Annotated in this window: 149 protein-coding genes and 1 riboswitch; of the genes, 90 read left to right on the top strand and 59 right to left on the bottom strand. The window is 69.1% G+C overall.

Features of this window, described 5'->3' with window-relative positions; all coding sequences use genetic code 11:
- Positions 1-263 (top strand): hypothetical protein (locus QNJ30_25845; GenBank protein MDJ0946887.1); only part of this gene is annotated, 263 nt, incomplete at its 5' end.
- A 1,301-nt stretch (positions 264-1,564) separates the two neighbouring features.
- On the opposite strand, the gene QNJ30_25840 is transcribed toward QNJ30_25845, so the two are convergent.
- The 5 genes from QNJ30_25840 to QNJ30_25820 form a co-directional block, all read right to left on the bottom strand.
- On the bottom strand, positions 1,565-3,649 hold the full coding sequence (locus tag QNJ30_25840) for an EAL domain-containing protein (protein MDJ0946886.1): 2,085 nt from the start codon (positions 3,647-3,649) through the stop codon (positions 1,565-1,567).
- 271 nt (positions 3,650-3,920) lie between these two features.
- Positions 3,921-4,349, bottom strand: a complete 429-nt coding sequence (locus tag QNJ30_25835) for a hypothetical protein (protein ID MDJ0946885.1) — start codon at positions 4,347-4,349, stop codon at positions 3,921-3,923.
- A gap of 95 nt (positions 4,350-4,444) precedes the next feature.
- Positions 4,445-5,551 carry a GTP-binding protein gene (locus tag QNJ30_25830; GenBank protein MDJ0946884.1) on the bottom strand — a complete coding sequence of 369 codons (1,107 nt, stop codon included), beginning with the start codon at positions 5,549-5,551 and terminating at the stop codon, positions 4,445-4,447.
- 19 nt (positions 5,552-5,570) lie between these two features.
- Entirely contained in the window at positions 5,571-6,641 is a 1,071-nt protein-coding gene (locus QNJ30_25825; protein ID MDJ0946883.1) for a COX15/CtaA family protein, read from the bottom strand.
- Between the two features lie 122 nt (positions 6,642-6,763).
- Positions 6,764-7,045 (bottom strand): usg protein, encoded by a 282-nt coding sequence (locus QNJ30_25820; GenBank protein ID MDJ0946882.1) that lies wholly within the window; start codon positions 7,043-7,045, stop codon positions 6,764-6,766.
- A 280-nt stretch (positions 7,046-7,325) separates the two neighbouring features.
- Here QNJ30_25820 and groES point away from each other — a divergent pair, with 280 nt between their 5' ends.
- The 4 genes from groES to QNJ30_25800 all read left to right on the top strand — a co-directional run bounded on the left by groES (position 7,326) and on the right by QNJ30_25800 (position 11,249).
- Complete coding sequence (groES, locus tag QNJ30_25815; protein ID MDJ0946881.1) at positions 7,326-7,646, top strand: co-chaperone GroES; 321 nt, start codon at positions 7,326-7,328, stop codon at positions 7,644-7,646.
- A gap of 37 nt (positions 7,647-7,683) precedes the next feature.
- On the top strand, positions 7,684-9,330 hold the full coding sequence (groL, locus tag QNJ30_25810) for a chaperonin GroEL (protein ID MDJ0946880.1): 1,647 nt from the start codon (positions 7,684-7,686) through the stop codon (positions 9,328-9,330).
- 194 nt (positions 9,331-9,524) lie between these two features.
- On the top strand, positions 9,525-10,556 hold the full coding sequence (locus QNJ30_25805; GenBank protein MDJ0946879.1) for an SPASM domain-containing protein: 1,032 nt from the start codon (positions 9,525-9,527) through the stop codon (positions 10,554-10,556).
- A 9-nt stretch (positions 10,557-10,565) separates the two neighbouring features.
- On the top strand, positions 10,566-11,249 hold the full coding sequence (locus tag QNJ30_25800) for an urea carboxylase-associated family protein (GenBank protein ID MDJ0946878.1): 684 nt from the start codon (positions 10,566-10,568) through the stop codon (positions 11,247-11,249).
- A 49-nt stretch (positions 11,250-11,298) separates the two neighbouring features.
- On the opposite strand, the gene QNJ30_25795 is transcribed toward QNJ30_25800, so the two are convergent.
- The 3 genes from QNJ30_25795 to QNJ30_25785 all read right to left on the bottom strand — a co-directional run bounded on the left by QNJ30_25795 (position 11,299) and on the right by QNJ30_25785 (position 13,808).
- Positions 11,299-12,162 carry an isocitrate lyase/PEP mutase family protein gene (locus tag QNJ30_25795; protein MDJ0946877.1) on the bottom strand — a complete coding sequence of 288 codons (864 nt, stop codon included), beginning with the start codon at positions 12,160-12,162 and terminating at the stop codon, positions 11,299-11,301.
- 264 nt (positions 12,163-12,426) lie between these two features.
- Positions 12,427-12,642 carry a hypothetical protein gene (locus QNJ30_25790; protein MDJ0946876.1) on the bottom strand — a complete coding sequence of 72 codons (216 nt, stop codon included), beginning with the start codon at positions 12,640-12,642 and terminating at the stop codon, positions 12,427-12,429.
- A gap of 284 nt (positions 12,643-12,926) precedes the next feature.
- A complete protein-coding gene (locus tag QNJ30_25785) occupies positions 12,927-13,808 on the bottom strand; it encodes a dienelactone hydrolase family protein (GenBank protein ID MDJ0946875.1) in 882 nt (293 codons plus the stop codon).
- A 177-nt stretch (positions 13,809-13,985) separates the two neighbouring features.
- Between QNJ30_25785 and QNJ30_25780 the strand changes: the two genes are divergently transcribed.
- The 4 genes from QNJ30_25780 to QNJ30_25765 all read left to right on the top strand — a co-directional run bounded on the left by QNJ30_25780 (position 13,986) and on the right by QNJ30_25765 (position 17,867).
- Positions 13,986-14,963, top strand: coding sequence for a zinc transporter ZntB (locus tag QNJ30_25780; GenBank protein ID MDJ0946874.1), 978 nt, complete (start codon positions 13,986-13,988; stop codon positions 14,961-14,963).
- A 269-nt stretch (positions 14,964-15,232) separates the two neighbouring features.
- Complete coding sequence (locus tag QNJ30_25775) at positions 15,233-16,492, top strand: DUF2252 family protein (GenBank protein MDJ0946873.1); 1,260 nt, start codon at positions 15,233-15,235, stop codon at positions 16,490-16,492.
- 22 nt (positions 16,493-16,514) lie between these two features.
- Positions 16,515-16,874, top strand: coding sequence for a DUF1622 domain-containing protein (locus QNJ30_25770; protein MDJ0946872.1), 360 nt, complete (start codon positions 16,515-16,517; stop codon positions 16,872-16,874).
- A gap of 141 nt (positions 16,875-17,015) precedes the next feature.
- Entirely contained in the window at positions 17,016-17,867 is an 852-nt protein-coding gene (locus tag QNJ30_25765; protein ID MDJ0946871.1) for a hypothetical protein, read from the top strand.
- 86 nt (positions 17,868-17,953) lie between these two features.
- Here QNJ30_25765 and QNJ30_25760 read toward each other — a convergent pair whose 3' ends face one another.
- Together QNJ30_25760 and QNJ30_25755 are read right to left on the bottom strand one after the other, a co-directional pair.
- On the bottom strand, positions 17,954-20,137 hold the full coding sequence (locus QNJ30_25760; GenBank protein MDJ0946870.1) for a xanthine dehydrogenase family protein molybdopterin-binding subunit: 2,184 nt from the start codon (positions 20,135-20,137) through the stop codon (positions 17,954-17,956).
- Between the two features lie 4 nt (positions 20,138-20,141).
- A complete protein-coding gene (locus QNJ30_25755; GenBank protein MDJ0946869.1) occupies positions 20,142-20,600 on the bottom strand; it encodes a (2Fe-2S)-binding protein in 459 nt (152 codons plus the stop codon).
- A gap of 317 nt (positions 20,601-20,917) precedes the next feature.
- Between QNJ30_25755 and QNJ30_25750 the strand changes: the two genes are divergently transcribed.
- The gene (locus QNJ30_25750; GenBank protein ID MDJ0946868.1) at positions 20,918-21,814 is read left to right on the top strand and encodes a LysR family transcriptional regulator; all 897 of its coding nucleotides are present in this window, start codon (positions 20,918-20,920) and stop codon (positions 21,812-21,814) included.
- A gap of 42 nt (positions 21,815-21,856) precedes the next feature.
- Here QNJ30_25750 and QNJ30_25745 read toward each other — a convergent pair whose 3' ends face one another.
- From QNJ30_25745 to QNJ30_25735, 3 genes are all read right to left on the bottom strand, one after another.
- Positions 21,857-22,378 (bottom strand): hypothetical protein, encoded by a 522-nt coding sequence (locus tag QNJ30_25745; protein MDJ0946867.1) that lies wholly within the window; start codon positions 22,376-22,378, stop codon positions 21,857-21,859.
- A 129-nt stretch (positions 22,379-22,507) separates the two neighbouring features.
- The gene (locus QNJ30_25740; GenBank protein MDJ0946866.1) at positions 22,508-22,912 is read right to left on the bottom strand and encodes a tellurite resistance TerB family protein; all 405 of its coding nucleotides are present in this window, start codon (positions 22,910-22,912) and stop codon (positions 22,508-22,510) included.
- 97 nt (positions 22,913-23,009) lie between these two features.
- The gene (locus tag QNJ30_25735) at positions 23,010-25,775 is read right to left on the bottom strand and encodes an ATP-dependent DNA helicase (GenBank protein MDJ0946865.1); all 2,766 of its coding nucleotides are present in this window, start codon (positions 25,773-25,775) and stop codon (positions 23,010-23,012) included.
- A gap of 130 nt (positions 25,776-25,905) precedes the next feature.
- On the opposite strand from QNJ30_25735, the gene QNJ30_25730 reads away from it, so the two are divergent.
- The 4 genes from QNJ30_25730 (at position 25,906) to QNJ30_25715 (ending at position 28,246) form a co-directional block, all read left to right on the top strand.
- The gene (locus QNJ30_25730; protein MDJ0946864.1) at positions 25,906-26,448 is read left to right on the top strand and encodes a sigma-70 family RNA polymerase sigma factor; all 543 of its coding nucleotides are present in this window, start codon (positions 25,906-25,908) and stop codon (positions 26,446-26,448) included.
- Positions 26,449-26,489: 41 nt separating this feature from the next.
- A complete protein-coding gene (locus QNJ30_25725) occupies positions 26,490-27,023 on the top strand; it encodes a hypothetical protein (protein MDJ0946863.1) in 534 nt (177 codons plus the stop codon).
- An 11-nt stretch (positions 27,024-27,034) separates the two neighbouring features.
- Positions 27,035-27,517 (top strand): Spy/CpxP family protein refolding chaperone, encoded by a 483-nt coding sequence (locus QNJ30_25720; protein ID MDJ0946862.1) that lies wholly within the window; start codon positions 27,035-27,037, stop codon positions 27,515-27,517.
- A 156-nt stretch (positions 27,518-27,673) separates the two neighbouring features.
- Positions 27,674-28,246, top strand: coding sequence for a hypothetical protein (locus QNJ30_25715; GenBank protein MDJ0946861.1), 573 nt, complete (start codon positions 27,674-27,676; stop codon positions 28,244-28,246).
- 17 nt (positions 28,247-28,263) lie between these two features.
- Here QNJ30_25715 and QNJ30_25710 read toward each other — a convergent pair whose 3' ends face one another.
- Positions 28,264-28,560: a YciI family protein gene (locus QNJ30_25710; protein MDJ0946860.1), complete on the bottom strand. Its 297-nt coding sequence runs from the start codon at positions 28,558-28,560 to the stop codon at positions 28,264-28,266.
- A 93-nt stretch (positions 28,561-28,653) separates the two neighbouring features.
- Here QNJ30_25710 and QNJ30_25705 point away from each other — a divergent pair, with 93 nt between their 5' ends.
- On the top strand, positions 28,654-29,544 hold the full coding sequence (locus tag QNJ30_25705) for a LysR family transcriptional regulator (GenBank protein MDJ0946859.1): 891 nt from the start codon (positions 28,654-28,656) through the stop codon (positions 29,542-29,544).
- Positions 29,545-29,679: 135 nt separating this feature from the next.
- On the opposite strand, the gene QNJ30_25700 is transcribed toward QNJ30_25705, so the two are convergent.
- Entirely contained in the window at positions 29,680-31,761 is a 2,082-nt protein-coding gene (locus tag QNJ30_25700; protein MDJ0946858.1) for a S9 family peptidase, read from the bottom strand.
- A gap of 156 nt (positions 31,762-31,917) precedes the next feature.
- Here QNJ30_25700 and QNJ30_25695 point away from each other — a divergent pair, with 156 nt between their 5' ends.
- The 6 genes from QNJ30_25695 (at position 31,918) to QNJ30_25670 (ending at position 38,127) form a co-directional block, all read left to right on the top strand.
- Positions 31,918-33,507: a lysine--tRNA ligase gene (locus QNJ30_25695; GenBank protein MDJ0946857.1), complete on the top strand. Its 1,590-nt coding sequence runs from the start codon at positions 31,918-31,920 to the stop codon at positions 33,505-33,507.
- 149 nt (positions 33,508-33,656) lie between these two features.
- On the top strand, positions 33,657-34,301 hold the full coding sequence (locus QNJ30_25690) for a class I SAM-dependent methyltransferase (protein MDJ0946856.1): 645 nt from the start codon (positions 33,657-33,659) through the stop codon (positions 34,299-34,301).
- Positions 34,298-35,092 (top strand): RNA ligase family protein, encoded by a 795-nt coding sequence (locus tag QNJ30_25685; GenBank protein ID MDJ0946855.1) that lies wholly within the window; start codon positions 34,298-34,300, stop codon positions 35,090-35,092. Before QNJ30_25690 ends, QNJ30_25685 begins: the two co-directional genes overlap by 4 nt.
- Positions 35,089-36,210, top strand: coding sequence for an AAA family ATPase (locus QNJ30_25680; GenBank protein MDJ0946854.1), 1,122 nt, complete (start codon positions 35,089-35,091; stop codon positions 36,208-36,210). The genes QNJ30_25685 and QNJ30_25680 overlap by 4 nt, the downstream gene beginning before the upstream one ends.
- Before the next feature lie 78 nt (positions 36,211-36,288).
- On the top strand, positions 36,289-36,915 hold the full coding sequence (locus QNJ30_25675) for a GNAT family N-acetyltransferase (GenBank protein ID MDJ0946853.1): 627 nt from the start codon (positions 36,289-36,291) through the stop codon (positions 36,913-36,915).
- A gap of 144 nt (positions 36,916-37,059) precedes the next feature.
- A complete protein-coding gene (locus QNJ30_25670) occupies positions 37,060-38,127 on the top strand; it encodes a hypothetical protein (protein MDJ0946852.1) in 1,068 nt (355 codons plus the stop codon).
- Positions 38,128-38,151: 24 nt separating this feature from the next.
- Here QNJ30_25670 and QNJ30_25665 read toward each other — a convergent pair whose 3' ends face one another.
- Entirely contained in the window at positions 38,152-38,988 is an 837-nt protein-coding gene (locus tag QNJ30_25665) for a branched-chain amino acid aminotransferase (protein ID MDJ0946851.1), read from the bottom strand.
- Positions 38,989-39,118: 130 nt separating this feature from the next.
- Entirely contained in the window at positions 39,119-39,661 is a 543-nt protein-coding gene (locus tag QNJ30_25660) for a S24 family peptidase (protein ID MDJ0946850.1), read from the bottom strand.
- Positions 39,662-39,989: 328 nt separating this feature from the next.
- On the opposite strand from QNJ30_25660, the gene QNJ30_25655 reads away from it, so the two are divergent.
- The 7 genes from QNJ30_25655 to QNJ30_25625 all read left to right on the top strand — a co-directional run bounded on the left by QNJ30_25655 (position 39,990) and on the right by QNJ30_25625 (position 54,033).
- Positions 39,990-41,120 (top strand): quinone-dependent dihydroorotate dehydrogenase, encoded by a 1,131-nt coding sequence (locus QNJ30_25655; GenBank protein MDJ0946849.1) that lies wholly within the window; start codon positions 39,990-39,992, stop codon positions 41,118-41,120.
- 58 nt (positions 41,121-41,178) lie between these two features.
- Complete coding sequence (locus QNJ30_25650) at positions 41,179-42,423, top strand: EAL domain-containing protein (GenBank protein MDJ0946848.1); 1,245 nt, start codon at positions 41,179-41,181, stop codon at positions 42,421-42,423.
- Positions 42,424-42,524: 101 nt separating this feature from the next.
- Positions 42,525-43,421 (top strand): TIGR01459 family HAD-type hydrolase, encoded by an 897-nt coding sequence (locus QNJ30_25645; GenBank protein ID MDJ0946847.1) that lies wholly within the window; start codon positions 42,525-42,527, stop codon positions 43,419-43,421.
- Positions 43,422-43,548: 127 nt separating this feature from the next.
- On the top strand, positions 43,549-45,342 hold the full coding sequence (locus tag QNJ30_25640; protein MDJ0946846.1) for an adenylate/guanylate cyclase domain-containing protein: 1,794 nt from the start codon (positions 43,549-43,551) through the stop codon (positions 45,340-45,342).
- 88 nt (positions 45,343-45,430) lie between these two features.
- Complete coding sequence (gene scpA, locus QNJ30_25635; protein ID MDJ0946845.1) at positions 45,431-47,587, top strand: methylmalonyl-CoA mutase; 2,157 nt, start codon at positions 45,431-45,433, stop codon at positions 47,585-47,587.
- A 511-nt stretch (positions 47,588-48,098) separates the two neighbouring features.
- Positions 48,099-51,968 (top strand): hypothetical protein, encoded by a 3,870-nt coding sequence (locus QNJ30_25630; protein MDJ0946844.1) that lies wholly within the window; start codon positions 48,099-48,101, stop codon positions 51,966-51,968.
- A 226-nt stretch (positions 51,969-52,194) separates the two neighbouring features.
- On the top strand, positions 52,195-54,033 hold the full coding sequence (locus tag QNJ30_25625; protein MDJ0946843.1) for an ABC transporter ATP-binding protein/permease: 1,839 nt from the start codon (positions 52,195-52,197) through the stop codon (positions 54,031-54,033).
- 137 nt (positions 54,034-54,170) lie between these two features.
- Here the strand turns inward: QNJ30_25625 and QNJ30_25620 are convergent, their stop codons facing one another.
- A complete protein-coding gene (locus QNJ30_25620; protein MDJ0946842.1) occupies positions 54,171-54,788 on the bottom strand; it encodes a hypothetical protein in 618 nt (205 codons plus the stop codon).
- A 138-nt stretch (positions 54,789-54,926) separates the two neighbouring features.
- On the opposite strand from QNJ30_25620, the gene QNJ30_25615 reads away from it, so the two are divergent.
- The 5 genes from QNJ30_25615 (at position 54,927) to rpmB (ending at position 58,805) form a co-directional block, all read left to right on the top strand.
- Positions 54,927-55,361: a VOC family protein gene (locus tag QNJ30_25615; protein ID MDJ0946841.1), complete on the top strand. Its 435-nt coding sequence runs from the start codon at positions 54,927-54,929 to the stop codon at positions 55,359-55,361.
- Positions 55,358-56,368 carry a methylmalonyl Co-A mutase-associated GTPase MeaB gene (meaB, locus tag QNJ30_25610; GenBank protein MDJ0946840.1) on the top strand — a complete coding sequence of 337 codons (1,011 nt, stop codon included), beginning with the start codon at positions 55,358-55,360 and terminating at the stop codon, positions 56,366-56,368. Before QNJ30_25615 ends, meaB begins: the two co-directional genes overlap by 4 nt.
- Before the next feature lie 33 nt (positions 56,369-56,401).
- The gene (locus tag QNJ30_25605; protein MDJ0946839.1) at positions 56,402-57,337 is read left to right on the top strand and encodes a hypothetical protein; all 936 of its coding nucleotides are present in this window, start codon (positions 56,402-56,404) and stop codon (positions 57,335-57,337) included.
- Between the two features lie 60 nt (positions 57,338-57,397).
- Entirely contained in the window at positions 57,398-58,360 is a 963-nt protein-coding gene (locus QNJ30_25600) for a hypothetical protein (GenBank protein ID MDJ0946838.1), read from the top strand.
- Positions 58,361-58,493: 133 nt separating this feature from the next.
- Positions 58,494-58,805 (top strand): 50S ribosomal protein L28, encoded by a 312-nt coding sequence (rpmB, locus tag QNJ30_25595; protein ID MDJ0946837.1) that lies wholly within the window; start codon positions 58,494-58,496, stop codon positions 58,803-58,805.
- 29 nt (positions 58,806-58,834) lie between these two features.
- On the opposite strand, the gene QNJ30_25590 is transcribed toward rpmB, so the two are convergent.
- Positions 58,835-59,806, bottom strand: a complete 972-nt coding sequence (locus QNJ30_25590; protein MDJ0946836.1) for an esterase-like activity of phytase family protein — start codon at positions 59,804-59,806, stop codon at positions 58,835-58,837.
- Between the two features lie 126 nt (positions 59,807-59,932).
- Between QNJ30_25590 and QNJ30_25585 the strand changes: the two genes are divergently transcribed.
- A complete protein-coding gene (locus tag QNJ30_25585) occupies positions 59,933-60,709 on the top strand; it encodes a dienelactone hydrolase family protein (GenBank protein ID MDJ0946835.1) in 777 nt (258 codons plus the stop codon).
- 371 nt (positions 60,710-61,080) lie between these two features.
- Here QNJ30_25585 and QNJ30_25580 read toward each other — a convergent pair whose 3' ends face one another.
- Positions 61,081-62,262 carry an MFS transporter gene (locus tag QNJ30_25580; GenBank protein ID MDJ0946834.1) on the bottom strand — a complete coding sequence of 394 codons (1,182 nt, stop codon included), beginning with the start codon at positions 62,260-62,262 and terminating at the stop codon, positions 61,081-61,083.
- 360 nt (positions 62,263-62,622) lie between these two features.
- Here QNJ30_25580 and QNJ30_25575 point away from each other — a divergent pair, with 360 nt between their 5' ends.
- Positions 62,623-63,255, top strand: coding sequence for a redoxin domain-containing protein (locus QNJ30_25575; GenBank protein ID MDJ0946833.1), 633 nt, complete (start codon positions 62,623-62,625; stop codon positions 63,253-63,255).
- Between the two features lie 156 nt (positions 63,256-63,411).
- Positions 63,412-63,945: a hypothetical protein gene (locus QNJ30_25570; GenBank protein ID MDJ0946832.1), complete on the top strand. Its 534-nt coding sequence runs from the start codon at positions 63,412-63,414 to the stop codon at positions 63,943-63,945.
- A gap of 188 nt (positions 63,946-64,133) precedes the next feature.
- On the opposite strand, the gene cobT is transcribed toward QNJ30_25570, so the two are convergent.
- The 3 genes from cobT to QNJ30_25555 form a co-directional block, all read right to left on the bottom strand.
- Positions 64,134-66,017 (bottom strand): cobaltochelatase subunit CobT, encoded by a 1,884-nt coding sequence (gene cobT, locus QNJ30_25565; GenBank protein ID MDJ0946831.1) that lies wholly within the window; start codon positions 66,015-66,017, stop codon positions 64,134-64,136.
- Positions 66,018-66,030: 13 nt separating this feature from the next.
- Positions 66,031-67,032 carry a cobaltochelatase subunit CobS gene (gene cobS, locus QNJ30_25560; GenBank protein ID MDJ0946830.1) on the bottom strand — a complete coding sequence of 334 codons (1,002 nt, stop codon included), beginning with the start codon at positions 67,030-67,032 and terminating at the stop codon, positions 66,031-66,033.
- An 84-nt stretch (positions 67,033-67,116) separates the two neighbouring features.
- Complete coding sequence (locus QNJ30_25555) at positions 67,117-67,668, bottom strand: DnaJ domain-containing protein (GenBank protein MDJ0946829.1); 552 nt, start codon at positions 67,666-67,668, stop codon at positions 67,117-67,119.
- Positions 67,669-67,810: 142 nt separating this feature from the next.
- Between QNJ30_25555 and QNJ30_25550 the strand changes: the two genes are divergently transcribed.
- A complete protein-coding gene (locus QNJ30_25550; protein MDJ0946828.1) occupies positions 67,811-68,089 on the top strand; it encodes a BolA family protein in 279 nt (92 codons plus the stop codon).
- 105 nt (positions 68,090-68,194) lie between these two features.
- On the opposite strand, the gene QNJ30_25545 is transcribed toward QNJ30_25550, so the two are convergent.
- The 4 genes from QNJ30_25545 to QNJ30_25530 all read right to left on the bottom strand — a co-directional run bounded on the left by QNJ30_25545 (position 68,195) and on the right by QNJ30_25530 (position 71,940).
- Positions 68,195-68,743: a DUF2889 domain-containing protein gene (locus QNJ30_25545; GenBank protein MDJ0946827.1), complete on the bottom strand. Its 549-nt coding sequence runs from the start codon at positions 68,741-68,743 to the stop codon at positions 68,195-68,197.
- 63 nt (positions 68,744-68,806) lie between these two features.
- The gene (locus QNJ30_25540; GenBank protein MDJ0946826.1) at positions 68,807-70,123 is read right to left on the bottom strand and encodes an HlyC/CorC family transporter; all 1,317 of its coding nucleotides are present in this window, start codon (positions 70,121-70,123) and stop codon (positions 68,807-68,809) included.
- Positions 70,124-70,237: 114 nt separating this feature from the next.
- On the bottom strand, positions 70,238-71,353 hold the full coding sequence (gene aroB / locus QNJ30_25535) for a 3-dehydroquinate synthase (GenBank protein ID MDJ0946825.1): 1,116 nt from the start codon (positions 71,351-71,353) through the stop codon (positions 70,238-70,240).
- On the bottom strand, positions 71,350-71,940 hold the full coding sequence (locus QNJ30_25530) for a shikimate kinase (protein MDJ0946824.1): 591 nt from the start codon (positions 71,938-71,940) through the stop codon (positions 71,350-71,352). The genes aroB and QNJ30_25530 overlap by 4 nt, the downstream gene beginning before the upstream one ends.
- Before the next feature lie 224 nt (positions 71,941-72,164).
- On the opposite strand from QNJ30_25530, the gene QNJ30_25525 reads away from it, so the two are divergent.
- The 4 genes from QNJ30_25525 to QNJ30_25510 all read left to right on the top strand — a co-directional run bounded on the left by QNJ30_25525 (position 72,165) and on the right by QNJ30_25510 (position 76,317).
- Positions 72,165-72,302, top strand: a complete 138-nt coding sequence (locus tag QNJ30_25525; GenBank protein MDJ0946823.1) for a hypothetical protein — start codon at positions 72,165-72,167, stop codon at positions 72,300-72,302.
- Positions 72,283-74,151, top strand: coding sequence for a hypothetical protein (locus tag QNJ30_25520; protein ID MDJ0946822.1), 1,869 nt, complete (start codon positions 72,283-72,285; stop codon positions 74,149-74,151). Before QNJ30_25525 ends, QNJ30_25520 begins: the two co-directional genes overlap by 20 nt.
- A gap of 5 nt (positions 74,152-74,156) precedes the next feature.
- Positions 74,157-75,101: a site-specific tyrosine recombinase XerD gene (gene xerD / locus QNJ30_25515; GenBank protein ID MDJ0946821.1), complete on the top strand. Its 945-nt coding sequence runs from the start codon at positions 74,157-74,159 to the stop codon at positions 75,099-75,101.
- A gap of 232 nt (positions 75,102-75,333) precedes the next feature.
- Positions 75,334-76,317, top strand: a complete 984-nt coding sequence (locus QNJ30_25510) for a CoA ester lyase (protein MDJ0946820.1) — start codon at positions 75,334-75,336, stop codon at positions 76,315-76,317.
- Positions 76,318-76,518: 201 nt separating this feature from the next.
- Here the strand turns inward: QNJ30_25510 and QNJ30_25505 are convergent, their stop codons facing one another.
- The 3 genes from QNJ30_25505 to QNJ30_25495 form a co-directional block, all read right to left on the bottom strand.
- Positions 76,519-77,484: an amino acid ABC transporter permease gene (locus QNJ30_25505; protein MDJ0946819.1), complete on the bottom strand. Its 966-nt coding sequence runs from the start codon at positions 77,482-77,484 to the stop codon at positions 76,519-76,521.
- Positions 77,485-77,551: 67 nt separating this feature from the next.
- A complete protein-coding gene (locus tag QNJ30_25500) occupies positions 77,552-78,373 on the bottom strand; it encodes a transporter substrate-binding domain-containing protein (protein ID MDJ0946818.1) in 822 nt (273 codons plus the stop codon).
- A 115-nt stretch (positions 78,374-78,488) separates the two neighbouring features.
- Positions 78,489-79,139 (bottom strand): TetR family transcriptional regulator C-terminal domain-containing protein, encoded by a 651-nt coding sequence (locus QNJ30_25495; protein ID MDJ0946817.1) that lies wholly within the window; start codon positions 79,137-79,139, stop codon positions 78,489-78,491.
- A 106-nt stretch (positions 79,140-79,245) separates the two neighbouring features.
- On the opposite strand from QNJ30_25495, the gene QNJ30_25490 reads away from it, so the two are divergent.
- From QNJ30_25490 to QNJ30_25480, 3 genes are all read left to right on the top strand, one after another.
- Complete coding sequence (locus QNJ30_25490; protein MDJ0946816.1) at positions 79,246-80,346, top strand: trimethyllysine dioxygenase; 1,101 nt, start codon at positions 79,246-79,248, stop codon at positions 80,344-80,346.
- 53 nt (positions 80,347-80,399) lie between these two features.
- Positions 80,400-81,656, top strand: coding sequence for a hypothetical protein (locus tag QNJ30_25485; GenBank protein ID MDJ0946815.1), 1,257 nt, complete (start codon positions 80,400-80,402; stop codon positions 81,654-81,656).
- Positions 81,657-81,874: 218 nt separating this feature from the next.
- Positions 81,875-83,170: a M24 family metallopeptidase gene (locus QNJ30_25480; protein MDJ0946814.1), complete on the top strand. Its 1,296-nt coding sequence runs from the start codon at positions 81,875-81,877 to the stop codon at positions 83,168-83,170.
- Positions 83,171-83,180: 10 nt separating this feature from the next.
- Here QNJ30_25480 and QNJ30_25475 read toward each other — a convergent pair whose 3' ends face one another.
- The 3 genes from QNJ30_25475 to QNJ30_25465 all read right to left on the bottom strand — a co-directional run bounded on the left by QNJ30_25475 (position 83,181) and on the right by QNJ30_25465 (position 85,853).
- Positions 83,181-83,963: an aldolase/citrate lyase family protein gene (locus tag QNJ30_25475; protein ID MDJ0946813.1), complete on the bottom strand. Its 783-nt coding sequence runs from the start codon at positions 83,961-83,963 to the stop codon at positions 83,181-83,183.
- 229 nt (positions 83,964-84,192) lie between these two features.
- Positions 84,193-84,897 carry a TenA family protein gene (locus QNJ30_25470; GenBank protein ID MDJ0946812.1) on the bottom strand — a complete coding sequence of 235 codons (705 nt, stop codon included), beginning with the start codon at positions 84,895-84,897 and terminating at the stop codon, positions 84,193-84,195.
- On the bottom strand, positions 84,894-85,853 hold the full coding sequence (locus QNJ30_25465) for an ABC transporter substrate-binding protein (protein ID MDJ0946811.1): 960 nt from the start codon (positions 85,851-85,853) through the stop codon (positions 84,894-84,896). Before QNJ30_25465 ends, QNJ30_25470 begins: the two co-directional genes overlap by 4 nt.
- A 69-nt stretch (positions 85,854-85,922) precedes the next feature.
- Positions 85,923-86,060, bottom strand: a riboswitch (TPP riboswitch).
- A 112-nt stretch (positions 86,061-86,172) separates the two neighbouring features.
- On the opposite strand from QNJ30_25465, the gene QNJ30_25460 reads away from it, so the two are divergent.
- Positions 86,173-87,129: an acetyl-CoA carboxylase carboxyltransferase subunit alpha gene (locus QNJ30_25460; protein ID MDJ0946810.1), complete on the top strand. Its 957-nt coding sequence runs from the start codon at positions 86,173-86,175 to the stop codon at positions 87,127-87,129.
- 203 nt (positions 87,130-87,332) lie between these two features.
- Here QNJ30_25460 and QNJ30_25455 read toward each other — a convergent pair whose 3' ends face one another.
- On the bottom strand, positions 87,333-88,217 hold the full coding sequence (locus tag QNJ30_25455; protein MDJ0946809.1) for a LysR family transcriptional regulator: 885 nt from the start codon (positions 88,215-88,217) through the stop codon (positions 87,333-87,335).
- 171 nt (positions 88,218-88,388) lie between these two features.
- Here QNJ30_25455 and QNJ30_25450 point away from each other — a divergent pair, with 171 nt between their 5' ends.
- The 6 genes from QNJ30_25450 (at position 88,389) to QNJ30_25425 (ending at position 95,915) form a co-directional block, all read left to right on the top strand.
- Positions 88,389-89,582, top strand: coding sequence for an acyl-CoA dehydrogenase family protein (locus QNJ30_25450; GenBank protein MDJ0946808.1), 1,194 nt, complete (start codon positions 88,389-88,391; stop codon positions 89,580-89,582).
- A 199-nt stretch (positions 89,583-89,781) separates the two neighbouring features.
- On the top strand, positions 89,782-91,389 hold the full coding sequence (locus QNJ30_25445; GenBank protein MDJ0946807.1) for a thiamine pyrophosphate-binding protein: 1,608 nt from the start codon (positions 89,782-89,784) through the stop codon (positions 91,387-91,389).
- Between the two features lie 396 nt (positions 91,390-91,785).
- The gene (locus QNJ30_25440; protein MDJ0946806.1) at positions 91,786-93,171 is read left to right on the top strand and encodes a tetratricopeptide repeat protein; all 1,386 of its coding nucleotides are present in this window, start codon (positions 91,786-91,788) and stop codon (positions 93,169-93,171) included.
- A 177-nt stretch (positions 93,172-93,348) separates the two neighbouring features.
- Positions 93,349-94,731, top strand: a complete 1,383-nt coding sequence (locus tag QNJ30_25435) for an adenylate/guanylate cyclase domain-containing protein (GenBank protein ID MDJ0946805.1) — start codon at positions 93,349-93,351, stop codon at positions 94,729-94,731.
- A 224-nt stretch (positions 94,732-94,955) separates the two neighbouring features.
- A complete protein-coding gene (locus tag QNJ30_25430) occupies positions 94,956-95,504 on the top strand; it encodes a VOC family protein (GenBank protein ID MDJ0946804.1) in 549 nt (182 codons plus the stop codon).
- Positions 95,505-95,576: 72 nt separating this feature from the next.
- Entirely contained in the window at positions 95,577-95,915 is a 339-nt protein-coding gene (locus tag QNJ30_25425) for a hypothetical protein (GenBank protein MDJ0946803.1), read from the top strand.
- Between the two features lie 363 nt (positions 95,916-96,278).
- Here QNJ30_25425 and secA read toward each other — a convergent pair whose 3' ends face one another.
- Complete coding sequence (secA, locus tag QNJ30_25420) at positions 96,279-99,086, bottom strand: preprotein translocase subunit SecA (GenBank protein ID MDJ0946802.1); 2,808 nt, start codon at positions 99,084-99,086, stop codon at positions 96,279-96,281.
- A gap of 323 nt (positions 99,087-99,409) precedes the next feature.
- Here secA and QNJ30_25415 point away from each other — a divergent pair, with 323 nt between their 5' ends.
- Genes QNJ30_25415 through QNJ30_25405 form a run of 3 tightly spaced genes read left to right on the top strand, consistent with a single transcriptional unit; the run spans position 99,410 to position 102,017 of the window.
- Positions 99,410-100,282 (top strand): peptidylprolyl isomerase, encoded by an 873-nt coding sequence (locus QNJ30_25415; protein ID MDJ0946801.1) that lies wholly within the window; start codon positions 99,410-99,412, stop codon positions 100,280-100,282.
- A gap of 28 nt (positions 100,283-100,310) precedes the next feature.
- Complete coding sequence (gene argJ, locus QNJ30_25410) at positions 100,311-101,543, top strand: bifunctional glutamate N-acetyltransferase/amino-acid acetyltransferase ArgJ (GenBank protein ID MDJ0946800.1); 1,233 nt, start codon at positions 100,311-100,313, stop codon at positions 101,541-101,543.
- Between the two features lie 18 nt (positions 101,544-101,561).
- Entirely contained in the window at positions 101,562-102,017 is a 456-nt protein-coding gene (locus tag QNJ30_25405) for a (deoxy)nucleoside triphosphate pyrophosphohydrolase (GenBank protein MDJ0946799.1), read from the top strand.
- 8 nt (positions 102,018-102,025) lie between these two features.
- Here the strand turns inward: QNJ30_25405 and QNJ30_25400 are convergent, their stop codons facing one another.
- Complete coding sequence (locus tag QNJ30_25400; GenBank protein MDJ0946798.1) at positions 102,026-102,907, bottom strand: hypothetical protein; 882 nt, start codon at positions 102,905-102,907, stop codon at positions 102,026-102,028.
- 106 nt (positions 102,908-103,013) lie between these two features.
- Positions 103,014-103,958, bottom strand: a complete 945-nt coding sequence (locus QNJ30_25395) for a methyltransferase domain-containing protein (protein MDJ0946797.1) — start codon at positions 103,956-103,958, stop codon at positions 103,014-103,016.
- Positions 103,959-104,042: 84 nt separating this feature from the next.
- On the opposite strand from QNJ30_25395, the gene QNJ30_25390 reads away from it, so the two are divergent.
- The 3 genes from QNJ30_25390 (at position 104,043) to QNJ30_25380 (ending at position 106,024) form a co-directional block, all read left to right on the top strand.
- On the top strand, positions 104,043-104,822 hold the full coding sequence (locus QNJ30_25390) for a ComF family protein (protein MDJ0946796.1): 780 nt from the start codon (positions 104,043-104,045) through the stop codon (positions 104,820-104,822).
- Positions 104,823-104,909: 87 nt separating this feature from the next.
- On the top strand, positions 104,910-105,173 hold the full coding sequence (gene grxC, locus QNJ30_25385; GenBank protein MDJ0946795.1) for a glutaredoxin 3: 264 nt from the start codon (positions 104,910-104,912) through the stop codon (positions 105,171-105,173).
- Positions 105,170-106,024: a carbon-nitrogen hydrolase family protein gene (locus QNJ30_25380; GenBank protein ID MDJ0946794.1), complete on the top strand. Its 855-nt coding sequence runs from the start codon at positions 105,170-105,172 to the stop codon at positions 106,022-106,024. Before grxC ends, QNJ30_25380 begins: the two co-directional genes overlap by 4 nt.
- Positions 106,025-106,045: 21 nt before the next feature.
- Here QNJ30_25380 and QNJ30_25375 read toward each other — a convergent pair whose 3' ends face one another.
- Positions 106,046-106,933, bottom strand: a complete 888-nt coding sequence (locus tag QNJ30_25375; GenBank protein MDJ0946793.1) for a LysR family transcriptional regulator — start codon at positions 106,931-106,933, stop codon at positions 106,046-106,048.
- A 112-nt stretch (positions 106,934-107,045) separates the two neighbouring features.
- On the opposite strand from QNJ30_25375, the gene QNJ30_25370 reads away from it, so the two are divergent.
- A complete protein-coding gene (locus QNJ30_25370) occupies positions 107,046-107,738 on the top strand; it encodes an aspartate/glutamate racemase family protein (protein MDJ0946792.1) in 693 nt (230 codons plus the stop codon).
- Positions 107,739-107,777: 39 nt separating this feature from the next.
- Positions 107,778-108,083, top strand: coding sequence for a cupin domain-containing protein (locus tag QNJ30_25365; GenBank protein ID MDJ0946791.1), 306 nt, complete (start codon positions 107,778-107,780; stop codon positions 108,081-108,083).
- Positions 108,084-108,096: 13 nt separating this feature from the next.
- On the opposite strand, the gene QNJ30_25360 is transcribed toward QNJ30_25365, so the two are convergent.
- Complete coding sequence (locus QNJ30_25360; protein MDJ0946790.1) at positions 108,097-108,645, bottom strand: class I SAM-dependent methyltransferase; 549 nt, start codon at positions 108,643-108,645, stop codon at positions 108,097-108,099.
- A 145-nt stretch (positions 108,646-108,790) separates the two neighbouring features.
- Between QNJ30_25360 and QNJ30_25355 the strand changes: the two genes are divergently transcribed.
- The gene (locus QNJ30_25355) at positions 108,791-109,324 is read left to right on the top strand and encodes a CHAP domain-containing protein (protein ID MDJ0946789.1); all 534 of its coding nucleotides are present in this window, start codon (positions 108,791-108,793) and stop codon (positions 109,322-109,324) included.
- Between the two features lie 446 nt (positions 109,325-109,770).
- Complete coding sequence (locus tag QNJ30_25350) at positions 109,771-110,232, top strand: DUF1178 family protein (GenBank protein ID MDJ0946788.1); 462 nt, start codon at positions 109,771-109,773, stop codon at positions 110,230-110,232.
- A gap of 9 nt (positions 110,233-110,241) precedes the next feature.
- On the opposite strand, the gene ubiG is transcribed toward QNJ30_25350, so the two are convergent.
- On the bottom strand, positions 110,242-111,012 hold the full coding sequence (ubiG, locus tag QNJ30_25345; GenBank protein MDJ0946787.1) for a bifunctional 2-polyprenyl-6-hydroxyphenol methylase/3-demethylubiquinol 3-O-methyltransferase UbiG: 771 nt from the start codon (positions 111,010-111,012) through the stop codon (positions 110,242-110,244).
- Between the two features lie 123 nt (positions 111,013-111,135).
- Between ubiG and QNJ30_25340 the strand changes: the two genes are divergently transcribed.
- The 8 genes from QNJ30_25340 (at position 111,136) to QNJ30_25305 (ending at position 121,037) form a co-directional block, all read left to right on the top strand.
- Positions 111,136-112,356, top strand: a complete 1,221-nt coding sequence (locus QNJ30_25340; GenBank protein MDJ0946786.1) for an aspartate kinase — start codon at positions 111,136-111,138, stop codon at positions 112,354-112,356.
- A 288-nt stretch (positions 112,357-112,644) separates the two neighbouring features.
- Positions 112,645-114,288: a DUF4115 domain-containing protein gene (locus QNJ30_25335; GenBank protein MDJ0946785.1), complete on the top strand. Its 1,644-nt coding sequence runs from the start codon at positions 112,645-112,647 to the stop codon at positions 114,286-114,288.
- Between the two features lie 240 nt (positions 114,289-114,528).
- Positions 114,529-115,674 carry a flavodoxin-dependent (E)-4-hydroxy-3-methylbut-2-enyl-diphosphate synthase gene (gene ispG, locus QNJ30_25330; protein MDJ0946784.1) on the top strand — a complete coding sequence of 382 codons (1,146 nt, stop codon included), beginning with the start codon at positions 114,529-114,531 and terminating at the stop codon, positions 115,672-115,674.
- 18 nt (positions 115,675-115,692) lie between these two features.
- On the top strand, positions 115,693-116,937 hold the full coding sequence (gene hisS, locus QNJ30_25325) for a histidine--tRNA ligase (GenBank protein MDJ0946783.1): 1,245 nt from the start codon (positions 115,693-115,695) through the stop codon (positions 116,935-116,937).
- A gap of 26 nt (positions 116,938-116,963) precedes the next feature.
- Entirely contained in the window at positions 116,964-118,253 is a 1,290-nt protein-coding gene (gene hemA, locus QNJ30_25320; GenBank protein ID MDJ0946782.1) for a glutamyl-tRNA reductase, read from the top strand.
- Complete coding sequence (gene prfA, locus QNJ30_25315) at positions 118,250-119,350, top strand: peptide chain release factor 1 (GenBank protein ID MDJ0946781.1); 1,101 nt, start codon at positions 118,250-118,252, stop codon at positions 119,348-119,350. The genes hemA and prfA overlap by 4 nt, the downstream gene beginning before the upstream one ends.
- Positions 119,351-119,358: 8 nt before the next feature.
- Complete coding sequence (gene prmC / locus QNJ30_25310; protein MDJ0946780.1) at positions 119,359-120,225, top strand: peptide chain release factor N(5)-glutamine methyltransferase; 867 nt, start codon at positions 119,359-119,361, stop codon at positions 120,223-120,225.
- Between the two features lie 206 nt (positions 120,226-120,431).
- The gene (locus QNJ30_25305) at positions 120,432-121,037 is read left to right on the top strand and encodes a DUF4167 domain-containing protein (protein MDJ0946779.1); all 606 of its coding nucleotides are present in this window, start codon (positions 120,432-120,434) and stop codon (positions 121,035-121,037) included.
- 93 nt (positions 121,038-121,130) lie between these two features.
- On the opposite strand, the gene QNJ30_25300 is transcribed toward QNJ30_25305, so the two are convergent.
- Positions 121,131-121,895, bottom strand: a complete 765-nt coding sequence (locus tag QNJ30_25300; GenBank protein MDJ0946778.1) for an MOSC domain-containing protein — start codon at positions 121,893-121,895, stop codon at positions 121,131-121,133.
- Between the two features lie 483 nt (positions 121,896-122,378).
- Between QNJ30_25300 and clpB the strand changes: the two genes are divergently transcribed.
- Both clpB and QNJ30_25290 read left to right on the top strand, forming a co-directional pair.
- Complete coding sequence (clpB, locus tag QNJ30_25295; protein ID MDJ0946777.1) at positions 122,379-124,976, top strand: ATP-dependent chaperone ClpB; 2,598 nt, start codon at positions 122,379-122,381, stop codon at positions 124,974-124,976.
- Positions 124,977-125,101: 125 nt separating this feature from the next.
- Positions 125,102-125,716 carry a flavin reductase family protein gene (locus tag QNJ30_25290; protein ID MDJ0946776.1) on the top strand — a complete coding sequence of 205 codons (615 nt, stop codon included), beginning with the start codon at positions 125,102-125,104 and terminating at the stop codon, positions 125,714-125,716.
- Positions 125,717-125,934: 218 nt separating this feature from the next.
- On the opposite strand, the gene QNJ30_25285 is transcribed toward QNJ30_25290, so the two are convergent.
- Both QNJ30_25285 and QNJ30_25280 read right to left on the bottom strand, forming a co-directional pair.
- Positions 125,935-127,242: a M23 family metallopeptidase gene (locus tag QNJ30_25285; protein ID MDJ0946775.1), complete on the bottom strand. Its 1,308-nt coding sequence runs from the start codon at positions 127,240-127,242 to the stop codon at positions 125,935-125,937.
- Positions 127,243-127,625: 383 nt separating this feature from the next.
- A complete protein-coding gene (locus QNJ30_25280; protein MDJ0946774.1) occupies positions 127,626-129,686 on the bottom strand; it encodes an FAD-dependent oxidoreductase in 2,061 nt (686 codons plus the stop codon).
- A gap of 140 nt (positions 129,687-129,826) precedes the next feature.
- Here QNJ30_25280 and QNJ30_25275 point away from each other — a divergent pair, with 140 nt between their 5' ends.
- The gene (locus QNJ30_25275; protein MDJ0946773.1) at positions 129,827-130,630 is read left to right on the top strand and encodes a class I SAM-dependent methyltransferase; all 804 of its coding nucleotides are present in this window, start codon (positions 129,827-129,829) and stop codon (positions 130,628-130,630) included.
- Here QNJ30_25275 and QNJ30_25270 read toward each other — a convergent pair.
- The 7 genes from QNJ30_25270 to QNJ30_25240 all read right to left on the bottom strand — a co-directional run bounded on the left by QNJ30_25270 (position 130,602) and on the right by QNJ30_25240 (position 139,105).
- Positions 130,602-132,068, bottom strand: coding sequence for an ATP-binding protein (locus QNJ30_25270; protein MDJ0946772.1), 1,467 nt, complete (start codon positions 132,066-132,068; stop codon positions 130,602-130,604). The genes QNJ30_25275 and QNJ30_25270 overlap by 29 nt on opposite strands.
- Positions 132,055-132,732: a response regulator transcription factor gene (locus QNJ30_25265; GenBank protein MDJ0946771.1), complete on the bottom strand. Its 678-nt coding sequence runs from the start codon at positions 132,730-132,732 to the stop codon at positions 132,055-132,057. The genes QNJ30_25270 and QNJ30_25265 overlap by 14 nt, the downstream gene beginning before the upstream one ends.
- 216 nt (positions 132,733-132,948) lie before the next feature.
- A complete protein-coding gene (locus QNJ30_25260) occupies positions 132,949-134,451 on the bottom strand; it encodes a DegQ family serine endoprotease (protein MDJ0946770.1) in 1,503 nt (500 codons plus the stop codon).
- Between the two features lie 362 nt (positions 134,452-134,813).
- On the bottom strand, positions 134,814-135,731 hold the full coding sequence (gene ppk2 / locus QNJ30_25255; protein ID MDJ0946769.1) for a polyphosphate kinase 2: 918 nt from the start codon (positions 135,729-135,731) through the stop codon (positions 134,814-134,816).
- Positions 135,732-135,754: 23 nt separating this feature from the next.
- Positions 135,755-136,138, bottom strand: coding sequence for a cupin domain-containing protein (locus tag QNJ30_25250; protein MDJ0946768.1), 384 nt, complete (start codon positions 136,136-136,138; stop codon positions 135,755-135,757).
- Between the two features lie 31 nt (positions 136,139-136,169).
- Complete coding sequence (locus QNJ30_25245) at positions 136,170-137,543, bottom strand: glutamine synthetase family protein (GenBank protein ID MDJ0946767.1); 1,374 nt, start codon at positions 137,541-137,543, stop codon at positions 136,170-136,172.
- Positions 137,544-137,746: 203 nt separating this feature from the next.
- Positions 137,747-139,105, bottom strand: coding sequence for an FAD-dependent oxidoreductase (locus tag QNJ30_25240; GenBank protein ID MDJ0946766.1), 1,359 nt, complete (start codon positions 139,103-139,105; stop codon positions 137,747-137,749).
- Between the two features lie 136 nt (positions 139,106-139,241).
- On the opposite strand from QNJ30_25240, the gene QNJ30_25235 reads away from it, so the two are divergent.
- The 12 genes from QNJ30_25235 (at position 139,242) to QNJ30_25180 (ending at position 150,775) form a co-directional block, all read left to right on the top strand.
- Complete coding sequence (locus QNJ30_25235) at positions 139,242-140,012, top strand: DUF2161 family putative PD-(D/E)XK-type phosphodiesterase (GenBank protein ID MDJ0946765.1); 771 nt, start codon at positions 139,242-139,244, stop codon at positions 140,010-140,012.
- Positions 139,984-140,433, top strand: a complete 450-nt coding sequence (locus tag QNJ30_25230) for a GNAT family N-acetyltransferase (protein ID MDJ0946764.1) — start codon at positions 139,984-139,986, stop codon at positions 140,431-140,433. Before QNJ30_25235 ends, QNJ30_25230 begins: the two co-directional genes overlap by 29 nt.
- Before the next feature lie 99 nt (positions 140,434-140,532).
- Positions 140,533-141,318 (top strand): SDR family oxidoreductase, encoded by a 786-nt coding sequence (locus QNJ30_25225; GenBank protein MDJ0946763.1) that lies wholly within the window; start codon positions 140,533-140,535, stop codon positions 141,316-141,318.
- Between the two features lie 101 nt (positions 141,319-141,419).
- Positions 141,420-142,694, top strand: a complete 1,275-nt coding sequence (locus QNJ30_25220; GenBank protein ID MDJ0946762.1) for an acetylornithine deacetylase/succinyl-diaminopimelate desuccinylase family protein — start codon at positions 141,420-141,422, stop codon at positions 142,692-142,694.
- Complete coding sequence (locus QNJ30_25215) at positions 142,691-143,713, top strand: P1 family peptidase (protein ID MDJ0946761.1); 1,023 nt, start codon at positions 142,691-142,693, stop codon at positions 143,711-143,713. Before QNJ30_25220 ends, QNJ30_25215 begins: the two co-directional genes overlap by 4 nt.
- An 11-nt stretch (positions 143,714-143,724) precedes the next feature.
- Entirely contained in the window at positions 143,725-145,203 is a 1,479-nt protein-coding gene (locus tag QNJ30_25210) for an ABC transporter substrate-binding protein (GenBank protein ID MDJ0946760.1), read from the top strand.
- A 306-nt stretch (positions 145,204-145,509) separates the two neighbouring features.
- The gene (locus QNJ30_25205; protein MDJ0946759.1) at positions 145,510-146,466 is read left to right on the top strand and encodes an ABC transporter permease; all 957 of its coding nucleotides are present in this window, start codon (positions 145,510-145,512) and stop codon (positions 146,464-146,466) included.
- Entirely contained in the window at positions 146,459-147,307 is an 849-nt protein-coding gene (locus QNJ30_25200; protein ID MDJ0946758.1) for an ABC transporter permease, read from the top strand. Before QNJ30_25205 ends, QNJ30_25200 begins: the two co-directional genes overlap by 8 nt.
- Before the next feature lie 129 nt (positions 147,308-147,436).
- On the top strand, positions 147,437-148,432 hold the full coding sequence (locus QNJ30_25195; GenBank protein MDJ0946757.1) for an ABC transporter ATP-binding protein: 996 nt from the start codon (positions 147,437-147,439) through the stop codon (positions 148,430-148,432).
- Positions 148,429-149,397, top strand: a complete 969-nt coding sequence (locus QNJ30_25190; protein MDJ0946756.1) for an ATP-binding cassette domain-containing protein — start codon at positions 148,429-148,431, stop codon at positions 149,395-149,397. The genes QNJ30_25195 and QNJ30_25190 overlap by 4 nt, the downstream gene beginning before the upstream one ends.
- A gap of 74 nt (positions 149,398-149,471) precedes the next feature.
- Entirely contained in the window at positions 149,472-150,263 is a 792-nt protein-coding gene (locus tag QNJ30_25185) for a hydroxyacylglutathione hydrolase (GenBank protein ID MDJ0946755.1), read from the top strand.
- Between the two features lie 11 nt (positions 150,264-150,274).
- A complete protein-coding gene (locus QNJ30_25180; protein ID MDJ0946754.1) occupies positions 150,275-150,775 on the top strand; it encodes a GNAT family N-acetyltransferase in 501 nt (166 codons plus the stop codon).
- Between the two features lie 6 nt (positions 150,776-150,781).
- On the opposite strand, the gene QNJ30_25175 is transcribed toward QNJ30_25180, so the two are convergent.
- The 5 genes from QNJ30_25175 to QNJ30_25155 form a co-directional block, all read right to left on the bottom strand.
- Positions 150,782-151,036 (bottom strand): glutaredoxin domain-containing protein, encoded by a 255-nt coding sequence (locus QNJ30_25175; GenBank protein MDJ0946753.1) that lies wholly within the window; start codon positions 151,034-151,036, stop codon positions 150,782-150,784.
- A 9-nt stretch (positions 151,037-151,045) separates the two neighbouring features.
- Positions 151,046-151,615, bottom strand: a complete 570-nt coding sequence (locus QNJ30_25170; GenBank protein ID MDJ0946752.1) for a carboxymuconolactone decarboxylase family protein — start codon at positions 151,613-151,615, stop codon at positions 151,046-151,048.
- A gap of 54 nt (positions 151,616-151,669) precedes the next feature.
- A complete protein-coding gene (locus QNJ30_25165; GenBank protein ID MDJ0946751.1) occupies positions 151,670-152,251 on the bottom strand; it encodes a helix-turn-helix domain-containing protein in 582 nt (193 codons plus the stop codon).
- A gap of 347 nt (positions 152,252-152,598) precedes the next feature.
- Complete coding sequence (locus QNJ30_25160) at positions 152,599-154,212, bottom strand: Rieske (2Fe-2S) protein (protein MDJ0946750.1); 1,614 nt, start codon at positions 154,210-154,212, stop codon at positions 152,599-152,601.
- Positions 154,213-154,285: 73 nt separating this feature from the next.
- Positions 154,286-155,230, bottom strand: a complete 945-nt coding sequence (locus QNJ30_25155) for a transcriptional regulator GcvA (protein MDJ0946749.1) — start codon at positions 155,228-155,230, stop codon at positions 154,286-154,288.
- 147 nt (positions 155,231-155,377) lie between these two features.
- Between QNJ30_25155 and QNJ30_25150 the strand changes: the two genes are divergently transcribed.
- The 3 genes from QNJ30_25150 to hppD all read left to right on the top strand — a co-directional run bounded on the left by QNJ30_25150 (position 155,378) and on the right by hppD (position 157,372).
- Complete coding sequence (locus QNJ30_25150) at positions 155,378-155,776, top strand: DUF1127 domain-containing protein (GenBank protein MDJ0946748.1); 399 nt, start codon at positions 155,378-155,380, stop codon at positions 155,774-155,776.
- An 11-nt stretch (positions 155,777-155,787) separates the two neighbouring features.
- On the top strand, positions 155,788-155,949 hold the full coding sequence (locus tag QNJ30_25145; protein MDJ0946747.1) for a hypothetical protein: 162 nt from the start codon (positions 155,788-155,790) through the stop codon (positions 155,947-155,949).
- Positions 155,950-156,250: 301 nt separating this feature from the next.
- A complete protein-coding gene (gene hppD / locus QNJ30_25140; GenBank protein ID MDJ0946746.1) occupies positions 156,251-157,372 on the top strand; it encodes a 4-hydroxyphenylpyruvate dioxygenase in 1,122 nt (373 codons plus the stop codon).
- 37 nt (positions 157,373-157,409) lie between these two features.
- On the opposite strand, the gene QNJ30_25135 is transcribed toward hppD, so the two are convergent.
- The 3 genes from QNJ30_25135 to QNJ30_25125 all read right to left on the bottom strand — a co-directional run bounded on the left by QNJ30_25135 (position 157,410) and on the right by QNJ30_25125 (position 161,466).
- A complete protein-coding gene (locus QNJ30_25135) occupies positions 157,410-159,473 on the bottom strand; it encodes an AsmA family protein (GenBank protein ID MDJ0946745.1) in 2,064 nt (687 codons plus the stop codon).
- A gap of 138 nt (positions 159,474-159,611) precedes the next feature.
- Positions 159,612-160,451 (bottom strand): OmpA family protein, encoded by an 840-nt coding sequence (locus tag QNJ30_25130; protein MDJ0946744.1) that lies wholly within the window; start codon positions 160,449-160,451, stop codon positions 159,612-159,614.
- A gap of 160 nt (positions 160,452-160,611) precedes the next feature.
- The gene (locus QNJ30_25125; protein MDJ0946743.1) at positions 160,612-161,466 is read right to left on the bottom strand and encodes a mechanosensitive ion channel; all 855 of its coding nucleotides are present in this window, start codon (positions 161,464-161,466) and stop codon (positions 160,612-160,614) included.
- An 807-nt stretch (positions 161,467-162,273) separates the two neighbouring features.
- Between QNJ30_25125 and QNJ30_25120 the strand changes: the two genes are divergently transcribed.
- Positions 162,274-162,822, top strand: a complete 549-nt coding sequence (locus QNJ30_25120; protein ID MDJ0946742.1) for a GNAT family N-acetyltransferase — start codon at positions 162,274-162,276, stop codon at positions 162,820-162,822.
- A 124-nt stretch (positions 162,823-162,946) separates the two neighbouring features.
- Complete coding sequence (locus QNJ30_25115; GenBank protein ID MDJ0946741.1) at positions 162,947-163,870, top strand: DMT family transporter; 924 nt, start codon at positions 162,947-162,949, stop codon at positions 163,868-163,870.
- Here the strand turns inward: QNJ30_25115 and QNJ30_25110 are convergent.
- Positions 163,827-165,098, bottom strand: coding sequence for an allantoate amidohydrolase (locus QNJ30_25110; GenBank protein MDJ0946740.1), 1,272 nt, complete (start codon positions 165,096-165,098; stop codon positions 163,827-163,829). The genes QNJ30_25115 and QNJ30_25110 overlap by 44 nt on opposite strands.
- 114 nt (positions 165,099-165,212) lie before the next feature.
- Here QNJ30_25110 and QNJ30_25105 point away from each other — a divergent pair.
- The coding region (locus QNJ30_25105; protein MDJ0946739.1) for a helix-turn-helix domain-containing protein at positions 165,213-165,424 on the top strand (212 nt) is incomplete at its 3' end.

Raw genomic sequence — 165,424 nt, 5'->3', positions numbered from 1 at the left:
CCTTGCCCGATGCGATGGCATCGCGCCGCGGGCCGCGCCTGCCCGGCGGGCCGCCGCGCGCCATCAAATGGGTCATTATCAACGCTCCTTGGTATAAGCGGTGGCAACGCTCGCGCATGTCGTTCGACATGTCCCCTTTCAGCTTCACACCTCTCGGCAACACAGCGGTCATCCAACAAATTCGGGAGCTGCTTCCGCTCGACCGAAATCAAACGTTCGCTGGCTACGAGACGCTAGCTCCTGGCTATACCTTGCCATCCTGAACCTGCCCGCCGAAGGTCCGGTTCACCTCCGGCTTCGGACATCAGAGCGCTAGGGCATTATCCGATCAGATGGAATCGCTTCGCGATCCATCTGGCCGGATATAATGCCCTAACTTCAGAGCGATAGCGCACTACTCCCGGCCAGACGCGAACGCGTCTGATCGGGAAGTGCGCTAGATGGCCGCTTTGCCCCTGATTCCTGACGTGTGTGACGGCAGCGGGTGACGGAGAATTTCGCCCAACGCGGATATCTCGCGAGTGCTCACGCCGGGTAGAATTCGCTGATCTCCGGCAGTCTTGACGAGCGCCCTCAGTTCTTGCCCCAATCGCTCGGTGTCATGGAGCTTTCGGGAGACTCTCGGGTGTACACGGGTAGATGTATGTGTGGAGCTGTTCAATATGAAATCCATGGGCCAATTCGCGATGTCATTGCCTGCCACTGCGAACAGTGTCGGCGCGCAAGTGGTCACTACGTTGCGGCCACGGCTGCCCATCCCAAGCATCTCTCGATCACGAGAGACGACGGATTGACGTGGTACGAGGGCACCAAACAGATCCGCCGAGGGTTTTGCCGAATATGTGGATCGACACTGTTTTTTGACCATGGCGATGACTACCCGACCGGTGTCGCGGCAGGCTCCCTCGATAGCGGCGAGGCGGTGAAGATCGCGGTACACATATGGACCGAGGAGGCAGGCAATTACTACGACATCCCAGCCGACGCTCCGAAATTCACGAGCACCGAGTGGAAGGACCGCACCGGGTGGGATCCACTCCGCTGGACCGACGGTAAGGACCACCTACGAGGAGCGAAGAAGTTCAGCGAGTATTAGCCCACCAAGAGTTTAGTCAGCGCATCGTAGGTCGTCTCCCGGCTATTCGCGGTCTTGGCAGAGCCGCTGCCGTGACGGCGCATTAGAGCCCGAAAGCGGACTCGGTCTCGCCCAGGGCCGAAAGGCGGCGGAAGCGAACTTCAAGCTGCCGATAGGCGATTGCGACAAGTCCGACTTTGCCTTTCGCTCGGAGGCCGTGCCTGGCTTGCCATTGATCGGCAACCACACAGCAACGCGGTGCGCTCAGCCAGGGCATTATCCGATCAGATGGAATCGCTTTGCGATCCATCTGGCCGGATGTAATGCCCTCGTTTCAACGTGTTAGCGCACTACTCCCGGCCAGACGCGAATGCGTCTGATCGGGAAGTGCGCTAGAGCGGCCCAAGCTTCGTGTCGGGCGTTCGGTTCTCCTCACCCGCTCCGGCCTTTGCGCAGCCGCGACGGAGCCGGAACCGGGGCGCCCGGCGTTCAGCCGGTGTTCGAGAAGGTCTGCTTGTCGGAGAGGCCGGTGATCTGCGCCGGGTCGTGGCCGTCGACGAAGGCCAGGAAGTCCTCGGCGTCGAGCGGCGGGCTAAAGAGATAGCCCTGGGCCTCGTTGCAGCCCTGGTCGACCAGGAACTCGAACTGCTCCTTGGTCTCCACGCCCTCCGCGATGACCTTGATGTTCAGGCTGTGGCCGATCTGGATCACCGCCGAGTTGATCGCCGCGTCGTCCCAGTCCGTGGTGATGTCGCGGACGAAGGACTGGTCGATCTTGAGGCGGTCGACGGGGAACTGCTTCAGCCGGTTGAGCGAGGAATAGCCGGTCCCGAAGTCGTCGATCGCCAGCTTGATGCCCAGCGCCTTGAGCTCGTTTAGGGTGCGCTTCGCCTCGCTGCCCTCGCTCATGGCGACGCCCTCGGTGATCTCCAGCTCCAGCCACCGCGGCTCGAGCCCGGCCTTGATCAGGACCGCCTGGATGCGCTCGGCCAGGTTGTTCTGCTTGAAGTGCAGGGGCGAGATGTTGACCGAGATGCAGGTCCGCACCCTGCCGCTTTGCTGCCAGGCCTTGTTCTGCCGGCAGACCTTGGCCAGGACCCACTCGCTGATCGGGATGATCAGGCGGGTCGACTCGGCGATCGGGATGAACTCGGCGGGCGAGATCTCGCCGCGCTCCGGGTGGCGCCAGCGGAGCAGGGCCTCGGCACCGACCAGCTCGCCGGTCGTGCAGTCGAACTGGGGCTGGTAGACGATCCGCAGCTCCTCGCGCTCCAGGGCGCGGCGCAGGTCCGATTCCAGCAGGCGCCGCGCCTGGACCTCCTCCTGCATCTGGTTGTCGTAGAGCTGGTAGGTGCCGCGGCCTTCCTCCTTGGCACGATAGAGCGCCATGTCGGCGTTGCGCAGGAGCTGGTCCGACTGGCCCCGGTCGTGCGGGTAGATCGTGATCCCGACGCTGGTGCCGGTGTGGACCTCCTGGCCGTCGAGGTCGAAGCTGCGGGCCAGGGACTCGACGATCCGCTCGGCGATCGAGGTGATTGCGACCGGCTCCTGAGTATTGGTGACGATCACCGCGAACTCGTCGCCGCCGAGGCGGGCCACGGTGTCGGTGCTCCGCAGGCAGTCCCGGATCCGCTCCGAGACCTGGCGCAGCAGCTCGTCGCCGGCCGGATGGCCCAGGGTATCGTTGACCTTCTTGAAATGATCGAGGTCCAGGAGCATGACGCCGACCAGGCGGCCGTTGCGCTCCGATTGCTCGATGGCGTCGCTCAGCCGGTTGTGGAACTGGGTCCGGTTCGGCAGGCCGGTGAGCGCGTCCTCCATGGCCAGCCGCTCGATGGTGGCCTCGCTCTCCTTGCGCTCGGAGATGTCGGTCAGGATGCTGACGATGCGCCCGCTCTTGGTCCGGCGCTTGCTGACCCGGACCCAGCGGCCGTCGCAGAGCTGCTGCTCGAATGCGCTGACCGAGCTGCGGTGCCGCTCCAGGCGATCCTGGACGCTCTCTTCGAGATCGACGTCCTGCTTGAGGGGCCAGATGCCGCGCTCCAGGCCCGCCCGGGCGAAGGCTTCGAAGGTCACCCCCGGCTGCAGGACGTCGCAGAGGCCGGGATAGATGTTCCGGTAGCGGGCGTTGTACATGACCAGGCGGTCGTCGCGGTCCCAGAGCGCGAAGCCCTCGGAGATGCTCTCCACGGCGTCGGCCAGCTGGGTCCTGGCCTCGTGCAGCTCCTCGGCCATATCGATCGCATTGCCGGCCTCTTCCTCCAGGCGCCGCTGCAGGTCGTCGAGCTCGAGCACGCGGACCTCGAGCTCGGCCTTGGACTCCGCCAGCTCCCGGAGCAGCGCCGCGGTCGATTCGAGGCGGCGGCAGGCGAACCAGAGGGCCGAGCCGAGCAGTCCGAGGGTGAAGATCAGGATCTCGTCAATGACGATCTCGGTCAGGTCGTGCTCCGGACCGTGCCAGAGGCCGAAGACGTCGAGGACCAGCAGGGCGCCGGCAATGGCCGCGCCGATCAGGACGGACAGGCCGAGCTCCCTTCGCTTGCTGCGGTCCAAAGAGTGCTTGCTGCCTGGCATCGGCGTCGATCGGTCAATCCGTGGGAGACCGGAAGCCCTTCGACGCAACCCCGGCAGGGGTTTCGGCGCCAGCCGTCGTTTTCCGGTCGCTTTGCGCCATATTACTGAAAAATGTGAAGGAACTCGTAAGTACGGCGCGCCGAAACGCGATCTGCCGCCGCCCGGCCCGCGGGTTCAAGGCGTGCACCCCTCGGCCGAAGTCGCGCTTGGCGATCCGGCCGAGGGGCGAAGAGCCTGCTTGGCGCGGCGGCCGCTTGCCGGCCGCGCCGGGTCACTTGCCGGTGTTGATCTTGTCGCCTAGGCCTTCGGCCGCGTCGATGGCGGCGTCCTTGCCGTCGTCGGCCAGCTCTTCGGCCTTGACGATGGCGCGGGTCGCCGTCTCCTTGACCTTCTCGACCACGACCTCGGCCTTCTCGGCGGCCTTTTCGCCGAGCTCCTTGGCCTTCTCGGTGATCTCCTCGACGTCGCCCGTGTTCAGGCCGGCTTTCTCGATCAGGTCGTCGGCGACCCGGCCGGCCTTCTCCAGAGGACCAGTCTCGCCGTCTTCCGGTTCCACGACGGTCGCCTTCTGGGCGTTGATCGCGGCCGGCTTCGCGGCCTGGGTCGCGAGCTCGCCCTCGCCCGACATATTGAGGACTGTGACTCCGGCTGCCACCGTGCCGACGAGCACCAGGCAGCCGACAAAAAGGTTCCGGGACATGGTTTCCTACCTCTCCACTCACGCTGTGATCGTTTGGACTCTCCCGTGCGCGTCAGGATAGGACTTGCGAGTTAACGCCTTGTTAAAAAACAAAGTTAACGGGACGAGGGAGTGTCTGGGACGGGCGTGTCCGGGGCGTTGAAAGCGGCCAGGGTGTCTTCGAAGAGCTTCGGGGAGAGGTCCTTGACGATGAAGACCAGCTGGGAGCGGCGATCCCGGTCGGGCCAGGCCTCCAGCTCGACCGGCGGGTGGAAGACGTGCTGGACCCCGTGGATCACCACCGGACGGTCCTGGCCGGCGACGTTCAGCAGGCCCTTGATGCGCAGGATGTCGCGGCCGTAGAGGCTGACCATCATGTCGATCCAGGAGCAGAAGCGGTCCCAGTCGAGGGGTCGGTCGTGGGTCAGGCAGAAAGCCCGGATGCTCGCGTCGTGGCGGTTCACGTCGTGGTGCGGCCCGGCGTGGTCGTGATGCTCGTGCTCGTGACCGCCGCCGTAGGCCTCGGCCTTGAGCCAGCGCCGGACGTCGGCGCTCTTGCTCCGCGGGTCGTAGAGCCCGGCGTTGAAGAGCGCGTCCGGCTCGACCGCGCCCTGGACGATGCGCTGCCGGCTGGCGGCCGGGTTCAGGGCTACCAGGCTGGCCTCCAGGTCGTCCAGGGCCTCGGCCTCGGCGAGATCGGTCTTGGTGATCAGCAGGCGGTCGGCGACCGCCGCCTGGCGCCGGGATTCCTCGTGGCGCTCGAGGCTCGCCGCGCCGGCCAGGCCGTCGACCGTGGTGATCACGGAGTCCAGGCGGAAGCGCTCCACGACCAGGGGGTCCGACATCAGGGTGTGCAGGATCGGCGCCGGGTCGGCCAGGCCGGTGGTCTCGATCACCAGCCGCTCGAAGGCCGGCACCTCGCGCTGCACGCGGCGCTTGTAGAGGTCGCGGATGGTGTTCACGAGATCGCCGCGGATGGTGCAGCAGAGGCAGCCGCTGTCCATCAGCACCAGGTCTTCCTTGGCGCTCTCCATCAGGACGTGGTCGAGTCCGATCTCGCCGAACTCGTTGACGATGACAGCGGTCTCACCCATCGCCGGGTGCCGCAGCAGGTGGCGCAGCAAGGTGGTCTTGCCGCTGCCCAGGAAGCCGGTGATCACCGCGACCGACAGCGGCGCCTCCGGGATTGCGAGATCGTCGGAAGGGCGGTCGTCCTGGGTCATGCGGGGCGCCTCGCCGTGTCTAGAGACCCCGCGCCGGGCGCAGGTGGAAGAGGGTCAGCAGGGCGAGGGTGAGGAAGACCAGGGCGCCGGCCTGGTGCAGGGCGCCGAGCGAGACCGGGACCACCGCGAGCAGGGCCCAGATGCCCAGGCCGACCTGGACCAGGGCGAAGGCGGCGAGGATCATCAGCAGGCCGCGGACCTTGGGCGCCAGGTGCAGGTGCCGGCCCCAGAACCACAGGGCCAGGGCCAGCAACGCCGTGGTGACCGCAAGGACCCGGTGGTTGAACTGCACGGCGGCCAGGTTTTCGGTCAGGTTCAGGATCCAGGGCGAGAGCTCGCCATAGCTGTCCGGGACCAGGCGGCCGTCCATCAACGGGAAGGTGTTGTAGATCATGCCGGCGTTGAGCCCGGCGACGAAGCCGCCGGACAGCATGGTCAGCAGGACCAGGGCGATCAGGGTCAGGACCCCGCGCCTGAGGATGATCGCCCGGCGGTCGGGGCTGGGCTCGCGGCGCGGGTGGCGCAGGCCGAGGGCGACGCGGACCAGGTAGATGTAGATGATCACCGCCATGCCCAGGTGCATCACCAGGCGGTACTGGCTGACGTCGGTGCGCTCGGAGAAGCCGCTGGCGACCATGAACCAGCCCAGCCCGCCCTGAAGGCCGCCGAGGGCGAGCAGCGCCAGCAGGTGCGGCAGGAGGCCCTTGGCCAGCTTGCCGCGCAGCAGGAACCAGAGGAAGGGCAGGGCGAAGACCACCCCGATCAGCCGGCCCCAGAGCCGATGGACGTACTCCCACCAGAAGATCTCCTTGAACTCGGCGAGGGTCATTCCCGGGTTGACCTGCTGGAACTCGGGGATCTGCTGATAGAGGGCAAAGAGCCGCTGCCATTCCGCCGCGTCCAAGGGCGGCAGCGCCCCGGTGAAGGGCGCCCACTCCATGATCGAGAGCCCGGATTCGGTCAGCCGCGTGATCGCGCCGATCACCGCCATGGCGAAGACCATGGCGGCGCAGAGGAACAGCCAGCGCGCGACCCAGCGGTCGCTGTGCATCTGTTCCACGTCGATGGCGGGGATGGAATGAGCCGTCATGGCACCGGGACGCTTGCTGGCAGGGATCGGCGCGGCCCAACAGCCACGCGCCTTCGCTCAATACCTAGGCTCCGGCGCCCCCGAGTCCAAGACCTTCTTGGCCGCAGCGGCCGGTCGGGCCTCTAGTGGAGGCTGAAGCTGTGATCCTTGTGGGACAGCTCGCCCGGCGTCACCAGGGCGGTGCTGGCGACCTGGACCGAATGCAGCTTGCCGTCCAGGTTCTCCTCCCAGAAGTCGAGGAAACGGCGCAGCACCGGGAACTTCGGCGCCAGATCGTAGTCCTGCCAGATGAAGCTCTGCAGCAGGGCGGGATGGTCCGGCAGCCGATAGAGGATCTCCGCCGTCGTCAGCCGGTAGCCCGTGAGCTGCTTCCTGAGGTCGCAGCGGCCATCTTGCTGGTTCATCTCGCTCCTCCGGGCTTCGGCCGATGCCCCCCGCATCGGCACCCTACAAGGCTAGTTGCAAAGCCCAGGAGTCTTCAAGATAAATGTTAATTATCAATGACTTAGCAGCCAATGGCCGAGACTGCTGCCAGGGCCGCGAGATTAACCGTCGGGCGTGCCTTGACTCTCGAAGGGGGAGTGATTAAGTCTCTGGCACTCAAGGGCGGGGAGTGCTAGCAGAGCTTGAGCTATCGCCTCGCATCTTAAAGAAATCAAAAGCTTAGGTTTCGGAGGAACGAACATGGGTTTCCGACCGTTGCACGACCGCGTCATGGTCAGGCGCGTTGATCAGGAGGAGAAGACCTCCGGCGGCATCATCATCCCGGAGACGGCACAGGAGAAGCCGATGGAAGGCGAGATCGTCGCCGTCGGCTCCGGCACCCGGACCGAAGACGGCAAGATCCTGGCCCTGGACGTCAAGGCCGGCGACCGGGTGCTCTTCGGCAAGTGGTCCGGCACCGAGGTCAAGATCGATGGTCAGGATTACCTGATCATGAAGGAGTCCGACATCATGGGCATCATCGAGCCCAGCGGCTCCAAGTCGAAGAAGAAAGCTGCCTGAGGGCAGAACAGCGTAGGCATAAGGAGTCACAGACGAAATGGCTGCGAAAGAAGTCAAGTTCGCGCAAGACGCGCGCTCGCGGATGCTGCAGGGCGTCGATATCCTGGCGGACGCGGTCAAGGTCACGCTCGGCCCCAAGGGCCGCAACGTGGTGCTCGACAAGTCCTTCGGCGCGCCGCGCACCACAAAGGACGGCGTGACCGTCGCCAAGGAGATCGAGCTCTCCGACAAGTTCGAGAACATGGGCGCTCAGATGCTGCGCGAGGTCGCGTCCAAGACCAACGACATCGCCGGTGACGGCACCACCACCGCCACGGTCCTGGCCCAGGCCATCGTGCGCGAGGGCTCCAAGGCGGTGGCCGCGGGCATGAACCCGATGGACCTGCGCCGCGGCGTCGAGCTGGCGGTTACCAGCGTCGTGAGCGAGCTGGCGAGCCTGTCCAAGAAGGTCAAGACCAACGAGGAGATCTCCCAGGTCGGCACCATTTCCGCCAACGGCGAGGTCGAGATCGGCACCATGATCTCCGAGGCGATGCAGAAGGTCGGCAACGAGGGCGTGATCACGGTCGAGGAGGCCAAGAGCCTGGAGACCGAGCTCGACGTCGTCGAGGGCATGCAGTTCGACCGCGGCTACCTCTCGCCCTACTTCATCACCAACCCGGACAAGATGATCTGCGAGCTGGAAGATCCCTTCATCCTCCTGCACGAGAAGAAGCTCTCCGGCCTGCAGGCCATGCTGCCGGTCCTCGAGACCGTCGTGCAGTCCGGCAAGCCGCTGCTGATCATCGCCGAGGACGTCGAGGGCGAGGCCCTGGCGACTCTGGTGGTCAACAAGCTGCGCGGCGGCCTCAAGGTCGCGGCCGTCAAGGCGCCGGGCTTCGGCGACCGCCGCAAGGCGATGCTCGAGGACATGGCGATCCTGACCGGCGGCCAGGTGATCTCCGAGGACCTCGGCATCAAGCTCGAGAACGTCACCCTCGACATGCTGGGCACCGCCAAGCGGATCGTCATCACCAAGGAAGAGACCACGGTGATCGACGGCGCCGGCAAGAAGAAGGAGATCGAGGGCCGCTGCGCGCAGATCCGCCAGCAGGTCGAGGAGACCTCCTCCGACTACGACAAGGAGAAGCTGCAGGAGCGCCTCGCCAAGCTGGCCGGCGGTGTTGCGGTGATCCGTGTCGGCGGCGCCACCGAGGTCGAGGTGAAGGAGCGGAAGGACCGGGTCGAGGACGCCATGAACGCGACCCGCGCAGCCGTCGAAGAGGGCATCGTCCCGGGCGGCGGCGTGGCCCTGCTGCGCGCGCTCAAGGGCCTCGACAAGGTCAAGCCGGCCAATGACGACCAGCGGGTCGGCGTCGACATCGTGCGCCGCGCCCTGCAGGTCCCGGCCCGGCAGATCGCCGTCAACGCCGGCGCCGACGGCTCGATCGTCGTGGGCAAGATCATGGAGAAGAAGGAGGCTTCCTTCGGCTTCAACGCCCAGACCGGCGAGTACGTCGACCTGGTCAAGTCGGGCATCATCGACCCGACCAAGGTGGTGCGCACCGCGCTCCAGGATGCGGCCTCCGTCGCCGGCGTCCTGATCACCACCGAGGCCATGGTCGCCGAGAAGCCCGAGAAGAAAGAGCCCGCCATGCCCGCCGGTGCCGGCGGCATGGGCGGCATGGGCGACATGGGCTTCTAAGCCGAGTCGCTCACGACCACAGCCTTCGAGGGCCGCGCGACACCGCGCGGCCCTTTTTCTTGCCCGCGCCGGGCCCACATCAAGGGAGCCAGAGATCGACAGGCGGGCGTCGGGGTGCTAACCCCTTGGCGCTCAGCTATCTTCAGGAGCGGCGTCAGGCTTGGCGGCGCGCAGCAGGAAGGCCGAGACCAGCGATGTTCACCCAAGACCGGCCCTACAGCTTCCACATCGAGCTCACCGACAAGTGCAACGCCGCCTGTCCCATGTGCTCGCGGACCCGGGAGCTCGACCGCTGCAAGCCGAACCTCATGAAGGTGCAGAACATCGAGCTGACCCTGGCCGACTTCCAGACCCATTTCACCGACGACTTTTGCCGGCGGGTCGAGGAGGTCGACCTCTGCGGCGGCCTGGGCGATCCCCTGGCGGCGCCGGAATGCCTGGAGATCTGCGATCACCTGACCGCGCGGGGCGTGCGGGTCTCGATCTCGACCAACGCCAGCCTGCGCACGACGAAGTGGTGGACTTTGCTGGGCGAGTACTTCGGCCGGAGCGGCTCCCACGTCGAGTTCCACGTCGACGGCCTCGCCGACACCAACCCGCTCTATCGGATCAACACCAGCTTCGACAAGATCATGGCCAACGCGGCCGCCTACATCGCGACCGGCGCGCGGGCCGAATGGCACTACATCCTGTTCCGGCACAACGAGCACCAGGTGCCCGAGGCCCAGGCCCTGGCCCGGGAGATGGGCTTCAGGAAGTTCGTGCTGATCGACACCATCCGCTTCGGCGACCGCGCGCGCTTCGACTACCAGATGCCGAGCGGCGAGTACCGGAGCCTCGAGCCCGCGACCCGGGACGGCGCCCATTTCAAGGCCCGGTCCGCCGAACCCGCCGCAGCATCCGAGGCGCCGGCCCCAATGCCGGTAGACTCCGCCGCCCGCGAGGGCATCGTCTGCAAGTCGGCGGTGCAGAACCGGGCCTACATCAACTGCGAGGGCTACGTCTCGGCCTGCTGCTGGACCGCGGGCTCCAACGAGGAGCTGCAGACCCTCGACCTGGCCGGGATGCGGCGCAGCGCCTTCAACATCCGCCACCGGCCGCTGGCCGAGATCCTCGCCGACGAGCCCTTCGTCAGCCATCTCGCCCAGGTCTGGCTGGACGGCAGCAACCCAATCTGCCAGCGCAAGTGCGGCCAGATGATCCGCAACAAGCGCCACGCGATCTAGGCGGCCCTGATGAGCGAACGAGCCCCCGACAACGGCGACGAGGACGGCGTCAACGCCACCCTGACCTCGCCGATCTCGGCCGACGGCCGGGCCAAGCACGGCCTGCGCTACGAGGTCCCGGCGCGCTGCGGCCGGGCGGTGCGGCTGGATGCCGGCCAGGAGATCAAGATCGTCAACACCCACGGCACCCAGGTCTGCGACACCTGGGCCTTCAACGCCGCGGCGCTGAACGAGTTCCTCTCGATGGAGCACGCCCGGGCCTGGCTCGACCGCATGACCCCGCGGCCGGGCGATGCCCTGGTGACCAACCGGCGCCGGCCGATCCTGACCTTCCTCGAGGACACCTCGCCTGGGGTCCACGACACCTTCATCGCCGCCTGCGACCTCTACCGCTTCCGGACCCTGGGGGTCGAGGGCTACCACGACAACTGCGCCGACAACCTGCGCATGGCGATGAAGGCGGTCGGCGCCCGGGTCGGCGAGGTGCCCTCGCCACTGAACCTCTGGATGAACATCCCGATCGCCGCCGACCTCTCTATCGGCTGGCTGCCGCCGGTCGCCAGGCCCGGCGACCACGTGCTCCTGCGCGCCGAGATGGACTGCTACCTCGTCATGTCGGCCTGTCCCCAGGACATCGTCCCGATCAACGGCGAGGCCTGCCGCCCCGTCGAGCTCCATTTCGAGGTGAGCTGAAGAAGGGCCTCCGCTTCGCGCGCGCCGACCCAGGGTCGCCGTCGTGTCTTCAAGCGAGATAGCGCTTGATCCAGTCCCGATAGTCGCCGTCTCGGGAGGCCGCTGCCATCAGGTCCGAGGACGCGAGGTTGGGAAGCTCCTTCGGCGGCGTACCGTCCTTGAGCGCCTTCATGGTCGCGTAGACTGCCTGGACAGCAGCGGCGAAGGGCTGGTGGCCCTGAAGGCAGACCCGGACGTTCCGTCCGGCCAGGTAAGCGGCATCATCGAGATCCGGACCGGCACCGCCGAGGATCAGCGGCAGCTTGATCTGCGCGGCGGCGGCTTCGAGATCCCCGCGCGTCCTGACGCCGACGAGAAAGATGGCGTCTGCGCCGGCGGCCTCGTAGGCCTTTGCGCGGAGAATCGCCTCGTCGATACCCGCGAAAGCGGCCGCGCTGGTCCGCCCGGCGATGACCAGCCCGGGATCGCTGCGCGCGCCGAGCGCGGCGCTGACCTTGGCGGCGCCCTCCTCGACGGAGACGAGGGCGGGCTTGCCGCCGCTGCCATAAGTTTGCGGCAGTTCCGTATCCTCGATCGACAGCCCGGCCACGCCGGCGGTCTCGAGCTCCTCGACCGTGCGCATGACGTTGAGCGCATTGCCGTAGCCGTGATCGGCATCTGCGAGGACCGGCAGCTCGGACGCGCGCGATATCCGGTAGGCCTGGTCGGCAAACTCCGACAGTGTAAGCAGGATCAAATCCGGCGCCCCGAGGACCGTCAGCGAGGCGACCGAGCCGGCAAACATGCCAAGATCGAAGCCGAGGTCTTCGGCAATGCGCGCCGAGATCGGATCATGAACCGAGGCGGGGCGAACACAGTCGCTTCCCTCCAGTATCGCCCTGAACTTCTCCCGGCGCTTCATGAAGCATGGCATGATCGTTTCCTCTTCGTATGTCGCTCTACTCTGCAATCGGACAGGACGGCTCAACCCGTCCCTTGGACCGCTGAAAGCGAATCCCTAGAGCACGATGATATGAGGTTGAACCAACCTCATATCTGAATCGTGCTCTAAACTGTTGAAATAGAGCGGGATTCAGATTTGAAGTCCAGTTAACTTCAAATCATCCCGCTCTAGGGGACGGATGCGGCTTGTCCTGCGAGGGGCCCGCCTCGGGTCTTCGCGCCGGAGGAAGGAAGCTCAACAGCCGGCGACGCAGTTCCCTTCCGCATCGAAATCCATCGTTCGTCCGCTGAGCGGCAGATGGACCGGCACCTCGGTGGCCTCCATGAAGGTCTCGGTTTTGGTTCCGGCGATCGCCCCGCCGTCCTGCGTCGCCAGCTCGTTGGCATGCGAGGCAATGACCGAGCCTGGACGGATCAGCTCGTAGAAGCCCAGCAGCGCTGAAGGGGCCATTTTCATCGGTCTTCCCTCCCTTCGATCTATCGAAGCCTCGCCCCTATCCGCCGGCAGTTCACCGGGAGCGGCGGAGATCACGAGGACCCCGGCCGCGACCTCTCGATCGGCTGGCTGCCCCCCGGTCGTCAAGCCCGGCGACCACGTCCTGCCGCGCGCCGAGACGGACTGCCACTTCGTCATCTCGGCCCGCCCCCGGGGAATCATCGCGATCAACGGCGTGGCCTGCAGCCCCGTCGAGATCCACTTCGAGGTGCGCTGAGGCGGATCGAGGCGCCGCGGCGCTAGCCGAGGTGTTCCTTGAAGAATGCCATGGTCCGTTCCCAGGCCAGGTTCGCGGCCGCTTCGTCATAGCGCGCCGTCGAGTTGTTGTGGAACCCGTGGTTCGTGCCGGGGTAGCTGTACATTTGATAGTTGGCGTTTCCAGCCTTGAGCGCGGCTTCGAAGTCGGGCCGCGTCGCATTGACGCGCGGGTCGTTCTCTGCGTAGTGGATCAACAGGGGCGCGCGGATTTTCGGCACGTCCTCCGGCGCCGGCGCCCTGCCATAGAACGGCACGGCCGCGTCAAGCTCGTCGCCCAGGGTGACCGCCAAGAAATTGGTCGTCGCGCCGCCCCAGCAGAATCCGGTCACACCCAGCTTTCCGTTCGACAGCGGGTGGACCTTCACGTAGCCGGCGCTGTTGACCATGTCCTGGCGTAGCTTGGCCTGATCCAGGGTCTTCTGCATGGCCCGGCCGTCATCGTCGTTGCCGGGATAGCCGCCGATCGGCGAAAGGCCGTCCGGGGCCAGGGCCAGGAAGCCTTCGACGGCGGCGCGGCGTGCCACGTCCTCGATGTAGGGGTTCAAGCCGCGGTTCTCGTGGATTACCAGCACGGCGGGGAAAGGTCCGTCGCCGCTCGGTCGCACCAGGTAGCCGCGCATTTGCCCAGAGGTGCCGCCCGGCGAGGGATATTCCACGTAGCGGGCCTTGATGCGGGAGTCGGTGAAGGAGATGGTCTGCGCCTCGGCGTAGCGCGGCAGCAGACTCTCGGCCATGGCCAGCGCGGATACGCCCCCGATGGTCAAGGCCCCCGCACGGGCGAAGAACTCGCGCCGTTCGATCCGTCCGTGACAGTAGTCGTCGTAGAGATCCAGAACTCTCCGGTCGATCGGAACCTTGCTCATCACTGTGCACTCCCCGGCCGATGGCACTCTAATATTCGGCCGCTTGAGCGAAGATGGGAAGAGCCTTTGTTCCCGAGGCAAGGCGGGGCACCCTTCGCGACAGGGGACCGCAGAGGGGCCAATCCCGGCTAGACTTCCCCTTGAAGGCGTTGAACCACCTAGCGGGGCGGAAGAGACATGGCAGAGCAAGACGGACTCGTCTTCGCCTATCGAATCGACGGCGAAGGCAAGGCGCAATCGATCGGCTGGGAGGAGCTGAGCCTCGCCGACGAGGACGAAGGCTGGCTCTGGATTCACCTGGACCGTTCGGCGCCGCGGGCGCGCGACTGGCTCGCCGAGGAGAGCGGCATCGATCCGCTGATCGTCTCCGACGCGCTGCTCGACGAGGAGACGAGGCCGCGCTTCACGGCGACCGAGGAGGGCTTTCTGCTGATCCTCCGCGGCGTGAACCAGGATCCCAGCGCCAATCCCGAGGACATGGTCTCCATAAGGATCTGGGCTCAGGCACGGCGCTTGGTCAGCGTCAGGTTGCGTAACCTGCTCGCGGTCGAGGACCTGCAACGCGCGGTCGAGGCGGGAGCCGGCCCGAAGACGCCCGGCGAGCTCGTCTCCGCCCTGGCGCGGGGCATGGTCGAGCGCCTGGGCGGGGTCATCTCGGACCTGGAAGACCGTCTCGACGACCTCGAGGACGAAGTGCTGTCCAGCCATCGCGGGGAGCTGCGCGGCCAGCTGAACGCCCTGCGCCGCGAAGGCATCATCCTGAGGCGCTACATCGCCCCGCAGCGCGACGCGCTCGCGCAGCTGACCGGGGCCAAGCCAGGCCTCTTCAAGAACCGCCACCTGACCCGGCTGCGGGAGGTGGCCGACGACATAACCCGCCACGTCGAAAGCCTGGATTCCGGGCGGGAACGCGCGGCCGTCGTTCAGGACGAGCTCATGAACCGGCTTTCAGAGGAGCTGAACCGGAACATGTTTGCGCTCTCGGTCATCGCGGGGCTCTTTTTGCCGCTGGGCTTCGTCACCGGCCTGCTCGGCGTCAACCTGGGCGGCATCCCGGGCGCCGAGACGCCCTGGGCCTTCGCCGCGCTTTGCGCCTCGGTGCTGGGGCTCGGCCTGCTGGAGCTCTGGCTGTTCCGCCGTTTCAAGTGGATCTGACCGAAGCCCGAACTGAGGACGCCTGCGCAGGGATGCCTCGTCTGCTTTGCTCTGGACTTCGGCGAGCTTGATCGCGTTAACTATTTCTGCATCCGGCGATTGTGCTCCGACTGATCGGAGTGAAGGACCTGCGGCGGACCGGAGGCACGCGAGGGAGACTCGAACTGGCGAACCAGCGCCATTCACCCCTTTTTCCTGGGCCGTTGGCCTTACGTCCGTCGGCTTGGCGCTCGTTTGTCCTCCTTTTCCTGCTGGTCCTGGCAGGTGCCTTGAGCCTGCGGCACGGCACGGCCCTGGCCGAAGAGGGTGCGTCTTCGCAAGAGATCGGTGATACCGCCGCTGCTGAGGCCCTCTCCAAGTCGCTGGTCATTTCGCTGAGCGACTATGATTTTTCCCAGAACCCCGAGTTGCTGGAGCGCATTCTCTCCAGCGCCCACGGCTACTTCCGCTTCATCGGCCAGCGCTTCGCGCAGGCGGTCTGCCGCCGCTTCGCGGCCGACCTCTACGTCCTGGCCCAAGTCAACCTGCACGGCGACGCGCATCTCGAGAACTACAGCGTCACCGACCGGCAGCGCGGACTGGCGGACTTCGACGACGCGACGGCGGGGCCCTTCGTGCTCGACCTGGTGCGCTTCGGCGTCTCGCTCCGTCTTGCCAGCCGGGCCATGGGCGCGGGCGACCGAGCTGACGGCCTCGTCGCCGCCTTTCTGGAAGGCTACCGTAGCGGCCTGCGAAGCGGTGATGCTGTTCCCCCCGAGCCGGCGCTGGCGGCCCGGATCCGGGCCGAATTCCCGAACGGGCGTCGGGCGATGCTGGCGAAGGCCCAGGCGATGCTGCGTCCGATCGAGACCTCGAGGCGGGATTTCGAACAGGCAATGCAGCAGTACGTCACGGAGATGAGAGCGGAACATCCCGACCTGCCGCCGGGCTTCTTCGAGATCAAGGACCTCGGCACCTTCAAGCTTGGCATCGGCAGCGCGCTCAGCGAGAAGTACCTGATGCGGGCCGAGGGCGCGACGAAGGATCCGGACGACGACCTGCTCATCGAGGCCAAGGCGGTCCGCGACCTCAAGGACATAGACTGCGTCCAAAGACCAAGGGTGGAGGTCGGCAGGATCGCGATCGCCCAGGCGCGCCTGGCCTTCGAAGCACCCCGCTACGTCGGCTCCGTCACCATGCATCCGAAGCTGGGCTTTAAGCGACGGCAGAAGTTCTTGGTCTTCGCCTGGGACGACAACTATACCGAGCTTTCGGTCCCCGGGTCCTTCGAGACCCTGCAGGATCTCTTCGACGTCGCCCGCGACGTCGGGATCCAATTGGGCCGTGGCCATCCCAAGAGCATCGCCGATCCCTACGAGGCGGCGTTGCGGCGCGCGCTGCTCGAGGAGGTTTCGAATCTCGAGGCCGACATCCGGGCCTCCATCGCCGCTATGACGCGCTGGACCATCGCAGCCTGGAAAAGGGTCCGCGACCGGGCCGCCGCACCGGGCCGGGCCAAGGCGACGGCTCCTGCCGCGACGGCGGACTAGCCCAACGGGGGAGCGACCGGCCATGGAAGACTTCAAGAACCTGATCACGATCGTGACCTATGGGGTCGAGGGCTTCGGCGTGGTCATCATCGTCGTCGGGTCTCTGATCGCCACCTTCAACTTCCTGCGGCGGTGGCGGAGCGAGTCGACCGAGGCCAACTATCAGGATTACCGCCATGTCGTGGGCCGTTCGATCATCCTGGGCCTGGAATTCCTGATCGCCGGCGATGTCATTCGCACGGTGGTCGTGTCGCACACGCTCTCGAGTGTCGCCGTCCTCGCCCTCATCGTCGTGATCCGCGCCTTCCTGAGCTTCACCCTCGTCGTGGAGATCGAGGGGCGCCTTCCATGGCAAAAGGCGGCGACGGAGGAAAGCGGGTAGAGGCCCGAAACCCGCCGGACGGGCAGCCTTGCTTCTCGCCGGCTGCCGAGCCTTGGGGCGTCGGCGGCGTCGGTGATTGGATAGACGCGGTCGGGCTGCGGGGCCAGGGTGCAGGTTCGAAACCACGGCGGGAGGGGGCGCATGGCTCCCGTGGACGCTGCGAGCTACATCGATCTCGACCGCTATCCGATCGGCGACCCTGACACGGGCGGATATCGCCGCCTGGTCTCCGGGGTTCGTGCGGAGCTGGCGGAGGACGGCTGCGCGGTCCTGCGCGGCTTCATACCCGGGGATCGGGTCGGGGATCTCGCGCGTGAGGCCGAAGCCGTCGCCTGCAAGGGCCACCGGTCCTTCTGCCGCACCAATGCCTATTTCACGAAAGACCGGCCCGACCTTCCCGAGAGCCATCCCCTGCGCCGCTTCTACGACCGCTCCAACGCCTTCGTCCCGGCCGACAACTTCGGCGCCGACAGCATCCTGCGCGCCATCTACGAGTGGCCGCCCTTTCCGGCCTTTGTTCAGGCAGCGCTCGGCGAGACCCGGTTCCACCGCTATGCCGACCCGCTGGCGGACGTGATCATCAACGTGGTCGAGGCGGGCGAGGGTTTCCCCTGGCACTTCGACACCAACAACTACACCGTGACCCTGGCGATCCAGAACGGCGTCGAGGGCGGCGAGTTCGAGTACTGCGCGAACCTGCGCACGCCGAGCGACGAGAACTACCCCGGCGTCCGGGAAGTCCTGGACGGCGTGAGCCGGCGCCCGAAGACCCTGCGCCTCGGCGCGGGCGACCTGCAGATTTTCAAGGGCCGCTATTCCCTGCACCGGGTCAAGGCGGTCGTGGGACCGCGCAAGCGCTTCGTCGCGATCTTCTCCTTCGTGGAGGAGCCGGGGATGGTCGGCAGCCCGGAGCGGACCCGCCAGCTCTACGGACGGGTCCTGCCGATTCACAAAGCGCGCGCGGGACGGCGCGTCGACCGGCTGACCGACTGAGGCAGCGCGATCTGCCGTGTGGAAAAGGAAAAGGGGGCGCGGCCGCCGCGGGCCGCGCCCCCTGGATTTTGAGCCCCCGACCGGCCTCAGGTGCTGGTCAGGTCGTGGCGGGCGAAGGGCAGGCTGCGCAGGCGCCGGCCCGTGGCGTTGTAAACCGCGTTGGCCACCGCCGGCCCGATCGGCGGCGTGCCCGGCTCGCCGACCCCGGTCGGGGCTTCCGCCGAGTCGACGATGTGGACCTCGACCTCGGGCATCTCCTCGATCCGGAGCGGCAGGTAGTCGTGGAAGTTCGACTGCTCGACCCGGCCGCCGTCCAGGGTGATGGCGTCGTGCAGGATCGCCCCCAGGCCGTAGCCGATGCCGCCCTCCATCTGCGCCACGATCACGTCCGGATTGACCGGCCGGCCGCAGTCGACCGCGCAGACCACCTTGTCGACTGTGATCGCACCGTCGCCGTCGACCGAGACCTCCGCGGCCTGGGCGACGAAGGAGTGGAAGGACTCGTGCACCGAGATGCCGATGCCCTTGCCCTTGGGCATGGACTTGCCCCAGCCGGCCTTCTCTGCGGCGAGCTTGAGCACCGCGGCGTGGCGCGGATGGTCCTTCAGCATCTCCAGCCGGAATTCGACCGGGTCCTTGCCGGCGGCCTCGGCCAGCTCGTCGAGGAAGGTCTCGACCGTGTAGGCGGTGTGGGTCGAGCCGACCGCGCGCCACCACAAGACCGGCACCTTGACGTCGGTGGTGTGCAGGTCGACCAGGACGTTGGGGATGGCATAGGGCAGGTTGCTGGCGCCCTCGACCGAGGTCTGGTCGATGCCGTTCTTGACCAAGGCACCTTCGAAGGGCGTGCCCTGGACGATCGACTGCCCGACGATGCGGTGCTGCCAGCCGACCAGCCTGCCCTCGGCGTTCAGGCCGGCGCGGATGGTGTGGTAGTACATCGGCCGGTAGCGGCCGCCCTGGATGTCGTCCTCGCGGGTCCAGATCACCTTGACCGGCGCCCGGCCGCCGATCGCCTTGGCGACCATGACCGCCTCGCTGACCATGTCGGAGTCCGGCGTCGCCCGGCGGCCGAAGCTGCCGCCGGCCAGCAGGGTGTGGACCTGGACCTTCTCGGGCGGCAGGCCGGTGATGGCCGCGGCCGCCATGTGGTCGCCGGTCTGCAGCTGGGAGCCGGTCCAGATCTCGCAGGAGTCGGACTTGAGGTCGACCACGCAATCGAGCGGTTCCATCGGCGCATGGGCGAGGAAGGGGTACTCGAAGGCCGCCTCCAGTACCTTGTCCGCGGCGGCCAGGGCGGCCTCGCTGTCGCCGGCGGTCAGGGCCGGGTTGCCCGGCTGCTTGGCCAGCTCCTTGTACTGGGCCATGATCTCGGCGCTGCCGCGGGTCTCGGCCTGGCTGTCGTCCCAGTCGATCTCCAGGGCGTCGCGGCCCTTCTTGGCGGCCCAGAAGCCCTCGGCCACCACGGCCACGCCGCGCGGCGTCTCGACCACGTCGGTCACGCCCTTGACCGCCTTGGCCGCCTCCGACTTCACGGTCTTGGCCTTGCCGCCGAAGCGCGGCGGCCGGGCGATCAGCGCGGTGAGCATGCCGGGCAGCTTCAGGTCCATCGTGAAGACGGCCTCGCCGCGGGTCTTGGCGCGGGAGTCGAGCCGCGGCACCCGGGTGCCGATCAGGCTGAAGTCTTTGGGGTCCTTCAGCACGACCTCGGCCGGGGTCGGCAGACTCGCCGCCTTTTCGGCCAAGGCGCCGAAGCTGCTGCTCTTGCCGCTGCCGGCGTGGTGGACCCGGCCCTTCTCGACCGTGATCTCGGTGTCCGGCACGCCCCAGGTCTGCGCCGCCGCCTCGACCAGCAGGGCGCGGGCCATGGCGCCGGCCCGGCGCAGCTGCTCGTAGGAGTTGGCGATACTAGAGCTGCCGCCGGTGCCCTGGAAGGGGCCCCAGTGCAGGTTGTTGTAGACCTCGGCGTTGGCCGGGGCCGCCTCGACGCGGACCTGCTCCCAGGCGGCGTCGAGCTCCTCGGCCAGGATGGTCGCGAGCCCGGTGTGGCTGCCCTGGCCGAACTCGATGTGCTTGGCCAGGATCGTGACGCTGTCGTCCTTTGCGATGCGGACGAAGGCGTTGGGGGCGAAGTCGCCGCCGGCCGCCGCCGACTTGGCGGCGCGCAGCGGCAGGTGCAGCCCGATGACCAGGCCGGCGCCGGCCAGGGCGCCGGTCTGGAGGAACCGGCGGCGCGAGGGCCGGGCCGCCTGGGTGATCTTGTGCAGCATGGTCTCAGCCCTCCATCGTCTCGGCCGCCCGGTGGATGGCGGCGCGGATCCGGACATAGGTGGCGCAGCGGCAGACATTGCCGCTCATCGCCGCGTCGATGTCCTCGTCGCTGGGCTTGGGGTTCTCCTCGAGCAGGGCGACGGCCGACATGATCTGGCCGGACTGGCAGTAGCCGCACTGGACCACGTCCAGGGCCTCCCAGGCGGCCTGGACCGCTTGCGCCGCCTTGCTCCCGACGCCTTCGATGGTCGTGATTTCGCTGCCTTCGACGTCACCGACCGCGGTCGAGCAGGACCGGATCGGACTGCCGTCGAGATGCACCGTGCAGGCGCCGCAGAGCGCCATGCCGCAACCGAACTTCGTGCCGGTCAGCCCCAGCTCCTCGCGGATCACCCACAGCAAGGGCGTATCCGGCTCGGCCTGGACCTCCCGGGTTTCCCCGTTGAGGACGAATCGAACCATAGACCTCTCCTCAGCATGTCCTGCTGGCTAGCAGTCGCGTTGAAATTTCAGTACGTTTCCCGATCCTTTCGACCGCACCCGGCGATCCGCAGGCTCCCTGACCTTAAGAAGTAAGCCCGGACGCACCGGATACAAGGCGAAGCGTCGCGTGTCGTTGACGAGTCACACGCCGGGGCTGCGGGCTGTGCCCGTCGAGCCGGGGTCGCGGGCTGCGCCCCTCGAAAGGGCGGGATCGTCTCCCGACCATCATCTTGGCGCGGCCAATCAATACATCCAGTATATCTTTCGAATAAATCAATAGATAGAATGTATGGATCATGGAGCTCAGGCATTTTCGCTACTTCCTCGCCGCGGCCGAGGAGGAGCACGTCGGCCTCGCCGCGCGGCGGCTCAACGTCTCGCAGCCCTCGCTGTCCCGGGCGGTCGCCGACCTGGAGCGTGAGCTCGGGGTCCGGCTTTTCGAGCGCGCCGGCCGCGGCATCCGCCTGAACCCGGCCGGCCGGCGGTTCCTGGAGGGCACGCGGCAGGTGCTCGCCGAGGTCGAGCGCGCCAGTACCTCGGCGCGGCGGGTCGGTGCCGGCGAGGTCGGCCAGCTGGACATCGGCGCGGTGGACACGGTCTCCTGGGCCGGTGTGGTGCCGGAGGCGCTGCGGGCGCTGCGCGGCACCCGGCCGGGTGTCCTGCTGCGGCTCTTTCCCTTGAGCTCGCTGGACCAGCTGGCGGCGATCCAAGGCGGCCGGCTGGACGTCGGCTTCCTCTATAACCGGCCGCAGGACGACCCGGCGACCCGGGCCCTCGCCGTGGCCGAGGATGAGGTCGTCCTGGCCGTGCCGGCCGACCACGGCCTCGCGGGGGCCGGCAAGGTGGCCTTGCGGGACCTGGCGGGCGAGGCCTTCGTGTCCTTCCCGCGCGCGGCCAGCCCGGTCTATCACGACCGGCTGGCCCGGGCCTGCGCCCGGCGCGGCTTCCAGCCGAGGGTGGTCCAGGAGGCGGCGACGGGGGCCGGGATCCTCGCCATCGTCGCCAGCGGCCTGGGCATCGCCTTCGTCAACTCGGCAGTGCGCTGGCGGCGGCCGCACAACATCGACCTGCTGGAGATCGAAGACCTGGAGCTGAAGCTGGTGCTGGACTGCGTCTGGCGCAACGACAACGAAGCACCCGCCCTGGCGCCCTTCCTGGAGGCCGTCCGGGGTCTCGCGGCGGCGGCGCGGTGACGCGGGGGCTGGCCGGACGGGCCTAGTCCGCCAGGCCTGCGCTCAGCCCTCCTGTTGAAGGCGCCCTTCCCAGCGGAAGATCCGGCCGATCTTCTCCCAGAACTCGGGGCCGGCGGCCAGGAAGGCGGTGACGAAGGCCAGGTCGCCGACGACCAGGGCGGACTGGCCGGTGAGCTCTTGGGGAAGGAAGTCCCCGAAGTAGCCGTAGACGTACCAGCCCAGGTAGACCGCCATCATCACCGTGATGCAGGTGTAGTAGCGGAGCTGTGAGGTCGGCTTGGTCGGCAAGAGCTTCCGAAGGAAGGCAAAAAACCTGCTCGTGAAGACCGCGAGCGTGTCCTTGCCGAGAAAGGCGGCGGCGATCACCAGGGCCACCTCCGGGCCGCCAATGGACAGGGCGCCCAGGATGAAGGCCTTGAGCTCGATCGACAGGTCGAGCGGAAGGACCAGGATCCCGAAGAGCGGCATGACCATCGCAAGGCCGAGGAAAGTCAGGCCGGTGTAGTAGCGCCAGTCTCGCCGGATGACGGCTCGAGCCGCTTCGACGTCTGCGGGTTTGCCCATGGCCTCGCTCCCCTCCTCAGGCGTGCTGCCGTAACCGGCAGCCCAGGAGGGACGATACAGCGTCCCGCTGAAAACGTCCGCCGGACAAACGCTTTGAACGCGCGGCGACCTTTTGCGGCTAGGCGAAGATCAGAGGGTCTGGTGCCGGGCCCGCGAACCGCGCTCAATGGCGGCGGCGGCCAGGCGGCCGACCTGCAGGCGGTGGCGCAGCATCTCGAGCAGGCGCAGCTCCTCCTGGGTCGCCTTGCCGTCGGCGGCGGCGACGTCGCAGGCGATCGCATAGGCGGTCTCGCGCAGCCGCTCCGGCACGCTGTCGACGATGATATCGAGGGCCTTGTCCAGGCCCTTGTCGTCGCCCAGGAGCTCGGCGCAGGCCTTTGCGGTCTTGGGCAGGCTGTCCGGATCGTAGCCGCGGAACACCGGCAGGTAGCTGACGATCTCGCCCATCGACTTGAGCTCGGAGTCGGTCATGTTGCGGTCCGCGGCGGAGACCAGGACCATGGTGTAGATCAGGGCGGAATGGGTGTCGGCCATGGGTGCTCACTCGTTCCCTGGAACAGTGCCGCGGTCGCGGCTGGCGGCGGAACCTAAGCGCCGCTGACCGGCCGCGTCAACCGTCTGGTGCGGCGCCTCAATAGCCCTCAAGAAAGTCCCGGGTCGTGGCCACCGCCTCGGCCAGGCCCAGGCGCTGGACCTCGACCGCCTCGGGGAAGGCGCCCAGCAGGCGCGAAGGCAGGGCCGGGTCGAGCAGGACGAAGACGCCCCGGTCGTCGGCGCGCCGGATCAGGCGGCCGAAGGCCTGCTTGAGGCGCAGCCGGGCCAAGCTGTCGTCGTAGGCGCGACCGCCGAAGACCCGGCGCCGGGCCTTGTGGCGGATGTCCGGGCGCGGCCAGGGCACCCGGTCGAAGACGATCAGGCGCAGCGAGCGCCCGGGCACGTCGATGCCGTCGCGCACGGCGTCGGTGCCCAGCAGGCAGGCGTCCTCCTCGCTGCGGAAGATGTCGATCAGGGTGGCGGTGTCCATGCCCTCGATGTGCTGGGCGTAGAGCGGCAGGCCGGCGGCGTCGATGGCCGGCCCGACGAGCTGGTGGACTGCGCGCAGGCGGGCGATGGCGGTGAAGAGGCCGAGCGCGCCGCCGCGGGCGGCAAGAAAAAGCTCCCGGTAGGCGGCGGCGACCTGGGCCCGGTCGTCCTTGCGGACGTCGCCGACCACCAGGACCCGGGTCGTCGCGCCGTAGTCGAAAGGCGAGGCGACCTGGGCCCGAATCGCCGGCGTCGGCAGGTGCGCCGCCCCGCTGCGCGCCTCGGCGGCGGCCCAGTCGGCCTCGCCGTCGCCGCTGCCGTCGGTCAGGGTCGCCGAGGTCACGACCAGGCCCTGGGCGTGGCGCATCAGGATCTCGGCCAGGGGCCGGGTCGGGTCGATCCAGTGGCGGTGCATGCCGACGTCGAGGTCGCGGCCCTCGCGCCGCTCGACCCCGAACCAGTCGACGAAGTCCTCGGGCGTCTCGGCGCCCAGGCTGTGCAGCATGCCGCGCCAGGCCGCGAGCGTGCCTCGGCGCCGGGCCAGGCCGCGGCAGACGCCGTCGATGCGCCGCCGGGTCTCGCTGTCCAGCTCGGCCGAGTCGTCGTCCAGCCGCGCGGCCAGCTCCGCCTCGAGCTGGGTCAGGGGCCGCTCCAGCTCGGCCAGGGCGGCGTCCAGGCGGTGGCCGGCGTCCAGGACTCCCTCGCCCAGGGGCCGGACCTCGGCCTCCAGGCTGTAGGGATCCTGCGGCCGCTGGACCCGGGCGTAGACCTGCTGGCGGACCCTTGCAAGAAAGGCCTCGGCCGGGCCCTGGGGCGCCGCGCCGGCAACCCGCTGGCCCCAGCCCTCGGCCGGCAGGCAGCGGGCGGCGCGCAGCACCTGCTCCAGCAGCTCCGTGGTCGTCGCGTCGCCGGCGGCGAGGTCCTCGATGCGCCGCCGCAGGCCGCGCAGGCGGCTCGGCTGGCGGCTGGTCTCGACCCCGCGCAGCCAGCGGCGCAGCTCGTGGCCGTCCTGGCCGGAGAGGTGGGCGGCGAAGGCGGCGTCGGCGGCGCCGAAGAGGTGATGCCCCTCGTCGAAGACGTAGCGCGCCGGCAGGCTGCCCTCCTCGCTGCCGAGCACCGCCTGGATCATGACCAGGGCGTGGTTGGCGATCACCAGGCGGGCGCGGCGGGCTCGGCGCACGCTCTTCTCGATGTAGCACTTGCCGTAGTGGGCGCAGGCGGAGTAGACGCATTCGCCCCGGCGGTCGGTCAGCCCGAGGGTCCGGCCGCGGCCCAGCAGCTCGGGCAGCCAGCCCGGGAAGTCGCCGCCGACCATGTCGCCGTCGCGGCTCCTGAGGGCCCAGCGCGCCATCAGGCCGAGGGCGACCGCGTCGCGCGGCCGCGCCGGCAGGCCGCCCAGGGCCTCCTCCAGGTTCAGCAGGCAGAGGTAGTTCTCCCGGCCCTTGCGGACCACGACCCGGCGCGCCTTGGTCGCCGGCTCGGGATAGAGCCGGTCGAGCTCGCCGTCGATCTGGTGCTGCAGGTTGCGGGTAAAGGTGGAAAGCCAGACCGTGCCGCCGTTGCTCTCGGCCCAGAGGCTGGCGGGGGCGATGTAGCCCAGGGTCTTGCCGACCCCGGTGCCGGCCTCGGCCAGGACCGCGATCGGCTCGCCGGCCTTTTGGCGCGGCTGGAAGGCCTGGGACACGGCCGAGGCGTAGTCGGCCTGCTCGGGCCGCGCCTCGGCTTTCCGGCCCAGCAGCTCGGCGAGGCGGGCCCGGGCCTCGGCGGCGCTGACCGGCGTGTGGCCGGGCGGCGGCTCGGGCGCGTGGTCCGACCATTCGCCCAGGCGTTCCCAGACCCTGAGGCCGGCACCGGTCCGCGGCGCGGCGCCCTCGCCGGCGCCGAAGCCCAGGGCGCCGACCACCGCCGGGCCCCAGGTCCAGCCGCCGCTGGCCATGGTCCAGGCGATCGCCAGGGCGTCGCGGCCCTCGCCGCGGGCGCGCAGCTCGGCCAGCAGCCGCTCGGCCGCGCGCGGGAGGAACGCGGCGGCCTGGGCCGGGCCCTCGGGCGGCTCCAGGCCGAGCGCGCCGGCTAGGCCGCCGGGCGTCGGCGTGCAGAAGGCGGCCGGGCGGACGAAGGCGAAGAGCTCCAGCAGGTCGAAGGCGGCGAAGGGGTTGCAGCCCAGGCGCCGGAGCGTCGCCGGCAGGTGGCAGACCAGGGGCCGCGCCTCCCGGGCCCGTTCGGCGGCCTCGGCGTGGCTCAGCTCGCCGCCGCCGCCCGCGGCCAGGCCGCCGGCCTCCAGCCAATAGGCGCCGCGCAGCCCGGCGATCAGGGCCGGCCGCGTGCGGGGGTCGGATCTTCCGCCGGAATCGGCCGGTGCCGGGTCTGCGGTCATGACGACTCGCAGTATAGCGGCCGCCGCCGAGGGGCGTCACGCCGGGCGGGGCCCCCGTTCTGACACTGGCGCCCGGGGCCCGGCTTGTGTAAGGACTTGGCCACAGGGAGTATCAGGAGCCCTGAGTCGGTTGATTCTCGAAGATCATGAGCTCGAGCGGCTGCTCGCCGGCGAGAAGGCCGCCTGGGACCGTTTCGTCGCCCGGGCCGCCCCGGTCATCTTCGGCGCCGTGCGCCGCCGGCTGGAGCCGGCCGGCCGCCTGGCCGATGCCGAGGACGTGGCCCAGGACGTCTTCATCAAGCTCTGCAAGTCCGACTACCGGGTCCTCAAGACCTACGATGCCAGCCGCGCGCGCTTCTCGACCTGGCTCACGGTGATCGCCTCCAGCACCGCGATCGACCACCTGCGGCGCCTCAAGAAACCGGCGGATTCCCTCGATGTCGTGCCCGAGGCGGAGCTTTCGGTCGAGGCCAAGGAGCCGGCCTGGCTGAAGATCCCGCCGGGCCTGCTGTCGCCGCGCCAGACCCTTGTCCTGGAGCTGCTCTACCAGAAGGACCTGACCCCGGCCGAGGCGAGCGAGGTGCTGGGCGTCGACCCCCAGACCGTGCGCTCCATGCACCACAAGGCGCTGACCAAGCTCCGGGCGCATTTTTCCGAGGAAACAGAGGGATAAACGTCAGGTTTCCGACGTATAATGGGAGACAAGAGGGGGAGATGACGAACGATCGATTTGACAGCGAGGAAGGCGAGACAGCCATGACGGCCGAAGACAGGGCGCTTTGGCAGAAGGCGCGCAACGGCTGGGCCGGAGGGTCCGAGGCGGCGGACGACGTGGATCCGCTGCTTCTGGCCGCCTATCTGGATGGCCGGCTGGATGCCGAGGAGGCCGCGGCCTTGGAGGCCCGGCTTGCCGCCGATCCCGTGGCCCTGGACCTGATGGCAGCGTCCCGGGGGGCCCTGGCGGCCGGTCCGGCGGAGGCGGTGCCCGAGTCCCTTTTGCGGCGGGCGGAAGGTTTGGTGCGGCCGGCGCCGGCGGCGCCGCGCAAAGGCCGGCTCGCGGGCCTGGCGGCCGCCTTCTTGATGCCCGGCCAGGCCGCCTGGGCGGGCTTCGCCGCGGCGGTCATGCTGGCCTCGCTGGCCGGCTTCGAACTCGGGCAGATCGGCCTGGACAACGCCGCGATCGTGACCTCCGCCCTCGGCGAGGAGGTCAGGCACGGCCTTGACCCGCTGAACGGGCCGCTGCTTTAGGAAACGAGATCATGCGCAAGCTGCCCTGGCTGCTTCTGGCGGTTTCGATTGCCCTCAACATCTCGGTGATCGCGGCCGTCCTCTACACGGACTACGAGGCACGCCGCCTCGAGGATCCGGAGGTGCGGCTGGCCGAGGTCGGCGAGGCGCTGTCCCTGACCCCGGCGCAATTCGAGAGCTTCAAGGATCTTCAGACCAGCCTGCAGGAGCGTCGGCAGATGTTCCGGGAGTACATGGCGCCGGTGCGCCGCTCCATGACCGAAGCACTGGTCGCCGATGCCTTCGAGCGCGAGGCCTACCGAACGGTCATCTCCAAGCGGCGCGAGGTGCGCGAAGAGTACTTCCTCCAGGTCGGCGAGGAGATGAACGCCTTCCTCCAGACCCTCAGCCCCGAGCAACGCGCCGTCTTCAGGGACCTCGCCAAGGAGCGCGGCTTCCTTTGGCGCTTCATGGGCGGCCGCTCGAGGCTCCGCAGCGCGGCGGCCGCGCAATAGTCCATACCTTCGAGCCGCGGTGGCATCACCGTCTGCCCGCCGCAAGCAGATCCCCGGCTTGATTGGACGCGCAAGCGCTTGTCGCGTCGGAGACGCGAGCCGTGACCGGGCCGGGCGCTCCTTCGCCGGTCCGGCGCTACGGGAGGGTTCGCGACCATGACCGCCTACCTGTTCTGGCATCGCCCCTTTGCCGAGGTCGACCGGGAGGCCTACGAGGCCGCACTCGTCGACTTCCATCGCGCGCTGGTCGCGCGCGATTGCCCGGGTTTCGAGGGCTCCGCGACCTACCGGATCTCCCCGACGCCCTGGCTGGACGGTGAGCCGGGCTACGAGGACTGGAACTTCGTCGAGTCCTCGGCCGGCCTAGATCCGCTGAACCGGATGGCGGTCGCGCCCGAAATGTGGGAAGTCCACGCCGGGATCTCCGGCAAGACCGAGGTCGGCCACGGCGGGATCTACTACCACGTCCTGGGCGAGGCCGACCCGCGGGCCCTGACCCGGACCGCCTGGCTGACCCGCCCGCGCGGCATCCGCTACGAGGCGCCGCTTCGAGAGATCGCCGCGCAGGTCAAGGGCCCGGTCAGCGTCTGGCGCAAGCAGATGGTGCTCGGCCCGGCGCCCGAGTTCGCCCTGCTCGGCGATGCCGGCCTCGCGCTCGATCTGCCCGAGGGCTGGCAGGCGCGGATCGTCGAGCGTAGCCTTCTGCAGGACGGACGCGCGGGCGGATAGGCGACACCCCGCCCTCGTCAGGTCAGGCGCCTGCCCTCTGCGAAGACCCGGGTCCAGGCCAGGATGCAGACGCTCTTGCGCAGGCCGCTGGGCCAGAAGGGGTCGTCCTCGACCAGGGCCTGCACTTCGGCGGCGCTTCCGGCCTCGACCAGCCAAAGGCCGCCCGCCGGCGCTCCGCCGTCGTCCTTGAGCGGGCCGGCGGCTTCTATCTGCCGCGCGTTCTGCTCGAGGAAGTCGAGATGCGCCGGCATGAGCCGGGCGCGCGGATCGACCTCCAGGTCCGGGTTGTCCTCGAAAAACACGGCGAAGAGCATTTCGACCTCGTTTCGGATTGCCGTCGTCCGGCCATTCTCAGGCTTGCGAAAATCCGGTATCAAGGCGAAGAAATGAGATTTTGAAGCGAGATTTTGCGCTCTCTCGATTGGAACGACCTGCGCCACCTGCTCGCGGTCGCCCGCGGCGGCACCCTCGCCGATGCCGCCAAGGCGCTGGGGGTCGACGACTCCACCGTCTCGCGACGGGTCGCGCGGCTGGAGGCGCTGCTGGAGGCCCGCCTCTTCGAGCGCGCCGGCGACGGCCGGCTGCGCCCGACCTCGGCCGGCGCGGCGGCGGTCGCGCGGGCGGAGCGGATGGAGCTGGAGGCCGAGGCGCTGCGCGACGGCGTTGCCGGCGCCGATGCGATCTGCGCCGGCAGGGTCCGCCTGACCTCCGTGCCCCTGCTGGTCAACCGCCTGCTGGTGCCGGCCCTGCCGGGCTTGCTGGAGCGGCATCCGGCCCTGCACCTTGAGCTGGTAGCCGATCCCTCGGACCTGAGCCTGCGGCGCCGCGAGGCCGACATGGCGCTGCGCCTGGCCCGGCCGCGCAGCGGCGGGCGCAGCGTCCTCGCCCGGCGGATCGGAACTTTGCGCTACGGGACCTACGCCGCTGCGTCACTTTCGGCCGATGCCGCCGCGGCCCTGCCCTGGGTGACCTACGACGAGGCCTTCGCCCACCTGCCCCAGGCCCGCTGGATCGCCGCCGCCCTGGCGCGCGGCGGCGCGGCGGCCCGCTTCGTGGTCAACGACGGCGAGGCCCTGGTAGAGGCGGTTGCCGCCGGCCTCGGCAAGTCGCTCCTACCCGGCGTGATCGCCGCGCGCGATTCGCGGCTGGCCCGCCTCCCGACCCCCGGCGGCCCGGTCCTGGAGCGCGAGCTCTGGCTGCTGGTGCACAGCGAGTTGCGCCGCCTGGCCCGGATCGAAGCGGTTTCGGACTGGCTCTCGGGCCTGTTGCCTAACGCGGCCGAGCGCAACGTCGGCTAATCAGGTGTGCCACCCCCACCCCACCCTCCCCCATCAAGGGGGAGGGCGCAATTGGTCGACAGCCGTGACTTTCTCCCTCCCCCTCGATGGGGGAGGGTCGGGGTGGGGGTGACTCTGCGGTTCGTGCAGCCGGTCTTAAGCCTTGCCGAAGGCCATGAGGAGGAAGGTGTATTCCTCGGCGACCTCGCGCAGGCTCTCGTAGCGGCCGGACTTGCCGCCGTGGCCGGCGCCCATGTTGGTCTTGAGCAGCAGCAGGTTGTCGTCGGTCTTGGTCGCCCGCAGCTTGGCCGCCCACTTGGCCGGCTCCCAGTAGGTGACCCGCGGGTCGTTGAGGCCCGCGGTGATCAGCAGCGGCGGGTAGGCCCGGGCGCCGACCTGGTCGTAGGGCGAATAGCCGCGGATCAGCTCGAAGGCCGCCGTGTCGGTGATCGGATCGCCCCACTCCGGCCATTCCATCGGGGTCAGGGGCAGGCTGTCGTCGAGCATGGTGTTGAGCACGTCGACGAAGGGCACGTGGGCCACCGCCGCCCGCCAGAGCGCGGGCTCGTGGTTGATCGCGACGCCGATCAGGGTGCCGCCGGCGCTGCCGCCGGAGATCGAGATCCCGCCCTCGGCGGCGTAGCCCTCGCTGACCAGGTGTCGGGCGCAGTCGACGAAGTCCTTGAAGGTGTTCTCGCGCTTGTCGAGCTTGCCGTCCTCGTACCAGTGGTAGCCGAGCTCGTCGCCGCCGCGGATGTGGGCGATGGCGTAGGCGACGCCCCGGTCCAGCAGGCTGAGGCGCGCGGTCGAGAAGCTCGGCGGCATGCCCATGCCATAGGCGCCGTAGCCGTAGAGGTGCAGCGCGCCCGTGCCGTCCGTCGGGAAGTCCACGGCGTGGACCAGGGAGATCGGCACCGTCGCCCCGTCCCGCGCGGTGGCGAGCAGCCGCTTGGTCACGTAGCGCTTGGGATCGTAGCCGCTGGGGATCTCCTGGACCTTGCGGGTCTCCAGCTTGCGGGTCGCGAGGTCGTAGTCGTAGACCGTCGGCGGCGTGACCATCGAGGTGTAGATCAGGCGCAGGCGGTCGATGGCGAACTCCGGGTTCTCGCCCAGGCCCGCCGCATAGCTGGCCTCGGGGAAGGCGACGTGATGCTCGTCCCCGTCGGCGTGGCGGCGGATGCGGATCTGGTCCAGGCCGTCGATGCGCTCCTGGACCACCAGCACGTCCTGGAAGGCGGCCAGGCCGCGCAGGTAGTGGCGGTCGCCGGGGCCGATCAGCTCCCGCCAGTTGTCGCGGCCCGGTGATCCGACCGGCGCGGTCACGATGCGGAAGTTCTTGTGTCGATCGTTGGTCCGGATGAAGAGCCGGTCGCCGGCGTGGTCCAGGTCGTACTCGTGGCCGGCCTCGCGCGGTGCCACCACCACGGCCTCGGCGAAGGGCGCGGCGGCCGGCAGGAGGCGGACCTCGCTGGTCACGTGGTCGCCGGCGCCGATCACCAGGAAGGCCCGGGACTGGGTCTGGCCGATGTGGACGAAGAAGCCGTCGTCGGCCTCCTCGTAGAGGGTCCGGTCTTCGGCGACCGGGCTGCCCAGGACGTGGGCGCGGACCCGGAAGGGGCGCAGGTTCTCGTTCAGCTCGACGTAGAGCAGGGTCTTGCTGTCGGCCGCCCAGACCAGCGAGCCGGAGGTGTTGGGGATCGCCTCGTCCAAGGGCGCCTCCGAGGCCAGCGCCTTGATCCGAATGACGTAGCGCTCGGAGCCGTCACCGTCGGCCGACCAGGCCAGCAGGCGGTCGTCGGGGCTGACCTCCAGGGCGCGCAGGCGGAAGAAGTCCTGGCCCTCGGCCAGGGCCGGCTCGTCCAGGATCACCGCTTCGTCGCCGCCGGCGACCGGCCGGCGCAGCCAGGTCCGGTACTGGGCGCCGGGAGCGAAGCGCCAGTGGTAGAGATAAGCGCCGTCCTTGGCCGGAACCGAGGCGTCGTCCTCCTTGATGCGGCCTTTGAGCTCTTCGAAGATCGTCTCGGTCAGGGCCGCCTGGGGCGCCATCACCGCCTCGAAGTAGGCGTTCTCGGCCTCGAGGTGGGCCAGGATCTCGGGGTCCTTCACCTCCGGATAGCCCGGGTCGCGCAGCCAGGCGTAGGGATCCTCGATCTCGATCCCCTGGGCGGTGAAGCGGTGCGGCTTGCGGGCGGCCTGCGGCGGCGTGGGGGCGGGGCTCGAGGGCTTGCTGTCGGGCATCCGGGGGCTTTCCTTGGTGACGTGCTCTCAAGAGGAAGATGTTCCCCGTATTGCCCGGCATCAAGCCCCTTGGTCGGACGCGCCGGCCGGCGTTGACGCCCGCAGGCGGCGGGCCTAGGGTCCCGGCGCTGTTTCCCGGTGCGGGACCGTGAGGTCATGACGAGCGAAAGAGAGCTGGCGCAGGCGGCCAAGGCCTGGCCCTTCCAGGAGGCCCGCAAGCTGCTGAAGCGCATCGGCGGCAAGGTGCCGGAGAAGGGCTATGTTCTGCTTGAGACCGGCTACGGACCCTCGGGCCTGCCGCATATCGGCACCTTCGGCGAGGTCGCGCGGACCACGGCCGTGCGCCACGCCTTCCGGGAGCTCTCCGAGGTGCCGACCAAGCTGTTCTGCTTCTCCGACGACATGGACGGCCTGCGCAAGGTCCCGGACAACATCCCGAACCAGGAGATGGTCGCCCGGCACCTGGGCAAGCCGCTGACCGAGATCCCGGATCCCTTCGGCGACGACTACCCCTCCTTCGGCGCCCACAACAACGCGCGGCTGCAGGCCTTCCTGGACGACTTCGGCTTCGACTACGAGTTCCAGTCGGCGACCGACTGCTACCGCTCCGGGCGCTTCGACCAGGCCCTGCTGCAGGCCCTGCGCTGCTACGACCAGATCATGGCGATCATCCTGCCGACCCTGGGCGCCGAGCGGCAGGCGACCTACAGCCCCTTCCTGCCGATCAGCCCCAAGACCGGCCGGGTCCTGCAGGTGCCGATGCTGGAGCGCAACGAAGACGCGGGCACGGTGGTTTTCGAGGACGAGGACGGCACCCGGACCGAGCTGCCGGTGACCGGCGGGCACTGCAAGCTGCAGTGGAAGGCCGACTGGGCCATGCGCTGGTACGCCCTGGACGTCGACTACGAGATGTCCGGCAAGGACCTGATCGACTCGGTCAACCTGGGCGGCCGGATCATCAGGGCCTTGGGCGGCCGGCCGCCGGAGGGCTTCAACTACGAGCTCTTCCTGGACGAGGAGGGCCAGAAGATCTCCAAGTCCAAGGGCAACGGTCTCTCGGTCGAGGAATGGCTGACCTACGCGCCGCCGGAGAGCCTGGCGCTCTTCATGTACCAGAAGCCGAAGGTCGCCAAGCGGCTCTACTTCGACGTCATCCCGCGCACCGTCGACGACTACCTGACCTTCCTCGACCGCTTTCCGGGCCAGGAGCCGGCGCAGCAGATCGAGAACCCGGTCTGGCACATCCACGACGGCGAGCCGCCGCGCGAGGAGGCGCACATCAGCTATTCGATCCTCCTCAACCTGGCCTCGGCCTGCAACACCGAGGACGAGGACGTGCTCTGGGGCTTCATCAGCCAGTACGCGCCGGCGGCGACCAAGGCGACCGCACCGATCCTCGCCGGGCTGGTGCGCACCGCGCTGAACTACTACCGGGACTTCGTCCGGCCGAATAAGCGCTACCGTGCGCCCGACGCCATGGAGCGGGCGGCGCTGGAGGACCTGTTGGCGGCCCTGGAGGCGCTGCCGCCGGAGGCCCCGGGCGAGGACTTCCAGAACCAGATCTACGAGGTCGGCAAGCGCCATCCCTTCCCGGAACTGCGCGCCTGGTTCAAGGCGCTCTACGAGATCCTCTTCGGCCAGGAGCAGGGCCCGCGCATGGGCTCCTTCGTCGCCCTCTACGGCCGCGACAACTTCCTCGACCTGCTGCGCCGCGCCCTGGCCGGCGAGGACCTCAGCCCGGCCTGAGAGGCGGCGCAGGTCGTGGCGCGGACCCCGCCACAGGTCGAGCTCTTGCCGGACTCCTTGGAGTCGAAGGTTCCGGTAGTTCTCGAAATGCGAGGATCTCGGGCGCTCTGCCTGTCAAGCAACGACGGAAGCCGACGGGACCCGATACGATGACCGGCCTCTACACGAAGCTTGCTGCGGCCTACGTGCGCGGGAGTCTTTCGAAGACCGGACATAGCGCCGAAGAAGCCGAACTGCTCTCGCTCGGGCGTGCCGCCGGGCTCAAGCTGCACCGCTTCAAGCGCACCATGGACCTGCCCCGCGTAAGGGCCGTGCTCGGCATCCTGCGGGGCATCGGCCCGGCGAGTCTCCTGGACATCGGAAGCGGCCGCGGCACCTTCCTCTGGCCCCTGCTGGACGCCTTTCCGGAGCTTGCCGTTACGGCGGTGGAGCGGGACGATCGGCGACGCACCCATCTCGATGCCGTCCGTCGAGGCGGTATCGAGCGTCTCAGCGTGGTGGGCGGCGAAGCCAGCGCCTTGCCGTTTCCCGATCGGGCCTTCGATATCGTCACCTTGCTCGAGGTCCTGGAACACCAGCGGGATCCGGCGCCTTTGGCGCAAGAGGCGGTACGGCTCGCCGGGCGTTTCCTGATCGCTTCGGTGCCGTCGAAGCCCGACGAGAATCCGGAGCATGTCCAGCTTTTCAGCGGCGAGAGCCTCAGCGCGCTGCTCAGGGGCGTCGGCGCGGCGAAGGTCGCGATCGACTATGTGCCAAACCATATCGTCGCGGTCGCCCGGACCTATCAGCGATGACCCCGATCCGAAAATACCCGCGCACAAGACACATCCTCGATTCGGGCCGTAAGCCGGACGACGACGACCTTGGTGCCGCCGGCTTCGAAGCGGTGGCGGGCCGGCACTTGGTGATCGAAGAGAAGATCGACGGCGCGAACGCGGCCATCAGCTTTGATGGTGCAGGACAACTCTTGCTGCAGAGCCGCGGGCACTACCTGACCGGCGGGCCGCGCGAACGTCATTTCGACCTCTTCAAAAAATGGGCCCACGAAATCAAGGACCGCTTGTGGCCGGTTCTGGGCAGGCGCTTGATCGTCTACGGCGAGTGGGTCTATGCCAAGCACACGATCTTCTACGACTCACTGCCGCACTTCTTCCTGGAGTTCGATGTGCTCGACCGCGAGGCCGACGCCTTCCTCTCGACTCCGCGGCGTCGTGAGTTGCTCGCCAGCCTGCCGATTTCCTCAGTTCCGGTCCTGCACGAAGGTCCGGTGGCCAAGCCCTCCGAACTGACGGCCCTGGTCGCGCGTTCGGCATTCAAATCGGCCGCATGGCGTGGGACCCTTGCAGCCGCCGCCGAAATGCCGCCGCACAAGCCGGATCTCGTGATCCGTCAAACCGATCCTTCCGACCTGATGGAAGGTCTCTACATCAAGGTCGAGCAGAAGGGCTCCGTCGCCGAACGGTTCAAGTACGTGCGCCGGGGCTTCCTCAGCACCGTCCTGGATTCGGAGAGCCACTGGCAGTCGCGTCCGATCCTGCCGAACCGCCTCGCGAAGGATTCCGACAGTTCTTTGGTCGCACCATGACCGTCTTCGGCACACTCGTCCCTGATCGCGAAAAATCGTTGGTCGATTGGCCGGCGATCGACGAGCTCTTCGATTGGTTTCGGCGGCTCAAGGACTGCCCGCAGGACCCCGTGTTCCATGCCGAGGGCGATGTCCATCTGCATACCAGGTTGGTTGTTGAAGCCCTGATTGATGATCGCGCCTGGCAGGTCCTCGAATTCGAGGACCGTCAGTCGCTATTTTGGGCGGCACTGCTCCACGACGTCGCCAAGCCGGCCTGCACGCGGATCGATTCCGATGGCGGCGTCATGGCGCCGGGCCATTCGCGACGCGGGCAGATCATGGCCCGCAGCATTCTGTGGCGCATGTCCGTACCCTTCCGTCAGCGCGAGACGATCTGTCACCTGATCACGCATCACCAGGCTCCCTTCTTCCTGATCGAGCGCGATCGGCCAGAGCGGCACGCTCATCTGATCAGCCACCAGACCCGGTGCGACTTGCTCGCGGTCCTCGCTGCCGCCGATGCCAGAGGTCGCAAATGCCCCGACCGGGAGGGGCTTCTTGACAACATCGCGTTGTTCGTAGAGCTCTGTCGTGAGCAGGCTTGCCTGTCGCAACCCAGGCGTTTCGCCTCGGCGCACAGCCGCTTTCTCTATTTCCGAAAGGAGAATCGGGCCGCCGACTACGCGGCCTTCGACGACTGGACCGGGGCAGCGACGCTCTTGAGCGGACTGCCGGGGTCCGGCAAGGATTCTTGGCTAAAGGCGCAGGCGGCCGACCGCGAGATCGTGTCTCTCGACGACCTGAGGAACGAGCTTGGCATTGACCCGAAGGATTCCCAGGGACCGGTCATCGCCGAGGCGCGGGAGCGGGCCCGGATCGCTCTTCGCGCGCAGCGGCCAATGATCTGGAATGCAACGAACGTAAGTCGCCAGATTCGCAGTCAATTGGTCGATCTCTTCGCCGCCTATCGGGCAAAGGTCCGCATTGTCTACCTGGAGACAGCTGAATCTGAGGCGACGCGACGCAATCAGAGCAGGGCGCGCCCCGTACCGTCGCAGGCGATCACCCGTATGCTTGATCGCTGGGAGCCGCCGGACCTCACGGAGTGCCATGATCTGGAGGTCGTCTTGACGTGACGGCTTACCTAAGCGATGTCCTTTGGCTTCCGAGCCTTGCCCGCTGCAACTTGGTCCTGACCTCAGAATCAGACCCCCATGACAGACGATAGCCAGATCGTCTTGCGTGCTGCGCGGCCCGGCGACGCGCAGACCGTCGCAGACCTCATGATCGAGGCCGGGGGCGGGCTCTTCGAGTTCCTGTTGGAGGGGGTGCTGCCGGAGATGACGCCGGCCGAGGTGCTCGCTTTGGCGATCGCCGGCGACGAGGATCCCTGCTCCCATCGAAATGTGTTGGTGGCGGAGGCGGAGGGGCGGGTGGTCGCCATGATCAACGCCTACCCGGTCGACCTGCTCAAGGCCGACCCGCGCGACCTGATACCGAAGGACCGCCTGGCGCATATCGCGGCGCTGGACGCGGTCGCGGACTGGGGCAGCTTCTTCATCAGCAGCATGGCCGTCGCCGCGAGCCATCGGCGCCGTGGCGTCGCCCGGCGGCTCCTCGCCCGGGTCTTGGCGGCGGCCGAGCGGCGGGGCTTCGACCGGGTCAGCCTGCAGGTCTGGGCGGACAACGCAGCGGCGCGCCGGCTCTACGAAAGCGAAGGCTTCACCGTTGCGGCCAAGGCGCAGATCGCGCCGCACACCCGGCTGCCGCGCGCCGGCGAAAGCCTGCTCATGGTGCGCAAGCTTTCCGGTGCCGGCATTCCGGCCGAGGGACGAGCCTAGGTTCACGCTGCCGGTCTCGAGGACAATAGTCTTATTGATTGAAAAAAGTTAACGCGCCGCGGGCCCGGGCTGTGGCTAGACTACGCCTGCATCGAGGCGCCGCCGCAACTCTGCCGGCGCAGGTTCTTCGGGGGGAGACGACGCATGTCCGTTCATCGATACGCAATCCTGGCCCTGGCCCTGGTCAGCGCCGCCGGGGCGGCCCGGGCCGCAGACCTCGTGGTCGATCAGAACGACCTGGGCTGCAACGCCGCGGGCCCGGTCTACTGCACGATCTCGGACGCGGTGGCGGCGGCCGGCGACGGCGACCGGGTCCTGGTGGAACCCGGGGCCTACGGCGAGAACGTCGTCATCGACAGCGACATCGCGCTGCTGTCGACGCGCGGCCGGGCGCTGACCGTGATCAGCGGGATCTCCGGCGTCGGCAGCCTGGGCAGCGTCGTGGTCACCGGCGGCACGTCCGGCGTCCAGATCGGCGATGCCGGGCAGGGCTTCACCGTCAACGGCATCGACAACGGCAATCCGGCGATCGAGAACGCCGCCCTCTATTTCCAGGGCGGCCACAGCGGCGGGCGGATCCGCGGTAACAAGATCGTCGCCGCCGGCGACCACGGGCTGCTCACCGAGTTCGCGGCGACGATCTCGGACTTTCGGATCGCGGGCAACGTCTTCGCCGGCAAGACCTTCCTGGGCGACAGCCCGGCGGGCTGCGGCTTCTCGCAGCAGTTCTCCCTGCCCAACGTGCCGCGCCAGCTGGTGGTCATGGGCGGCGGCGCGGGCGGCGGCAACACCTCCGAGGTGACCTTCGAGGACAACGCGATCACCGGGACCGCCGGCGGACCGAACGCCGCCTGCGGCGCGCTCAGCCCCTCCTTCGAGCAGGGCAACACCCTGGTCACCGTCGACGCCGCCGGCGCCCGGATCCAGGACAACCGCTTCGAGGGCACGACGGCGCGCTTCGGAACCAGCCTGCGCGCCCGGGGTCCGGACAGCCGGATCCGGCGCAACGACTTCGACAGCCGCGGACAGACCCCGACGGCCTGCTACGTCTTCCTTCAGGAGACCGGCGAGAGGCTCAAGCGGGTCGCCAGCCGCAACGACTTCGACCGCCCGACCGCCCTGCTGCCCGACGGCAATGCGACGACCGGCAGCATCTGCGTGGGCAGCGACGGCGGCGACGACGACGATGACGACGGGGATGACGACGACTGACCGGCAGGCCGCGGCGCGGTCGCCTCAGTCGCCGTGGGCGTAGGCCCAGTAGAGCTCGCGCGCCTTGGTGTAGACGGGGCCCGGCTGCAGGTCGCGCTCGTCGAGCCGGGTGATCGGCATGACCTTGCCGTAGTTCCCGGTGGAGAAGACCTCGTCGGCGTCCTTGAGCTCCTGATAGGTGATGGCCCGCTCGTAGACCTGGATCCCGGCGGCCTCGAGCAGATTGATGACCCTCTGCCGCGTAATGCCGTTCAGAAAGGTGCCGTTGATCGCCGGCGTGTGGGCCGCGCCGTCCACGGCCATCCAGAGATTGGCGGTCGCCAGCTCGGCGACGTTGCCGAGGCCGTCCAGCACCACGGCGTTGTCGAAGCCCTTGTCGGCCGCCTCCTTCAGCGCCCGGGCCGAGTTCGGATAGAGGCAGGAAGCCTTGGCGTCGGTCGGCGCCATCGAATGCAGTGGCCGGCGGAAGCTCGACAGGCAGGCGGAGAAGCCGTTGGGCGCCGGGATCGGGGCCTCGTAGACCGTGCAGATGAAGCGGGTGCTCTCCGGATCCGGCGACACGAATCCGCTCTCCGCGTAGTACATGGGCCGGATATAGAGCTCGGCGTCCTTGGGGAACTTGTCGATGCCCTCGCGGGCGATCTCCAGGATCTCGCCGGCCGACAGGGGCGTCGCCAGGCCCATGCGCGGCGCCGACTCGTTCAGACGGGCGCAGTGCAGGTCGAGGTCTGGGGCCACGCCCTCGAAGGCGCGCGCTCCGTCGAAGACGACCGAGGCCATCCAGGCGGCATGGGTCATCGGGCCCATGATCGGCGGGTTGCCCTCGTGCCAGATGCCGTCGATGTAGTGCAGCGCTTTCATGTTCTGGAGTCCCGATGACCTGGAAGAAACCCGGCGGGCCGGGGCCGCCGGAGAGCGGTTAGCATAGCTGCTTTGGGAAGGCTGGCAAGGCGGACCCGGAGCTCTCGCGGCGCGTGTCGAGGGCTTCAGGTCAATGGATCGCCCAGAGAATGCGCGACATCCAGGCGATGTCGTTCTTCGGCACCACCATCGAGGTCGCTGTTCCATCGAAAGTTGTCAGCTCGATCTCTTCGGGGCTTCGACGCAGCAAGCTGCCGAAGATGACGGTGCCGTCGCTGAGCCGAAGGACCACCCGATGGCCGGCGTCGACGCGCGACGCCGGCGAGACGATCAGGACATGTCCGTCGGCGTAGGTCGGGGACAGCGCCTGACCCCTAATCTCGATTGCATAAGCATCGGGGTCTGCCATCTCCGGCAGAGGCATGCGGCCCCAGCCGTTGCCCATTGGCCGACCCTCGGCGTCGAAGAACCCAGGCTCGGAGACGACGTTGTATCCGATCCGCCGCAAGCCCAAGCCGGCGAAGTTCACGTCCTCGCCATTCAAGAGCCCGACGAACTCTTCGACGCTGGCACCCGTCGCGGTCAGAATCTTGGCGAGAGATTCCGTACTCGGCCAGCGCAGCTTGCCGTCTTTGGCGACGCGCTTGCTGCGGTTGAAGGTGGTCGGATCCAATCCGGCCCGCTTGGCTAATCCGGAGGCGGATAAGCCGTACTTTGCCGCTAGCCGATCGATTGCCCGCCAAACATCTGCGTGTTGTAACATGAATCTTATCTTATATAGGGATTAACCCGGATCGCAGCAGGAAGATGATCCCAGGAATTCAGCGCAGAGTCCGCTATGTTTAACGTCTTATGAAAATGGTACAAATCCCCGCCAGCGCCGGATTTAAGCGCGTCAATTATGACGGCTGAGCTCTTATTTGATCTTGAATCGCGTGCGCGAATCGAGCTTGGCTCGTGAAATCCTCCGCGTTCGGTTTTACTGTTTACACGTGTCTTCCTTGTCGCTCTACGCTTGGCTTCGGCCGCTGATCTTTACCCTTGGGCCGGAAGCAGCACACCGGCTGACTCTCCGGCTACTGCGTTCCGGTGCGACCCTGACCGGCCGCTTGCCGGCCGCCGCACGGGCCGTGCTGAAGACCCGGGTCTGGGACCTGGACTTCGCCAATCCCCTGGGCCTGGCGGCGGGCTTCGACAAGGACGCCGAGGTCGCCGACGCGCTCCTGCGCGCGGGTTTCGGTTTCGTCGAGATCGGCAGCGTCACGCCGAGCCCGCAGCCCGGCAATCCCAGGCCCCGGGTCTTCCGCCTGGCCGAGGACCGGGCCCTGATCAATCGGCTCGGCTTCAACTCGGCCGGCCTGACCCGGGTGGAGGCCAACCTGCGGCGGCGGCGCGCCACGGCGCCGGCGGGCGGCGTCATCGGCGTCAACCTCGGCCGCAACAAGGACTCCGCGGATGCCGTCGCCGACTACCTGGCCGGGCTCCGGGCGCTGGCGTCCCTGGCCGACTACCTGGTGATCAACGTCTCCTCGCCCAACACGCCGGGCCTCAGGGCCTTGCAGGACCGGGACCAGCTGGAAGCGCTGCTCGCGCCGCTCCGGGCCGCGCTGGCCGAGACGGCGGCGGCGGGAGGCCGGCCGCCGCCGCTGCTGCTGAAGATCGCCCCCGACCTGACGGCCGAGGACCGCGCCGACATCGCCGAGGTCGCCCTGGCCCAGGGTCTCGACGGCTTGATCGTCTCGAACACCACAATCGCACGGCCGGCCGGCCTCAAGAGCCGCTTTCGCGGCGAGGCGGGCGGACTCTCGGGCGCGCCCCTGTTCGGGCCCTCGACCGCGCTGCTGGCCGAGATGTACCGCCTCACCGGCGGCCGCCTGCCGATCGTCGGCGTCGGCGGGGTTGCCAGCGGCGCCGAGGCCCACGCCAAGATCCGCGCCGGTGCCGCCCTGGTGCAGCTCTACACCGGGCTGGTCTACCACGGACCCGGTCTGCCCCGGCGGATCCTGACCGAGCTGGCGGACCTGCTCCGGCGGGACGGCTTCGCGACGGTGGGCGAGGCCGTCGGCGCCGATCATCGCGATCGGCCGCTAGCAGAAGGCACGCCCGGGCCAGCGGCCGAAAGGTCTGGTTAACCCTATTTTCAAGGATCATCGGCAGGCTTCCCCCAGGTCCTTGGCAGGGGAGCCGCGCTTGGCCTTCGTTCGTTCCGTCTTCAACCTCCTGGGCATCGTCGCGCCCGCCGTCGTGGTGGCCGCCCTGCTGCCGGAGTGGCTGGGCATGCGCCTCGAGTTCGCCTTGATCGCCGGCGCCCTGGTCTTCCTTCAGGGGTCCGTGATCCTGGAGCTCAACGGCCGGCGCGAAGGCGACCGGCGGCTGCGCGAGGAGATCCACGCCCTGCGCGCCGGGCAGGTGGCGGTGCGCGACGAGCTGGCCGGCGCGCGGCGCGAGATGAAGGCCCTGGAAGAGGCCCTGCAGGCGGCGGCGACCCTGCGCGGCGGCCAGGGCGGCAGCAAGGCCCTGACCGAGGTCATGGACGAGGTCACGGTGCTCAAGTCCCTGGTATCGAGGCTGTCGGAGGGACAGGCCCAGGTCGCCGAGCAGGTCGCCTTCCGACCGGCCCTGGCGGTCGCCGGCGGGACCGCGGTCGGCGGCGGCGAGCCACCGACCCTGATGCTGCAGCCGCTGGAGGCGGAGACTCTCGACGACCAGTCGGTGCTGGACGAGGTCAAGAAGTGCCTGCGCCAGGACAGCCTCGACCTGATGCTCCAGGCGGTGGTCAGCCTGCCCCAGCGTAAGCGGCGCTTTTATGAGTGCTTCACCCGGATCCGCACCGACGACGGCACGGTGGTCCGGCCCGAACGCTATATCGAGCTGGCCGAGACGGCGGGGCTGATCGCGGCGATCGACAACATGCTCCTGTTCCGCTGCGTCCAGCTGGTCCGCAAGATCCAGCGCGAGAACATGGACGTCGGCTTCTTCTGCAACATCTCCTTGAACACCTTGGAGGACATCGACTTCTTCGGCGACTTCGTCGAGTTCCTGGAGGGCAACGCGGAGCTGGCCAAGAGCCTGATCTTCGAGTTCGCCTATCTCGACCTCAAGCGCCAGCGCGAGCCCAGCCGGCGCCAGCTCGAGCGGCTCGTCGGGCTCGGCTGCCGCCTCTCGGTCGACCAAGTGGACGGCCTGGCGATCGACCCGGGCCTGCTGGTCGAGCGCGAAATCCGCTTCGTCAAGCTCGAGGCCGCGGTCCTGCTCGACGAAGGCGGGCCCGAGGTCTTCCGCAGCCTGAAGCGCGAACTGGACCGGCGCGCCATCGACGTCATCGTCGAGAAGATCGAGACCGAGGCCGACCTGATCGAACTGCTCGACCTCGGCATCGACTTCGGCCAGGGCTACCTCTTCGGCGAGCCGCGGCTGGCCAAGCCGGCCGGCTGATCACCGGGTCGGGTCCCCAGCGGCTTTTCCCCGAGGGTCGGCTGTGGCACAAGGGCGGCCGCACGGCGGCCCCGCACGCCCACAAGCCGGAACCTCGACCTATGACCGAAGCTCCCAGCGCCACTCCGCCGGTCCCGATCCACGACGGCATGGCCGCCCTGGCCGACAGCTACGACGCCTACATCCTCGACCTCTGGGGCGTGCTGCACAACGGCATCGCCGCCTACCCCCATGCCATCGACTGCCTCAAGGCGCTGAAGGCCCGGGGCAAGAAGCTGCTGGTGCTGTCCAACGCGCCGCGCCGGGCGGCCGGGATCCTTGAGCGCAACATCGAGCTGGGCCTGGTGCCTGAGCTCTACGACGCCCTGCATTCCTCGGGCGAGGAGACCTGGCTGCACCTCAAGGAGCGGCCCGACGCCTGGTACCGGGACCTCGGCGGCCGCGGCTTCCACCTCGGCCCGGCGCGCGATCGGGGGATCCGCGAGGGCCTGGAGGTGGCCTTCGTCGAGGATCTGGCCGAAGCCGACTTCATCCTCAACACCGGCGCGGACCGCGCCGAGGATCGGGTCGAGGACTTCGAGGACCTGCTCCAGGCGGCGCGGGCGCGCGGCCTGCCGATGGTCTGCGCCAACCCCGACCTTGTCGTGATGCGCGGCGCGGCCATGGAAATCTGCGCCGGCGCCATAGCCGCCCGCTACGAGGCGCTCGGCGCCGAGGTGCGCTACCACGGAAAGCCGCACGCCGACGTCTACCGCCGTGCCTTTGCCCTGCTCGGCGTCGGTGACCGCGCCCGCATCGCCGGGGTCGGCGACTCCTTCCGCACCGACATCGCCGGGGCCCGCGCCGCCGGCATCGACGGCATCTTCATCGCCGGCGGCATCCACATCGAGGAGCTGGCGCCCGACGCGGCGGGCCGACCCGACCCGGACCGCCTCGCGGTCATGGCCGCCGAAAGCGGCCACCACCCCGCCGCCGTGCTGCCGGTCTTCCGCTGGTAAGCCCCATCGACCGTGAGCGTTCCGTGACCGGCGCCCGGGGCCGGCATCCAAAAACCTTGCCTTTCGCGTAGAAGGATCGTCCTCTTGGCTTGGGGCGTGACGAGTCGCGCGCGTTGACGTCGGCACTATGGCAAAGAGTCATTCTAGAACCTTCGTCTGGGAGTTCGACGCGCCGCCCGAGGCGGTCTGGCCTTTCCTGGCCGATACCGCGCGCTTCAACGAGGCCGCCGGCCTGCCCAACCACGTCATCGAGGAGACGCCGCAGCCCGACGGCTCGGTCGACTTTTGCGGCCGGGCGCGCATGGGCCCCTTCGAGCTGGTCTGGCGCGAGCAGCCGACCAACTGGGTCGCCGAGCAGTGGTTCGAGCACTGCCGGAGCTTCGAGCGCGGGCCCCTGGCCCGGCTCTGCGCCGTCCTGCGCCTGATCCCGACGCCGGAGGGCTGCCGCGCCGAGTACAGCGTCGAGGCCTCGGCCAAGGGCCTGCTGGGCGAGGCGCTGCTGCGCCGCGGCCTCTTCCGCTCCACGGGCCGCAGCTTCGCCCGCCAGGCAGCCCATCTGGGCGAGTTCCTGAAGGGCCGGGAGGCCATGCCCTTCGACTACGCGGCGGCGCCGGTCACCGAGGCGGTGCGCGCGCGGGTCGACGCCATCGTCGGCCGGCTTGAAGAGAGCGAGCACGGCCGCGCCCACGGCCGCCGCCTGGCCGACTACGTGCTCGGCGCGCAGGAGGTCGACCTGATCCAGCTCCGGCCGCTGCGCCTGGCGCGGCTCTGGGGGCTCAGCGACCGGGTCTCGGTCGAGCTCTGCCTGGAGGCGACCCGGGCCGGCCTGCTGGAGCTGCGCTGGGACCTGCTCTGCCCGCGCTGCCGGGTCGCCAAGCTGGTGGTCGGCTCGCTCGACCAGCTGCCCGAGGGCGCACACTGCTCGACCTGCAATATCGACTACGGGCGCGACTTCTCGCGCAACGTCGAGCTCAGCTTCCACCCGGCCCCCGGGATCCGACCGCTCAACACCGGCGAGTACTGCCTCTTCGGCCCGATGTCGACGCCGCACATCCGGGTCCACGTGACCTTGGAGCCGGGCGAGAGCCGGGAGATCGCGGCCGAGCTGGCGCCCGGCGCCTACCGCCTGCGCACCCAGGAGCCGGGCCCGGAGCTGGACCTGGAGCGGCTGGCCAAGGGCTTCCCCGAGGTCGTCCTGGAGCCGGAGGCGATCACCGCCGGGGCCACCGCGCCGCCGGGCGAGCTGCGCCTCAGCAACCGCATGCCCTGGCGCCGGACCCTGGTGATCGAGGAGCGGGAATGGGTGCGCGACGCCCTGACCGCCGACCGGGCGAGCAGCCTGCAAGCCTTCCGCGACCTCTTCTCCGACCAGGTGCTGCGCCCGGGCGACGAGGTCGCGGTCAAGCGCATCGCCCTGATGTTCAGCGACCTGCGCGGCTCGACCGCGCTCTACCGCAGCATCGGCGACGCCCGCGCCTACCGCCTGGTTCGGGAGCATTTCGCGCTGCTGGCGGCCAAGGTCCGGGACCACGACGGGGCGATCATCAAGACCATCGGCGACGCGGTCATGGCCGCCTTCATCCGCCCGGCCGACGCCCTGGCCGCCGCGCTCGAGATCCAGAGGGAGGTCGAGGCTTTCAACGCCAACCGCCCGGAGACCCCGATCCGGGTCAAGCTGGGCCTGCACGAGGGGCCCTGCATCGCGGTCACCCTCAACGACCGCCTCGACTACTTCGGCTCGACGGTCAACCTGGCGGCCCGGCTGCAAGGCGAGAGCCAGGGCGGCGACATCGTGCTGTCGCGCTCCATGGCCGAGGACCCCGCGGTCGCGGACCTGATCTGCGACCTCTCTCCCTGCCAGGAGCAGGCTGCCCTCAAGGGCTTCGACACCCCGGTCGGCTTCCTCCGCCTGCGGCCCTGATCTCCGGGGGCCAAGGGGCCGGTCGTGGACTTGACGCCGTCTTCGGCGTATAATGCTGCACTGCAACACAAGAACCGGACGACCGGGCATGGCCGATTTCGAGAAGAAGACGCTGGACGACTGGCGCGCGCTCGCCGCCAAGGAGCTCAGAGACCACAGCCCCGAGGACCTGACCTGGGAGACGCCCGAGGGGATCGCGGTCAAGCCGCTCTACACCGCCGAGGACCTGGAGGGGCTCGAGACCCTGGGCGGGCTGCCGGGCTTCCCACCCTTCCTGGGCGGGCCGCGCGCGACCATGTACGCCAACCGCCCCTGGACCATCCGCCAGTACGCCGGCTTCTCGACCGCCGAGGAGTCCAACGCCTTCTACCGACAGGCCTTGGCCGGCGGCCAGCGCGGCCTCTCGGTCGCCTTCGACCTGGCGACGCACCGGGGCTACGACTCCGACCATCCCAGGGTTGAGGGCGACGTCGGCAAGGCCGGGGTGGCGATCGATTCCGTCGAGGACATGAAGATCCTCTTCGACGGCATCCCGCTCGACAAGATGAGCGTCTCGATGACCATGAACGGCGCCGTGCTGCCGGTGCTGGCCGGCTTCATCGTCGCCGGCGAGGAGCAGGGCGTGCCGATTTCGGCGCTCTCGGGCACGATCCAGAACGACATCCTCAAGGAGTTCATGGTCCGCAACACCTACATCTACCCGCCGGCGCCCTCGATGCGGATCGTCGCCGACATCATCGAGTACACGGCCAAGGAGATGCCGAAGTTCAACTCGATTTCGATCTCCGGCTATCACATGCAGGAGGCCGGCGCGACCGCGGTCCAGGAACTCGCCTTCACCCTGGCCGACGGCCTGGAGTACGTCCGCGCCGCCCTGTCCAAGGGCCTGGACGTGGATGCCTTCGCCCCCAGGCTCAGCTTCTTCTTCGCCATCGGCATGAACTTCTTCATGGAGGTCGCCAAGCTGCGCGCGGCACGCTTCCTCTGGGCCCGGATCATGGGCCAGTTCGAGCCCGAGAACCCGATGAGCCTTGCGCTCAGGACCCATTGCCAGACCTCGGGCGTCAGCCTGACCGAGCAGGACCCCTACAACAACGTGGTGCGGACCGCGGTCGAGGCCCTGGCCGCGGCCCTTGGCGGCACCCAGTCGCTGCACACCAACTCCTTCGACGAGGCCATCGCCCTGCCGACTCCCATGTCGTCGCGGATCGCCCGCAACACCCAGCTGATCCTGCAGAACGAGACCGGGGTCACCAGGGTCGTCGACCCCCTGGCCGGCAGCTATTACGTCGAGAGCCTGACCGCCAGTCTGGTCGCCGAGGCGCAGAAGCTGATCGACGAGGTCGAGGCCCTGGGCGGCATGACCCGGGCGGTCGAGAGCGGCATGCCCAAGCTCAGGATCGAGGAATCCGCGGCGCGCCGCCAGGCCCGCATCGACCGCGGCGAGGAGGTCATCGTCGGGGTCAACAAGTTCCGCCCGGCGGAGGACGAGCCGATCGACATCCTGGACATCGACAACAGCAAGGTGCGCGCCCAGCAGGTCGCGCGCCTGGAGTCCATCCGTGGCAGCCGCGACGAGGCGGCCTGCGGCGCGGCCCTGGCGGCGCTGACCAAGGCCGCGGAGAGCGGCGAGGGCAACCTGCTGGCGCTCTCTGTGGCGGCCAGCCGGGCCCGGGCCACGGTCGGCGAGATCTCCGACGCGCTGGAGACCGTCTTCACCCGGCACCGGGCGGTGACCCACAGCATCTCCGGCGTCTACGGCGCCGCCTACGAGGGCGACGAGGGCTTCGAGCGGATCCGCGACGAGGTCGAGGCCTTCGCGACGGAGGAGGGCCGGCGGCCGCGCATGCTGGTGGTCAAACTGGGCCAGGACGGCCACGACCGCGGCGCCAAAGTGATCGCGACCGCCTTCGCCGACATCGGCTTCGACGTCGACGTCGGCCCGCTGTTCCAGACTCCCGAGGAGGGCGCCCGCCAGGCCATCGAGAACGACGTCCACGTTGTCGGCGTGTCCAGCCAGGCGGCCGGTCACAAGACCCTGGTGCCGCAGCTGATCGCCGCCCTGCGCAAGGGCGGGGCCAAGGAGATCCTGGTCGTCTGCGGCGGCGTGATCCCGCCGCAGGACTACGAGACCCTGCGCGACCAGGGGGTCAGCGCCATCTACGGTCCGGGCACCAACATTCCGCAGGCGGCCAACGAGATCCTCGGCCTGATCCGCGAGCAGCGCGAAGCCGCGGCCGCTTGAGCCGGCCCGGCTCCGCAGGTTGCGGCCGCCATCGGCCGGGGACGAGCGACGCCTAGAGTGGGATGATTTGAAGTCGAAGGGACTTCAAATCTGAATCCCGCTCTAATCCAACAGTTGAGAGCACGATTCAGATATGAGGTCGATTCGACCTCATATCATCGTGCTCTAGGCGGACTCCCCACAGCTGCTACTTGGGCGCTTCTTCGGCTCCGGGAGCATTGTTAAGAATTGCCGGCGTCGGAAGCGCCCGGCGAACCGCCTGCAAACAGATGTGCAAGGCTGGGCGGTTCGGCCTTTCTTTGCTTTGTCTGGCGACGTTGGGGTCTCATCCTTAACGAATTGCGGTCCCGCCAGAATCGGGGCCGGCTTTTGTTCACCATGGCACGATTTCTTGCTAGACGAAGGCCTTAGTGCAATTTACCGTCCTGATCTGTACCCCCGGTCCGCGGCGCGGAAGCCCCTTGAGCTGTTCCGGCAACCGCGTGCGGCGCCCTGACGCAGGATCGCCGTCATGCCCAAAGTCCTTGAGAAGTTCGGTGTGGAGGTCCTCGCCGGCCTGGCCCTTACGGTCGTCTGGCTGGCGGTGGCGATACCCTTCTTCTTCAATCCGGCAAGTCTCGAGGCCCTCTGGCAGGACCCCGTGGCGGTCGCCCTTTATCTCGGCGGGATCTTCGCGCCCATCGCCTGCCTTTGGCTGGGCGTGATCGGCTATGCCCAGCGCCGCCTGCACCGGCGCTTCGAGCTGCTGTCCTACGACGCCGAGCACGCGGAGGAGTGGGCCGGCAAGGCGGTGCGTTCGATGGAGCAGCAGGCGACCATGCTGCGCGACGCCTCGACCATGATGACCGACAACGCCGAGGTCCAATGCATCCGCCAGGCCGAGGCGCTGAAGGAGCAGGCGGCGATCCTGAAGGAGGCCGCAGAAGGGGTCGCCGGCGACATCCAGGGTCTCTGCGAGGTCTTCCGCGGCCAGACCCAGGAGCTGATGGGGGTCAGCACCCGCGCCGCCTCCCAGGCCAAGGAGCTGGAGCAGTCCCTCAAAGGCCAGCGCGAGGAGATCCTGGCGGGTCAGGGCGAGTTCGCCAAGGTCATGGAGGATTCCCGCAGCGCCGTCGAGGCGCAGGCGGCCACGCTGGCCGAGGCCCTCGGCAAGGTTCGCGGTGCCGGCGGCGATGCCAGCCAGTCCCTGGCCCAGCAGGTCGAAAGCATCAACGACAGCATCGCCCGGCTCAGCCTGGAGAGCGCCGAGGCGGTCGCCGCCTTCGACAAGCAGGCCGAGACGGTGCTGACCGCGGCGCAGAAGACCACGGAAGCCGGCCACGGTCTGCGCGGCGGCGTGGCCAAGGACCTGGAGGCGATCAAGGAGGTCGGCGAGGCGGCAATCACCCGGATCCAGTCCCTGAAGGACCAGATGTCGGAGCAGATCACCGTCCTGCAGGAGGTCACGGACCGTACCGCCGACCACGCCCGGGACGTCCGCGAGGTCCTGGACGAACAGGCCCAGACCCTGATGCGCGCGGCCGAGCGTTCCCAGGAGATGACCAAGTCTATGACCGGCGACCTGGAGGTCCAGGCCGAGCGGACCGAGGCGACCCTGGGCGCCGCGGCGGCGCGGGCGCGCTCGATGACCGAGACCTTCCGGGAGGAGGGCGAGTCCCTGGCCCGGGTCGGCGACGAGGTGATCGAGAAGCTGATCGATACCTCGCAGCTGATCGGCAGCCGCCTCTCGGAGGCGACTGACGCCGAGACCCGGCGCATCGCCGACGTGGTCAAGTACGCCGAGAAGGTGATGGCCTCGGCCGGGGAGACCCTGCAGCCGCAGATCGACGAGCTGACCGGCCGGGTCGACAAGGTGGCCGAGCGGGTCGCCCTGGCCGGCGAGGCGATCGAGCCGGAGCTGGCCCGCCTCTCGGAGCGCCTGGACCGGGCGATCGACGAGGCCGTCGCGCGCGCCGCCCAGGCCGGCGACAAGCTGCGACCGGAGATGGCCCAGCTCTCCGAGCAGCTCGACGGCCTGATCAACGAGGCGCTGGACCGCGCCAGCGAGGTCGGCGACAAGCTGCGGCCCGAGATGGCCCGCCTGTCGGACGAGCTGGATTCCCTGATCAACGGCACCCTGGACCGTGCCGGCCAGGTCGGCGACCGCCTGCGGCCGGAGCTCGGCCAGCTCTCCGAGGAGCTGAACGCGCTGGTCGCCGATGCCCTGGAGCGCGCCGGCCAGGTCGGCGACAAGCTGCGCCCCGAGCTGGGCCAGCTCTCCCGCGAGGTTGACGGCCTTATCGACGAGGCCCTGGCGCGCACCGGCCAGGTCTCGGAGCGGCTGCGCCCCGAGCTGGCGCAGCTCTCCGAGCAGCTCGACGGCCTGATCTCGGACGCCCTGACCCGCGCCGGCCAGGTTCCGGAGACCCTGCGCCCGGAGATGGCCCGCCTGTCGCAGGAGATCGACGCCATGGTCGGCGACGCGCTGGAGCGGACCGGGGCCGTGGGCGACAAGCTGCGTCCCGAGATCGCCCAGCTCTCCCAGGAGATCGACACCATGATGGGCGACGCGCTGGAGCGGGCGGGCGCGGTCGGAGACCGCCTGCGCCCGGAACTGGCCGAGCTCTCCAAGGAACTCGACGCCCTGGTCAACGACGCGCTGGAGCGGGCCGGGGCGGTCGGCGACGAGCTGCGGCCCGAGATGGTCCGCCTGTCGGAACAGCTCGACGCCCTGATCAAGGAGGCCCTCGAGCGCGCCGGGGCGGTCGGCGACAAGCTGCGGCCCGAGATGGCGCAGCTCTCCCTACAGATGGACGCCCTAATCACGGATTCCCTGAAACGGGCGGGCGAGATCGGCGACAAGCTCGGGCCCGAGATGGCCCAGCTGACCCGGCAGATGGACGCCCTGATCACCGAGTCCCTGGCACGCGCCGGCCAGGTGGGCGAGAAGCTGCGGCCCGAGATGGAGCAGGTCTCGGCGCAGCTCAACGCCCTGATGACCCAGTCCCTGGCCCGGGTCGAGGAGGTCGGCGAGAAGCTGCGGCCGGAGATGGACCGCCTGGGCAGCGATCTGGAGGCTTCGCTGTTGCGCGTCCAGCGCGCCGGCGAGACCCTGGAGCCGCAGGTCGAGGCCCTGTCGACCCGGATCGAGGGCGCGATCGGCCAGGCGCTGAAAGCCAGCGACGGCCTGCAGCCGCGGATCGACGCGCTGTCGAGCAAGATCGAGGAAGCGGCCTCGCGCGCGGTCGCGGCGGGCGCGGAGCTCGATCCCTTCGTCCAGCTCTTTTCGGAAAGGCTGGACCGGGCGGTCAGCCGTGCGGCCCGGACCACCGAGGTCTTCCAGCGCCATGCCGAGCAGCTGGGCACGGCCTACGAGCAGTCCCTCGGCCGCGCCGCCGGCGCCGCCGAAGCCCTCGACGGCAAGTGGCGGGACATCGCCGGCCAGATCACCGCGACCCTGGACCGCTGCGCCGAGCTTTCGGAGACCTTCGAGCAGCAGAGCACGTCGATCACCCAGGCGGCCGGGGCGGCCGGCGAGGAAGCGGCCAAGATGAAGGCCGCCGTGGTCGAGGAGATCGCCCAGATCGGCAAGCTTTTCGACGAGGCCCGGGACACCATCGCCAGGCTGGACAACGCGGTCGGCGAGGAAAGCAACCAGATCCGCGCCGCCGCGGAAGCCGCCCGCGCGACCTCACTGGAGGTCCGCGGCGAGCTCCAGGCCGAGGCCAAGGCCCTGGTCGAGGCCTCCAAGGAGGTCGTGCAGCGCCTGCACGAGGCCGGCGCCTCGGTTGGCCAGCGCGCCGATTCCCTGCGCGGGGCGGCCGACGACGCGCTGAGGCGCAGCGAGGAGCTTAGCAAGGCCTTGGAGGTCCGCAGCAAGGACGTCGGCCGCGCGGTCGAGCGGGTCGAGCGCAACGTCGCCAAGGTCGGCGAGGGCTTCCGCAGCCAGGCCCGCGAGCTGATCAAGGCCTCGGAGCAGGCGATCGTTCAGGCCCAGGCCATGCGCGAGCGCGAGGAGGTCGAGCAGCGCGGCGATTTCTTCCGCACCGCGACCTCGATGATCGAGGACCTGAACTCGGTCGCCGCCGACCTGCACCGCTACCTGGAGGACGAGCCCCCCGACACCCTGTGGAAGCGCTACCACAAGGGCGACCGCTCGATCTTCGCCCGGCGCCTGGCCCGGCGCAGCGACGACAACTCCCTGCCGATGATCGAGCGCCGTTTCGAGACCGACGAGCGCTTCCGCCGCCAGGCCGAGCGCTACATCCGGGACTTCGAGAGTCTGCTCGACCAGGCCAGCAACTGCGATCCGGAGAACGTGCTCTCGACGACCTTCCTGACCGCGGACGTCGGCAAGCTCTACCTCCTGCTGGCCCGCTCCCTGGGCCGGGCCGCGGAGTAGGCCGGCGAGCTAGTTCTCGCTTGCGAAGATCGGTGTGCCACCCCCTCCCAACCCTCCCCCATCAAGGGGGAGGGCTCAAAAGGGGGCAGCGTCCTCGCTCGTCTCCCTCCCCCTCGATGGGGGAGGGTTGGGGTGGGGGTGGCACTCCAACATCTGCGAGTCAGTGCTCGGCACCTGCCAGCCAGAAAAGCGTAGCCCTGGCGGGCTCCTCGGATAGACTGCCGGGATGCGGCCGACCACCATCGACACCGGCGAGGTCCGCTTCGGCGAGCACCTGAAGACGCTCCTGTCCCTGCTGCCCTACCTCTGGCCCAAGGGCCGGGGCGACCTCAGGGCGCGGGTGCTGCTGGCCGCCGTCTTTCTGATCGCCGCCAAGGTCGCGACCGTCTACGTGCCGCTGCTGCTGGGCCGTGCCGTCGACGCCCTGAGCCCGGGAGAGGGCGCTTTGCTGGCCGCGATCCCCCTGGGCCTGCTGCTGGCCTACGGCGTGGTGCGGGTCCTGGCCCGCGCCTTCGGCGAGGTTCGCGACGCGGTCTTCGCCAAGGTCGCCCAGAGCGCGATCCGGCAGCTGGCGCTGAAGACCTTCCGGCATCTCCACGCCCTGGCCCTGCGCTTCCACCTGGAGCGCCAGACCGGCGGGCTGAACCGGGCCATCGACCGCGGCGCCAAGGGCATCGAGTTCCTGCTGCAGTTCATCTCCTTCAGCGTCCTGCCGACCCTGGTCGAGATCGCCCTGGTCGCGGGCATCCTCTGGGTGCTCTTCGATTGGCGCTTCTCGGCGATCACCCTGGCGACCGTGGTCGGCTACGTCTGGTTCACCTTCCGGGTCACGGAATGGCGAATCCGCCTGCGCCGCGAGATGAACGAGGCCGACAACGACGCCAACACCAAGGCTATCGACAGCCTGCTGAACTACGAGACGGTGAAGTACTTCGGCAACGAGGCGCACGAGGCGCGGCGTTTCGACCAGGCCCTCGCATACTACGAGGGCGCGGCGGTCAAGAGCCGGACCAGCCTCTCGATGCTGAACAGCGGTCAGACCGTGATCGTGACCCTGGGCATCACCGTGATGATGATCCTGGCGGCCCAGGGCGTGGTCGCCGGGACGATGACCGTCGGCGACTTCGTCATGGTCAACACCTACCTGCTGCAGCTGGCCATGCCGCTCGGTTTCCTCGGCACGGTCTATCGCGAGATCAAGCAGTCCCTGGTCGACCTGGAGGTCATGTTCGGCCTGCTCCGCTCGGCGCCCGAGGTCGAGGACCGGCCCGACGCGGTGCCGCTGGCGGCAAGCGGCGGCGCGGTGGCCTTCGAGGGCGTCTGCTTCGGCTACGACCCGCGGCGGCCGATTCTGCAGGACGTTTCCTTCGACGTCCCGGCCGGCCAGACCGTGGCCATCGTCGGCCCCTCGGGCGCCGGCAAGTCGACGATCAGCCGGATCCTGTTCCGCTTCTACGACGTCACCGACGGCCGGGTCCTGATCGACGGCCAGGACATCCGCGCCGTGACCCAGGCCTCCCTGCGCGCGGCGATCGGCATCGTTCCCCAGGACACCGTGCTGTTCAACGACACGATCTACTACAACATCGCCTACGGCCGGCCGAGCGCGAGCCGGGCCGAGGTCGAGGACGCGGCGCGCCTGGCCCAGATCCACGACTTCGTCCAGGGCCTGCCGGACGGCTACGACGCCATGGTCGGCGAGCGCGGCCTGAAGCTCTCGGGCGGCGAGAAGCAGCGGGTCGCCATCGCCCGGACCCTGCTCAAGAACCCCTGCATCTTCCTCTTCGACGAGGCGACCTCGTCGCTCGACACCAAGACCGAGCGCGAGATCCAGGACAGCCTGCGCGCGGTCTCCCGCGGCCGCTCGACCCTGGTCATTGCCCACCGGCTCTCGACCGTGGTCGAGGCCGACCAGATCCTGGTCCTGGAGGCCGGCCGCATCGTCGAGCGCGGCCGCCACGAGGAGCTCCTGGCCGCCCGCGGCGCCTACGCCGCCATGTGGGAGCGCCAGCAGAAGTCGGCGGCCGAGCGCCGGACCGAGGAGGCGCCGGAGGCGGCCGAGTGATCCGCGTCGCGGGCTAGCGCACTTCCCGATCAGACGCGTTCGCGTCTGGCCGGGAGTAGTGCGCTAAGACTCTGAAGCAAGGGCGTTACATCCGGCCAGATTGATCGCGAAGCGAATCAATCTGATCGGATAACGCCCTAGGTCCAGCCGATGCTCCGGTTGTGGGCCATCTGACGCTCCCACATTGCCTTGAGGACCGCCGGCAGCAGTTCTTTGGCCTTCTCTCCGTTCCGGGTGTGGCCTAAGTTCAAGCCTTCCAGGAAGGAAACGTGGATCGCACTCAAGACACTTGGATGCAGACGGTCCGCTTCCGAAGCCAGACCGAGGACGAAGGCATAGGTCCGCTCGAGGGCAGAGAAGTCGCCGCGGGCGATCGCTTGATTGGCGAGGATTTCAAGCTCCCCCAAACTCAGGTGGACTGAATCCCTGTCGTACTCGATCGCTTCCTCGAGCTCGGGGAACTCGGCCTTGATGCAACGCCAGACATCCTGGGCGGTCAGGAGGTCCCTGCGCACGACCCATCCATCGCCCTCCAGCACCTTCCGGCCGCAGCCTTTGCAGACTGTGCCCTCAGGACCCTGCCAGACACGGCTCGTGCCGCAGTCGAGACACTTCAGCATCTTCTGAAAGGTTGCGCGGCAGTTGAGGCATCGCCTTTCGAAGCGGGTGCCGCGTGCGTTCTTCTCGAGCTTTGCAAGACAGACCGGGCAAAGGCCGGGCTTCTTTCTTCTTGCTTTGTCGTCCTGACCACGCATAACCGAAGTCTCGCTCAGGCCCTACCGAGGCTGAAGTCTCAATCTGTCAGCCATGAGACGGGCCGCCTGTGCGCCGCGCCCTGTTTTAGGGCAATGATCGGCCTTCACCTAGCCGTTCTGCATAGCTAGTTTCGCCCCATGACCCCCAACCTCACCCATATCGCGCTGCACGTCCGGGACCTGGAGGCCTGCATCGGCTTCTACCGGGATTTCTGCGGGATGGAGATCGTGCACCAGCGCGAGGACGGCAGAACCCGGGTAGTCTGGCTGGCCGAGCCGGGGCGGGAGACGGAGTTCATCTTCGTGCTGCTGCCGGGCGGGCCGGGGCGCGACCAGGGCGAGGGCGACTACAGCCACTTCGGCTTCGCCCTGGACAGCAAGGCGGCGGTCGACGCGGTGGCCGAGAAGGCCGAGGCCGCCGGTTGCCTCGCCTGGCCGCCCAGGCAGGAGCCCTATCCCGTGGGTTACTACTGCGGGCTGAAGGACCCCGACGGCAACTTCGTCGAGTTCAGCTACGGCCAGCCGCTCGGCCCCGGCGCCGAGGGGCCAGGTGCGGAAGGGACCGCCGCGTGAGCACCGCCAAGCGCGCCCGCAAGCCGGCTGCCAAGAAGGAGCCCCTGGCCGCAGGCGTCCTGGCCGGCGACCGGCGAGCGGTGGCGCGGGCGATCACCCTGATCGAGTCGACCCGGGCCGACCACCGGCGTGAGGCGGCGAAGCTGCTGGAGGCCCTGCTGCCGCGGACCGGGCGCTCGATTCGCCTCGGCATTTCCGGGGTGCCGGGGGTCGGCAAGTCGACCTTCATCGAGGCCTTTGGCCTGAAGCTGATCGAGGCCGGGCACCGGGTCGCGGTCCTGGCGGTCGACCCCTCCTCGCAGCGCAGCGGCGGCTCGATCCTGGGCGACAAGACCCGGATGCCGGAGCTGGCCACCGCCGAGGCCGCCTTCATCCGGCCCTCGCCGACCCGCGGCACCCTGGGCGGGGTCGCCCGGCGCAGCCGGGAGGCCATGCTCGCGACCGAGGCCGCCGGTTTCGACGTGGTCATCGTCGAGACCGTCGGCGTCGGCCAGTCCGAGACCGCGGTCGCCGAGATGGTCGACCTCTTTCTGCTGCTGATCGCGCCGGGCGGCGGCGACGAGCTGCAGGGCATCAAGCGCGGGATCATGGAGATCGCCGACCTGATCGTGGTCAACAAGGCCGACGGCAAGCTCAAGGACGAGGCCGGCCGGACCGCCGCCGAGTACCAGAGCGCCCTGCAGCTGCTGCGGCCGCGCAGCCAGAACTGGACGCCTCGGGTCCTGCTCTGCTCGGCCCTGACCGGCACCGGCGTGGCGGAGGTCTGGGAGGCGGTCGGAGACTATCGGGCGGCCCTGGAGCCCGGCGGCGAGATCGCCGCGCGCCGCGCTGAGCAGGCCCGACAATGGCTCTGGCAGGAGGTCCAGGAGGGGCTCATGGCCGCGCTGCAGGCCGACCCGGCGGTCAAGGCCGAGGCCGCCGCCCTGGAGGCCAGGGTCAAAGCCGGCGAGCTGCCGGCCACCGCGGCGGCGCAGGAGTTGCTAAAGGCCTTTCTCGGCGATCATTAACGAAGCGGTATTCGCCTTTCGCTAGAGAAAGCCATGCTTCGGATAAAGCTGCGATCCGGCGTCTTCTGGCTGCTTGGGGGCCTCGCCATCGCCTCCTGCGATTCCGCGCCCGAGCCGCCGCAGGGCCTTGAGGTCGCCCTGGTCCTCGACACCTCGGGCTCGATGTCGGTCGACGGCCGGCTCGATGGCCTGACGGCCGGCGCGTCCCGCTTCCTCGAGGTCTTGGAAGCGCGCTGGACCCGGAGCCGCCCGGACGCGCGCGCGGATGAGCTCTGGCTGTCGTTGCTTCCCTACAGCGGCCGGGTCAACCTCAGGGCCCATCCGGAATTCTTCGACAAGGAGCCGGTCAATCCGCAGCTCGCCTGCCCGAACCCGCGGAAAGGGGCCTTGGGACAGGACGATTCGCCGCTATCCCTCGGCAGGCTGCCCAACCCGACGATCGGTCGCTTCAGCAGCAGGAGCTATCCGATCAAGCGCGTTTGCCCGGCGGCGGCGATGGTCGGTCCGACCCGCCGGCTGGGGGAGGTGAAGGACGCGGTCTCGGGCCTCGAGGCCAGGGGCGGCTGCACCCGCTTCGACCTGGCGACGATCTGGGGCTGGCGCGCCGTGTCGCCGCGCTGGTGGCTGGCCTGGCACGGCGATCCGGCGGCCGAGGCCGTGCCGTCTCGGCCCTCGGCCAAGGCCGTGATCCTCCTGACCGACGGCGCCAACACGCCCAGCTGCGCCATGGACCGGCTCACCTGGAAGGAGGCCGACGCGCAGTTCCTGGCGGCCTGCGCGGAAATGCGGCGGCAGGGAATTCGGGTCTACACCATCTATCTCGGCAGGACCTTCGAGGGCCCGTGGGACACGCTGGACCGCTGCGCCGGCCCCTCCGGTCGCGCGCATCACGCCGCGGACGGTGAGGCCCTGATCGCCCTCTTCGAGCGACTCGCCGGAGAGGTCGCAGCCCTTCGGCCAAGCTCCTGACCGGCCCTTGCGCCGAGCCAGCCGCCACGGACGCCGAGATCATCGCTGCTGAGGAGGCGCATGGCACCGAGAGCCCTTTCGGCGGTACTTCTGATCGTCTTCGCCTGCTTTCTCGCCGTCTTGTCCTGCTTTGCGCTCGGCACCTGCGGTCGGGTCCCCGATCCGCCGCGCGGCCTCGAGGTTGCGCTCGTCCTCGACAACTCGGGGTCCATGCGGATCGGCGGCAAGGACGCAGCCTTGCGGGAAGCCTCCGCCCGCTTTGTCGAAATCCTGAGAGCTGGGCGCGGCAATTCCCCGCTGGAGATCCTCTTCGGGTCCGACGACCAGCTCTGGCTGTCGGTGATTCCCTTCGCCGGACGGGTCAACCTGCGCGGCCGGGAAGAGTTCTTCACGCAGCCGCCACCCGACTGGCTGTATCTTTGCCCGCAAGGGCGGGCGGGGACGCTGGGCGGCGGCGATAGGCCCCTAGCGGCCGGTCGGCTGCGGCACTTCAACTGGGCGCAAGGGCCGGAGCGCCTGAAGAAGCTGGTCTGTCCGCCCAACGCCGTGATCGGCCCGACCCGGTGGCTCCTGACCCTGCCGAGACGGCTCCGGCAGCTGTCCTTTGCCAAACGCTGTAGCCGCGTCGACCTGGCAACGGTTTGGGCCTGGCGTGCGCTGTCACCACGGTGGTGGCGGGCATGGCACGGGGATACGGAGGCCCCGGGCGAGGTCCAGGGGGACGACCGATCCCGCAAGGTCGTGGTCATCGTGACGGACGGCCGGAACTCGCCCCAGTGCGCGCTCGACAACATCGGCATCGCGGATGCCGACGCGCAGTTCGCTGGGGCCTGCAAGGCCATGAAGCGGCAAGGCATGGTCATCTATACGGTCGCGCTGGAGGGGAGCGGGTCAGACGCCCGAGACCTGCTGGCTTCCTGTGCCAGTTCCGCCCGACACGCGCGTCGAGGGAAAGACCTCGTTCCGGTCATGGAGGCCCTGGCCCAAGAGCTTGCTCGGCTGTCTCCGGAACCACCACACTAGCATCCCAGGACACGGCGTTTCAGCCTGCCTTCCGGCCTTGACCGGATGGTCCGGCTGCCCTACAAAACGCGGCCGAAACGGGCGCCTTCCGGGGCGCCCGGGCGTTTTCTAGAGAAAGCTTGGGATTTCAGCCATGGCCCGCCGCTGCGCCTTCACCGGCAAGGGTGTTCAGACCGGTAACAATGTCAGCCACGCCCACAACAAGACCCGGCGCCGCTTCCTGCCCAACCTGCAGCGGACCTCGCTCTACAGCGATTCCCTGGGCGAGATGGTGCGCCTGCGGCTCTCGACCCGGGCGATCCGGACGATCGAGCACAACGGCGGCCTGGACGCCTTCCTGCTGTCGACGGCCAACGCCAAGCTGGGCGAAGAGGCTCGGCGCCTGAAGCGCCGGATCCAGAAAGCCACCGCGAAGGTCGAGGCCGCCGCGCCGGCCGCCGGGTGACCCACGACCCGGCCGCCACGGGCCGGGAACTAGCCGTCTTCCAGGAGAAAGCTCATCAGCACGGTTCGCTGGACCGCGTTGAAGTTGTCGTCCGCCACCAGGTAGATCCGCACACCCCCGCCGGGCTCGGCCCGGGCGGCGATGCCTTCCATGTTGTCGTAGACCAGGGGCGGGCGCAGCTCGGCCAGGACCTCGCCTTTCAGAGTGGCGCCGGGCTTGATCGCCGCCAGTCTCAGCCGCCGGATCTTGATTCCCAGCCCGCCCAGAACGCTGTAGCGCCGCTCCAGGACCAGCACGTCGCCCGACGGCAGGGTGGTGGCTCCGGTCGGCTGGAAGGGCCGGTCGCGGACCAGGGCAACCTCGGCCCAGGCGCCGTCCTGCCAGACAAAGCCGAGCAGCACCTCGTCTTCGCCGCTGTCCTCTGCCAGGGCGAGCAGCCGGCCGCGGGGCAGCGCCGTCACGGCCTCCAGGCCGCTGTTGCCGTCCAGACGGTCGAGCCCCGGCGGCGCCGGAAAGGACTGCGCCGGGCGGCTGAGCGTGCCGGCCGGATAGCGCCAGATCCTGTGGGCCTGCTCGAAGGCGACCAGGGTGGTGCCGTCGGCCAGGCGAGCCAGGGCCTCGGCGTCGCCGGCACGCTTGCTGGCCAGCGGCCGGTTGTCGCCGTCGCGCAGCCTGCCAGTCTCGGCCGCCTCCAGGCCGATCAGGAAGCCCTCGTCGTCCAGGCGGATGCCGGCCGAGACCCAGCGGCCGGTGTCGGAGACAGCGAGGAGCCGGTCGCCCCCGGGCTCGAGCAGCAGGCCGGAAAGGCCGCCGAAGCTCGGGTCCTCGGCGCTGATCTCGAGACTGCCCCGCCAGGCCAGGGTGCCGACCGTCGTCTGGCGCGGCGCCTCGGGGTTCAGCGGCAGCCGCGAAACCGTGAGGGCCAGGGGCTCGGCCGGCACCGGCCGGCCCGACAGCACCGGGGCCAGCAGGCAGAGCAGCAGAAAGATTCGGAGGATCATGGCGCCGGCGCAGTGAATGAGGCTGTCCGCTTGGTAGCAGAGGCAAAGCCTTTCGTGAAGCGCCTCCCGCGGCGCTTGGCTTTGCGGCATACTCGATGAAACCACTTGCAAGGGAGGAGTCCCCCCATGACACAACTCGCCCGACGCCAGGTCGTCACGTCCCTCGCCAGCCTGCCCCTGGCCGCCGTCCTCGCCGACCCGCGCCTGGCGCGGGCGGCCGCGGCCGGCCTACAGGAGGTCGAGCTCACCACTCAGGGCGGCAAGGCGGTCAAGGCCGCGCTCGCCCTGCCGGCCAGCACGCCGGCCCCGACCCTGGTGCTGATCCACGAATGGTGGGGCCTGAACGACCAGATCAAGGCGGTCGCGGCCGAGCTCGCCGGCCAGGGCTACCTGGCCCTCGCCGTGGATCTCTACGACGGCAAGGTCGCCGGACCGGGCGAACGCGAGCAGGCCCGGGCCTACATGCAGGGCGTCGTCGCGGAGGAGGCGGTCGACACCCTGGTCTCCTGGGTCGCCTGGCTCAAGGGCAACGACAAGGGCAGCGGCAAGGTCGGGACCGTCGGCTGGTGCTTCGGCGGCGGCTGGTCGCTCAACGCCGGGATCGCCACGCCGGTCGACGCCACCGTGGTCTACTACGGCCGGGTCAATCGCACGGCCGAGGAGCTCAAGGCCCTGGAGGGCCCGGTTCTGGGGCACTTCGCGACCCGCGACAAGTGGATCAACGAGGAGATGGTCAGCGGTTTCGAGGCGGCCATGAAGGCGGCGGGCAAGACCGCCACCAACCATTGGTACGAGGCCGACCACGCCTTCGCCAATCCGACCAGCGCGCGCTACGACGAGGCTGATGCCAAGCTCGCCTGGGAGCGAACCCTGGCCTTCTTCACGGCCAATCTTCAAGGCTGAGGCGCGGCACCGCGCCCAATGGGGAAGGCGAGGCAGCCCAGAAAGCTGGGAAGCGCGGGCTGCCTCTCCCCCGCATCGGCTCCAGCGTCACCCAGACGGAAGAGCCTGCCGGTGCGGACGCCGCAGCGACCGTCCCGTAAAACCGTTGTCCCGCGCCGCGGTCAGCCTTTGCGCTTGCGGTAGCGGGCGTCTTCAACCGACACCCAGGCCAGGACGAGGGCGAAGATCGTGAAGGCGCTCAGGACACCGGTCAAGAACAAGGTCTCGTCGAAGAGCATCGGCTCGGACCTCCAGCTTGGAATTCGAGCCTCCAGCCTGCGCCTGCCGCGCCGCAGGCATCATTGACCTACATCAAAAGACCCTATTCGTAGTCAGGGTTTGCCGAGGTCGGCCGGATCTCGAGATTGGCTCTTGCGATGCTTCAGGTATGTGACCAGGGGGACCGCAAGAAACAGGGCGAAGACCAGGGTCAGGGCGCCGGGCAGGCCGAGGTCGGGCGAGAGGTCCCGGCCCAGGCCGCCCAGGGGCGGCCCGACCAGGGCGCCGACGTTCCACATGGTGGCGAAGAGCGTGCTGGCGGCGGCCAGGTCGCCGCCCCGGAATCGCTCGCCCATGAGGACGTTGCCCAGGGTGTAAAGGGCCCCCAGGCAGCCGCCGAAGACGAAGATGAAGACCCAGTTGACCCCGGGGATCGGCACCAGGAAGGGGAAGGCGAGGCAGCCGGCCAGAAGCCCCAGGCTGAGCAGCAGGGACAGCAACCGTCGGTCCATCCGGTCGGCCAGCCAGCCGAAGGGGTACTCCAGCGCGACGCCGCCGAGGCCGAGCAGGGTCAGGAGCAGCAGGCCCTGGTCCTGGCTCAGGCCCTGGGCCAGGCCGTAGAGCGGCAGGAAGGCGGCCAGCACGCCGTCGCTGGCGGCCACCACCGCGCAGCTCAGCATGGCCAGCGGGGCCAGGTAGAGGTAGGCGAGCAGCGGCGCCGAGGGCTTGCCGTCGAGGCTGGGCGCGACGCCGGCGCCGAACAGGGTCGCCAGCCCGGCGCAGAGGAAGATCGCCGCCCCGGCCAGGAAGGGCGCCCAGCCCTCGCTCCCGGTCGCCAGCAGGACCAGGGGGCCCAGGGCGTAGCCGCCAGTGACCGCGGCGCTGTACAGGGCCAACACCCGGCCGCGGATCCGTTCCTCGACCACCGTGTTGACCCAGGCCTCGCTCGCCACCCACATGACGCTGGCCCCGGCGCCGATCACGAAGCGCAGGGGAAACCAGGCGTAGACGTTGGGGAAGACCGGCAGCAGCAGGAAGAACAGCAGCTGCAGGGCGATGGCGGCGAGCATCAGCCGGGCCGGGCCCAGGCGGCGCAGCAGGGCCGGGGCGAAGGGCGCGATGGCGAAGATCGCGACCGCCTGGCTCGCCGTGCTGAGCCCGATCAGGGTGCCACTGACCCCCTGCCGGTCGAGGATCAGGCTCAGGAGCGGCGTCGAGAGGCTGTAGGTCAGGGTCGCCGCGGCCATGGTGACCATGATGGCGATCAGGTTGCGGTGCAGCGGCGTCAGGCGCATGGTGGCGCAGGGTCCCCGGGGCGCGGTCCCCGGCCGGACCGCCCTGCCGCTCTAGCAACCGGCGCTGCCGGCTTCAATCAAAAGGAAGTCTCGGCTTGGACGGCCGGCGGGCGGCAGATCAGCTTGGCGGCAAAGGAACCTCGGCGGCGTGGCGGGGGACAGCCAATGAAGGTCTGAACCCGGGTCTCGGTGAAGGCTTCGGGCGAGCCCGAGCGCCCACACAAGAAGGGCGGTAAGCAGATTCTTAATCCGATCGGTCGAGTCTGGCCATCCCGCTGACCAGTTCGTCATCCTGTTGCCGGCATGATGGAATCTAGGAACGGATTTGCGACAAATGTCATGACGTTGCTGCGAAGGCGAATGGCGTCTTTCGTCGCGGTACCCTTGCTGTTGCTTTTGCCGGCTCTCGGCGGATGCGACGACTTGGCCGCCGGCTCGGCGGGTCCGGGCGTCGACTGGCCGCCGCGGCTCGGTGAAGCTTATCCAGATCTCGAGCTGACGAACTACGACGGGCGCAAGATCCGGCTTTCGGACTTCAAGGGCAAGGTCGTCCTGGTCGAGCCGGTCGGGATGAACTGCGAAGCCTGCAACGCCTTTGCGGGCGCACACCGTCGCGGCGCCTTCGCGGGCATCCGCCCGCAGCCCGGCCTGGAGTCCATCGAGGACTACATCCACGAGCGCCTCGACGGCTTGACCGTCGACTACAGCGATCTGGTGCTGGTTCATCTGCTGCTCTACGACCTCTTCATGGAAGCGCCCGACGCCGAGGACGCACGGATCTGGGCCGAACACTTCGGCTTCGACCGGGAACCCAACGTCTACGTCGTCTTCAGCGCGCGGGACCTGCGCGGCCGGGCGAGCCATCGCATGATCCCCGGGTTCCAGCTCCTGGACAGCGACTCCGTCCTGCGGGCGGACAGCACTGGCCACCGTCCCAGGCACGATCTTTACGCCGAGCTCCTGCCGATGATTCCCCGTCTGCTCGACGAGTGAGGGCCGCGGGCCGTCGTTTGCCTGTCATGAGATTTCTGGTTCTCAGCCTCAGCACTCGTTCCGCCCTTACCGGGCGACCGGCCGGTCGGTTATCGTGAGACCAGGCGCCGCTTGCCCGGGCAGGAGATTCCGGATGGTCAAGTTCCGGATCCTGAGATGAGACTTCTCAACAAGCTTCTGCCCTACGCCTTGGTGCTGGCTGGCTCGGGACTGCACCTCTTTTTTTACTTGGCCACGCTGCCGGCTTCGGAAGTGGGCGCGTTCTACTGGTATCTGGGGCTGGGCATGCTGATTTCGGTTCCCTTCGGGCTGTGGACGGGGTTCAGCCAAAGGGGGGATCATCCGGAATACATGCACATATGGTGGGGCGTGTGGTTCGCGACGCTGTGGTTTTCGGCGACCGTACTGCTGTGCCATTTCGGGATTGAATGCAAAGCATTAGCCGTGTGGCTTGACGGATTTGTCTTCTTCATTGCGGGCGATGGCATTCTCTTCGTTATTGTTATCGTGTTCGCCATCTTCTCCTCCTGGGGGGCGAGGCTCAGGCGACGTGCAGTCGACCTTGCCGGGTGTCGCGGCCTCGGCACACCGGCGGAAGCGCTCTCTCATCTCTCGGTTTCCTTGACGGTGATCGTGTTGACGCTCTTGGGGATTCTGAGCAGGACGCCCGGGATCTATTTCGAGTCCTAGGCACGGCTACGAGACCGCCTGATCCGGTACTCGGGCGCCGGCGAGGCGTGACCCGCCCGCTGAGGCGAGATGGTCCTAGAGCACGATGATATGAGGTTGAACCAACCTCATATCTGAATCGTGCTCTAAACTGTTGAAATAGAGCGGGATTCAGATTTGAAGTCCAATCGACTTCAAATCATCCCGCTCTAGGCCACGCGGCGGCCCGGACGGCGGGGGAGGGCGCCGGGCGATCCTTCCTCGAAGAGCTCGGCCAGCTTCTCCATCATAGTGCCGCCGAGCTGCTCGGCGTCGACGATGGTGACGGCGCGGCGGTAGTAGCGGGTGACGTCGTGGCCGATGCCGATGGCGACCAGCTGCACTGGCGAGCGGGTCTCGATGTAGTCGATGACCTCGCGCAGGTGCCGCTCCAGGTAATTGCCGGGGTTGACCGAGAGGGTCGAATCGTCGACCGGGGCGCCGTCGGAGATGACCATCAGGACCCGGCGCTGCTCGGGCCGGCCGAGCAGGCGGGCGTGGGCCCAGAGCAGGGCCTCGCCGTCGATGTTCTCCTTGAGGATGCCCTCGCGCAGCATCAGGCCCAGGTTCTTGCGGGCGCGGCGCCAGGGCGCGTCGGCCGGCTTGTAGACGATGTGGCGCAGGTCGTTGAGGCGGCCGGGGTTGGGCGGCTTGCCGGCGGCGATCCAATTCTCGCGCGACTGGCCGCCCTTCCACATTCGGGTGGTGAAGCCCAGGATCTCGACCTTGACGCCGCAGCGCTCCAGGGTCCGGGCCAGGATGTCGGCGCTCATCGCAGCGACGGTGATCGGCCGCCCGCGCATCGAGCCGGAGTTGTCGATCAACAGGCTGACCACGGTGTCGCGGAACTCGGTCTCCAGCTCGCGCTTGTAGGACAGGGAGTGCATGGGGTTGGCCACGACCCGCGCCAGGCGGGCGGTGTCCAGCAGGCCTTCCTCAAGGTTAAACTCCCAGGCCCGGGTCTGCTTGGCGAGCAGGCGGCGCTGCAGGCGGTTGGCCAGGCGCGCGATCACGCCCTGCAGGTGGGAAAGCTGCTGGTCCAGCATCTTGCGCAGCCGGGCCAGCTCGTCGGCGTCGCAGAGCTCCTCGGCGCCCACGATCTCGTCGAACTGTGCGGTGTAGAAGCCGTAGGCCTCGGCGTTGGGGTGGTTCTGGCCGTCGTCGAAGTGCGGCGGCCGGCCGGGGTCACCGGGCTCGTCCTCGCCGGCGCCGGGCATCATCTCGCTGTCCAGCTCGGCGCTGGCGTCGTCAAGGCTCTCGGCCTCGCTGCTGTCGCCGCGCTCGCCTTCCAGCATGGCCAGGGTCTCGCCGCTGTCCTGCTCGCCGCCCTCGCTGCTCTCCTCCGCCGACTCGCTTTGGCCCTGCTGGTCCTCGCCCTCGGTCTGCTCCTCGCCGCCGCTCTCCTCCTCGCTGCCCAGGTCGACATTGAGGTGGCCGAGCAGGCGGCGCACCTCCTCGGCGAAGGCCTCCTGGTCGTCGGCCAGGCTATTGAGATTGCTCAGCGCCTCCAGCACCCGGGCGTCGAAGCTCGACCGCCAGCAGTCGATCATTTGCCGGGCGGCCGGCGGCGGCGCGATGCCGGTCATGGCCTCGCGGGCGAGCATGTGCAGGACCTCGGACAGCGGCGCCTCGTCCTGGGTCGTGGCCCGCGCCAGGCCTCGCTTGCGGTAGTCGGTCTCCGTCGCGGCATCGAGGTTCACGCCGACCCCGGCCATGCGGCGCATGCCCAGGGCCTCGCAGCGCGCCTGCTCGACCGCGTCGTAGATCTCGCGGGCGACCTGGGCGCCCGGGCGCCGTCTGGCGTGCCGGCCTTCGTCGTGGTAGCGCAGGCGCAGGGCGATGGCGTCGGCCTCGCCGCGGGCCAGCGACTTGTCCTCGCTGGGCAGGTCGCGGCCCGGCGCGGTCAGGCGCGCCTCCTTGCCGATCAGGCCCTGGCCGCTGGGCGCGAAGCTGACCGCGACTTCCTGCTCTTCGGCGATCGCGCGCAGAGTCGCGCCGGTGATGCGCTTGAAGCGCTCCAGCGGCGATTCGTCGCGCGATCCGAGGTCCGACATCGCGCAGGCTCCCCTAGACCAGAAGGGCCTTGGCCCCTTCGTCGGCCAGCTCGGTCCCGAAGCAGCGCTGGTAGTACTCGGCGACGACCGAGCGCTCGACCTCGTCGCACTTGTTGACGAAGGTCACGCGGAAGGCATAGCCGATGTCCTTGAAGATCTCGGCGTTCTCGGCCCAGGTGATCACCGTGCGCGGGCTCATCACCGTGGAGAGGTCGCCGTTAATGAAGCCACTGCGGGTCAGCTCGGCCAGGGCGACCATGGCCGCGATGGTCTTGCGGCCCTCGGTGGTGTCGTAGGCCGGGGTCTTGGCCAGGACGATCGCGACCTCCTCGTCGTGCGGCAGGTAGTTCAGGGTCGCGACGATGTTCCAGCGGTCCATCTGGCCCTGGTTGATCTGCTGGGTGCCGTGGTAGAGGCCCGTTGTGTCGCCCAGCCCGACGGTGTTGGCCGTCGAGAAGAGGCGGAAGGCGTCGTGCGGGCGGATCACACGGTTCTGGTCCAGGAGGGTCAGCTTGCCCTCGACCTCCAGCAGGCGCTGGATCACGAACATCACGTCCGGACGGCCGGCGTCGTACTCGTCGAAGACCAGGGCGACCGGGTGCTGCAGCGCCCAGGGCAGCAGGCCCTCGCGGAACTCGGTGATCTGCTTGCCGTCCTGCAGGACAATGGCGTCCTTGCCGATCAGGTCGATGCGGCTGATGTGGCTGTCCAGGTTGATCCGGATGCAGGGCCAGTTCAGGCGTGCCGCGACCTGCTCGATGTGGGTTGACTTGCCGGTGCCGTGGTAGCCCTGGATCATGACCCGCCGGTTGTGGGCGAAGCCGGCCAGGATCGCGAGCGTGGTGTCGCGGTCGAAGCGGTAGGCTTCGTCGATGTTTGGGACGTGCTCCTCGGCCTGGCTGTAGGCCGGCACCTCCATGTCGCTGTCGATGCCGAAGGTCTGGCGCACCGAGACCTGTATATCGGGCGCACCCATGCTGTCGATGGGAGCAGCGGTGGCGTTATCAGCGGCCATTGATCTTCCGTCGGATTACTGAGTCGCTTGCTTCTACGTTCAGGGGGAATGTAGGGATTTGGGCCGGTCTTGGCGAGCCGCTATTCACGCATGCAGGCGGCGCAGTTTGGCATAGGCCTCGTTGATCCGCTTCAGCCGCTCCTCGTTCTCCGGGTCGCCGCCGTTGGCGTCCGGGTGCAGGCGCTTGACCAGCTCGATGTAGCGCGCCTTGATCTCGTCGAAGGCGACCGGCGGCTGGAGCTCCAGCTCGGCCAGGGCCAGCTCCTCCTCGGTCTGCGGCCGGCGCCGCGGCCGCGGCGGCTCCGCGCCGCCGCCGTTGAAGAAGCCGAAGCCGTCGTGGATGTCGTCCAGGCCGCGGGGCCCCGTGCCGACCCGCCAGCTCGGGCGGTTCCAGACCGTATCGAAGCGGCGCTGGGCCTCGATCTCCTCCTCCTTCATGCCGGCGAAGAAGTCCCAGGCCTTGTTGTACTCGCGGATGTGCTCCAGGCAGAACCACTTGTACTCGCGCAGCCGGTCGCGCGACAGCGGCGCCGGGTAGAGGCCTTCCTCGGCGCAGCCCGGCTGGGCGCAGCCGCGCTCGTACTGCCGGGGGCGCTTGAAGGGCTCGTTGACGGCGTCTGGGGTCGGCCTGGCCATGGATCGATTATGGTTGGGCGCCGTTTGGCAGGCAAGGGATCGGGGCCCGCTGCGGGCGCTTTGCGCGCTGCCCGCTTGACAGGCCGGCCTCCCGATCCCCAGGTATGCGGCCAGGACGGCAGAGCGCGGAGGGACGACCGGCATGGAGATGGCCAGGAGAATCGAGACCAAGCTGACCCAGCGGCTCGCACCGACGCGCTTGGAGATCGTCGACGATTCGGCCAAGCATCAGGGCCACGCGGGCTGGTCGCCGGGCGGCGAGACCCACTTCAACGTCCTGGTCGTCTCGGGCGCCTTCGAGGGCCAGTCGCGCGTCGCACGCCAGCGCCTGGTCTACGAGATCCTCGCCGAGGAGCTGGAAGAGCGGGTCCACGCCCTGCAGCTCAAGACCCTGACCCCGGAAGAGGCCGAAGCGGGCTGAGTCGGTCTTCCTGTTTGAAATGGCTGCTTTCGGGGCGCGCGACATCCCCGATTCTCTGCGCAGCCGGCTTAACGAAGTCTTGTTGGCCGCACGCGGCTGGGGCGGCTATTCCCCGGTGTAGAAGGCCGGCCAGGCTTTCTTGACGATCGGGCCGTCGCTGGCATAGGCGTGGCAGGAATCGATCAGGCCCGGGCGCTTCGCGCTGGGGTTCTTGGCCGCCTTGCGGGCCAGGGTCGGGTAGAGGGTCTGGAAGGCCACCGTGGCCATGGCGCCCAGCATCTCGACCAGGTGGGTGCAGCCTTCGGTCCCGCCGAGCCGGGCCCGGACCCGTTGGCGCCAGCCGGCGCCGATCCGCTCGCCGACGATCTTCTTGAAGTTCGGCGTGATCGCCGGGCAGATGGCATAGGGCCCGTCGTCGGTCACCGCCTCGATGTCGTGGATCAACAGCTCTTCGTCGATGGTCAGGCGGATCCACATGTTGTGGATCGGCTCGCCGGCCTCGATTCGGCCCCGGTGGTCGTTGTCGAAGCCGTAGGTCTTGGTGTCGGTCAGGTGGCCCTCGACGTCCCAGAGGCCGTCGGCCCGCCGATAGCCGCGGAAATCGTACTGTCGCGAATGCTGTTGCTCGCGTTCGACCGGAGGGGGCAGAGGCATGGCGGGCTCGCTGTTTTTTGCGACTGCGAAGAACCGCCGACTATAGGCGGCGGCCTTCGGCGGTCAAGCGCTCCCGGCCGCGCGGTCCTTCTTCGGCGTGGCCTTCGCGGGCTGCGGGCCCAGCTGGGTGATCCGGATCGAGGTGATCTGGTTGCGCTTGCGGCCGAGCACCTCGAAGCGCTTCTGGTGGAACACGAAGACCTGGCCGACGTTGGGGATGGTCCGGGCTTCGTGCAGCACCAGGCCGGCGATGGTCGAGGCCTCCTCGTCGGGCAGCTGCCAGTCGAACTGCCGGTTCAGGTCGCGGATCGTGACGTCGCCGTCGACCACGATCCCGCCGTCCTTGGCCGGGCGGACGCCCTCGATCTGGATATCGTACTCGTCGGTGATCTCGCCGACGATCTCCTCCAGGATGTCTTCCAGAGTGACCACGCCCAGGACCTCGCCGTACTCGTCGACGACGATCGCGAAGTGCTCGCGCCGGGCCCGGAAGGCCTGGAGCTGGGCCAGGAGGTTGGTGCCCTCGGGAATGAACCAGGGCGGGCTCGCGATGCCCGCGACGTCGACCTCGCCGGCCGCCTTCGGCTTCTCGTGCAGGGCCCGGAAGAGCTGCTTGGCATGGAGGACGCCCACGATGTTGTCGGGATCGTCCCGCCAGAGCGGCAGGCGCGTATGCGGGCTGGACAGCACGGCCTCCATGATCTTGGACTGGCTCTGGCCGATATCGACGGTCTCGACTTTGCTGCGGTGGGTCATGATCTCGGAGACCTCGACCTCGCTGAGGTCGAGGATCGAGTGCAGCATCGCGCGCTCCTGGCGGACCTCCTCCTGGTCGGCGACGAAGAGCTCGATGGCGCCGCGCAGCTCTTCTTCGGCCAGGCGGTTGCTGATGCCGGGATCGAGGCGCAGGCCGAAGACCCGGAGGGTGCCCCGGACGATCAGGTGAATCAGCTGGGTGACCGGCGCCAGCAGAGCGACCACGAGTCGCAGTGGCGGTGCGATCGCCAGGGCCATCTTGTCGGCGTTGTGGATGGCGTAGGTCTTGGGCAGGACCTCGGCGAAGATCAGCACCATCAGGGTCATGACCAGGGTCGCGTAGGCCACGCCGGCGTCGCCGAAGAGCCGGATCAGCACGCTGGTCGCCAGGGCCGAGGCCAGGATGTTGACCAGGTTGTTGCCCAGTAGGATGGCGCCGATCAGTCGGTCCTTGCGCTCCCAGAGCCGGTCGACGAGACGCGCCCGACGGTTGCCCTCGCGGGACAGCACGTGGATCCGCGCCCGCGACGACCCGGTCAAGGCGGTCTCGGAGCCGGAGAAGAACGCGGAGAGGAAGAGCAGGACGACGATGGCGAGGGTCGGGAGAAGGAGTCCCTGGTCCATGGTTTCAGGATCGCAGCTACGCTGTTGATGGGATCACGTGTGGAATCTCGCTTGGCATCGCTTCGGATGCCGCAGGCCGAATGGACATGGGCCGTCGGCGCACCCCCGGTCTTCTCATGCCGCCACGGCGTGGCTCAGCAGCTCGCGCACGGCCGCCGGATCGACCTCCCGGGCCAGGAAGGCCCGGCCGATGCCGCGCTGCAGGACGAAGGTGATGCGTCCGTCCTGCACCTTCTTGTCGTGCGCCATGTGGCGCAGGAGGCTGTCCGGGTCGCGCGCGGCCTCCGGCAGGCGCTCGAGCCCGGTCGGCAGGCCGAGCGACGCCAGGTGGCGCCGGACCCGGGCGGCGTCCTCGGCCGGGCAAAGCCCCAGCCGCACCGAAAGATCGAAGGCCAGGACCATGCCGATGGCGACCGCCTCGCCGTGCAGCAGGCCGCCGCCGTAGCCGACCTCGGCCTCCAGGGCATGGCCGAAGGTGTGGCCGAGGTTGAGCAGCGCCCGCCGTCCCCGCTCGCGCTCGTCGTCGGCGACGATGGCCGCCTTGGCGGCGCAGGCGGTCAAGACCGCGCGGCGCCGGGCGCCGGTGTCGCCGGCGACCAGGCCGGCACCCTCGGCCTCGAGCCAGGCGAAGAAGCCGGGGTCGGCGACCAGGCCGTACTTGACCACCTCGGCGTAGCCGGCCAGCAGCTCGCGCTTCGGCAGAGTCGAGAGCGTAGCGATGTCGGCCAGCACCAGGCGCGGCTGGTGGAAGGCGCCGACCAGGTTCTTGCCCTGGCGGGTGTTGATGCCGGTCTTGCCGCCGACCGAGCTGTCGACCTGGGCCAGCAGGGTCGTCGGGACCTGCACGAAGTCCAGGCCGCGCAGGGTCAGGGCCGCGGCCAGGCCGGCCAGGTCGCCGATCACCCCGCCGCCGAAGGCGACCACCACGCTGTTCCGGTCCACCCCGGCGTCGAGCAGCCTCTCGGTCAGGTCCTGCAGATGGCCGAAGTCCTTGGTCGCCTCGCCCGGCGGTAGGACGACCGCCGGGCCGTCCAGTCCGGCGGCGGCGAGTGAGCCGGAGAGGGTCGGCAGGTGCAGCTCGGCGACCGTCTCGTCGGTGACCACAACCAGCCGGCGCCCGGGCAGGGCCGCGGCGATCCGCGCGCCGGCCTCGGCGAGCAGGCCGTCGCCGACCAGGATCTCGTAGGCGCGCGCGCCGAGTTCCACCGTCAGGCTCTCGACCCGGCTCATGCCTCCGCACCTTCGGCGCTGGTGGCGGCCTTCGACGACGGCGCGCGTGCGCGGAGCGCCGCGAGAACCCGCTCGACCGTGATCTCGGGCGGGCCATCGACGCTGTCGACGACGAGATCGGCGGCGGCGTAGACCGGGTAGCGCTGGGCCATAAGGTCGGACAGGATCTTCCGGGGATCGCCGCGCTTGAGCAGGGGCCGGTTGTTGCGCCGGCCGGTACGCTTCAGCATCAGGTCCAGGTCGGCGCGCAGCCAGACCGAGACCGCCCGCGCGGCGATTGCGGCGCGGGTCTCGGGATTCATGAAGGCACCGCCGCCGGTCGCAAGCACGTGCGGGTTGCCCGCCAGCAGGCGGCAGATGACCCGGTTTTCGCCCTCCCGGAAGGCGGCCTCGCCGTGCAGCTCAAAGATGTCCTCGATGCTGCAACCGGCGGCGCGCTCGATCTCGGCGTCCGCATCCCGGAACGGCAGGCCGAGGCGGGCCGCCAGGCGCCGGCCGATGCAGGACTTGCCGGCGCCCATCAACCCGACCAGCACGACCGTGCGATCCGTCGCCGAGTCGTTCTGGATGTCGCCAGAGTCCGGCATCACGCCGCCCGCCGAGCGGCGGCGAGACCGGCCCGGGCGCCCCGTTGCGCCGGATTCGAAGCGCCGATAAACTGCCGCAAATTGGCCATAGTCGAAACCTAGCATACTGGCGTCGGGACCACGCAAGCCCGTGTCGCCAGAGGCCGGCGGACAGGGCGGGGTTCAGGCGGGTCGCCGTTCCTGGAGTGGTTTCCTCGAGAATTGTGGCAAGAGCGCGGGGGTCGATGTCAAAATCGGTAATTGCGGTGACCTTGGTTGTCGCGGTGGTGGTCATCGGCGGCGGCTTTCTCATGACCTGGGAAATTCCGGCGCCGACGACACTGGTGGAAAAGGTCATACCGGATGATCGTTTCCCGCGCTGACACCTTGTTCGCGCGGTCCGCGCTTGCGGCTGCCCTCGGCTGCCTGACGGTTCTGGTCGTCCCCTCGATGGGCGCCGCCCAGGGCCCGTCGGCCGAGGACGGCGAGCAGGCGCCCACGGCCTTCAGCCGGCCGCTCAACTTGCTGCCCGACGAGAGCGCGGGGCTTCGCCCCGAGGATGCGACCAAGATCCTGCAGCCCGAGCCCCTGACCGGCGGCCCGCGGCTGGACCCCGCCGAGCCGCCGGCGCCCTCTAGCGAGATCGAGGTCAACCGTCTCGGGACCATCGATCTCGAAGCCGTAGGAACGCTGGACTCCGGCAATGGGGGCTTCGGCAGCGACATGTGGCGCGGCTCCAAACGCCATGTCGTGCTGCGCTTCATGGCACGGCTTTCGGATCAGATCGATTCGCCATCGCTGCGCGAACTGGCCAGCCGCCTTCTGCTCTCGGCGGCGGTTCCCCCGGCGGGCCAGGTCGGGGGTCAAGGCGACAGCCTCCTGAAGCTGCGCATCGAGCACTTGGCGGCCCTGGGCCAGATCGAGGGCCTGGAGGAACTGCTGCGCGTGGTCCCGGAGCGCAACGCCGACGAGTCGATCCAGCGGGCGCGGGTCGAGGCCTACCTGCTGGCCGGAAACGCCGACCAGGCCTGCCGCTCGGTGCGCAACGTCGTCGGCCAGGGTGAACAGAGCCTCTATTGGCAGAAGGCCCTCGTGTTCTGCCAGATCCATGCCGGCGAGATGGCCGGCGCGGCGCTTGGCGTCGGCCTGCTGCGCGAGCAGTCCAGCGGCGACGATGACAGCTTCATCGCCCTGGCGGAGGCCGCCTCCGGCGGAGCCTCGGATATTCCGGTGATCGGCAATCCCTCGGTCTTCGAGCTGTCGATCCTGCAGCGCCTGGACGCCTCCCTAGCCGACGAGACGGCCCAGGAGATTCATCCGGGCATGCTTTTCGCCATGGCCCGCAGCCCCGACCTGTCCCTCGAGCGGCGGATCGAGGTCGCCGAGGAGGCGGTCGCCCTGGGGGTCCTGCCGGCGGCGGACCTTGGACGGCTCTACAGCCAGGTCGAGATCGCCGAAGCGGATCTGGCCGCCTTCCGCAGCCGCGCCTTGGAATGGGAGGGCAGCCGGGCCCGCGCGCTGCGCTACCAGGCCGCCATGGCCGACGCGGCGGCGCCCGAGGACCAGGCGGACATGATCGCGGCGGCCCTGGACGCCGCGCCCTCGCCGCAGGACTACCTCGCGGTGGCGCGACTCTACGAGCCGATCCTGCTGATCCTGCAGCCGGCGCCCGAACTTTCCGACTTCACCAGCACCGCCGGCCAGGCGCTCTTCGCCCTCGGCCGCTTCCAGCAGGCCGAGGCCTGGATGGGCCTGGCCCGCCAGGAGGCCATGACCATCCCGACCGCGGCCGCCGCGGTGACCACACTCTGGCCCTATGCCCGGCTCGCCGGGCTGCCCAGCGTGCCCTGGGACGGCGACCTGAACGCCTGGATCTCGGCCAACCAGAACGAAGACCCCTCGGCGCTTTCCTCGCGGGTGGCACTGCTGCAGATCACCCTGCGCGCCTTGGGCGGCGGCGGGCCGCTCGACTGGTCCGAGATCGCCGCCAGCACCGACGAGACGGCGACCGCGGTGCCCGACGCCTCGGTCCTCTTTGCCCTGGAGGGCGCGAGCGGCAGCGGACGCCTGGGCGAGACCGTGCTGCTCTCGCTCCTGGTGCTCGGCCAGGCCGGACCGGGCGGCAGCCATCTGCTGGCCCTGGAGCGGGTGCTGACCGCGCTCAGCAACGTCGGCCTGGAGCGCGAGGCCCGCCTGCTGGCCATCGAGGCGGCGCTGGCCCGCGGCGTCTGATCCGCGTGGCCGCTCGGGGACCGGCCGGCAAGGACCGGGCCGTCGACCGGCAGGTCGAAGCCTTCCTGGAGATGCTGGTCGCCGAGCGCGACGCTCGGCCCAACACCCTGGCCGCCTATCTGCGCGATCTCGCCGACTTCGCCGACTTCCTGAGCGGGCCCGGGGGCGGGCGCGGTGTGGCCGCCGCCCGCGGCGCGGACCTGCGCGCCTACATGGCGAGCCTGGGCCGCCGCGGGCTGTCGCCGCGCACCGCGGCCCGGCGCCTCTCGACCCTGCGCCAGTTCCACAAGTTCCTCTACGCCGAGGGCTTTCGCGGCGACGATCCTGCGGCCGCCCTGGACAGCCCGCGCCAGGGCCGGCGCCTGCCCAAGGTCCTGAGCGAGGCCGAGGTCGACGCCCTCTTGGCCGCGGCTCGGGCCCGAAGGGGTCCCGAAGCCCTGCGGCTCCTGGCGCTGCTGGAGCTGCTCTACGCCAGCGGCCTCCGGGTCTCGGAGCTGGTCTCGCTGCCGCTGGCGGCGGTGCGCCGCGATCCCCGGGTGATCTTCGTGCGCGGCAAGGGCGGCCGGGAGCGCCTGGTACCGCTGGGCGAGCCGGCCCGGGCCGCGGTCGCCGCCTACCTGCCACAGCGCCGGCACTTCCTGCCGGATAAAGCGGACTCGCCCTGGCTCTTTCCTTCGGGCGGCCGTGACGGGCACCTGACCCGGCAGCGGGTCGGGCAGCTTCTCAAGGAACTGGCGGTGGAGGCCGGGATCCCGCGCAACAAGGTCTCCCCCCACGTGCTGCGCCACGCCTTCGCCACCCACCTGCTGGACCACGGCGCCGACCTCAGGGCCCTGCAGCAGATGCTGGGCCACGCCGATATATCGACCACCCAGATTTACACTCACGTGCTCAACGAGCGGCTCAAGAGCCTGGTCCGGGACCACCATCCCCTGGCCCGGTGGCGCTAGAGGACGATGATATGAGGTTGAAGGCACTTCTTATCTGAATCTTACTCTAAAATATTGAAATGTAATAATATTCAGGTTTGAAGTCCGCTCGGCTTCAAATCATCCCGCGCCAGCGTCAACTCCGGTTGACAGGGCCGGTCCGAGGGGCCAGAACCTGGGCCGAAAACGGAACGCGGGAACGGGCGGCCTTGCCGATGCAAGCCGCCATCGCTTTGTCTGGAGGGCAGTCACCATGAGCTTCACCATCGTTGAACCGGCGCCGGCGCGCCTCAACCGCAGCGAGCTGGCCGTGCCCGGCAGCCGGCCCGAGCTCTTCGAGAAGGCGGCCGCGGGGCCGGCCGACGTCATCTTCCTCGACCTCGAGGACGCCGTCGCCCCCGACGACAAGGTGCAGGCGCGCAAGAACATCATCGAGGGCCTGAACGACATCGACTGGGGCAGCAAGACCCTGTCGGTGCGGATCAACGGCCTGGACACCCACTACATGTACCGCGACGTGGTCGACGTCCTGGAGCAGACCGGCGAGCGCCTGGACCTGATCATGATCCCCAAGGCCGGCACGGCGGCCGACATCTACGCCGTCGACATGCTGGTGAGCCAGATCGAGGACGCCACGGACCGGCAGAAGAGGATCGGCTTCGAGATCATCATCGAGACGGCGCTGGGCATGCAGAACGTCGCGGCGATCGCCGCGGCCAGCAAGCGCAACGAGAGCCTGCACTTCGGCGTCGCCGACTACGCCGCCTCGACCAAGGCGCGGACCACGGTGATCGGCGGCCCCAACGCGCTCTACGGCGTCCTGACCGACCAGGAGGAAGGCAAGGCGCGCGACTACCATTGGGGCGACATGTGGCACTACGCGGTCTCGCATATGGTGGTCGCCGCCCGGGCCAACGGCCTCAGGCCCATCGACGGGCCCTTCGGCGACTTCTCCGACCCCGACGGCTTCCGGGCCCAGGCCAACCGCGCGGCCTGCCTGGGCTGCGAGGGCAAATGGGCGATCCACCCCTCCCAGACCGCCATCGCCAACGAGGTCAACTCGCCCTCGGCCGCCGAGGTCGAGCGCGCCAAGCGCATCCTCGAGGCCATGGCGCAGGCCCAGAAGGAGGGCAAGGGCGCCGTCGCCCTCGACGGCCGCCTGATCGACATCGCCTCGATCAAGCAGGCCGAGGTCATGGTCCACAAGGCCGAGCAGATCGCCGCCGCCGGCGGGTGAGGCCGGCGGTCGGCAAAGGCGAGGCGGCGCTGCTCCGCGACGCGGTGCCGACCTCTCCCTTCGACAGGGGGCGTAGCCCGGCGCTCAGGCGCGGACGAGGTGAAGGAACACCCTCATGCCGAGCTTGTCGAAGCATGAGGTCATAGAACCGATCCTTTCAGTCAGCGCGAAGCGCGATGTTGAGGCTTGTGGCCCGCCGCCCTACCTCACGTCGCTCTTGCCGTAGTGCTTCTCGATGCGGGACTGGATCAGCTCGAAGACGATCGACAGGCCCCAGTAGATGAAGGCGGCGGTGATCAGCATCTCCAGGTGCTTGAACTCGGCGCGGCCCTGGGTGCGGGCCAGAAAGGTCAGCTCCCAGACCCCGACCACGGAGACCAGGGAGGAGTCCTTCAGCATGGCGATGAACTGGTTGCCGGTCGGCGGCACGATCAGCTTCATCGCCTGGGGCAGGACGATCTTGCGCATCGTGAGCCCCGGCTTGAGGCCGAGCGCGGCCGCGGCCTCGCGCTGGCCGTCGGGCACGCCCTGGATCCCGGCGCGGAAGATCTCCGCCATGTAGGCGCCGTAGCAGAGCGACAGCGCGGCGACCCCGGCCGGGACCGGATCGACCACGAAGCCGAGCTGCGGCAGGCCGAGGTAGATCAGGTAGACCTGCATCAGCAGCGGCAGGCCGCGGAAGAAGGAGATGTAGAAGCTGGCGCAGGCGAAGGCGAAGGCGCTGTCGCTCAGCTTGGCCAGGGCGGCGACCAGCGCGATGGCGCTGGCGATGGCGATCGAGATCAGCGAGATGTAGACGGTGGTGAAGGCGCCCTGGGTGATCAGGAAGCCGATTTTGCGGCCGATGAACTCGTAGGACAGGTCGAAGGACGCGAAGAAGGCCAGGAAGAGCAGCAGCAGCTCGAGCCAGGTCACCGCGATCTGCGCCTTGTAGGGCAGGAGCCGTAAAACCGCCAGGTTGACCGCGAAAAGGAAGCCGAGCACCAGGCCGACCGCCAGCGTGCCGTGGAGGCCGCTCTCCGCCGGCTCGCCGATCGCCGGGCGCAGCAGGTCGCCGACCAGGGTCTCCTTGAAGTCGAAGAGCGCGAAGACCAACGACGCCGCCAGGAAGACGGTCAGGTGACGGGCCCAGGGCCGGTCGCCGTAGAGGGAGAGAAGCGCGGTCATAAGGGCGGCGCGAGGGCCGGCGGGATGCCTCGTCGGCCCTCCCGTGCGGGCCCTCGCCTCGGCCGGCCTATTTGACCGTGGTCAGGTCGACGCCGTACCACTTCTCCGACAGCTTGGTCAGGGTGCCGTCGGCGTGCATGGCCGCGACCACCTCCTTGATCTTGGCGGCGAACTCCGCATCGCCCTTGTCCAGGGCCACGGCCAGGGGCTCGTAAAAGGCCGGGTCGCCGACGACCTTCATCGGGTAGCCGTTCTTGATCGCTTCCTCGATGGTCGGCAGTGCGGATAAGACCGCGTCCAGGCGCTTGCCGTCGCCGATCCGCAGGTCGTCGAAGGCGTTGGTGTCGGTCTCGTAGGAGCGGATCTCGCCGGCCTCGACGTCGTAGGTGAAGGGTGGCGCGCCCTCGGCGTCGATGGTCAGCTCCTTCTTGAGGTAGGCCTCGTAGGTGCAGCCGCCGCAGACGCCGATGGTCTTGCCCGCGAGGTCGCCCAGGCCGCTCGCCTCGGAGTCCGCGTGCACGGCGAAGGAGGCCGGCGTGTAGTAGTAGACGGCGGGGAAGTCGAGCACCTGCGCCCGCGCCTTGGTCGGGGTCATGGAGCCGACCGAGATGTCCCAGCGGCCGCCCCAGTTGCCGGCGGTGATGATCTCCCAGGCCGGTGTGATGATCTCGAGCTCGACGCCCAGGCGCCTGGCGATCTCCTTGCCGACGTCGATGTCGAAGCCGTCCATCTCGTTCTGGTCGTTGAGGAAGGACTGCGGCGGATAGGCCGGGTCGGAGGACATGGTCAGGGTCTTGGACTTCATGATCCGGTCCAGGACCTCGCCCGCCGAGGCCGGGTTGGCGAGCGCCACGGCGGTCAGAGCCAGACATGCCAGGAACTGCTTCATCACGGAGTCTCCCTGTTGCAGACGTTTCTTGTTTGGGCCGCGCGGCGGAGGCCGCCGCCGGCCCTTGGTTCGGCGGCCATTCTATCGCGCAAGGAGGTGATGAACAGGCGCAATGCTAGCCCGTCCGCGCCGTCGCTGCGGCCGTCATGCGCTCGAGCCAGGCCTCGCAGAGCGCGATCGCTTCCTCTGGCTCGAAGCCGGTGCGGTCGAGGCAGTGCTCCAGCCAGAGGCCGTCCATCATGGCGGTGATCGCGAGGGCCTCGGCCTTGGCGTCGAGGCTCAGGCCCTCTTCCCGCGCGAGGCGGCCCAGGGTCCCGGCGATCCGCAGGCGCTGACGGGCGTAGAAGTCCCGGTGGATCGCAGCGACCTCCTCGTCGCTGCGCACCAGGCTCCAGTAGGAGACCCAGGCTCCCAGCGTCCGGTCGTCGACCCAGGTCGGCGAGAACAGCAGCCGGAACAGCCGGCGCAATCGGTCCCTGGCCGAGCCCTGGCCCTGGTCCAGGATCTCGCTCATCTCCGTGTCGTAGTCCGAGGCCAGGCGGTGGCAGGCGGCGGCGACCAGAGCCTTCTGGCTGCCGAAGTAGTGCCGCAGCAGCCCGTGCGAGACTCCGGCGCGGGCGCAGATCGCCCGGACCGTGGCCGCACGCGGGCCGGTCTCCGCCAGGATCTCGATGGTCGCCCGGATCAGGCCCGCGCGGCGCTGCTTGGCGTCGAGGCGCCGCCGGACCGGTCCGCCGCCGTCTTCGAGGCTCTCCGCTTTGGCCAAGGGCTCTCTCTGTCGAGGTGAAGGGCGTATGGGCACTGGCACTATAGCGGAAAATTTATTATACATATGGATAATAAATCTCCGAATGCGCGAAGGCGAGGCGCCCATGCCCCCGAAGATCGAGTCTGCCGCAATCTCGCCCCGCGGCCTCGCGGTCACCTGGGCCGACGGCGCCCGCGCCGATTTTCCCATGATCTGGCTCCGCGACCATTGCCGGGCACCGGAAAGCTACGACGCCACGACGAACCAGCGGCGGGTCGATACCTTCGCCATCCCCGATGACCTCGCCGCCGAGACGGTCGAGCTCCGCGACTCCGGTGCAGCCCTGGAGGTCGCCTGGCGCCAGGAAGACCTGAACAGCCGCTATGACTCCGCCTTTCTCAGGGCCCAGGCCTTCGGCGAGGCGGTGTTGCCCGAGCGGCGGCTCTGGGCGGAGGGGCCGCCGGCCCCCGCTCGCCATGGCTTCTCCGGGATCCTCGGGGACGACGCGGCGTTGCGCCGCCTGCTGTCCGACTTCTGGCGCGACGGGCTGGTCCTGGTGGAAGGGCTGCCGAGCGAGCTGGCCGCGACCCGGCGCCTGGCCGAGCGCATCGCCTACGTCCGCGAGACCATCTTCGGCGGCGTCTGGGACTTCCAGGCCGACGGCGCCCGCGCCGACTCGGCCTATTCCAACGAGGCCGTGGGCCTGCACACGGACGGCACCTACAGCGAGGACCCGCCGGGCCTGCAGTGTCTGCACTGCCTGGCCTTCGACGGCGAGGGCGCCGTCAACGTCTTCGCCGACGGCTTCCGGGTCGCCGAACGGCTGCGCGCGGAGGCGCCGGAGGCCTTCCGCTTGCTGAGCGAGCTCGAGGTCCCCGGCGAGTACCTCGGCGACGGCGTCCACCTCCTGGCCCGCCATCCCGTCCTCGGCCTGGACGCGGCCGGCGCCCTGCGGCGGGTCTGCTTCAACAACTTCGACCGCGCCCCCTTCCGGCCGCAGCCGGCGGTCACCGAGGCCTTCTATGCGGCGCTGCGCCGCTTCCACGCCCTGCTCTCGGAGGAGGCCTACCACCTGCGCCTGCAGCTCCGGCCCGGCCTTGCGGTGCTCTTCGACAACTGGCGGATCCTGCACGCCCGCACCGGTTTCACCGGCCATCGCCACATGGCCGGCTTCTACCTCAACCGCGAGGACCTGGAGAGCCGACTGCGGCTGCCGCCGGGCTGAGCGCTCCCTTGTGTTAGCCTCCGGTTAGCACTCTTGCTGTAAGCGCAGGTCGCATGACCCTGCGCCTTGCTTTCGGATGGCTTGCACCAGCCGCCGGCCTGATCCTCTGGAGCGCCAGCGCTTCGGCGTCGGCCGACTTCATCGAGGACCTCCAGTCCCACCTCTATGCCGGCAAGACTGCGGCCGCCGCCGAGGTCGCCCGTGATCGCCTCGCCGATCAGCCGGACGACGATCGGGCCCGCTTCGCCCTGGGCGCGGTGCGGTTCCTGCAGGCTGTGGAGCATCTGGGCCAGGGCCTCCATCGCTACGGCCTGGCGAGCAGCTACAGCCCGCCTTACGGGGCGGGTCTGTCGGGTCTCCCGATCCTCCGCCTGCCGGTTCCGCCGAACCCCGACCCCGAGCAGGTGACCTATGGGGCCTTGCGCGACGTCCTGCAAGGCTTCATCGATCGCCTTCGGGCGGCGGAGGCCGCCTTGGCGTCCGTCGCCGAGCGCGATGTCGATCTGCCCCTGAACATCGCGCGCATCCACCTGGACCTGAACGCCGACGGCGTGGCCTCGGATCAGGAGGCGCTTTGGCGGATCCTGCAGGTGGTGATGGAGTTTCGCTGGATCAGGAAAGAAGCGGCCGACGCCTTCCTGACCGACTTCGACCGCAGCGACGTGCCCTGGCTGCGGGCCTATTGCCACCTGCTGATGGCGATTGCCGAGTTCCCCCTGGCCCACGATTGGCAGGAGGGCTTCGAGCAGACCTTTCACGGCCTCTTCCCGGACTCCGCGCTGCCCAACGCGGCCCTGGTCGCCAAGACCGTCCCGACCGCCAGGTTCGCCAACGTCGCCGACTTCATCGCCTTCGTGCATCTGACGCACTGGCCGGTCGTCGAGCCCGACCGCATGCGCAGCGTTCTGCAGCATCTCGAAGCCATGGTCCGGCTCAGCCGCGAGACCTGGACGCGGGTTCAGGCGGAGACCGACGACCGCGGCGAATGGATCCCGAATCCGGCCCAGACCGGTGTCCTGCCGCGGATGACGATCACGCAGGAACGGATCGAGGGCTGGCGGCTCTTCCTCGAGGAATTCGACGCCCTGCTACAGGGCCGCAAGCTGGTGCCGCATTGGCGCTTCGATCAGGGGATCAACCTGCGCCGCATCTTCACCGAGCCGACGACCTTCGACCCCGTCCTCCTGATCCAGGGCTCGGCCGCGCTGCCCTACCTGGAGGAGGGCGACACCGTGTCCGGGCGAACCTGGAACCAGATCTCCCGGCTCTTTGCGGGCAGGTTCTTCAGGTACTTCGTCTGGCTCAACTGACGAAGGCCGGGCGCCTGTCGGACGGCCGGAGCTTTGCGCTAAGCTGGGCGCCTTGCCGGAACACCGCCTAGAGCACGATGATATGAGGTCGAATCGACCTCATATCTGAATCGTGCTCTCAACCGTCAAGGCAAAGCGGGATTCAGATTTGAAGCCGGTTCAGCTTCAAATCATCCCGCTTTAGGCGGTGCCTCGGGCCGACGATGGGGAGAGCGCGCATGCCGGACACAGCCCAGACCGACACAACGGCCGATTTCCAACGCCTGCCGCTGCCGAAGCGGCTCTGCAACCTGGAGCGTTTGCTCCACGGCCTTGAGGCGCGGGGGTTGGACGGCGTGGTCGCGACCCAGCCCCTGAACGTCTTCTACCTCTCCAGCTTCAACGGCGTGGCGCACAAGTCGGACGAGCCTCGGCCCTATGCCGTGATTCTCTCCCGCCACGCGCCGGAGCATCCGATCCTGGTGATCGCCGAGTACTACCTGGCGAGCTTCCTGGACCAGCCGAGCTGGATCGAGGACATCCGGCCCTTCCGCGGCGTCATGCTGTCGATCGACGTGCCGCCCGCAGCCGAGGATATCAGCCGTTTCCTGCCGGCCAGGGCGCAAGGGATCGGCTGGGCCGAGGCCGCGCGGGACCGCTACGCTTTCGACATGAACGATGCGGTCCGCGGGGCGCTCGGAGAACTCGGCCTGGAGCGCGGGCGGGTCGCCTTCAACGACATGGGCTTCGGGGTCCGCCTGGGGCTCGACGGCCTGGAGGTCGCCGACGGCTACGACGCGCTGATGTACGCCCGGGCGGTCAAGACCGCGGCCGAGATGCCGCTGGTCGAGCGGGCGACCCGGCTCAACGAGGCGGCGATCCGCCGCACCATGGCGAGCTGGGAAGACGGCATGACCTGGCGCCAGCTCGACCGCGCCTACCGCCGGGCGGCCGGCGACCTGGGCGGCTTCGTGCGCGATCCCGGCGGCATGGTCTGGGGGCATCCGCGCGGCGCCGAGGCGACCCTGATGCTGGAGCCGGGGCTGGCAGACCGGCCCCTGGAACGCGGCGCCCACGTTATGTTCGACTGCCACGGCACGCTCGACCTCTATTGCTGGGACGGCGGCAAGACCTGGGTCGTCGAGGGCGCGCCCGAAGGCCCGGCGCGGGACCACGCGCGCGCCACGGCGGCGGTCGCGGAAGAGGTGATCGCCGCGATGAAGCCCGGCGCCCGGATCAGCCAGCTCCAGTCCCTGGGCCGCGAAGCCTACCGCAAGGCCGGTGCGCCGGATCCCGCCGCGGCGCTGGTCTTCTTCCACGGCCTCGGCCTCTCCCACTACGACGTCGAGCTCACCACCGCCGAGGGCCGCTCCAACACCGACTGGGTCCTGGAGGCGGACATGGTGGTGCCGCTGCACCTGCTCTATCCCGGCGGCGAGCGGGAGCGCTGGTGGCTGGAGGAGGTGGTCCAGGTCACGCCCCAAGGCGGCCGCCCGCTCTTCTCCTGGGGCTTCGACCCCCTCGAGGGTCCTTAGGGGACCAGCGTCAGAGCATCTCCCGGAAACTGGCGGCCTGGGCCTTGGCGCCGGCCATGAGGAAGGCGAAGTCGCCGCCGGCCAGGATCAGGCGCATCCCCATGTCGACATAGCGCTTCGCCAGCTCCGGTGCGTAGACGCCGCCCATGCCGGGGTGCACGCCGTGGCGCCGGCAGGCCGCGATCACCCGCTCGTAGGCCTCGACCACCCGGTCGTTCCCGTAGTCCCCGGGGATGCCCATCTCCAGGCAGAGGTCGTTGGTGCCGATCAGCAGGGCGTCGACGCCGGGCACGGCCGCGATCGCCTCGGCGTTCTCGATCGCCTTGGGGGTCTCCAGCATCAGCACCAGGAAGGTCGCCGCGTTGACCGCTTCCGCGATTTCGCCGACCGGGTGGGCCTCGAAAGCGATCTGCGGCTGCGCCCCGGCCATGGAGCGGTGCCCGAGCGGCGGGAAGCGGCAGTTGGAGACCATCCGCGCCGCGGTCTCGGCGTCGTCGACGTGGGGCACCACGATGCCCTGGGCGCCGCAGTCGAGCACCCGGCTGGCGTGGTGGTGCTCGAAGCCGGGCACCCGGACCAGCGGGGTGATGCCGGCGTCCTGGGCGGCGACGCTGATCTGGGTCGCCATGTCCACGTCCATGGCGTTGTGCTCCATGTCGATGAACAACCAGTCGAAGCCGGCGGTCTTCATCGCCCGGGCGATGTCGACCGTGCGCGCCTGGCGCAGCCCGACCCCGAGGGCCAGCCCGCCGGCCTCGAGCCTCTCCTTGGCGACGTTGGGGATCTCGATCATGGGGCCTTCCTCCTCGCGCGTTCGGCGGTGCTCCAAGCCAGCATAGCCCCGGCGCTGCGACGGAGCACCAAGGATGGCTCCACATCTGCCGTCATGCCCGGACTTGATCCGGGCATCCATCGAGCCGCGGCACCATGGATGGCCGGGTCGCGCGAAGCGGTGCGAAGCACTGGGCCACGCCCCCTACGCGCCCCGGCCATGACAGCGGGAGGTTGTAAGTGCCCGGCGCCTAGCCCTCGTAGGCCTCGTCGAAGAAGGCGACCTCCAGGGCCATCATGCTGCGGAAGAGGGCGGCGAGGCGCTCCTGGCGCTCGGCCGGGAGGGCCGGGCCGCGGCGGTCCATCTCGGCGCGCAGCCAGGCCACGAAGGCCTCGAACTCCGGGTTGTCGTGCAGCTCGATCCATTCCTTGAAGTAGAAGCGCGTCGGCGTCTGGCCGCTGGCCGCCTTGGCCCAGGAGTGATAGCACCACTCGGCCGGCAGGAAGACCGCCAGGACCTCCTCGTAGCCGCCGTCCTGCGCGGCGCCCAGCATGACCTCGCGGAAGGCGCTGGCGGTTGGCCCGAGCGGCGCGTTGCGCCAGGTCTCGGCTTCGACCCCGAGGGCTTCGAAGCTGCGCAGGAAGTAGTCGTTCTCCTCGCTGGTCACCGCCGCCAGGAAGGCGGAAAGCCGGCTCTTCGGGGGCATGTCGGGGGCCTTGGCGATGGCATAGGCCACGACCCGGACCAGGACGTCGATGAAGGCATAGTCCTGGATCAGGTAGCGCCGGTAGACCGCGTCCGGCAGTTCGTCGGCGGCCAGTTCGCGGGTGAAGCGGTGCTCGACCGTTCGGCTCCAGTAGGGCTCGGCGCGGGCGGCCAGCCAGTCGCTGAACCCGGCGTCCGCGCGCGCGCCGCGCCAGTCGGCGAAGCCCGGGCCCTCGCCGTCGCCGGTCATCGTGTCAGCTCCACGGCGTAGTCGGCCGAGGGCGGCAGCTTCTCGACCACGCCCTGTTTCTCCAAGAAACTGCCGAAGGCCTCGTAGCGGCCGCGGTCGAGGGCCGCCGGCCGGAGGGCGAAGCGCGGCAGGGTGTCGCGCCAGGCCCGGCGGTTCAGCTCGTCGTCCAGCTCCGGCTTGTAGGAGACGAAGAGCTGCCAGCTCTCCTCCGGATGGTTGACCAGGTACTGAACGCCGCGCTCCATGGCCTCGACGAACCTGGCCAGGGCCGGGTCCGAAAGGCGCTCGCGGTGGGTGACGGCGATCAGCTCGTCGTAGGCCGGCACGCCCTCCTCCTCGACGTAGAAGGCGCGGCCCTTGCGGCCCTCGATCTCGAGCTGGTTGAGCTCGAAGTTGCGGTAGGCGCCGATCACCGCGTCGACCTGGCCCGACATCAGCGCCGGGCTGAGCGAGAAGTTGACGTTGATCAGCTCGATGTCCGAGAGCGAAAGCCCGTTGGGCTCCAGCATGGCCTTGAGGATCGCGTCCTCGAAGCCGCCGACCGAGAAACCGACCTTGCGGCCCTTGAGGTCGGCGATGGTCTTGACCGGGCTCTCGTCCAGCACCAGCAGGGTGGTCAGCGGCGTCGCCACAAGGGTCGCGAAGCGGGCCAGGGGCAGGCCGGCGCCGATCTGGATGTGCAGCTGCGGCTGGTAGGAGATGGCGACATCCGCCTTCTTGGCCGCGACCAGGCGCGGCGGGTCGTTGGGATCGGCCGGCTCGATCATCTCGACCTCCAGGCCGGCCTCGGCGAAGAAGCCGCGCTGCTGGGCCACGATCAGCGGCCCGTGGTCGGGATTGACGAACCAGTCGAGCAGGACGGTGAGCTTCTCCGCGCGGGCGCCGCCGGGCAGGACGAGCAGGGCGAAGAGCGCGGCGAGGAGCGCGGCGCCGGGTTTGGCTGTGGGTCTGGACATCGACGGACCTCCCTTGTCAAACGAGAGACAGGAGATCCGGGAAAGGGGCGGGACGGAGAAGGGCTCGTCTTGTCGGTCGCTTCCGTTCCCTGCGCCGGCATTACCCGGATCAGGTTCGAAGGGTCCCCGCGCGGCGCGGCGCGCCTTGGCGGAATCTCAGCCCGTGGCGGAGGCGACGCCTCCCCTTGGGCACCCCTAGGAATGCTGCGATCATGGGCGCAGCCCGCGCCGCGGTCAAGGCGCGGGGCGTGCCGGGGATTGAACTAGCGGCCGCGGCCTGCTATGCGGCCTTTCTGGCGTCATGCATCTAGAGCGTTGAATGCACAACTTTCTCGACTTCGAAAAGCCGATCGCCGAGCTCGAAGGCAAGATCGAGGAGCTGCGGCACCTTTCCGACAGCGGCGACGTCAACATCGCCGACGAGGTCTCCAAGCTGCAGGGCAAGGCCGACCGGCTGCTGAAGCAGACCTACGCCAAGCTCAGCCCCTGGCAGAAGACCATGGTCGCGCGCCATCCCGACCGGCCGCGCTTCACCGACTACGTCGCCGGGCTGGTCGAGGAGTTCACGCCCCTGGCCGGCGACCGGCTCTACGGCGACGACAAGGCGATCGAGGGCGGCCTCGGGCGCTTCCGCGGCTATTCGGTCATGGTCTTCGGCCACGAGCGCGGCGGCGACACCGGCGACCGCATCGCCCGCAACTTCGGCATGGCGCGGCCAGAGGGCTATCGCAAGGCCCAGCGCCTATTCCACATGGCGGAGCGCTTCAAGGTCCCGGTCATCACCCTGGTCGACACCAAGGGCGCCTATCCCGGCATCGGCGCCGAGGAGCGCGGCCAGGCGGAGGCCATCGCCAAGTCGATCGAGGTCTGCCTGGGCATCGAGGTGCCGCTGGTCTCGGTGATCATCGGCGAGGGCGGCTCCGGCGGCGCCATCGCCATCGCCACCGCCAACAAGGTCCTGATGCTGGAGCACTCGATCTATTCGGTGATCTCGCCCGAAGGCTGCGCCTCGATCCTCTGGCGCAGCGCCGACCAGGCCGAGCAGGCCGCCGAGGCCCTGAAGCTGACCGCCCAGGACCTGGCCGAGCTCGGCGTCATAGACGAGGTCGTCGCCGAGCCCCTGGGCGGCGCCCACCGCGAGAAGGGCAAGACCGTGGAAGCGGTCGGCGACGCCCTGGAACGCGCCCTCCTGTCCCTGATCCACGAGGACGGCCCCGGCCTCAAGGCCCAGCGCCGCAAGAAGTTCCTCGATATGGGCCAGAAGGGGCTGTCCTAGGCGTGTCCCAAGCCGCAGTCCTTCGACTGGTTTAGCGCGAACTTTCGTTTTGTTCTCCTGTCATCCCCGGGCGTGACCCGGGGATCCATCGAGCAAGCGGACCTATGGATGCCCGGATCAAGTCCGGGCATGACAGTGGTGTTTGAGGCGGGCATGACAGCCTTCGAGGACACGACGCTTGTGGCTCAGGGCTGCCGGGACGCTTACCCCTGCGCCAGAATCTGCCTCCGCGGCAGGCCTTCGGCGAAGTCGAAGAAGGCGCGGGCGGCCAGAGAGGGGTTGGCGCTGCGCAGGGCGAGGCCGATGGCGCGGGTCCGGCGCGGCTTGAGGGGGATCGCGGCGACCCCGGCCAGATCCTCGGGCAGGGCCAGCTCGGCGACGATGGAGACGCCCAGGCCGCGGCGCACCAGGCTCAGGATCGAAGACATCTGCTGGATCCGGAAGCGGACGCTGGGCTGGACCCCGGCCTCGGCGAAGAGCGCCTCGACCAGAGGGCCGCTGCCGCCCAGGGTCATGATGAAGGGCTCGGCGCCCAGCTCGCCCGGGGTCAGGGCCGCCTTGCCGGCCAGGGGATGGTCCCGGGGCAGCAGGGCCAGCAGCTGGTCGGTCGCGATGTGGACCGCGTCGAAGTCCTCGTTGGGCAGGACCACGAAGCCGACGTCGACCCGGCGCTCGTGAATCCAGTTCAGCACCTCAGCGTCGATGCCCTCCTCGACGTGGATCGTGATCCCGGGATAGCGCACCTGGAAGCCGGCGATCAGGTTGGGCAGCAGCCGCAGCGAGGCGCTGGCGCCGAAGGAGCCGATGCGCAGGCTGCCCTGGGGCAGGCCGCGGGCGGCGGCGCTCTCCTGGTGGATCAGGCGCGCCAGGGCCAGCAGCTCCTGGATCCGGCCGTGGATGGTCTCGCCGATGTCGGTCAGGGCGAAGTGGGAGCGGCTGCGCTCGATCAGCGGCACGCCGAGCTCCGACTCCAGGCTGGCGATGGCGTGGCTGACCCCGGACTGGGTGATGCCGAGGCGCCGCGCGGCGGCGGTGAAGCTGCCGCGCTCGACCACGGCGCGGAAAATCTCCAGCTGGGTGAGGGTCATGGGCCCAACATGAGTCTTTACTCATTTGAACATAACCTTTGATGGGACTATGCTCAAATTCATTCCGGCGCCGGCAACACCCCGGCGCCGGCCGCGAAGGATAGCGCGGAGCCGTGCCAAGGGTGTTGCACCCGACCGAGTCCAGGCTCCCGAGACTCGAGGACTCTAAGCATGTTTGAACTGACCGCCGAACGTCAGGCCCTCAAGGCCAAGGCGCGCGCGCTGGCGCGCGAGGTCATCGCGCCGCGCGCCGCCGAGATCGACCGGACCGAGGAATACCCCTGGGACGCCGTCGAGGCGATGAAGGAGGCCGGGTTCTTCGGCATGACCATCCCGAGGGCGCAGGGCGGCGCCGGGCTGGGCTACATGGACGCCGTCCTGGTCATCGAGGAGGTCGCCAAGGCCTGCGGGGTCACCGGGCGGATCGCGGTCGAGGCCAACATGGGCGCGATCGGCGCGATCATGACCTACGGCTCCGAGGCGCAGAAGCAGCTCGCGGCGGACCTGGTCCTTGGCGGCGACAAGCCGGCGATCTGCATCACCGAGCCCGACGCCGGCAGCGCCGCGACCGAGATGTCGACCCGCGCCGAGCGCAGGGGCGATCACTACGTCATCAACGGCGGCAAGCACTGGATCACCGGCGGCGGGGTGTCGCGGCTGCACCTGGTCTTCGCCCGCGTCTTCGACGGCGCGGTCGAGCAGGGCATCGGCGGCTTCATCGCCATCCGCGAAGAGGACCAGGGCCTGGTCATCGGCCGGCGCGAGCCGACCATGGGGCTGCGCGGCATCCCCGAGACCGAGGTCTTCTTCCAGGACCTGACGTTGCCCAAGGAGCGCCTGATCCTGCCGCCTGGCGGCCTGGCGCACGGCTTCGGGTCCCTGATGAAGGCCTACAACGCCCAGCGCACCGGCGCGGCGGCGGTCTCCCTCGGCATCGCCACCGGGGCCTACGATCTGGCCCTGGACTACAGCCGCAAGCGCGAGCAGTTCGGCCGGCCGATCTTCGAGTTTCAGGGCCTGCAGTGGATGCTGGCCGACATGTCAACCCAGATCGAGGCGGCCCGGGCGCTGGTCCATAAGGCGGCCGACTGCGACGGCTTTCCCGACGTCCTGGCGGCGGCCCAGGCCAAGGTCTTCGCCTCCGAGATGGCGATCAAGGTCACCAACGACGCCCTGCAGATCTACGGCGCCGCCGGCTATTCGCGCAACAACCCGCTGGAGCGCATGGTGCGCGACGCCCGGATGTTCACCATCGGCGGCGGCACCGCGCAGATCCTGCGCACGGTGATCGCCTCGCGCATCCTGGACCGCAAGCTGCCCCAGACCCGCGACGGCTATCTCAACCTGGAACGCGCGGCGGAGTAGGAAGGGTGATCTCTGCCGATAAAGCTGGCTTGGGACTTCCCCCCCACCCCGACCCTCCCCCACCAGGGGGGAGGGAGTGTGGTCCTGCGTCGGTGAGAGTGAGCCCGAGCCCCGAAACATCGTCCCCTCCCCCCTGGTGGGGGAGGGCCAGGGTGGGGGGGAGTCGCCGCACAAAGTCTTTCCGCGGAGAGATGTCCTGATGCCCACCGCCGCCCAGATCCTCGCCGAGCGCCTGCGCCGGGCGGGTTGCCGCTACGCCTTCGGGATCCCCGGGGGCGAGGTGCTGGCGGTGATGGACGCCCTGGCCGAGGCCGGCATCGCCTTTCACCTGAGCAAGCACGAGAATCCGGCCGGCTTCATGGCCGAGGGGACCCATCACGTGACCGGGGCGCCGGGGATCCTGGTGGCGACCATCGGCCCGGGGGTGGCCAACGCGGTCAACGTCATCGCCAACGCCGAGCAGGACCGGGTGCCGCTGATCGTGCTGACCGGTTGCGTCGATCCGGCCGAGGCCGTGGGCTACACCCACCAGGTCTTCGACCACACGGCGCTGCTGAAGCCGGTCACCAAGGCCAGCTTCACCCTGGCCGACGGCGCGGTCGAGGGCCTGGTCGACAAGGCCCTGGCGATCGCCACCGAGGGCCGGCCCGGGCCGGTCCACATCGACGTGCCGATCAGCCTGGCGACCAAGGACCAGCCTGAACCGCGGCCCTTCCGCCCGGCCCGGCGCGGCGCCATGCGCCCGGACGACGGTGACATCGCTGCTGCCGCCGCCCTGCTGGACAGGGCCGAGCGACCGATCCTGATCACCGGGCTCGAGGTCCTGGCCCAGGGCGCCGAGGCGGCGGTGGCCGACTTCGCCCGGCGCTTCCACGTCCCGGTGATCACCACCTACAAGGCCAAGGGCGTGCTGCCCGAGGACGAGCCCCTGGCCCTCGGCGGTGCCGGGCTCTCGCCCCTGGCCGACAAGCACCTGCTGCCGCTGGTCGAGATGAGCGACCTGATCCTGCTCGCCGGCTACGACCCGATCGAGATGCGCCACGGCTGGTGCCATCCCTGGGACCCGGCCAAGGCCGAGATCGTCGAGTTCACCGCCGCGCCGCACCCCCACGGGGTGCACGAGACCAGCGTCAGCTTCGCCGGCGACATAGGCGCTGGCCTGGCCGCCCTCGGCGCCGCGGCCAAGCCCAACGGCGTCTGGTCCAACGGCGCCCCGGCGGCGGCCAAGGCGGCCCTGGCCGGAGCCTTCCGGGCCGAGGAGGACTGGGGCCCTGCGGCGGTCGTCGACCAGGTGCGCAAGGCCCTGCCGGCCGAGGGCATCGCCACGGTCGACAGCGGCGCCCACCGCATCCTGCTGTCCCAGGTCTGGACCTGCCCCGCGCCGCGGAGCCTGCTGCAGTCCTCCGGGCTCTGCACCATGGGCTGCGCCCTGCCGCTGGCCATGGGCGCCAAGCTGGCGGCGCCCGAGCGGCCCGTGGTGGCCTTCGTCGGCGACGCCGGGCTCGAGATGGTCCTGGGCGAGCTCGCGACCCTGCGCGACATGAGGCTGCCGGTCGTGGTCGTGGTCTTCGTCGACGCCTCCCTGGCCCTGATCGAGCTCAAGCAGCGCAACTCCGGCCTCACCAATCTGGGTGTCGACTTCGGCGCCACGGATTTCGTAAGGGTCGCCGAGGCCCTGGGCGGCCGCGGGGTCGAGGTCGACAACCGCGCGGACCTGGACCGGGCGGTCAGCGAGGGTTTGGCCGCCGAGACTTTCACCGTGGTGGCCGCGGTCATCGGCGCCAAGGCCTACGATGGGAGACTTTGAGGACTGAGCGCTTGGCGGCTCGACACGTCTCCTCTGTCACGGCCGGGCTTGACCCAGCCATCCATGGAGCGGACGGCACAATGGATGCCCGGATCGCGCGAAGCGCCGCGCGGACGCGCTCCGGGCGTGACAATTGATGTAGGACAACGCAGTTGGGCTATGCCTGCCGCAGAAATGAGCGTTAGGAATTGCCTGGACTGCCGTGACCTGCTTCCTGCGGAAACTCCAGCACTCAAATCCCGATAGCGGAGTTGTGATTCAGCGTGCCGTGCAGACCGTCAGATTGGGTTCTAGTTTGAAGTCGTCAGGATGCCTGGCGAAACAGTCGTGGAGCGCTGACCCTTCGGCAGGAATTGCAACCGAAGGATTTCGGGGCCAGTGAAGGAGGCGAGCTTAATGTCCCTGACCGATTGCCGGGGCGTCCCGGTTTCGATTGGCGACCGGAAGGTCATCGACGCCTTCGAGGCGGCGCACGAGGAGTTCCTCTGCTATCGCGGCGATCCCGTCGGCATGATCGACGCGGTGCTGGCGGAGCATCCCGACTTCGTCATGGGCCACTGCTTCAAGGCCGGGCTGCTGACCCAGGCCATGGAGACCCGGATCTACGACGACATGTGCGCCAGCCTGCACGCGGCCGAGGCCCTGGCCGACCAGGCCAACGACCGCGAGCGCGGCCACATCGCCGCGATCCGCGCCTGGTGCGACGGCGACTTCTATGAAGCGGTACGGCGCTGGGAGGCTGTCCTGGTCGAGCATCCGCGCGACCTCCTGGCGCTGCAGCTGGCCCATCTCTCGGACGTGCTGCTCGGCGACGTGACCGACCAGCGTGACGTCGTCGCCCGGGTCTTCCCCGACTGGGACGAGGGCATTCCGGGCTACGGTTACGTCCTCGGGCTCTATTCCTTCGGACTGGAGGAATGCCGCGACTTCTCCCGCGCCGAGGAATACGGCCGCCATGCGGTGGCGATGAACCCGCAGGACGCCTACGCCATCCACGCCGTCGCCCACGTCATGGAGATGAAGGGTCGGCAGCAGGGCGGCATCTGGTGGATGGCCAGCCGCGAGGACGACTGGGCCTACGGCAACTTCGCCAACCATCTCTGGTGGCACCTCTCGCTCTTCCACCTGGACCTGGGGCAATACGACCGGGTCCTGGCGATCTACGACGACAAGCTGCGCAACGACGACCCGACCGGCGACAAGTACGAGGAGCTGGACTCCGCGGCACTGCTCTGGCGGCTCAAGCTGCTCGACGTCGACGTCGGCCAGCGCTGGAAGCGGCTGGCCGACAAGTGGGCGCCGAGCGCGACCGACACGCTCTATGCCTTCAACGACGTCCACGCCATGATCACCTTCGTCTGTGACGGCCGCGACGACCTTGCCGAGGCCGTGCTCAACGCCAACGAGCGCTACGCCCGCCACGCCAACGACGCCAACGTGGCCATGACCCGCACCGTCGGCCTGCCCTTCTGCCGCGCGGCCCAGGCCTTCGCCAAGAGCGACTACGACCAGGTCGTCGAGCTGCTGCTGCCGATCCGCTACCGGACCCATTACCTGGGCGGCAGCCACGCCCAGCGCGACATCATCGCCTGGACCCTGCTGGAGGCGGCGCTGCGCGCCGGGCGGCACAGGCTGGCCCTGTCCCTGGCCAACGAGCGCACTGAGTTGAAGCCGACCAGTCCGCAGAACTGGCGCATGCGCGCCCGGGCGCTGGAGGGCCTGGGGCTCCACAGCGAGGCCGCGCGCACCAACGCCAAGATGCAGTCCCTGATGGTGCACTGACAGCCGCGGCGCTGCCTCGGGCGCGCCGCGGCCGACTCGTCCTGGGCCCGAGTCGTGCGCTCACGGCGGATCCGGCCTTTGACACGCGGCCCACAACAACCATCTCCCATTGGGACGGCGTCGCTAGGCCGCCCCTGATGCCGGCGCCTGATCAGCGAGAACGCGGGAGGCTGGCTGATGCAGGGTATCTTCGCGCTCGAAACCAACGATCCGTCGCTGAAGGCGGCCCTGGTCGGCGAAGAACGCGCCGGCCTGCGCTTCGCCCTCCTGGTGCGCGCCGGCGCCCTCGGCGTCATTGCGATATGGCTCCTGATCTCCGTGCCGTTTCCACGGGTGCTGTACTGGCTGGGGCTCGCTACGCTTTTCCTGGTTTCGGGCCTTATCCCCTACCTGCTGCGCCATCGCCGCGGCTGGCGGATCTGGTTCGCGGTCTTCGCCACGGTGGACGCGGCGGTGCTGGTCACCGCCATGCTGCAGCCCAACCCCTTGGAGCCAAGCGGCTGGCCGATCCAGATGGGCTTCCGCTTCCACAACGTGCTCTACCTCTTCGTGCTCCTGGCCGGCGCGGCGCTCTCCTTCTCGCCGATCCTGGTGATCTGGACCGGCCTTTCGGCGGCCAGCGCCTGGGCCGCCGGCGCCCTGATCATCGCCGGCCGTCCGGAGAGCATTCTCGAATTCCCGCCGCCGACCGGCGATGCCACCGGCGACAGCCTGCGCGCGCTAGAGAACTACCTCGAGCCGACCTACGTCAGCCTGCAGATCATGCAGAACGAGGTGGTGCTGCTGATGGTCACGGCGGCGATGGTCGCGGCCGCGGTCTGGCGGGCCCGCCGCCTGCTGCTGCGTCAGGTCCAGAGCGAGCGCGCGCGCGCCAACTTGTCGCGCTACGTCTCGCCGGATCTCGTCGACAAGCTGGCGCAGGAGGAGGCTCCGATGGCGACCAGCGATCAGCGCAACGTCGCCGTCCTCTTTGTCGACATCATCGGCTTCACGGGCATCGCCGAGAAGTCGACGCCGGAGCGGATCATCGTGATGCTGCGCGGGTTTCACCGGCGCATGGCCGAGGCGGTCTTCGCCTGCGGCGGCACCGTCGACAAGTACGCCGGCGATTCGGTGATGGCGATCTTCGGCGCCCTCGGTGAGGGCCGGGACGACGCCTGCCGGGCGCTGCGCTGCGCCCGTGCCATGCTGGAGGCGGCCGAGGCCTGGAACGCGAAGCGCGCCGCCCGCGGCGCCACGCCGGTGAAGCTCGGGATCGGGATCCACTATGGTCCGGTCGTGGTCGGCAACGTCGGCGAGCAGCGCCACCTGCAGTTCACCGTGATCGGTGACACCGTGAACGTGGCGAGCCGGGTCGAGCGCCTGACCCGCGACCACGATACCTCGGTCCTGGCCAGCGCCGACGTGATCGACGCCGCGCGCCGCGAGGACGGCGTTTCGGCCGACCTGCTGGCGCCCTTCAAGGAGGCCGGGCGGGTCACGGTGCGCGGCCGCCGTGGCGAGATCGGCCTCTGGCGCTTCGATCAGGCCGGAGGGGCGGAGCGGCGGGACGGCGCTTGACGCTTTTCGCTTTGGGTTCGCGCCCGGAAGGCCGCGCCCCGGGGCGCCGGTCTCCGCCCTGCGCCTCCGTCCGTCACGCCGGGGGCGCTGTGCCGGGACCGCGCGCACGCCGGTGACGGCAGGCCCTATCCCTTCTCGGCTCCCGCGGAGGTGGTAAGCTGGGCTTCGACTCAAGTCCGAGCGGCCGCCGCGAGGCCGCGCAACTCTCATGGGAGGACCAAGGCATGGCAGCGAATCCGAGGGTCGCCAGCGAGGTCACGCTGGACAGCTCGTTCCTGGGCAACACAATTCAGGTCTGTGTGGTCACCCGCGACTACCAGCGGACCATGGAGGGCTTGGTCCAGGCCGGCATCGGCCCCTGGCGGGTCTATACCTTCGGGCCCGAGACCGTGACCGAGCTGACCTTCCGCGGCCGGCCGGCGAGCTATTCCATGAAGCTCTGCCTGGCCTTTTCCGGAACCATGATGTGGGAGATCGTCCAGCCCCTGACCGGACCCAACCTCTACGAGGAGTTCCTGGAGCGGCACGGCGAAGGCGTGCACCACGTCGCCGTTGACTGCAACGGCCTGCCCTGGGAGGACCGCCTCGCCGCCTTCGAGGATCGCGGCTTCGCCATGGTCCAGTCCGGCTGGTGGCAGGGCAAAGTGCCCTACGCCTACTTCGAGACCGAGGCGGCGACCACCACGACCATCGAGACCTTCTACATCCCGGAGGACTTCGTCATGCCGGAGCCGGAAGCCTGGTATCCGGCGCCGCCGCCCTCCGCCGACTGAGTGCGGGGATCCCGCAGATCCGGCGGCCAAGCGGTCTGAAGCGGCGGTAGCCGGGAGCAGAGCCTCGCGACGATGCTCGAGCCTCTCCTCCTGTGGCTGATCCCGGTGAGCATCGTCGCCTTTATCGCCTGGTCCAAGGGCCGGTCGGTCCTGCTCTGGCTCATTTTCGCCCTTTGGAGATGGCCGCGCGCCCTGTGGGCCGTCCTCGAAGCCGAGGACCTCAGGTACCCGATCTGGCTGGCATCGGTGAGGAAGCGGCGCTACCGCTGTCCCTTGTGCCGCGAGCCGCTGGAGGGTCCGGCGAAGACCTGTCCGCATTGCCGCCGCGACATTCCCGGCCGCCGCAAAGGCCTGCTGCAGCCCTACAGGCCCGCCAAGGATTTCCTCGACGGTAAATCCGGCGGATCCTAGAGCACGATGATATGAGGTTGAAGCAACCTCATATCTGAATCGTGCTCTGATCTGTTGAAGTAGAGCGGGATTCAGATTTGAAGTCGATTCGACTTCAATTCATCCCGCTCTAGAGCAGGATGCGGCCGTCGGGACCGACACCGGGTTCGATCCGGCAGCGGACGGCCGCTATCGCGGTGAACCGCCGGGCCGGGATGTCCGGAACAGGCCTTGGGGTTGAGACCGTAGGAAAGAAGCCCTGTTGGTCGCCCTAGAGCACGATGATAGGAGGTCGGATCGACCTCATATCTGAATCGTGCTCTAAACTGTTGAAGTAGAGCGGGATTCAGATTTGAAGCCCGTTCGACTTCAAATCATCCCGCCCTAGGCGACCTTGCCGTGGCAGTGCTTGTACTTCTTGCCGCTGCCGCAGGGGCAGGGGGAGTTGCGCGGCACCTTGCCCCAGGTGCTGGGGTCGCTGGGGTTCATCTCCTCGGGCCGGGCGTGGCGGACGGTGCCGATCGGGCCGCCGTGAGTCCCGGTGGCCCGCATCTCGCGCCGCTGGAAGCCGTGCAGGGCCGGGTCCTCGCGGGTCTCGTGCATCTCCGCCGGCGGCCGGGCGATGTTCGGAATCTCGGGCGGCGTCTGGCCGTTGGGCCCGGGCCCTTCGGGCGCCGCTCCATCCGTGGCATCCGGTCGCTGATCCTCCGGCGGGCCGAAGCGGATCTCCAGCATGCTCAAGAGCCTGGTGATGTGCTCGCGCAGCTGCGCCAGCATCTGATGGAACAGCTCGAAGGCCTCCATCTTGTACTCGTTGAGCGGGTTGCGCTGGGCGTAGGCGCGCAGGTAGATCGATTGGCGCAGATAGTCCAGGCCCTGCAGATGCTCCTTCCAGTGCACGTCGAGGAGCTGCAGCAGGAAGCTCTTCTCGGCGTGGCGCATGACCTCGGGGCCGTAGTTGGCGACCTTCTCGGCCATCTTGCGGTCCGAGGCGTTGAGGATGCGCTCCTTGACCTCCTGGTCGGCGATGCCCTCTTCCTTGGCCCAGTCCTCGACCGGCAGGTCGAGGCCCAGCAGCCGGCGGCATTCCTCATGCAGGGTGCCGATCTCCCACTGCTCGGCATAGGCCTTCTCGGGCATGGTCCGGGCGACTAGGTCGTCGATCACCTCGTGGCGCATCTCGGTGACCAGGTCGCTGACGTCGTCGGCGCTCATGATCTCCTTGCGCTGGCTGTAGATCTCCTTGCGCTGGTCGTTCATGACGTCGTCGAAGCGCAGCAGGTTCTTGCGGATCTCGAAGTTGCGCGCCTCGACCTTTTGCTGCGCCTTCTCCAGGGCCTTGTTGACCCAGGGATGGATGATCGCCTCGCCGCGCTCCAGCCCCAGCTTCTTCAGGATTCCGTCCATCCGCTCGGAGCCGAAGATCCGCATCAGGTCGTCTTCCAGTGAGAGGAAGAAGCGCGAGGTCCCGGGATCGCCCTGGCGGCCGGAGCGGCCGCGGAGCTGGTTGTCGATGCGCCGGCTTTCGTGGCGCTCGGTGCCGAGCACGAAGAGCCCGCCGGCGGCCTTGACCACCTCCTGCTTGGCAGCGATGTCGGCCTTGATCTCGTCGATCTTCTTCTGCCGGGCTTCGGGATCCTCGATCGGGTCGGCCTCCTGCCAGATGCGCATCTCCAGGTTGCCGCCGAGCTGGATGTCGGTGCCGCGACCGGCCATGTTGGTCGCGATGGTGACCGCCCCGGGCGAGCCCGCCTCGGCGATGATCTTCGCCTCCTGCTCGTGGTAGCGGGCGTTGAGGACCTGGTGCGGGACCTTCATCTTCTTCAGGTGCCGCGACAGCTCCTCCGACTTCTCGATCGACACCGTGCCGACCAGGACCGGCTGCTGGCGCGTCTGACAGTCCTTCACGGTCTCCAGGATCGCCTCGTACTTCTCCTCGGCGGTCCGGTAGACCTCGTCGTCCTGGTCGTCGCGGACGCAGGGCAGGTGGGTCGGGATCTCGATGACCTCGAGCTTGTAGATGTCGGCGAACTCCTCGGCCTCGGTCATCGCCGTGCCGGTCATGCCCGCGAGCTTGGGAAAGAGCCGGAAATAGTTCTGGAAAGTGATCGAGGCGAGGGTCTGGTTCTCCTGCTGGATCGAGACGCCTTCCTTGGCCTCCAGCGCCTGGTGCTGGCCCTCGGAGTAGCGCCGGCCCTCCATCATCCGCCCGGTGAACTCGTCGATGATGACCACCTTGTCGTCCTTGACGATGTAGTCGGTGTCCCGCTCGAAGAGCTTGTGGGCCCTGAGCGCCTGGTTGACGTGGTGCAGCACCGTGACGTTCTGGATGTCGTAGAGCGAGCCCTCGCTCACCAGCCCGCGGTCCCGGAGCAGTTCCTCGACCCGCTCGACGCCGGCCTCGGTCAGGGTGACCTGCTTGGCCTTCTCGTCTTTCTCGTAGTGCTCGGCCTCCAGCTGCGGGATCACCTTGTCGACCTTCTTGTAGAGGTCCGAGGAGTCCTCGGCGGCGCCCGAGATGATCAGCGGCGTGCGTGCCTCGTCGACCAGGATCGAGTCGACCTCGTCGACGATGGCGAAGTTGAACTCGCGCTGGACCATCTCCTCCAGGCTGAACTTCATGTTGTCGCGCAGATAGTCGAAACCGAACTCGTTGTTGGTGCCGTAGGTGACGTCGGCGTCGTAGGCGGCCTTGCGCTCGTGGTCCATCAGGCCATGGACGATGCAGCCGACTTCCAGGCCCAGGAAACGGTAGATTTGGCCCATCCACTCGGAATCGCGCTTGGCCAGGTAGTCGTTGACCGTGACCACGTGGACGCCCTTGCCGGAGAGCGCATTGAGGTAGACCGGCAGAGTGGCGACCAGGGTCTTGCCCTCGCCGGTCTTCATCTCGGCGATGTTGCCCCGGTGGAGGACGATGCCGCCCATGAGCTGCTCATCGAAGTGGCGCTGCCCGAGGGTGCGCTTGGCGGCCTCGCGCACGGTGGCGAAGGCCTCCGGCAGCAGGTCGTCGGGCGGCTCCCCGCCTCCGATCCTCCGGCGGAAGTCCTCGGTACGGGCCCGCAGCTCGTCGTCGCTCAGGGCCTCGAATTCGGGCTCAAGCGCGTTGATCGCGGTCACCAGGCCGCGCAGGCCCCTCACATAACGCTCGTTGGCGCTCCCGAACAGCCGCTTGGCAAGCCCGCCGATCATGCAACCTCGCAGGAAAACACGGAAAGGGCCCGGCGCGCAGGGCCCGGCACGAAGCCTTTCCAATGACCAATGAACGGGGATCGCGCTGCCCCCGGTTATGGGTGAGAGATAGGCCGCATGGCTTGATAAGTCAACGTCGGCGACCGCCTCGGCCGGTCGGAATCCCAGGGATTTCAAGGCTGGAAGGCCGGAGCGCCCGGACCGCCTCGCCGCCGCACCGGGGGGCTTGTAAGGCGCGCCGGGACATGCCTCAATGGCGGTCTTGGCGCTGCGGTAGGCGGGCTCGGTGCCTTGCGCAGAGATCATTGGGAGAGGACCCCTGCATGACCCAGCTTTCCGTTCGCGCCGCTAGCCTGGCGGTGGCGTTCGCGCTTGCCGCCCCGGCGGCACAGGCGCAGGACCCGGCCGCCGAGGATCCGGTGGTGGCCACGGTAAACGGCGACGAGGTGCTCCGTTCGGAGGTGCTCGAGAGCGCCCAGCAACTGCCGCCGCAGTATCGCGATCAGATCGACCTCGTCTTTCCCATGCTGCTCGACCGGACCATCGACCTCAGGCTCCTCGGGGCCGCTGCGGAGGCCGATGGGCTGGGCGACGATCCGGAGGTGAAGCGCCGCATGGCCGAGATTCGGGTCGCCGTGATGCGCGAGGTCTACGTCGAGCAGCAGGTCGCGGCGCGGATCAGCGACGACATGCTCAAGGCGCGCTACGACGCCTTCGTGGAGGCCAACCCGCCCAAGCCCGAGGTCCACGCCCGCCACATCCTGGTCGAGGAAGAGGCCAAGGCCCGCGAGTTGATCGGCAAGCTGGATGAAGGCGCCGACTTCGCTGAACTGGCCAAGGAGCACTCGATCGGCCCCTCCGGCGCGCAGGGCGGCGACCTCGACTACTTCACCAAGGAGCAGATGGTGCCGGCCTTCGCCGACGCGGCCTTCGCCTTGGACAAGGGCAGCCACAGCGAGGACCCGGTGCAGACCGAGTTCGGCTGGCACGTGATCGAGATCCTGGACCGGCGCGAGCTGCCGCCGCCGGCCTTCGAGGAGGTCGAGCCGCAGCTCTTCGAGGAGCTGTCCCAGGAGGCGGTCCAGGCGATGCTGACCGAGCTCAGGGATGGTGCCGATATCAAGAAGGTCGGAGAGGCGGAGGCCGAGGCCGCGCCCGAAGCCGGTTCGGAGACCGCCCCGGCGCCCAGCCAGTAAGGCGCCGCGGCAGGGGGGAGCGACAGCGATGGCTTTGCCGCGATCGCCCCTGGCGCCCCCGCAGGCTGCGCACCTCCCGGTCCTCGACGGGGTCCGTCTGGCCGCCGCGGCCTGCGAGATCCGCTACAAGGCGCGCAGCGACGTCTGCCTGATCGCGCTCGATCCCGGCACAACGGTGGCCGGGGTCTTGACCCGCTCGCTGACCGCCGCCGCCCCGGTCGACTGGTGCCGCAAGGCCCTGGCCGGGGGCAGCGCCCGGGCCATCGTGGTCAACGCGGGCAACGCCAATGCCTTCACCGGCGCCCGGGGCGAGGCCACGGTCGAGGGCACGGTGGCCAAGGCCGCCGAGATCTTCGGCTGTCCGCCTCGGGAGGTCTTCGTCGCCTCGACCGGGGTGATCGGCGAACCCCTGCCGACCGAGCGCCTGACCGGTGCCCTGGCGGGTCTGGCCGAGGCCCTCGACGGCGATGCCTGGCCGGCCGCGGCCGAGGCGATCATGACCACCGACACCTTCCCCAAGCTCGCCACCCGCCGGACCGAGATCGCCGGCCGGCCGGTCACCCTCAACGGCATCTGCAAGGGCTCGGGCATGATCGCGCCGGACATGGCGACCATGCTCGGCTTCGTCTTCACCGACGCGGCGGTCCCGGCGCCGGTGCTGCAGCGGCTGTTGGGCGAGGCGACCGAGGTCTCCTTCAATTCGATCACCGTCGACGGCGACACCTCGACCAGCGATACGGTCCTGCTCTGCGCCACCGGCAAGGCCGGCAATCCGCCGCCGGCGGACCCGGACGACCCGGTTCTGGCGGGCTTCGCGGCGGCGCTCAAGGACCTCATGGTCGAGCTGGCCCAGCTCATCGTGCGCGACGGCGAGGGCGCGCAGAAATTCGTCACCATCCGGGTCTCCGGCGCCGACTCCCGCGCCGCGGCCCGGCGGATCGGCCTGGCCATCGGCAACTCGCCCCTGGTCAAGACCGCCATCGCCGGCGCCGACGCCAACTGGGGCCGCATCGTCATGGCGGTCGGCAAGGCCGGGGAGCGTGCCGAGCGCGACCGCCTGGCGATCCGCATCGGCGGCTGCCAGGTCACCCGCGACGGCCTGGCGGTGCCCGGCTACGACGAGGCGCCGGTCGCCCGCCACATGCAGGGCCGCGAGATCGATATCGAGGTCGACGTCGGAGTCGGGGATGGCGCGGCGACGGTCTGGACCTGCGACCTGACCCACGGCTACATCGACATCAACGCCGACTACCGAAGCTGAACGCGACCGGACGATCCCATGGAGCCATCGGACCAGGACAGCGCCTGCCTGGCGGCAGAGACCCGCGGCGGGGCGGCGAAGATCGTCCTGGTCGCGGCCGTGGCCCTGATCGACCCGGACGGCCGCGTCCTCCTGGCGCGTCGCCCGGTGAGTAAGTCCATGGCCGGTCTCTGGGAATTTCCTGGCGGCAAGGTCCATTCCGGCGAGACGCCGGAGCAGGCCCTGGTCCGGGAGCTCAAGGAGGAGCTGGACATCGACACCAGCGCGAGCTGCCTGGCCCCGCTGGCCTTCGCCTCGCACGGCTACGAGGACTTCCACCTGCTGATGCCGCTGTTCCTCTGCCGGGTCTGGAAGGGCAGTCCGAAGGCCCTGGAAGGCCAGGAGCTCGCCTGGGTCCGGCCGCTCCGCCTGCGCGACTACCCGATGCCGCCGGCCGACGAGCCCCTGGTCGCCCTCTTGCGCGATTTCCTTTGAAACCGGGGTCAGCCCACCAGGGCGGCGTCCCGGGCCGGCGCGGCCTCGGCGAGGCTGTCCTGCTCCAGGGACTTCGAGAACAGCGACAGCAGGGTTCCGGTGGCGAAGATCAACAGCAGGGTCAAGCCAGAGGCCAGGAAGGCCGCGGGCCAATACAGCAGGTCCCCCTCGAAGCGGGCGGTCAGCCGCGCCGCGGCGAGGTGCGCGACCTGTATCGGCAGCATGACCAGCAGCGAGGCGGCGACGAGCCGCCAGCCGTTGCCGTCGCTGAGGTGCCAGGCGCCGCCGAAGGAACGCTGCCGGTCCGTGGCCAGAGCCGGCAGGATCAAGGACAGCCGGGTGGTCGCGTAGGTGGCGATCAAGAGGGCGCCGATCAGGCTCAAGATCTGAAGCGCGATGAACTGGACTTCCTGGCCCAGCGACATGCCGCCCGCCAGGCCGGCAGAGACCAGAGCGGCCTTGGCGCCAAGCATCGCGCCGAACCCCAGGGTGACGAACAGCACCGAGACCAGCACCAGCACGGCAAGGAACATCAGGCTCAGCAGCAGCCAGGCGCCCAAGTACCTGACCTCGCGAAAGCCGAGACGGATACCCAGGGGACCGGAGACCGCGTCCTCTCCCAGGAGCACGACGCGGTGCCAGGTGACCAGGACGGCGGCGGCGACCAGGGACTGGGCCAGGACGTTGGCGAAGAGAAGGCCGAGGTGGGGTAGCAGAGCCGTCGGGTCCAGGCCCTCGGGCCAGGGGCTGAAGCCGCCGAAGGCCAGGTTCAGGCCGAAAAGCAGCAGCAGCGGCAGCCCGCCGACCCGCAGCAGCGCGCCCGGGTGGGCGCGCAGGAAACCGTAGCTTTCCCCGACCATCCGCCAGATGCGGATCCTTGCGCCCTGCATGGGCCGGACCTCTCGGTTGTGAAACCGCCAGCACTGGCCCGCGAGTCTGGCAGGACGGCCTTAGAATTCGTTAAACGGCCCGCCGAAGAGCGGAGGCAGCGCCCGATCAGATGTCCGGGTTCTTGCCCGGCCGGCCGGGCCGGGCCGCCTCGCCGGCCGGCAGCTCTTCGCTGCCCAGCGCCGCGGCCAGCCGCGTCCGGGCGCTGCCCGGAGCCAGGGGCTGCGGCTGGGAGGCGTGGGGCGCCCAGCCGGTCATATAGAGCACCTGGAAGCTGGCCGGGATTCGGCCGTCGGGCCGGGCGTGGCGGGCCTGGTAGAGGGCTGCGGCGCGGAGCAGGGTCTCGCGCCGGCTGGCGCCGCGGCGCTGCGCCGCGACCGCGTTGGTCTCGCCCAGCGCGCGGAGGTCCTGGACCAGGGCGAAGGCGTTCTCGTAGTCGAGGGTGAGGCTGTCGAGGTCGGCGACCGGCAGGGCGAAGCCGGCACGCTGCAGCAGGCCGCCAAGGTCGCGCAGGTCGGCGAAGGGCGAGACCCGCGGGCTGGCGCCGCCCTCGACCTCGAGTTCCGCGTCCAGCAACGACTGGCGCAGCTCCGCGAGGGTCTCGCCGCCGAGCAGCGCGGCGAGGAAAAGCCCGTCGGGCTTCAGCGCGTGGCGAATCTGGACCAGGGCGCCGGGCAGGTCGTTGACCCAGTGCAGCGAGAGGCAGGAGAGGACCAGATCGAAGCTCCCGGCGCCGAAGGGCAGAAATTCCTCGTCGGCGGCCAGGGCCGGGCCGCCGCCGGCGGCCGCTTGCGCCGCCATTTCCGGGGCCAGGTCGCTCTGCACCAGCGTCTCGACCCCGCCCCGGCCCTTCAAGGCCCGGCCCAGGGTGCCGACGCGGCAGCCCAGGTCGAGGGCCAGGGGGAAGCGGCGCTTGACGTCGTCCAGGCGGTCGGCGAGGCGCTCGGCGATCTCGCGCAGCAGGGCGGTCTCGCCGCCCAGCGCGGCGGCCCGGGCCCGGTGCCGGCGCAGCAGGCGGCGGTCGAAGACGGTATAGCTCTCTGTCACGATCAGCGCTCCTTGTCCCTATATGGCATGCCGCGGCCGGGTCCGGAAACCTCGGTCGCCCGCCCTCCGGGCGTTGACGCCGGCCGGCCGGTGGCCAAGACTCCTGCCATGGTCGCCGTGTCGAGATTGGGGGGCGCCGTCGGCCAGGCCGGCCGCTCCGTGCTCAACGCCTTGCTGCCGCCGCGCTGCCTGTCCTGCGGCGGGCTGGTCTCGGCGCCGGGCAGCCTCTGCCCGAGCTGCTGGCAGGGGGTCGCCTTCCTGGCGCCGCCCCACTGCGGGATCTGCGGCCTGCCCTTCGCCTACGACCCGGGACCCGAGGTCTTCTGCGGCGCCTGCCTGCGCCGGCGGCCGGCCTTCGACCGGGCCCGGGCGGTGATGCGCTACGACGACAACAGCCGCGGCCTGATCCTCGGCTTCAAGCACGGCGACCGGACCGAGGCCGCGCCAGCCTATGCCGAGTGGCTGGCGCGGGCCGGGACCGAGCTGCTCGGCGAGGCCGAGATGATCCTGCCGGTGCCGCTGCATTGGCGCCGGCTCTTCGCCCGGCGCTACAACCAGGCCGCCCTGCTGGCCCAGGCCCTCGGCCGCCGGACCGGGCTGCCCTACCGCCCGGAGATCCTGCGCCGGTGCCGGCACACCCCGCCCCAGGGCCGGCTCTCTGCAGCCGCCCGCAAGCGCAACCTTCGGGGCGCCTTCGCGGTCGAGCCGCGCCGGCGGCCGGAGATCGAAGGCCGGCGTCTGCTCTTGGTTGACGATGTCTTGACCACGGGCGCGACGCTGTCGGCCTGCGCCCGGGTGCTGCGCCGCGCCGGGGCCGCGCAGGTCGACGCCCTGGTGCTGGCCCGGGTGGTCCGGCCCAGCGCGGTGTGATCACGACCTGTAAATCCGCGGCCTTTAGACTTACATTGAGCCTGGGATTGTGGGGATCCCGGTGGTGTCGGGAAGTGGGAGTCCAGGATGGCCGAGGTCGAGATCTATACGACGATGTTCTGTCCATATTGCTTTCGGGCGAAGCGGCTCTTGAAGGACAAGGGCGTGCCCTACCGTGAGATCGACGTAAGCATGGATCCGGGCGGCCGCCAGAAAATGATCCAACGGGCCGGCGGGCGCACGTCTGTGCCGCAGATCTTCATCGACGATGAGCACGTCGGCGGCTCCGACGAGCTCTACGCCCTGGAGCAGAGCGGCAAGCTCGACCCGCTCCTGGAGCGCGTGGGATGACCGGCCGCTTCACCGTCGGTCTGGTCCAGATGACCTCGGGCCGCGACCTCGGCCCCAACATCGAGGCCGCCACGGCCCTGATCCGCGACGCCCGGGATCGGGGCGCCGACTTCGTGCTGACCCCCGAGACAACGACCATGATGGAGCCGCGCCGCCGGCTGACCCTCGAAAAGGCGCGCCCGGAGGCCGAGCACGAAGGGGTCACAGCCTTTTCGGCCTTGGCGGCGGAGCTCGAGCTCTGGCTGCTGATCGGCTCCATGACGGTTGGGCTGGACGGCGAGAAGGTCGCCAACCGGTCCTTCCTCTTCGACCCGGCCGGCCGGATCGCCGCGCGCTACGACAAGATCCACATGTTCGACGTCGAGATCCCGGACGGCCAGAGTTACCGGGAATCCTCGACCTACCAGGCCGGCAGCGCGGCGGTGACCACGACCCTGCCTTGGGGCATCCTGGGCCTCAGCGTCTGCTACGACCTGCGCTTTCCTCAGCTCTACCGGGGCCTGGCCCAGGCCGGGGCCGATTTCCTGACCGTCCCCGCCGCCTTCACTGAGTTCACCGGCCAAGCCCATTGGCACGTCCTGCTGCGCGCCCGGGCCATCGAGACCGGATGCTTCGTCTTCGCCCCGGCCCAGTGCGGCGAGCACGCCGAGGGGCGACGGACCTACGGCCATTCACTGGTCGTGGCGCCCTGGGGCGAGATTCTGGCCGACGGTGGCGAGGCGCCCGCCGTGGTCACCGCCGAGATCGATCCCGCCCGGATCGCCGAGGCCCGGCGCATGGTGCCCGCGCTGGGCCACGACCGCCGCTTCGAGCCTCCGGCGGCATCCCATCTCCGCGAGGCCGGGGAGTAGGCTCGGCGACACCGGTCCGCTTCACCCCGCCAGGGCTTCGGATTCGGCCTCCAGCGTCGCGAGCAGGTGGTCGCGCAGGACCCGGACCCGTGGCGCCCGGCCGACACTCTCGTTGACCAGCAGCAGCAACTCGAGGCGGCCCAGCTCGGCGCCTGACCAAAGTCTCTCGAGGCCGGGGGTGCGATCGCCGGTGATCGAGGGCAGGAGCAGCAGGCCCAGGCCGGCCTCGCCCGCGGCCCGCCGGGCCTGCAGGCTGTTGCTGCGGAAGACGATCCGGGCCTTGCGCAGGCTGCGGCTCAGCCAACGCGCGGGGGCGGCGTGGCCCTGGCTCTCGTCGAAATCGATGACGGCGTGACCCTCCAGGTCGAAGGGCGAGGCGGGTCTGCTTCGGCGGTCCAGGTAGGCGGGCGCGGCATAGATCCCGAAGCCGACCGCGAAGCCGGCGACCGCCTGGAAGCCGCCGCGCTGCGGCCGCTCGAAGCGCAGCGCCAGGTCGGTTTCGCGCTGGGCCAGGCTGGCCGTGGGGCTCGCGGTCACCAGCTCGACCCGCAGCAGGGGATGGGCCTCGGCAAGCCGGCCGAGGCTCTCGGCGATGACCGCCGCGCCCAGGAACTCGGGTGCGGTGACCCGGGCCTCGCCGCCGACCTCGTCGGACAGGCCGCCCAGATCCGCCGTCGCTGCGGCCAGCTCCGCCTCCATACGCTCCACCGTTTCCAGCAGGCGCCGGCCGGCCGGGGAGGGCGCATAGGGGTTGCGGCGCTGCTCGAAGAGCCGGGTCTCGAGCCGGGCCTCGAGCGCGGTCACCCGTCGCCACACCGTGGCCGGCGAGCTCTCGAGCCGGCGCGCGGCGGCGGCAAGGTTGCCCGCCGAGGCCAGGGCGGCAAAGAAGCGCAGGTCGTCCCAATTCATACCGTTACGAATATGAAATGAGCTTTTTCAAATCCAGGAGTTTTGTTTCGGGTTTGAGGGCCATAGTCTGGTTTCTGGTTCGCGAATGGTTGGAAACGGGGAGCCTTGCCGGATGAAGACCCTGGGGCTGATCGGCGGGATGAGCTGGGAAAGCACCGCCATCTACTACCGCCACCTCAACGAACTGGCGCGACAGCGCCTGGGCGGCCTGCACTCGGCGCAGCTTCTGCTGTGGTCCTTCGACTTCGCCGAGATCGAGGCCCTCCAGGCCGCCGAGGATTGGGAGGCGGCCACGGACAGCATGGTCGAAGCCGCGCGGGCTCTGGCCCTGGCGGGCGCCGACGCGATCGTGATCTGCACCAACACCATGCACCGCATGGCGGCCGAGGTTGAGGCCGCGGTCGAGATCCCGCTGATCCACATCGCCGATACCACGGCGGCGGCAATCCAGTCGTCGCCCGCGCAGCATCCGCTGCTGCTGGCCACCGGCTATACGATGGCGCAGGACTTCTACAAGGGCCGGCTGCGCGACCGCCACGGCATCGATGTCGCGGTGCCGGACGAAGCGGGCCGCGATCTCGTCCATCGGGTGATCTACGAGGAGCTCTGCCAGGGCGTGGTCCGACCTGAGTCCAAGGCTGCCTATCTCGATCTGATCGAGGCCCAGCGGTGCGGCGGCGTCGACGGGGTGATCCTCGGCTGTACCGAGGTCTGCATGCTGATCGGCCCTGAAGACGTTGACCTGCCGGTCTTCGACACGACGCGGATCCACGCCGAGCGGGCCCTCGACTTCGCGCTATCGTGAGCCCCGGACCCAATGAGCGGAATACCGAAGGAGTTCGCCATGTCCAGCTTTCCCGAGAGAATTCAGGCTCTCGAGCCTTTCTCTGAGCGTTTCGACGCGTTCCGCCTGCGGGCCGAGGGAGCGGACGTCCTCTTCGCGGTCTATCCGGCAGGGACGACGATCCCGCCCCACGATCACGACACGGAGAACCACGGGGTCATCACCAAGGGCGAGCTGATCCTGATCCGCGCGGGGGTGGAGGAGCGCTACGGCCCCGGCGATTGGTATCACCTTGAGGCCGGGGAAGAGCACGCCGCCCGCTTCGAGGTCGAGACCGAGGAGATCGAGTTCTGGTTCCGGACGTGATCCGGCGGCGGCCTCACCCGGCCTCGTTCCGCGCGCAGATCCGCTGCACCGCCGCCGGCCGCGGCTCCTCGACGACCAGGTCCTCGTAGGCCAGGACCCGGAGCCGGCCCTGCACGGCCGCCAGCAGCTCGCCAGGCACCAAGAGATGGTCGGGGTTGCGGGGCTTGCCGAAGCGCTCGTTGCCGCGGGCGAAGGTCTCGTAGATCAGGACCCCGCCCGGGGCCACGGCGTCGACCAGCGCCGGCAGGAGCGGCCGATGCAGGTAGTTGGTCACCACGACCCCGGCGAAGCTGCGGCCGGCCAAGGGGAAGGGCCCGCCGTCCTCCAGGTCGGCTTCGACGATCTCCAGGCCCTCCTTTCCGGCAAGGTCGGCAAGGGCCGAGACCGCGATGTCGACTGCGGTCACCGGGTGGCCGGCCGCCAGGAAGAGCCGGCTGTGCCGGCCGCCGCCGCAGGCGAGGTCGAGGACCGCCCCAACCGCCGGGACCAGCGGCGCGAAGCGCTCCACCCAGGCGGAGGGCCGGCTCGGGCCGTGAGGTCGGGCGGGCGCGGGCTCGGACATGGCGGTCATCCTAGACGCTGCCGGCGAGTCCGATAAAGGTCACGCGCGGCCGCCGCTCGAGCGGGTGCGTCCCATCCTCGGATCGGGTAAGCTGCCGCCGGCTCGAGGACCCATGACCCAAGGACCGCGGAGGCGAGAAGGAATCATGCGCGCAGGCTTTGCCACTCCCGTCGCGGTCCTTGCCGGAAGCCTGATCCTGTTGGGCTGCGCGCCCGAGCAAGGCGCCCAGCCGGCCTTTCCGAGCTCGGAGCTTCAGTTGGCGGCGGCCTCGGCGCGCATCAGCACGCCCTCGCGGCCGCTGCAGTGCGTGCCCTATGCGCGCCGGATCTCGGGCATCGAGATCCGCGGCGACGCCTGGACCTGGTGGCGTGCCGCCGCGGGCCGCTACGCCCGGCGCCACACGCCCATGGCCGGATCGGTCCTGGTGCTGGGGCGCAGCCGGCAGCTGCGCGGCGGCCACATCGCGGTGGTCGAGGCGGTCCTCAACGATCGGGTGATCCTGATCAGCCACGCGAACTGGCTGAACCGGGGCCGGGTCCACGAGAACACCCCGGTCGTCGACGTCTCGCCGGAGAACGACTGGTCGCTGGTTCGCATCTGGTATACGCCGGGACGGACCTTGGGCGGCCGCAGCTACCCAGCCAAGGGATTTATCTACCCCAAGCGCCCTTCGGCGTAAGTCAAACAGCAATATATCGCTTGAAATTCAGATCGCTGCGGGAATTTGTGGCAGATTTGCAACAGCGATGCAATTCCGCTGTTACTCGCGTAAAAATTCGTTAACGCTTCCGAGAACGACCCACTAAGTTAGAAAGGGCGACGCGGATTCGCGTCGCCCCCGACGACAGGTTTTGGTTCTGCGTCTTTTGAATCTGTCGTCCCTTTATCCTCCCTGTGAACTCGGGGCCACTTCTTTTGCGGTGGCCCCTTATTTTTGACTCCGCTTCAAAACGATTGCAACAGAATCTTCATCTTGACTTCGCCTGGCTGGACCGATCAAGAAAGGCCGAATCCCTCGACTTTTTGAATCAAGAGGCGGCTTGGTCCTTGCCTGCTCCTCACGGCGTGTAACACTTGACCTGGAGATGGGCCGCGATACCGGCCCTTTCGGGATCCGATATCGACATGATCCGTTTCGACCTCAGATGCCGGCGTGATCATCACTTCGAGGCCTGGTTCCGCGACAACGCCGCCTTCGAGGCGCAGGCCGCGGCCGGAGATCTCGGCTGCCCCGTCTGCGGGTCCCACAAGGTCGAGAAGGCGATCATGGCGCCGCGCATCGCCAGGTCGGCCGATCCGTCGGGGCCTGGCCAAGGCGCGCGTCCCCACGCCTCGGTCGCCATGGCAAAGGGCGGATCGCCCGAAGAGGCGCAGGCCCTGCGCGCCACCCTGGAGCGGCTGCGTGACCACGTGGAAGCGACCTGTGACTATGTCGGCGAGGCCTTTCCCGAGGAAGCCCGAAAGATCCACTACGGCGAGACCGAGGCCCGCGGCATCTACGGCCAGGCCAGCGACACGGAGGCCGAGGCCCTGGCCGAGGAAGGCGTCGAGTTCAGCCGCCTGCCGCTGCCGCGCCGCGATTCCTGAGCGCCGGGCTCAGGCCCGAGGCCGGATCGCGGCGAGCATGTAGTTGACCTCGAGGTCTCTGGACAGTCGCCAGTCGTCGCTCAAGGGGTTGTAGGCGACCCCGATCATGTCGGCGACCGCCGCCCCCTGGGCCCGGAGGCCGGCGGCCAGTTCCGAGGGCCGGACAAAGCGCCGCCAGTCATGGGTGCCGCGCGGCAGCCAGCGGAGCAGATACTCGGCGCCGACGATCGCCAGGAGGAAGGACTTCGGCGTCCGGTTCAAGGTCGCCAGGACCAGGGCGCCGCCGGGGCGGGTCAGGGCGACCGCGGCGGCGAGGAAGGCGGTCAGGTCGGCGACGTGCTCGACCACCTCGAGCGAGACGACCGCATCGAAGCTCTCGCCCGCGGCCGCCAGCTCCTCCGCGGTTCCCTGGCGATAGGCGATGTCGAGGCCGGACAGCTCGGCGTGCCGCCGGGCGACCTCGACCGATGTCGCCGAGGCGTCGAGACCGGTCACCCGGGCGCCGAGCCGGGTCAGAGGCTCGCAGAGCAGGCCGCCGCCGCAGCCGACGTCGAGGATCGACAGACCCTCCAGGGGGCGGGGCTCCAGGGGATCGCGGCCGAACTGCGCGGCCAGGCGGTCGCGGACATAGGTCAGGCGCACCGGGTTGAGACGGTGAAGGGGGGCGAACTGGCCCGCGGGATCCCACCAGTCCTCGGCCAGGGCGGAGAACTTCTCGATCTCCCGCGGGTCGGCCGTCGACGCCGCGGCGCCGCCGGTCTTGTGGTCGCTTTCGGCCAAGGGACTCGCTCCTCGCCTCCGCTTGTCAGGGCTGAGGGGAGGGAGTATGGATAGCCGCCCTCAGCTGGGCAAGCCGTCGTCGGCCGCGCCGCGGCACTTGCTTTCTTCCGGGACCTCAGGACCATGGCCCGAATTGTCATGAAATTCGGTGGCACCTCGGTGGCCAACCTGGAGCGCATCCGGCACGTCGCCAAGCGGGTCCAAGCCGAGGTCGAGCGCGGCAACGAGGTGGCGGTCGTGGTCTCGGCCATGTCCGGGGTCACCAACCAGCTGGTCGACTACGTCAACGACAGCGCCAGCCTCTTCGACCTCAGGGAATACGACGTCGTGGTCTCCTCGGGCGAGCAGGTGACCGCCGGGCTCCTCGCGGTGGTGCTCCAGGACCGGGGCGTGATGGCCCGCTCCTGGCTCGGCTGGCAGCTGCCGATGCGCACCGACGACTCCCACGGCAGCGCCCGGATCCAGCAGATCGAGGTCGCGGAGATCTGCCGCCGCATGACCGAGGGCCAGGTCGCGGTTGTCGCCGGCTTCCAGGGCGTCGACTCCCAGGGCCGCATCACGACCCTGGGCCGCGGCGGCTCGGACACCTCGGCGGTCGCCCTGGCCGCGGCCCTGCAGGCCGAACGCTGCGACATCTACACCGACGTCGACGGCGTCTACACCACCGATCCCCGGATCGTGGCCAAGGCCCGGAAGCTCCACAGGATCACCTACGAAGAGATGCTCGAAATGGCCTCGCAGGGCGCCAAGGTCCTGCAGACGCGGGCCGTCGAGGCGGCGATGAACCACCGGGTCCGGGTCCAGGTGCTGTCCAGCTTCGAGGAGCTGCCGGGAACCCTGGTCGTCGATGAGGACGAAATCATGGAACAGCAAGTCGTCAGCGGCATCGCCTACAGCCGGGACGAGGCCAAGATCACCCTGGTGCAGGTTCCGGACCGGCCCGGCGTGGCGGCGGGGATCTTCGGGCCCCTGGCCGAATCCGCGATCAACGTCGACATGATCGTGCAGAACGTCTCCGCCGAGGGCGGCAAGACCGATCTGACCTTCACCGTGCCCAAGGCCGACCTGGCCGCCGCGGTGCGTGCGCTCGAGGCCAGGAAGGATGAGCTCGGCGCCGCCGAGATCGTCTCCGACCCCAATGTCGTCAAGGTCTCGGTGATCGGCGTCGGCATGCGCAGCCACGCCGGCGTGGCGCTCAGCATGTTCCGCGCCCTGGCCGAGAAGGGGATCAACATCCAGGTCATCTCGACCTCCGAGATCAAGGTCAGCGTCCTGATCGCCGAGGAATACACCGAGCTGGCCCTGCGCAGCCTGCACACCGCCTACGGCCTCGACGCCGACTAGGAGCTTCCGCTCGGGCGGCGCGCGGCATCGGCCCGACGGCAGAGGCCCTGCAAGGCGGCTTTGCGGACCAAAAATGTGACGTTTTTGGGGCAGGACGCGAAGCGTCTAGGTGCCGCCATGCCGATTTGTTACAAAGCCTTAGTGGATTTGGCCTTCAACAGGTCTAGAAAGCTGGCGTTAACCACTGAGCAGTAACTTCTATGGTCTGTTCGGCCAGGGCAGGGCGGCTGCGTGCGGCTCTTGCGCTGGGCGCAGAGAGACGTGTTGTCGGATCAGAAGCGGAAACTCGTGTCGTCGACGGAAAACAGGGACTCTTTCTCGCCGGCCTGGCCGGGTGATGACGCGGAGCCGCGGCCCCTGGCGGCTGACAGCGTCGCGCGCAAGCTGCGCGAGGCCCGGACCGATGCCAGTCAGGAACTGGACGATATCGCCCACGCTTTGCGAATCCGCTACGACTATCTGCTGGCGATCGAGGAGGGCCGTTTCGAGGATCTGCCCGGGCCGACCTATGCCGTCGGCTTCGTGCGTGCCTACGCCGACTATCTCAAGCTCGACACGGAAGACATCGCCAGTCGTTTCAAGGCCGAGGTCGCGGACTTCACGCGCCGGACCGAGCTGGTCTTTCCGAGTCCGGAGCCGGAGACCCGGATTCCAGGCAGCCTGATCTTCCTCGTCTCCGCCGTCCTGATCGCGGGAGCCTACGGGGTCTGGTACTTCTCCTCGACCGGAGCGGAGCAGGTGGCAACGCCGCGGGTCGACGAGGTTCCCGAGGTGCCGGCAGTCCCGGCGGCCGAGGTGCCCGCGCCACCGCCCAGCGTGAGCGTCGCCGATCTTCCCGATGCCCCGTCCGGCTTCGTCGATCCCTCCGACACGGACACGGCCACTGCGGGATCTTCGGCCTCGGATCCTGGCATCGCGCCGGTCGGTTCGGAACCCGGCTCCCAGATCGCGGTCGCCGAACTTCCGGAGACGGACGCGATCGGGCCGCAGTCTGCCGAAACAGAGCCGGCCGCGGCACCCGAGGCGACCGAGGCTTCGCCGGCGCCGACCGCGGCAACCGAGGACCTCAGTCCGCCGGCGGTGCCGGTCGAGGTCGAGGTCGAGGCCCAGGTCGAGGCCGTCCTGGACAACGACGCGACCGCCGAGGCCACGCTGCCGAGCGGCGGCCCGGAGGCGGAGGACTCCCCGGTTGAGCCGACCGCGGCCGAACAGGTCCCGGAGGCGCCAGAGCTCGCCGAGGCGCCGGCCGAGGCGGAGGCGATCGAGCCCCGCGAGGCGGCCCCGGTCGCGGCGCCGACACCCTTAGTGTCACCGGTCGAAGAGACTGCAGAAGCGGCAGAACCGCCCGCCGGCGGAGCGGCCGCCGCCTTCGAGAACGGCACCCCGGACGGGGCCGCTGCCACCGAGGACACGGCCGCCGTCGTCGTGGCCCGAGGCGCCGAGACCGCGGAGGCCCAGGCCGACGCCGCGCCGGAAGACCAGAGCACAGCCGAGACCCAGAGGCCGGCGGCCGTGCAGCAGCGCGAAGGGGTGACCATCGCGCCCCTGCCGCCCCAGGCGCCGGGCCGCCAGCCCGCGGTTCAGCCCGAGCCCGTCCAGACCGCCGCGCTGGGAGAGAGCGAGCCGGAGGCGCCGGTCGTCTACGGCTCGGTCAACGGGGAGTCCCGGATCGTCGTCCGGGCGATCTACGACTCCTACGTCCTGATCCGGGACGCCGACGACAAGCTGATCCTGACCAAGGTGCTGCGCCGTGGCGAAAGCTATCGGGTGCCGGACCAGCAAGGCCTGACCATGCTGACCGGCAATGCCGGCGGCCTGCAGATCGAAGTCGACGGCCAGGCCACGCCCTCGGTCGGCGCGGTCGGCGCTATCGTGCGCAACATCAACCTCGACCCGACGCGCCTCAAGAGCGGGACCGCGACCAACCCCTGATCCCAAGGCAGCCGCACCGAATCCGCTGGCCGGGCCTGGGCCGGCAGCGGCGATGTTTAAGATCTGTGACCGGGTCCAGCGAGCCTTGAGTTTTCGGCGCGAAGGACGCATCTTGCGCCCCGACAGGCGCCGGGCGCCTCCAGAGCGAACCGGAGACATCGGTCGCGACGGGCCGCGGCGAAGGCGGCCCGGGTTGATCCCAGGGGCCGGCCCGGCGCGGCGCAATCGAGAGCGATGTTCATGAGCGTTCGGCCTTATCGCGATATTCATCGCCGCGCCTCGCGGCAGATCCGGGTCGGCAAGGTGGCCGTCGGCGGCGACGCGCCGATCACGGTGCAGTCGATGACCAACACCCTGACCTCGGACGTGGCTGCGACGGTGGCGCAGATCCGAGCCCTTGAGGTCGCCGGGGCCGACATCGTGCGGGTCTCCTGTCCGGACGAGGAGTCGACCGCGGCCCTTAAGCAGATCGTGCCCGAGGTTACGGTGCCGATCGTCGCCGACATCCATTTCCACTACAAGCGGGCGATCGAGGCGGCCAAGAACGGCGCCGCCTGCTTGCGGATCAACCCGGGCAACATCGGCTCGACCGAGCGGGTGCGCGAGGTGGTCAAGGCGGCCAAGGACCACGGCTGCTCGATGCGGATCGGGGTCAACGCCGGCTCTCTGGAGCGCGACCTACTGGAGCGCTACGGCGAGCCCTGCCCCGAGGCCATGGTCGAGAGCGGCCTGAACCACGCCAAGATCCTCGAGGACCAGGACTTCTTCGAGTTCAAGATCTCCTGCAAGGCCTCCGACGTGTTCCTGGCCGTCGCCGCCTACCAGGGCCTGGCCGAGGCCTGTGACTATCCGCTGCACATCGGCATCACCGAGGCCGGCGGCCTGCGCTCGGGGACCATCAAGTCATCGATCGGCCTGGGCATGCTGCTGTGGTCGGGCATCGGCGACACCCTGCGGGTCTCGCTCTCCGCCGACCCGGTCGAGGAGATCAAGGTCGGCTTCGACATGCTCAAGGCGCTGAACCTGCGCCACCGCGGGGTCAACGTGATCTCCTGCCCGTCCTGCGCCCGGCAGCAGTTCGAGGTCATCAAGACCGTCGAGGTCCTGGAACAGCGCCTGGCCCACATCACCACGCCGATGACGCTCTCGGTGATCGGCTGCGTCGTCAACGGCCCGGGCGAGGCCCGCGAGACCGACATCGGCTTCACCGGCGGCGGCAAGGGCACCCACCAGGTCTACATCAGCGGCGTGCCGCACCACCGCCTCCAGGACGAGGACATCGTCGAGCACCTGGTCAAGCTGGTCGAGGACAAGGCGGCCGAGATCGAGGCCGCCAAGGCCGCCGAAGAGCAGGGCGAGGCTCCGCCCCAGGCCGCCGCGTCCTAGCCCAGGGGATCTCCAGCGTTGCGCGCTTTGCAGCCCGTCAAGGGCACGCACGACATTTTGCCGGACGACATGCGCCGCTTCCGCGCCGTCTTCGAGACGGCGCGCGAGGTGGCGGCGCGCTACGGCTACCGCGAGATGGCGACGCCGATCTTCGAGTTCACCGAGGTCTTCAAGCGGACCCTGGGCGACACCTCCGACGTCGTCACCAAGGAAATGTACACCTTCGACACCAAGGGCGGCGAGCAGGTCACCCTGCGCCCGGAGGCGACCGCGGGGGTGGCCCGCGCCTTCATCTCCGGCGGCCTGGCGCAGCAGCTTCCGCTGAAGTTCTTCTTCGCCGGCCCGATGTTCCGCCACGAGCGGCCGCAGGCCGGCCGCCAGCGCCAGTTCCACCAGATCGACATCGAGCTGCTGGGGGTGCCGCAGCCCCTGGGCGACGTCGATATCATCGCCGCCGGCGCGGCGATACTCGATGCCCTGGGCGTGCGCGACAAGACCACCCTGGAACTCAACACCCTGGGCGACCCGGAAAGCCGCAAGGCCTACCGCGAGGCCCTGGTCGCCTATTTCCGGGATCACGAGGCCGATCTCTCAGAGGACAGCCGCCTGCGGCTGACCCGCAATCCCTTGCGGATCCTCGATTCCAAGGACCAGGGCGACCGCGCCCTGGTCGCCGGCGCGCCGCTCTTCGCCGACTACCTGAACCCGGCCAGCGTGGACTTCTTCGACGAGGTCAAGACCGGCCTCGACGCCCTGGGGATCGCCTACCAGCTCAACCCGCGGCTGGTCCGCGGCCTGGACTACTACACCCACACCGCCTTCGAGTTCACCACCACGGCCCTCGGCGCCCAGGGCGCGGTGCTGGCCGGCGGCCGTTACGACTTTCTGATCGAGCAGCTCGGCGGTCCGCCGACGGCCGGCACCGGCTGGGCCGCCGGGGTCGAGCGCCTGGTCCTGCTGATGGCCGCGGAGCTGCCCGACCTGCGGCCCCTGGTGGTGGTGCCGCTGGGCGCCGAGGCCGAGCGCGCGGCCCTGGCCCTGACCGAGCGCCTGCGCCGCGAAGGCTTCACGGTCGAGCTCGGCTTCTCGGGCAACATGAAGAAGCGGCTGTCCCGGGCCAACAGGATGAAAGCCCGCGCCGCTCTCATCCTGGGCGAAGACGAACTCGCAAAGGAGTCCGTGACCCTGCGCGACCTGGATTCCGGCGAGCAGGAGCTGGTGCCCTTCGCCGCGCTGAGCGAACGGCTCGCGCGGATCGGCTAGCCCGGGGTATCCTGGCCGGAGATGCCATGGAGTCCCTGACGGAAAACGACGCCCTGATCTTCGGGGTCAATCAGAGGACGGCCGGTCCGCTGCTGCGCCAGCGGCTGCTGGAGGTCGACGGCGATGCCGCGCGACGGCTTGCCGATCTGCGCGCCGCCGGCCTGACACAGGCGGTCCTTCTCGACACCTGCGAGCGCCTCGACGTGGTCGCGGCCGGCAGCGAGGCCGAGGTCCTGCGCGAGCGGCTTTCCACGCTCCTGGCCGCCTGGGGGCAGGTCGAGGCCCGCGAGGTGGCCGAGCAGGCCTACCTGCTGGAGGGCGAGGCCGCGGTCCGGCACCTCTTCGCGGTCGCCTCCTCGCTGGACAGCGAGATCCTCGGCGAGCCCCAGGTCCTCGGACAGGTCAAGGAGAGCCATCGCGCGGCCTCGGCGGCGGGCATGACCGGGCCTTTCATCGACCGCCTCTTCGAGGCGGCCTATGCCACCGCCAAGCGGGTCCGCAGCGAGACCGGGCTGGCGGCGCAGCCGGTGACCATCGCCGCGGCGGCGCTGCAGGTCGCCCGGCGGATCCACGGCGCCCTCGACCGCTCCACCGCCTTGATCGCGGGGCTGGGCGAGATGGCCGAGGTCCTGGGCTGGCAGCTCAAGGATGCCGAGATCGGCGATCTGGTCTTCGCCCATCCCTCGGAAGCCCGCGCCGGCCAGGTCGCCCGGCGCCTGGCCTGCCATTACCGGCCCTGGGAGGAACTGGCCGAGGCCCTGAAGGACGCCGACATCCTGGTCGCGGCCCGGGGCAGCGGCCGCTACACCGTCACCGAGGCCATGGTCCGCACGGCATTGAAGCGCCGCCGCTGGCGCCCGATATTCATCATTGACGCGGCGGTGCCGGGCGACGTCGAACCGGCGGTCGACCAGCTGGAAGAGGCTTTCGTCTACAATCTGGACGATCTGGAACGGGTCGCGCAGGAGGGCCGGGCCAGCCGCGACAAGGCCTCGGGTTCGGCCTGGGCGCTGATCGAGGAGGAACTCGGGAACTTCCTCCGCACCCGGGCCGAACGGGCGGCGACGCCGACGGTCGCGGCCCTGCGGGACCATTTCGAGAGCGAGCGCCGCAAGGTGCTGTTGCAAGGCGGCCTGGATGCCGAGGCGGCGACCCGCCTTCTCATCAAGCGGCTGCTCCACGATCCCTCCCGCCGCCTGCGCGACGCCGCGGCTGCCGGTGAGGCCTCCCGGCTGGAGGAGGGGCTGCGCCGGTTGTTCGGCCTGGACCGGTCGCCGGCCGAGGACAAGGCGAAGAAAGAACAGGACGGCACGTGAATTTGGACGAGAAGTTGGCGCGGGTGGTCGAGCACCACCAGAAGCTCGGCGAGGACTTGACCCGGCATCCGGATCCGGGCTCGGCCGACTACACGCGCCTGGCAAAGGACTACGCGGACCTCGGCCCGGTCGTCGAGGCGGTCGAAGGCCTGCGGGCGGCGCGCAAGGAGGCGCGCGACCTCGAGGCCCTGCTCGCCGAGGACGGCAGCGACCCGGAAATGCGGGAGCTGGCGGCGGCCGAGCTCGAGGCGGTCGAGGCCCGGCTCCCGACGCTGGAGCAGGAGGTCAAGATCATGCTTCTGCCCAAGGATGTCGACGACGAGCGCAACGCCATTCTGGAGGTGCGCGCCGGCACCGGCGGCGACGAGGCGGCGCTCTTTGCGGCCGAGCTCTACCGGATGTACCAGCGTTTCGCCGAGCACAACGGCTGGCGCATGGAGAGCCTGTCCGATTCGGAAACCGGCCTGGGCGGGCTCAAGGAGGCCTCGGTCCTGATCTCGGGGCCGGGCGCCTATGCGCGCCTGAAGTTCGAATCCGGCGTGCACCGCGTGCAGCGGGTGCCCTCGACGGAATCCAGCGGCCGCATCCACACCTCGGCGGCGACGGTCGCCGTGCTGCCGGAAGCCGAGGAGGTCGACGTCAACGTCGACGAGAAGGACCTGCGTATCGACACCTATCGCTCCCAGGGCGCCGGCGGGCAGCACGTCAACACCACGGATTCGGCGGTCCGGATCACCCACATCCCGAGCGGTATCGTGGTCACCTGCCAGGACGAGAAGTCGCAGCACAAGAACAAGGCCAAGGCCATGAAGGTCCTGCGGGCGCGGCTCTACGACGCCGAGCGCCAGGCGCAGGAATCGGCGCGGGCGGAAAGCCGCCGGGTCCAGATCGGCAGCGGCGACCGCTCCGAGAAGATTCGCACCTACAACTTCCCGCAGGGCCGGGTCACCGACCACCGGATCAACCTGACCCTCTACAAGCTCGACCGGATCCTGTCGGGCGATGCCCTGGACGAGGTGGTCGGCGCCTTGATCGCCGAGGACCAGGCGGCGCGGCTGGCGCAGGACCCGGCGGCGGACGGCGAGGACGCGGCGTGAGCGCCGTGATGTCGGATACGCTCGAGGTGGGCGAGGCCCTGCGGCGTGGGACGCTGCGTCTGCGGCGGGCCGGCGTCGAGGCGGCCTCGCGCGACGCCCGGCTGTTGCTGGCCGAAGCCGCCGGCCAGGCGCGCACCCGCCTGACCGCTTTTCCGGAACGACGCCTGAATGCCGGCGAGCTGGCCGCCTACGAGACCTTCCTCGCCCGAAGGGCGCGCCGAGAGCCGGTCTCCCGGATTCTCGGCCGGCGCGAGTTCTGGAGCCTGGATTTCGCAGTGACGGCCGACACCTTGGATCCCCGGCCCGAGACCGAAACCCTGGTCGAGGCTGTGCTGGCGCGCCTGCCGGACCGGCGTGCGCACCTCAGGGTCCTCGATCTCGGCAGCGGCAGCGGCTGCATCCTGCTGGCCCTCCTGTCGGAGCTGACGGCGGCGCGGGGCTTGGGCGTGGACCGCAGCGTGGCGGCGGTCGAGGTCGCCAGGGGCAACGCCGAGGCTCTCGGCCTGCAGGATCGGGCCGCCTTCCGAGTCGGCGACTGGGCCGAGGATCTTGCCGGGACTTGGCAAGCAATTGTTAGCAATCCGCCCTATATAGTCGAATCAGAGATCGAGGATCTCGCGCCTGAGGTGAGGGTCTACGACCCGCTCCAGGCGCTCTCCGGCGGCCGCGATGGCTTGGACGCCTATCGCGTCCTTCTCCCGCAGGCCGCCAGGTTGTTGGCTCCGGAAGGGCTGCTTGCCCTCGAAGTCGGCTTTGGCCAGGCGGACGTGGTCCAAGGGCTCGCCGAAGCGGTCGGCCTCAAGGTCCAGGAAAGGGTCCGAGACCTTGCCGGGCGCGAGCGGTGCCTGATTGCCACACCCTTTTCAAGAGGTTGAGATCAGGGAAAAAAGGGTTGGAAATATGGGGAATCCCGACTAGGGTGTCGCATCCGAACGGGGATAGCCCCTCGGACTCAGCGCCAGGCAAAGGCGCCCGCGATCCCAAAGCGTAGGTACTGTAGCGAGCCAACCCTTCTGTGGCTTGGCCCGAAGCGGGTCGGGGATGCGAGCAAACAGGGTTTTGCGGAAGAACTTCAGGAACGATGAGACAAGCGCACAACGCAAGGCGGTCGCGCGGCCGCTCAAATCGTAAGCACAACGTCCCTCTCAAGCATCAGAGCTTCGAGAGCAACGGTCCGGATGTTCGGATCAGGGGCAATGCCCACCAGGTCTACGAGAAGTACCTGGCCATGGCCCGTGACGCCACTTCCACAGGTGACCGAATCTCGGCCGAAGGCTACTACCAGCACGCCGAGCACTACTTCCGGATCATGAACGACAGCACCGATCCGCAGAGCGCGCAGCGGCCGCAACAGCAGCAGCAGCGCCAGCGCGAGAACGGTCACGACCGTCAGGGTCCGGACGGTGGTCAGCGCGCGGAGCCGGCTCAGCCCGCCGAGGGCGCGGAGCCGGTCAAGGCGACGGACGGGGCCGAGCCGGTCGCGGATGCCGGGCAAGCCGCAGAAGCGGCAAAGGCCGAACCCTCTCCCGCGCCGGCGGCCGAGGCCGCCGTCAACGGTGCCGAGGTCAACGGCGGCGGCGAGCGGCCGGCGCCGAAGCGCCGCAGGCGGGCCCCGAAGGCCGCCAAGCCGGAAGACGGCGAGGCCGCCAAGGAAGACAAGGAGTCCCCGCCGCTGCCGGGCGTGTAGGGCAGCAGCCGGCCGGACCAGTCCAACAGCCGCTCCAGAGCATCGACAGGTTGGAGTCGCCTTGGCGGCGCGGCGCGCGGGCGCCCGGCCGACTCAGGCGATCGTTTCCAGCGGGTCCCCCTCGGCGACCTGGCCCGCCTCGAGCACACGGAGATAGACGCCCATCAGGCAGTGACCGTAGCCCCGCTGCAAGGCCAGCGGCAGGTTGAGGTCGCGCTCGGCGGTTTCCGGGTCGACGTTGATGGCGGCGCAGCGTTCGATGGCGTCGACGACCTTGAAAGTGGCGCCGCCGATCCGCAGGCGGCCTCCGATCCATTGCATCTCCTCCCAGGCCTCCGCGCCCTCGACGTAGAGGTTGGCGCGGAACCTCAGCGGCTCGACCGGCGCCCCGACGATACGCTGGAGGTCGCCGACGCTCGCGAGGTTGATCAGGGAGATGAATGGGTCCGGCGCGTCGGTGTAGGCGAAGCCCCTGGCCTCGACGAGCCGGGGCGCGCCCTGGCCCGCGGCGGCGAGGAAGGCGGTCAGGAACTGGGTCAGCAGGGTTCGGCCCAGAGGGTCGCCGGCCTTGCCTTGCGACACCTGCCGGCCGTGGCGGAACAGGACCAGTTGCTCGGTGTCGTCGTCGAAGGCGACCCGCAGCTGGGCCAGGCGCTCGTCGCGCTGGAGCTGGTGGAAGGCGGACTTCGGCTGCCAGCCGTCCTGGGCCGGATCCCCCGGCCGGAGCGCCGCTCGGGCGATGGCGAAGCGCCGGTCGTGGGGGAGGGCGCGGTCAGGGCTGAGGGCGATCCGCGGCAGGCTTTCCCCGGACAGGCCCTTGACCGGATAGCGGTAGATCGCCCGGATCGACGTGGACATCGCAGTTCCCTCTCGAAGGAGCGCCATAATCCTTCGCCGAAGCCCCGGAATCAATGCCCCGCGGTCCGCGCGGCTCTGAGCCAAATTGATAATGCGAGTGATTTGCAATTGCATCTGCGGTGGCGGCAGGGTACAAAGCGCGTGATGTTCGGCGCCGCGCCCGATCCGGTCAGGCCCATTCAGCCCTGGGCCCTGGGCCGGTCTTCCCAAGGCTCGTCCGTCGGCATCGATCTCTCCTGATACGACACTTTGGGAATCTTCCCCGACCCCCGCCGCACAGGCGGGGGTCTTTTCTTCGCGGGGCCGGCCGAAGCGCTTGAGTTGGGCTGCCGGATCTCCCATATATTCGGAAGCGAGATCGCCCGAAGGATATCAAGGGGATCAATGCGTTAAGGGGCCGCGCGCCGCTGAATTCGGGCGCGAGCCGTTGGACCGCAATCCTTGGCCGCACGCCGAGACCGGGTGCCGCCGGAGAGGGACAGCATGGATTTCGAGAACTACAGCGACCGTTCGCGCGGCTTCATCCAGGCGGCGCAAAGTCTTGCGCTGCGCAGCAATCACCAGCGCCTGACTCCCGAGCACCTGCTCAAGACCCTGCTCGACGACAAGGAAGGTCTGGCCGCCGGCCTGATCCGTGCGGCGGGCGGGGATCCCGCGTCCGCCCTTCGTGCGATCGAGGCCGAGCTGGGCAAGGTGCCCAAGGTCGAGGGCGCGGGCGCCGGGCAGCTCTACCTGACGCCGGAGCTGGCGCGGCTCCTGGAGCAGGCCCAGACCCTTGCGGAGAAGGCCGGCGACAGCTTCGTCACCGTGGAGCGCCTGCTGCTCGCCCTCGCGATGGCGGCCGGCACGCCCGCGGCCAAGGCCTTGACGGAGGCCGGGGCGACGCCCCAGGGCCTGAACCAGGCGATCAACGACCTGCGGAAGGGGCGCACCGCGGATTCGGCCAGCGCGGAGGAGGGCTACGATGCCCTCAAGAAGTACGCCCGCGACCTGACCGCCGACGCCCGGGCCGGCAAGATCGACCCCGTGATCGGCCGCGACGAGGAGATCCGGCGCACGATCCAAGTGCTGTCGCGCCGGACCAAGAACAACCCGGTGCTGATCGGCGAGCCGGGAGTCGGCAAGACCGCCATCATCGAAGGTCTGGCCCAGCGCATCGTCAACGGCGACGTCCCCGAGTCCCTGAAGGACAAGCGGCTCATGGCGCTGGACCTCGGCGCCATGGTGGCCGGCGCCAAGTTCCGCGGCGAGTTCGAAGAGCGCCTCAAGGCCGTGCTGCAGGAGATCGCGGCAGCCGAGGGCGAGATCATCGTCTTCATCGACGAGCTGCACACCCTGGTCGGCGCCGGCAAGGCCGAGGGCGCGATGGACGCCTCCAACATGCTGAAGCCGGCCCTGGCGCGCGGCGATCTGCACTGCGTCGGCGCCACGACCCTGGACGAGTACCGCAAGCACGTCGAGAAGGACGCGGCCCTGGCGCGGCGCTTCCAGCCGGTCTTCGTCGCCGAGCCCAGCGTCGAGGAGACGATCTCGATCCTGCGCGGCCTGAAGGAGAAGTACGAGCTGCACCACGGCGTGCGGATCACCGACGGCGCCATCGTGGCCGCGGCGACCCTGTCAAACCGTTACATCACCGACCGCTTCCTGCCGGACAAGGCGATCGACCTGGTCGACGAGGCGGCGAGCCGGCTGCGCATGATGGTCGACTCCAAGCCGGAGGCGATCGACGAGCTCGACCGCAAGCTGATCCAGCTGAAGATCGAAGAGGCCGCGCTGAAGAAGGAGAGCGACAAGCCCTCCCAGGAGCGCCTCGAGAAGCTGAAGAAGGAGATCGCCGACCTGGAGGAGAAGTCTGCCACCCTTACCACCCTGTGGCAGGCGGAGAAGCAGACCCTGGCCGGTGCCCAGAAGGTCAAGGAGGCCCTGGACGAGGCCCGCGGCGAGCTCGAGATCGCCCAGCGGGAGGGCCGGCTGGACCGCGCCGGCGAGCTGCGCTACGGCACGATCCCCGACCTGGAGAAGCAGCTCGAGGCGGCGGTGGCGGCCCAGGACAACCGGATGCTCAACGAGGAGGTCACCGACGGCGAGATCGCCGGGGTGGTCTCGCGCTGGACCGGCATCCCGGTCGACAAGATGCTCGAAGGCGAGCGCGAGAAGCTGCTGCACATGGAGGGCTCGCTGCGCGACCGGGTGATCGGCCAGGACGAGGCTATCGTCGCGGTCGCCAACGCGGTGCGCCGGGCCCGCGCTGGCCTGCAGGACCCGAACCGGCCGATCGGCTCCTTCCTCTTCCTCGGCCCGACCGGCGTCGGCAAGACCGAGCTGACCAAGGCCCTGGCCGCCTTCCTCTTCGACGACGAGGCCGCCATGGTCCGCCTCGACATGTCGGAGTACATGGAGAAGCACGCGGTCTCGCGGATGATCGGCGCGCCGCCGGGCTACGTCGGCTACGAGGAGGGCGGCGCCCTGACCGAGGCGGTCCGCCGCCGGCCCTACCAGGTGGTGCTCTTCGACGAAGTCGAGAAAGCCCATCCCGACGTCTTCAACGTGTTGCTGCAGGTCCTCGACGACGGCCGCCTGACCGACGGCCAGGGCCGCACGGTGGACTTCCGCAACACCCTGATCATCATGACCTCCAACCTCGGCTCCGACGTCTTGGCGAACCAGCCCGAGGGCCAGGACTCGACCGAGGTCCGGGGCCAGGTCATGGAAGTGGTGCGCGCCGCCTTCCGGCCCGAGTTCCTCAACCGTCTGGACGAGATCCTGCTGTTCCACCGGCTGACCCGGGCGCAGATGACCGGGATCGTCGAGATCCAGCTGCAGCGCCTGGACGCCCTCCTGGCCGAGCGCAAGATCAGCCTGGAGCTGGACGGCAGGGCGCGGGAATGGCTGGCCGAGAGCGGCTACGATCCGGTCTACGGGGCTCGGCCGCTGAAGCGGGTGATCCAGCGCGAGCTGCAGAACCCCCTGGCCGAGATGATCCTGGCCGGCAAGGTCGCCGACGGCGAGGCGGTCCGGGTCTCGGCCGGGGAGGGGCACCTGCTGATCAACGGCCAAGCGGTCAAGGCCGAGGCGGCCTGAGCGCCCGACTTGCGGATTTGCCGGGGCGGCGGCGCAGCTTGCCGCCGCCTTCGGCGTTCCGGCGCCCTTGAATTCTTCGATGATTCCCCGATCTTGAGTCGGTGACCGGCCTGTTGGGAGGAAGGATGTTCTACGACACGCGCAAGGGCGATCACGGCCTGCCGCACAACCCCTTCAAGAGCTGCGTCGTGCCGCGGCCGATCGGCTGGATCACTTCGATCAGCGCCACCGGCGAGGTCAACCTGGCGCCCTACAGCTTCTTCAACGGTGTCGCCGGGGAGCCGCCGATGGTGATGTTCGCGACCAACGGCCGCAAGCCGGACGGCAGCGGCAAGGACTCCGTCGCCAACTGCGAGGCGACCGGCGAGTTCGTGGTCAACATCGCCACCTGGGAGCTGCGCGAGGCCATGAACCAGACCAGCCTTCATGTCCCCGGCGCGGTCGACGAGTCCGAGCTCGCCGGGCTGGAGACCGAGGCTTCCACGCTGGTCAAGCCGCCGCGGGTCAAGGCCTCGCCGATCCACCTGGAATGCCGCTTCCACCAGACCGTGGAGCTGCCGGCCAAGAACCCCGGGAGCCGCAACGCCATCGTGATCGGCGAGGTCATCGGGATCCACATCGACGATTCGGTCCTGACCGCGGGCCTGGTCGACATGGAGAAGGTCAAGCCCATCGCCCGCCTCGGCTACCTGGACTACACGCGGGTCGACCACGTCTTCGCCATGCGCCGTCCGGGTTAGGGTCTCCGACCGGAAAGGACGGGACTACCCCTCACCCAGCTCCGGCTAAGGCGCGGCTATCGCCGCACCAAGCCTGCACAACCCTCTCCCCGAGGGAGAGGGAGGGGCCCGTTGCCGTCAGGCGATGGGAGGGTGAGGGGCGAGCCGGCCAAAGGGTCACGCGCACGTCAGCGCCGAAGCGGGCTTCAGCGAGCAAGAGCTTTAGGTGGATTGGAGGCTCAGCAGCCGGCGGCGAGACCGGGGTGCTCTTCCTGGGGCTGGCCCTTGCAGTCGAATCCCGCGATCACCGAGGACTTGTAGCGCAGACGCAGCTCGTCGATCTGCTTACGGGCATCGCGGAACGCGACCAGTTCCTCGCTCTTCAGGATCCTGCCGGTCGGCATCTTGATCCGGCGCGGGTCGACCTGCTGGCCGTTCAGCAGCACCTCGTAGTGCAGGTGCGGGCCGGTGGAGCGGCCGGTGGTGCCGACGTAACCGATGACCTGGCCCTGCTCCACCCGGCTGCCCTTGGTGATGCCGCGGGCGAAGCGCTTCATGTGGGCATAAGCGGTCTTGTAGGTCGAGTTGTGGCGGATCCGGACGTACTTGCCGTAGCCGCCGTTCCACTTGGCCACCTCCACGACGCCGTCGCCGGCGGCGTAGATCGGGGTGCCGCTCGGGGCCGCGAAGTCGGTGCCCCGGTGCATCTTGTTGTAGCCCAGGATCGGATGCTTGCGCATGCCGAAGCCGGAGCTCAGTCGGGCGCCGTCGATCGGCGTCCGCATCAGGGACTTGCGGATCGAGACGCCGTTCTCGTTGAAGAAGTCGCTGGCACCCTCGGCGGTCTCGTGCCGATAGAAGCGCACCGGCTTGCCGCGCAGGACGATCTGCGCGTAGAGCACGTTGCCTGAGCGGACATCGAGGCCGGTCTCGTCGAGGTAGCGCTCGTAGAGCAACTCAAAGGTGTCGCCGCGCTGCAGGTCGCGCTGAAAGTCGATGTCGAAGCTGAGCGCCCGAACCATCTCGGAGAGTACGATCGGCGGGACGTCGGCGTCGGTCGCCGCGTCGAAGAGGCTGGTGTCGATGGTGCCCTCGGCGACCGCGTAGGTCTTGTAGAGGTGCCGGTCGATGCTGCGCGCTTGGAAGCTGCCACGATCGTCGCGCTGAACGACGACCCGGGTATCGACGTTGGGCTGGAAGGAGAAGCCGGTGACCAGCACCCCGTTCTCGCCCTTCTCCTCGTGTAGCGCGAGGTGGATCTCCTGGCCCGGCTGCAGGTGCTTCGGATTGAAGACGTCGGTCAGGCTGCCGACCGCCGCCCGGGCTTCCTCGCGCTCGACGCCGAGGTCGGAGAGCAGGCCGAAGAGGGTGTCGCCGCGTTCGACCCGGATCACCTCGGCGCGCGCCATCGGCAGCGAGGCGAGCTGAACCGGCGAGGGCCCGTCCTCGGCCGCATCCACGGTCCATTCCTTGGGCTCGTAGTTGGCGATGAAGGGCAGGGCCGGGATCTCGCCGTTGGCCGGATCCTGGGACAGACGGTGCGGCACGACCGCGGCTGCGACCGCGGTATCGATTCGGGCGACCTCGGGAATTCGGACGGATGCGCTTCGGTCGGTTCCGGACTGCGGACCTGTGTCGAAGAGAGCGACAACCACGCCGAGTAAGAGCCCGGAAACAATTGCAGTTCGGTAAAGACCGATTTTTCGCCAGCGTGGTCCGAGGTGGATTCTCAAGGTCCTTAACCTGCGCCTGCTGATACTGCACACCAATTCTGAACCACGCGGCCCGACCCACGCGCGAGGATTAGAATATGGCCGTAGTATGCCCTGTCAATTGTTAAGGTCTCGTAAACCTTATTGGATTCAGAAATGCCCCGGCCCTGACACCAAGTGTTAAAAGCTTAACCTTTACTCTGCCGAACAAAGCGTGATCAGGCCGGGCTGAGGGCCACAACCTCTCGTTGGAAATCACCATACCCCTTTTGGTCTAATTCCCTGGCCGCAAGCTGTCCAGAGTAGACCGCGGCGGCGATCGTTCCCGGCGCCAGGCAATCCCCGATACGGCGCAGCGATTTGATCCCGGCCTCGGCCAGGGCCTCGGGCGCCTTCATCAGGTCCCGGTAGAGCTCGTCCGCCGGCAGCCTCGCGGTCACCAGGACCACGCTCGCTGCCGGCAGCCGCTCGCGGCGCCCGGTGAAGACGCAGGCCAGCTCGGCCTCGCCGTCGTGGATCGCACTCAGCTCCCGCTGCGGCCGCAGGCCGACCTCCAGCTCCAGGAGCCGCTTCTGAATGTTGTTCTGTTCCAGGGTGTTGTGGGTCCAGTGGGAGACGTCGGGGGCGGGCGTCGCCAGGATCACCTCCAACCCGTCGCGGCGCAGCTTCTCGGCCAGGACCCCGCCCAGGTAGTAGTGGTCGTCGTCGTAGATCAGCACCGGGCCGGCCGCCCGGATCCCGGACAGGAGGTCGTCGGGGGTCAGGACCCCGGGCCGGTCGCAGCCCGCCAGGGGCTGGCGCAGGGCCCGGCCGAGGCCGTCGCGGCGCCAGTGCGATCCCGTGGCCAGGATCACCCGCTCGAAGCCGAACTCCAGGATCTGTGCGGCGTCCAGCCGGCTCTCCCGGTAGATCTCGACCTCGGGCAGGGCGGCCAGGCGGCCCAGGCGGTAGTCGCGGACCCGGGCCCAGGTCGCCAGGCCGGGCAGGCGGCTTTCCAGGGTGACCCGGCCGCCCAGCTCGCGCCCGGCCTCGGCGAGGGTCACGGCGTAGCCGCGCTGGCCGGCGGCGCGGGCGCACTCCAGCCCCGCCGGGCCGCCGCCGACCACCAGGACCCGGTCTTCGGAGGCCTTGGGCGGGATGATCTCGGGATGCCAGCCGCGCCGCCATTCTTCGCCTATGGTCGGGTTCTGGGTGCAGCGCAGGGGCACGATGTTGTTGTCGCCGGAGACGCAGATATTGCAGCCGATGCACTCGCGGATCTCCTCCGGCCGGCCCTCCTCGATCTTGCGCGGCAGGAAGGGGTCGGCGATCGACGGCCGGGCCGCGCCGATCATGTCGAGCACGCCGCGCTTGACTTGCGAGACCATGGCGTCGGGCGAGGTGAAGCGGCCGACTCCGACAACCGGCTTGCTGGTCACCTGCTTGACGAAGGCCACGTAGGCCTCCTGGGCGCCCTCGGGGCCGAAGCGGGCGGTCTGGGAGTCGTTCGGCCAGCCGCTGACGTTGACGTCCCAGAGGTCCGGCAGCTCGGCCAGCAGCTCGACCACCTCGCGGCCCTCGGCCTCGGCGGTCAGCCCCTCCCTGCCCAGGAGCTCGTCGACCGCCAGGCGGACCGCGACCGCGCAGCGGTCACCGACGGCCTCCTTGGTGTCCTCGATCAGCTCGCGCAGCAGGCGGGCCCGGTTCTCGATGCTGCCGCCGTACTCGTCGCCGCGCCGGTTGTGGCGGCGCGACAGGAAGTGCATCGGCAGGCCGAGATCGTGCCCGGCGTAGACGTAGACGATGTCGAAGCCGGCCTTGCGCGCCCTCAGCGCGGCCTCCCGGTGCCAGCGCCTGAGGTCGCGGATGTCGCTCTTGTCCATGGCGCGGGCCTGGACCGGGTCGTAGGGCTCGACCACGCTGTCGGAAGGCGCCAGGGGGATCTCGCGGCTGAAGCGGTTGGGCGCTGCCGCGCCATTGAAGGCCAGCTCGATGCCGGCCAGGGCGCCGTGGCCCTGCACCGCCTCGACCATGCGGGCCAGGGCCGGGATGTCGCGGTCGTCCCAGAGCCGGGCCTCAGCGTAGGGCGAGAAGTCCGAGGCCGGGTGGATGTCGCATTCCTCGGTGCAGACCACGGCCCAGCCGCCCTCGGCCTTCATGGCGCGCATGGCGGCCGAGGCGCTGGGCTCGCGATGGCCCATGCCGGCGCAGTGGGGCACCTGGTAGAAGCGGTTGCGGGCCGTCACCGGCCCGATCCGGACCGGCTCGAAGAGCAGGTCGTAGCGCGGGTCGCGGCTCATCGAGTGCCCTCCTCTCCCTGGCGTTTTCTTTTCTTATCCATAGACTTGCGAAATCAGCGGGGCTATCAGACAGGCACTTCCCGGCGCGCGCAAGCCTTGCGGCTCGGCGGCCGGCAATCCGATGGAAGGTGGTAGGAGAGGTGGACGAGGACCCCAAGGACTACGTGGCGGCGAACCGGGCCGCCTGGGACGAGGTCGCGCCGGTCCATGCGCGGCACAACCAGGAACGCCTGCTGGCCGCTTTTCGCCGGCCGGGCTACAGCTGCCTCGAGCCGGTCGAGACCGACCTCCTGCGCGAGATCGGGATCGAGGGCAAGGACGTCGCGCATCTCTGCTGTAACGACGGCCGCGAGCTCCTCTCGGTCAAGAACCTGGGCGCGGGGCGCTGCGTCGGCTTCGACTTCTCCGCCCGCTTTCTGGAGCAGGCGCGGGCCCTGGCCGCGGCCGGCGGCATCGCCTGCGACTTCGTCGAGACCGAGATCACCCAGATCCCGCAGGACTACGATGCGGCCTTCGACCGGGTGCTGATCACCATCGGGGTCCTCGGCTGGATGCCGGACCTAGACGCCTTCTTCGCGGTGCCGGCCCGTCTGTTGCGGCCCAGCGGGCTGATCTTCATCCACGAGCAGCATCCGGCGCTCTACATGTTCGAGCCCGGCGATCCGGTCGACCCGCCGCAGCTGCACTACAGTTACTTCAATCAGGGCGTCTACGAGGACAAGGACGGCCTCGACTACTACGGCGGCAGCGACTACGGCGCCAGACCGAACTACTGGTTCCCGCACAAGCTCTCGGATGTGATCACCGCCGCCCTGGGCCAAGGTCTCGAGCTGACCCATTTCGAAGAGCGGCCGGAGGACATCTCGATGGGATTTCCGGAACTCGGCGCGGCGGCCTTGCGGCCGCCCATGAGCTTCACGATGCTGCTTCGGAAGAAGGCTTGAGACCGGCCGACGCCGGCGCGCCAGCGACCTCGGCCTCCTTGTGGGCGCGCGCTGCCTTTGGCGGCCTGTCGTTCAGCGGTAGCTCGAGAACGGCGCGCAGGCCCGGGTGGTTGTCCTCCAGGGCGATGCGGCCGTCATGCAGCCGCGCCACGGCAGCGACCAGGCTGAGGCCCAGGCCGCTGCCCGGCGTGCTGCGGCTCTCCTCCAGGCGGAAGAAGCGCTCCAGCGCCCGCTCGCGCAGCGCTTCGGGGATGCCGGGTCCCCGGTCGGCAACGGCCAGGGCCGCGCGCGCGCCCGCTCGGCGCAGGCTCAGCTCGATCGTGCCGCCTTCGGGCGAGAACTTGATGGCGTTGTCCAGCAGGTTGACCAGCGCCTGGAACAGCAGGTGCTGGTCGCCCTGGAGGCGGATCCCTTCGGCGACCTCGACGGTCAGGTGCAGGCCTTTCTCCTCCGCCAGGGGCTCGTAGAGCTCCGCGGCGTCGCGGGCGCCGGCCGAAAGGTCGACCTCGGCGAAGTTGCGGCGCGGCGCCCCGGCCTCGGCCTGCGCGATGCTGAGCAGGGCATTGAAGGTCTTGAGCAGGTGATCGGCCTCGCTGATGGTCTTTTCCAGCGCGACCCGGTAGCTCTCGGCGTCGGGCGGCTCCATCAGGGTGACCTCCAAGCGGCTGCGCAGGCGGGCCAGGGGGCTGCGCAGGTCGTGGGCGATGTTGTCCGAGACCTGCTTGATCCCCGTGATCAGGGCCTCGATCCGGTCGAGCATGGCGTTGAGGTTCGCGGCCAGGCGGTCGAACTCGTCGCCGCGGCCGCTGGCCGGTACCCTCTGGGTCAGGTCGCCGGCCATGATCTCGCGGCTGGTCGCGGTGATCGCATCGATCCGCCGCAGCAGGGTCCGGCTCATGAAGACGGCGCCGAGCAGCGCCACCGTGACCGTGGCCGCCAAACTGCCGACCAGGGTCCAGAGGATGGTCGACTGGACCCAGGTCCGCTCGCGCTCGTCGTGGCCGACCAGGAGCTTGAAGCCGTTGCCGGTCAGGACCCGGGCCCGGCCGAAGTTGGTGCCCCCGCCTTCCGACTCCGGGAAACCCAGACGGAAGGTGACCCAGCCCTGGTCGTCCGTCCGCTCGTCGGGCCAGCCGCTGAGGTTGCCGGCCAGGACCCGGTTTCGTTGGTCGGACAGAAGGTAAAGCCCGCGGGAGCCGTCCTCGGCGGCCGCGCGGCGGCGGATCGCCTCGATCAGGCCGGGCAGGCCGCGCTGGTCGTACTGCTCGACCAGGCCGGTGATCTCGGCGTCGATGGTCGCTTCGATCTGGCGCGAGACCGACTCCTTGGCAACGTCGAAGACGATCCAGCCGATCAGCCCCACCATAACCGCGAACAGGCTGAGGTAGATCAGCGCGAACTGGAAGATCCGCGATCGGAACAGGCTAGTCGGGCTCACGGAGGCAGTACCCTGCGCCGCGGACCGTATGCAGCAGCGGCTTGTCGAAGTCCTTGTCGATCTTTTGGCGCAGCCGGGAGATGTGGACGTCGACGACGTTGGTCTGGGGGTCGAAGTGGTAGTCCCAGACGTTCTCCAGGAGCATGACCCGGGTCACCACCCGGCCCGTGTTGCGCATGAGGTATTCCAGGATCTTGAACTCCCGGGGCTGCAGGTCGATCGGCTTGTCGCTCCGGCGCACCGTGCGGGCCAGCAGGTCCAGTTCCAGATCGCCGACACGCAGATGGGTCTCGGCGCCACTGGCGCTGCCGCGGCGGAGCAGGACCTCGATCCTGGCCAAAAGCTCCGAGAAGGCGAAGGGCTTGACCAGATAGTCGTCGGCGCCGCCGCGCAGGCCCTTGACCCGCTCCTCGACGCTGCCCATGGCGCTGAGGAAGACGATGGGCAGGTCCTTGCCCGTCCCGCGCAGGGTCTCGACCATGGACAGGCCGTCCAGGCCCGGCAGCATGCGGTCGACGATGGCCAGGTCGAAGTCCTCGCTGGCGGCCATCAGCAGGCCTTCCTTGCCGTCGGTCACCACCGTGGGACTGTAGCCGGATTCCTTCAGGCCCTTGGCGATGTAGCCGGCCGTCTCCTTGTCGTCCTCGACGATGAGTACTCGCATCTTTCCCAGCGCTTCCGGCCTCTTCCAGGCTTACTCAACGGCCCGGGGCCTCGGGCGAAGCCCATTCTAGCATGTCATGCGGAGCTGGCGCCCCCTTCAGGCAAGGGTCACGGTCGCACCAAGCGGTCCCCAAAACGGCCGCGTCGGACGTGCCTACCTGGCAGTCCGACGCGGAAACCCTCTGGTTCTGGTTAGGAGAGGAGGGTATGTCCAGTGCTATGCGTTCCTCAGCCGCAGGGCGAAGAAGGTCTCGACGCCGTCCCTGGAAACCAGGAGCGTAACGACCTCCAGGCCCTCGGCCTTGATCTCTTCGATTTCGCGCTTGGCGTCGGCCGCCGTCTCGACGGCTTCCGAGGCCAGGCTGCGGATGACGTCGCCGCGGCGCAGGCCCTCGCGGGCCGCCAGGCTGTCGCGCTCGACGCGCAGGATGACCACGCCTTCGACCTCCTCGGCGATGCCGAAGCGGTCCCGGCGCTCGGCGGTCAGGGTCGCAACCGTCAGGCCGGTGCCGGGCAGGCGAACCTTGTCGCTGTCGTCGGGGCCGCCGATCGCGGCGAGCTGCTGTTCGCCGGGCGCCTGGCCGGTCACGACCTCGAGCGTCTCGCGGGCGCCGTCGCGCCAGATCTCGACCTCGACGGTCTTGCCGACCGGCGTGAAGGCGACCAGCCGGGGCAGATCCTTGAGCTCGTCCACGGCCTTGCCGTCCCAGGACAGGATGACGTCGCCGGTTTCCAGCCCCGCTGCTGCGGCCGGGCTGTCCGGCGTGACGGAGGAGATCAGCGCCCCCTTGGCCTCCTCGAGGCGGAAGCCCTCGGCGAACTCCGGCGTGACCGCCTGGATCCGGACGCCCAGCCAGCCGCGCTCGACCTTGCCCTTCTCGCGCAAATCGGCGACGACCTCGCTGGCAATCTCCGACGGGATCGCGAAGCCGATGCCGACGCTGCCGCCGTTCGGCGAGTAGATCGCGGTGTTCACGCCGATGACCTTGCCGTCCATGTCGAAGGTCGGCCCGCCCGAGTTGCCCTTGTTGATCGGTGCGTCGATCTGCAGGAAGTCGATGATGCTGCCGCCCGGCAGGTCCCGCCCGCGGGCGGAGACGATGCCGGCGGTCACGGAACCGCCAAGGCCGAAGGGGTTGCCGACGGCGATGACCCAATCACCGGGCCGGACCGCCTCAGAATCGCCGAAGGCAACAGAGGGAAGGGCCTCGTCCGCTTCGACCTTGAGCAGGGCCAGGTCCGTCTTTTCGTCCTGGCCAACGAGTTCGGCGGTCAGCGACCGCCCGTCATGAAGGGTAATCGTTATTTCGTCGGCCCCGGCGATGACGTGACGGTTGGTCACGACATATCCATCGGGATCGACGATGAAGCCGGAGCCCAGGCCACGCTGCTCTTGCGGGCCGCCGGGCAGTTCCGGTGCGTCCGGACCGAGAAAGCGCTCGAAGAAGTCGCGCAGGGGATGATCCTCGCCGAAGGGCATCAGGTCCCGTCCCTCGGGCCCTTCGAAGCGGACGATCGGGCCGCCGGTCTTGACGATCGAAACGTTAACCACGGCCGGCGCGACCTTCTCGGTCAGGTCGGCGAAGCTCTCCGGCGCGGGGCGCGCCAGGGCCGTCTCGGCGCCGGCCAGCGCGAAAACCAGAAGCCCGCCGGCCAGGACCGAGCCGGTCACGGCCTGCGTCAGCTTGGTTTCGCGTGTCAGGGGGAACATCTGCCCCATCTGTCCTTTCCTCCATCGTGTCGTGGCTAAAATCCAGGTTCCAAGACACGAAGACTTACACCCTCTTGATAGTGCAAGATGGGATGAGAGTCCTTGCCGCGACCTTACGGCCAGATTAACAATTTTTCATCTTACTCGGGCGTGAAAAGACCATTGATATCAATTTGTTGGCGGCACTCGCCTGTGGCCGATTCCGAGGTCGCGGCAAGGTTCTCCAGGCTGGGAGCGACAGCCTATCCGGGGTAGCCGATTCGGCGGAACCAGGGGCGTGGAATGCGGCCTCCTGCCGGGCGCTGCCCTGGCCGCCTGGAAGGCTCCGGCAGCGGCGCCGGTCGGACCGCTTCAGCGGGAGCAGCGCCGCTTCAAGATGTCTCGGCCGGGCCGAGGTAGCCCTCGAAGATGGAGTCGGCGCGGGCCAGGATCAGCGGGTCGATTCCCTCGATCGTCGCCTGATCCTTGTGCGGATAGGAGAACTGCGAAAGCAGGTGGCGCATGCAGTTGAGACGGGCCCGCTTCTTGTCGTCCGACTTGATCACGGTCCAGGGTGCCCACTCGCGGTTGGTGGCGAAGAACATCTCCTCGCGGGCCTCGGTGTAGTCGTGCCACTTGTCGACCGAAGCCAGATCGATCGGACTGAGTTTCCAACGCTTTAGCGGATCGGTCCGGCGCTTGGCAAAGCGCTTGGCCTGCTCTTCGCGGGTGACCGCGAACCAGTATTTGATCAGGTGGGTGCCGTGCTTGACCAGCAGGCGCTCGAACTCCGGCGCCTCCTCGAGGAAAGCCCGGCATTGCTCCTGCGAGCAGAAGCCCATGACCCGCTCGACCCCGGCACGGTTGTACCAGGAGCGGTCGAAGAGCACGATCTCCCCGCCCGACGGCAGATGCTCGACGTAGCGCTGGAAGTACCACTGGCTGCGCTCCCGGTCGTTGGGCTTGGCCAGGGCGGCGATCCGCGCGCCGCGGGGGTTGAGGTGCTCGGTCAGGGTCTTGATGGTGCCGCCCTTGCCGGCCGCGTCGCGGCCCTCGAAGACGACGACGATCCGCTCGCCGCTGGCCTTGACCCAGTCCTGCAGCTTAAGGAGCTCGATCTGCAGGCTCCGCTTCTCGCGCTCGAAAGGCTTGCGCTTCAGGCGGTCGGCATAGGGGTATTTGGCCTCGCCGCAGGCGGTCCATTGGGCGAGGTAGTCCTCGTCCAGGCCGCTTTCCGGCCGGCCGCCGGTCGCCGGCTTGGCCGCGTCGCCGTGCCGGGCCTTCGGAGCATCGCATTCCTTGCTGCTCATGGCCGCACTCCCTTGCGGATATGTCAGGCGGGCTCGGTGCCGAACTCGGCCGGCGAGGTGACCTCCAGAAGCTCCATGTCGTCGGAGCAGGCGGTCAGCTCGTGCCGGATCCCCGGCGGCTGCAGCACGCAGTCGCCCGGCTTCAAGGTCACCTCGCCCTGGCCCTCGTAGTCGAAGCGGGCCCAGCCCTTGAGCACGTAGACCATCTGGAATTCGAGGCTGTGCCGGTGCGGGCCGGTGCCGTCCTGGCAGGGGGCGCTGGCCCGGATGACCTGGGCGTGGTAGCGGCCGCCGGTCGCCTCGGCCAGCCCCAGGTCGCGGTACTCGAAGAAGGACCGCAGGCCGCCGCCCTCGAAGGCGGCGTCCTCCCCCCGACTGAGGGCGAATTTCTGATCCTGGCCGGCCATGACGTCCTCCCTGGTCCCTCCCACGGACCTCCTACAGGTACCAAGCGTACTCCCTGAGCGAGATGTCGTTCATGAAGTCCCGGTACTCGTTGCGCTTGGTCGCGGCATAGACCTCAAGGTACTCCGGCCCAAGGTAGCTGCCCAGGACCTTCGCCGCCTCGAGGCGGGCCAGCGAGGACGGCACGTCGAGCGGCAGGTCGGGATCGACCGTCTCGCAGGCGTTGCCTTCACTCGCCGGGCCTGGATCGATCTCCCCGGTGATGCCGTGGTGGATCCCGGCGAGGATCGCTGCCAGGACCAGATAGCTGTTGGCTTCGGCGCCGGCGAAGCGGTGCTCGATGCGCCGGCTGTCGGGCGGGCCGGTCGGGATGCGGAAGGCCACGGAGCGGTTGTTGGCGCCCCAGGAGCGGTTGACCGGCACGAAGAGGTTGGGCCCGAAGCGGCGGAAGGCGTTCACGTTGGGCGCGAAGATCGCCATGGCCTCGGCCATGGTCGCCATCAGGCCGCCGATCGCGTGCCTCAGGGTCTCGCTGCCCAGCGGGCTTTCGGCGGCGAAGACGTTGCGGCCCTGCTTGTCCAGCAGGCTGATGTGGACGTGCATGCCGTTGCCGGTCTGGTCCAGGAAAGGCTTGGACATGAAGCTGGCCTCGACGCCGTGGCGCCGCGCCACCGACTTGATGATGTGACGCAGCAGCGCCGCATGGTCGGCGGCGGCGAGGGCGTCGCCGACGTGGTGCAGGTTGATCTCGTACTGTCCCGGGGCGAACTCGGCGGTCGCGATGTTCGCCGGCACCTTCTGCACCGCGCCGGCGGCCTCGACGTCGCGCAGGAAGGCGGCGAAGCCGTCGATCTCCTGGATGCCGTAGACCTGCAGGCTGGCCTCGCGCCGGCCGGTCTTGGGCGAGATCGGCGGCTGCGGCAGGCCGGCCGCGTTACGTTCGGAGTCGAGCAGGTAGAACTCCAGCTCGAAGGCGACCACCGGGGTCAGGTCCAGCGCCTTGAAGCGCTCCAGCACCCGGATCGCGACGTTGCGCGGGTCGACCGGCGAAGGCGCGCCTTCCGGCGTGGTCATGGTCATCAGCACCTGGCCACGCGGCTCCTCGGCCCAGGGCACCGGGACCAGGGTGCCGGGGACCGGCACCAAGGTGCCGTCGGGGTCGCCGTCGGTGAAGCCCCGGCCGGCCGGATCGGTGTTGGCCCCGGTGACGTCGAGCAGGAAGACCGATTCGCAGAGCTGCAGGCCGTTTGTGAAGAGCTTCTCCGCCTCGGCCATGGGATAGCGCTTGCCGCGCACGATGCCGCAGAGGTCGGTCAGGATGGCGTCGACGTAGCGGGTCTCGGGGTGGGCGGCCTGGAAGGCCTTGAACTCGGCGGCGGGCGTAGTCTTGGGGCGTGCCTTCTTCATACTGTGGCTTTGCCGCACCTTTCTCGTGGTGTGAGACTTTTTCGCGTCATGAACCTGACACTCGAGTTCCACTGTCTGTCATTGCCGGGCTTGACCCGGCAATCCATGGCGCCGGCGGCTCGATGGATGCCCGGATCGAGTCCGGGCATGACAGCCGAGGTAGAGGCAAGAGGACGAGGGGATCAAGCGGGTCCATCGGATCACTAATACCTGTCCTTGACCAGACGATAGTAGAGATTGGCCGAGCGCAACAACCAAAGCCGCAGGGCCGGCAACGGGAAAGGCCGCGCCGGTCCGCGCAGGATCTCCGGCAGCTCGGCCTCGGCCTCCGCCGCACCGGCGATGATCCGTGCCAGGGCGCGACCGGTCCAGGGCGCCGCGTTGACCCCGGTGCCGTGGTAGCCGAAGCCATAGAAGACGCTGGGGTCGTCCTCGAGCTGGCCGGCCGCGGGAGTCAGGTCGCGGGTGACGCAGACGAAGCCGCGCCAGAAATGACTGATCTCGACCTCGCGCCAGGCCGGGAAGACCTCGCCAAGGCGCCGGGCCAGCCAGGCCTGCATGCGCTCGCCGGCCGCCGGCGTGCCGCTGGTGTCGCCGCGGGCGCCGAACAGCAGCCGCCGGTCCGGCAGCAGGCGGTAGTAGAACAGCAGCGTACGCGTATTCGAGATGGGGTTCTCCGTACGCCAGGACTGGGCCGCCAGCTCGGCCTCGGTAAGCGGCCGCGTGGTGACGATGTTCGAAATGACCGGAAGCGTACGGCCGTCGAAGGCCGGGTTGACGCCCTCCGGCGTGAAGCCGTTGGTCGCCAGCAGCACGCGGCGCGCCTTCAGGCGTCCGCCGTCGGTTTCCAGCAGGTGTTGGCTGCCGACCTTGGTCCAGCTCTCCACGCGGCTGTGGGGGTGCAGCTTGGCGCCGCGCAGTAGGGCGGCGCGGGCCAGGCCGCGGGCGTACTTCAGGGGATGGAGGCCGAAGCCGGAGCGGATCAAGAGCGCGCCGAAGTTCTCGGTCGAAGCATGCCCGATCTCCTGGAAGGCTTCCGCCGGCAGGACCTCGGTCTCGAAGCCGAACTGGCCGCTCAGAAGGGCCGCCTCGGTTTCCAGCTCCTCGTAGCGCGAGGCCTGGTGGGCGACCACGAAGACGCCGTCGCCCTGGCGGTCGAAATCGATGCCCTCGTCGCGCTCCAGGGCCAGGGCCAGCTCGAGGCCCGCCTTCTGGGCATCGAAGAAGGCCTTGGCCGCTTCCAGGCCGTGGCGCAGGATCAAGCCCTTGGTCGAGAGCTTGGTCGGCGCCATGGTGCAGAAGCCGCCGTTGCGGCCCGAGGCGCCCCAGCCGAGGTGGCCGGCCTCCAGGACCCGGACGTCGACCTGGTGGTCGCGGGCCAGGTGCAGGGCGGCCGAGAGGCCGGTGTAGCCACCGCCGACGATCGCGACGTCGCAGCTCTCGCTCCCCGACAGGGGCGCCAGCCGCTCCGGCCCCGGCAGGCTGGCTTCCCAATAGCTCTCCGCCGGGGTCCAGAAGTCGTACATGGCCGGGTCGTAGAGCCGGTAGGCCGTATCCTCCATGTGCGTCTCGCCGCCGCGCGGGGGCGGCCTCCGGATGTGGGGGCGGAGGGGCGCGGCCGGAGCGGCGCGACCCTGTCGTCGCGAATCGTGATATCAGGGCCGGATTATCTTCATTTTCGGTTACCGGCCGCAAGCCATGACCCGCCTTCGGGAGACCGACCTCTACCCGCCGATCAAGCGCTTCCTCGAGGGCCAGGGCTACGAGGTCAAGGGCGAGGTGGCAGACTGCGACGTCGTCGCCTGCCGCGAGGGCGAAGACCCGGTGGTGGTCGAGCTCAAGACCGCCTTCTCCCTGCCCCTGGTCTTCCAGGGCGTTCGGCGCCAGGCCTTGACCGACTGGGTCTACCTGGCGGTGGCCCAGCCCGAGGCCGGTGCCGGCGCGCGGTCCTGGCGCCGGCAGTCCCGAGACATCGTCAAGCTCTGCCGCCGGCTCGGCCTTGGTCTCATGACCGTGGCGCCGGCGGCCGGCGCGCCCGGGCTGGTCGAGGTTCACCTGGACCCGGCGCCCTACCGGCCGCGCAAGAGCCCGCAGCGGCGCGGCCGTCTGTTGCGCGAGTTCCAACGCCGGGTCGGTGATCCCAACTGCGGCGGCAGCAGCAAGCGCCGCCTGGTCACCGCTTACCGCCAGGATGCGCTACGTTGCGCCGTCTATCTGGACGGGCGAGGCCCGGCCAAGCTGGCCGAGATCCGCGCCGCCACCGGAGTCACCGGGGCCGCCCGGATGCTCCAGCGCGACGTCTACGGCTGGTTCCAGCGGGTCGAGCGCGGCGTCTACGCGGTCACGCCGCTGGGGCGCAGGGCGCTGGCGGTCTACGCGGAGGCCTTGGAAAGCCTGGGACTCGTCGGCATCCCGTCCCGAGACGAGCAAGGAGGGGCAGATGACCATCAGAAAGGCCGTCCCGGGTGACCTCGACCGCGTGAAGGACTGCGCCCGTCAGGCCTACGGCCTCTATGTGCCGCGCATGGGCAAGGAGCCGGCGCCGATGGTCGCCGACTTCGAGGCCCAGATCGAGACCGGCACGCTGTATGTCGTGGAACTGGAGGGCGAGGTCGCGGGTTTCATCGTGCTCTATCCGCGTCGTGACCACCTTCACGTCGAGAACGTCGCGGTCTTTCCGGCCGGACAGGGAAAGGGACTCGGCAAGGCGCTGATGCGCTTCGCCGAGGACGAGGCCGGGCGCCGGGGCCTCTCGGCCATCGAGCTCTACACCAACGTCAAGATGGTCGAGAACCAGGCCTTCTATCCGGCGCTAGGCTACGTCGAGACCGACCGCCGCGAAGAAGACGGCTTTTCGCGCGTCTTCTACCGAAAGGAGCTTGCCGGATAGACCGTGTCGCGAGAGGGCAGCCCGCGCTTGCCGGTCCGGCGCGGAGCGAGGAAGCTGGAGGAACCGCACATCTGTGCCCTTCAGATCAAGAGGATGCCCATGGACAGCGACTCTACGTCAACGGCCTTGCCCTCGTTTCAGAGCCTGAGAGATTGCCACGTCGTGATCGTCGGCGGCAGCAGCGGCATCGGCAAGGCGACGGCCAAGGCGGTCTGCGACCGGGGCGGGCGGGTGACCCTGGTCAGCCGCTCGTCGGAGAAGCTGGAGGCGGCGCGGAAGGCCCTCGGGGCCGGTGACCGGGTTGCCGTTCAGTCCCTGGACATGACCGACGAGGCCGCCGTCGGGGCTTGGTTCGGCGGTCTCGCGGAGGAAAGCGTCGATCATCTGGTGATCACCGCGTCCTCGGCGGTCCACGGCCGCTTCGCGGAGCTCGAGACCGGTCCGGTGCGGGCCATGTTCGATGCCAAGTTCTGGGGCCCCTATGCGGTGGCGCGGGCGGCCCTGCCGAAGCTCCGGGACGGCGGCAGCATCACCTTCTTTTCCGGCGTCCTCAGCCGTCGGCCGGGGCTGAACTGCTCCGGCCTCGGCGCGGTGAATTCGGCCGTCGAGGGACTGACCCGCGCCCTGGCGCTCGAGCTCGGGCCGCGGCTCCGGATCAACTGCTGCTCGCCGGGCATGGTGCGCAGCGAGGCCTACGCAAAGATGCCCGAGGACAAGCGTGAGGCCATGTACGCGGCAACCGGCGAGAGCCTGCCCCTCGGCCGGGTCGGCAGCACCGAGGAGATCGCGAACGCCGTGCTGATGATGATGACCAACGGCTATCTCACCGGCCAGGTCATCGACGTCGACGGCGGCCACATGGTCCGGCAGTACGCGACGCGTTGAGCGCCCTGACGATTGTCCGGCGTTTCCGTATAGTCGTCATCGAAGCCTGCGCGGCGCGTCTCGTCGCCGGACGGAACATCTGAGGGAGGACCGAGAGGGCTGTGCCGGACGCACTGCATCGCCGCATCGAGGACAAGACCGGGGACCTGGTCGCGCTGACCCAAGAGCTGGTGCGGATTCCGACGGTCAATCCGCCGGGCGACGCCTATAGGGACTGCGCCGAGGCGCTGGGGCGGCGGCTGGCGGCGCGCGGCTTCGAGGTCGGCTACCACCGGGCCGAGGGCGTGGTCGCCGACAGCCCGCGCTATCCGCGGACCAACGTGGTGGCCCGGATCGAGGGCAAGCGGCCGGGGCCCTGCGTGCATTTCAACGGCCACATCGACGTGGTCCCGGCGGGCCTCGGCTGGACTTACGATCCCTTCGGCGGCGAGCTGCGCGACGGCCGCATCTACGGCCGCGGCACCTGCGACATGAAGGGCGGCCTGGCGGCGGCGGTGATCGCCGTCGAGGCGCTGCTCGAGGCGGAGCCGGACTGGCCCGGCGCGATCGAGATCTCCGGCACGGTCGACGAGGAGTCCGGCGGCTACGGCGGGGTCGGCTACCTGGCCGAGCGCGGCTTTTTCTCCAGGCCGCGGGTCGACCACGTGATCATCCCTGAGCCGCTCAACGTCGACCGGGTCTGCCTCGGCCACCGCGGGGTCTGGTGGGCCGAGATCGAAACCCTGGGCCGCCAGGCGCACGGCTCCATGCCCTTCCTCGGCGACTGCGCCGTACGCCACATGGCCGCCTTCTTGGCCCGCATCGAAAGCGAGCTCTACCCGCGCCTGGCGGCCAAGCGCACCGAGATGCCGGTGGTGCCGGAGGGCGCGCGCCAGTCGACCCTCAACCTCAACGCCCTGCACGGCGGCCTGCCCGAGGGCTTCGACGGCCTGCCCAGTCCCCTGGTGCCGGACTCCTGCCGCCTGGTGATCGACCGGCGATTCCTGATCGAGGAGGATCTGGAGGAGGTCAAGCGGGAGGTGATCGGGATCCTCGAAGACCTCAAGGCCGGACGGCCCGGTTTCGACTACCGCCTGCGCGAGATCATGACCTTCCTGCCGACCATGACCGAGGCCGACTCGCCGGTGGTGCGGGCGATCTCGGCGGGCATCGAGGAGGTTCTGGGGCGTCCGGCGCAGGCGGTGGTCTCGCCGGGGACCTACGACCAGAAGCACGTGGTCCGGATCGGCCACCTTAAGGACTGCATCGCCTACGGCCCGGGCATCCTCGACCTGGCGCATCAGCCCGACGAGTACATCGAGGTCGCCGACATGGTCGCCGCGGCCAAGGTCATGGCCGGCGCCACCCTGGCGCTGCTGGACGGAGGCGCCGGGTGAGCGGCCCGGGCCCGCGTAACCTGATCACCGACGTGCCGGGCCTCACGGTCGGCAACGCCGAAGACGCCGCGCTGCGCAGCGGGGCGACGGTCGTGCTTGCGGAGGCGCCGGCGGTGGCGGCGGCCGACGTACGCGGCGGCGGGCCGGGCACCCGGGAGACGGATCTCCTCGACCCGGCCGGCACGGTGCAGGCGGTCGACGCCCTGGTGCTCAGCGGCGGCTCGGCCTTCGGCCTGGCGGCAGCGGACGGGGTCATGGGCTGGCTGAGGGCGCAGGGCCGCGGTTTCGAGATCGGCGGCGCCCGGGTCCCGATCGTCCCGGCGGCCATCCTCTTCGACCTCGACAACGGCGGCGACAAGGACTGGGGCCCGGTTTCGCCCTACCACCGGCTTGGCGCCCAGGCGGTGGAGGCCGCCGGCGCAGACTTCGACCTGGGCAACGCCGGCGCCGGCCTCGGGGCGACCGCCGGACCGCTCAAGGGCGGCCTGGGCTCGGCCTCGGTCCGCGACGGCGCGATCACGCTCGGCACCCTGGCCGCGGTCAACAGCCTGGGCAGCGTGACCTATCCCGAGGATCCGAGCTTCTGGGCCTGGCCCTTCGAGCAGGCGGCGGAGTTCGGCGGCCTGCCGCCGCCCACGGCGGCCCCGGGGCCCGAGGCGCTCGCGGCCCTGGCGTCGCCGGTGGCCGGCAACACCACCCTGGCGGTGGTCGCGACCGACGCGACCCTGAGCCGGGTCCAGGCCCGGCGCCTGGCGGTCATGGCCCAGGACGGCCTGGCGCGGGCGATCCGCCCCGTGCATACGCCCTACGACGGTGATACGGTTTTCGCGCTTTCGACCGGGCGCTGCGCTCTGGAGGATCCCGAGGCAGACTTGGCGCGGCTGGGGATGATGGCGGCCGATTGCCTGGCGCGGGCGGTGGCCCGCGCCGTCTTCGAGGCGGAAAGCCTGGGCGGCGTGCCTTCCTACCGGGCGCGCTTCGCCGAGGACATCGCGGCCCGCAAGGCCGCGCAAGGATGAGGGAGGGAGAGATGAGGGCGCTGTTCTACGGCCTGGCCCTGGCGGCCCTGGCGCTGGGGGCGCCGCCGGCGCAGGCGGCCAAGACCGACCTGGTGATGGGCATGGTGCTGGAGCCGCCGCACCTGGATCCGACGGCCGGTGCCGCCGCGGCGATCGACGAGGTGGTCTACGCCAACGTCTTCGAGGGCCTGACCCGGATCGACCGCAACGGCGCCGTGCAGCCGGCCCTGGCCAAGAGCTGGACGGTCTCCGACGACGGCCTGACCTACAGCTTCACCCTGCACGAGGGCGTCAGCTTCCACGACGGCACGAGCCTGGAGGCCGCGGACGTGGTCTTCTCCCTGGACCGAGCCCGGGCCGAGGACAGCGTCAACGCCCAGAAGGTGCTCTTCGAGCCGATCGAGAGCGTCGCCGCGCCCGATGCGGCCACGGTGGTGGTCACCTTGAAGCGGCCGACCGGGCATTTCCTCTTCAACCTGGGCTGGGGCGACGCCGTCGTGGTCGCGCCGGGATCGGCGGAGGGCAACAAGGCCAAGCCGGTCGGGACCGGGCCCTTCAGGTTCGAGCGCTGGGTCAAGGGCGACCGGGTCGAACTGGCCCGCAACCCGGACTACTGGGGCGACGCGGTCAAGCTGGAGCGCGCGACCTTCAAGTTCATCCCGGACCCGGCGGCGGCGGTCGCGGCCATGCTGGCCGGCGACCTCGACGCCTTCGCCAACTTCCCGGCGCCCGAGAGCCTGGGCCAGTTCGAGGCCGACCCGCGCTTCAAGGTGGTCATCGGCAGCACCGAGGGCGAGACCATCCTGACCATGAACAACGGCAAGGCGCCCTTCAGCGACCTGCGGGTGCGCCGCGCCGTGGCCCACGCCCTGGACCGAAAGGCCATCGTCGACGGCGCGATGTTTGGCTACGGCACGCCGATCGGCAGCCACTTCGCGCCGCATCACCCGGCCTACGTCGACCTCACCGACCGCTATCCCTACGACCCGGAAAAGGCCAAGGCCCTGCTGGCCGAGGCCGGTCTGGCCGACGGCTTCAAGGCGACCATCAAGCTGCCGCCGCCGACCTACGCCCGGCGCGGCGGCGAGATCGTCGCCGCCCAGCTCGCCCAGGTCGGGATCGAGCTCGAGATCATCCCGGTCGAATGGGCGCAGTGGCTGGAGCAGGTCTTCCGCGGCCGGGACTACGACCTGACCATCGTCTCCCATACCGAGCCGATGGACATCGGCATCTACGGCCGCGACGACTATTACTTCGACTACAAGAGCGAGGCCTTCAAGGCGACCCTGGCCAAGCTGGACGCGGCGGTGGAGGAGGGCGAGCGCTACAAGCTGATGGCCGAGGCGCAGCAGCGGATTGCCGAGGACTCGGTCAACGGCTTCCTGTTCCAGCTCGCCAAGCACGGCGTCTGGAACGCCAAGCTCCAGGGCCTCTGGGCCAACAGCCCGGTCCAGGCCAACGACCTGACCGAGGTTTCCTGGAGCGAGTGAGTCGGGTTGAGACGCTGAAGGTATGGGACCGGCCCTTGGGTTCTTTCATCTGTCATTGCCGGGCTTGACCCGGCAATCCATGGTGCCGGTTGTTCGATGGATGCCCGGATCAAGTCCGGGCATGACATCTAAGACGGGGGCCACCGACTTGTCCCCCAAGGCGGTATTGCCCAACCTTTAGCCAGACACGTTTATGGCTCCCCCTCCCCTGGTGGGAGGGGGCGGGGGGAGGGGGACATCTCCGTGGTTCCGATCGGTTCGGTCTTGGTGCCGACATGTCCTCGCCCTCGAGATTGGCGCTGAGCCATGGCCCTCTTCCTCGTCAAGCGCCTGGTGACCTTGGTCCTGACGCTCTTCGTCGCGGCGCTGGTGGTCTTTACGGTGCTGGAGGTGCTGCCCGGAGATCCGGCGGCGATCATCCTCGGCACCGGGGCGCAGCCGGACAGCCTGGCGGCGCTGCGCCGGGAGCTGGGCCTCGACCTGCCGGCGCCGGTGCGTTTCTTCGACTGGCTGGGGGGCCTGCTGCAGGGCGACCTGGGCCGGAGCTACACCTACAGCGTGCCGGTGGCCGAGCTGATCGCCGACCGGGTCGCGGTCAGCCTGCCCCTGGCGGTGATCGCGATCCTGCTGTCGACCGCCATCGCGATCCCGCTCGGCGTGCTGGCGGCGGCGCGGCACAAGCGCTTGGCCGACCTCTGCGTCATGGGCTTCAGCCAGATCGGCGTCGCGATCCCCAACTTCTGGTTCGCGATCCTGCTGATCCTGCTCTTCGCGGTCGGCCTGCGCTGGCTGCCGGCCGGCGGCTTCGCCGGCTGGGACGCGGGCCTTTTGCCGGCGCTGAAGTCGCTGCTGCTCCCGGCGGTCGCGCTCGCCCTGCCGCAGGCGGCGATCCTGGCGCGGGTCACCCGCTCCTCGGTGCTCGAGACCCTAGGCGAGGACTACGTCCGCACCGCCCGCGCCAAGGGGCTCAGCCGCGGCGCCGCGCTCTGGGGCCACGCCCTGCGCAACGCACTGATCCCGGTGGTCACGATCATGGGCCTGCAGTTCTCCTTCCTGCTCGCCGGCACCATCATCATCGAGAACGTCTTCTACCTGCCCGGGCTCGGCCGGCTGATCTTCCAGGCCATCGCCCAGCGCGATCTCATCGTGGTCAAGGACCTGGTGGTGCTGCTGGCCGGTGCCGTGGTCCTCGTCAACTTCACGGTCGACCTGCTCTATGCTGTGCTCGACCCGCGGCTGCGCGGAGGCGTCGAAGGTGTTTGAGGCGGGCCGCGAGCTATTGCGCGAGGGCTTGCGTCACCGTTCCTTCCTGATCGGCGGGATCCTGACGCTGGCCTTCCTCGCGATGGCGGCGCTGTCGCTGGTCTGGACCCCCTACGGCGTCGCCGAGATCGACGTGGCCGGCAAGCTGCGGCCGCCCTCGGCGGCGCATTGGCTGGGCACCGACCACTTCGGCCGGGACATCCTCTCGATGATCATGGCCGGGGCGGTCAACTCCATCGTCGTCGCCCTGGTCGCGGTCGGCATCGGGCTCGGCTTCGGCGTGCCCCTGGGCGCGCTGGCCGCGGCGCGCGGCGGCTGGGTCAGCGAGGCGGTGATGCGCTTCTCCGACTTCGCCTTCGCCTTTCCGGCGCTGCTGACCGCGGTCATGATCACCGCCCTGCTGGGGCCCGGCGCGGTGAACTCGATCATCGCGATCGGGATCTTCAACGTGCCGGTCTTCGCCCGACTGGCGCGCGGCGCCGCGCTCTCGGTCTGGCAGCGCGAGTTCATCCTGGCGGCCCGGGTCGCCGGCAAGGGCCAGGCGCGGGTCACCGTCGAGCACGTGCTGCCCAACATCGCCAGCGTGCTGATCGTCCAGGCGACCATCCAGTTCGCCCTGGCGATCCTCGCCGAGGCGGGCCTGAGCTACCTGGGCCTGGGGACCCAGCCGCCAGCGGCGAGCTGGGGCAAGATGCTGAACGACGCCCAGACCTTCATGTTCCAGGCGCCCTACCTGGCGATCTTCCCGGGCTGCGCCATCGCCCTGACGGTCCTGGGGCTCAACCTCCTGGGCGACGGCCTGCGCGACATCCTCGACCCCAAGCTTCGGCGGGCGCGCTAGCGGTATGAACGCCACGTTGGAGCTTCAACAACCCTCGACGTCTTCTCCGCTGTCATTGCCGGGCTTGACCCGGCAATCCATGGTGCAAGTTGCTCCATGGATGCCCGGATCAAGTCCGGGCATGACAGTATGCATTGCTCTGAGGCCCTGACCATGGCCTTGCTCGAGATCGAGGGACTCGGCGTCGAGATCCGGACCCCTCTGGGGCCGATCGAGATCCTGCGCGAGGTCGGCCTGTCGCTCGACCGTGGCGAGAGCCTGGGCCTGGTCGGCGAGTCCGGCTGCGGCAAGTCGATGACCGCGCTCGCGATCCTGGGCCTGCTGCCCGGGGCGGCGCGGGCCCGGGGGCGCATCGCGCTCGAGGGCAAGAACCTGCTCGACCTGGGCGAGGCCGAGCTCTGCCGCCTGCGCGGCCGGCGTCTCGCCATGGTCTTCCAGGAGCCGATGACCGCGCTCAACCCGGTGCGCAGCATCGGCGACCAGGTGGCCGAAGGCCTGCGCCTGCACCTCGGGCTGGACGGCCGGGCGGCCCTGGACCGGGCCGCCGCCCTGCTCGAGCGGGTCGGCCTGCCCCCGGCGGACTTTCCGCTCGGCCTCCATCCGCACCAGCTCTCCGGCGGCCAGCGCCAGCGGGTTGTGGTCGCCATGGCCCTGGCCTGCGGCCCGGACATCCTGATCGCGGACGAGCCGACCACCGCCCTCGACGTCACCATCCAGGCCCAGATCCTCGACCTCATCGCCGAGCTGGCGGCGGAGGAGGGCATGGCCTTGATCCTGATCTCCCACGACCTGGGGGTGATCGCCGAGATGACCGACCGCATGGCGGTGATGTACGCCGGCGCCATCGTCGAGAGCGGTCCCACCGCCGAGGTCTTCCGCCGGCGGTCGCATCCCTACACCGAGGGCCTCTTCGCCGCCCTGCCCAGCCTGCAGGCCGCGCCCGGCGACCGCCTGGCCTCGATCCCCGGCCAGGTGCCGGATCCCTTGCAACGGCCGCTCGGCTGCGCCTTCGCGCCGCGCTGCCCCCGCGCGACCGGGGCCTGCGAGTCCGTGCCGCGCGGCAGTGCGCTGGGCGGCGGCCATGAGGTCTTCTGCTTTCACCCCCTGCGAGAGGGAGCGCCGTGAAGCCGCTGCTCCAGGTCGAAGGGCTGGTCCGCGACTACCGCCTGCCGCGGCGCAGGCTGCTCGAGCCGGCGCCGCGGCGGCGGGCGCTCTTCGGGGTCGATCTGGAGCTGGCCGCCGGCCGCAGCCTGGGCGTGGTCGGCGAGTCCGGCTGCGGCAAGTCGACCCTGGCCCGCGCGGTGGTGGCGCTCGAGACGCCGACCCGGGGCCGGGTCCGCTTCAAGGGCCAGGACCTCTTCGCCCTCCGCCCCGCGGCGCTGCGCCTCCTGCGGCGGCACTTCCAGATGGTCTTCCAGGATCCCTACGGCTCGCTCGACCCGCGCTACCGCGTCGGGCGCAGCGTCGCCGAGCCGCTCGACGCCCTGGAGGGCGAGGATAGGGGCACCCGTCGGGAGCGGATCGCCGAGGCCCTGGGTGCGGTCGGCCTCAAGCCGGCGGACGCGGCGAAGTATCCGCACGAGTTCTCCGGCGGCCAGCGCCAGCGCATCGCTATCGCCCGCGCCCTGATCACCCACCCGGATCTGATCGTCGCCGACGAGCCGGTCTCGGCGCTCGACGTCTCGGTCCAGGCCCAGGTCCTGAACCTGATGCTCGACCTGCAGGACCGCCTCGGCCTGGCCTACCTCTTCATCAGCCACGACCTCTCGGTGGTCCGCAGCGTCGCCCAGGAGGTCGCGGTGATGTACCTGGGACGCATCGTCGAGCGGGGCCCGAGCCAGGCGGTCCTCGCCGACCCGGCCCACCCCTACACCCGGGCCCTGGTCGCCGCCGTGCCGCAGCCTGATCCGTCGCGCCGCCGCCGGCCCGGGCGGGTGGCGCGGGAGGCCAAGCCCGGCGGCCCGGCCGGCCCAGGAGGCGGTTGTCCCTACGCCGCCCGCTGCCCGCTGGCCGAGGCCCGCTGCCGCCAGGAGCCGCCGCTGCTGCGGCCGCTGGGCGGGGGCCGGCAGGTCGCTTGCCACCTCGCTTGATCGAAGGCGGGCCTGAGCCGACCCTGGCCGCTCGCGTCTGCCATGACTACATTGGGGGCAAAGGGGAGGACCGCATGATCGTCGAGCAGATCTGGACCGCGAACGCCTATCGCAACTTCAACTACCTGATCGCCTGTTCGGAGACCGGCGAGGCCCTGGCCATCGATCCGCTGGATCACCGCAAGTGCCTGGCCGCCGCCGAGGGCAAGGGCTGGGAGATCACCCAGATCCTCAACACCCACGAGCACGGCGACCACATCGGCGGCAACAAGCCGATGATCGCCGCCACCGGCGCCAAGCTGCTGGCTCACGCGAACGCCCGCGACCGGATCCCAGGCATCGACCGCGGCCTGGGCGCCGGCGACGTGATCAAGGTCGGCAAGACGGTGGAGCTGGAGTCCCTCGACACCCCCGGCCACACCATGAGTCACGTCTGCCTGCTGTCCCGTACCGAGCAGCCGGCGCTGTTCTGCGGCGATACCCTGTTCAACGCCGGGGCCGGCAACTGCCACAACGGCGGCCACCCCAACGAGCTCTACCACACCTTCGCCGAGCAGCTCTCGCAGCTGCCGGACGAGACCCTGATCTATCCGGGCCACGACTACATCGCCAACAACCTGCGCTTCACCCTGGACCGCGAGCCGGACAACCCGCGGGCGCCGGGCCTGCTGGCCGAGATCGAGGACCAGGACCCCGGCCGGGCCCTGGTCACCACCCTGGCCCTGGAGAAGGAGGTCAACACCTTCTTCCGGCTGCACAGCCCCGGGGTCATCGCCCGGCTGCGCGAGGTCTTTCCGGACCTGCCGGACGAGCCCGACGCCAAGACCGTGTTCCTCAAGCTGCGCGAACTGCGCAACAGCTGGTAGCGGACTTGGCCATGAGCGGCGCCGACGGCGAGATCACCCTGAGCGGCTATCGCCCGGGCGCGCTCGGCTGGGCGGTCGAGACCCAGGCGGCCTATTACGGCCGCCACTGGGGCTTCGGCGTCTATTTCGAGGCCAAGATCGCCGGCGAGCTTGCGGGCTTCCTTCGGCGCTACGATGAGGCGCGGGATCTCTTCCGGCTCGCGCTTGACGGCGACGATATCCTGGGGACGATCTCGGTCGACGGCAGCGATGCCGCCGCCAAGGGCGCGCACCTGCGCTGGTTCATGGTCGATCCGGCGGCACAGGGCCGGGGCGTCGGCCGGCGGCTGCTCGACTCCGCGCTCGGCTTCTGCGCCGCCCGCGGCTATCCCCGGGTCTACCTCTGGACCTTCGCCGGGCTCGACGCCGCCCGGCGGCTCTACGACGCAGCCGGCTTCCGGGTGGTCGAAGAGCAGGAAGACGACCAGTGGGGCAAGACCATGCGCGAGCAGCGCATGGTCCTGGAGCTGTAGCTCTCCTTATCCGGACAACGCGTCCAGCTCGCCGCGCGCCTCGAGCAGGCAGAGGTCCTCGTAGCCGCCGATGTGCTCGCCGTCGATGAAGATCTGCGGGATCGCCTTGGACCGCGGCAGGCGGCGGCGCAGCTCCCCGAGCTGCGCCGGGTCGGCGGCGATGTCGAGCTCCCGGTAGGCCAGGCCCTTGCCGTCCAGCAATTCCTTGGCCCGCCGGCAATAGCCGCAGTCGGGGGCCGAGAAGATCTCGATCTTGGCCATGGTCCGATCTCAGTGGTTGATGTGGAGGATGGGCTCGACGCCGTCGAACATCGGCTCCAGCTCGACGCCCATGGCGTCGCCGAACTTGGAGACGAAGATGTAGGTCGCGATGACGAAGGCGGCCTCGACGATCTGCGCGTCGGTGAAGTGCGCGTGAAGCCGATCCCAGAGGTCCTTGGAGACCCGGTTGGCGTCGACGCCGATCTGCACCGTGAGGTCCATGAGCGCCTTTTCACCCTCGGTGAAATGCGGGCTGGTCTTGTACCTGTCGCCGTCGATGTCGGCGATCTTTTCCTCGGAAATGCCCAGCATCATCGACAGTCGCTCGTGCTGCACGACGCAGTACTGGCAGTCGTTGCGCTGGGTCGCCTTGAGGATCAGCAGCTCCTTGGTGACCCAGTCGATGTGGCCGTCCTTCAGAATCGCCATGATCAGGTCGGTGAAGGCGACCCCGAGCTCCGGGGTGTGGCCGAGGACCTTGAAGATGTTGAGCAACGCTTTGAAGCGGTCTTCGGCCTTGTCGTAGAAGGCGTTCGTCACGGCATCGGCCTGCGCGCGTTCGACATAGGCTACGGTCATCTTTGCCTCCCTAGTTTTGACTGAACGTTCCAAACGGCTGAAATAAAAAGTCGATCAACCGATCAGCGCCTCCGCCTGGCGGCGCAGGGAGCGGAGCAGCGCGGGCTCCGGACGGCTACGCGACAGCACCCGCAGCCCGACGAAGAGACCCAGCAGAGCCCGCGCGGCCTCGCCGGCCTCGACCCTTGCTGGAATCTCGCCGCTGCGCTGGCCGGCTTCGATCCGTCCGCGGAAGAAGGCTTCCATCTCGGCCAGGCCGCGGGCCACGATCTTCGAGATCTCCTCGTCGTGGGGCGAAAGCTCCAGCGCCGTGTTGACCAGCAGGCAGCCGTCGCGCGAGCCCCGCTCGAGCACCGCGGCAATCGCGCCGTCGAAGGCGGCCAGGATCGACTCCCGGGGCGACTTGGCTGCCGCCAGGGTCGCGACCCAGGCCGCGCGCTCCCGGGTGTCGTAGCGGCGCAGCGCCTTGATGAAGAGGCTGCGCTTGTCGCCGAAGGTGGCGTAGAGGCTGCCACGGTTGATGCCCATGCAGTCGACTAGGTCCTGCATCGAGGTCGCCTCGTAGCCGCGCGCCCAGAAGGCCCGCATGGCCTTGTCGAGCACCGCCTCGCTGTCAAACCGCTTTTCCCAGGGCATGCCGGCCCTCCTCGCCGCTCAGGCTAGGGAGTCTGGAACGATCGGTCAATATAAGCTCGGCTGTCCCGACGGCGTCCCGTCCACTCAGCTTATTGACCTGATCTTCGGTTCGGAAACGCTGTCATGGCCGGGCTTGACCCGGCCATCCATGGTGCAGCGTCTCGATGGATGCCCGGATCAAGTCCGGGCATGACAGTCGAGCTATTGGCTGGGAAGGTAGCGGCTAGGGCGTTATCCGATCAGATGGAATCGCTACGCGATCCATCTGGCCGGATGTAATGCCCTAATTCCAACGTATTAGCGCACTACTCCCGGCCAGACGCGAAGGCGTCTGATCGGGAAGTGCGCTAGCCGTGTTCCTTGGCGGCGAAGCCCAGGGCCTGGCGGGCGGTGCGGCGGAGGTGCTTGCGCTTGATCGGAGAGGAGAGGAAGCGGTTGACCGCGGCCGCCAGCAGGGCGGCGGTGTCCTCGCCGTCGCTGGCCAGGGCCCAGCGCGCCTCCTCGCGGGCCGCGAGCACCGTCTTCAGCAGATGCGCCGAGACGACGTATTCGGGCTGGTCGTGGTCGAAAAGGCTGTCGAGGGCCTGCTGGAAGAAGTGCTCGACGTCGTCGACCAGCCAGTCCTTGAGCTTCACCTTGTCGTCCAGGTAGCCGGCGTTGCGGCCTGCGAAGCAGGCCAGCTGCAGCAGCCCGGGCGGCCAGCTCTCGGCGAACTTCTGGCACTGGCCGCGCAGCGCGGCGCCGAAGGTGATGCCGTGGGTGAGGTCGAGCCAGCCGACGTTGGTGGCGAAGCTGCCGTCGATCTGGTCCTGGTAGTCGGTGTCGAAGCACAGCAGGTTGACGGCGTTGGCGCCGAGCAGGCTCAGGTAGAGCTTCTCCGGCGCCGCCTTCTTGTAGTCCAGGGTCAGGGCCAGGGCCTTGTCGACGTCGAGGCCCTTGTAGTCCGAGACCTTCGGCGGCTTGAAGCGGCCGAAGCTGGGCTTGAAGCCCTCGGTCCAGGATTGCAGCGCGGCGTGATAGCCGGCGAAGCGCGGCAGCCTGTCCTCGCGCCGGGCGAAGATTATCGCCCGCAGCAGGGGCAGCATCACGCGGGTGGTGATCTCCGGGCCCAGGTGGGCGATCAGTTCGCCGCCCTTGCGGACGTGGATCAGGGAATGGCCGAAGCCGCTGTAGTGGGCCAGGGCGGCCTGGGTCAGGGCGGCCTCGAACTCGGCGAAGCTGCGGCCTTCGCCCAGACCGCCGCGCAGGTTGGCGATGGCCACCGCCTCGTCCTCGTCCTCCATCGCCTGCAGGAAGACCGCCTGGTCGTAGGGCTCTTCCATGGCGGAGTAGGGGTAGATCTTCTCGCGCCGGACCTCGTAGGCGATGTGGCCCATCGCCTCGAGCAGGCAGATCAGACGGTCCTCCGGCTCGCCAGGCCGCTCCTCGTAGAGCGACAGCCAGTCGGCGGCGCCGGCGTAGGCCTGACCCAGGCCGAACTCGAGGCGATCGCATGACCAGCCAATCGCGGCGCGCATCGCCTCCAGGGGATCGCCCTCCAGGTGGCTGAGCCGGGCCAGCTCCCGCGCCATGCGCGGAAAGTCGTGCTCGTCGAAGGCGTTGCAGAGGTGGAACAGGATGGTCTGCCGCTGGTCCTCGAGCGGCGGATCCATCAGGTCGACGTAGACGTGGCCGTCGCGCTCCTCGACAGGGTAGACCCGCAGGGCGTCGCCGCCCGTGACGTTGGCACCGGTGAAGAGGTCGAACTTCCAGCTGTCCTGGCTGCAGGTCAGCACACTGTCGCAGTCCACCGCACCCTCGCTGAGCGGATGGCCTTCTTGGGGACAGCGGTTGTTGCAGGCGAAGATGCCGTCCTCGGTCAGGAAGAGCGCCAGTTGCCGCTCGCCAAGCTCCACGACGGCCTGCTTCTTCTGCCTCAATTCCTCTGTGGCGATCGCCTTGGTCCAAAGACCCATCTGCATGTCGGATAGCCTTGCTGAAACGATCGGCAAACTTAGAGTTAGATCCTTAATAATTCGCAAGAATCGAGGTTTTTCAGCGCTTTTGCCGGATTTCCTGGCGATAGCGCTCGGCCTCCTCCAGCAGCCAGTCCCGGAAGGCTCTGACCTTGGGCCGCTCGGCATTGGCCTGAGGGCAGACGATGTAGTAGGCGAAGTCGCTGGGCACGGCGAAGGCCAGCGGCCGGACCAGGCGCCCGGCGCTGAGGTCCGATTCCGCCAGGACCCGGCCGACCAGGGCCACGCCCTGGCCGTCGAGGGCGGCCTGGATCGCCATGGAGGTCGGGCTGAAGCGCGGCCCGCGGGTCCAGTCGACGCTCTGCACCCCGGCGGCCAGCAGCCACATCCGCCAGTCCGGCACCGGCTGTCCGACCATCGGCGTATCGTCGTGGATCAGGGGGAAATGCTCCAGGTCCTTGGGGCGCTTGAGCGGCGGCTTGTCCTCCAGCAGGGCCGGGCTGCAGACCGGCACCACCTCCTCGTGCAGCAGGAGCTCGGCGCTGAGGTCCGGATAGCGGCCCTGGCCATAGCGGATGCCGATGTCGACCTGGTCGCGGTCGAAATCGACCAGCCCGACCGAGGCCGCGACCCGGGCGTCGATGTCGGGATGGGTCTGGTGAAAGCGCTCGATCCGGGGCACCAGCCACTTGGCGGCGAAGGACGGAGCGGCCGAGACCGTGATCACGCCGCCGGTCTCCAGGTCCCGGATCCGGGCGATTCCGGCGGCCAGGTAGTCGAATCCGCTGCGCAGGTCCGGCAGGGCCGCCTCGCCGGCTTCGGTCAGCCAGATCGTCCGCTTGCCGCGCTGGAACAGGGCCACGCCAAGGTAGTCCTCGAGGCCCTTGATCTGGTGGCTGATCGCGGCCGGGGTGACGTGCAGTTCCTGCGCCGCCTTGGCGAAGCTGAGATGGCGGGCCGCGGCCTCGAAGGCGCGCAGGGCGTTGAGCGGCGGCAGACGGCGCGACACGACGAGCTCCAACATTAGCAAAACTAACCTTACGCTAGATGAATACTCGTTTGTCGGATCAGGATATTCAAGCGATTTTATGAAAAGAACCGGAAAGGAGATGAGGCAATCTAACTCAACAGATTAGGATTATTCATCTACCGCTTCGCAAGGAGGACGCCCATGCACCCGACGCCCAAGACCCGCAAGACCGAACTGGATGGAGCCGTCCTGCAGGTCCTCGTCGCGCGCGGCCGGCGGCTGCGCGCCGAAGCCTTCCGTGCCGCGTTGGCGACCGCGGTCCGGGCAGTCGGGCGCCTGGCGCGGGCCCTCGGCGCCGGCGTCTTCGCGCTGGCGCGCCGCTATCGCGCCTGGTGGCAGCGGCGCCTCGCAATCGCCGAGTTGCTGGCTCTCGACGACCGCAGCCTGCGCGACATCGGTCTCAGCCGCGGCGACGTTGCGCGCGTCGTCCGCCAGCTCCGCCAGGGCGTGCCGGTCGAAGAGGCCGCGGCCCGGGCCGAGGTGCTGCGCCTGCCGAAGCCGCGGGCCGAGCCCGTCCGGCTGGGCAAGCTGGCAGCTTAGGAGACCGGGTCATGAATCCCTACCAGGCCTTGGCTCATCTGAACTTGGCGTCGCGGTCGACCGCTCGGCCTGCGCCGACCAGCGCGCTCTGGGCCAGCGTTTTGATCTTCCGGCTGGTCTCGGCGGCGGAAAGCTTTGTCGGCGGCCTGCTGCGGGCGGTGCGGGGCCGATGACCGCTCTGCCGCTGCCCGAGGCGCCGCCGCTCTGGGCCCTGGCGGTCCGCGAAGGCGGGCGTTCGGACGGCGCCACTCAGGCATCCGGGCCTGACGGCGAGACGCGCGCGCCCCTGTGGCGTGAGGCGCTGCCGAGACCGGAGGCGCGGCAGCACGCCAAGGGTCCTGAAGCCGCGGCCTCGAAGGCGCGTGCAGGCGCCGCTTGCTAAGCGCGTCCGGCTGGGCCATCTATGAGGGACTCCAGCGTAATGCCCTTGCTTTGCCCCGCCGCCTTCGCCGCGCGCGGGCCCGGAGGTCACAGATGGCTGCCGCCGATTCCCCGAAGTCTTCCGGATCCCCGACCGACAAGTCCGAGGATCTTTGGGACAACCCCTGCGCGACCGACGGCTTCGAGTTCGTCGAGTACACGGCCGAGGATACCCGAGAACTGGACGCCTTGTTCCGCCGGCTCGGTTTCCGGGTCGCCGGCCGCCACCGCTCCAAGCGGGTCACCCACTACCGCCAGGGCGACATCAACTTCATCGTCAACGCGGAGCCGGAGAGCTTCGCCCAGTCCTTCGCCCGCGTGCACGGCCCCTCGGCCTGCGCCATGGCCTTCCGCGTCGGCGACGCGGGCGGCGCCTTCGACCGGGCGCTGTCCTGCGGCGCCAAGCCTCACGAGGGCCACGTCGGGCCGATGGAGCTCAACATTCCGGCGGTCAAGGGGATCGGCGACAGCCTGGTCTACCTGGTCGACCGCTACGGCGACCGCAGTATCTACGACGTCGACTTCGAGCCGGTCGAGGAGGGCGCAGACGGCGTCGAGGACTGCGGGCTGACCTACATCGACCACCTGACCCACAACGTCTATCGCGGCCGCATGGACCTCTGGGCCGGCTTCTACGAGAAGATCTTTAACTTCCGTGAGCTGCGCTACTTCGACATCGAGGGCAAGCTGACCGGCCTGCACAGCCGCGCCATGACCTCGCCCTGCGGCAAGATCCGCATTCCGATCAACGAGTCGGCGGACGACAAGTCGCAGATCGAGGAGTACCTCGAGGCCTACAAGGGCGAGGGCATCCAGCACATCGCGCTGGGCACCGACGACATCTACGCGACCGTCGAGAGCCTGAAGACCCGCGGGGTGGAATTCATGGCGCCGCCGCCCGACGCCTACTACCAGGGGCTGGAGGCCCGGGTGCCCGGCCACGGCGAGGACCTCGAGCGCCTGCAGCGCAACGGCATCCTGCTGGACGGCGCACCGGTCGAGGGCGGCGGCATCCTGCTCCAGATCTTCACCCAACTCGCCATCGGCCCGATCTTCTTCGAGATCATCCAGCGCAAGGGCGACGAGGGCTTCGGCGAGGGCAACTTCAAGGCCCTCTTCGAGTCCATGGAGGAGGATCAGATCCGCCGCGGCGTGCTCGACTCGGAAGCGTCATGAGGGGTCCATCGCCGACGGCATCTGCCCTGCCGATGTCCTAATCGCCGAACAGCTTCTTCAGGGCGTCGGCGGGATTAGGCGCCTCCTCCTGAGCGCCGCCGGCCTCCGGCGTTTCGCCGCCGCCGCCGGTCAGGCCCTTCAACAGCGATTTCCCGGTCTCCTTGACGTCCTTCAGGGCCTCCTTGGGGTCCTTGGCGATCTCGCCGACCGCGGCGGCGAGGTCGGGGCGGTACGTGATGTCGTGCCAGGGCCCTTCGGCGATGACCGGCACTGCCAGGCCCCTGGCCAGGGCATCGCCGCCCTGGCCCTCCAGCGAGCCCACGACCTTGGGCTCGACCCGATAGTCGACGGTTCGGCCCGGCAGGTCCGCCGTCCCCGCCCCGGTGACCCGCAGCAGGGGATTGAGCAACAGCAGGTCGTCGTTGCGCAGGAGTCCTCGGGTGATTTGGAAGGTCCCGGAGAGCTCGGCGAAGTCGGTCTTCTGGGCCTCGCCGGTGTCGGTGAAGGCCGTGGTCACGTTGCGCACCATCTGGGCCAGGTTGATGCCGCGGATCGCGCCGTCGACGAACTTGATCGCGCCGTCGCCGTTCAGGGACTGGACCATCTCTTTCTGGCTCTTGCCGCTGGCGGTGACGGCGAGCGCGATGTCGCCGCTGCCTTCCAGACGATCGAAATCGGCGGCGTCGGTCAGCAGGCGGCCGGCGTCGACGCCGGTCAGGGTGAAGTTGTTTCGGACGCTCGGCGTCGCGCCGCGCCCGTCGAGCGCGACCTCGGCACGGCCGACGCCGTCGTAGAGCTTGAGCTGCTTGAGGTCCGCGGTCAGCAGGCCGTCCTTGATGGCGACGCCGAGCGCCGACTCGCCGATCTCGATCTTGCGGATGCGAATGCCCTGGGCGGAGAGGTCGAAGGCCAGGTTCAGGGCCTGCAGGCCGGCGAGATCAATCGGCGCGTCGCTCCATTCCTGCGAAGCGGACTTTTCGGCCGAGTCGGCGCCGCCGTCGCCGCCGCTGTCACCGCCCTCGGTCGCGGCTTCGCCTTGGGCCGCCTCGGGCGGCAGGTACTTGTTGGCGTCGAGGACGTCGAGCTTCAACTCGCCGCGGATATCGGGTTTGGCGCCGGACACGTCCGCGGTGAGCGCGCCCTGGCCGGCCATGCCGTCGAGGCCGATCTCGGCCTCGGTGAAGGCGAAGCGGGTCGGCGTGGCCGAGAGCTTGCCCTTGATCGAGAAGGGCCCCAGTCCGTCGCCGTCCAGCTTGAGCGGCGTGCCGGCCCAGGCCGCGAGCTCCCGGATCGAGGGAACCTCGAGGTCGACCGCGGCGGCCATCTGCAGGGTCTCGCCCTTGTCGAGGCTGCCGTCGTAGCCGAGCTGCAGCGGCTCCGATTCGATCTTCAGGCTCAGGCTGGTGGTGCCGTTCTCGAGGAGCGCGCGCGGGCGGTCGGCGGCGAGCGTCAGACTGATCGTCTTGCCGTTCCAGACCAGTCCGCCCTCGGCCGTGAGCGGGCTGTCGAGGCTCGCCAGGGAGACGTCCATGTTGACGTCATCGACCTCGTAGGCGGCGCCGCTGCGGGCATCCTTATAGGCCAGGCGTCCGCCTTCCAGCCGGACCTCGCCCAAGGCGACGTTGGCCAGGGTCGCGCCGCCGTCGCCGGCGCCGGCCTCGGCCGGCTCGCTCGTAGAGGGTGCGGACTCCGCCGCCGCGGCAGGCGCCGAGGCAGTCCCGAAAACCCAGTTCGGGCGGCCCTGCGCGTCGACCTCCAGCAGGATGCTGGGCCGGACCAGGACCAGGCGGTCGAGCTTCACCTCGCGCGACAGCAGCGGCAGGATCTGCAGCTGGACGGCGAGTTTCTCGATGCTCGCCATCTGCGGTTCGGCGGCGCCCGGCGCGTTTTCGAAGCTGACGTCCTCGGCCTCGACCGCGAGGCGCGGCAGCAGGCTCAGGCTGATGTCGCCCTCGATCTTCAGGGCGCGGCCCGTCGCCTCGCGCGCCGCCGTCTCGATCTGGCCCCGGTAGGTTTCGACCGGGATGAAGGCCGGCGCCACGAAGAGGCCGGCGACGACCACCACGAGGATCACGGCGACCGCGATCAGCGTCTTTTTCATCGCATTTCCTCAGAACAGGTCTCGGCTCGACTCACCCTGCCTCCTGCGCCGCCAATGTGGCGGAAGTGAGACCGCGCCGGCGAAAAAAGCCCCGCAACCGACTCCGGCTGCGGGGCCCTAGCATATATGTCTTTCAGCCTAACGCGAGAGATTGATCTCCACGCGACGATTCCTTTCCTCGGGCTTGGGCGTGTTGACGATCGGCTTATTCGGGCCGAAGCCGGCGCCGACGATTTTTTCTTTCTGGATTCCGCTTTCGATCAGAAAGTCGGCCACCGCCCGATAGCGCTTCTTGGACAGCTCCTTGTTGTAGTCGGCCGGACCGACGAGATCGGTGTGGCCGCCGAGGCTGATGGTCTCGAAACCCGATTTCTTCGCCGCCTCGATCATGTCGGTCAGGATCGCGCGGGCGTTCGGCGTCAGCTCCGAGCGATCGAACTCGAAGTTGACGACCCAGGGTCCGGGCGGCGCCTGCGGCGCAGGGGCCGGGGCGGCGGCGACCGGCCTTTCCTCCAGCTTTGCGAGCGCGGTCATGAAGCCGTCCCGGCAGTTGGCAATGTCCTCCGGCTGCCGGTTTTCCTCGAGCTCCTGCATCCAGCAGTCGAACTTGACCTGGGCCTCGGCCGCCTCGATCGGCTTCTTCTCGGCGGCGCCTTCGGCGAGTTCCGCCATCAGCCGCAGCCGAGCGGAGGACACTTCGTCGAGCTTGTCCCTCGGCACGCGGCGTTCGCCGATTTCCACCGGCTGGACCCCGCCGCCCTTGCCGGCGGCGAGGGCGCTCGTCGCGAAGTCGTCGGAAGCGCGATAGTCGCCCTCGCCGAACTCGCTTCTGGAGAGCTCCATGTAGCCGTCGTAGAGGTTCTGGTCGAAGGCGGCGCCCTGCGGCGAAACCCGCTCGGCCTCCTGAAGCTTGGTCCCGCAGGCGGTCAGGAGAACCAGACCCAAGCAGGATGCAATTGCCTTAGTCAATCCGTTCATTTCGTCTTCTCCCGTGCAAGGATAATCCCCAGGGCCTTGTTTCACCGGCCCTTGGCGACGGGATCGGCCTTGCGAACAAGCCCCTCCGTCCCGTCTGTCGATTCCGACTTCGGCCTTTGCAGGCGCCGCCCCTGTGATCCGGCGCGATGCGGGCCTGAAGTCACTCCGCCGCCGCGGCGGCGATCTTCTCCGAACCTCCCGAAGCCAAGTGGATGCTGCGTTGCGGGTATGGGATCGAAATGCCTTCGGCGTCCAGGCGTTCCTTGAAGGCCTTGGTCAGGTCGAACTTCAGCGGCCAGTAGTCGCCGGCGTTGACCCAGATCCGCACCGTGAGGTTGACCGAGGAGTCCGCCAGCTCGGAGATCACGACCACCGGCTCGGGGTCTTTAAGGGGCCGGCTGTCGGCGTCGATCACGCTGCGGACCGCCGCGATGGCCTGGTCCATGTCGTCCTCGTAGGCGATGCCGAGGAGAAAATCGACCCGCCGGGTCGGATGGAAGCTGTAGTTCTTGACCGCAGTTCCCCAGAGCTGGGCGTTGGGCGCGACGATGTGGACGTTGTCCGGTGTCGCCAGCTCCGTGACGAAGAGGGTCACGCCCTTGACCGTCCCCGATATGCCGCCCGCCTCGATGTAGTCGCCAACCCGGAAGGGCCGGAAGATCAGCAGCATCACGCCGGCGGCGACGTTGCTCAGCGTGCCCTGCAGCGCCAGGCCGATGGCCAGGCCGGCGGCACCCAAGACGGCGATCAGGCTGGCGGTCTGGACCCCGAACTGGTTGAGGACCGCGACGATCGTGATGACGATGACCAGGTACTTGGCCAAGCTGGCGAAGAAGGTGCGCAGCGTCACGTCGAACTTGTCGAACTTGGACAGCCCGCGGTTGACCGCGCGCCGGGCCCAGCCGGACAGGAACCAGCCGATGACGAGGATCGCGATGGCGCCGACGACGTCCAGACCGTAAGTGGTCAAGAGCGTCGTCACTTCGGTAACGGCTTCCTTGATGGTGTCGTCCATATTTTCCTTTCCCTCTCCTCACTCGGCTGTGGATTTCCGGCCCGCCGCCGCCCGGGCCCGCCAAGATGCCGCGCCTTGCCGTCGCAGGGCTCGGTGGAACCGCACCGCCGCAGCCGCGCCTCTAGGCACCCGCGAATCCACTTTGTGAAGCCGTGAAGACGGGCCGCCGCCCGCGGCACGGGGTTGCGAAGCCGCGATACGTACCCTTGGCGATCGCGGTGCTGGCTCGCTCGGCGATACGCCTGCAGGACGTGGCGGTGCGCCCCGAAGGCGCCTCGGCCCTTGTCGTCACCCTGACCTCCCTACGACCTTTGGGCTAAGGCTGCGCGCCCGCCCCGAGGTCGCCGCCGTCGCTCCCGTGAACCCTCCCGAGGGACGCGTCGGCGCTCTGCCATGGGCAAAGCCGCGAAAAATCGGGCTTAACCCAATTAGTTTGGAATTGATTTAAATATAAGGTATCTCGGCCGTCAATGATCCCCGGCCGCTGATTTGCTTTGCCTTGGAAATCCGCCAGGAAATGCAGCATTCTGGCTGCGGCGCTTCTTGCCGGACAAGAGAATTGATTCTCCCGTTCTTGGCGGGGTTGCAGAAGATCTCGATATATCAGGCCGTTGGATGGCCTCTTGGCCATCGCCCTGTTTGGCTCTCTTGGCGGCGGTGGCGCCCGGCCCCGCATAGGCACAAAGGTAGGCCCTGCCGATGCCCGCGCCGATGTCGCGGGGGCGCCGGTCATGCTTCGGCCGTGCGCGCTTCCTGCCCCGACCCTGCCGCTGCTAGGCTTCAGTGCCCTGAGTGCCGGAGGCTGAGTTGCGGGTTCGTACGGCAGAGACTTCGGATGCGGCGGCGATCGCCGAGATCTATGCGCCCATCGTCCGGGAGACCGTGATTTCCTTCGAGGCCGGTCCCCCGTCGGCGGGGCAGATGGCCGCCCGCGTCGAGCACGTCCTGAAGACCCATCCTTGGCTCGTCGCCGAGGAAGACGGCCGGATTCTGGGCTACGCCTATGCCGGGCCGCACCGGAGCCGCGCGGCCTACCGCTGGGCCTCCGATGTCTCGGTCTACGTTCGGCCCGAAGCGCAGCGGCGCGGCGTCGGGGGAGGCCTCTACAGGGCGCTTTTCGAGATCCTGCGCCGGCAGAACCTGGCGGCGGCCTACGCCGGAATCGGGCTGCCGAACCCGGCCAGCGTCGCCCTGCACGACTCCCTCGGCTTCGGGCTGATCGGAATCTACAGGAAGGTCGGCTTCAAGTTCGGCGCGTGGCACGACGTCGGCTGGTGGCATCTTGCCCTCGCGGACCTCGGCAACCGCCCGCCCGAACCGATCCCCTTTCCGTCTCTCGACAGCTCCGAGCGGTAGTGCCGCCGGCGGCCGCACCGGAAGGGCCGCGGGAGCCGCAGGCGCGGGCGCAAGGATCGGGTAGCCCTCAGGCCGCGCCGCGCCGTAGCCTGCCGCAGGTCGCGGGCGGAAAAGGATCGCGGAGATGGGTGCGGGGCGCATGGGTGCCAGGGACTGGGGATTGCTTGTCCTTCTGTCGCTGCTTTGGGGCGCGGCCTTCATCCTGACCGAGGTCGGGCTTCGCGAGCTGCCGCCTTTCACCGTGGTCTTGGCGCGGATCGGTCTCGCGGCCCTGGCGCTGAACCTCTTGCTCCTGGCCCGCGGCCAGCGCCTGCCGGCCGAGCCGCGGGTCTGGGCCGCCTTCTTCGTGATGGGCGCGCTGAACAACGTGCTGCCCTTCAGCCTGATCGTCACCGGGCAGGTGACGATCGACGGCGGGCTGGCCGCCGTGCTCAACGCCACGACGCCGCTGTTCAGCCTGATGATCGGCCATTTCGTCACCGGGACGGAGCGCCTCAACTGGCACCGGAGCCTGGGCATCGGCCTCGGCATCCTCGGGGTGGCGATCCTGACCGGGCCGCAGGTGCTGCGTGGCCTCGGCGCGGTCGCGATCGGACAGGTCCTGGTCCTGGGCGCGGCCCTGTCCTACGCCTGTGCGGCGGTCTTCGGACGGCGTTTCGCGGGCCGGCCGCCGGTCGTGGTGGCCGGCGGACAGCTGACCGCCTCCACGCTGCTGATCCTGCCGCTGGCGCTGGCCGTCGATCGGCCCTGGACCCTGACCGCCGGCGCCGACACCTGGGCGGCGCTGGTGAGCCTCGCGGTCTTCGGCACCGCGGCGGCCTACGTGATCTACTTCCGGGTCCTGGCCAGCGCCGGGGCGACCAACCTCATGCTGGTGACCCTGATGATCCCGGTCAGCGCGCTCGCCTTGGGCATGGCCCTGCTCGGCGAGCGGCCGGCCGCCGGCGACTGGGCCGGCGCGGCCTGCATCCTCGGCGGCCTGCTGGTGATCGACGGACGCTGCTTCAGCTGGCGGCCGGCCTTCGGCTCGGGTCGAAGTCGCGGATGAAGCGCAGCAGTACCTGCGCCGCGATCCCGGCATCCTTTGCCGTGATCGCCTCGGCCGGATTGTGGCTGATGCCCGCGGTGCAGCGGACGAAGAGCATGGCGATGTCGGTGAGGTGCCGCATGGCCATGGCGTCGTGGCCGGCGCCGCTGAACAGCCGCCGGACCGGCAGGTCCTGGGCCGATATCGCCGCCTCCAGCTGCTCCATGAGCCAGGGTGTGCAGGGACAGCCGGGCAGCTGGTAGCGCTGCTGGATGTCGATCTGGAGGTCCCGCGCGGCCGCGAGGGTCTCGAAGGCCGACTGCAGGTCCGCGATGGCCCCGGCCACGACCGGCTCCCGCGGCGAGCGGATGTCGACCGTGAAGCTGCACTCGCCGGGGATGACGTTGGTCGCGCCGGGCGACACGGCCAGCTTGCCGACGGTGCCGACCAGGTCGTCGCGCTCGCGGCAGGTTCGCTCCACGGCCTGGATCGCTTCGGCCGCCCCCGCCAGCGCGTCCTGCCGTCGGCTCATCGGCACGGTGCCGGCATGGCCGGCGACGCCGGTCAGGGTGACGGACAGGTTGGCGCCGAAGGTGATGTCGGTGACCAGCCCGACCGGCAGACCTTCGGCTTCGAGGATCGGCCCCTGCTCGATGTGGACCTCGACGAAGGCCAGAAGCTCCTCCGGCCGCCGCGCTGCCGCCGGCAGACCGTCGGGGTCCAGCCCGAAGCCGCGCAGCGCCTCGGCCAGGGTAGCGCCGTCCTCGTCTCTTCGCGCCAAATCCTCTGGGTTCAGCCGACCGATGATGGCGGAGCTACCGAAGAGGCCGGTGCCGAAGCGCAGGCCCTCCTCGTCGCTGAAGGCGACGACCTCCAGCGCGAAGGGCAGGCGCTCGCCGGCGTCGTGCAGGACCTTGATGCAGGCCAGCGGCACGACCACGCCCAGGATGCCGTCGTAGCGGCCGCCCTGGCGCACCGTGTCCTGGTGCGAGCCCATCATCAGCGCCGGCGCGCCGGGCTCGCTCGCCTCATAGCGGCCGCAGGTGTTGGCCGCGGCGTCGAGGTGCACGGCCATGCCGGCATCGGCCATCCAGCCGGCCAGCAGGTCGTGCACCGCTCGATGCTCGGCGGTCGCCAGGCGCCGGGTGACCCCGGGTCCGCCCTCGCTGTGGCGGGCCAGGAGCTCGAGGCGGTCGAGGATGTCCTGGCCCCAGGTGGCGGCCGCTGGAAGGGAACTGGGATCGGTCATGGGGCCTCGCTTCGGATTGGCGCGACAGCTTATCAGAGCGGAGCGGATTCGGTCCCCTTTCGCTGCGGGTCTCGGCGACTTGACACGGCACAATATTTTGATAATTGTCAAAATATGGAAATGACATCCGCGGTCGTCGCCCTTGCGGCCTTGGCACAGGAAACCCGGCTCGCCGTGTTCCGCCTGCTGATCGAGGCAGGCCGCGGCGGCCTGCCGGCCGGGCTGATCGCCGCCCGCCTGGGGGTCGCGCCGGCCACGCTCTCCTTCCACCTGGGCCAGCTGGAGCGGGCCGGGCTGCTGGCGTCCCGGCGGAACGGACGGCAGAT

The organism is Kiloniellales bacterium (genome assembly GCA_030066685.1).
GTDB lineage: Bacteria > Pseudomonadota > Alphaproteobacteria > Kiloniellales > JAKSBE01 > JAKSBE01.
Note: the sequence above shows the minus strand (reverse complement) of the source record. Positions and strands in the feature narration are given on the sequence as shown.

What these genes read in the sequence shown, in the direction of transcription:
- QNJ30_25840 (MDJ0946886.1), bottom strand. Translation starts at nt 3,649, where the DNA reads ATGCCAGGCAGCAAGCACTCTTTGGACCGCAGCAAGCGAAGGGAGCTC.
- QNJ30_25835 (MDJ0946885.1), bottom strand. Translation starts at nt 4,349, where the DNA reads ATGTCCCGGAACCTTTTTGTCGGCTGCCTGGTGCTCGTCGGCACGGTG.
- QNJ30_25830 (MDJ0946884.1), bottom strand. Translation starts at nt 5,551, where the DNA reads ATGACCCAGGACGACCGCCCTTCCGACGATCTCGCAATCCCGGAGGCG.
- QNJ30_25825 (MDJ0946883.1), bottom strand. Translation starts at nt 6,641, where the DNA reads ATGACGGCTCATTCCATCCCCGCCATCGACGTGGAACAGATGCACAGC.
- QNJ30_25820 (MDJ0946882.1), bottom strand. Translation starts at nt 7,045, where the DNA reads ATGAACCAGCAAGATGGCCGCTGCGACCTCAGGAAGCAGCTCACGGGC.
- groES (MDJ0946881.1), top strand. Translation starts at nt 7,326, where the DNA reads ATGGGTTTCCGACCGTTGCACGACCGCGTCATGGTCAGGCGCGTTGAT.
- groL (MDJ0946880.1), top strand. Translation starts at nt 7,684, where the DNA reads ATGGCTGCGAAAGAAGTCAAGTTCGCGCAAGACGCGCGCTCGCGGATG.
- QNJ30_25805 (MDJ0946879.1), top strand. Translation starts at nt 9,525, where the DNA reads ATGTTCACCCAAGACCGGCCCTACAGCTTCCACATCGAGCTCACCGAC.
- QNJ30_25800 (MDJ0946878.1), top strand. Translation starts at nt 10,566, where the DNA reads ATGAGCGAACGAGCCCCCGACAACGGCGACGAGGACGGCGTCAACGCC.
- QNJ30_25795 (MDJ0946877.1), bottom strand. Translation starts at nt 12,162, where the DNA reads ATGCCATGCTTCATGAAGCGCCGGGAGAAGTTCAGGGCGATACTGGAG.
- QNJ30_25790 (MDJ0946876.1), bottom strand. Translation starts at nt 12,642, where the DNA reads ATGGCCCCTTCAGCGCTGCTGGGCTTCTACGAGCTGATCCGTCCAGGC.
- QNJ30_25785 (MDJ0946875.1), bottom strand. Translation starts at nt 13,808, where the DNA reads ATGAGCAAGGTTCCGATCGACCGGAGAGTTCTGGATCTCTACGACGAC.
- QNJ30_25780 (MDJ0946874.1), top strand. Translation starts at nt 13,986, where the DNA reads ATGGCAGAGCAAGACGGACTCGTCTTCGCCTATCGAATCGACGGCGAA.
- QNJ30_25770 (MDJ0946872.1), top strand. Translation starts at nt 16,515, where the DNA reads ATGGAAGACTTCAAGAACCTGATCACGATCGTGACCTATGGGGTCGAG.
- QNJ30_25765 (MDJ0946871.1), top strand. Translation starts at nt 17,016, where the DNA reads ATGGCTCCCGTGGACGCTGCGAGCTACATCGATCTCGACCGCTATCCG.
- QNJ30_25760 (MDJ0946870.1), bottom strand. Translation starts at nt 20,137, where the DNA reads ATGCTGCACAAGATCACCCAGGCGGCCCGGCCCTCGCGCCGCCGGTTC.
- QNJ30_25755 (MDJ0946869.1), bottom strand. Translation starts at nt 20,600, where the DNA reads ATGGTTCGATTCGTCCTCAACGGGGAAACCCGGGAGGTCCAGGCCGAG.
- QNJ30_25750 (MDJ0946868.1), top strand. Translation starts at nt 20,918, where the DNA reads ATGGAGCTCAGGCATTTTCGCTACTTCCTCGCCGCGGCCGAGGAGGAG.
- QNJ30_25745 (MDJ0946867.1), bottom strand. Translation starts at nt 22,378, where the DNA reads ATGGGCAAACCCGCAGACGTCGAAGCGGCTCGAGCCGTCATCCGGCGA.
- QNJ30_25740 (MDJ0946866.1), bottom strand. Translation starts at nt 22,912, where the DNA reads ATGGCCGACACCCATTCCGCCCTGATCTACACCATGGTCCTGGTCTCC.
- QNJ30_25735 (MDJ0946865.1), bottom strand. Translation starts at nt 25,775, where the DNA reads ATGACCGCAGACCCGGCACCGGCCGATTCCGGCGGAAGATCCGACCCC.
- QNJ30_25725 (MDJ0946863.1), top strand. Translation starts at nt 26,490, where the DNA reads ATGACGAACGATCGATTTGACAGCGAGGAAGGCGAGACAGCCATGACG.
- QNJ30_25720 (MDJ0946862.1), top strand. Translation starts at nt 27,035, where the DNA reads ATGCGCAAGCTGCCCTGGCTGCTTCTGGCGGTTTCGATTGCCCTCAAC.
- QNJ30_25715 (MDJ0946861.1), top strand. Translation starts at nt 27,674, where the DNA reads ATGACCGCCTACCTGTTCTGGCATCGCCCCTTTGCCGAGGTCGACCGG.
- QNJ30_25710 (MDJ0946860.1), bottom strand. Translation starts at nt 28,560, where the DNA reads ATGCTCTTCGCCGTGTTTTTCGAGGACAACCCGGACCTGGAGGTCGAT.
- QNJ30_25700 (MDJ0946858.1), bottom strand. Translation starts at nt 31,761, where the DNA reads ATGCCCGACAGCAAGCCCTCGAGCCCCGCCCCCACGCCGCCGCAGGCC.
- QNJ30_25695 (MDJ0946857.1), top strand. Translation starts at nt 31,918, where the DNA reads ATGACGAGCGAAAGAGAGCTGGCGCAGGCGGCCAAGGCCTGGCCCTTC.
- QNJ30_25690 (MDJ0946856.1), top strand. Translation starts at nt 33,657, where the DNA reads ATGACCGGCCTCTACACGAAGCTTGCTGCGGCCTACGTGCGCGGGAGT.
- QNJ30_25685 (MDJ0946855.1), top strand. Translation starts at nt 34,298, where the DNA reads ATGACCCCGATCCGAAAATACCCGCGCACAAGACACATCCTCGATTCG.
- QNJ30_25680 (MDJ0946854.1), top strand. Translation starts at nt 35,089, where the DNA reads ATGACCGTCTTCGGCACACTCGTCCCTGATCGCGAAAAATCGTTGGTC.
- QNJ30_25675 (MDJ0946853.1), top strand. Translation starts at nt 36,289, where the DNA reads ATGACAGACGATAGCCAGATCGTCTTGCGTGCTGCGCGGCCCGGCGAC.
- QNJ30_25670 (MDJ0946852.1), top strand. Translation starts at nt 37,060, where the DNA reads ATGTCCGTTCATCGATACGCAATCCTGGCCCTGGCCCTGGTCAGCGCC.
- QNJ30_25665 (MDJ0946851.1), bottom strand. Translation starts at nt 38,988, where the DNA reads ATGAAAGCGCTGCACTACATCGACGGCATCTGGCACGAGGGCAACCCG.
- QNJ30_25645 (MDJ0946847.1), top strand. Translation starts at nt 42,525, where the DNA reads ATGACCGAAGCTCCCAGCGCCACTCCGCCGGTCCCGATCCACGACGGC.
- QNJ30_25640 (MDJ0946846.1), top strand. Translation starts at nt 43,549, where the DNA reads ATGGCAAAGAGTCATTCTAGAACCTTCGTCTGGGAGTTCGACGCGCCG.
- scpA (MDJ0946845.1), top strand. Translation starts at nt 45,431, where the DNA reads ATGGCCGATTTCGAGAAGAAGACGCTGGACGACTGGCGCGCGCTCGCC.
- QNJ30_25630 (MDJ0946844.1), top strand. Translation starts at nt 48,099, where the DNA reads ATGCCCAAAGTCCTTGAGAAGTTCGGTGTGGAGGTCCTCGCCGGCCTG.
- QNJ30_25625 (MDJ0946843.1), top strand. Translation starts at nt 52,195, where the DNA reads ATGCGGCCGACCACCATCGACACCGGCGAGGTCCGCTTCGGCGAGCAC.
- QNJ30_25620 (MDJ0946842.1), bottom strand. Translation starts at nt 54,788, where the DNA reads ATGCGTGGTCAGGACGACAAAGCAAGAAGAAAGAAGCCCGGCCTTTGC.
- QNJ30_25615 (MDJ0946841.1), top strand. Translation starts at nt 54,927, where the DNA reads ATGACCCCCAACCTCACCCATATCGCGCTGCACGTCCGGGACCTGGAG.
- QNJ30_25605 (MDJ0946839.1), top strand. Translation starts at nt 56,402, where the DNA reads ATGCTTCGGATAAAGCTGCGATCCGGCGTCTTCTGGCTGCTTGGGGGC.
- QNJ30_25600 (MDJ0946838.1), top strand. Translation starts at nt 57,398, where the DNA reads ATGGCACCGAGAGCCCTTTCGGCGGTACTTCTGATCGTCTTCGCCTGC.
- rpmB (MDJ0946837.1), top strand. Translation starts at nt 58,494, where the DNA reads ATGGCCCGCCGCTGCGCCTTCACCGGCAAGGGTGTTCAGACCGGTAAC.
- QNJ30_25590 (MDJ0946836.1), bottom strand. Translation starts at nt 59,806, where the DNA reads ATGATCCTCCGAATCTTTCTGCTGCTCTGCCTGCTGGCCCCGGTGCTG.
- QNJ30_25585 (MDJ0946835.1), top strand. Translation starts at nt 59,933, where the DNA reads ATGACACAACTCGCCCGACGCCAGGTCGTCACGTCCCTCGCCAGCCTG.
- QNJ30_25580 (MDJ0946834.1), bottom strand. Translation starts at nt 62,262, where the DNA reads ATGCGCCTGACGCCGCTGCACCGCAACCTGATCGCCATCATGGTCACC.
- QNJ30_25575 (MDJ0946833.1), top strand. Translation starts at nt 62,623, where the DNA reads ATGGCGTCTTTCGTCGCGGTACCCTTGCTGTTGCTTTTGCCGGCTCTC.
- QNJ30_25570 (MDJ0946832.1), top strand. Translation starts at nt 63,412, where the DNA reads ATGAGACTTCTCAACAAGCTTCTGCCCTACGCCTTGGTGCTGGCTGGC.
- cobT (MDJ0946831.1), bottom strand. Translation starts at nt 66,017, where the DNA reads ATGTCGGACCTCGGATCGCGCGACGAATCGCCGCTGGAGCGCTTCAAG.
- cobS (MDJ0946830.1), bottom strand. Translation starts at nt 67,032, where the DNA reads ATGGCCGCTGATAACGCCACCGCTGCTCCCATCGACAGCATGGGTGCG.
- QNJ30_25555 (MDJ0946829.1), bottom strand. Translation starts at nt 67,668, where the DNA reads ATGGCCAGGCCGACCCCAGACGCCGTCAACGAGCCCTTCAAGCGCCCC.
- QNJ30_25550 (MDJ0946828.1), top strand. Translation starts at nt 67,811, where the DNA reads ATGGAGATGGCCAGGAGAATCGAGACCAAGCTGACCCAGCGGCTCGCA.
- QNJ30_25545 (MDJ0946827.1), bottom strand. Translation starts at nt 68,743, where the DNA reads ATGCCTCTGCCCCCTCCGGTCGAACGCGAGCAACAGCATTCGCGACAG.
- QNJ30_25540 (MDJ0946826.1), bottom strand. Translation starts at nt 70,123, where the DNA reads ATGGACCAGGGACTCCTTCTCCCGACCCTCGCCATCGTCGTCCTGCTC.
- aroB (MDJ0946825.1), bottom strand. Translation starts at nt 71,353, where the DNA reads ATGAGCCGGGTCGAGAGCCTGACGGTGGAACTCGGCGCGCGCGCCTAC.
- QNJ30_25530 (MDJ0946824.1), bottom strand. Translation starts at nt 71,940, where the DNA reads ATGCCGGACTCTGGCGACATCCAGAACGACTCGGCGACGGATCGCACG.
- QNJ30_25525 (MDJ0946823.1), top strand. Translation starts at nt 72,165, where the DNA reads ATGTCAAAATCGGTAATTGCGGTGACCTTGGTTGTCGCGGTGGTGGTC.
- QNJ30_25520 (MDJ0946822.1), top strand. Translation starts at nt 72,283, where the DNA reads ATGATCGTTTCCCGCGCTGACACCTTGTTCGCGCGGTCCGCGCTTGCG.
- QNJ30_25510 (MDJ0946820.1), top strand. Translation starts at nt 75,334, where the DNA reads ATGAGCTTCACCATCGTTGAACCGGCGCCGGCGCGCCTCAACCGCAGC.
- QNJ30_25505 (MDJ0946819.1), bottom strand. Translation starts at nt 77,484, where the DNA reads ATGACCGCGCTTCTCTCCCTCTACGGCGACCGGCCCTGGGCCCGTCAC.
- QNJ30_25500 (MDJ0946818.1), bottom strand. Translation starts at nt 78,373, where the DNA reads ATGAAGCAGTTCCTGGCATGTCTGGCTCTGACCGCCGTGGCGCTCGCC.
- QNJ30_25490 (MDJ0946816.1), top strand. Translation starts at nt 79,246, where the DNA reads ATGCCCCCGAAGATCGAGTCTGCCGCAATCTCGCCCCGCGGCCTCGCG.
- QNJ30_25485 (MDJ0946815.1), top strand. Translation starts at nt 80,400, where the DNA reads ATGACCCTGCGCCTTGCTTTCGGATGGCTTGCACCAGCCGCCGGCCTG.
- QNJ30_25480 (MDJ0946814.1), top strand. Translation starts at nt 81,875, where the DNA reads ATGCCGGACACAGCCCAGACCGACACAACGGCCGATTTCCAACGCCTG.
- QNJ30_25475 (MDJ0946813.1), bottom strand. Translation starts at nt 83,963, where the DNA reads ATGATCGAGATCCCCAACGTCGCCAAGGAGAGGCTCGAGGCCGGCGGG.
- QNJ30_25470 (MDJ0946812.1), bottom strand. Translation starts at nt 84,897, where the DNA reads ATGACCGGCGACGGCGAGGGCCCGGGCTTCGCCGACTGGCGCGGCGCG.
- QNJ30_25465 (MDJ0946811.1), bottom strand. Translation starts at nt 85,853, where the DNA reads ATGTCCAGACCCACAGCCAAACCCGGCGCCGCGCTCCTCGCCGCGCTC.
- QNJ30_25460 (MDJ0946810.1), top strand. Translation starts at nt 86,173, where the DNA reads ATGCACAACTTTCTCGACTTCGAAAAGCCGATCGCCGAGCTCGAAGGC.
- QNJ30_25455 (MDJ0946809.1), bottom strand. Translation starts at nt 88,217, where the DNA reads ATGACCCTCACCCAGCTGGAGATTTTCCGCGCCGTGGTCGAGCGCGGC.
- QNJ30_25450 (MDJ0946808.1), top strand. Translation starts at nt 88,389, where the DNA reads ATGTTTGAACTGACCGCCGAACGTCAGGCCCTCAAGGCCAAGGCGCGC.
- QNJ30_25445 (MDJ0946807.1), top strand. Translation starts at nt 89,782, where the DNA reads ATGCCCACCGCCGCCCAGATCCTCGCCGAGCGCCTGCGCCGGGCGGGT.
- QNJ30_25440 (MDJ0946806.1), top strand. Translation starts at nt 91,786, where the DNA reads ATGTCCCTGACCGATTGCCGGGGCGTCCCGGTTTCGATTGGCGACCGG.
- QNJ30_25435 (MDJ0946805.1), top strand. Translation starts at nt 93,349, where the DNA reads ATGCAGGGTATCTTCGCGCTCGAAACCAACGATCCGTCGCTGAAGGCG.
- QNJ30_25430 (MDJ0946804.1), top strand. Translation starts at nt 94,956, where the DNA reads ATGGCAGCGAATCCGAGGGTCGCCAGCGAGGTCACGCTGGACAGCTCG.
- QNJ30_25425 (MDJ0946803.1), top strand. Translation starts at nt 95,577, where the DNA reads ATGCTCGAGCCTCTCCTCCTGTGGCTGATCCCGGTGAGCATCGTCGCC.
- secA (MDJ0946802.1), bottom strand. Translation starts at nt 99,086, where the DNA reads ATGATCGGCGGGCTTGCCAAGCGGCTGTTCGGGAGCGCCAACGAGCGT.
- QNJ30_25415 (MDJ0946801.1), top strand. Translation starts at nt 99,410, where the DNA reads ATGACCCAGCTTTCCGTTCGCGCCGCTAGCCTGGCGGTGGCGTTCGCG.
- argJ (MDJ0946800.1), top strand. Translation starts at nt 100,311, where the DNA reads ATGGCTTTGCCGCGATCGCCCCTGGCGCCCCCGCAGGCTGCGCACCTC.
- QNJ30_25405 (MDJ0946799.1), top strand. Translation starts at nt 101,562, where the DNA reads ATGGAGCCATCGGACCAGGACAGCGCCTGCCTGGCGGCAGAGACCCGC.
- QNJ30_25400 (MDJ0946798.1), bottom strand. Translation starts at nt 102,907, where the DNA reads ATGCAGGGCGCAAGGATCCGCATCTGGCGGATGGTCGGGGAAAGCTAC.
- grxC (MDJ0946795.1), top strand. Translation starts at nt 104,910, where the DNA reads ATGGCCGAGGTCGAGATCTATACGACGATGTTCTGTCCATATTGCTTT.
- QNJ30_25380 (MDJ0946794.1), top strand. Translation starts at nt 105,170, where the DNA reads ATGACCGGCCGCTTCACCGTCGGTCTGGTCCAGATGACCTCGGGCCGC.
- QNJ30_25375 (MDJ0946793.1), bottom strand. Translation starts at nt 106,933, where the DNA reads ATGAATTGGGACGACCTGCGCTTCTTTGCCGCCCTGGCCTCGGCGGGC.
- QNJ30_25370 (MDJ0946792.1), top strand. Translation starts at nt 107,046, where the DNA reads ATGAAGACCCTGGGGCTGATCGGCGGGATGAGCTGGGAAAGCACCGCC.
- QNJ30_25365 (MDJ0946791.1), top strand. Translation starts at nt 107,778, where the DNA reads ATGTCCAGCTTTCCCGAGAGAATTCAGGCTCTCGAGCCTTTCTCTGAG.
- QNJ30_25360 (MDJ0946790.1), bottom strand. Translation starts at nt 108,645, where the DNA reads ATGTCCGAGCCCGCGCCCGCCCGACCTCACGGCCCGAGCCGGCCCTCC.
- QNJ30_25355 (MDJ0946789.1), top strand. Translation starts at nt 108,791, where the DNA reads ATGCGCGCAGGCTTTGCCACTCCCGTCGCGGTCCTTGCCGGAAGCCTG.
- QNJ30_25350 (MDJ0946788.1), top strand. Translation starts at nt 109,771, where the DNA reads ATGATCCGTTTCGACCTCAGATGCCGGCGTGATCATCACTTCGAGGCC.
- QNJ30_25340 (MDJ0946786.1), top strand. Translation starts at nt 111,136, where the DNA reads ATGGCCCGAATTGTCATGAAATTCGGTGGCACCTCGGTGGCCAACCTG.
- ispG (MDJ0946784.1), top strand. Translation starts at nt 114,529, where the DNA reads ATGAGCGTTCGGCCTTATCGCGATATTCATCGCCGCGCCTCGCGGCAG.
- hemA (MDJ0946782.1), top strand. Translation starts at nt 116,964, where the DNA reads ATGGAGTCCCTGACGGAAAACGACGCCCTGATCTTCGGGGTCAATCAG.
- prmC (MDJ0946780.1), top strand. Translation starts at nt 119,359, where the DNA reads ATGTCGGATACGCTCGAGGTGGGCGAGGCCCTGCGGCGTGGGACGCTG.
- QNJ30_25305 (MDJ0946779.1), top strand. Translation starts at nt 120,432, where the DNA reads ATGAGACAAGCGCACAACGCAAGGCGGTCGCGCGGCCGCTCAAATCGT.
- QNJ30_25300 (MDJ0946778.1), bottom strand. Translation starts at nt 121,895, where the DNA reads ATGTCCACGTCGATCCGGGCGATCTACCGCTATCCGGTCAAGGGCCTG.
- clpB (MDJ0946777.1), top strand. Translation starts at nt 122,379, where the DNA reads ATGGATTTCGAGAACTACAGCGACCGTTCGCGCGGCTTCATCCAGGCG.
- QNJ30_25290 (MDJ0946776.1), top strand. Translation starts at nt 125,102, where the DNA reads ATGTTCTACGACACGCGCAAGGGCGATCACGGCCTGCCGCACAACCCC.
- QNJ30_25280 (MDJ0946774.1), bottom strand. Translation starts at nt 129,686, where the DNA reads ATGAGCCGCGACCCGCGCTACGACCTGCTCTTCGAGCCGGTCCGGATC.
- QNJ30_25265 (MDJ0946771.1), bottom strand. Translation starts at nt 132,732, where the DNA reads ATGCGAGTACTCATCGTCGAGGACGACAAGGAGACGGCCGGCTACATC.
- QNJ30_25260 (MDJ0946770.1), bottom strand. Translation starts at nt 134,451, where the DNA reads ATGGGGCAGATGTTCCCCCTGACACGCGAAACCAAGCTGACGCAGGCC.
- ppk2 (MDJ0946769.1), bottom strand. Translation starts at nt 135,731, where the DNA reads ATGAGCAGCAAGGAATGCGATGCTCCGAAGGCCCGGCACGGCGACGCG.
- QNJ30_25250 (MDJ0946768.1), bottom strand. Translation starts at nt 136,138, where the DNA reads ATGGCCGGCCAGGATCAGAAATTCGCCCTCAGTCGGGGGGAGGACGCC.
- QNJ30_25245 (MDJ0946767.1), bottom strand. Translation starts at nt 137,543, where the DNA reads ATGAAGAAGGCACGCCCCAAGACTACGCCCGCCGCCGAGTTCAAGGCC.
- QNJ30_25240 (MDJ0946766.1), bottom strand. Translation starts at nt 139,105, where the DNA reads ATGGAGGATACGGCCTACCGGCTCTACGACCCGGCCATGTACGACTTC.
- QNJ30_25235 (MDJ0946765.1), top strand. Translation starts at nt 139,242, where the DNA reads ATGACCCGCCTTCGGGAGACCGACCTCTACCCGCCGATCAAGCGCTTC.
- QNJ30_25230 (MDJ0946764.1), top strand. Translation starts at nt 139,984, where the DNA reads ATGACCATCAGAAAGGCCGTCCCGGGTGACCTCGACCGCGTGAAGGAC.
- QNJ30_25225 (MDJ0946763.1), top strand. Translation starts at nt 140,533, where the DNA reads ATGGACAGCGACTCTACGTCAACGGCCTTGCCCTCGTTTCAGAGCCTG.
- QNJ30_25210 (MDJ0946760.1), top strand. Translation starts at nt 143,725, where the DNA reads ATGAGGGCGCTGTTCTACGGCCTGGCCCTGGCGGCCCTGGCGCTGGGG.
- QNJ30_25205 (MDJ0946759.1), top strand. Translation starts at nt 145,510, where the DNA reads ATGGCCCTCTTCCTCGTCAAGCGCCTGGTGACCTTGGTCCTGACGCTC.
- QNJ30_25195 (MDJ0946757.1), top strand. Translation starts at nt 147,437, where the DNA reads ATGCATTGCTCTGAGGCCCTGACCATGGCCTTGCTCGAGATCGAGGGA.
- QNJ30_25185 (MDJ0946755.1), top strand. Translation starts at nt 149,472, where the DNA reads ATGATCGTCGAGCAGATCTGGACCGCGAACGCCTATCGCAACTTCAAC.
- QNJ30_25180 (MDJ0946754.1), top strand. Translation starts at nt 150,275, where the DNA reads ATGAGCGGCGCCGACGGCGAGATCACCCTGAGCGGCTATCGCCCGGGC.
- QNJ30_25175 (MDJ0946753.1), bottom strand. Translation starts at nt 151,036, where the DNA reads ATGGCCAAGATCGAGATCTTCTCGGCCCCCGACTGCGGCTATTGCCGG.
- QNJ30_25170 (MDJ0946752.1), bottom strand. Translation starts at nt 151,615, where the DNA reads ATGACCGTAGCCTATGTCGAACGCGCGCAGGCCGATGCCGTGACGAAC.
- QNJ30_25165 (MDJ0946751.1), bottom strand. Translation starts at nt 152,251, where the DNA reads ATGCCCTGGGAAAAGCGGTTTGACAGCGAGGCGGTGCTCGACAAGGCC.
- QNJ30_25160 (MDJ0946750.1), bottom strand. Translation starts at nt 154,212, where the DNA reads ATGCAGATGGGTCTTTGGACCAAGGCGATCGCCACAGAGGAATTGAGG.
- QNJ30_25155 (MDJ0946749.1), bottom strand. Translation starts at nt 155,230, where the DNA reads ATGTTGGAGCTCGTCGTGTCGCGCCGTCTGCCGCCGCTCAACGCCCTG.
- QNJ30_25150 (MDJ0946748.1), top strand. Translation starts at nt 155,378, where the DNA reads ATGCACCCGACGCCCAAGACCCGCAAGACCGAACTGGATGGAGCCGTC.
- QNJ30_25145 (MDJ0946747.1), top strand. Translation starts at nt 155,788, where the DNA reads ATGAATCCCTACCAGGCCTTGGCTCATCTGAACTTGGCGTCGCGGTCG.
- hppD (MDJ0946746.1), top strand. Translation starts at nt 156,251, where the DNA reads ATGGCTGCCGCCGATTCCCCGAAGTCTTCCGGATCCCCGACCGACAAG.
- QNJ30_25135 (MDJ0946745.1), bottom strand. Translation starts at nt 159,473, where the DNA reads ATGAAAAAGACGCTGATCGCGGTCGCCGTGATCCTCGTGGTGGTCGTC.
- QNJ30_25130 (MDJ0946744.1), bottom strand. Translation starts at nt 160,451, where the DNA reads ATGAACGGATTGACTAAGGCAATTGCATCCTGCTTGGGTCTGGTTCTC.
- QNJ30_25125 (MDJ0946743.1), bottom strand. Translation starts at nt 161,466, where the DNA reads ATGGACGACACCATCAAGGAAGCCGTTACCGAAGTGACGACGCTCTTG.
- QNJ30_25115 (MDJ0946741.1), top strand. Translation starts at nt 162,947, where the DNA reads ATGGGTGCGGGGCGCATGGGTGCCAGGGACTGGGGATTGCTTGTCCTT.
- QNJ30_25110 (MDJ0946740.1), bottom strand. Translation starts at nt 165,098, where the DNA reads ATGACCGATCCCAGTTCCCTTCCAGCGGCCGCCACCTGGGGCCAGGAC.